Annotated in this window: 176 protein-coding genes, 1 tRNA gene and 2 pseudogenes (2 of these 179 only partly in view); 69 read left to right on the forward strand and 110 right to left on the reverse strand. The window is 43.9% G+C overall.

Annotated features, from left to right (window positions below; translation table 11 throughout):
- A protein-coding gene (locus F7D47_RS07600; protein WP_153086100.1) for a SusC/RagA family TonB-linked outer membrane protein crosses the window boundary here: on the reverse strand, nt 1-2,758 show its 5' portion. 503 nt of this gene lie to the left of the window's left edge; 2,758 of the gene's 3,261 nt are visible here — the first part of the coding sequence; its start codon is at nt 2,756-2,758; its stop codon lies beyond the left edge, outside the window.
- A gap of 550 nt (nt 2,759-3,308) precedes the next feature.
- Here F7D47_RS07600 and F7D47_RS07605 point away from each other — a divergent pair.
- Nucleotides 3,309-5,573 (forward strand): glycoside hydrolase family 3 C-terminal domain-containing protein, encoded by a 2,265-nt coding sequence (locus tag F7D47_RS07605; protein WP_153086101.1) that lies wholly within the window; start codon nt 3,309-3,311, stop codon nt 5,571-5,573.
- 449 nt (nt 5,574-6,022) lie between these two features.
- On the opposite strand, the gene F7D47_RS07610 is transcribed toward F7D47_RS07605, so the two are convergent.
- The gene (locus F7D47_RS07610) at nt 6,023-7,732 is read right to left on the reverse strand and encodes a DUF6377 domain-containing protein (protein ID WP_153086102.1); all 1,710 of its coding nucleotides are present in this window, start codon (nt 7,730-7,732) and stop codon (nt 6,023-6,025) included.
- A 255-nt stretch (nt 7,733-7,987) separates the two neighbouring features.
- Here F7D47_RS07610 and bglX point away from each other — a divergent pair, with 255 nt between their 5' ends.
- Nucleotides 7,988-10,357 carry a beta-glucosidase BglX gene (gene bglX, locus F7D47_RS07615; RefSeq protein WP_153086103.1) on the forward strand — a complete coding sequence of 790 codons (2,370 nt, stop codon included), beginning with the start codon at nt 7,988-7,990 and terminating at the stop codon, nt 10,355-10,357.
- A 125-nt stretch (nt 10,358-10,482) separates the two neighbouring features.
- On the opposite strand, the gene F7D47_RS07620 is transcribed toward bglX, so the two are convergent.
- The 5 genes from F7D47_RS07620 to F7D47_RS07640 all read right to left on the reverse strand — a co-directional run bounded on the left by F7D47_RS07620 (nt 10,483) and on the right by F7D47_RS07640 (nt 18,845).
- Nucleotides 10,483-11,361, reverse strand: coding sequence for a DUF4923 family protein (locus F7D47_RS07620; protein WP_153086104.1), 879 nt, complete (start codon nt 11,359-11,361; stop codon nt 10,483-10,485).
- Between the two features lie 718 nt (nt 11,362-12,079).
- Nucleotides 12,080-14,902 (reverse strand): M16 family metallopeptidase, encoded by a 2,823-nt coding sequence (locus tag F7D47_RS07625; RefSeq protein WP_153086105.1) that lies wholly within the window; start codon nt 14,900-14,902, stop codon nt 12,080-12,082.
- A 238-nt stretch (nt 14,903-15,140) separates the two neighbouring features.
- The gene (locus F7D47_RS07630) at nt 15,141-16,523 is read right to left on the reverse strand and encodes an MATE family efflux transporter (RefSeq protein WP_153086106.1); all 1,383 of its coding nucleotides are present in this window, start codon (nt 16,521-16,523) and stop codon (nt 15,141-15,143) included.
- A 93-nt stretch (nt 16,524-16,616) separates the two neighbouring features.
- Nucleotides 16,617-17,264 carry an FKBP-type peptidyl-prolyl cis-trans isomerase gene (locus tag F7D47_RS07635; RefSeq protein WP_153082942.1) on the reverse strand — a complete coding sequence of 216 codons (648 nt, stop codon included), beginning with the start codon at nt 17,262-17,264 and terminating at the stop codon, nt 16,617-16,619.
- A gap of 18 nt (nt 17,265-17,282) precedes the next feature.
- Entirely contained in the window at nt 17,283-18,845 is a 1,563-nt protein-coding gene (locus tag F7D47_RS07640) for a glycine--tRNA ligase (RefSeq protein ID WP_006848488.1), read from the reverse strand.
- Nucleotides 18,846-19,017: 172 nt separating this feature from the next.
- On the opposite strand from F7D47_RS07640, the gene F7D47_RS07645 reads away from it, so the two are divergent.
- Nucleotides 19,018-20,820 (forward strand): tyrosine-type recombinase/integrase, encoded by a 1,803-nt coding sequence (locus tag F7D47_RS07645; RefSeq protein WP_153086107.1) that lies wholly within the window; start codon nt 19,018-19,020, stop codon nt 20,818-20,820.
- A gap of 290 nt (nt 20,821-21,110) precedes the next feature.
- Here the strand turns inward: F7D47_RS07645 and F7D47_RS07650 are convergent, their stop codons facing one another.
- From F7D47_RS07650 to F7D47_RS07750, 26 genes and pseudogenes are all read right to left on the reverse strand, one after another.
- Nucleotides 21,111-21,902, reverse strand: coding sequence for a hypothetical protein (locus tag F7D47_RS07650; RefSeq protein WP_153086108.1), 792 nt, complete (start codon nt 21,900-21,902; stop codon nt 21,111-21,113).
- 183 nt (nt 21,903-22,085) lie between these two features.
- Entirely contained in the window at nt 22,086-22,943 is an 858-nt protein-coding gene (locus tag F7D47_RS07655) for a hypothetical protein (RefSeq protein WP_153086109.1), read from the reverse strand.
- A gap of 81 nt (nt 22,944-23,024) precedes the next feature.
- Nucleotides 23,025-23,372, reverse strand: coding sequence for a hypothetical protein (locus F7D47_RS07660; RefSeq protein WP_153086110.1), 348 nt, complete (start codon nt 23,370-23,372; stop codon nt 23,025-23,027).
- 2,188 nt (nt 23,373-25,560) lie between these two features.
- Nucleotides 25,561-25,917: a hypothetical protein gene (locus tag F7D47_RS14760; RefSeq protein WP_153086111.1), complete on the reverse strand. Its 357-nt coding sequence runs from the start codon at nt 25,915-25,917 to the stop codon at nt 25,561-25,563.
- A gap of 132 nt (nt 25,918-26,049) precedes the next feature.
- Nucleotides 26,050-26,334 carry a hypothetical protein gene (locus F7D47_RS07665; protein WP_153086112.1) on the reverse strand — a complete coding sequence of 95 codons (285 nt, stop codon included), beginning with the start codon at nt 26,332-26,334 and terminating at the stop codon, nt 26,050-26,052.
- 33 nt (nt 26,335-26,367) lie between these two features.
- Entirely contained in the window at nt 26,368-26,496 is a 129-nt protein-coding gene (locus F7D47_RS15040; protein WP_262884372.1) for a hypothetical protein, read from the reverse strand.
- Between the two features lie 146 nt (nt 26,497-26,642).
- The gene (locus tag F7D47_RS14765; RefSeq protein WP_153095693.1) at nt 26,643-26,912 is read right to left on the reverse strand and encodes a hypothetical protein; all 270 of its coding nucleotides are present in this window, start codon (nt 26,910-26,912) and stop codon (nt 26,643-26,645) included.
- A gap of 411 nt (nt 26,913-27,323) precedes the next feature.
- Complete coding sequence (locus F7D47_RS07670) at nt 27,324-27,536, reverse strand: hypothetical protein (RefSeq protein WP_153086113.1); 213 nt, start codon at nt 27,534-27,536, stop codon at nt 27,324-27,326.
- 1,074 nt (nt 27,537-28,610) lie between these two features.
- Nucleotides 28,611-28,793: a hypothetical protein gene (locus F7D47_RS07675; RefSeq protein ID WP_153086114.1), complete on the reverse strand. Its 183-nt coding sequence runs from the start codon at nt 28,791-28,793 to the stop codon at nt 28,611-28,613.
- 156 nt (nt 28,794-28,949) lie between these two features.
- Entirely contained in the window at nt 28,950-29,183 is a 234-nt protein-coding gene (locus F7D47_RS07680; protein ID WP_153086115.1) for a hypothetical protein, read from the reverse strand.
- A gap of 290 nt (nt 29,184-29,473) precedes the next feature.
- Nucleotides 29,474-29,665, reverse strand: coding sequence for a hypothetical protein (locus F7D47_RS07685; RefSeq protein WP_153086116.1), 192 nt, complete (start codon nt 29,663-29,665; stop codon nt 29,474-29,476).
- A 171-nt stretch (nt 29,666-29,836) separates the two neighbouring features.
- Nucleotides 29,837-30,010 carry a hypothetical protein gene (locus F7D47_RS07690; protein ID WP_153086117.1) on the reverse strand — a complete coding sequence of 58 codons (174 nt, stop codon included), beginning with the start codon at nt 30,008-30,010 and terminating at the stop codon, nt 29,837-29,839.
- Between the two features lie 324 nt (nt 30,011-30,334).
- Nucleotides 30,335-30,577 (reverse strand): hypothetical protein, encoded by a 243-nt coding sequence (locus tag F7D47_RS07695; protein ID WP_153086118.1) that lies wholly within the window; start codon nt 30,575-30,577, stop codon nt 30,335-30,337.
- 330 nt (nt 30,578-30,907) lie between these two features.
- Complete coding sequence (locus F7D47_RS07700) at nt 30,908-31,123, reverse strand: hypothetical protein (RefSeq protein ID WP_153086119.1); 216 nt, start codon at nt 31,121-31,123, stop codon at nt 30,908-30,910.
- A 541-nt stretch (nt 31,124-31,664) separates the two neighbouring features.
- On the reverse strand, nt 31,665-31,886 hold the full coding sequence (locus tag F7D47_RS07705) for a hypothetical protein (RefSeq protein ID WP_153086120.1): 222 nt from the start codon (nt 31,884-31,886) through the stop codon (nt 31,665-31,667).
- A 71-nt stretch (nt 31,887-31,957) separates the two neighbouring features.
- Entirely contained in the window at nt 31,958-32,401 is a 444-nt protein-coding gene (locus F7D47_RS07710) for a phage tail tube protein (RefSeq protein WP_153086121.1), read from the reverse strand.
- A 26-nt stretch (nt 32,402-32,427) separates the two neighbouring features.
- Entirely contained in the window at nt 32,428-32,772 is a 345-nt protein-coding gene (gp17, locus tag F7D47_RS07715; protein WP_153086122.1) for a tail completion protein gp17, read from the reverse strand.
- 803 nt (nt 32,773-33,575) lie between these two features.
- Complete coding sequence (locus F7D47_RS07720) at nt 33,576-33,869, reverse strand: head-tail connector protein (protein ID WP_153086123.1); 294 nt, start codon at nt 33,867-33,869, stop codon at nt 33,576-33,578.
- Nucleotides 33,870-33,889: 20 nt separating this feature from the next.
- Nucleotides 33,890-34,588 carry a phage major capsid protein gene (locus F7D47_RS14920; RefSeq protein ID WP_228113400.1) on the reverse strand — a complete coding sequence of 233 codons (699 nt, stop codon included), beginning with the start codon at nt 34,586-34,588 and terminating at the stop codon, nt 33,890-33,892.
- A 649-nt stretch (nt 34,589-35,237) separates the two neighbouring features.
- Complete coding sequence (locus F7D47_RS07730; protein ID WP_316209963.1) at nt 35,238-35,609, reverse strand: HK97 family phage prohead protease; 372 nt, start codon at nt 35,607-35,609, stop codon at nt 35,238-35,240.
- A gap of 568 nt (nt 35,610-36,177) precedes the next feature.
- Nucleotides 36,178-36,621 (reverse strand): phage portal protein, encoded by a 444-nt coding sequence (locus F7D47_RS14925; protein WP_228113401.1) that lies wholly within the window; start codon nt 36,619-36,621, stop codon nt 36,178-36,180.
- 42 nt (nt 36,622-36,663) lie between these two features.
- Nucleotides 36,664-36,822 carry a hypothetical protein gene (locus F7D47_RS14930; protein ID WP_228113402.1) on the reverse strand — a complete coding sequence of 53 codons (159 nt, stop codon included), beginning with the start codon at nt 36,820-36,822 and terminating at the stop codon, nt 36,664-36,666.
- 299 nt (nt 36,823-37,121) lie between these two features.
- Nucleotides 37,122-37,400: a terminase TerL endonuclease subunit gene (locus F7D47_RS15095; protein ID WP_367379483.1), complete on the reverse strand. Its 279-nt coding sequence runs from the start codon at nt 37,398-37,400 to the stop codon at nt 37,122-37,124.
- 327 nt (nt 37,401-37,727) lie between these two features.
- Nucleotides 37,728-38,204, reverse strand: a pseudogene (locus tag F7D47_RS15100) (terminase large subunit domain-containing protein).
- Between the two features lie 296 nt (nt 38,205-38,500).
- Nucleotides 38,501-38,776 carry a hypothetical protein gene (locus tag F7D47_RS07745; protein WP_153086124.1) on the reverse strand — a complete coding sequence of 92 codons (276 nt, stop codon included), beginning with the start codon at nt 38,774-38,776 and terminating at the stop codon, nt 38,501-38,503.
- A 413-nt stretch (nt 38,777-39,189) separates the two neighbouring features.
- Nucleotides 39,190-39,441 carry a P27 family phage terminase small subunit gene (locus tag F7D47_RS07750; RefSeq protein ID WP_228113403.1) on the reverse strand — a complete coding sequence of 84 codons (252 nt, stop codon included), beginning with the start codon at nt 39,439-39,441 and terminating at the stop codon, nt 39,190-39,192.
- A 152-nt stretch (nt 39,442-39,593) separates the two neighbouring features.
- Between F7D47_RS07750 and F7D47_RS15105 the strand changes: the two genes are divergently transcribed.
- The 4 genes from F7D47_RS15105 to F7D47_RS07770 all read left to right on the forward strand — a co-directional run bounded on the left by F7D47_RS15105 (nt 39,594) and on the right by F7D47_RS07770 (nt 42,035).
- The gene (locus tag F7D47_RS15105) at nt 39,594-39,764 is read left to right on the forward strand and encodes a ribbon-helix-helix domain-containing protein (RefSeq protein WP_194252619.1); all 171 of its coding nucleotides are present in this window, start codon (nt 39,594-39,596) and stop codon (nt 39,762-39,764) included.
- A gap of 467 nt (nt 39,765-40,231) precedes the next feature.
- Nucleotides 40,232-40,426, forward strand: coding sequence for an HNH endonuclease signature motif containing protein (locus F7D47_RS15110; protein ID WP_367379484.1), 195 nt, complete (start codon nt 40,232-40,234; stop codon nt 40,424-40,426).
- Between the two features lie 587 nt (nt 40,427-41,013).
- Nucleotides 41,014-41,826, forward strand: a complete 813-nt coding sequence (locus F7D47_RS07765) for a hypothetical protein (protein WP_153086127.1) — start codon at nt 41,014-41,016, stop codon at nt 41,824-41,826.
- Complete coding sequence (locus tag F7D47_RS07770) at nt 41,823-42,035, forward strand: hypothetical protein (protein ID WP_153086128.1); 213 nt, start codon at nt 41,823-41,825, stop codon at nt 42,033-42,035. The genes F7D47_RS07765 and F7D47_RS07770 overlap by 4 nt, the downstream gene beginning before the upstream one ends.
- Nucleotides 42,036-42,956: 921 nt before the next feature.
- Here F7D47_RS07770 and F7D47_RS07775 read toward each other — a convergent pair.
- From F7D47_RS07775 to F7D47_RS07785, 3 genes are read right to left on the reverse strand one after another with little or no spacing between them, the layout of a single operon-like run.
- Entirely contained in the window at nt 42,957-43,400 is a 444-nt protein-coding gene (locus tag F7D47_RS07775) for a hypothetical protein (RefSeq protein ID WP_153086129.1), read from the reverse strand.
- Nucleotides 43,393-43,713 (reverse strand): hypothetical protein, encoded by a 321-nt coding sequence (locus F7D47_RS07780; protein ID WP_153086130.1) that lies wholly within the window; start codon nt 43,711-43,713, stop codon nt 43,393-43,395. The genes F7D47_RS07775 and F7D47_RS07780 overlap by 8 nt, the downstream gene beginning before the upstream one ends.
- A 14-nt stretch (nt 43,714-43,727) precedes the next feature.
- A complete protein-coding gene (locus F7D47_RS07785) occupies nt 43,728-44,645 on the reverse strand; it encodes an exonuclease domain-containing protein (RefSeq protein ID WP_153086131.1) in 918 nt (305 codons plus the stop codon).
- A gap of 319 nt (nt 44,646-44,964) precedes the next feature.
- Here F7D47_RS07785 and F7D47_RS07790 point away from each other — a divergent pair, with 319 nt between their 5' ends.
- Entirely contained in the window at nt 44,965-47,826 is a 2,862-nt protein-coding gene (locus F7D47_RS07790; protein WP_228113404.1) for a DNA gyrase/topoisomerase IV subunit A, read from the forward strand.
- A 240-nt stretch (nt 47,827-48,066) separates the two neighbouring features.
- Here the strand turns inward: F7D47_RS07790 and F7D47_RS07795 are convergent, their stop codons facing one another.
- On the reverse strand, nt 48,067-49,344 hold the full coding sequence (locus F7D47_RS07795) for a histidine-type phosphatase (RefSeq protein WP_153086132.1): 1,278 nt from the start codon (nt 49,342-49,344) through the stop codon (nt 48,067-48,069).
- Between the two features lie 40 nt (nt 49,345-49,384).
- Nucleotides 49,385-50,500 carry an SGNH/GDSL hydrolase family protein gene (locus F7D47_RS07800; RefSeq protein WP_153086133.1) on the reverse strand — a complete coding sequence of 372 codons (1,116 nt, stop codon included), beginning with the start codon at nt 50,498-50,500 and terminating at the stop codon, nt 49,385-49,387.
- 183 nt (nt 50,501-50,683) lie between these two features.
- On the opposite strand from F7D47_RS07800, the gene F7D47_RS07805 reads away from it, so the two are divergent.
- From F7D47_RS07805 to F7D47_RS07815, 3 genes are all read left to right on the forward strand, one after another.
- Nucleotides 50,684-50,765: transfer RNA gene (locus F7D47_RS07805), tRNA-Leu, on the forward strand.
- Nucleotides 50,766-51,079: 314 nt separating this feature from the next.
- Nucleotides 51,080-51,727 carry a hypothetical protein gene (locus F7D47_RS07810; protein WP_153086134.1) on the forward strand — a complete coding sequence of 216 codons (648 nt, stop codon included), beginning with the start codon at nt 51,080-51,082 and terminating at the stop codon, nt 51,725-51,727.
- A 115-nt stretch (nt 51,728-51,842) separates the two neighbouring features.
- Nucleotides 51,843-52,535, forward strand: coding sequence for a hypothetical protein (locus tag F7D47_RS07815; RefSeq protein WP_153086135.1), 693 nt, complete (start codon nt 51,843-51,845; stop codon nt 52,533-52,535).
- A 63-nt stretch (nt 52,536-52,598) separates the two neighbouring features.
- Here F7D47_RS07815 and F7D47_RS07820 read toward each other — a convergent pair whose 3' ends face one another.
- From F7D47_RS07820 to F7D47_RS07860, 9 genes are all read right to left on the reverse strand, one after another.
- Entirely contained in the window at nt 52,599-53,147 is a 549-nt protein-coding gene (locus F7D47_RS07820; protein ID WP_153086136.1) for a hypothetical protein, read from the reverse strand.
- The gene (locus F7D47_RS07825; RefSeq protein ID WP_153095691.1) at nt 53,144-53,830 is read right to left on the reverse strand and encodes a PP2C family protein-serine/threonine phosphatase; all 687 of its coding nucleotides are present in this window, start codon (nt 53,828-53,830) and stop codon (nt 53,144-53,146) included. Before F7D47_RS07825 ends, F7D47_RS07820 begins: the two co-directional genes overlap by 4 nt.
- A 3-nt stretch (nt 53,831-53,833) precedes the next feature.
- Nucleotides 53,834-59,362, reverse strand: a complete 5,529-nt coding sequence (gene mads8 / locus F7D47_RS07830; protein ID WP_153086138.1) for a methylation-associated defense system ATP-binding protein MAD8 — start codon at nt 59,360-59,362, stop codon at nt 53,834-53,836.
- Nucleotides 59,362-60,924, reverse strand: coding sequence for a methylation-associated defense system protein MAD7 (mads7, locus tag F7D47_RS07835; protein WP_153086139.1), 1,563 nt, complete (start codon nt 60,922-60,924; stop codon nt 59,362-59,364). Before mads7 ends, mads8 begins: the two co-directional genes overlap by 1 nt.
- Before the next feature lie 11 nt (nt 60,925-60,935).
- Nucleotides 60,936-65,054 (reverse strand): methylation-associated defense system protein kinase MAD6, encoded by a 4,119-nt coding sequence (mads6, locus tag F7D47_RS07840; protein WP_153086140.1) that lies wholly within the window; start codon nt 65,052-65,054, stop codon nt 60,936-60,938.
- A 106-nt stretch (nt 65,055-65,160) separates the two neighbouring features.
- Nucleotides 65,161-66,804 carry an ATP-binding protein gene (locus tag F7D47_RS07845; protein WP_153086141.1) on the reverse strand — a complete coding sequence of 548 codons (1,644 nt, stop codon included), beginning with the start codon at nt 66,802-66,804 and terminating at the stop codon, nt 65,161-65,163.
- Nucleotides 66,805-66,817: 13 nt separating this feature from the next.
- Nucleotides 66,818-68,197: a methylation-associated defense system restriction endonuclease subunit S MAD5 gene (gene mads5 / locus F7D47_RS07850; protein ID WP_153086142.1), complete on the reverse strand. Its 1,380-nt coding sequence runs from the start codon at nt 68,195-68,197 to the stop codon at nt 66,818-66,820.
- On the reverse strand, nt 68,194-70,221 hold the full coding sequence (gene mads2 / locus F7D47_RS07855) for a methylation-associated defense system DNA methyltransferase MAD2 (RefSeq protein WP_153086143.1): 2,028 nt from the start codon (nt 70,219-70,221) through the stop codon (nt 68,194-68,196). The genes mads5 and mads2 overlap by 4 nt, the downstream gene beginning before the upstream one ends.
- Nucleotides 70,222-70,344: 123 nt before the next feature.
- Nucleotides 70,345-70,572, reverse strand: a complete 228-nt coding sequence (locus tag F7D47_RS07860; protein ID WP_153086144.1) for a helix-turn-helix transcriptional regulator — start codon at nt 70,570-70,572, stop codon at nt 70,345-70,347.
- 148 nt (nt 70,573-70,720) lie between these two features.
- Between F7D47_RS07860 and F7D47_RS07865 the strand changes: the two genes are divergently transcribed.
- On the forward strand, nt 70,721-72,040 hold the full coding sequence (locus tag F7D47_RS07865; RefSeq protein WP_153086145.1) for a hypothetical protein: 1,320 nt from the start codon (nt 70,721-70,723) through the stop codon (nt 72,038-72,040).
- Nucleotides 72,041-72,088: 48 nt separating this feature from the next.
- Here the strand turns inward: F7D47_RS07865 and F7D47_RS07870 are convergent, their stop codons facing one another.
- Genes F7D47_RS07870 through F7D47_RS07880 form a run of 3 tightly spaced genes read right to left on the reverse strand, consistent with a single transcriptional unit; the run spans nt 72,089 to nt 74,355 of the window.
- Nucleotides 72,089-72,643: a hypothetical protein gene (locus tag F7D47_RS07870; protein WP_153086146.1), complete on the reverse strand. Its 555-nt coding sequence runs from the start codon at nt 72,641-72,643 to the stop codon at nt 72,089-72,091.
- A 19-nt stretch (nt 72,644-72,662) separates the two neighbouring features.
- Nucleotides 72,663-73,940 (reverse strand): relaxase, encoded by a 1,278-nt coding sequence (locus tag F7D47_RS07875; protein ID WP_153086147.1) that lies wholly within the window; start codon nt 73,938-73,940, stop codon nt 72,663-72,665.
- 13 nt (nt 73,941-73,953) lie between these two features.
- Nucleotides 73,954-74,355, reverse strand: coding sequence for a plasmid mobilization protein (locus F7D47_RS07880; protein ID WP_153086148.1), 402 nt, complete (start codon nt 74,353-74,355; stop codon nt 73,954-73,956).
- A gap of 36 nt (nt 74,356-74,391) precedes the next feature.
- Between F7D47_RS07880 and F7D47_RS14770 the strand changes: the two genes are divergently transcribed.
- The gene (locus tag F7D47_RS14770; RefSeq protein WP_153133968.1) at nt 74,392-74,550 is read left to right on the forward strand and encodes a hypothetical protein; all 159 of its coding nucleotides are present in this window, start codon (nt 74,392-74,394) and stop codon (nt 74,548-74,550) included.
- Here the strand turns inward: F7D47_RS14770 and F7D47_RS07885 are convergent.
- The 8 genes from F7D47_RS07885 to F7D47_RS07920 all read right to left on the reverse strand — a co-directional run bounded on the left by F7D47_RS07885 (nt 74,541) and on the right by F7D47_RS07920 (nt 82,966).
- Entirely contained in the window at nt 74,541-75,062 is a 522-nt protein-coding gene (locus F7D47_RS07885; protein WP_228113405.1) for a DUF6291 domain-containing protein, read from the reverse strand. The two genes, F7D47_RS14770 and F7D47_RS07885, sit on opposite strands and share 10 nt — an antisense overlap.
- Entirely contained in the window at nt 75,059-76,015 is a 957-nt protein-coding gene (locus F7D47_RS07890; RefSeq protein ID WP_153086150.1) for a BT4734/BF3469 family protein, read from the reverse strand. Before F7D47_RS07890 ends, F7D47_RS07885 begins: the two co-directional genes overlap by 4 nt.
- Nucleotides 76,002-77,306, reverse strand: coding sequence for a DUF3987 domain-containing protein (locus tag F7D47_RS07895; protein ID WP_153086151.1), 1,305 nt, complete (start codon nt 77,304-77,306; stop codon nt 76,002-76,004). Before F7D47_RS07895 ends, F7D47_RS07890 begins: the two co-directional genes overlap by 14 nt.
- Nucleotides 77,307-77,311: 5 nt before the next feature.
- Nucleotides 77,312-77,596 (reverse strand): helix-turn-helix domain-containing protein, encoded by a 285-nt coding sequence (locus F7D47_RS07900; protein ID WP_153086152.1) that lies wholly within the window; start codon nt 77,594-77,596, stop codon nt 77,312-77,314.
- Between the two features lie 172 nt (nt 77,597-77,768).
- On the reverse strand, nt 77,769-78,368 hold the full coding sequence (locus F7D47_RS07905; protein WP_153086153.1) for a hypothetical protein: 600 nt from the start codon (nt 78,366-78,368) through the stop codon (nt 77,769-77,771).
- A 330-nt stretch (nt 78,369-78,698) separates the two neighbouring features.
- Nucleotides 78,699-80,237: a hypothetical protein gene (locus F7D47_RS07910; RefSeq protein ID WP_153086154.1), complete on the reverse strand. Its 1,539-nt coding sequence runs from the start codon at nt 80,235-80,237 to the stop codon at nt 78,699-78,701.
- Between the two features lie 297 nt (nt 80,238-80,534).
- Complete coding sequence (locus tag F7D47_RS07915) at nt 80,535-80,819, reverse strand: hypothetical protein (RefSeq protein WP_006848511.1); 285 nt, start codon at nt 80,817-80,819, stop codon at nt 80,535-80,537.
- Between the two features lie 14 nt (nt 80,820-80,833).
- On the reverse strand, nt 80,834-82,966 hold the full coding sequence (locus tag F7D47_RS07920; RefSeq protein WP_117693382.1) for a Tex family protein: 2,133 nt from the start codon (nt 82,964-82,966) through the stop codon (nt 80,834-80,836).
- Between the two features lie 366 nt (nt 82,967-83,332).
- Between F7D47_RS07920 and F7D47_RS07925 the strand changes: the two genes are divergently transcribed.
- Nucleotides 83,333-83,866: an outer membrane beta-barrel protein gene (locus tag F7D47_RS07925; RefSeq protein ID WP_153086155.1), complete on the forward strand. Its 534-nt coding sequence runs from the start codon at nt 83,333-83,335 to the stop codon at nt 83,864-83,866.
- 1,070 nt (nt 83,867-84,936) lie between these two features.
- On the opposite strand, the gene F7D47_RS07930 is transcribed toward F7D47_RS07925, so the two are convergent.
- From F7D47_RS07930 to F7D47_RS07965, 8 genes and pseudogenes are all read right to left on the reverse strand, one after another.
- Entirely contained in the window at nt 84,937-86,247 is a 1,311-nt protein-coding gene (locus F7D47_RS07930; protein ID WP_153086156.1) for a DUF4302 domain-containing protein, read from the reverse strand.
- A 7-nt stretch (nt 86,248-86,254) separates the two neighbouring features.
- The gene (locus tag F7D47_RS07935; RefSeq protein WP_153086157.1) at nt 86,255-87,238 is read right to left on the reverse strand and encodes a zinc-binding metallopeptidase; all 984 of its coding nucleotides are present in this window, start codon (nt 87,236-87,238) and stop codon (nt 86,255-86,257) included.
- 14 nt (nt 87,239-87,252) lie between these two features.
- Nucleotides 87,253-88,842: a RagB/SusD family nutrient uptake outer membrane protein gene (locus tag F7D47_RS07940; protein ID WP_153086158.1), complete on the reverse strand. Its 1,590-nt coding sequence runs from the start codon at nt 88,840-88,842 to the stop codon at nt 87,253-87,255.
- Nucleotides 88,843-88,858: 16 nt separating this feature from the next.
- Nucleotides 88,859-92,180 (reverse strand): annotated as a pseudogene (locus F7D47_RS07945) (SusC/RagA family TonB-linked outer membrane protein).
- Nucleotides 92,181-92,594: 414 nt separating this feature from the next.
- On the reverse strand, nt 92,595-94,055 hold the full coding sequence (locus F7D47_RS07950) for a sensor histidine kinase (RefSeq protein ID WP_153086160.1): 1,461 nt from the start codon (nt 94,053-94,055) through the stop codon (nt 92,595-92,597).
- Between the two features lie 4 nt (nt 94,056-94,059).
- A complete protein-coding gene (locus tag F7D47_RS07955; RefSeq protein WP_022121453.1) occupies nt 94,060-94,755 on the reverse strand; it encodes a response regulator in 696 nt (231 codons plus the stop codon).
- A gap of 462 nt (nt 94,756-95,217) precedes the next feature.
- Nucleotides 95,218-96,429 carry an NADP-dependent isocitrate dehydrogenase gene (locus F7D47_RS07960; protein ID WP_117693399.1) on the reverse strand — a complete coding sequence of 404 codons (1,212 nt, stop codon included), beginning with the start codon at nt 96,427-96,429 and terminating at the stop codon, nt 95,218-95,220.
- Nucleotides 96,430-96,734: 305 nt separating this feature from the next.
- Entirely contained in the window at nt 96,735-97,589 is an 855-nt protein-coding gene (locus F7D47_RS07965; RefSeq protein WP_144151194.1) for an OmpA/MotB family protein, read from the reverse strand.
- Nucleotides 97,590-98,028: 439 nt separating this feature from the next.
- Here F7D47_RS07965 and purL point away from each other — a divergent pair, with 439 nt between their 5' ends.
- The 4 genes from purL (at nt 98,029) to F7D47_RS07985 (ending at nt 105,604) form a co-directional block, all read left to right on the forward strand.
- On the forward strand, nt 98,029-101,760 hold the full coding sequence (gene purL, locus F7D47_RS07970; RefSeq protein WP_153086161.1) for a phosphoribosylformylglycinamidine synthase: 3,732 nt from the start codon (nt 98,029-98,031) through the stop codon (nt 101,758-101,760).
- 19 nt (nt 101,761-101,779) lie between these two features.
- Complete coding sequence (locus tag F7D47_RS07975; RefSeq protein ID WP_153086162.1) at nt 101,780-102,331, forward strand: chromate transporter; 552 nt, start codon at nt 101,780-101,782, stop codon at nt 102,329-102,331.
- A 56-nt stretch (nt 102,332-102,387) separates the two neighbouring features.
- Entirely contained in the window at nt 102,388-102,960 is a 573-nt protein-coding gene (locus F7D47_RS07980; RefSeq protein ID WP_118190301.1) for a chromate transporter, read from the forward strand.
- A 202-nt stretch (nt 102,961-103,162) separates the two neighbouring features.
- Complete coding sequence (locus F7D47_RS07985; RefSeq protein WP_153098346.1) at nt 103,163-105,604, forward strand: alpha-L-arabinofuranosidase C-terminal domain-containing protein; 2,442 nt, start codon at nt 103,163-103,165, stop codon at nt 105,602-105,604.
- Nucleotides 105,605-105,748: 144 nt separating this feature from the next.
- On the opposite strand, the gene F7D47_RS07990 is transcribed toward F7D47_RS07985, so the two are convergent.
- The gene (locus tag F7D47_RS07990) at nt 105,749-107,053 is read right to left on the reverse strand and encodes an NCS2 family permease (protein ID WP_118255890.1); all 1,305 of its coding nucleotides are present in this window, start codon (nt 107,051-107,053) and stop codon (nt 105,749-105,751) included.
- A gap of 266 nt (nt 107,054-107,319) precedes the next feature.
- On the opposite strand from F7D47_RS07990, the gene F7D47_RS07995 reads away from it, so the two are divergent.
- The gene (locus F7D47_RS07995) at nt 107,320-108,885 is read left to right on the forward strand and encodes an ATP-binding protein (RefSeq protein WP_153086164.1); all 1,566 of its coding nucleotides are present in this window, start codon (nt 107,320-107,322) and stop codon (nt 108,883-108,885) included.
- Nucleotides 108,886-109,480: 595 nt separating this feature from the next.
- Here the strand turns inward: F7D47_RS07995 and F7D47_RS08000 are convergent.
- The 13 genes from F7D47_RS08000 to F7D47_RS08060 form a co-directional block, all read right to left on the reverse strand.
- The gene (locus F7D47_RS08000; protein ID WP_153086165.1) at nt 109,481-110,527 is read right to left on the reverse strand and encodes a family 43 glycosylhydrolase; all 1,047 of its coding nucleotides are present in this window, start codon (nt 110,525-110,527) and stop codon (nt 109,481-109,483) included.
- Nucleotides 110,528-110,638: 111 nt separating this feature from the next.
- Complete coding sequence (locus F7D47_RS08005; RefSeq protein ID WP_153086166.1) at nt 110,639-112,324, reverse strand: arabinan endo-1,5-alpha-L-arabinosidase; 1,686 nt, start codon at nt 112,322-112,324, stop codon at nt 110,639-110,641.
- A 122-nt stretch (nt 112,325-112,446) separates the two neighbouring features.
- A complete protein-coding gene (locus F7D47_RS08010) occupies nt 112,447-114,264 on the reverse strand; it encodes a bacterial Ig-like domain-containing protein (protein WP_153086167.1) in 1,818 nt (605 codons plus the stop codon).
- An 85-nt stretch (nt 114,265-114,349) separates the two neighbouring features.
- On the reverse strand, nt 114,350-116,107 hold the full coding sequence (locus F7D47_RS08015) for a RagB/SusD family nutrient uptake outer membrane protein (protein ID WP_153086168.1): 1,758 nt from the start codon (nt 116,105-116,107) through the stop codon (nt 114,350-114,352).
- A 52-nt stretch (nt 116,108-116,159) separates the two neighbouring features.
- Complete coding sequence (locus tag F7D47_RS08020; protein ID WP_153086169.1) at nt 116,160-119,363, reverse strand: SusC/RagA family TonB-linked outer membrane protein; 3,204 nt, start codon at nt 119,361-119,363, stop codon at nt 116,160-116,162.
- Nucleotides 119,364-119,729: 366 nt separating this feature from the next.
- Nucleotides 119,730-122,720: a two-component regulator propeller domain-containing protein gene (locus tag F7D47_RS08025; protein ID WP_153086170.1), complete on the reverse strand. Its 2,991-nt coding sequence runs from the start codon at nt 122,718-122,720 to the stop codon at nt 119,730-119,732.
- A 211-nt stretch (nt 122,721-122,931) separates the two neighbouring features.
- Nucleotides 122,932-123,132, reverse strand: coding sequence for a DUF6722 family protein (locus tag F7D47_RS08030; protein ID WP_022120641.1), 201 nt, complete (start codon nt 123,130-123,132; stop codon nt 122,932-122,934).
- Nucleotides 123,133-123,270: 138 nt separating this feature from the next.
- Nucleotides 123,271-125,196, reverse strand: coding sequence for a glycoside hydrolase family 13 protein (locus tag F7D47_RS08035; protein WP_153086171.1), 1,926 nt, complete (start codon nt 125,194-125,196; stop codon nt 123,271-123,273).
- A 26-nt stretch (nt 125,197-125,222) separates the two neighbouring features.
- On the reverse strand, nt 125,223-127,175 hold the full coding sequence (pulA, locus tag F7D47_RS08040; protein WP_153086172.1) for a type I pullulanase: 1,953 nt from the start codon (nt 127,173-127,175) through the stop codon (nt 125,223-125,225).
- A gap of 131 nt (nt 127,176-127,306) precedes the next feature.
- On the reverse strand, nt 127,307-129,442 hold the full coding sequence (locus F7D47_RS08045) for a glycoside hydrolase family 97 protein (protein ID WP_153086173.1): 2,136 nt from the start codon (nt 129,440-129,442) through the stop codon (nt 127,307-127,309).
- 179 nt (nt 129,443-129,621) lie between these two features.
- A complete protein-coding gene (locus tag F7D47_RS08050; protein ID WP_153086174.1) occupies nt 129,622-132,297 on the reverse strand; it encodes a 4-alpha-glucanotransferase in 2,676 nt (891 codons plus the stop codon).
- A gap of 177 nt (nt 132,298-132,474) precedes the next feature.
- Nucleotides 132,475-133,809 carry an MFS transporter gene (locus F7D47_RS08055; protein WP_153086175.1) on the reverse strand — a complete coding sequence of 445 codons (1,335 nt, stop codon included), beginning with the start codon at nt 133,807-133,809 and terminating at the stop codon, nt 132,475-132,477.
- Between the two features lie 122 nt (nt 133,810-133,931).
- Complete coding sequence (locus F7D47_RS08060) at nt 133,932-134,957, reverse strand: LacI family DNA-binding transcriptional regulator (RefSeq protein WP_153086176.1); 1,026 nt, start codon at nt 134,955-134,957, stop codon at nt 133,932-133,934.
- Between the two features lie 340 nt (nt 134,958-135,297).
- Here F7D47_RS08060 and F7D47_RS08065 point away from each other — a divergent pair, with 340 nt between their 5' ends.
- The 12 genes from F7D47_RS08065 to F7D47_RS08120 all read left to right on the forward strand — a co-directional run bounded on the left by F7D47_RS08065 (nt 135,298) and on the right by F7D47_RS08120 (nt 147,767).
- Nucleotides 135,298-138,345: a SusC/RagA family TonB-linked outer membrane protein gene (locus F7D47_RS08065; RefSeq protein ID WP_153086260.1), complete on the forward strand. Its 3,048-nt coding sequence runs from the start codon at nt 135,298-135,300 to the stop codon at nt 138,343-138,345.
- 20 nt (nt 138,346-138,365) lie between these two features.
- Nucleotides 138,366-140,045, forward strand: coding sequence for a starch-binding outer membrane lipoprotein SusD (gene susD / locus F7D47_RS08070; RefSeq protein ID WP_153086177.1), 1,680 nt, complete (start codon nt 138,366-138,368; stop codon nt 140,043-140,045).
- A gap of 38 nt (nt 140,046-140,083) precedes the next feature.
- Complete coding sequence (locus F7D47_RS08075; RefSeq protein WP_153086178.1) at nt 140,084-141,271, forward strand: SusF/SusE family outer membrane protein; 1,188 nt, start codon at nt 140,084-140,086, stop codon at nt 141,269-141,271.
- Nucleotides 141,272-141,287: 16 nt separating this feature from the next.
- Nucleotides 141,288-142,691, forward strand: a complete 1,404-nt coding sequence (locus tag F7D47_RS14935; RefSeq protein WP_153086179.1) for an Outer membrane protein SusF domain-containing protein — start codon at nt 141,288-141,290, stop codon at nt 142,689-142,691.
- Between the two features lie 242 nt (nt 142,692-142,933).
- On the forward strand, nt 142,934-143,128 hold the full coding sequence (locus F7D47_RS08085) for a transcriptional regulator (RefSeq protein ID WP_117662311.1): 195 nt from the start codon (nt 142,934-142,936) through the stop codon (nt 143,126-143,128).
- Entirely contained in the window at nt 143,116-143,397 is a 282-nt protein-coding gene (locus F7D47_RS08090; RefSeq protein ID WP_022120086.1) for a virulence associated protein D, read from the forward strand. Before F7D47_RS08085 ends, F7D47_RS08090 begins: the two co-directional genes overlap by 13 nt.
- A gap of 135 nt (nt 143,398-143,532) precedes the next feature.
- Nucleotides 143,533-144,093 carry an ORF6N domain-containing protein gene (locus F7D47_RS08095; RefSeq protein WP_153081754.1) on the forward strand — a complete coding sequence of 187 codons (561 nt, stop codon included), beginning with the start codon at nt 143,533-143,535 and terminating at the stop codon, nt 144,091-144,093.
- 25 nt (nt 144,094-144,118) lie between these two features.
- Complete coding sequence (locus tag F7D47_RS08100) at nt 144,119-144,529, forward strand: PD-(D/E)XK nuclease family transposase (RefSeq protein ID WP_153081753.1); 411 nt, start codon at nt 144,119-144,121, stop codon at nt 144,527-144,529.
- Between the two features lie 461 nt (nt 144,530-144,990).
- Nucleotides 144,991-145,977, forward strand: coding sequence for an ORF6N domain-containing protein (locus F7D47_RS08105; protein WP_153084500.1), 987 nt, complete (start codon nt 144,991-144,993; stop codon nt 145,975-145,977).
- Between the two features lie 81 nt (nt 145,978-146,058).
- Complete coding sequence (locus tag F7D47_RS08110) at nt 146,059-146,370, forward strand: transposase (RefSeq protein ID WP_153084499.1); 312 nt, start codon at nt 146,059-146,061, stop codon at nt 146,368-146,370.
- 511 nt (nt 146,371-146,881) lie between these two features.
- Nucleotides 146,882-147,442 carry an ORF6N domain-containing protein gene (locus F7D47_RS08115; RefSeq protein ID WP_153081750.1) on the forward strand — a complete coding sequence of 187 codons (561 nt, stop codon included), beginning with the start codon at nt 146,882-146,884 and terminating at the stop codon, nt 147,440-147,442.
- A 25-nt stretch (nt 147,443-147,467) separates the two neighbouring features.
- Nucleotides 147,468-147,767, forward strand: a complete 300-nt coding sequence (locus F7D47_RS08120) for a transposase (protein ID WP_153086180.1) — start codon at nt 147,468-147,470, stop codon at nt 147,765-147,767.
- A gap of 463 nt (nt 147,768-148,230) precedes the next feature.
- On the opposite strand, the gene F7D47_RS08125 is transcribed toward F7D47_RS08120, so the two are convergent.
- A complete protein-coding gene (locus tag F7D47_RS08125) occupies nt 148,231-148,440 on the reverse strand; it encodes a hypothetical protein (RefSeq protein WP_153084497.1) in 210 nt (69 codons plus the stop codon).
- Between the two features lie 326 nt (nt 148,441-148,766).
- On the opposite strand from F7D47_RS08125, the gene F7D47_RS08130 reads away from it, so the two are divergent.
- Nucleotides 148,767-150,785: an alpha-amylase family glycosyl hydrolase gene (locus F7D47_RS08130; RefSeq protein WP_153086181.1), complete on the forward strand. Its 2,019-nt coding sequence runs from the start codon at nt 148,767-148,769 to the stop codon at nt 150,783-150,785.
- A gap of 235 nt (nt 150,786-151,020) precedes the next feature.
- Here the strand turns inward: F7D47_RS08130 and F7D47_RS08135 are convergent, their stop codons facing one another.
- A complete protein-coding gene (locus F7D47_RS08135; RefSeq protein WP_022121300.1) occupies nt 151,021-151,911 on the reverse strand; it encodes an NAD kinase in 891 nt (296 codons plus the stop codon).
- Between the two features lie 83 nt (nt 151,912-151,994).
- Between F7D47_RS08135 and F7D47_RS08140 the strand changes: the two genes are divergently transcribed.
- Together F7D47_RS08140 and F7D47_RS08145 are read left to right on the forward strand one after the other, a co-directional pair.
- A complete protein-coding gene (locus F7D47_RS08140; protein ID WP_153086182.1) occupies nt 151,995-152,567 on the forward strand; it encodes a DJ-1 family glyoxalase III in 573 nt (190 codons plus the stop codon).
- 42 nt (nt 152,568-152,609) lie between these two features.
- Nucleotides 152,610-153,278: a 2-C-methyl-D-erythritol 4-phosphate cytidylyltransferase gene (locus F7D47_RS08145; RefSeq protein ID WP_022121302.1), complete on the forward strand. Its 669-nt coding sequence runs from the start codon at nt 152,610-152,612 to the stop codon at nt 153,276-153,278.
- Here F7D47_RS08145 and F7D47_RS08150 read toward each other — a convergent pair.
- The gene (locus F7D47_RS08150) at nt 153,250-155,172 is read right to left on the reverse strand and encodes a glycosyl hydrolase (protein ID WP_194252621.1); all 1,923 of its coding nucleotides are present in this window, start codon (nt 155,170-155,172) and stop codon (nt 153,250-153,252) included. The two genes, F7D47_RS08145 and F7D47_RS08150, sit on opposite strands and share 29 nt — an antisense overlap.
- 132 nt (nt 155,173-155,304) lie before the next feature.
- On the opposite strand from F7D47_RS08150, the gene recG reads away from it, so the two are divergent.
- The 3 genes from recG (at nt 155,305) to F7D47_RS08165 (ending at nt 159,121) form a co-directional block, all read left to right on the forward strand.
- Nucleotides 155,305-157,401 carry an ATP-dependent DNA helicase RecG gene (gene recG / locus F7D47_RS08155; RefSeq protein WP_153086184.1) on the forward strand — a complete coding sequence of 699 codons (2,097 nt, stop codon included), beginning with the start codon at nt 155,305-155,307 and terminating at the stop codon, nt 157,399-157,401.
- Between the two features lie 213 nt (nt 157,402-157,614).
- The gene (locus tag F7D47_RS08160; protein WP_153086185.1) at nt 157,615-157,935 is read left to right on the forward strand and encodes a hypothetical protein; all 321 of its coding nucleotides are present in this window, start codon (nt 157,615-157,617) and stop codon (nt 157,933-157,935) included.
- A gap of 235 nt (nt 157,936-158,170) precedes the next feature.
- Nucleotides 158,171-159,121, forward strand: coding sequence for a M23 family metallopeptidase (locus F7D47_RS08165; protein ID WP_022121306.1), 951 nt, complete (start codon nt 158,171-158,173; stop codon nt 159,119-159,121).
- A 95-nt stretch (nt 159,122-159,216) separates the two neighbouring features.
- Here F7D47_RS08165 and rseP read toward each other — a convergent pair whose 3' ends face one another.
- From rseP to tsaB, 6 genes are all read right to left on the reverse strand, one after another.
- A complete protein-coding gene (gene rseP, locus F7D47_RS08170; protein ID WP_153086186.1) occupies nt 159,217-160,599 on the reverse strand; it encodes an RIP metalloprotease RseP in 1,383 nt (460 codons plus the stop codon).
- Between the two features lie 117 nt (nt 160,600-160,716).
- Nucleotides 160,717-161,877, reverse strand: coding sequence for a 1-deoxy-D-xylulose-5-phosphate reductoisomerase (locus tag F7D47_RS08175; protein WP_153086187.1), 1,161 nt, complete (start codon nt 161,875-161,877; stop codon nt 160,717-160,719).
- 11 nt (nt 161,878-161,888) lie between these two features.
- Nucleotides 161,889-162,410 (reverse strand): ribosome maturation factor RimM, encoded by a 522-nt coding sequence (rimM, locus tag F7D47_RS08180; protein ID WP_153086188.1) that lies wholly within the window; start codon nt 162,408-162,410, stop codon nt 161,889-161,891.
- Between the two features lie 31 nt (nt 162,411-162,441).
- On the reverse strand, nt 162,442-163,752 hold the full coding sequence (gene murA, locus F7D47_RS08185) for a UDP-N-acetylglucosamine 1-carboxyvinyltransferase (protein WP_022121310.1): 1,311 nt from the start codon (nt 163,750-163,752) through the stop codon (nt 162,442-162,444).
- 30 nt (nt 163,753-163,782) lie between these two features.
- Nucleotides 163,783-164,382 (reverse strand): DUF4290 domain-containing protein, encoded by a 600-nt coding sequence (locus F7D47_RS08190; protein WP_006847970.1) that lies wholly within the window; start codon nt 164,380-164,382, stop codon nt 163,783-163,785.
- A gap of 28 nt (nt 164,383-164,410) precedes the next feature.
- A complete protein-coding gene (tsaB, locus tag F7D47_RS08195; RefSeq protein WP_040553267.1) occupies nt 164,411-165,103 on the reverse strand; it encodes a tRNA (adenosine(37)-N6)-threonylcarbamoyltransferase complex dimerization subunit type 1 TsaB in 693 nt (230 codons plus the stop codon).
- Nucleotides 165,104-165,194: 91 nt separating this feature from the next.
- Here tsaB and F7D47_RS08200 point away from each other — a divergent pair, with 91 nt between their 5' ends.
- The 11 genes from F7D47_RS08200 (at nt 165,195) to F7D47_RS08250 (ending at nt 176,124) form a co-directional block, all read left to right on the forward strand.
- The gene (locus tag F7D47_RS08200; protein WP_022120347.1) at nt 165,195-166,073 is read left to right on the forward strand and encodes a YicC/YloC family endoribonuclease; all 879 of its coding nucleotides are present in this window, start codon (nt 165,195-165,197) and stop codon (nt 166,071-166,073) included.
- A 120-nt stretch (nt 166,074-166,193) separates the two neighbouring features.
- Nucleotides 166,194-166,769: a guanylate kinase gene (gmk, locus tag F7D47_RS08205; RefSeq protein ID WP_022120348.1), complete on the forward strand. Its 576-nt coding sequence runs from the start codon at nt 166,194-166,196 to the stop codon at nt 166,767-166,769.
- Between the two features lie 3 nt (nt 166,770-166,772).
- Complete coding sequence (gene nadD, locus F7D47_RS08210) at nt 166,773-167,345, forward strand: nicotinate (nicotinamide) nucleotide adenylyltransferase (RefSeq protein WP_022120349.1); 573 nt, start codon at nt 166,773-166,775, stop codon at nt 167,343-167,345.
- Between the two features lie 55 nt (nt 167,346-167,400).
- Nucleotides 167,401-169,308 carry a phosphoethanolamine transferase gene (locus F7D47_RS08215; RefSeq protein ID WP_153086189.1) on the forward strand — a complete coding sequence of 636 codons (1,908 nt, stop codon included), beginning with the start codon at nt 167,401-167,403 and terminating at the stop codon, nt 169,306-169,308.
- Between the two features lie 2 nt (nt 169,309-169,310).
- Complete coding sequence (locus F7D47_RS08220) at nt 169,311-170,456, forward strand: acyltransferase family protein (protein ID WP_153086190.1); 1,146 nt, start codon at nt 169,311-169,313, stop codon at nt 170,454-170,456.
- Nucleotides 170,457-170,465: 9 nt separating this feature from the next.
- Nucleotides 170,466-171,470: an acyltransferase family protein gene (locus tag F7D47_RS08225; protein WP_119237660.1), complete on the forward strand. Its 1,005-nt coding sequence runs from the start codon at nt 170,466-170,468 to the stop codon at nt 171,468-171,470.
- 35 nt (nt 171,471-171,505) lie between these two features.
- A complete protein-coding gene (locus F7D47_RS08230) occupies nt 171,506-172,411 on the forward strand; it encodes a decaprenyl-phosphate phosphoribosyltransferase (protein ID WP_118065767.1) in 906 nt (301 codons plus the stop codon).
- Nucleotides 172,412-172,415: 4 nt separating this feature from the next.
- A complete protein-coding gene (locus tag F7D47_RS08235) occupies nt 172,416-173,060 on the forward strand; it encodes an HAD family hydrolase (protein WP_153086191.1) in 645 nt (214 codons plus the stop codon).
- A gap of 122 nt (nt 173,061-173,182) precedes the next feature.
- Nucleotides 173,183-174,163, forward strand: a complete 981-nt coding sequence (locus F7D47_RS08240) for an acyltransferase family protein (protein WP_153086192.1) — start codon at nt 173,183-173,185, stop codon at nt 174,161-174,163.
- A 52-nt stretch (nt 174,164-174,215) separates the two neighbouring features.
- Nucleotides 174,216-174,653 (forward strand): GtrA family protein, encoded by a 438-nt coding sequence (locus tag F7D47_RS08245; protein WP_153086193.1) that lies wholly within the window; start codon nt 174,216-174,218, stop codon nt 174,651-174,653.
- A 31-nt stretch (nt 174,654-174,684) separates the two neighbouring features.
- Nucleotides 174,685-176,124: a DUF6080 domain-containing protein gene (locus tag F7D47_RS08250; RefSeq protein WP_153086194.1), complete on the forward strand. Its 1,440-nt coding sequence runs from the start codon at nt 174,685-174,687 to the stop codon at nt 176,122-176,124.
- A gap of 3 nt (nt 176,125-176,127) precedes the next feature.
- Here the strand turns inward: F7D47_RS08250 and F7D47_RS08255 are convergent, their stop codons facing one another.
- Nucleotides 176,128-176,997, reverse strand: coding sequence for a beta-1,6-N-acetylglucosaminyltransferase (locus F7D47_RS08255; protein WP_153086195.1), 870 nt, complete (start codon nt 176,995-176,997; stop codon nt 176,128-176,130).
- A 228-nt stretch (nt 176,998-177,225) separates the two neighbouring features.
- On the opposite strand from F7D47_RS08255, the gene F7D47_RS08260 reads away from it, so the two are divergent.
- Together F7D47_RS08260 and F7D47_RS08265 are read left to right on the forward strand one after the other, a co-directional pair.
- Nucleotides 177,226-178,563 (forward strand): DUF6080 domain-containing protein, encoded by a 1,338-nt coding sequence (locus F7D47_RS08260; protein WP_153086196.1) that lies wholly within the window; start codon nt 177,226-177,228, stop codon nt 178,561-178,563.
- 48 nt (nt 178,564-178,611) lie between these two features.
- On the forward strand, nt 178,612-179,586 hold the full coding sequence (locus tag F7D47_RS08265) for a glycosyltransferase family 2 protein (RefSeq protein ID WP_153086197.1): 975 nt from the start codon (nt 178,612-178,614) through the stop codon (nt 179,584-179,586).
- Here F7D47_RS08265 and F7D47_RS08270 read toward each other — a convergent pair.
- Nucleotides 179,522-180,958 carry a lipopolysaccharide biosynthesis protein gene (locus tag F7D47_RS08270; protein WP_118139785.1) on the reverse strand — a complete coding sequence of 479 codons (1,437 nt, stop codon included), beginning with the start codon at nt 180,956-180,958 and terminating at the stop codon, nt 179,522-179,524. The two genes, F7D47_RS08265 and F7D47_RS08270, sit on opposite strands and share 65 nt — an antisense overlap.
- A gap of 122 nt (nt 180,959-181,080) precedes the next feature.
- Here F7D47_RS08270 and F7D47_RS08275 point away from each other — a divergent pair, with 122 nt between their 5' ends.
- Nucleotides 181,081-181,950: a LicD family protein gene (locus F7D47_RS08275; RefSeq protein ID WP_118192090.1), complete on the forward strand. Its 870-nt coding sequence runs from the start codon at nt 181,081-181,083 to the stop codon at nt 181,948-181,950.
- Here the strand turns inward: F7D47_RS08275 and F7D47_RS08280 are convergent.
- The 3 genes from F7D47_RS08280 to F7D47_RS08290 are packed head-to-tail and all read right to left on the reverse strand — an operon-like array spanning nt 181,947 to nt 184,316.
- Entirely contained in the window at nt 181,947-183,023 is a 1,077-nt protein-coding gene (locus F7D47_RS08280; protein ID WP_153086198.1) for an NAD-dependent epimerase/dehydratase family protein, read from the reverse strand. The genes F7D47_RS08275 and F7D47_RS08280 overlap by 4 nt on opposite strands.
- Before the next feature lie 7 nt (nt 183,024-183,030).
- Entirely contained in the window at nt 183,031-183,747 is a 717-nt protein-coding gene (locus F7D47_RS08285) for an IspD/TarI family cytidylyltransferase (RefSeq protein ID WP_118080252.1), read from the reverse strand.
- A 20-nt stretch (nt 183,748-183,767) separates the two neighbouring features.
- A complete protein-coding gene (locus F7D47_RS08290) occupies nt 183,768-184,316 on the reverse strand; it encodes a serine O-acetyltransferase (protein WP_022120365.1) in 549 nt (182 codons plus the stop codon).
- Nucleotides 184,317-184,555: 239 nt separating this feature from the next.
- On the opposite strand from F7D47_RS08290, the gene F7D47_RS08295 reads away from it, so the two are divergent.
- The 3 genes from F7D47_RS08295 (at nt 184,556) to F7D47_RS08305 (ending at nt 188,850) form a co-directional block, all read left to right on the forward strand.
- Nucleotides 184,556-185,929 (forward strand): sigma-54-dependent transcriptional regulator, encoded by a 1,374-nt coding sequence (locus F7D47_RS08295; RefSeq protein WP_153086199.1) that lies wholly within the window; start codon nt 184,556-184,558, stop codon nt 185,927-185,929.
- Between the two features lie 245 nt (nt 185,930-186,174).
- Complete coding sequence (locus F7D47_RS08300) at nt 186,175-186,360, forward strand: hypothetical protein (protein WP_153086200.1); 186 nt, start codon at nt 186,175-186,177, stop codon at nt 186,358-186,360.
- Nucleotides 186,361-186,522: 162 nt separating this feature from the next.
- Nucleotides 186,523-188,850: an ATP-binding protein gene (locus F7D47_RS08305; protein WP_153086201.1), complete on the forward strand. Its 2,328-nt coding sequence runs from the start codon at nt 186,523-186,525 to the stop codon at nt 188,848-188,850.
- A gap of 991 nt (nt 188,851-189,841) precedes the next feature.
- Here F7D47_RS08305 and F7D47_RS08310 read toward each other — a convergent pair.
- The 16 genes from F7D47_RS08310 to F7D47_RS08385 all read right to left on the reverse strand — a co-directional run bounded on the left by F7D47_RS08310 (nt 189,842) and on the right by F7D47_RS08385 (nt 213,623).
- Nucleotides 189,842-190,618 (reverse strand): glycosyltransferase family 2 protein, encoded by a 777-nt coding sequence (locus tag F7D47_RS08310; RefSeq protein ID WP_153086202.1) that lies wholly within the window; start codon nt 190,616-190,618, stop codon nt 189,842-189,844.
- The gene (locus F7D47_RS08315) at nt 190,615-191,883 is read right to left on the reverse strand and encodes a glycosyltransferase family 4 protein (RefSeq protein ID WP_153086203.1); all 1,269 of its coding nucleotides are present in this window, start codon (nt 191,881-191,883) and stop codon (nt 190,615-190,617) included. The genes F7D47_RS08310 and F7D47_RS08315 overlap by 4 nt, the downstream gene beginning before the upstream one ends.
- A gap of 514 nt (nt 191,884-192,397) precedes the next feature.
- Complete coding sequence (ispF, locus tag F7D47_RS08320) at nt 192,398-192,877, reverse strand: 2-C-methyl-D-erythritol 2,4-cyclodiphosphate synthase (protein ID WP_006848000.1); 480 nt, start codon at nt 192,875-192,877, stop codon at nt 192,398-192,400.
- A gap of 143 nt (nt 192,878-193,020) precedes the next feature.
- Nucleotides 193,021-194,199 carry a type IX secretion system outer membrane channel protein PorV gene (porV, locus tag F7D47_RS08325; RefSeq protein WP_153086204.1) on the reverse strand — a complete coding sequence of 393 codons (1,179 nt, stop codon included), beginning with the start codon at nt 194,197-194,199 and terminating at the stop codon, nt 193,021-193,023.
- 21 nt (nt 194,200-194,220) lie between these two features.
- On the reverse strand, nt 194,221-197,859 hold the full coding sequence (porU, locus tag F7D47_RS08330; RefSeq protein ID WP_153086205.1) for a type IX secretion system sortase PorU: 3,639 nt from the start codon (nt 197,857-197,859) through the stop codon (nt 194,221-194,223).
- 25 nt (nt 197,860-197,884) lie between these two features.
- Entirely contained in the window at nt 197,885-198,502 is a 618-nt protein-coding gene (locus F7D47_RS08335; protein ID WP_022120436.1) for a fumarylacetoacetate hydrolase family protein, read from the reverse strand.
- Nucleotides 198,503-198,622: 120 nt separating this feature from the next.
- Complete coding sequence (tsf, locus tag F7D47_RS08340; protein ID WP_006848004.1) at nt 198,623-199,618, reverse strand: translation elongation factor Ts; 996 nt, start codon at nt 199,616-199,618, stop codon at nt 198,623-198,625.
- Nucleotides 199,619-199,726: 108 nt separating this feature from the next.
- A complete protein-coding gene (gene rpsB / locus F7D47_RS08345) occupies nt 199,727-200,497 on the reverse strand; it encodes a 30S ribosomal protein S2 (protein ID WP_022120437.1) in 771 nt (256 codons plus the stop codon).
- A 158-nt stretch (nt 200,498-200,655) separates the two neighbouring features.
- A complete protein-coding gene (gene rpsI, locus F7D47_RS08350) occupies nt 200,656-201,042 on the reverse strand; it encodes a 30S ribosomal protein S9 (RefSeq protein ID WP_006848006.1) in 387 nt (128 codons plus the stop codon).
- Nucleotides 201,043-201,052: 10 nt separating this feature from the next.
- Nucleotides 201,053-201,514 carry a 50S ribosomal protein L13 gene (gene rplM / locus F7D47_RS08355; RefSeq protein WP_006848007.1) on the reverse strand — a complete coding sequence of 154 codons (462 nt, stop codon included), beginning with the start codon at nt 201,512-201,514 and terminating at the stop codon, nt 201,053-201,055.
- Nucleotides 201,515-201,838: 324 nt separating this feature from the next.
- Nucleotides 201,839-204,028, reverse strand: coding sequence for a glutamine synthetase III family protein (locus F7D47_RS08360; protein ID WP_153086206.1), 2,190 nt, complete (start codon nt 204,026-204,028; stop codon nt 201,839-201,841).
- Nucleotides 204,029-204,330: 302 nt separating this feature from the next.
- A complete protein-coding gene (locus F7D47_RS08365) occupies nt 204,331-206,271 on the reverse strand; it encodes an alpha-L-arabinofuranosidase C-terminal domain-containing protein (protein WP_153086207.1) in 1,941 nt (646 codons plus the stop codon).
- Between the two features lie 220 nt (nt 206,272-206,491).
- Entirely contained in the window at nt 206,492-209,761 is a 3,270-nt protein-coding gene (locus F7D47_RS08370) for a glycoside hydrolase family 2 TIM barrel-domain containing protein (RefSeq protein WP_153086208.1), read from the reverse strand.
- 87 nt (nt 209,762-209,848) lie between these two features.
- Entirely contained in the window at nt 209,849-211,054 is a 1,206-nt protein-coding gene (locus F7D47_RS08375) for a glycoside hydrolase family 88/105 protein (RefSeq protein ID WP_153086209.1), read from the reverse strand.
- Nucleotides 211,055-211,107: 53 nt separating this feature from the next.
- On the reverse strand, nt 211,108-212,379 hold the full coding sequence (locus F7D47_RS08380; protein ID WP_153086210.1) for a DUF2264 domain-containing protein: 1,272 nt from the start codon (nt 212,377-212,379) through the stop codon (nt 211,108-211,110).
- Nucleotides 212,380-212,501: 122 nt separating this feature from the next.
- Nucleotides 212,502-213,623: a glycoside hydrolase family 43 protein gene (locus F7D47_RS08385; protein ID WP_153086211.1), complete on the reverse strand. Its 1,122-nt coding sequence runs from the start codon at nt 213,621-213,623 to the stop codon at nt 212,502-212,504.
- Between the two features lie 536 nt (nt 213,624-214,159).
- Between F7D47_RS08385 and F7D47_RS08390 the strand changes: the two genes are divergently transcribed.
- From F7D47_RS08390 to F7D47_RS08460, 15 genes are all read left to right on the forward strand, one after another.
- A complete protein-coding gene (locus F7D47_RS08390) occupies nt 214,160-214,351 on the forward strand; it encodes a hypothetical protein (protein ID WP_118081417.1) in 192 nt (63 codons plus the stop codon).
- Between the two features lie 326 nt (nt 214,352-214,677).
- Nucleotides 214,678-216,498 (forward strand): arginine--tRNA ligase, encoded by a 1,821-nt coding sequence (argS, locus tag F7D47_RS08395; RefSeq protein ID WP_006848023.1) that lies wholly within the window; start codon nt 214,678-214,680, stop codon nt 216,496-216,498.
- Between the two features lie 154 nt (nt 216,499-216,652).
- Nucleotides 216,653-217,126: an RNase H family protein gene (locus F7D47_RS08400; protein WP_117727337.1), complete on the forward strand. Its 474-nt coding sequence runs from the start codon at nt 216,653-216,655 to the stop codon at nt 217,124-217,126.
- Between the two features lie 110 nt (nt 217,127-217,236).
- Entirely contained in the window at nt 217,237-217,794 is a 558-nt protein-coding gene (locus F7D47_RS08405) for an RNA polymerase sigma-70 factor (RefSeq protein ID WP_118151426.1), read from the forward strand.
- A gap of 41 nt (nt 217,795-217,835) precedes the next feature.
- Nucleotides 217,836-218,846, forward strand: coding sequence for a FecR family protein (locus tag F7D47_RS08410; RefSeq protein ID WP_153086212.1), 1,011 nt, complete (start codon nt 217,836-217,838; stop codon nt 218,844-218,846).
- Between the two features lie 120 nt (nt 218,847-218,966).
- Entirely contained in the window at nt 218,967-219,569 is a 603-nt protein-coding gene (locus F7D47_RS08415; protein WP_153086213.1) for an HAD family hydrolase, read from the forward strand.
- A 73-nt stretch (nt 219,570-219,642) separates the two neighbouring features.
- Nucleotides 219,643-219,981 carry a type II toxin-antitoxin system RelE/ParE family toxin gene (locus F7D47_RS08420; RefSeq protein WP_117727341.1) on the forward strand — a complete coding sequence of 113 codons (339 nt, stop codon included), beginning with the start codon at nt 219,643-219,645 and terminating at the stop codon, nt 219,979-219,981.
- 2 nt (nt 219,982-219,983) lie between these two features.
- Nucleotides 219,984-220,295 (forward strand): helix-turn-helix domain-containing protein, encoded by a 312-nt coding sequence (locus F7D47_RS08425; RefSeq protein ID WP_117727342.1) that lies wholly within the window; start codon nt 219,984-219,986, stop codon nt 220,293-220,295.
- A 317-nt stretch (nt 220,296-220,612) separates the two neighbouring features.
- Complete coding sequence (locus F7D47_RS08430) at nt 220,613-224,011, forward strand: TonB-dependent receptor (RefSeq protein WP_437181629.1); 3,399 nt, start codon at nt 220,613-220,615, stop codon at nt 224,009-224,011.
- Nucleotides 224,012-224,024: 13 nt separating this feature from the next.
- Nucleotides 224,025-225,422 carry a RagB/SusD family nutrient uptake outer membrane protein gene (locus F7D47_RS08435; RefSeq protein ID WP_118081995.1) on the forward strand — a complete coding sequence of 466 codons (1,398 nt, stop codon included), beginning with the start codon at nt 224,025-224,027 and terminating at the stop codon, nt 225,420-225,422.
- A gap of 14 nt (nt 225,423-225,436) precedes the next feature.
- On the forward strand, nt 225,437-226,897 hold the full coding sequence (locus tag F7D47_RS08440) for an outer membrane protein assembly factor BamB family protein (protein ID WP_153086214.1): 1,461 nt from the start codon (nt 225,437-225,439) through the stop codon (nt 226,895-226,897).
- Between the two features lie 13 nt (nt 226,898-226,910).
- Nucleotides 226,911-227,960 (forward strand): hypothetical protein, encoded by a 1,050-nt coding sequence (locus F7D47_RS08445; RefSeq protein WP_153086215.1) that lies wholly within the window; start codon nt 226,911-226,913, stop codon nt 227,958-227,960.
- Between the two features lies 1 nt (nt 227,961).
- Entirely contained in the window at nt 227,962-228,861 is a 900-nt protein-coding gene (locus F7D47_RS08450) for a glycerophosphodiester phosphodiesterase family protein (RefSeq protein WP_153086216.1), read from the forward strand.
- A gap of 21 nt (nt 228,862-228,882) precedes the next feature.
- Nucleotides 228,883-229,782 (forward strand): glycerophosphodiester phosphodiesterase family protein, encoded by a 900-nt coding sequence (locus tag F7D47_RS08455; RefSeq protein WP_437181630.1) that lies wholly within the window; start codon nt 228,883-228,885, stop codon nt 229,780-229,782.
- A 14-nt stretch (nt 229,783-229,796) separates the two neighbouring features.
- On the forward strand, nt 229,797-230,686 hold the 5' portion of the coding sequence (locus F7D47_RS08460; RefSeq protein ID WP_117727346.1) for an MFS transporter. The gene runs 451 nt beyond the window's last position; the window shows 890 of its 1,341 coding nt (coding positions 1-890); the start codon lies at nt 229,797-229,799; its stop codon lies beyond the right edge, outside the window.

Below are 230,686 nucleotides of genomic sequence, written 5' to 3' on the forward strand. Positions count from 1 at the left end.
GGTCATCTGGATCGATTTTACCATCACCATTGACATCAACAAAGCGTACATCACCTGGCTTGGCATCTGGCATGATCAAATTTCCATCTGCATTGGTATAAGCATTAACCTCTGCCATATTCTGGAACACACCAGCTGTCTTATAACCATAGAAGTATGGGAAAGGCTGACCGTTAGATCCACGAGTGCCACCACCAGAGATACCCAGGAAGCCATCGAGGTCGATGTAACCTGTATCATTACCGAGGTTGGTCAACTCATTGTGCAGATAGGTAACATTAGCCTTGGCATTGAAGCGAGCATCAGAGATGTGCCACTTATAGCCGAGCTCAAACTCAAGACCTGAGTTCTTCATGTCACCCACGTTACCGATTGGCTTGGTCTCACCTACGTAGCTTGGGATAGGCATAGTAATCAACATACCGTTGGTCTTCTTTACATAATAGTCAGCTGAGAATGTCAGCGCACTGCCGAAGAAACCGAAGTCGAAACCGATATCAGTCTGCTCACTCTCCTCCCACTTCAAGTCTTCATTGGCTGTGGCATTCGCCTTAGAACCATTAAACTTGACTGCATTCTTTCCGAAGAGCACGTTGTTGCCCATAGCGGTCAATACGGTATAACGGAAGTCACCGATGTTATCATTACCATTCTTACCCCAGCTGGCACGGAACTTCAAGTTGCTCAACCAATCGCGAGTACTTTCCATGAATTTCTCGTTCATAATATTCCATCCGATAGAGGCAGATGGGAAGGTACCATATTTATGAGATGGTCCGAAACGGCTTGAACCATCTCGGCGGATTGTAGCCTGAAGCATGTACTTCTCATCATAGTTATAGCTCAATCGACCGAAGAGAGAAGATATAGCATGCACTACATTATTGCCACCTGATACAGCATGCTCAATGGTTGGAGCACCTACAGAGATGATGTTACCTTCAGCATCCTTCACGATGGTCTGGCTATATTTACCAGTAGCATAGTCGATAGAAGGCTTGTTTACATTCACAAGATTCCAACGGCTGCCGTTCAGATAATCACTCTTATTCTTCATTGCACTCTGACCTAAGACAACAGCAAAACTATGCTTGCCAATAGTCTTATCGTATGTCAAAGTATTCTCCACCTGCCAGTTGATACCCTTGTCAGAACTCTTGTAAGCCTGGGTATGCTCAGCCTTGACGTTACCAGAGAGGTAATACTTGGATGCGGTGTAGCTATCTGAACCCCAGAAGCTGAGGTCTGCACTATAAGTGAAATGATACTTCAAGTTATCCCAGAGCTGGAGGTCGATAGAGAACTTAGGCACAAACTTATGTGACCAGTTCTTAGCTGCTGGGCGCGCCATCATGGCAAGAGGGTTGTTCATCTCCTGATAGGTACCTCCCATACCTGGGATGGTATAATAGTTGCCATTGGCATCACGAAGAAGCTCGTAAGTATCACGAGTACCTGTAATATTACCATCTGCATCGTATGTATTAGGATCCTCGTAGGTATTATAATACTTCTTCGCCACATTGCTATTGGTTACCGTAGGAGCCAATGTTGGAGCAAGATAGAGGGCACTACCCAATACTGAGCCATTACTATTAGCATCGATACCTGTACTCTTTACACGGGTGTAAGCCATGTTGACGGTTACATCGAGCTTGTTGAGGAAGTTGCGATCCTTGCTGGCATCCAATACATTATAAATGTTGTTGCTACGCATAGAGAGACGCTCATAGTTGCTCTGTCCGTAGTTACCACCTACGATACCTTCCTGCTTGTAGTAGCCCATGGAGAGGTAGTAGTTGATCTTATCGGATGCACCACTGATGCTTACCTCATGGTTCTGTACAGGGGCATTGTCGTTGAATACCAAGTCCTGCCAATCAGTACCAAATCCATTGATAGGATTGCCATTAGAGTCAGTCAGTTTGTATGGATCAGCAAAGATAGGAGCCTGACCACCATTCACTGCACGCTCGTTCTGAAGGATGGCGTAGTCAGTGGCGCTTGTTACATCACGCTTCTTCCATGCGCTTTGCCAACCGTAAGAGAAGTTATAGTTGATCTGTGCCTTTCCTATCTTACCCTTCTTGGTGGTTACGAGAATTACACCGTTGGCAGCACGGGCACCATAGATAGCACCCGAAGCAGCATCCTTCAACACCTCGATACTCTCGATATCACTAGGGTTGAGATAGTCGAGACCACCCTCGATAGGCATGCCGTCTACGATGTAGAGAGGATCTGAATTGCTGATAGTACCTGTACCGCGAATACGGACTTTAGGAGATGCACCAGGCTGTCCTGAAGAAGAGGTTACGTTGACACCGGCAGCCAGACCCTTCAATGCGTTATCAACACGCACTGGGCTCTTGCCAGCCAAATCTTCGGTGCTCACTTTAGCGATAGCAGCAGTTACCACGCTCTTCTTCTGAACACCGTAACCTACAACAACCACTTCATCCAAAGCCTTGTCGTCTTGTTTCAGAGTAATCTTCATGTTGGCTGAAGGACGAATCTCTGCATCCTTGTAGCCAATGTAGGTGATAACCAAGGTCTGGTTAGCATCTGCATCAATGACAAAGTTACCATCAAGGTCGGTAATTGCACCGGCACCCTTGACGCCTTTAACCTGTACGGTGGCTCCGATAACGGGTTCACCCAGGTCATCCAACACGACACCCTTAAAGGTGTTTTTCTGTGCGAGCGCTGACGTCGACATCAATAATGCAGTCGCCAGCAATAGACTTTTTGTTTTCATATTCGATTATTAGTTTAGAAAAATATCTGTTTGTTAGTTCACTCTATTATAATAATGTATAAGACTGTGCGGCTGTGCATTTCCTAAAATGCGTTAAGCCGTGTTTTCGATTGCAAATATAATATGTTTTTTTGATAATTCCTAGCACCTTCAACAGATAAGTGGGAAAAACACTTGCTTCAAACAACTTATATCGTTAGTTTTCAGATACTTATCTATTTTTTATAACTATACGAAAGTGGATGGGGTAAAATGGAGAAAATGAGGCTAGAACACCCCTGAAACGTTATATCAGTATATTTCAGTGTTCACACTCTGCCACTTTTCAATAACGCACATCACTCATTATACTTCTCATTATCAACAACTTACAAAAGTTATATTTTTGTACCCATCCACTTTTCACTTATCACACATCATTTTTTCATTATTTATTTAGTAATTTTGCAGATGAATGAGCATATACGCCTAAACGCACAAAAAAAACGTGAGAGGCGGTGTGCAAAACAAACAACTGCAAGAAATAAACAAACCATAATAAATATTACTTATGAAACAGTTCATTTTATCATGTGTCCTGTCGGTTGCAGCCATCGCTCCATCTCAGGCACAGCAGACTACCAGACAATTGCCTGTCTATCTCGACCAGACCAAACCGGTAGAGCAGCGCATCGATGATGCCATCTCCCGCATGACGCTGGCAGAGAAGATACGCATCATCCATGCTCAGAGCAAGTTTTCATCAGCCGGTGTACCACGTTTGGGATTTCCTGACTTCTGGACGGATGACGGACCTCACGGAGTGCGTCCTGACGTATTGTGGGATGAGTGGGAACAGGCTGGTCAGACCAACGACTCCTGTGTAGCCTTCCCTGCCCTCACCTGTCTTGCCGCATCATGGAATCCGCAGATGAGCCGCATCTATGGCGAAGCATTGGGCGAAGAAGCCCTGTATCGCGGCAAGGACATGATTCTGGGCCCTGGCGTCAACATCTACCGCACGCCTCTCAATGGCCGCAACTTCGAGTATATGGGCGAAGATCCGTTCCTGGCAAGCATCATGGTTGTGCCGTATATCCAGGGATTGCAGTCTAAGGGCGTATCAGCCTGCGTAAAGCACTATTGCCTGAACAACGATGAGGAATACCGCCATCAGGTCAACGTAATCGTCAGCGACCGTGCTCTCCATGAAATCTATCTCCCTGCCTTCAAGGCGGCTGTTGAGAAGGGTAAGACATGGGGTATCATGGGAGCCTACAACCTATATAAGAATGAGCACAACTGCCACAACCAGTGGACCCTGAACAAGATTCTGAAGGGCGACTGGAAGTATGACGGTGTCGTGGTAAGCGACTGGGGCGGTGCCCACGACCTGGAGCAGTCTGTAAAGAACGGGCTGGATATGGAGTTCGGCACCTGGACAGACGGTCTTACGATGGGCGCTACCAATGCCTACGACAACTATTATCTCTCCATGCCTTATATGAAGGCCATACAGGAAGGCAAGTTCACCCAGAAGGAGCTGGACGATAAGGTGCGCCGCGTATTGCGCCTCTTCTATCGCACCACGATGAATCCGAACCGTCCTCATGGTTTCCTCTGTTCCGAGAGCCATTATGCAGCAGCCAGACAGATTGCTGAGGAAGGCATCGTATTGCTCCAGAACAGGAACAATGTGCTCCCTATCAACACCCAGAAGGCTAAGCGCATACTGGTAGTAGGCGAGAATGCCATCAAGATGATGACCGTAGGCGGAGGATCTTCTTCGCTCAAGGTACAGCGCGAGATTTCGCCTCTCGATGGTCTGAAGACGCGCCTGGGCAAGGACGGCATCGAGGTAGATTATGCCCGCGGATATGTGGGCGATGTAACGGGCAACTACAATGGCGTTACAACCGGCCAGAACCTGGAAGACAAGCGCAGCGAGGCTAAACTGATAGCCGAAGCCGTAGAGAAAGCCAAGACTGCCGACTATGTCATCATGTTTGGTGGTCTGAACAAGAGCGATTTTCAGGACTGTGAGGGTCACGACCGCAAGCATTATGAGTTGCCATACCATCAGGATAAGCTGATCGAGGCTTTGGCTAAGGCAAACAGAAACTTCGTTTATGTCAACATCTCGGGCAATGCGGTAGCTATGCCTTGGAAGGCTAAGGTTGCCGGCATCGTACAGGGCTGGTTCATCGGTTCGGAGAGCGGCGAAGCCCTTGCAAGCATCCTTACAGGCGATGCAAACCCTAGCGGCAAGTTGCCGTTTACATGGGTCAACTCGCTGAAGGAAACAGGTGCTCATGCACTCAATACCTATCCGGGAACCTGGCGTCAGGAAGGTGGAGCCAGCACGAAGGGCAACATCATTGATGAGGAATATAAGGAAGGCATCTATGTAGGTTACCGCTGGACCGATAAGGAGCGCATCAAGCCTACCTTTGCATTCGGTCACGGCTTGAGCTACACCCAGTTTGCCATCTCTAATCTCCGCAGCGACAAGATGCAGATGAAGCAGGACGGCACAATCACCTTTACCGTAAACGTAAAGAATACAGGTAAGCGTGCCGGAGCCGAGACGGTTCAGCTCTATATCCACGATGTCAAGGCATCGGTAGACCGACCTCAGAAGGAACTGAAGGGATTCCAGAAGGTTTATCTCCAGCCAGGTGAGAGCAAGGATATCAGCATCACCATCAGCAAAGAGGCCCTCAGTTTCTACGATGAGGCATCTTCATCCTGGAAGGCTGAAGCCGGAAAGTTTGAGGCTCTTGTTGGTAATGCAGCCGATAACCTGAAGCTCAAGAAAGCCTTCGAGCTCTTTTAAAAGAATGATTCGATTCTGAGAAATTGAACGGAGGGAAGAAATAAATATAACGCATAAAAGTTTGTTACGGTGAAACGCCGTAACAAACTTTTATTGTATTCCCCTGCTTTTCATCCTATCGACAAACTCGTAGAAACGGGGATACACAAACATCAATATTTTGATTATCAGATGACTACCCATGTGTCGTGTTTCACGACACATGGGTACCTGAAGCATTTACTCATTTCTAAAAGCAACTAACATGCTGATTATCGGACTGTTAACATACATGACGCTGTAAAACACAGCGTATGGGTACCCCGAAGTGTTTACTCTTTCTCCAAAAACAACAAACACTCTGATTATCGGACAGTTAACCCACATAATACGGTAAAACACCGTGCATGGATATCTGCAGCATTTACTCCTGAATTTTCGCAAGTTTGCGCCATCACGCCCAGAAAGGCTTATTTCATGCCAATCTGCTTCACACGCTGCTCGAACTCTTCCCTGTCACAGATGGCACTATTCTTGATTTTGGCGCGATAATTATAGATAGTGTTCACAGAATAGTGAAGGAACTCGGCAATCTTAGAACTGTCCTCGATGCCCAGACGGATAAGGGCAAAGATACGGAGGGTGGTAGAAAGACGGCTGTCATCTTCGAGCACGATACGCTCTTCAGGTCTCAAGAGGGCATTGAACTCCTCAACAAAGTCAGGGAAGAGCTTCAGGAAGGCGGAATCGAAATACTCATACAGCTCGCCCATGTAGGCTTCGCCAGCCTGCATCTGCTCCAGCAGTTTGTTGAGTTCTCTTGCCTTCACCAGTTTCACTACTCGCTTGCGCATGGTCTCTATCTTGTCGACATAGATGGCACAAAGGCGCAGGAATCGACCAATATATACTTCCTTCATCTTGTTACTCTCGTTGAGTGACTGGTTCATCTCATTGAGCGACTGGTTCATCTCGTTAAGACGCTCATTTGCCAACTGCAAGGCATGGTTGGTTTCCTTCAGCTTATGATGGGCCGCAGCAATGCGCTTGCGCTGCTTGTTGACATAGTAGAGCAAGAGCATAACCACAAAGAGAAGCAAGGCTGAACACGCTACCATGAGCCGCAGATGCTGGTTGCTCGCTGAAAGTTCTTTCTGATATCCCTCCTCAATCTGCGTGAGCACAGGCATGATCTGGCGGCTGCGGATAGGCGTATTGAAAACGGTAGCCGACTTCCAGGCAAACTTGATATACTCATGAGAGCGCTTCTGCTCGCCCAGTTCGGCGTTGAGAAGATTGGCAACTTCCCAGAGAGACCCCTGGTCCATCACAGCCAACTGGACATCGCAGATAGCAGAACGCAAGAGGCAGCGGAGGAACTGTTCTTTATCACCAAACTGATTGTAGGTCATGCCGCGATAAAACTGAACGATGGCATACTGATGGGTGCCCGGTTTCGTCATCGCCAGCCGCTTATCGCTCAATCGCAAAGCCTCCTTCATATTGCCTGCATCTCGTGTCCTCACCTCCTGCATCTGCAGATAAAGGTCATCATCATGGCTGAATGTGCTGTCTATTGCAGCCTGATAGGCATTATGCTTGCCGGCATAATATTTCTTCAAGGAAGGAACGTTGGAATAATATGCCATCTCGCCATACAGGTGCTGGCAAGCCCAGAGGTAGTTGCGTTTGCCCTCAGCATCAAGATCAGCGATATTGACAGACTTCAGCAGGTCGTACGATTCGGCATAATCGCCCGTGGTAGATTCCTGGAAAGCAAGCAGCGCCTTGGCATTTCCCACCTTCTTTTTATCGCCCATTCTGAAGGCAAGTTCCATACACTGGTTGATGTATTTCAGCGCCATGTCGTTCTTGTAGGAGCGGTATTCCTCAAAGAGCGCAAAGCAGGCATCATACTTACTGCTTAGGCGCCTGGCGGTCTTCAGTTTCTGCTCCCAATCGCGAATTCGGGCTTCACGTACCTTCACATAATCAGCCGAATGGGCAATGGCGTTGTCCAGACTCTGGAAAAGCTGCTCTATATTATCTGTTGTTTTTGCTGCAAGAGAAAGAGGCATCAAGACAAAGAGCAGGAAGAAGAATGCCTTTCCCCATAATTCATTTACGCGATACATCAACTTGATTCCGTTTAAGATTGATTTATTTTCATGAGGTTTCATGTGCAAAAGTAATAAAAAAATCGGAAACGACAAATCAAATATAGAAGAAATATAGATTTCTTCGCATTTTTCGTCTATACCGCATCCACTTTTTATATATTCTTCATTTTTCTTATCCATCTCATTATCAGATACATTTTTATCTGAAAAAGGAAAATTCATCCACATTTTAACATTTCTATCGCGCATCGTATCATCTTTTTTATTATCTTTGCAGAAGATAAGCATCAAAAATAACAATTAACATAATAAACAATGAGAACAGCACTTTTATCACTCACATTTCTTTTGGCTGGTTCTATGGCAGCACCTGCTTTCGCCCATACAGCAGCCCCTAAGAAAAAAGTAACTGCCACAACCAAGAAAGGCAAGATTCTACCCATGAAGGAGTATATCGACCAACTGATGGCGAAGATGACGCTACAGGAGAAGATAGGTCAGCTGAACCTGATGGTAGCTGGCGACATCACCACCGGCGGCGCACTTGATACTCAGGTAGGCAGCGATATCGCCCAAGGCAACATGGGCGGAGTTTTCAATATCAAAGGGCTCGATAAAATCAAGGCTCTGCAGGAAATCGCCATCAAGAACAGCCGTCTGGGCATCCCGCTGCTCGTAGGTATGGACGTAATTCATGGTTACGAAACGATGTTCCCTATCCCTCTCGCCCTTTCCTGCTCATGGGATACCGAGGCGATGAAGAAGGTAGGCGAAGTATCGGCCAAGGAAGCCAGTGCCGACGGCATCAACTGGACATTCTCTCCTATGGTAGACATTGCGCTCGATGCCCGCTGGGGACGAATAAGCGAAGGAAATGGCGAGGATCCTTATCTGAGCGGCGTGATGGGAGCAGCGATGACTCAGGGCTACCAGGGCGTAGATATGCGCACAGAAGAGATTCTGAGAGCCAACCGCATCATGGCCTGTCTGAAGCATTTTGCCCTGTACGGAGGCGTTGAGAGCGGTAAGGAATATAACACGGTAGATATGAGCCGCATGCGCATGATGAACCAGTATCTTCCACCTTACGAGGCAGTGGTGAAGGCTGGCGTAGGCAGCGTGATGTCTTCATTCAATCTCATCGACTACATACCTGCTACAACCAACAAATGGATGATGACCGATGTCTTGAGAAAGCAGTGGGGATTCAACGGTTTCGTAGTTACCGATTACGCTTCTATCGCCGAGATTCTGCAGCACGGAACGGCAAAAGACCTCAAGGAGGCTTCAGAACAGGCGCTGAAGGCTGGTACCGACATGGATATGTGCTCCAACGCCTTCGTAAAGCATCTGGCTAAGAGCATAGCAGAAGGAAAGGTGAGCGAGGAGGATGTGAACATCGCCTGCCGCCGCATCCTGGAAGCGAAATATAAACTGGGCCTGTTCAGCGACCCTTACCGCTACTGCAACACCAAGCGCAGCAAGAGCGAGATTTATACCGCTGAGAACCGTCAGGCAGCCCGCGATGTAGCAGCAGAGACCTTCGTGCTCCTGAAGAACGAAGGCAATATCCTGCCACTGAAGAAGGAAGGAAAGATAGCCCTGATAGGTCCGCTTGCCGACACCCGAAACAATATAGCCGGTACATGGAGCGTGGCTCAGGTACCATCTAAATATACCACCATCAAGGAGGCAATGGAGCATGCACTTGCCGGAAAAGCCACCTTATTATATGCCCAGGGAAGCAATATCTGGCGCAATCAGGAACTGCAGCAAAACGGCGAATGCGGCAAGCCAATCAACTGGGGCAACGAGGCTGAGATGAAGGCTGAAGCGCTGAAGATTGCGAAAGAGGCCGACGTGATAGTATGTGCTATGGGCGAAAGTGCCGAGATGAGCGGCGAATGCGGTAGCCGTACCAACCTGGAGATGCCGGACGTACAGCGCGAACTGCTTGCCGAACTTCTGAAGACGGGCAAGCCTGTAGTGCTCCTCAACTTTGCGGGCCGTCCTACGGTTCTTACTTGGGAAAAAGCCCATGTACCAGCCATCATGAATGTATGGTTTGGAGGTTCAGAGATGGGCGATGCTCTCTGCGATGTCATCTTTGGCGACAAATCGCCATCGGGTAAGCTCACCACTTCGATGCCTAAGACTACCGGTCAGGAGCCTCTCTACTACAACCATCAGAACACCGGACGCCCTGTAGCAGACGATAATGAGAAGTTTGCCAAGTTTGCCAGCAACTGTCTGGATGTAAGCAATGGTCCGCTCTATCCTTTCGGTTACGGTTTGAGCTACACCTACTTTTCGTACAGCAACTTCCGCCTGAGCAGCCAGGAGGCCGGCATCAGCAATGAGGAGGCTACCGAATGGCAGGATGGCAAGAAGATTACAGCTAGCGTCACCATTAAGAACAACGGTTCCCGCGATGCCGACGAGATTGTGCAGCTCTACATCCGTGACATGGTAGCCAGCATCTCCCGCCCTGTAAAGGAACTGAAAGGCTTCCAGCGCATCCATCTGGCAGTAGGTGAAAGCAAGGAGGTAAGCTTTGATATCACCCCAGATATGCTCAAGTTCTACAACGCAGATCTGAAGCACGTGATAGAACCAGGCGACTTCCAGATTATGATAGGAACCAACAGCAAGGATGTAAAGACATTGAAACTGAACGTGAAATAAACAAGAAAAATCGCCCTGTAAAGAGCAAAGCATAGCTTGAAAGATGCTTTACTTCTTACAGGGCGATTATCATCTACTGAGCCCACTCCAACAGAAGGCTCAGTTATGGATTCTATCCTTCAGGATTACTTAGTCATCTCGAAACCTACACGCATACCATCGTAATTATTGGCGATAGTACCGATAGCGCTGAGGGTAGAACTGCCCTTGAGGGCACCCATGGTCTTGATGAGGTTGAGCAACTTTGTCTGGTCGAAGAGCAGGCTGATGCCGTTGGTAGTCTTCGTAGCATAGCCCGACATACTCAAGAGCAAGCCCTTCATCTGAATGGCATGAGTCTTCTCATCAAAAGTATAATTGCCCTGCCATGACTTGCCATCTATCTTGGCAGCGAAAGTTCCATCAGTTTTGAAGGTGAAATAGGTATTTGAGCCGCAGAAACCAAACTTGCTGTAATACTCACCCAACTTCTCCTCTACCTTGTTGGCAGCAATCTCACCGCCAGCCTTTGCCAGAAGATTCTCAGAAGTAAAGGCGCATCCCGGCTTGCTGTACTTCCAGGTATGGGCACAGAGATCCTGCTTGCTGAAGGTACCTGAACCGATTACATTATTCAGGATGCCATTGATAATGCTGCTACCTGCAGAACTGCTGCTGTTAGAGTTTCCGCCCAGTACAGCACCCAAGATACCTGCAACGGCTGAGCCTGCATTGCTGGTTGTACTGGTAGATGTAGTGGCATTGCTGGTTGTTGCTGCAGTTGTTGTTGCAGTCGCAGCTGTTGTGTTAGATGTAGCAGAAGTTGTTTTCTTTGTAGAAGTCTTCTTGGTCGTAGTCTTCTTTGAAGTCTTCTTAGAAGTCTTCTTTGTTGTCTTCTTAGTCGTTTTCTTAACCGGCATCATCTCAGACATTGAGGCATTAAGCGCTGCCTCGTTCATAGCGCTTGCGTTGCTGCCAGCTGTGCATGCGAGCACGAGGGCAGCCAAAAGAAATACCTTTTTCATTGCTTTCTATATATTTATTTTTATCACTCTTATTTATATATACCCAATACTTCCTATTGTTCTTTCGGGTGCAAAGTTCGCAAAAAAATCGGAAATACGATAAGAAAAATCCCTATTTCGCGGTATGAATCTCCCTAAAAACTCAGCATTTCTGCTCTTTCTACGTTATTATAGACGAATACTATGACAATTCGTTTAAAAGACTATGAAAAAATCGTTCAGGAAATGATAATTATCGGTCTAAAGGAGGGGAAACTGTTCAATCGTTTGCACTTTTTTTTGACATACATCAAAAAATAACGAATAAAACACGTATTTTCATGCATTTTATACCTAGAAATAGGTAGAAACCCCTATCTTTGCAAGCGGTTAACAAATATCAATAGGTTATGAATGATTTAATTAAGGTAAATTCAGAAAATCAGAATCAGGCTATCGATAGATGCCAACAGATTCTTCAGGATCGCCGCGAGGCTCTTGCCTCTAAGGCAAAGAGAAGAGGTTAATACTCTTCAGAAACAAGAAGTAAAGGAGGAAAGATGATGCTCTTATACAATATAAAGACGCATCCTTTCTTTTTAAAGAGAGATTTTTCGAAACGACTCTTAAATGATGAGTTTCAAAAATTTTGGGAAAAGAAAAAAACGTAAAAATCCCGTTGTCAGCCATCTGGCTTGTACAACGGGATTTTTTCGTTTATTATATCAAGTCCGAGATTTTACTTCTCGTTCTTCACTGCCTTCATGATGATCTCGAAGTGATTACCACTCTTCAAGATGACATTCTTCAGGAAGTCTGAAATCTCAGATGCCTTCAGATTCTTCACCATCTCCTTGTAATCGCTATGAGTATCAACACCCATACGCTCGTATGTGCTCAACGCACCAAGCCAATAACCGTTAGACTTCTCGCTAACAGCAGCCTGCTTCAGGAGAATCTCCTTCACCTTCTGAAGGTCTTCTGCATTTGGCTGGGCTATGGTCTCGTCCATACCCTTGAAGAAGTAAGGAATAGCGATATCCGACTTTTCTGGGTTCAACTGAGCCACGGCAGAAATAGAGATGGCAGCCTTGTTATCATAATCGCGAAGCAAACCATAGTTTGCACCTGCATGATAAGCAGCACTGAGTTCCTCACGGATAGTACGCAAATACTTCATCTCCAAAAGACGGGCTGAAACATCAGCAAGAACCATATACTGCAAGGTGAATGGAGCCTTGGTATACCAAATCTCTGTTGCCTGATTCTGTGGATTCTCCATTGCCTTGGTAAAGACATTGCTTACCTTACCCTTAGCATAAGGAATCTGCTTGTTCTTCAGCTTGAAGCCATTGTTTGGCAGACTGGCAATATATTGCTCGATGAGTGGGAGGAGAGTCTTCTCATCATAGTTACCTACGAAATAGAAGGTGAAGTCCTTGGCATTGCCGTAGAACTGCTTACCAATCTCCAGGATACGGTCGTAGTTGATATCCTTTATATCGCTTGCCTCTGGCACACGGGCAAGTTTGCTACCCAAATAGAGGGTGCTCTGAACAGAATCCTGATATACGAGGCCTGGGTTGTTGCTCTTGTTGGCAAGAACAGTAGCCATCATGCTCTTCATACTGTCGAAACTCTTCTGGTCCTTGCTTACTGCGGTCATCTTGAGATAGATGAGCTGCATCAGGGTTTCAATGTCCTTAGGAGTAGAATTGCCCTTCAAGCCATGATTGAAAGGACTCAAGCTGAACGAAACGCCAGCCTGCTTACCAGCCAAAGCCTTTTCAAGTTCATTACTTGAGAAATTGCCAAGACCACTGGCATCGAGAACATCTGCTGCGAATGCAGCATTCATGAAGTCTGCCTTGCCGAAAGTAGAATAACCCACATTGGCTGAAGCTGCGAAGGCAATCTCGTTGTCCTTGAAATCGGTCTTCTTCAATACCACCTTAGCGCCATTAGAAAGAGTCAACTCCTTGAAGCCCAACTTCTTGTTCTCAACAGTCTTCTTAATCTTACCAGCCTTAGGAGCCTGAGCGATGAGAGGTTCCTGCTTAACATTATCTACATAAGCCTCGAGCTTCTCAGCACGTACCTGCTTTACGATGGCAGCAAGTTCCTGCTCAGTAGGATAAACGCCCTCTGGCTGCTCGCGCATCATAACCAAGGATACAAGGTTAGTATCGCTCTGGCAAACCAACTGCTTGGCATAGCTGTTGATAACCTCAAGAGGCAAGTTTGGAACTACCATCTTCCAGATCTGGCTCTCCTCTTCTACTGATGGGATAGGCTCGTTAGAAGTGAAGTTATCCACATACTGGGTGGTAAACTGCTCGTTCTTCATCTTATCCTTGTTGGCAAGCGCCTTGTCAACCTGGCTCATGAACTCATCCTTGGCACGCTGATACTCAGTAGCTGTAAAGCCGAACTCATGCATACGCTGTGCCTCGCGGAGAACAGCAGCATAAGCCTCCTTAATCTTTCCTGGCTTAGCTACACCGGTAAGGGTGAAAGCATCCTTTGTGCTTGAAATCAGGTATGAACCATCACCGGCATTTGCCTGGAGATATGGACAGTCTGGCTCCAATGCCTTCTCAGCATAACGGGCAGCAATCATAGAAGAAATCACATTATCCATATATCCCTTCAGGAGATAGCTCATGTTGCTCTTCAGAGAATCTGGCACTGCATTGTGCTTCATATAAACCTGGAAGAGATCAACCTGCTGCTCCTTATCCTTGTCGACAACATAGATGGCTGTATCATTATCAGCTACTTCAACCTTCTCTATCTTAGCGGCATTCTTAGGCACCTTGATACCAGAGAAGAGTTCCTTGATCTTAGCTTCGATATGATTAACATCTACATCACCCACGATGATAATAGCCTGATTGTCTGGGCGATACCATTTACGGTAGTAAGCACGGAGAGTTTCTGGCTTACAGCCATCGATAACGCTCATCAAACCGATTGGGAAACGGTAGCCATACTTTCCGCCCTGATAGAGCTTAGGAAGTGAACGCTCTATCATGCGCTGCTGGCCTACGATACGCATACGGTACTCATTGTGTACCACATCGCGCTCGCTCTCGATAGCATCCTCGGTAAGAGTGATACCATTACTCCAGTCCTTGAGGATAAGCATACAGGAGTCTACGGCTGTTGTACGGGTAGTAGGAACATCGGTAAAGTAATAAACAGTCTTCTCTACTGCTGTATAGGCGTTGAGATTACGGCCATACTGTACGCCGATGCTCTGCAGATAGTCCTGCAGAGAGTTGCCCTTGAAATGGTCGGTACCATTGAAGGCAAGGTGCTCCAAGAGGTGAGCCAAACCGCGCTGGTCATCATTCTCATTGATAGAACCCACTTTCTGTGCGATGTAGAAACTGGCTACATGCTCAGGATAACTGTTGTGACGAATGTAGTAAGTCAATCCATTATCAAGACGACCTATCTTCACATTCTTGTCTACCGGAATAGCTGGCATCTGCTGTGCCATCGCTGTACCTGCAGAAAGGAACAGCACAACTGCTGCAAAAATCTTTCTTAGTTTCATCTGATTTTAATTATTTATATATTTATTGTTTTCTATATCATTCTTTCTATATACCTTATTATATATATCATGCTACTTAACAAGTTCACCTATATATAACGGCAAAACCAGTGACATGGTTACTGTCTGCGATGCAAAATTAAGAAAAATAAAAAAGATTTGCAAACATTTTAGAGAATATCTTCCCGATGTATGCAAATCTTAACCTAAAACTAACATTGGAGGCAGAAAACCAATCCTAACCTACATGAAAACTCTTCATCCATGAACCTCTGAAGAGGCGGATAAGGAAGAGGATTCCCCTGAATGTGAGTTCGGTAGCCATCGCTATCCATACTCCCTCCAAGCCATAGCTCTTGGAAAGCGCATAAGCCAGAGTGAGGCGTACCAGCCACATGGTACCGAGATTGATCATCGCCGGTTTCCTGGTATCGCCCGCTCCTACACAAACACAGTAGGTCACGATGCTGGCTGCAAAGAATGGTTCAGCAAAAGCCTCGATGCGCAAACAGACGGTACCCATCTCACGGATACTTTCTACCGGAGAAAGAACGCCAATCATCTCAGGAGCAAAGACATACATCACCACTCCCATCACAGCCATCACAGCCATTCCAAGTCCTACTGTCATATAAGCAAAATTCTTGCACAAACCTACTCGCCCTGCTCCATGCGTCTGTCCCACCAGAGTGGTAGCCGCATCACCAATTCCATAGCCCGGCATATAGCAAAGACTCTCAGCAGTAATAGCAAAAGAATGGGAAGCAATGGCTATATTGCCAAGAGGTGCCACAATCATGGTACTCACTATCTGCGCCCCACTCATCAATATGTTCTGTATGGCTATCGGAATGCTGATTTTACAGGCATTATGAACATACGACCTGACCCAACGGAAACGGACATGGTCCTGACGGAGATTCAGTATCTTATTCTTGAAACCTGCAAGATAAAGATTAGGCAGAGAGATGCAGACATAAGCCATCGCCGTTCCTAAGGCTGCCCCCACGACACCCAACTTCAGGATATAGATAAACAGGTAATTGAATATCACATCGCAGATGCAGATCAATACTGCCATCACACTAGGCGTATGCATATTGCCCGCCGATTTCAGCATCATTTCGGATATATGATAAAGGAAAACGAATGGAAGTACCAGACCATATATCAGAAAATAGCGAGAGGAATTGGTGGCAATATCGGCACCTCCACCCAGCCAATAAGGCAGATAACCATGAATGCCGACACAGAGAAGAGAAACAAAAATGCTGAACGCCACACCGCAAATCAGCGCATGACGAAACACCTGACGGGCATTTGCAAAATCATTGGCTCCGATAAAATGAGCCACCTGTACTGAAAAGCCAGTAGCCGCTGCACTGAGCAAACTACCAATAAGCCAGGTAGTTGATTCAATCAATCCGATACTGGCAGAAGCCTCAGCTCCAAGATGACCCACCATAGAAGCATCGATGAAGAACATCATCACCGTAGAAATCTGAGCCAGCATAGAAGGTATACTCAATCCTACAATAAGATTGAGTTTCTCGCGCCGATCCATCTCCCTACCCAGGCGAATCGACTCCATCAAATAATCTGTCTTCTTGCTATAAAGCATAAATTAATTTCTCGTATATCGCTCATACAAAAAAATATGTGCATATATCATTTCAAACATATGCACATACTTTTTTCTAAATCTTTATTCTTATTATTTAGTAATCCACTTCTTGCCAGAAGCTCTCTTATAACTATTGAGCACTATCTCAAAACGGAGCATTGAATAGCCTTGGATTGAAGAATAACCGCTCTCGCCATAAGCCAGCTGGTATGGAATGAACACCTGCCAATGGTCACCCGGATGCATTTTGAGCAATGCGGTGGTAAAGCCATCAACATATCCACCGGACACATTACGGGTAGGATTAGCTGTAGCTGCATCAAAAGTACCCGTAAAGCTCTGGTCGAAGACGTAACCTTCCTTATAATTATCAGTAGGAATATAACGGCCACGATAGCTCACCTGTACCGAATCGGTAAGGATTGGAGAAGTTGTACCCTCTCCCTTCTTCAGAACATGAACGATGATATTATCGCAATCCTTATAAGTAAGGGTCGCTAAATTACCATTCTGATCCTTGTTCGGAGTCTGGTTTTCGAACGTCCAGTTCTTATAAACGTACCAGCCGTTAGCTTCACCCATCTTCCTGGCATAAGCCAATGTATCGGCAAAAGCCTGCTCGTTACGCTCCTGCCAGTTGGCATATTCCGAGACTGTATCATCATCTTCGCTACATGATGACAGTGTGATCACTGCCATCATGAGGAAGAAGAAATATTTCAAACTCTTAAGATTCATCTAAATGTATTTGATTAATTAGAAGTTCTTGATTTCCTTGCCAAGCTTCTTCAATACGCTAGTGATGCTTACGCGCTCCTCGATGATGCTGCGAAGATCTGAGATAGCTACGCGCTCCTGCTCCATGGTATCACGATAACGCAGAGTTACCTTATGATCGTTTGGAGTCTCGTGGTCTACGGTGATACAGAATGGAGTACCGATAGCATCCTGACGGCGATAACGCTTACCGATAGAATCCTTAGGATCGCCATAGTGAGTATTGAAGTGGAACTTCAGCTCGTCTACGATTTCATGAGCCAACTCTGGCAAACCATACTTCTTATCCAATGGGAACACAGCACACTTAACAGGTGCCAAAGCCTCTGGCAAACGCAAAACAACACGTGTCTCGCCATTCTCCAGCTTCTCCTCGCAGTAAGAGTGGCACATTACGCTGAGGAACATACGGTCTACACCGATAGATGTCTCTACATCGTAAGGTACATAGCTCTCGTTCTTCTCTGGATCGAAGTACTTGATAGAACGGCCGCTGTACTTCTCGTGCTGAGAAAGGTCGAAATTGGTACGGCTGTGGATACCCTCTACCTCCTTGAAACCGAATGGCATCTTAAACTCGATGTCGGTAGCAGCATTGGCATAGTGAGCCAGCTTCTCGTGATCGTGGTAACGGTAGTTCTCATTACCCATACCGAGAGCCTCGTGCCAAGCCAGACGAACCTTCTTCCAATACTCAAACCACTTCATCTCAGTACCAGGCTGGCAGAAGAACTGCATCTCCATCTGCTCGAACTCACGCATACGGAATACGAACTGACGGGCTACAACCTCGTTACGGAAAGCCTTACCAATCTGGCAGATACCGAATGGCAACTTCATACGGCCGGTCTTCTGAACGCTCAGGTAATCTACGAAGATACCCTGAGCTGTCTCAGGACGGAGATATACCTTGCTTGTAGCATCGCTGGCAGCACCCATCTGGGTAGAGAACATCAGGTTGAACTGACGGACATCAGTCCAGTTCTTGGTACCGCTGATAGGGCAGACAATACCCTCATCCTCGATAATCTGCTTCAGCATCTCCAGGTTAGGACCCTGCATAGCCTCAGTATAGCGGGCATGGAGATCATCAAACTTCTTCTGGTTCTCCAGAACGCGAGGATTAGTTGCACGGAACTGAGCCTCATCAAAGCTATCGCCGAAACGCTTCTTAGCCTTGGCAATCTCCTTGGCAATCTTCTCCTCATACTTAGCCATGTGATCCTCGATGAGCACATCGGCACGATAACGCTTCTTTGAATCGCGGTTATCAATCAATGGGTCATTGAAAGCATCTACGTGTCCAGATGCCTTCCATACTGTAGGGTGCATGAAGATAGCTGCATCGAGACCAACAATGTTCTCGTGCAACAACACCATACTCTGCCACCAGTACTGCTTAATATTGTTTTTGAGCTCAACACCATTCTGACCATAGTCATAAACGGCCGCCAAGCCATCATAAATTTCACTACTTGGGAACACGAAGCCATATTCCTTGCAATGGCTTACAATTTTCTTAAAAACATCTTCCTGTGCCATGATTAAATCTTATTTTTTTCAAATTTTCGGCAAAGATACTCTTTTTACACAAGACTACAAAAAAAAAGATGAAAAACTTTGTTAATAGGCTATTACAAAGGGGTTCACGCCAATTCATTTGCAGCACATTGAGAGTTAAAATAACGTGTGTGAACAAAAAACGTGAACGAAAATGATGAACGAACAGAAGTTTTATAAGGAAATTGAAGCCCACTTCAATCTCAGAACAAACAAGTCTAAGAAGCCCGAAATGGTTTACTTAGTTGTACGTATTGATGGAAGACAATACAAACTTTCTAGTGGTATAAAAGTGTACCCACAACAATGGCGCAAAGGTGTTGCCGAGGAGAGCAATTTTCTATGTAGCAGAGACAATAAGAATAATAAAATCGCAAATGAAAAAATAACGGTTTTAAAGAAGCGTTATTCTGAATTTATTTCGTATCTTTGCAACTGTGATAGCGACATCACGGATATGGGCGATTTGCTCAAACAATTTATATATAAAGATATGAACATTAAGAATAAAGAAAAGAACTTTGATGTATGTAAGTTGATTCAAGATGCTTTCGATGAGTATTACAAAATCAATAAGCCCGACACTAAGGAATCTAGCATATACCAGAACAGAAGTATATTAAATCTTTATGTTAGCTTCTTAGAAACTTTAAATAAAGAGAATCAGAAGTTTGCATTCTGTAAAGATGGCTTTCTAAAATGGCGTGCGTTCTTATTGAAGAAGATGAAAGATAGTGCTGATAAGAAAATCAAGTTTGGTATCAAACAAGTTAATGCCTATGGACAACTGATACAGAATTTAATTAATGAAGTCTTGTATCAGAAAAGTAATCTAGGTATCAAAGTAGAGGTTGTAAAATGGGCAAAACTAAAAGATACCAGAGAGAAACAAGACATTGGACACTTTGAACTAAACCAAGATGAATTGGATGCCATCTTCAACTTGCAATTTGATGAAAGTAAGAAAAGTGAAAAAAAGAAAATAGATTTTAGAGAATTATTCAGACTGCAAACATTATGCGGTTTAAGAGTATCAGACTTGCATACTTTGATAGATGGAAACTATCTAGTAGAAGAGCACGAAATAGATGGCAAAATTAACAAATTCTATTTAGTAGAGACTGAGAAAAAGAACTTGAAAGCTTATGTATTAGTGACAGAAGAACTATCTAACACGTTAAATTATGTGAGAAATAGTAGTGTAAAGGATTTCAAAGAAGATACATATAACTACAATTTGAAAAGTTTCTGCAAAATGGCGAATCTTGACAGAACAATAACACGTAAAGACAGTTTAGGCAAATCTGTAAGTAAGCCATTGTATGAAGTAGTATCAACACATTGCGCTCGTTATACATTTATACGCTCTATGTGGAAAAAAGGCTATAGTGAAATGGCAGTTGCAAAGATGGTCGGACACACAGATGATACTATGGTTAAAGAAGTCTATAACAAGAAGACAGATGGCGATTATATGGATAAGATTAGTAAGGAAAAAGAGAAAGTTGAACACACCCAAGAAACTGTATCTATCAAGCCAAAAGAGAAAACATATGTAATTAATGGCTTCTTTGCCTATGATGATATTGAAGCTTTGATGGATATGCAGCAGTCAGGTATTAGTATCTATAATGATGCTAGACTTAAAAAGGCTATGACTATCATAAAGAAGTCTGTAAGTAGCTCTACAATGAATAAAGTTATCAAGATGCGACAAGATGCCGATAAAGAAACGATAGAAGCATTTAAGGAGAAAGTATGCTCTATTGAAAGATTCATCTGGGATATGGGCAAATACTTTGCAGATACCAAACTGTATATGATGTATCAATACAAGTTAAATAAGTTAGGGCTTCTTTCTACCAAGCCATTTACAGATGAAGAATTAGATATGATATGGCAACAAGAACTTGCAAATGAAGAACTTGAACACTATAACGCAAATGGTTTACAATAACCTTAGCTACTTCATTTTGTAAAATTTGCACCACAATCTGCATTTTAGCCCTATTGTCTAGTATTAATCATAGTGATTAAAGAAAAGAAAGAGTTTAGAGACATTAGAAGAATCGAAGGCAGTTTTGCAGCTGTTTTCGATTTTTCGTTTCTAATTGTCGCACAAGCATCGGTGGCGTGGGGTTTCAGCGGCTTCATGCTTAAAATTTAACCCCATACCCCTATAAACGAAAAGAAGGCTACCACCGAAGTGATAACCCTCTCTATAACTATTTAAGCTAGTCTTTGTTCCTACAACTTTTCTAGTGTATCTCGCAACAATTCTTTAGCTGCCTTAACCTTCAAATTTCTCAGCTTTGTATCTAGTTCTTCACGTACATCAGCTACTTTCTTCAATTCATCTTCCCAGTGATTAATACCTCCAGCCTTCATTATATAATCTATGATGATAGACTCTTTATTAACCTTATCAGGGAACTGCTTAACTACAGCCCAAATCTTCTTAGCCCTATCTAAATCAGCCTTCTTATTTATAACATCCTCATCAGGTTTAGCCCAGCTGAATTTATCTTCAAAAAGAAGGTACTTATTAATAGTCTTTGCTTTTACTCCAAAGTCTGAAAGCTCCTTAGCAAACTGTACTATCTCATTCTCTGGCTGTCTCAAAGCTAAACCGCTAATGTAGTCTGTACCCTTCCACATCTGCCCTACAGAATTTATCTCTATCAGAGCTTCTTCAATGGTTTTATTTTTATCTAGCTTCAACTCTTCCCAAAGCAGCCCAGAAGTATCAAACCCTTCATCTTCCATCTTTACAGCAGCAGTAAATCGGTGCTGTCCATCTAGCACTACTATGTAGTTAGCTCTATTGCCTTCTTCTACAGTAGTACCATCTATAGCATCTTTAAGCTTTCTGCCATTAAGTCTAGCATCATCAGCCTTTATATAAACCATAGGCATCAGGTTCTTGCCAAACTCCTTCAAACTTACCTCCATCTTCTTCACATTGTTGGAGTTAATGTTTCGATTACCTTCCAAGAATGCTACCCCAAAATCACTACCATTAACTTTAAAAGTCTTCATATTTAAATACGCTGGATTCCTCCCTACATTGATTCATGCAAATCCACGGGCTACAGCATCTGTTAATGGCTTGCACTAGTCAAAGCTTTTATTTGACGGGTGCAAAGATAAGGCAAATTCTAATACCTTCCAAAGATTTTAAGGCATTCAGTTGGGAACTAAAAACTGCTTATTTTTTGTTCCCTAAAGAAAATAACGTGGTTGATGTGCTGGCACTTCTACATTCTTATACCTTTTCAAATAGCCCTTTAGCTTGTCATTCTTAACACCCTCATCATTATATTCTTCAAAGAAGCTTTCATCATCCGATATACCTAGTACAAATATCATTCTGCTTATCAATAAGCCTTTATCTGTTGATATAGCACTACCCTTTGAATCATAGATAGCCTTATCTGCTACCTTATCCTTTAAGAATCCACTAAGAAACTTATTAAACCAAGCTACTTTATATATTACATATTTATGTGCTTCTGTCATGTTCAACAAATCAACATCTAGCATCCTATTATCTGTTTTCAGGATTGCATACAAAGCAGCTTTGATTATACCTAGCGTTAGCTGATTATCTATCTTTACAGACATCTTACCTAGCTTTAGAGATAGAAGGGCATTGCTTTTAGTCCTCAAAGAATTATCATTCTTATCCGATTCTACTTTCTGTAGAAGTGCTACTAGCTGGGTTATTTCCTCTCTAGGACTGATAGCATCATAACCCTCAGCATAGCCTTCTACTATATCCTTTATAAACAGACAAAGATACCAGAACTTTTCAGCATCCAAGTGAAAAGCCTTTAATGTGTCTTGTACTTCTTTTGAATCCAGATACTTCTGTTTTCGGCTCTGGTCAATCATTGTTAATCTGAAAGCAAACATCTTAGCCACATGCCCCTCGAAAGTATTAGCCACTTCTACAGCATATTCCAATTCAGGGCTATTAGCTATGTCTTGCACTTGATTGCTAATTTTAGACAACTTACTGCTAATTTCAGACATCTTACTGCTAATTTCATTAATTAGTGCTAATTCTTTATCTATCATATCTTATCTATCTATTTAGTTAATAATGTAACCATAATAACGAAAAAGGCTAGTACCTTATTGTAAGATACCAGCCTATTGTTATTCCTCAACTTCATTGAGTTCTTTTGCTCTATTTGGATTCTTTAGTTTATGATGATATAGTATCATTTTCTTTAGAAAGCCCTTTATTGAATCATCTACAAACCCAGCTGCAAAAATCATTTTTGTAAAGTTATTGACAAAGGCACTTAGTAAAAGCACTCCAGCAATAGCAGACAAAGCTGTATATACCCACACCATTTCATAGTTGAAGCACTGGAAATGGCATAGCCCTAAAAGATGTAGTATGCTACATACAAATGGAGCTAAACAAATTAGGGCTATTAGTAACGATATTAATAATAGCCAAAAGCAAAAAGAATAAAAATCTTCTTCATCTATAACCATAATTATAACTTTTTAATTTTTTTCGCCAAAGATAATAAAAAAGGCTGATACCTCCAAAGATACCAGCCCTTTATTAACTCTAATTAATTATTCATCTTTCTATCTACTACATCTTCTATCAATTCCTTCACCTTATTCATAGTTTCACCATGCGCTTCTATTAGCTAGTTCTTAAAGTACACTGATACCCCAAAGATTGCACCTCCAGCTGTAAAAGCCTATGCAATATAGATAAGTGTTCCACTAGCTATAGTATGAATGGATAAGAAGCTAAGGAATGCTAGAAGAATACCACTAGCTATCATTACCATAGCTGTAGTATATTGTGCCTTATCCTTAAAGCCTAATTGATTCCAACTTTCTTTCATCAGCTTACACCATTATTTGTTATCGTAAAAGTCTAACTATATTCTCTATCAGAATCAGAAGAAGTATTTTCTGCTTTGTTCAAATAGATTCTAACATATCTCTTTAATCCATTGCCTAATTTCAACGTTACAGTAACTGGTGAATCTAGTGTACTTTCTATGTGGTTCTAACTATAAGTAGGTGTGGTATTAGTAGAACTGTATGCGAGTCCACTTCCATACACATCATAGCCAGCAGTATAGCTATAAGTAACATCAATAGTTTTAGCTGTAGCATCATAGTTAGATGTAGTTATACTGAATGATGTAGGCTAAATAGGTGGTGCTACATAAGTATTAACTAAGCCATGGTTTTCTAATCTGGTTATAATCTCATTAACAGCTTTCTGCAAAGAAAGAATGTCTGTAGCTTTGGTATTACTAAAATGGGCTATGCTTTCATAGTCTGACGTTCTTCTACTAATTATATTTCTAAGACTATTCTTCTAACCAAAAGATAGCATGAAATCAGATGCTACTGAACCAGAAGAATCTTTAGTGTTATAGGCATTGATACCACCCAGCAGATAATTATCAGAATCCTTAATAGCTAATCCCATAGTACCAGCTATTAGCCTACTCTTAGTCTTCAAAAATCTCATGGTTAGCAAATCATCATCAGAAGAACTTATTACACTACCACTTTGATCTAACGTTTCCTTTGTCTAGTTACCCATGATGGTAACTACAGAAGCATCTGACTGTATCTTTTCACTTCCCTTATACTAGTTATTTATAGCTACTCTACTACCAAAGCTATAATTATTAACTGTAGCTGGAATGTAATTAACTATAGGAATGTTAGATGTACTTTCTATAAAATCACCACATCCCCAATTATCTGGATTTCCATCTAATCTATCTGTATTTGTTCTGTCCTTTATCACATCTAGCCTATATGGTGAATAGTTAAAGGTACTCCAATCTATAGCCCCACTAGGCTACTTATCCCTATAACCCACAAATTTCGACTAACCTACAGTTTCAGTATAAACCCTGAGTAATATTAAAGAATGCCGCCATTCCCAGTAAGTTGTACGCTCACCAGTCTTCTTTGTAGCATTTAAAGGGAAAAGGGCTTCAAAGTCTTCCATGGTTATAGGAATTGTCTAGCCATCCACAACTCTAGTCCATCCACCATTTCCATCTCTATCAGATAGTGTTTTACCTGCTGTATCATATCCATTAGGGTTAGCTACTGTTCCTGGGTCTAGAAAGTCCAGATTACTGCATCTAATACTGTTTGTTGCCTTCAAATCTTCCAAAGACTGATTAGATACCAGACTAACATCAGATTCTACAATCTCATATTGCTTACCTACTAGATAGGTTTGAACCAGCCAAGTTCTACAGTTAGAATCAGTTTCATCATACTTACCCTAGGTTATACTGCATTTACCAGCAGCATTTCTAAATGGTGTTGTTCTGATTCTCTACATAGATTTCAGGTAACAGTTTTCTGCTATTACTCCTTTGCTTCTAACTATGTGGATATGTCTAGAAGTATTTGAATAATCAGGTATATCTAATTCACTATCATCAGATGTAAGTATAGTACCCCTAAAGGCAAAAGCATAGCAGTTATATAATCCTATACTGTTGCTATCCGTCACAAAATAGGAGTTTCCTCGATATAATATATCTATATCTATTTCACCATCTTCTTCATCTAAAGATAACGTATTAGTATATCTACTGGCTTCTGCTCCACATCCCTATAAGGTAACAGAATTACAGTTATCCAACTTATAACCTACTCCACATCCATCAGCAGCACAAGCCTACAAAGATGAATAGCTAGTGCCCTTCAAGTTATAGCCAGCATTTAAGCAGCTATTACAGTAGCATGAAGTAAAGTTCACAGAAGTAACACCAAGAATCTTAAAGCCACTTTCTGCTACTCTCCATGCTCCTACATTCTTAAATGAGTTCTGAACTGCTCTATAGGCTTCATAAGCATTACCGCCAATATCTATTAACCATACATCAGATAAAGATACATTCAAAACAGAAGAATCATAGCTAGACAAACTACCAGTTAAGGATGAAGGTGAATAGTTAAAATTGATAGCATCATCTTTACCTCTATCAGATGAATTTGTAGTAATACATATATTACTTATGCTAATATCTCTCACACCAGTAAAAGCTGTTCCGTTTGGATTTACCTTATACGTTTCAGGATAAGTAAGATTAGGCTACTGGGATGATTTTATTAAACCTCTAGAATAGTTCTCACGACCAGTTAAGCCTACCCATCTACCCTAAGACTATATCTTAGTTCTTTCTTTATCCCATTGTTTCCATTCCTCACTATTATCATTAGGATAATATAAAGGATGGTTTTTATTCTTATCTCTATCTCCATCATAATAACCTACAGCACCATCACCTAAATAAAATCTGTTATGTCCATTCTTCAAATCCAAAGTAGGACAATTTTTAGCATCAGTAGCTGTATTATATTTCTTCTTATCTCTAGTTACATATCCCAAAGCCACAGTAGCCTTTTGATATGCCAATGTATCTTTTTCAAAGTAACTAGGCTTCTTCATAAATGGGGTTCTTATTATAGTGTTGTAGATTCCCTATCCTTCTATAACCGTACCATCATGGATATAAACAGCCCTAGTTACTAAAAACTCTCCACTACCAAATACTATTTTCTTGCCAGATGTATATGCTGCATCTAAAGCAGACTGGATTACTTCTGTCATATCCTAATCAGAAGTGGCAAAGATGTTAATAGTATCTTCTGTAATGGAAGTGCTAGTATTATTGATGCTAGACTAAGAGGAACTGCTCTTACTGGAAGAACCAGAAGAACCAGTATTCTTAGCTTTGGCAAATGATTGTATATTTATCATACTTCCTTTAGTTTTATATGTACTGTACTTTCTTTCAAATCTCTATCAATAGACTGAACAAAGAAGTTTCTATTTAATACCTTACTATGTAATATAGAATGGATGCTAATAGAAGGTGAATCATGCAAATCTGTTTCCATGATAAGTTTAGGTCTAGAATAAGAAAGATAGTACTGATTGATATAATGCTCCTCTGGTTTTGCCGTTTCCATTGTAGTAGCATTGTAGATACTTTCTAATGGTGTCTGGGAATCTGTTTCTATCACTGCATTCAGGTTTACAGTGTTCTTTATTCCCTTCTTAGCACATTCAGAACTACTTAACTAAGTAATAAACTTAAATTCTACATCATCTTTCTTATTAATAAATCTATCCGTTTCATTACTCATATATATCAAATCATTATCCTGCTTATTCTCATTTCCTCCCTAGTCTGAATATATTTTGCACTCAAAATTCTTTATAATGATGTTTTCTATATGAGATAAGACAAACTTAGTATTATTGTACCATTTAGTATGTCTCCAGAAAGAAGGATGTCTTCTAGTTATATCATTCCAAGTTAGATTAACTGGTCCTAATATTCTAAACACAACAGCACCAGATAAAGCATCAGACTTCTTAATCGGTATAGCAGTACCCTTAGCATCCAGATTCATAGTATAGCTAATGTTATTCTATATATCAAATTCATCACCTATAATCTTATCCCCTATCTTTGGGTCTATACCTAAAGAAAATGTGGTTTTCTTTTCACCATCTATAGTAGGTTCTTTCCCAATCTTCACCCATTGATAGGTAGAATTTCCATAGGTATCTATATTAGTTTCTACCAGTCTTTTATTACCTATAATAAGTTCACATTCAAGAATAGGTAGTTTCTTAAACATATCTGTAGAATCACCATTAGCAGTATAGTTATACTGTAGTTCATGGTTAGCCTTATCTGTTGTCCATGGATGAAGGCTTAAAGCATTAGATAAATAAGAAGAAGGTGTATCAGATGGCTTTTCCTATGTGTACCACCTTCTAGTATAATATCTACCATCCCCATTATTATCACTAGGTACTGTTCTATGCCAATAATCACCCCTATCATGCTTCTAAAGGATGGAAAAGATTTCTGTTTCCTTCTGTATAGGCATCAGGCACATTTCACCACTAAACACTAAATAGTTAGTAGTAATATCATCTGTTGGGGAAAAAACACCACCTGAGTTATTACCTATATACTCTATCATCCCACTTCTATCTTTTATTGTCTAATCAGAAGGAGAATGATTTGTTTCCGTATCATCCCCATTACCATTAATTGAGATATACAGATAAGTATTCATATCTATTTTTGATGTAGGGGAATTATCAGTAACATCATTCTACTTTTTTACACTACCCATTTTAAAGATACATGGAATAAGCTAGTTATCCTTTAAGTACTTTGGTAGCTTCCACTGATTTACATAAACCCCATTACTCAGTTCACAAAGACTAGTTATATATCCTTTAGGTGTAATAAAGTTCCAGTTTGTATTATACATAGCCTATAGATACCAGTCCACAATTTTACAAGCATCATAAGAAGTAGCCCTATCATGGATCATATCAAAGAAGGCATTATTAGCCCTCACTCCTTCACCCTCTGATATATATTCAGTCATAAATTTCTGCTTACCATTATAAAGGGAACTTAGATTTTCTGAATCCATAGGGCTTTCTATAACACTGTCCTAATCTTCCAAACTACATTTAATAGATACCTGATTATATACGTCTGCTACAGATAAATTTGTATCATCACTAGAATGCAAATCTGCTGTCATTTCTAATAATGTAGGGGTAATAGTTACAGCTTTATCTTCTGTAAGATTATACCAGCCAGTTCTTTTGTCCTTTATAGTATTCCAGTCATATATATAATAATCAAATCCATCCTAGATAATATGAAGGTTAAGATATTGCATCATCTAACTAATTACATCTTCATTAGTCCAGACATCATCAGCTTCATCACCCAGCATATATAACTCACTCATGCTACAATCTGAAAAGATTGTTTTCTCCTTTCCCTTAGATACACCTTTAGATAAATCATAGAAAATCTTTCCCTTAGTACCATTAACTATGTCTATATCCTGAATATCCAGCATTATCTAATCCAGCATATCTTTGAATGATTTTACACTAGCTTTAGCCCTAGAAGCCTTATAGTTATTCAGATTAACATCACCATAGTTATAGTACTGTAATGTAGCTAAAGCATCAGTAGTATTTACAGTAAACTCATCTAGCCCATTAACAAAAGGCTAGCTAAATGTATTAGGTTCAACAAAGCCAGCATAAATACACTTATCTCCCTTATAAATGTTTACTTTGATATTACGTGAATTGTCTGCAAATAGCTTATCACCTATATAATCTTTAGTAACTAAATTAATACTAGCAGACCTCTTAATAATAGTCTGAAAAGTATCTTCATTATCTGTTTCTATAGAGATAGGGCTACCACTAAAGTATAGCCCATTCTCTCCTATAATCATTTCTTCCGTTTTATCATTATTACTTAATATATGTACTGAATAAAGCACATTATTAATGTCTCTAAACTATCCATGAATATACATAATTACTTGATTCCAGTTATTTTTCCAGATTTAGCCTTTATATTGCTATAGTTCCTTAGTGAACCATACAAATCTGAACCTTTTAATTTGAAATTAATCTAACCACCTATTCCACCAGTAGCCCCAGCATTATCAAGCATATTAAATAAGTTTCTTTGCTATGTGCCATTCAGAATCATTTCACCAGCATTCACTCTAGCTAGTAACTAATCCCCATGAGTTGTAGCTCCGTTAATGATACCACCTTCTGCATAAGAACCAGACAAATAACCACTAACAGTAGCAGCGATACCTACCACTGTTGCTATTACTGTTGCTACTGCTGCTAAGTTAGCAGGGAATGGCATCTTCATAGCATTAGCAGTACCAGCAGCTGTAGCCAAAGCAACATAAGACATAGCAGCAGAAGCTATCTAAGCAGTTACCTAAGCCAGCATAGCTACAGTATCACCAGCTCCTAACTAAGACATGGCAGAACCTAAGCCCTGAAATGCACTAGTTAAAGCCAGAACTGACTACTGGTTATTCTCCAGCCATCCCGACATTTCCACCAAACCGCTAATTTCTGGCTAAGGTACTTTGATGTTATTTATAGCATCCATATCAATAGAAAAAGGATTAACCGATTCTGTATCTATTTCTAATATTATATCCTTTAAGTTAGTACCTTTTAGCCTTATCTCCAAAAAGCGTTTTTCTTCTATCAGATTATCCAGTTCCTTATTTATCTTCTGATAGTCCATAGGATTAACTGTTACAGATAATTGTTTCTGCTTTAAGTTAATCTAGTCATTATACCATGCTATAGAACCTTCTGGATTTTCCTATTTAGTCTGCTTGAAATTGTTCTTTACTCTAGTTCTATGTGGTACTTTTACAGTACCTACCTTCTTAGTAGTCTTAGCTATAACATCAGATACAACTTTAACAACTCCCTCAGAAAGCTGCTTTGTTACAGTATGAATCTTACCATCCTTTGCTTTATAATTATATGAATATGATTCACCATTCTTTAGGTATCTGTTACCTACCTTATATGTACCAGCCCTTTTGTTTCCATTAAGAAACTATCCTCTTTTAGCCATAAATTCCTCAGCAGAATCACCAAAGGTTAGCTGTCTCAATTTAGTAGAAGCATCATCTATAGCATCATTCAGCCAGTTTACGCTTTCTGTTATACCATCAAAGACGGAAATCAATCCATTCAGGCTACTTTTAACAGCTGGCTCTATCAACTTACCTATAGCTGCATAAGTTTCATCTATAGCATCATTTAAAGTAGATATTTTACCCTCTACAGTCTCACTCATATTTACAGCCATATCGTGAAACTATCCACCCTAAGCTGTAGCATCAGCAAAAGCCTAGGCTATCTGTTCTACAGATATTTCACCTTTGCTTACTTTATCTAATAACTCTCCTATGCTTTCACCAGTCTGCTTAGAAATAACAGATAGAGGATTAAAACCAGCATCTATCATCTAGTTCAAATCTTCTTTCATCACCTTACCAGATGCAGACATCTAAGAAAAGGCTAAAGCTAATCTTTGCATCTTATCAGTATTACCCATAGCTACATCACCTAACTATTTCAATGTTGGCAAAACCCTTTCATAGCTTATACCAAAACTAAGCATAGTCTATGCAGCTTTAGCTAATCCCTCAGTATCATAAGGAGTTTTAGCTCCATATTCCTTCAACTGGTTTACTAAAGAAGAAGCCTTTTCACTACTATTTAATAAGGTAGTGAATGATACTTCTAATGATTCTATCTTACTTCTGGCTTCTATAGCTTTAGTTCCAATCTCCTTAACTGCTGTAGCTATAGCTAGTGGTGCTAGATACTTTGCACCCATGCTAACTAAGGAACTTCTAATATTGTTGATAGATAAAGATGCACTATTAGAAGAACTTCGTAAATTTCTAATCTGTTGCTAACAGTCCTATAACTGATTTCTGAACTGTTGATTTTCAAGTAATATTCTTGTTACAAAATCCGCTTGTGCCATTATTTATGTAGTTTTAAATAGTTTTCTGCTTTTATTCGTAACCTTTCTATATCCTCTTTACTTATGCTAGTATCTCCCTAGACTTCCTCCCATGGAAACCTTACTATATCCTACAGCTATAAACGCTTCTTACTATTTACCTAAGCAACCATATAGGCTATTAGTCTATTGGCTTCCCATAAGTCTTTATTAGCATAGTAAGAATATCTCATAGCAGCCCTAACTTCATACATTTCCATTTCATCTAAAACATACTTTGGATTATAATGAAGCTAGATAACTAAGATTGCATAAATTTCTGAGATACTCAACTTTTTTTTTCATCACTATCTTCTGGCTAAGTGAAAAGGTTATCTTTGCCCAAAGTCTCAGATGTGATAGTATTTAACTAAGCAATTATAGAAGGGTCATTATCTATAGCATCCAGAAAATCATCCCATGATAATGGTTTGTCTTTATTATTAGCTAATATCATGCTATATAAAAACAGATAGTTATCAAGTGTTGTTCTTATCTGGAATGCTTCACCTTTTATCTGTTCAAAGATAAATAAAGCTCTTATTGTATATCTAATTTCATATTCTGTATTATTGATTGTAATAGTCTTCATAGTCTGTATAAAATAAAAATAGCCCTCATGCCCTCATAGCTAAAGGCACAAAGGCTATATGGTTATAAAATTTAAACTTCTACTTTCTTTAAAGCACCAACACCAGTAAACTGTACTGTATATGTCGCATATTCTCCATTTGGTGCGTTAAGTTCTAAAGAGGTAATAATTACCTTACCTTCATAGTCTGGTTTACTAGCTGTCCATCCAGTTTCAGGCACATCAGTATCTGTTTCTTTCTTTTTGCTAAAGGTTGCTGATACTGGTGTTTTTGCTACCATTATATCAAACAAATCATCAAAGTTACTTCCTTTACCATCTATTGAATACATGTTTTCACTTTGTGCTGTCCAGCTTAATTTGCTAATCTCATTGCTAGCCCAATCACCACCACCTTCATCTTTATTAGAAGTGTCCTGAGTATCACCACTAATAGTTAATGTGTGTGAAGTTGCATAGGCTATTGATTTGCTGTTTAAAAACAGCATCATATCACCACCTTTTATTTTGCTCATTGTAGTTCTATTTTAAAAGTCAATGTCTATATAAACGTATCTTCTATATAATCTTCTGTTGCATCATCTATAACAATATCCTCTATAGCTATATCTGAATAAGTACCCTTTTTATGCTCCAAAGCTTTTCTAACCTTAATAGCTAAATCTATACTCTCTGAATAGTTAGAAGAAGCTATATTTATTTCTACAGAAACATTTTCATTAGTATTATCCTTAGTGCTTTCAGGAGTTAATCCAGTTCTCTTATAAATGATGAATGGGAATGTAGTACCTTCATCAGCTATTAGGGGATAAATCTTCTTATCTATATCTATACTAGTCTGTAGTATAGTATATATTGCTTTTCCTATATTTAAACTATCCATCATCTGTTATTAGCCGCTCTTAATATTGATTCCTTTAACATCTAATTCATGCTTTCAAATATAGAAGTTTCAGAAGTCCTTTTAGCTTTATCAAAGAAATATGCACTTCTTATTCTTCCTCTGTTTCCACCCCTACCAGTTCTTCTAAGATGCCGGACGTCAATATAGCCGGTTATTCTATGTCCTTTGGTACGTCTTAAAGCAGTTCCTTTCTCAAAAAACTTCAAACGGAAATCACCCATGATATGCACCTTAGCGACATTAGCCCCATTCTCTTTAACTAGTTTGCACTTAACACCAGACTATAGGGATTTTCCATATCTAACAGACCTCTTATTAGAGTTCCTAACCACTCTTTTCAGCTAGTTTCTAGTAGCCTTAACTAACATGTTTCCAGCCTTTCTTAGTGTCTATTTAAAAGCCTTATCCTATTCCCTGCTAGTTAGTCTGCTAAACAAAGCCTAAACCTAGCTATCATCAATATCAATCATTAATTAATTCTGTTCTAATGATGATGCTTTGCTTATCTCTATCTGGTTCTACTGATAGGATTCTATAAAGTTTTCCCTTCCACTATATCCTATCTTTTTCATCTATGTTATGATAATACCTAATAGTGAATATCTTAGTATAGTTAAAAACTATCTCACCATTCTCAGTGTCTCTATTACCTGATTCAAACTACACATCTGAGCGTGTTGTTATATAGTCTGTCCACTGAGTACCATTAGCCCCATATTCATTCTATGATATTGTTGGCTTCTATATGGTTATTACCTCTTTTAATCTACCAGCATTCATCTTACCTAAAAATTACGGTTAAGGTTTACTAGGTATTTGAAAGAATAGGGTACATCTGATATACTTGAATAAGTAGTAGCTTCCCTATTTGCATATAGATTTCCAACTAATAGAAGAATGGAATGAATAACAGAAGGTGGCAATTTACCACCTTCCATTTGTTCATTCAAAGCTATGTCGGTATTCTTTTCTATAGCATCTTCCGCCACTAATATCAGACTGTTTATATAGCTATCATCATCCTTAAATGAATCATCTATATTCAGATGCTTCTTTGCTTCTTCAAGTGTTACATACATAGCTTTTATACAGACTAAAATTACTTCAATACCTTCTTTACAAAAGATGCTGCTCTTTGTGGCTTAGCATCAAAATAAGCATTTACTACCAGTCTGATTTTACCGTTAGCTGCTTGTGTATAAGGATCTACGGTTAAATCAATTCCTCCCCATTGTCCGATTACCAAATCATTAAAGTTACCTAAAATAAGTCCTTTCTTAGCCATGCCGTTAGTAACTAACACTGGATAACCATCAACTTCACCGCTATCCATCAACATTCTAACATCTGATTTAGTACCACCAATAGCAGTAGTTTTCAAAGTAGCCTTAGCATAAGGGGATGCAATAAATGTAATATTACCACTAACATTAGCTTCCTCTAACTTCTGTTCCATGGCTACAATATCCTTATAAGTAATATCTGCTTCATCAGCTACAACTGCATTAAACAAACCAGCTGGCTTTGTAGTACTACCAGCCTCAGCACCTAAGATAGTAGCTTCAAGTTTGTTACTAATTGCATCTACAATATCTTTTCTAAGCAAAGCTTCTGCTGAAACAGAATCCTGAATAAGGAACTGCTTAGAAATATCTACATAAGCTGTTAATCTCTTTGGGCTAAGTTCTACTTCTCCAAAAGTACCAGCACCATCAGCAGCAGCATCAACTTCACCAGCCCAACCTACTGTAGAACCATCATAAGTAGGAATTGAAACGTTACCTACTAAACCAGTCATAAAGTTAGCACCAGCAGTACTAATTTATCTCTAAGTGGTGCTAAGATATTCAACTTATCTTCTGCTACAATCTCCTAGCCATGGTCTGCTACGGTTGCCTGCACATCTGCTCTTTCTTCTACTGGAAGGATAATCTAGCCACTATAACTTTGTCCTGATTTACGCATTTCAGCGATACCAGCATTTACTACCTATTGGCTTCTTTCGTCTAACTGTTGGTTATTAGCAATAGCTCTAACAGCCTTTAAAAGTGAAAAAGTTTCTTTCTTCATTGTTTCTTTTTTATTCAATTTCTGATTTAACTATCTAATTTCATTCTCTGTATCTGCTATCTGTTTACACAAATCATTGTATTCTCTTTCTTCATCTGTAGTTAGCTTTCTGGATTCATGCTTTCCCTGATTGATAATATTTTGTGCTTTTAACTACAGCTGTTCCTTCTTATCTATTAATTCTATTGAGTTCATTTTAGTTTTGCTTCAAGTTCCTGATAATATTCATCTATTTCCTTCTGTTCTTTCTGTTTCAATTCATCCAGCCCTCTTGTGTTTACTGTAGTAGAAGAATAAGCAGCCTTATATACTGGTGATACATCAAATAGCTCATTAATGCTATTTATGGTTCTAAGATAGCTTCCATCCTCCCTTTTCTACCATGAATCACTTTTTACAGTAAAAGCAAAAGAACTAGTAGAAATATCTCCTCTTCTAAGTCCTTCCAGCAGTTCGTCACCCAAAGCTGTATTAGGTGCTTCAAAGCTGTATTTCAAACCTCTATCATCAATAGATAAAGTTAAGCTACCTACACCTTTGTTACTCCTAGCTAATACACCCTTATCTTCATTGTGATTAAGTAAGCAAAGCACATCAGATTTTTCTATGATGCCATCTAAAGCACTTCTACTTATTATCTCATGGAATCCACCTAAATCATTAGATAAGCTATCAAATACAATAGCATATCCTTCTACTGTTCTTCCCTCTAAACTGGAAACATCACCCAAGTTTCTAATTTCCTTCATTTAGCTTTTCTTTGATTGTATTAGTATTGTCTGGATTATCAGAAGTAGCTTTCTTCAATGTCTGTATATTAACCTATACAAATGAATTGTCTCCATCTGGTAAAGCAGGTAAATCTAGCTCTTTTCTTATCTCGTTAGTTGTTATAGCACCAATCTAGAATAATGTGTTATAGTAGTTAGCCAAAGATTGCTTATCTACTCTTAACAAAGGTGCTGTAGAAAATCTAACATCTATGCTATCTCTTTCACTAGGCTTATATAGCTTTCTGACAAATTCACCTTCAAACTTTTCTAGTAAAGGCTGCAAAGTATCTGTTAAGAAGGCTATCTACATCTATTCTATAGTATTGTAGCTACTCTTTGATAAATCAAAAGCCTTTACTGGCGATACTCCAAAGAATCTACAAATATCAATCACATTAAACTATCTAGTTTCCAATAGCTATGCGTCAGATGGATTTACCGTTACAGCTTGAAAATCCAAATCTGCATCCAGCACAGCCACACCGTTAGGCGTACCAGTATTACCACTAAAAGCACTGTTCCAGCTTGATTTAAGTGTTTCCTTCTATTTAGAAGTTAGAGGTGAAGAACTTTTAAGAATACCAGCACAGTTAGCACCACCTTTAAAGAATCCCTCAGCGTTTTCTTCTGCATCCATGGCTAAACCTAATGTTTTTCTAGCATAGGCTAAAGTAGATATACCTTCATAGCCATCATTGGTAAAATTCAGGATATGAATCATATTGCAATCTTCTACAACATTCTTCATTCCAGTAATATTATAGCTAATAGTATCCCTAATAGTTTGTGGCTTTAGTATTGTAACCAGTTCTGTAGGTATATAATAAAGAGCTTTAGCGTTTCCTCTTTCATCCCTATCTATATAAGCATAAGCATTACCAGTAAGAAGCATACTTATCACCATAGTTTTCATAAAGGTGAACTTACTCATGTTCTGATTCGGTTCACGGTTTAAAAGATTGTAAGTAGGGTGCTCAGTGTATTTCATCTTATATCCTAGCTAATCTACCCTATAAGGTTCTAGTGGTAACTAAGCTATTGAATCAGATATAACTTCAACACATCTATAAACAGCAGATAACAGCATAGCCTTATTATTAGCATAACTACTAGCACTGTTATAAGATAAGAAATCACCAAATAAAGCCCTTTGCTCTGGTTTTTCCTTTTGCCAAAATTTCCATTTCATATTATAAATATTTCTTTTCCGTTATTTGGGTTTTGCAAGTAACATCCTAAAGCTGTTATCATTGCTATCACACCATCTATTTTCATCTGCTTCTATGTCTTAATTGGTTTGACATTCTCATTATGATCTTCTTTAATATGCACATTAGAGAAACACCATCTAGTTATTTCATTGTTATCTATAACTACCTTACCTGATAAAATCAATCTTTCAAGTTCCTTTGTAGGCTAGTTAAAGTTACCTATGCTCTAGCTATATTCTTCCAGTGGTAAACCTTCTTCTGTAGCCTAGATAGCCCACTAAGTAGCATTCCACTTATCATAGCCTACCTTCTGGATGCTAACAGTTTCAATCCATTTAAGCATATCCCTAGTTATATAATCATAGTCTGTAACATTACCACTAGTTATATTTAATTGATGCTGATTTCTCCATAGTCTATATTTCTCCCTATTGCTATTGTTTACTAAGCATGATTCAGGTAAATAATAGTAGTTCTTAAAGTAATAGATACCATCCTTAACCACTAAATAGCTTACAGCAGTTAAATCACTGGTAGCTGATAAATCCACACCTATATAACAAAGTTCATCCTAGAAACTAGCTAGATTTACATTCTTAGTGCTGTTCACAATATTACTATCAGATAACCAGACTTCAGAAGAATCACACCATAGATTAAGGGTTTTAGTCTTTACTCCAACTTCTTCAGATGGATTATTAAGTGCTGATTTTACCTATTCCTTAATATACTTCTTAGTTACAGTTACATCCATATTAGGGGTACATTTCACCCAGTTATCTTCATCTGTCCAATCATCATTATCATCCATAGAATAGATAGCTATAAACATACTATCATCTTCTTTCAGTTTATGAAGAATCTCTATAGCAGTACTTCTTAGCTAATAGCAGGGCAAAGTTTTATCAAATCCAGCAGTAGTTATAGTGCAAAGATGTGGATTCTGTCGCATACCCATAGAAGACTTAATTACATCCCTAACCTTACTATTCTTAGCTGCGTGATATTCGTCAATTAAGCCAAATGAAGCATTAAAGCCATCAAGCTTAGAAGCATCAGCAGCAAACACTTTTAACTAAGAAGCATTCACATTAAACTTAATTCCCTTTAAATGTGAAGTAAGATATTTGCCACTAGGGTCTAACTGTTTGGCAAACTCATAACAAAATTCAAAGGCTATCTTAGCCTATTCTCTAGAGTTTGCAGCTAAATCTACCTCAGCACCATCTTCACCATCAGCTATCAGGAAATATAGGCACAAAGCAGCAGCTAGGGCTGTCTTTCCATTCTTTCTTGAAACTTCAATATAACTACTGGAAAACCTTCTATCATTAGTACCCTTCCAGTAAAAGCCAACTATATTAGCTACTACAAACTGCTACCATGGTTCTAGTAAGAAGTTCTAACCAGATGCTTTTCCCTTAAAGTGTTTCATTGTACTTATAAAGCTAATAGCCCTATCTACTACTGATTCCCTAAACTCTAAATCATCCCTATTTAAATCTTCCTAGAATCTCTAGCAGGCTAACTAGATATTAGCTCCAGTAACAACATTGCCACTAAGTACATCATCCACATATTTATAGTATGGCTTCATAAATCATATACATATTTAATCTAATAACCATCAGCTTTCTTTATATTGGGATAATGCTCCTATAAGAATGCCCATTTTCTTGTTCCATGCCTATGCCACATAGTTATGGGATGCACTCTTTCACCAGTTTCCAATATGTAGAAATCAGACTTAATCTTATCTATTTGCCTATAGTTAGCAGCTTTATAAATAGTACCTTCATTTCCTACATCGCTACTATTATCTGAATAACTAATTAAATGCTTAATCTCTGGATGCACCTTCTTTAAATAATGATGCAGCAGGGATATAGTTATAGTTTCACTGAATTTAGGCATTTCATCACTTAGCCACATTCTATCAAACTCCCTAACTTCATCAGGATTATAGTTTCCCTTCTTTCTAGGATTAGTACCATAGCCAATTTGTAAAGCACCTGATACTTTGCCTTCATAATAAACTAAGAAAGATAAAAAGCTATTTCTAGTTACTTTGTGGCTGTAGTGATTAGCAATAATAATAGGGTCTGCATCTTTCTTTTTGCAAACTCTTATCTAGATGTTTTTGGCTTTGGCTTCATAGCCTATAATCTTACCATCATCATCTAATATAGCAGTCTTCTTTAGCTTTGTCATTATCTAACCTCCTTACTGTTCTTAACAAACTACTCCAGGGGTGATAGTTCCTTATCCCCACTATTTAATTTGGCTATCTTAGTTCTATCCTTAGCAGTTAAACCAAACTTTTCCATCACCTTCATAGCCTGAATCTAAGCATCTTTAGCTATCTTAATAGCTGGGTGTGGTGCTATGTTTCCTCTATCAGAAACTACTGTTAAACCATCTTTTTCTAATTGTTTGCTAGCTTTGATAAACATGCTGTAATTTCTTGCCAACATAGTTAAAGCAGCGTTATCTACATCCTTCATCAGTGAATTATCTTCAAGCATAAGAATCACATCTTTCATATAATCCTTAGCTTCTTTCTCAATGTCTGTAGGTATTTTAAAATTATTGTTCATTCTACTTAAATTTTAGTCTGTATAATTATCTGATTTTTTCTTTTTCTACTAATATCCAGTACTTTGTCACACAAATAAAAAATGTCTCACAATATTTTTGGATTCAAAATTTTATGTATATAATTAGGTATAACTTAATAATTAATCAAACCATGAAAATAACAAAGAAAGAAACTAGAGTATCTGTAAGAATCACACCTTATCAGGAAACACAACTGGATTTAATCAGTGAAAAGTTAGGCATAAAAAGAAGCACATTAGTTAGATACGCAATAGATAATTTAATCAGTAGTTATAATGATTTACAACTGGAGCAAATATAGAAGGAAACAGAATAATCTGGATAAATCTGAGTATAACTATATGGTTAATGAAGCTATCACCAAACATTATAGATACTTGCATAGTAGGCTAGTTAAAGTAGATGATGATGAAGCTACTTTTAATGATGCCTATTTAATGCTTACCAGAAAGTATAATCCAGAATAGGATTTCATAGATTAGTTTATCAAAGCCTTCAACTAGTTAAAAGGTGAATATCAAAGGGATGATAAATGTTATAACTATGCAGAAACAAAGGTGGAATATTATACAGATTATATAATGCCAATAGTAGAAAAGAAAGAAGCACCTATACAATAGATAAAACCTAATAACCTAATAGAATCCATTAAGAAATATGCCATATCTGAGAAAAAGCGCAAAGAACAAAATAAAGCAAGTAAAAAGAAAAGAAAGATAGGAAATCTATCAAAGTAAGAAATGGAAAATGCTAAGATTATCCTATTTAATGCAGCATCCACTTTGTGAAGTATGTCTTTCAAAGGGTATAGTAAAAGCTGCTATCGACGTACATCATAAAGATTCATTTCTTAACTATTTCGGGGATAAAAGAATAGAGGTAGCCTATAACTATGATAATCTGCTGGCTGTCTGTAAACAGTGCCATGCCGACATTCACAAAAACGGTACTTCACATGGCTAACCTACATTCCCTGCATCATGCAGGATAAAGAGATCCCCCAAAAGGGCTAATCCCGACTGAATTTTAAAAAAGTTTATTTTTTATTTTGAGTAGCCAAAAATTATATATATAATTGTCCAGAAAGCAAGAGGAAAAACACTGTCATGGATTTTTGTCGTAAATGATTAATTTTTAGAGGATTTGTTACTAGCAGGGAAATAGGGCTTGAAATATAGCCCTTTTCTTTAAGTCTCAATGTCTAAAAAAATAGGAATCTGAAATAATGAAGTTAGATGTATTTTTATATCAATTTCCCATTTCTTTCCGCTAGTTTATCCCATATCTTTCCTACACTTATCCCATTTCCTTCCGCTCTAATAATATAGTAATATAGATAATATAATAAGACTTTCAATTTTTCTAGCGAAAAATCAAAGTCAATATTTTAACAAAACATACATATATGATAATTTACAAGCCTTTAAACAAAATTTTTCGCAATCGCCTAGAACTGAAAGTAGCTATAGGACATGGCAATTTAAACAGATTAATTAAAAATTCATCAGATGATTTAATATACACAAATAATGAAGACTTATTAGCTAACTATGAGTACTTTTATTCAAATCCCATCAAACCTAATAAACCTAACATCAAGAAGTAAGTTTATAGAAATCTATTCCTACTTACTAATCAGAAGCCAAATTAAAGATAACAGTTACAAAGCATCCATTTCAGAAAAGGAACTGGCTCAACTAACAAATACATCAGATAGAACAATCAGAAACTATTTAGATAACCTTAAACCATTCTTTGAATATGTCACATTATACAAAGGAAATGGCAAATATCCATATAATGTGTATCAGTTTACTAAGTTAGAAAAAGATTTCTCTATAGTGTTGCCTGAATTAATTACTGATTCAGAACTTACAGCAGAAGAAAAAGGAATCCTGATAAAAATCAAACTCCAGTGCTGCAAAGGTACTAACTATATAAGATACAATTCTAAAGCAGACTTAACTTCAATCATTGGTATCAGCAAAAACTTAATAGCTAAAAAGTTAAAGCAATTAGAGGAAAAAGGGCATATCTGTTATATAGGTAATAGCCTACAGTTATCCACTAAATATTTTCCTTTAAGTCTAGTTAAAGGTGATTCTGTTGATGCTGTAAAAAACTTCTTATATGAAACAATCTATAAATACTGTATAGTTAATAAGACTATACCACCACTAAGAGATAACAAAGCACTTAACTATTTAATAGCTAAGTTCCCAAATACAGATGATTCATTTGCTGAAATATTAGCTAAGAAATGCCAAACTTTACCAGCAGACATTTCATTAGATTACTTTGTAAAGGCATTAACAAATAACAATATAGATAGAACAAAACAATCATGCACATTTATACTATGATTCAAGAATTAAATAGACTGTTCCCAACTGGCACAAGAATAAGCAACAAAGAACTAAAGATAAGACTACAGCAGCTATATAATAAGTATAGCATTGATGCAGTAGCTAAAGCTGTAGATATAACTAGATATGGGTATAAAGCTAAAGCTATTAAGATTCCTACAAATGAAGGTAGATTAAACGGATTAGAACTAACTATAATTAAATAACATGGAAAACAAAGAACTATACACTAAACTGGATAACTTAGAAGCTATGATATATGAGATTAAAAAGAATCAGCTACAGCTTCTATAGTTAATGATTCAGATAAATAGACATAAGTAATAGTCATAGCACTCAGATGATACCATTAATCAGATACAACAGTAACAAACTTTAAAAAGTAAAAATTATGATTTACAATCCAAACGCACAAGAATCAGAAAGAAAAGGTAGAAACATATTTCAAACATTAGCAGATTAGATAGGCTGGTAGATAGACTATACAGATACAGAATTTTGTGATATTGATTTACACATTAAATGCACTAGTAAAGATGGAAGGAATATCTAGGCTGCTGGTGAAATAAAGAATAGGGATGCTAGTGCTATCAAATACCCTACACACATCATAGAAATACATAAGATTAAGGCTTTACTAGCAGACAATAAAGATATAGCCATGTTCATTAACATCTTTGGGGATGATATATTTATATATAATGTGGTGAAACTAGCTAGGATGATTAAGCATGGTGATATAAAACCATATAATAAGTATCTACCAAATAACAACAGTTCAAATAGATAGTTTATACCTAGATTGATTATAGAGGTATCTAAAGATTTAGCAGCACATTTTTAGAAAGTTAACGGAATCTGGAAAAGAATAAAATGATATACATCTTATTTATATTTTATATAATGATAATCCTTCATCTATTAGTTAGAATGATGGTTAATGTCATAGATAATAAGCCTATTTTAGATGGCACAGAAATAGATATAGAGATAGCAGGTAAGGTCGCAATATTAGCTACAATCATCATACTTTTAGTTAGTCTGATTTAAGCGTAGCGGGTAGTGTAATTTAAACTGTGTCAAATAACTTTTATTGTAACTTGACACAGTTTAGTTTACACTCTCAACTATTCTTCTTCATCAGATTCTTCTTCATCCTCGTATTGGGATTTTCCTTCTGAATATCCTTCATCATAGCCACATTCATAACCTTCTTGGTACTTTGTTTCATAGTAATCATAGTAACTACTAGAATCATCATAGTTTGCACCGTGCCTATAGCCATTTCTACCATCATCCATACCTTGTTCATACCCATCATCATACCCTTCATCATAGGCATCATCTGGTTTTTTAGTACTACTATGTCTTACTGGTTCAATTTGTTGTACTGGGTCAAAAAATGTAGGTGTATAGTTAGATGGTGGGGTATAGGGTACGCTAGTCTGAGTAGCAGGAGTTGTGTTACTACTGCCACCAGAACTGTTTTGGGAATTATTCATAGCTATCCAAGCTACTGCACCAATAGCCATTAACAAAAAGTAGCAGCCACATCCATTATTATCATTCATTTTCTTTTTCTTCTTTACCTATTTTATTAGAATCCTCACTTGTAAAAATATATCTAAGACTGTTTTTAATTAGATATACACCACTTATAGCCATTAAACCTAAATAAATAGGAGCAGCAGACATTCCACCTCCACCATTTCCAGAATAGTCATTAGTCCAATTTGCAGACAAATCTGATAATCTTGCAAAATGGCTATTAGAATCAAATAGGCACAAAACAAATGCTATTACGCCTAATATAGGTGGAATCAGAAAGAATATTCCTAAAATACATTCCACTCTTTTCTCTTTTAAAATTGCTTCATTTTCCATACTTTTTAAACTATTTAAATTCTACTTAAAAACTCTATTTCACTAAGAATCTCTATATCTTGCCCTTTATCTAATAAGGCTTTGGCTTTCTCTTGTTTTTTACTCATTCCATCCTCTCCAACAACACGATAATCTTGCTGTCCAACTACTAACACTTCTGTCTTCTTAGTTACAGAATCAGAAGGAATACCACCAACATCTTTAATCTTCTGTAGCAGTTCCTTTCTAGTGCCATAGCTACAAGTTCCAGTAAAGCAAACATTCTTACCATAGAAGTAGTTACCTTCATCTGCTAATTCTGGATGCTCCTCCAAACTTTCTAACATTTCTGTTTTACTCTTCTTATTTATAGCTAAATGTGCTATGAAGGTATCAGGTGCAAATTTACCTCTATGAAAATGGTACTTTTCTTCCAGTTCCTCCAGAGTGCTACCATCCATATCTAAGCACTTCAATAACAATTTAGCGCAACCTGCTGAATCATTATCAGCTTTATGATGTCCATCAAACTCTATACCTAGATATTTCAGTACCACATCTAAAGAATAGCTATAGCAGCCTTTAACTATGTATCTAGCGATTCTCAAAGTACAAAAGTAATCAAATGTAGGATATTCTATCTGATAGTTATCTAAGGCATCACGCAAAGCATACATATCAAATGAAGTATTGTGTGCTACTACAATCTTATCCTTTAAATATGGATATACCTCTTTCCATACATCAGGAAATTCAGGGCTATTCTCGGTGTCTTCTGGTTTGATACCGTGAATATGTATATTGAAGGCATCATAGTCGTTTCCTTCTGGTTGTACGAGCCAACTTTTAGAAGGTTGTAAGATGCCATCTACTACTTCTGTTATACCAATTTGGCAGATGCTACTTCTATCTGCATTGGCGGTTTCAAAATCTATAGCAACAAAATTATTCATATTGCTTTGAATTGTTAGTTTGTAAATATGTCGCAAAAGTAACGAAAATATTGCTACTATAGAAATGCTAGCCAATTATTTAAACTTCTTTAAACCTTCCGCTCTGTTAATTTATACAAAAGCTCTATTGGTCTATCAAAATTAAGTAGTATCTTTGCAACGTGTTTGTGAACAAAAAGCGTGAACCAAGTTTAAAAGAGGTTGCAAAAATGCTTATAAATAAAGGAAATAACAAGTTTTTCGGCAAAGATACTCTTTTTTCTCGAAAAATTGTTGTATTTTTGCCATAAATTAATAAAATAAGTATTAAAAGCTATATATGAGCGACGAAATTAAAGATAAAAACGGTCTTGAAGAGGAAAAATCGCCAAATTTGGAAAATTCTTCTACAGAATCTGAACAGGATGCTGCAGAAGATGCCAACGAGGAGATTTCGACCGAAGAACATTCCGATTATAAGCCGGTGAACCGATTCGATGCTTCTGCTGTACATCACCTCAGCGGAATGTATCAGAACTGGTTCCTCGACTATGCATCGTATGTGATCCTCGAACGTGCCGTTCCTCATATTGAGGATGGTTTGAAACCGGTACAGCGACGCATCCTCCACTCTATGAAGCGCATGGACGACGGAAGATACAACAAGGTTGCCAATATCGTGGGACATACCATGCAGTTTCACCCTCATGGCGATGCGTCTATCGGAGATGCTTTGGTACAGATGGGACAGAAAGACCTGCTCATCGATACGCAGGGTAACTGGGGAAACATTCTTACGGGCGACCGTGCAGCTGCTCCCCGATATATCGAGGCACGCCTCTCTAAGTTTGCTCTCGACGTGGTTTTCAATCCAAAAACCACCGACTGGCAACTCTCTTATGATGGCAGAAACAAGGAGCCTATCACGCTCCCTGCCAAATTCCCGCTGCTCCTGGCACAAGGTGCCGAGGGTATTGCCGTGGGATTGAGCAGTAAGGTTTTGCCACATAATTTCAATGAGATTTGCGATGCTGCCGTCCACTATCTCAAGGGCGAGCCATTCCAACTCTATCCCGACTTCCCTACAGGCGGTGCCATCGATGTAAGTAAATACAATGATGGACAGCGAGGTGGTGCATTGAAGGTAAGAGCCAAGATAGACAAGCTCGACAACAAGACACTCGTTATCAGCGAGATACCATTCAGTAAGACTACAGGCAGCCTCATCGATTCTATCACCAAAGCGGTAGAAAAGGGTAAGATTAAGGCACGCAAGGTAGATGATGTTACTTCGGCAAATGTTGAGATTCTTGTGCATCTGGCACCAGGTACCTCATCAGATAAAACGATGGACGCACTCTACGCATTCAGCGATTGCGAAATCAACATCTCGCCCAACTGCTGTGTCATCGAAGACAACAAGCCTGTTTTCCTCACCATCAGCGATGTGTTGCGCCACAGCGTAGACCGCACAATGGGATTGCTGCGCAAGGAACTGATGATCAGAAAGGGAGAATTGGAGGAGCAGCTCTTCTTCTCTTCTCTCGAACGGATTTTCATCGAGGAGCGCATCTACAAGGAGCGAAAGTTTGAGCAGAGTAAGAGTCAGGATGAGGTTGTTGCCTTCATCGATTCTAAACTCGAACCATTCAAGGACAAACTCTTTACTGCCGAAGTAGACGGTAAGGGTATGGTAGAATATGCCTTCCATCGGGAAATTACCCGCGAGGACATCCTCAAACTCCTGGAAATCAAGATGCAGCGAATCCTTAAATATAATAAGGATAAGGCAGACGAACTGCTGATGAAGATTAAGGCTGAACTTGCTGAGATTGAGAACGACCTGGCTCACATGACCGATGTAACCATCAACTGGTTTGAATATCTCAAGGGCAAGTATGGAAAGAACCATCCTCGCAAAACAGAAATCAGAAACTTCGATACCATTGAGGTGACTAAGGTGGTAGAGGCTAACCAGAAACTCTATATCAACCGTCAGGAAGGTTTCGTTGGTACAGGGTTGAAGAAGGATGAATTCGTATGCAACTGCTCCGACCTCGATGACATCATCATCTTTTATAAAGATGGTAAGTTTAAAGTCACCAAGGTAGCAGACAAGATATTCGTCGGCAAGAATATCCTCCATGTTCAGGTATTCAAGAAGAACGACAAGCGCACCATCTACAACTGTGTTTACCGCGACGGCAAGCAAGGCGATTACTTCATCAAGCGATTCAACGTAACCGCCATGACCCGCGACAAGTTGTATGACATCACCCAGGGCACACCTGGCAGCCGCGTCATCTACTTCACCGCCAATCCGAATGGAGAGGCAGAAATCATCAAGTGTACGATGGAGCCCGACCTGACGAAGAAGCGCCAGAGCATCTTCCTGGAGAAGGATTTCTCAGACATTCTGATCAAGGGACGTGCAGCCAAAGGTAATCTCCTTACCAAGCGCACCATTCGCCGCATCGGTCTGAAGAGTCACGGCCACAGTACGTTAGGAGGCAGAAAGGTTTGGTTCGACCCAGACGTAAACCGCATCAACTACGATGAAAACGGCCGCTTCCTGGGCGAATTCAATGATGATGAATCTATCTTGGTAGTACTCGACAACGGTGAATTCTACATCACCAATTTCGATGTCAACAACCACTACGAGGACAACATCATCCGCTTAGAGAAATGGGATGAGCACAAGATCTGGACGGCTATCCTTTACGATGCCGACAATCAGGGATATCCATACATCAAGCGATTCACGATGGATGCCACCAAGCGCCATCAGAATTTCATGGGAGAGAACCCTAACTGCAAGCTCATCTTGCTTACCGATACGGTTTATCCACGCATCAAGGTTACTTATGGCGGTGTGGATGCCATCCGTCCTGCCGAAGAAATCGATGCCGAGCAGTTCATTGCGCAGAAGAGTTTCAAGGCAAAGGGTAAGCGCCTCACGACATGGAAGATTGAAAGTATCGAGGAACTGGAACCAACCCGATTCCCAGAACCTCCTTCTGAGGATAATGATGAGGAACCGGATGGTTCTGACTCAGAGAATGAAGGTGAAAACCTTGATCCAGATGCTGGCAAAAGCGAGCAACAGGTGATTGACGAACTGACTGGTCAGACCAACCTCTTCTCAAAAAAAGATTTCGAAGAAGACCAGAAGGATAAAGACTGGTTATCGAAGCAATAAAAAGCGCTAAGAAAGCGCAAGGAAAGCACAAAAGAAAGCGCAAGGAAAGCAGCAAGAAAAGCAGCAAGAAAAGCGCCCATCATAAAAAAAGGAGCTTAAGCCCAAAAAGCTTAAGCCCCCTTTTTTATTATCTAGCCATTTGCATTTCGCGTTTCAGCAAAAAAAGAAGCCAGTCCCCCTCCTGCCCCCGTTCCAGGCGATTCCATCGCCTGTCCCTCCAGCAGTCAGTAGCCTTCATTTTTACCTTTTATACCCCGCCAGCTTTTTCAGGCAGTATTCCTTAAAGTCATTCCAGTGGTAATAAGGTGCCACATCGCTCTTGATAGGCAAAGTAGCCTCATCTTCATTCAAAAGCACCTTCACCAGCACATCATTCGCCTTGTTTCTATAAAAAACAAACTGCAAATTCGTAGCCATCGGAGTAATCTTATAATCCCACCATTGAGAAGCAATCTTCTCCGGATCCTTAATCTCCTCGCCATACCCATTCAAATCCAGCAAACAGGTAAGCGGAGTAACCATTGTATCGTGTCCATATCTCAGGGTAGCACCCGGATGCGGAAGAGCGATGCAGCTATCTGCCTTCTGGATGATGTTTCTCAAGAGATTGCGCTGGGAGAACGGCTGCACATTGCCCGTATAAGGCGAGTTGCCGTAAGCCATCTGCCACGAGATGTTGGCATTCAGCCAGTTCTGATACAGTTCCTCCTCCGTAAAGAGGTCATAGAGCGAAACCTTGCCCCTCAGTTCCGTGCCTTGGATTGAGCTTGCCATCTTATAAAGTTTGCTGTTCAGGTCACTCTGGTTGATATTCTGCTTCACCCAGGCAGGGTCGTTGAACAGTTCCTGCATCACACGGCTATAGCTAACGTGCTTCTGTGCAAATTCCTGCAGTGCCACCTTGATACCCACGCTGTTCTTCAAGCTATCCAGGTATCTGTCGTCCTGGTTCATATAATACATATCATGCTCGCTGGCATCATGGAAGATATGAAGTTTCGGATTGATACGCAGCATCTGCTGCAAACCGTTCTCCATAGAGAGGATGCATCGGATTACCAAAGTACTTCGGGCCTCAATATTCGTATTACCGGCAAAAATCTCAGGGAATCGCTCCATCATTCTTCTGGTAATACCCTGATGCTGGAGAGCTCCGAGCGGAGTCAGTTCGCCATCGCGCCCCTTCGCCTCCTCACGAATCATCTTCACCTTAGCCAGCGTTTCCTCGCCCTTAGCTGTCAGTTTGCCCTCCTGCTTCGCTTTGAGCAGAGAGAAATAAGGTACATCATAAGCCTTCTTGCCTATCATATAGCGGGAACCATGCCGCCCATAATGGCTCAGATAAAAAGGTTTATAACCCTTAGGAGCCGCTGCCAGCGGTTTCTGCGGACCACGATAAGCTACATAGTTACTACCCGAAAGCGTGATATCCCGCTTGAAATCCTCTTGCGGAGTCTGTGCTGTCAGAGGCATCGCCAATGTAAGAGATGCCAACAATAATAGATTCTTTGTATTCATTGTTATCATATAATTTTGTTTTGAAAACATACAGTCTCATTTAATTCCAATTCATCAGTTTTCTCAGGAACGGAAGCAATTCTGCCGCCATCTTCCGATGCTGCAACATACTAGGATGCCAGCTGGCGCCATAACCTAAATCTCCTTTCTGGAAACTGAAATCGAAACGGTAAATGTTCTTATCAGTTTTATTGGCATCAGCACAGATTCTATCAAGCACTGTTCGCTGCTTGCTACTCTCCTTCTCGCCGAGCATCGGACCTGTCAACATCACAATCTTTGCATGAGGATACTTGCTACGTACCGTTTTAAGAAACATGCGATAATTCTTCTCGTAGAGTTGAATATCATAATTCTTGGTAGAAAGATCGTTCGTACCCAGATTGATGCAGACTAACTGAGGCTGATACTTGGCAAAATCCCATTTTTCATCATGCTGGTCAAATAAGGTATATTCATATTGCCAAGGCATGTTATCGGCATCACCCGTCTTCGGACCATTATAATTACGATATACCCCGATACCACTGCGGGAGATAGAAGTATGCTGGGCCTTCAGACTGTCACTTACGATATTGGCATAAGTAAACCAATGGTTCTCCGTTTCATCCTCAAAAGGATCAGACATGTTGATACTTTCTACACCATAACCGCAGGTGATTGAATTTCCGATAAATTCAATTTTCCGTACCGGAAGAGCCTGAGCCTCAACGAGCTGACATCCCTTATCAAGAACGAATCCCCTGAATTCCGGTTTACGGAACAAACCTTCTATCACATACATCACCTTAGCATGATGCACCCCCTTTGACAAAGCCGCAGCCAGGGTTACAACCGAATCGCGTTCGGCATTAAAGCCCACTTTGAAAGGTTCGCAACCATCAATCTGCGCCATGAAATATCCCGACTTCGGGCGACACAGCATTTTCAGAGAAGATCCTTGAAAACTAGCCTCAATCGTAGTTCCCGGATAATTGAAACTGGCTACATCAGGATTCTTAGCAAAGCTCACACGCCCAATATACTGAATCATCGGATGAGAAGCCTTTACGATCTCTCCCTCAATAGGAAGAGTAGTTGATTTCTTCACATTTCCAGCCATCATCGTGGAAGAAACCATCAATGTAGCCAGCATCATAACCCATACTTTTTTCATATTACTGTTATTTAGTTTTTATCTGTCCTTACTGTCCAGCCTTCGTTTTTTTGCAAAATAAAAATAGAACAGTATCTGTTTGCAAAATTACCATTATTTCTCGTAAAAAGCAAGTAAAACCATCATTTTTTTCATTTTTCTTCTTTTTATTCAAATTATTATTGTATCTTTGCACCCAAGAATGCGCTTGTGGCGAAATTGGTAGACGCGCTAGACTTAGGATCTAGTGGTTCAGGCCGTGTAGGTTCGAGTCCTATCAGGCGCACAGAAGGAAATCCTAACTGCTTGGTAATAAGCGGTTAGGATTTTTCTTTTACTATTTTTGGCAACATTTTGGCAACGTATTTCATTCCTAATTCATAGTGGTTGCCAAAAGGTATGCTGCATTTTACATTCTTTCACACGATTTCATGCAATTAAATCCGTGCATAGCTCCTTCGTAGACTTTATTGGCATCTATGGATTCTATCAATCTCTCATCCATCTTTGTCCATGTTTTCATCTTTATACACAACATTCAGTTTTTTATTGTACTTTTGCAAATAAGAAATTTGAATAACAATTTAATTTTTAAAAGATATGAAGAAAATTAGTATGATTTTATGCTCTGTAATAAGTGTTATTACACTATCTTCTTGTGGAGCCTTCAAGAACTATGTTGCAGACTACTCTATTGGATTGAAAACCGTAGAGAGTCCTGCTAATGCTAAACAGCAATTTGGAGAAACAAAAGTTGTAAACTTCCAAGATGGAACGACAAACAAGTACCGTTATGAAGATGACTACATCTATATTGTATGGTATGTTGGAGCCAAACAATTCAACTTTGACCTAACCAACAAGTCTGGACATACATTGAAAATCAACTGGGACGACATTAGTTATGTTGATTACAAAGGGCAGACTGGCAGAGTGATGCATTCTGGTGTAAAATACACGGAACGCAACAACAGCCAACCTGCTTCTACAGTTCCAAAGGGAGCAAATCTTTCAGATCTTCTCCTTCCAACAGAAAATGTTTATTACGTTTCTGGTCAATATGGTGGATGGAGAGAGAAATACTTGATTCCATGCGTATACAGCGATGCTGCGACAAGAGATGCACAAGCATCAGCATACATAGGAAAGACATTGACCATCATGATGCCTATCATGATTGAGAATGTCCAAAATGACTATACATTCACATTCAGTATTGATAAATTATTAAATGACACTAAGAAATAAGATGAAACATTTACATATACTATCTTCTATAGGAGTTCTTTTCCTATAGACATTTTTTCTACATTCATGCTCATCGTCATCCGATGAGCATGGGAACAATCAGAGTTCTAAGCCTTTGGCTTCCATTGACGATGTCTCTCTGAACTACAAGCCATCTTCAGAATCCGTTTCTCTATCAAGAGATGTCGAAGTGGAAGGTGCTGTCGTGAAACTAAAGAAAGGAGTTTCTTGGATAAATAATGTTCGTTTATCTGGTAACAAGATTCTTTTTGATGTTGAAGAAAACACAACCACACAAAAAGGGCATCGTTTTGACACAATATGTGTCGTCGCCAAAGGACAAATCATAGGAAAGGTATGTGTGAGCCAAGCCAGAAATCCTTTTAGTGGCAGTCGTTTAGCATGGGCTAATTCCAAAGCATTATATCAAGAAAAGGCTTTGAGCGATAAAGATTTGAGTGGCTTAGAAATGACCAAACTCGTTTATAATCTTGAAAAGACAACAGGTGGGAAGGATTCATACAAAAACTATCCTGCCATTGCTTTCTGCATAGAAATGAATCATGACCCTGAGCATCATATGGAATGGTATCTGCCATCTGAAAATGAAATACGTTCCTATGCACGTTCTCAATCATATAGTGGAACTCCAATAGCTCGCCATAATTATTGGTGGTCTTCATCAGAAAACCAATATAATGGAACTGCATTCAACGTTTATTCTGGAAGCATTGCATCACGTGGTTCCGTTTCAAAAGCCAGAGAATGGTGGGTTGTTGCATTTCGCAATGGTAAAATTGAAGAATAATTCACCGTGGAATAAAGTTAAAGCCGGCTGCATATACAGGCGGCTTTAACTTCTATAAAAATTTTAGGTTATAATCTCAACGATTTTTATCTCTCCGTTGGTTCTATAATTTCCGATATTAGACCCACGAATAACTTTTTCTGCTTCAAGAATGTTTCCTTTTTGGATTTTATAAACATAAAGGATATCCTTTTCTCGCAAACTACTATTTACTGAAGAAATGACATTAAGTACATTTCTTTCCTCTATTTCACAAACCTCAAAGGTCACAATTCGATCCAAATATTGAAGCTTAATTCTTGTACCAATTTCTAAAGCACTAATATATATAGTTTCATCCTTATACCCCCATTCGCTATTTAGCTTCTTTGCAATAGAATAGTCTTCCCAAGATTGATAACCAACATACAATGCTATCGTGTTTAGCGTAAATTCACTTGTCTTTCTTTCGTCATTGATGTAATTAAAAAGACGTTTAAGTGTCGTTACACCTATAGTACGTCCTGTTTCCTTAAATATATAAGTTGATAACAATCCAAAATCACCTGCCTTATCAAACAACAGTCCAGAATTTCTTTTGATGTCGTCAATTATCGCATTGTTCAATATCATATTTCTATTTTTATAAAAGAAAAATTGTCCGATACGTTAGAAGCCATAGAATCAAATTCCGCTTTCTTACTATCATCATAATTCAAAACTTGTATCATATCCAATTCTTTATGAAGTCCATCTGTACAAAGAACGAAGACATCCCCTTGCTCGATTTTTATCCTACGTATTGGAGCAACATCAACAGGTTCACTACCCATTATCGACTTTGTTACTATTGATGAATACTTTTCATAACTCGATGCCGCAAGAGTCTTAATCTTGGCTAATTCATTTATGATAGAATGGTCTTCTGTCCTATAGACTTCTACTCCATCTCTATACATATATATACGGCTATCACCCAACCAAGTCAAATATGCATATCCATTAGATATCAGAAGAACTGTTATGACACATCCCATTTTAGAAGTTCCAAGAGCAATACGCTTTAGCATAAGCGCATCGTTAGCAAACGGAATAGCTTTTCTCAACAGAATTGCAGGTTCAAACTTTGTATAGTTCATTTCAACATAGTCCAGCAATGCGTCACCAACAACTTTGGCAGCAACTGCACCTTCCGCATAACCACCCATGCCATCAGCCACAATGTAAACTCCTGAGTTGTTGGGAAGAGAACCATGAACAACATAGTCCTGATTCTCTTCTCTACAACCTTGATTTGTATATTCAAATACTTTCATTAATTATTTAACCGCTTGGATAGTATCGCCACCATGTTTTGTTACACGAGGACGTATACTTATCTTGATTGGACGTTGTGTAATGGCTTTGTCTGATGCCTTATTTGCCCACAGGTATGCTTCTCCTGAACCTAATGAAGCCATCTCCGTCGCCGTAAGAGTTTGGAGAGGCGTAATAGCTTTTTGGACATGTTTTACCCATGCTGGAGAGCTAAATCTATGCATGACAACAATAGAACTGAGTTCGATAATCTCAGTTGGCAGGCTCATAGGATCCTGACTGGCAATCATTATAGAGACACCTTTATGACGCATCTCACGAATTGCAGTTGTTATAGAGCCAACAAGTTCCTTGTTATTCATGTATTTATGAGCTTCATCAAATACTATGAATTTGTTAAACGCTCGGCCATCAACATTCATGACAGATGAGAAAATGTTTAGCATCACCACAAACAAACCTAAAGCTTCATCCTTTTCTATGAACTCATCACGTAAATCAACGATGATAAGTCTTCCTGGCTTCAAGTATTGCTGCAGTTTTTTTCCATCTGTGATATACTCCTCCGCAAATTCAAGTTTTTGCTCGGCAAGAGAACGTTGAGAAGCACTCATATGGACACTGTTAGCCACTCCATTACGAATGTTGGCAAGGCTTATGTCATAACGGCAAGCCTTCATTATCTGCTTCAACTCTTTTATATAAGTAGAGTCGTTACCCATAGCACCAAGCAAGAACATCCAATCCTTAACAGACAATTCTGCTGAATCAAATCCGATAGAAAGAACCTCGATGTCTGGATATTCAGCCTTTCTCGTTTCGACTTGGCTTTCAGGAGCGAGAAGAACCACATCTTTAATATTTCCAGGTTCTGCTCCATACTCTGCTTTCAGTTTTGCCAACTGACCTGCTTCATCGTTAGGATATACCATTGAGGTAAATTCTGGAGCATAATCCATACTGTCACTATAATGGAAAATGACACTTGCCATTGGCGCAGGCAATTTATTCACCTTGGAGAATTGACGAAGAACCATCTCAGTGATAGACCCAATTGTATAACTCTTTCCAGCACCTTGAACGCCAAACAAGCTGACCGTATTACATTCATTTAGATCAAGTCCAATAACACGTCCATTACTTATCATTTTTCCAAGTACACCATATTGTGGACTATCACCATTTTTACCAATGATAACATCGCAATGAGGTTCTTGATAATTAGAATCCTCTGGAACTTGCTCAGTTTCTGTCTTTAATTCTGTTGGCTCTATATCATCCTCAACTTTATTCGAGTCTATATCTTTGTGCGCAATTATATCTGGTGTCTCTGCATCATCACAGCCATCTACATCACCAGAGACTTTATCTTCCGATGGTGTAAATGAAACAGAAGGCTGCTCTTCTGGCTCATCTCCTGTTTTATCCATCATGTTATTTTCTGGTGACACTTTTACTACAGGCTTTTCTGCATGTTTAGAAGGAATGATAACTTCATATTCTGAATCCTGCTCTGGTTCCTTTGATACTTGAACAAATTGAACTGAAACATTGTTATCTACATGAGCTTTTACTGGAGCAAATGTTGGCTCAAAGTAATTCACAAACTCCTTGTCCATGGCTTCAAGCACCTGTGTATTAAGAGTTCCTTCTGTATTTAGTATTTCTCCTATAACAGGTTCACCCATCGTATATATAACAGCATCACCATAGAAATCTTTCTTTTGGCGTTCCATCTGAGTAAAGTCAAAAACAACTCCCAATTGTTTGAAACGAATAGTATATCCATCAGCTAATTTGCTTAAGAACACCATATATTCGTGAGCGAATTGAGGATCCAACTGTCCATAACGGATTGCACGACGAATATAGAATTCCAAGAACGACTTCAATTCAAGCACTTTTAATTCTCTGTCAAGTCGGTCATACCCATCAACAGCCATTTCAAAATGAGAGCGGAGCGCAAAGATAGTATTTTCCATCTGATTAACCATCTTCTCATGCAACTCATCTGCGTTATAGTGTGCATTACGGCATTTTATCTCAACTACAGTAAACAGAAGTTCTTTCTTGGCTGGATCCATTTTGACAACAAGATTATCTGCTCTTTCCTTGTTCTCATTATCCAAATCCACAAAGAGTTCCTTATGAAGATCAATAGGAATCAGGAAAGATTCTTTTGTTATTCCCTTCTTTTCCAAGAAACGTTTACACAGAGTTGTTCCAATAACCTCAAAACCCTTGCGTGAAGTGGCATTTACCTGCATGATAAGTGAACTACTTACTGAGCGAACATCTTCCAGTATTTGCTTAAAGTTGTCATACTTTTCCAGATTGATACCATATTCCTTAAAAAGTGGTATCATCAATGCGCCAATCTCACTTGTTGGTTTTGTAGTGAGATATGAAGACACACCTGTAGCTTCTTCGCCTGGTACATAGTCGAGGAGATAAGGGACATCATTTTCGCCGGCACAAGGAAGGTCGTAAAATTCAGGTCCCATATTCTTATCAAAAGTAATAACCCAGTCGCTGCTATCATGCACAAAGGAGAGAAGCATCATGTCATTTTCCTTCAAGCGAAGAGTTGTTGCTGGTACAGACTCTTCGAGTGTAGAAGAGAGCAACTTTCCTGTTGATTCTTGCAAACGAGCAAAGAGGCTTACCTCTAAGTTGGCTGACTCAGAAACAGGATTTGGCAATATCTTATTAGAGAAATAACGATTCCACACAAAAGACTTACCTTCCTTGGTTGCATTAACCACATTTCTGCATATAGTTCCATTCAGATAGAAAGAACGACTCAATTCATCTGGACGCACTAATTCCGTATTGACAGCAAATGGATTAACCAAGAACGAGAGGTGTGCTTGATACTTATCATGATTATCTATGAAATCACTTACTCTGTTCAACGAGAAACGGAGTTTTGGGAACAGACGGTTTGTGGAAGCCTGAGAGAACACCTCTGCTTCTGGTGCTCCTGCTGCATCAGGATCCAACAAATCCTTAAAAGCTTCTCCAGATTGAAGCATATTATTATCTGAGAACAAACGGATTTCATAAGTCAAATCAAGACCTAATCCTATCTTTTCCAATTCTATGAGCGCCTGGGCAAACACAGAAGCATCACCTGCATTGAACAAATTGATAACCAATTTGTCTGTATATGGATGCGAAAGACCATAGTTGAAGAGGTGGCGTACAACAAGTTCCTTGCTGACATCACTGTCAATACGCTTTTCTCTTGCCACATTCAACAACATAGCTGTATATGATTTCAATTGGCGATAGCCCGAAGCAAATGCCTCTTCTTTTCCAAAAGAAGGTTGTGCGTATGCTCCCCAACCAAAGGTAATTTCACCTATATACTGATATGCTTCCTTCAAAGAGTTCTCGCTAAGAACCAAAGGAGCAATCTCCATTGGCAAAAGTCCGAGGAACAATTTATCCAACTTTCTGTACCATGCCTTACGGTATTTTGGATTCTCCAAAGTCTTCTCTTCCCAGTCTTGATATAATTCATAGAGGTTTACCATCCATGCAAGACGCAATGGGTGAAGAGGTGCTATAAGTTTGACATTCTCATTGGAGCCATCAGGCATTTCGACAGTAAGGAGAACTGTATCAAGATTTTGAAGAGTAATAATCTGTGCTTCGTTCAACTCCTGCTCACTAAGATTTCTCAACCACAAGTCATATTCGGAAAGATAAGCCTTAACAAGGCCTATATTGCTCGCAAAATCAGTGGTACAAGTAAGACCTGTTTCATTATCAGCAGACTCACGCATAACACAGAATAACTCTTCACGTAATGAAGCCAGTTCTTCCGGAATTGTTATTCCCTTTGCTGCAATAAAAAGAGGGTATTGCTTTGCTGTATCAGTTGGATCCAACAATTTTGTATCTGTTGGGTTTCCACTTAACAAAGCCTCTACATGACCAAAGTTTGAACTGTTCACCAAGAAAGTTGTTTCAAGTTGAATCAGTTTCTTTGGCAATTGTATCTGATAAGCATATGCTGCACCAAAATCAAATTGATAGGTACTATTGAGCGTTCCTTCTATCCATGCACCTCTTTCTGCAGCATCATTAGGAAGGTCAAGTTCCTCTTCTTTTGCCAGATGAGTACTACGATAATGTATGGCAGCCTGAGTAAAGCTATTCACCTTGCCACGCTTATCCACAGTAGTACCGATATCCGTATTATCCTCAGTGATAGTAAAGCTCTCTGATTCGTTACAATATGCAACATGCTGTTCCAAACGATATTGTTCCATCAGAAGATTTTGGTTCTGTTCCTTAGCGTCAAGCCAAGCTGCCTGTATGCGTTCCTCTTTGAACACCTTTAGCGTATCGAGAACGATACCATTCTCATCAAGAGCACGGACACGAAGCATGTATTCACCCTCTTCAACAAAGCCATATGGTATGTTTAAAGAGAGTTTACGAGAAGCACGCTTGTTCGTACCAACTTTAGCTTTCTTTACAACTCCAATCTCTGTAAAATCCTCAATATTCACTAAAGCTATCTCAAAAGAGAATATATCAGGATAATCCTTTGGAGATGGATCTGTAGTGATTATGAATGAAATTTTGCCTTTCTTGTCTTTTGGAATGCCAAGAATCAAAGCTCCTGTTTCAAAATCACGCACCAATTCCTTTTTGGCATCTTTTCCTGATACAATCTCTACTGTAAGTTTCACAGGTCTATCTTCACCTTTATCAATCCAAGGTAGCCCTGCATAGTTAAACTCAGGATGGTTCTCATGAATGTTTTCAAATAGCGAAAGAGCATCCTCTATGTTCTCAGTTGTTGTAAAATATTTCATCAATTCCTTTTGCACGGTATTTCGCACAAGAGGAAGACTTGCTATTCTATCAGCAGCCGTCATGGAGAAATCAGCCATTACGGATGACACCTTTTCTTTATTGAGCATAAATCTTCTTCTGACAGAGCCTTCGTTTTTGACAAGGTCTCTATCAGGTAACATCCCGAACAAATACAACCCATTACCCCAAGCTTCATCTGAGAATTGCTGCATTTCAAGGTAAAGCAGATAATTTACGACAGAAGTTCTTGATGGCTTTATCTCCTCAAAAAGATCTGTCATTTGCTTCCAAAGAAACTCTTTTTCATTAGGCATCTCATCAATGAGTTTCCATATGAAAGAATCTTGCAATTCAGCTACAGAAAGGTTTTGGAAGGTTGCATCACCATAAGAATCTTCTGCCGATGTACGACTATTGGAAGGAACAAGTATCAATACTGCCTTATCAGGATTGTTTCTCAATTCAATAAGTTTTGTGGCATGAATGAATTCCTCACCTTTTTCCGTCTCAGAAAGAATATAAACTTCCATCTCGCTATTCAATGGTCGAAGCAAGGGAAGTAACACACGCAATTCTTTCAAAGCCAAGCCTGTAATCTTCATACAATGACCAGGCTTAGCAGCTTTCAACTTTGCCGAATAAGAATCAACAACATGTTGAATAAAACGTTCGTAATATAATGTTTTAATTTTTTCCATTAGTCTTCCAATTTATAACGTGGACGAATTTTTTGAAGGATGCAAGCGTCACTCATATCAGTATAGAATCCAATCTGGCGCAATTTATTTTTAAATGCATCCATATTGGTACGGAAAGCGGCATTTATTTCCACATCTGCATCAGTGAATCGCTCTTCCTCAATACCATTGATAATGAGACCATATCGTTCACGAATAGCATTTGCCAATTCGTCTATAGAAAGCGAACATGTCTCATATCCTCCACCCTTACTCTGGCGAAGAACCAACAACTGAACCAGTGTTTCCAGCAACTTTGAGCCAATAACACCTCTACGTGGGTGCATTTTAGACCTGCTATCTGCCAGTAACATTGAAGAAGAGTTCTTCATGGCAGCTGAATCAAGAAACGTAATGAGATATTTACGCTGACCACTACCAAGATTTGACTTTTCCAATACATGCAATAATCTCCCAAAGTAGTCTTGTTCATCGAAATACTGCAACATTTCCGCCATGTCTTCTTGATCAAATTCCTTCTCGTCTTTGACTGGAAGATTATTCTGGATGTTATTAAGAGTCATCTCGTAGTATTCACCATTAGCATTGTTCTCCTCCTTTAGATAGCGCAAAGCCTCATCGATGTCACAATGCTTTCTTTCTTGAACAAGATCTACCATATAGGTGCTTCTTATATATTGCCCATAACTATTTTCCATGCGCTCTATGTCCCTACATGCATATGGAGCTACCTGACTATCCAGACTGTCGGTCAAGTCCACAACCATCGACCAATCATCTACTATGTTACGAGTCCCCTTCACTATCATCTTTGGAAGTAAATAAATGACCTTCATCGTATAAAGTGCAAGGTGAAAACCACACAAAATGCGCAGATAGTCAATGAAAACTGTACGAGGAATTTTCTCCTTATACACTAACAAGCGTCGTATATCATCATTGAACAGAGCAGCTTGACTGGATAGAAATGGAGACGGAGTTGAGTCGACAGATGTATTAATACCCAATCTTTCCTTTAGTTGACTGGTCATATACAAGATTCCCATTGTATCCACGTCAAGATTTTCTGACGTTACGATACTTTTCGACTTTTTGTCCCATCCCTTATTGAGATATTTCTCTAAGCCTTTCATCACCTCGGGATTGCTATGCAGCATCAAGTACAATTGTTCCGAAGCATAATAGTCTCTACAATACTTGGCATTTTGCACACGAAAGCTCAGCATATGCAACGGTTTTAAAGTAGCAATATGCTCTTTCACTACGTTGCCACGATTCACGAGTTCTAGTAATGAACTACGTAACCATTCATCGATACCTTCCTCATTATCTGTGGCACCATTGATTAAGCCTTGCTGCTCTAATATGGATATATTCTTTGTCAATATGTCCATTGTATATTCTTTTCTGAACAGCAACGTCACGGGAACACCGTTGGCATATATCTTTTCAAATAGATTTGTAAGCACACGGTCAAGACTGATTTGCTTGAAGTTGACATACAGAATGTCCTTATTCATAAATGCTTTGACGCCTGTTCCTCTTTTTAATTTCAATATCATAGTCGTATTCTTTATGCGTTAAGAGGTTCAATCTTAATATGTTTATTGCAGTCCAATCGAATTACAGTGAACTTTCTGTTGTTCTTTGTTACAAGAATCTCGGAATATGTCTTAGCTTCCAAGAGGTTCTTGAAAATCTGCAACTCGATAAAACGACCTCGCAAGTCATTGACTGAAGGACTGAAACCTGCACGAATGTATTGCAACATCTCGTAGAGGTCAAGGCTGACTGTCAATTGGATAAACTTATCCTTCTTATGTCGGAAAGTAAGACTATCGCTCTCATACTCAATATACTTTGTCAAGTGGTCTGTCTTATTCACAAATAGTTCAAACTCTTCCAATGGGAAACGACGATAGCTTTTGGAGATAGGATCTACCACATTCGAACTTGCCAACAAAAGATAGCCTTCCGTCAACTGAGCATTGTCACATCCCTCACTTGCAGAAATAGCACGAGCCAAATCTTGCATAGTTTCGTTTAGAGCATTTTCATCTTCCATTCGAAGCTGCTCCTCAAACTTACTTACATAGCGATATGGCAAACGTCTGCGGAAATCTATTGTTCCCTCAAAGTATTGATGACGCACAAACGTCTTGTGACGACCTGTAGCCTGCATTCTGATGACATCAGACTTTACTTCATAGGCAGGAATAAAGTCATTATGCTCATTGAAATCATTCAGAAGGCTACGCTTTCTATCACTAAATATCAGATATTCTTCAGGTCTCTTGCTACGATAATACAAGTCACGATCAAAAGCAGGAAGCGCAACACCAGCAACATCTGTTTCACGAAGAAGTTTAACCAAACGGTCATTCGAGTCAAGAGATGGCAGCATACAATTATTCATTGGTCTTGCAGCTGGTGCCGTAACATTAAAGTAATAATATAGCCAATAGAACTCAGGAAGTTGCTCTGTCTGAACATACTCTATAAGTTGCTTCACTTCATCGCATGAATAGTCACGAGTAAGCATCCATGCTATCATAGAACGGAGGTCACGCATGGTAATGTGGAGTTCACGTCTATACACGATGGTTCGAACCAACCATTCAAGACGATTGATTACCTCATCCCCAGCACTACTATCTTGGAATGTATCTACATTATATTTGATATAGCAGCGATCTGCAATTGGGCATCCTTCGCATCTTGTCCACAACTCTGGACGTGTAAGTTTTTTAATCTGCTGAGCCAGCAAACTTGGAGTCTTACCATCTTTAGCTGTTACTGAACGTAAGTTCAAGTTGATGACCATCAAACCAGGAAGAAGCTCCGCATGACCTTCTTGATAAAAGTACTCCTCAATATTGTCCTGAAGCTTTCTAAACTCTGGTTTTGTAGAAAGGAAATCAACCAATCGACCTTCGTTGATAGCTATAACACGTCCTTCTCCAGCCTGCGTATAGTCTGTCAAATTACCAAAAGGAGCAAAAAAATCAGCCAACACTTCATCATTGGCCTTGTCATCTTCATCCTGCGAGCCATCATAATTTGATTCAAATCGTACTCCACCCAAGTTAAAACAAGAACCATTGTTTGATTCATATGCAACCTTGTCAGTTCCTTGATTTTCGATTCTATGAATAAAAGCGGTCTTACCATCACCAGCATTACCAGTAATGATGATCAACTTATACTTCAAGTCCTTGATGTCCTTGATAAGTTCCTTGTCAAGTTTAGTCTCAGAATAGGTAAGGTCATCAAAAGCATGGGTTTTCGAGCCTGCACGAGTACCGCTATTTCCATGACGACTTTGACTGTAGAGAGAATTGATGTAATCAACAGGATTGGCATTTACAGAAGGCGTGTCAAGAATAGAAGATGTATCTTTCAATATTCCATCGACACCAATATTCTGTAAAGCCTCTAACATTTCCTTGGCAGAGGTGAATCGCTTTGTTCTATCAGTCATAATAGACTTCATCACAAACTCTGCGATTCCATCTGTCAACTTATCGTTATATTTACGAATATCAGTAGGCTGCACATGGATATTTGGACGCATATTGCCTCCAGGCCATGGATAAGCATGAGCCAAGAGTTCATAGATGGTAACACCCAAGGCGAACGTATCTGCCGACTTGTCCCAATCAATTCTATTACCACTCACCACAAGGTCAGGAGCCATATATGGGAACGTACCGCCAAACGACTTGTCATCTGTGGTTGTTGAAATATTAAAGTCTATCAGCTTATAAAGCTGACGCTTATGCCACATGATGTTACTTGGCTTGATGTCTCTGTGATACACTGGAGGATTTTGCTCTTCCTGCATATATTTGAGAGCACCAAGTATCTGAGTACCCATTTTGTAGACTTCATCAACAGGCAAACGCAAGTCGCCTCTGGTGTAGTTCTGAAGGTTTTCACCATCAAGCAACTCCATCAGAGTATAGAACAATCCTTGTTGGGTTCTGTCATTATACTTGAACTCAACAATATTAGGATGGTGCAGAGTCTCCAATGCCTCAAATTCGTTGATGGCATTATCCACAGATGCATCACGCTCAAATATTTTGATGGCAAGATACTGTTTCTGCATGTCATGCCACACCTTGAAAACACGTCCAAATCCACCTCTACCAAGTATCTCATGCAGTGTCATGGAAGGAGTAACCTTAACACCAGGTTTCATATCTTTCAGATACCAAGTTTTCTCCTCTGGCTTTGCCCCTGTTGAAGTATGAACAGATTGAATTGACTTCTTTTGTTCTTCTTCCAACGAATCGTTGATGAACTCAATTAGTTCGTCAGCCTCTTGCCAACGTTCCTCAGGATCGCCAACAATGGTATGTTTCACCACCTCGTCCATCCATGCAGGCAAATCCTTTGATACCTTGCTTGGCATCAAGTCCTCTGTCAGTTTACCTCCTAAAGCAGTCATGAATGTAAAGCTACTATCAAATGGCAACTTGCCTACCATCAATTCATAGAAGATTACACCCAAGGAGAAGATGTCACTACCAGAGCATACATCATTTTCCATAAACTCAGGTGCAGAGTATGGAGACTTCATGTTTACATCATTTTTTACAGTAAAGCTAAAGTCAGAATGCTCAACAAACCATGCCATGCCAAAGTTGGCAAGCGCAGCTTTACCACCTTCATATACATAGATGTTTTCAGGACAAACATCACGATGATAGACTTGTTGTGCATGTGCAGCTTTTAACGCATGCGCCACATCAAGAATAATGCTGATTTTATCGGTCTGTTTGAATGTCTTCAGACGGAGCTTACTACGAAGCGAGCTCTCATCTTGATATCGGCTGATTTCGTAGTAATATGTTTGCTCCTCATTCATACGGCATTCTGTCTTGACGATATATGGAGATACACCTATTTTTTCTTGTGCAATACCTGCGTTCTGAACTTTCAGAGCAAGTTTATCCAATTCCTTTGGACTTTTACCAGCTACGTCAAGAGGATATTCACGTACCTTATAATGTGCTGTCGCAATGAGTTTAGGAACGCACAGATATTCGGTAAAATTCTCGGCTTCCTGAAGCACTTCTTCTATCTGATAGTTGAAAATTTCCTTGCGCTCCGTTTTACGACGCTCCACAGACTGTCCTGTCAGCAAATCGGTCAATTTGCTTTGCAAATCTAAAATTGCCCCAGGATTACGTCCAACAAGTTCAGGGTTAGTCAAGAACTCAACAAGGTCATTGCCCAACGTAAAAGTCTGCTTGTAGCAATCGCACGTTGGATCAAGTCCAAACTTAGACTGACGTGGGTTGCTCAGAGTCACAGCTGTCAGAATCTGCCCAAAGTGCCAATCTGGATGTTGATTCTTTATCTTACTTGCAAGAATACGACTCTTCAAGCCAGCGGTCTTATGAGGATTGGCAACCTCCTGACCACTACGGAACCATGCCCAGTCGTCGCCTTCGAGATTTCCGCCCCAATCCTTGTTCTCAATATGATAAACTGCATGTGGAGCTATCACAATACAGTCATATTCCCAATATTTCATTACTCGGTTTTGCCCAGTTATGGATATATTGAGATTAGGTATGACTATGTAATTGTTTGGTAACCTCACAATAAGAAAGTCTAGTAAACGCTGTTCGCCAGCATTTACAGGACCATCATCATGTATGGGGTTTCTTAGTTGTGCCATATCTTATGTCATTTATTTGTTTAACAGATTTGCCTATTCTATTTTCCATTCTATTTTCCAAAATGCAGTTATTCCGCATTTTTATGGAAAATAGAACGGAAGGCTTCTATTCCACAAGTACATATTTTCTCCATCTGTTTTGCCCAATAGACTTCACCTTTCCCTCTGATATGAGTACATTTAGCTGTTCCCATATTTTCTTGGGTGGTATTTCTTCACCAATACGAGATTGAATTTCTGACTTTGTCGCTTCCTTGTATATTTTCAAATCTTCAACTATCAATTCTTTTATTCGATACGTTTCAATTCGTTTCAGTGTAGTGCGTCCTTTATACTGGCTTTCTTTAAGCAGCATGGTATTCACTCGATATTCTTTTGCCTTTGTTTTGGCCTCAGTAGGCAACACTAATCCTTTATCTATAAGCGGATGAAGCCAAGGCCGTAAAGCGTCAGAATCTTTGAGATGGAGCAGCTGTACTAATTGCGAACCTGTCACACTCTCATGCAAGGTGATAAGTCCCAAACAAATCAATTGTTTTTGCTTGAGAGCATATTTCTGATCGGCAAACTGTATCACCTTTATCATTTCCTGATTGATCACCTTGCGCTGCACTTTAACTTTCACCCAATCATCACCTTCCGTAACCTGGGGTGTTGTCTTTCCATTGGCGAGGAGCGTTTCATACATCATATCATAGCCAGACCCTTCACGTTCCATAAGATGTAGCACATAGAAGAGGTTTGCCATGTGGTCATTACGCTTCTTTGTCGTATGCAAGATGTTCTCTACAGTTACACCTAATGGTAATCTGCCAGGATTAATCACTTCAAGATAATCGGGATGAATGTTTATAAACACGTCACCCTTTATTGTATATGGTCTGTGCACGAGCGCATTCGCAATCAACTCTCTAATGACCTTTTCTGGATATGCAGGAATGTTTCTTCTGAACATACCATCACTGATTTCTGTACTCTCTTTCCATTCTGGCACAATGTCCCATAAATCAGATATCATTTCAGAAGGATCCTTCGTATAGTCATCCCATAACCATTTGTTGACTTTCTCTCCATATTGGTCATATTTGATGCACTGTATTACTGGAGCATTCTGAATACGTCCCCTTTGTGGCTGCGTACCTATAAACAAGACACCGAGATTGGTGAGCTTATCGCTCTCAGGATCAGTCATATAAAAATAATCCAGCATTTCTTTTGTGTCCTTTTGCTTGACAAATGCAGATACTCTATCCGAAGCCTTAATCCGTTGTATCAAGTTGTGCAGCTTTTCAGAATCAGCATCTTGCCAATTATAAGTAGTCACTGTATCTTCCCAACTGATACAACCTTTGTCTTCTGCCAATCGTGCTATATCCTCAGGACCTACAGGTGCACTATTGTCGCCAATCCTTATGTATATTTTTCCCGACGAAGTTACACTTACAGCATTCGAACTACGCAGCACATTCAACCTTATATATTCTGCATTATTATCTGCTATACATACATCTGCGGCTACAGTAACTGCATTCGTCAGTCCACTTATCTTGTTCACTATAGTTGTGGTAAGTCCGTCTGGAACAGTTTGACCTTCAGGAGGCAGTGTATCCTTATCTTCAATGCCAATATCAATCACACCACCTTGAGCATTACTGAAAGCAACGCAGTCTTTTGCCAATTCATTAAAATCGGCAGTCTTACCCAACACTGTGCGAAGGGATTTACGATCGTATAAACTATTTTCTTTCATCGTAATACTTTCTTTAATGTTTGTTCCACTTCTCTATTTCTTGCTCAACCATAGAGATGGCTTTCTCTTCAGCATTAAACGCTCGGTATGTGCAATCCATATAACGTTGAATGATTGACGTTATTTCTTCAGACAAGTCTTTTGTTGGGGTAACTACAGGAATTGATTCTATATGAAATGGTTCTATACGCTCAATAACAGATCCATATTTCATTGATTGAATATAGTCATACACAAAGGGCATCTGTAAATATGTAAAAAGATACTCTTTTGTATACAATTCATCATCTGACGAAAGACGTATGATGTCCTGTGAACCTATAGCTTTCTTGTCTTCATATTCTTTGGTAATCATCTTAATATTTCCAACAGAACCTGCGCATGTAATGAGAATTTGTCCTTCTTTGAGAATCATCTCATCTATAAAAGGTGTCTTTGTACGTGATAAGTGGGCACATCTTCTAAAAGGATTATTAAGAAAAATCTCCGACCCTTTAATGTATGGAATGCCATTGGTTACATAGCTCCGCTTGAAAATACCAGGGCGACGAACCGTTGCCTTTATATTTGCGATATTCTCACTTTTCATGCGTGAAGTGACTTCTTTCATTGTGGTCACTCCATCATTCATCAGTGCAGGCGGATCAAGTCTATGTTGAAGAGAATTGCATATATCTTTAGATGAAACCCAACCTGTCTTATAGAATTTCTTGATGAAACTATAATTGACAAATCTACGCATTTTACCCTTTGCTTCCTCCATCGCATCCGCAGCCTCTTCTCTTAATCTTGCAGCTTCTTGTATCAAATCATCTACTTCATGCTGGAAAGATTCAGGAAACTTTGGAATTGCAATAGACCCAACAAACGCAGGCTCAATATGCTGAATAACAGCTCCAAATGTTCCTTGTGTCAACAATGAATGTCCATACTTGGAGGCAAGGTATGCATATACCAAGCCTCCTCTGAGGATGTTATTCGGCACAAGCCGAATAACATCCTCAGAAGCAAGCTTCTGAGCATGTTTCGCGTTAGCGAACGCACAATTTCCAATAGTACCAGAACGTGAAATAAGAGTCCATCCTTTCTTAAGACTCATTCTTTCAATTTCTGGCGTATATTTTTTTGATGCCAACTTCACATTGTCCAAGTCAGCTTTCAATATGTCAGAGCTGCTAAGAAAAGGTATACCATGCTTAATGTCTTTTACATATACACGTTTGGCACGATTACCTATAAAAATATCGCTTGCTACTTCTTTTACCTTTATTAAAGGATAAGGGGATGCAGCAATACTTCTCTGCACATTTTGTCCCTCACTCAGATGATAACTCGCATCTGTGCGATAATTTATGCTTCTTACGGCATTAATTTTTACTATTGCAGTTTTCATTTGTGCACCTTCTTAAATTCCTTATACGCCTTAGCCACCTTTGGTAAATCATCTGCCAAATGCTTGATGCGTTCTTTACGTTGTCTTACTATCTCACGACCATTATCTGCATATGCAAGCCATTTCTTGTAATGCTCAAACAGAATCTCGGCACCATCATCGTCCTTTTCGTAAACAGGCACACCACGACGATCTTTGCCTACTTGCTCTACGATAGCCATAAATACATCATAGTCCTCATCTTCAATAGGCACAAGCATTTCAGCATCGGTCTTTTTCTGCAAGAACAAGAGCGATGCCTGCACACCTACTTGTGGCAAGAAGGTCTCTACTGGCAAATCCACGCTGGCAAGTAGCTTGAAATGATGTAGAATCCACAAACGCACACTCTCCGTATTTGGATTGCCCAAAATGCCATCAGGCAACACGATTGCCATCTTGCCACCAGGTTTCAAGAAGTTATAGCAAGCCTCTATGAATAGTACCTCTGGAGCCTTACTGTTCAGCTCGTAGCGTGCAGCAATCTCTTGGTCAACCTCCACCTTTGTTCCAAACGGGGGATTGGTGAATACCATGTCAAACTTGCCCTGTGCATTGTTTTTTGGAGTCTCGAAATGGAAGTTTTTGTCTACACTATACTTAATACTCTCATTTACAGCCTCGGCAATGTGAGGCACATCTGGTTTACTGCCAAATGGATAGTCGAGTGAGTTGATGTTATAGATGTTTGAGTGACCATCACCAGCCATCACCATATTCATACGTGCTGCTTTTTTTAAGTCAGGGTCGAAATCAAAACCAAATATCATCTTCTCGGCATACTCACGCACTGCATCATCCACCTCAGCAGAGTTTAACTTAGCTTCAAGGTGCAAGTCGTCAAGTTCCGGGTAGAAATTGCGGACTATCTTATGGCGCACATGGTCGAGCACCATCACAAGGAATCCTCCCGATCCACACGCTGGATCCAGTACACGACAGTTCTGGTCGGGATCAAGCATCTCAACCATACATTTAATTATATTACGAGGTGTAAAGAACTGACCAGCCTCCTGTTTCAAGGTGTTGCTCACGATGGTTTCGTAGGCTGTGCCCTTTACGTCAACTGTAGCATCAAGGAACGAATATTTTGCCAACTCGCTTGCCACAAAGGCAAGACCACGGTCGGAAAGCATAATCTGCTCATTACCATCAAACACATCTTTGAAGATATTACTTTCCTTCAAATCTTCAAAAATGCCTTTGATACGCTCCGCTACAGCATGCTGACCTTCAGGTGTGTTCTGCTCTTTCACACCCACCCAGAAACGACGACGGTAGCTGATACCTTCCCTTGCATCAGAGAAGCGACGCTTCTCATCATAGAGCTTACAGAAAATCAAGTTAAGAAGTTCCCAAAAGGCAGTCTTCTTCATTCCCTCATTTCCATAAATGTAATCATGGCAACGCTTGAAAGTCTTTACAAGTGACTCATTAGCTGGTTTGCGAGGCACAGCACGCTCTCCCTGTGCCTCAAGGTCTTCAAGAGTTTGACCTTCAGCAGGGAAGTCGGATATAGCCTCACAGGTCACTTGTCCAAAGTCATCCTCAAAAGCATGCACATACTGCAAATCCTCACCATTAGTCCAGCAGGCAAACTCGCAATCCGTGGTACATAAGATGTTTTCTGTAGTAGCCTCTACGCCATTCTTCTTGTCGTTGGGTTTCACCTTCGCATCCTTGGCAACAACAATGAAACGAATGAGTTCATCAGCATCATGAGCATGACCAGCATTAAAGATTGCCAAGTCCACCTTTTGAGTCTTGGTCTTTCCGCTTTCCATATCCTCATACTTCACCTTATAGTCACGCTCCATGTCCTCAGGAGCGAAACCATACTCTTCCGTCATCATTGCAATCATCGACTGCAATGTCATTTCCTTATCTGTGGCTTTCACTACACGATTGGTGAGTGAACACACCATTTCATTCTCTCCCAAAACTATCTCGTTCTGAGAAGCAGTATTATTGTCCGAATTTGCCATAATGCAAAAGTATTCATTTTTGCCCACATAGCCATATCCATGTTAGTCCATCTTACATTATAACCTTGCATGGTTAAGATTTTGGAGCTAACTTTGTAATTTTGGCCAAATGGGAAATTATTTTCAATAAATTATATTCTCTTCCATGTTTGATACAAGCAGGTCTTTTACGTCCACTTCTAAGCATAATGCTATTTGGTATAACGTTTCCAAACCTGGTTGTGCTCGATTGGTACACCATTTCGACACTGTAGCAGGATCTTTGCTTAACCGCTCCGCCAGCCATTTATTCGTCCGTTGTTTTTCAGCCAACACGACTTTTAACCGATTCAAATTCTTCGTTTTCTCCATAACGTTATATCTTTAATATGCCACAAAGATAAGAAAAATCAATTAATTATTGCACAAAAATGCACTTTTTTGATACTTTAAGGTTAAATTTATTGTGTTTTGTGCATTTTTATGGGAAAATTCCGTATATTTGCAAGAAAAAGTAATTATGGAAGAACAGAAAAAGAATTGGATTAACGAAAATGGCAATCTTTGTTTCCTATGGGAAGGAGACGACTCAAAAAGCATAATGACATGTGCATTTGTCATTTTAGCATTACTCATAGCTTCTTTTACCATATCCTCTTTTTGGCACGAAAGCTTCATGTTTATTGGTTTAATTGGTTCAGCCATCGTTTTCTGTATTGACTACTATCAAATAACTAATAACGAGAAAAAGGAAGACAAGGTTCTTTTGGAGCAAGTCAAAACAAAACTCGACGCCCAAATCAACGCTTATATTTCCAAGCAAGATGACAATATTCAAGAGAAGAAGAGATGCGTATTTTATCATGCCCAAGGAACTTATGGAAGAATCAAAGGAACATATATTCTTGTTCTTTTTTCGGATGGAAGTGTAATAGAATATGAGTTAATGCCTCATACCCTTAATGAACATAGATATTATGAATTACAAAGTGTCCCAAACGCTTGTAAAGAAGAAGAGGCTTTAAAAGCTATTATACCATACTATTCCATAAAGAAGTTTGCAAATAAATTGACTTTATCTGTAAATACACAACTTAATCTTTTCATCATTGGGTCCATCCTAATTAGTTCTATTCTCGCAGTTTTAGTCTTTTGGACATTCATTCATTTTAATATAAAATATATATTTCTATGTGTAATAGGTTACAGTTGCTTTCATTTCACTTATTATAAGTTATTCGGAAATTGTATAAAAGTCAAAACTCTAACTTGGATTGTAGATATGCCTATTATCTTTTTGGGAGTTATAACAAAATTAGCCCAACCAGCAATGGTCATCTGGGGTGGTTTAATTCTTCCAATTTTCATGACAGCTGGAGTTTCTCTTATCATTATTCATATTATAAAATTCCTGACAAATAGCACTATCAGTTATCACACTCTATTGTTTTTTTTATTAACCATATCTGAAATCATATGCGTTCATGCCCCAAAGGTTACAAAACGAATCATAAAAAATTCACCACTCAGGAACTGGGGAAATCATAAATATGAAACTTATAATGAGGAGTTAGCTCTTTATATCAGGTCTCCTAAAAATTACAACTTTATCTTTAGCGCCCTTTACGTCATATTTCTGATTTTGACCGCTTTCAAACAAATAGAATATCATTCATATCTGTTTTCGGTAGACATAGACAACGCTATTTTGAAATCTTTTCTTGTTTTTATTGCATTCTCTACCATGAAGCAAAAATCTAAGGACGTAGAAATCAACAGTAAAGATTTGCTCAAAAAAATAATCGGTCTATATTCACATGGTGAACAAGATGCCCAATAACAGAATCAAGTCTGCACATTTCCGACAAAGGAATATGCAGACTTTTTCTTATCCCCATCCCTTACGATGTAAATACCAAACGAGCAATATGACAAACATCTCTGCTCCAAATCCACCTCCAAGAACAGTCCAGATGATTCCAGAATGCACAAATGCAGCATTAACCCATACAACCATGACCAAAATAATGATGACAAAAAACATTGTCACCAAATACACTAAGGCATAATCTATTGGAATTGAGACTCTTCTTGAAACTTTATCCACATCATCAAGAACAGCTCGCACCTTCTTGCCAAAAACATCAGCTACATCACCGCCTATCTTTGCAGCAACATTTTGAATGCTCGCCTTGATATTTTCATCCACACGAACAGTACTTGCTTGTTGTAATACTGGAAGTATCTTCTCCACTTTTGCAGTAGATGCATCAATTTGTCTTGAAATCTCTCGACAATGACTAACACTTTGCTCAACAATCCTTGCTGACTTTTGGAAATCACCTATGTCTTGATTGAACAATTCACGATCTTCATCTCTTTGTTGTTCGGGCGAAAAAGTCTCCAATTGCGCTCGAAGTTCATCTGTATCAAATTTCTTCATTTTTTATTATATTATAATGTTATCTTCGTCTTCCATATCTTGGTCGTTTACCCAATGTATGGATAGCAGCCTGGGCACAACGACGTGCCCACTCCATTTCATCCTCACGTGAGTCTCGTCCCCATTTGAGGTCGTTGCCATTACTACCTCCACCACCAGAAACGGAAACGTTGGGTGCAGCAAGCATAGCGAAGTATGCAGTAGCAAGATTAGTCAACTCTTTCCAATTGGCAACACTACGATAATCAAACTCATCATCGAAATAGCGAACAATCTCCTTAGGAATAAAGCGGTCATAGTGCTCACCTCCTAAATCAATGCCAACACGTGATGTCTCAGGAGTTCTTTCCTTATAGTCATCATAAATTACATGAGACGTATAGGCAGAGTTCTTTGAACCTATCGTTCTATTCTCTGTAGTATATGAACTCAACACGCTACTACCAACAGAAGCTCTACCAGATGTTTTTGGGTTAGGAGGCATCGAAATCGGAGTTGTCTTCATTTGCGGATGTAGCGATTTCCATGTATTCTCAATGTTCTTTGCTGTTAGTTTTCTACCATACCCTAACTCAGAAGCCTTGTACTTGGCATTGCCTTTCGCCAAGACATAACCACGAACAACCCCCTCTTTATCACGTCGCAATCGGACATCATATCCTCTGCTCTTCAGCAAGGAAGCATATTCGTTCCATGACCATTGTGGCATCAATCTCAAAATATCCATACAGTCATCGCTTACTTTCCTGAGATTATTGTCTCGAATCTCACAAGCCGTAGTCCAACCATATCTTCGAGCAATAACCTCAGCTGCTCGTTGAGCACGAAGATGAATGGCATGATCGTTATTGACACGCCCATTCTGGTCAACCCGACAAACAGCTGCATGAAGATGAGGTGTGGCACTTTTCGATTCCATATGAAGCCAAACAGTAGCCATACTATCAGACAAGTTCGTCTTACCAGAAACCAACTTGCCATTGGCATCATGGATTTCAAGATTGTCAAACTCATGCACAAACTCATTCCAAAGATTACGCCAATCAGACATGGAGAAGTCTTTGGTATGCTCCTTCGATGGACTTATCTCCAAACGAATCACATTGTTCTTCACATTGGGCTTTCTCATGGAAGCAAAATTCATCATCGTCCACATCCCCATTGCATCCATATCATCCGACAAGAATTGGTTGTAAACATGGTATATTTTCTCAGGATGTTTCTTATTCTCAGACTCACCACTCATATATCGTATGGCGTTGATGCCATGCGATATTGACTTTGCTTTTGCTATCATACTTCACTACTTTTTATGTTGTACTTGTAGGAAATTCATTCACTTTCTGCACTGAGCGAAGGTAATCCGCAACAGCTTTTGTTATGTCTGAAACCATCTCGTACCACTGCAGCATCATACGATGATTTCGGAAGAGCGCAAACTTTTCCTCGTTCGTCAAGCCCGATAAAGCATTTGCAAAATTGACCATATCAGTACGGCAATCTGCCAAATTTTTCAATCGTTTCAAGTCCTCTGGTGACAACTTATAAACCGGTTTATAATCCAAGCAACGAGCACGAACCAAGCTGCTAATACTCATTCCGCATCGCTTTGCCATCAAACAAATCTTGTCATATTCATACTTTGAAACCTTGGTAACAACAACACGATTACGCTTTTTCTCTAACGGAATTATATTTTTGTTCTGCTTCATATTTTCTTTTTCTATTCATAATAAAACCATCAAGTTGTGAGCCTGCGAACGACCTACTTCATATCCATCCACAAGATGGTATGCGAGAACGCAGAGGAGACCGAACGCAGTGAAGGTAATACCTCGGCATATCTCGCAACAGAAAAGTCGTTACCTCAGCTTGAACACTACTTTGTCTATCTTACTTATCCATGAATCTCCCAAGGCTTAGCCTTCAAATACTGATTCAGATAGAACTGACCTGAAGAGTTTGGGGTTTGTTCGATGTACACAGGAACGAAATCTATGGCACGCTTCTTTTCATCCTCGGTCAACGAGTCCCATACAATTTGGGATTCTCCACTATACGTACCGACTTTAGGGTAAACATTAACGATTTGCTGCAAAGCCATTGACTGAACAGTTGGAGATTCAACGACAGAAACGATTGGTTGCGATTCGCTCTTTTTCGTTGCAACTCGTTTCTTACCCGACTTACGCTGAGCATTTTGCGCATTTACTACACGTCGCTGCTCATAAGCATTGCGCTGTGCATCGATTTGTTCACGAAAAAGCGTAAAGAACGCCTTCAAGAGGGAATTGGAAAAAGAAGGTTCCTTCTCCTCTTCCACATAGCGAGCAATAGCTTTGGCTATCTGCCCTGCATCTTTGTCTTCCATTTGCACCAAGGCAAAATAAAGACTAGTTGGTAATGTAATTGTTTTCATTTTTCTTTATAATTATGTTTGATTTGAATATTGTTTTGTTTGCAAATCCAAAAGAATGTCCCAATATTGATATTTTGGTAATTTCGCTTCAAGAGATCGGTGAACATTTTATCCGTCTTCGACTCGTTATAATTCAAGTTTTGTTGGCTACATACATGAAAGAACTGTCTTCCATCCTCACCAATTGAGGCAAGCGAGCAGCCCACTTTCAGCCATTGATCATAACCTCGTGTTATATCAATGCCATACCATTGTATCTGTCTACAACATTCTGCAACTTCCGAAATAATGTCATTCTCCGCATTATCCCATACTCGAATAGTATTCTTCCTTCTTGGTGGTTCTACGTAAATTCCTTCATAAGGGATAGCTTGTTCATTAATCAAAGGACACGTATCATAGCTTATGCATCTCATTCTTGTGATGTCACTACAAGCTGCATCTATGATTATACCCATTCGCCAGAAATCAGATTGCAACTGACGAAAATGAAGCAAATGCTTATCCGGATAACACAATGGGATAATTGCAAAGAGTCCATTTGCGCTAACACTCAAAGAACAGTATGCTATTTGGGGTATCACGGCAAGTTTGTTCTTCAAATCATCCCAATCTGATATTTCCGGATTTTCCTTAGCATCAATGTCAATACATATCAGTCCAGAACTAGTTTGCAGATTCGGAATGGCCCTCGTTGGTTGAAACACTCCACCAATCGTAGCTTGTGGCAGTTTTCTCTTCCAACCATCACGTTCCTCTTTGTTTTCAAGATGTCGAAGCATCTGAATTTCATACTGATGCTCATGGGAAAAGAGAAAATCCCTAAGACACATAACCCTTCCTTTATTATCTGTCACACCATCATAAACAGACACATTTGTTGAAAATATGTTCATAACAACTTCATTTTTATTGGTTGCGGTTGCGGATGCATCTATATTACTGATTTTCATTATGATATTCCATATTTACACCGCAACTACGCAACTTAGACTTCTTATTCACTATTCGACTTACATATTGACGACTAACTTGCAGTGCATCAGCAAACCTTGTGATATTAATCCTATCAACCCCTATATGGGCTACAAGCTCACCAACCAATTGCTCCTGACTAAGTTTCTTTGGCAAATTATCACCTCTTATGAGATTCAATGCTTTGGTTCCACAATGCTCAAAGTAACGCATACATTCCACACTGTACTCCATTTCCTCTGCAGAAATTTCCTTGGAGCTCGGTAAAACAAAGTATTGTCCAGCACCTGCACTTTCCATGCAAGCCAAGATGTGAGTAACAGCGCACCACTTCAACACATAGATTCGTAACTTAGACAGCATTGACGACATATAGGAGTCGGAATCATCGGTACGTTTTATCGTCTCATTGTAATAAACTATGTAAACTTCTTTGGCACCTGGACTTAGCGTAAGTTCCACATCAGAAATATTCAATAGCTTGGAAAAGATTTCTTTCCACGCCATTTCATACTCAACTTTTAGCGTAGTCTCTGAGTATAGAGCCTTCTCTATTACATCGGGATAGGCGAACAACCACCTTTGTACAAATCCCACGCTTGCCATCTCTCTCTTGAAAGCGTCACCAAATACATCTGGTTGGATGCCACCCATAATACACAGAAAAGGATTCTCTATATAAATAGGTGGTTGAGTCTTGCGAGTGACGGAGAACGTTGTACCATCCCAAATGAATAGATAGTTACTTATCTCACCACTGTTATGATACCTCCCCATGTCATCAATGAAACCCTTGATTTCATCTCTGTATAAAAGAAGCCCTTCTTTAGATTCATCCTTACCATCAAAGATTTTATATAATCCTTCTGGTGTCACATCAGAAACCATCAGTTGAGCCAAAGTAGGTTCTTCTGCTTCTGGGTTACGCTTGAACTCCTTGTATTTCTCTCGGAACTCTTTATAACGCCTGCTTTCTTCTATATGCAATGGTTGCATCAATGCTTTGATTGGCGAACTTTTGTTGGAACCACTGGGAGCAACATGACAAATCCAAAGACTGGGATGATTGCGATACTTGCCATCAAAGATTGTCACATGCTTTCCACACATCGTACCAACGATACCAAACACCGCAGAAGTGATAAAATCCTGGGGACATTGAAACACTTCTGCATAGTGCTCAATTATCTTCTGCACCTCCCAACGAAGTGCATAGATTGGCAACTCTTTCGGTGGAGAATCCAACGAATGTTGATTGATATTGAGCATACACCTTATTTATTAAGATCAAACACTCGCTCAATATCCGACTGACGATAGAAAGACTTTCGCCCCATCTTGATAGGTTTGAGCAATCCTTCTTTATCCCAACGCCACAGCGTCACTTTTGATACACGATACTTACTTGCCACCTCATCTGGAGTCATCAGAGACTGTTGCTCCTTATTGCGCTTCAACTCACTTTCCTCTTTCCAATCAAGAAGAAGTTCTTTCAACTCCGCCGCATTCAGAACCACCTGGAAAGGATAGTTCTGATTTACCATTTCTGAAATTTTCATGTTCTATTATAATTTTAAATTAAACTTCAACGCTCTTCCACAACCTTCAAAACTGTAATTGAATATAAGGTCTTGAAATCAAATTGCGCTGCAAAATTACAATAGAATAATGAAAGGAAAAAGGGAAAAAGTGTTCCTGAAAATATTTCCTATAAATTAGGAACACTTCTTTTTACAGTAAACCATTATTTTTCAATTGATTTGCAAATATTTGCAAATCTTCATCCTTGATTTTACGTGGATTTCCGTCATCTCTTCTTAAATATCGTTGCACAGCCTTCACAAAGCTTTCTTTAGCTTTCGAATCCCCCACTTCAGTACCATCAGCATGTACTTCTTTCCACATAAGAGACATTATCTCTGTATTATATACAGCAGTACCTTTATCCTCCGCCACACGTGTCTTAATATCACTATTTTCATTCAAAAAATAAATAAATGCAGCAGTCCATTTTGGTCTATATTTATCATCTTTTTTTATAAATTCCAAACCAACATCTATGTATTTTTGTATGTAATCATTCTCTTTTAGAGAGTCACTGTCTAACTTTAGAAAATTTCTCAAATCATCTACTTTCACAAACGCCTGTTCTCGAAATTTAAATTTTGCTAGAGCATATTCTGCAGCAGCCATCTGTCCCAAATCAAAGCAATAACCAACGAAATCTTGTACAGAATTAGTTTCCTCATCTAGCTCAAAATCCAAAGATTGGATTCTATTACTATTGCGATATGCTTTTATCTGATTTTCTATAGCATTGACAGAAGTCATAAAACAAATTATGTCATAGAAAAAGTATTTATAAGCTTCTCTAAATCCATTGCAAAAAAATACGGAACAAAGCAGAGTTCTCCAAAGAGTTTTCTTTTACGTTAAAAGAAAAACGTAATTTAGCTGCATATCGCCATCTATCAGACTTACTAACTTGTTTTTTGTACATCGCAAAAATTTTCTGCAATTTCTGCCAAGTTTTATTCGTCATAACAACTGTGACTTTGTCCTTTTTAAAGGTACATACATGACTATAATATGTATCTACATTTGTATATATAGATACAAGTTTGTCTGGTCTCCGTCTTCTTTTCGATAAATTCAACATAACTATATTCGATTAATAATTTCTTTTAATATATCATCGTCTATCTGACGATAGCGATTGAATGCTCTACTTCCTTCCACATGCCCACTCATTCTACCAATAATGTTAGGATCATGCACTAGCTTATAAGTAGTACCAACAAAAGTACGACGAGCCATGTGAGAACTTGCAATATCACAAATGCGCTTCATCTCCGTTTCTCCAGTTGTTGAATTACGAACTTGAACTATTCTGGTTATACCACAAATCAACAATATAGCCTTGATGGCATCATTGTATTTTTGCGGACTGATGAAAGGGAACAAACGTACATTCTTATCAATACCCTCATACTTCTTTATCAATACTTTTACGCAAGGATGCAATGGAACACGAGGTTTTACTGGAGCATCCTCATCTGCCGTTTTACTTGGAACATACTCCAAGAAATCACCAGTTATATTCAACGAAGTCAATCGCATAAGGTCTCCCACACGGCAACCTACCAAACTTTGGAAAACAAATATATCACGTTGCGTTTCCAATGTTTTTAGAGGGAGCTTAGAACATATTTTCTTGTCCTCATCTTCCAACTTCTCGAACATTTCTGCAAGATTTGCTTCTGCAACGAAATCACGTTCTTCATTTGTCAAGTAAAATGGTGTACCATATTTTTCGGTTCCAATCTTGATACCATCGAAAGGACGATTGGTTGTTCTCTCCGTCTCATACAACCATTGCATGAAAGCCTTGAACTTTTTAGCGAGCTTTATTATAGTGTTATCACCACGGTCTTGTAGCTTAACCACCGTATGCACCACATTGATTTCAGCTGGATACTCTTCTAAAATACTTTCAAACTGCTTTGGATATTTCTCCGACAGAGTCTTCTCGTTACGAAGATATTCCTCAAAATCCTCTATGTCCTTGCGAGTTATCTTGTCTATATTCCAAGCAAATTTCTCCAGCATCACCTTCTTCTTGAAGGCTTCATATCTGGCTAAGTCACGAACCAACACACGAAAAGCTTTGGTATGGTCATAGGAAAAACGTTTCTTCTCCAGATACTCTTCTGCTAAATCATAGATAGATTTCGCTTTTCTTCCTCTCTTTCCTTTCGTTGCAGGTTGTCGGGTCGGATGATGAAAGCGATTAACCACTTTATCCAACCATACAGCATCAACATCATCTTTATGAGCTATCGCAAACGCATCCATGATTGCAGTCAGTAAACCATCAAGCACCTCCTTCTGCTGCTTAGAATTCTTAACCTCAGGTGTCATAATACGGTCAGCGACAACAATCTCTCCATAAGATTTCAACTCATATCCTCTCTTTTGCGCTTCCTCTTTTGTAACAGACAGCACCTTTTCTGGTACCACGATTCCTTTACTAAGAGTTTTATTGCGATTGATAAAATAGCGAAAGTGCTTAGGAGTTATAAACAAACCGCTCTTTATCCTAAGATTAGCCCCACGGAAAGGTACGAAGCGAATGAGTATTTCGCTTCGATGTGTCACCTTATTTTCCTTGCTTGATAAACTTAATTCTATACTAGCCATAACTGTCTTAATTTGGTGGTGCAAAGATACTATATTTTTGGCAACATTTTGGCAACATCTTTGAGATCTGATGTATTTTTAAGATACTTTATGAAAGAACAAAATCACAAATTTTACTGATTGTCAAGCACTTACAAATTTCAATATTTTCAACAACCATTCATTAAAATGTGCCTATCAGGCGCACAAAAAAAATGCTAAGTAGTTAATATATAACTATTTAGCATTTTCTTTTAATATAACTACCTGTCTTTTTACACCTTTTTGTCAGATCCTTCTCCTAAAACAGAGAGAGACCTACATCATCCCTTCCAGTTTTTCCTGTGCCTCGCGCATATCTTTTTCAAAATTCACATGGTCTAGAAGGAATTCCGTTCTGCCTTGCGAAAGAAGAAGATAGAGCTGCGGATTCATGCCCTCTACATACTGGGCGATGGCATACTCTATATCATCACGCTGCGTAGGATTGGTGGAAAATTCAAAAACCCTGAGCTTCTGATGAATAAAGCAATATGCCGACTCTATACAATCTCTGGTGATGCCCCCTGCCAAGAGAGCATCACCATTATTATTCTGATTCATTCTGAATATCCTTTTTATTTCACGCCCTTCATCGACAAGGCGATGCGCTTGCGCTTCAAATCTACTTCTGCCACTCTCACCATCACATGCTCATGAAGCTTTACCACCTCAGAAGGATCCTGAATGTAACGGTTTGACATCTGGGATACATGAACCAGACCATCGTTGTGGACACCTATATCTACAAAGGCACCAAACTTGGTAATGTTGGTAACAATGCCCGGCACAACCATGCCCACCTGCAAATCCTCTATCTCCTTGATGCTGGCATCAAACTCAAACTTCTCTACCTCACCACGAGGGTCCAAGCCCGGCTTGTCAAGCTCAGCCATGATATCGGTCAAAGTAGGCATACCCACCTCGGCACTCACATATTTTCTGATATCAATCTTCTTCTGCAGCGCCTTGTCTTCTACCAGCTGCTTCACCGTTACGCCCTGATCTTTCGCCATCTGCTCTACCAGCGCATAGCGCTCCGGATGAACGGCACTGTTATCCAAAGGATTCTTAGCGCCTGGAATGCGGAGGAAGCCGGCACACTGCTCAAAGGCCGAAGGACCCAGACGTGGCACCTTCTTCAACTGGGCACGGGAAGCAAAGGCTCCATTCTCGCGGCGATATTCCACGATATTCTTGGCAAGCGTAGGTCCCAAACCGCTCACATAGGTCAGCAGATGCTGCGATGCGGTATTCAGATTGACACCCACCGAGTTCACGCAACTCATCACCACTGTATCCAGACTCTTCTTCAACTGAGTCTGGTCCACATCATGCTGATACTGTCCCACACCGATGCTCTTCGGATCAATCTTCACCAATTCTGCAAGCGGATCCATCAGTCTTCGTCCGATGCTCACAGCACCACGCACGGTAACATCCTCATCCGGGAACTCATCTCTTGCAATCTTCGAAGCCGAATAGATAGAAGCGCCATCCTCGCTCACCACATAGATATCTACCGGATGAACGAAATCGATACTATGCAGCCAGTCGCTGGTTTCGCGGCTTGCCGTACCGTTACCTACAGCCATTGCCTCCACCTGATACATCTTAACCATACGCTGGATGGCAGCCGTTGCCTCGCTCTTCCTGTTGCGGGGAGGATGAGGATAAACAATTTCATGATGAATCAGATTGCCCTGCGCATCGAGACAGCAAGTCTTGCAACCATTGGCAAAACCCGGGTCAACCGCCATCACGCGTTTCTGTCCGAGAGGAGCCGCCAACAGAAGCTGGCGCAGGTTTTCGGCGAAGACCACAATAGCCTCCTCATCCGCCTTCTGCTTGCTGAGCGCAGCAAATTCGGTTTCAATGCTAGGCTTCAGCAGTCGCTTGAAGGCATCATCCACCGCTTCACCCACCAGCGTCTGGCACTCACCGAAACCATGTACATAGTGGCGCTTCAGTTTATCCTGACACTGCTCATCATCAGCCGAGATGCTGACACGCAAGAATCCTGCCGCCTCGCCTCTACGCATAGCCAGCAGTCGGTGCGAAGAACATTTCTTCAATGGTTCTGAGAAATCGAAATAGTCGGAGAAGCGCTGCGCCTCTTCCTCATCCTTCTTCTTGGCTACCACCTTAGAAGTGATGATGGCACCGCGTCTGAACTCACCGCGAATCTGATTGCGACTCTGCTCATTCTCGCTTACGGTTTCGGCGATGATGTCCTTGGCTCCCTGAAGTGCAGCCTCCACATCCTTCACCTTATCGCCCACAAACTTTCTGGCAGCCTGTTCCGGATTGCGCTCACGCTGGAAGAGGAGCAACTGTGCCAGAGGCTCCAAACCTGCCTCACGTGCTATCTGTGCACGGGTGCGGCGCTTAGGCTTATAAGGAAGATAGATATCTTCCAGTTCGGTGGCATCCCAGCACTGTTCGATGCGTTTTTTCAGTTCATCCGAGAGTTTTCCCTGTTCCTCGATGGTTTTGAGGATAGTCTCCTTTCTCTTCGCCATCTCAGAGAGTTTCTCGTTAGCCTGTGCGATGGCTTCAATGTTTACCTCGTCCATATTACCGGTTTTCTCCTTGCGGTATCGCGAGATAAACGGAATGGTGCAGCCCTCTTCGAGCAGCGCCAGAGTATTTTCTACAGCCTGCTCCTTCAGATTGAGCTGGGCTGCTATCAGCTTTGTAAATTGATTCATTTATGATATTAATAAAAAAAGATTCAAACTGTTTGTTCATGCAAAGATAGAGAAAAAAGTTGGTTTGCCCAAATATTCCCTCATATTATTTGGCGGTTTCACTAAAAAATCGTAGCTTTGCAGCAGAAATAGCTTTAGATACATTCAGCATGCCCGGTTTTCTTGATTTACATCAACAATACGGCTTGTTTTGCAAGAAAAACTGAGAAATAGTTTTGAGTTTTAAGTTATTTCCTATACCTTTGCCGCTGAATTAGAGAGTGCAGGGCATGTCTGGGATGTGCTTTGCTATCATAAATAAAGGGGCTGAAAAGCTACCTGATTAGAGTGATAAAAGAAAGTAATAATTAAAAGAAAAGATTGATTATGAAGAAGATTATGTTGAGCCTTGCTATGGCTCTCGTTTCAGTTTGCGCTAGCGCACAGGTTTACATCGGTGGTACAGCTGGTATTTCCAGCAACAAGATCGGTGATGGTGACAGCAAGACAGCTTACGCCCTGATGCCTGAAATCGGTTACGAATTCAACAACAAGTGGGAGGCTGGTCTCGAGATTGGTATCAAGAAGGGCGAAGTTTGCAAGCTTTCTCCTGTAGGTGAATCTACAACATTCACTGTAGCTCCTTACGTACGTTACACAGCCGTAGAAACCAAGTTGGTTAACCTCTTCGTAGAGGGTACAATCGGTTACAGCAGTTACAGCAAGGGCGGTGGCGATTATTACGAGGTAGGCATCAAGCCAGGTTTGGCTGTTAAGCTTTCAGACCACGTAAACTTCATCACAAAGGTAGGTTTCCTCGGTTACAAAGGTTATTCTCCTGACCATGGTGACAACTCATCAACATTCGGACTTAACGTAGATGCAAGCAACATTTCATTTGGTGCTATCTACAAGTTCTAATCTTAGGATGCTCATTTACTCATAAGCAATAATATCAGGGGCGCAAGCGATTCCTTTCATGGAAACAGCTTGCGCCCCATTTTTTATCTGCAAGCGAACACGCTTTTACTCTTCACTCTTCACCTTTTCTTCGGAAACCCCTGTGTTTATCGGCATTCCGAGGGGTGAAGAGTTTACAGCAACTCTTCACCCACTCTTCACCACTCTTCACCGATTCCAAAGACCAGCAGGCGTAAATTGCAGCGCAAGACCGCTAGGTGTCCCTGAGGAGGGTGTGTCATAAGTCTGGATGTTGGTGCATAACAGTTGACCATCGCATGCACATCACCTGTTGTGCATGCGCATATCAGCTGCTATGCAAGCGCACAACAGCTGTTGTGCGACCGAAGATACAGACTGTCTCAACAACATATCCTTACTCTTACAACAACATATCCTTACTCTTCCAACAACAAGAAGAGGATGAATCATAAACTTATGACACACTCTCCGCCGAACCAGCCAGGGTGAAGAGTGGTGAAGAGTGGGTGAAGAGTGCCCAAGAACTCTTCACCCCTCGAAACGCCCATAAACACTGGGGATTCCGAAGGAAAGGTGAAGAGTGAAGAGTATTTTCTTATCCCTTACTTACAACAATAATTCAGGCATTTACGCTGACTGTTGCAGTAGAACAGCCAACTGGCGAGTGTATGGCTAGTCAGCTGTCCTACATCCGCCTGTACACTATTTCTGGTTAACAGCCAACTTATTCCTCGGCAGAATACTCTTCCATAACTAGGCAATAAACGCAACATACTGATAAAAAACTCCGGCAGTTACTACGAAATAGGGAGCATAGCAAACTTTTTAGCAAAAATAAATAAGCAAAAAGCTTGGAGTTTTGAAAGGAAAAACATAAATATGCACCTTGGAAGGTGCATATTGCGTATAAGCATCTTAAGAAAGCACTATAATCAAATAAGGGGCGTGCTTAAATGAGCACGCCCCCAGACGAGAGATTTTATGTATTCTTTTCACAAAGAATCCTATTAAACATTATGTATATAATTTTATTTCATGATGAATGAACTCTAAAAAAGAGATTCTGGCATACTAGTTGTCAAGACAAACCAGTTGTTTGGATTACTCTCATCAGTCAACTTTATAGAAGAAGGCTGTTTCGTTGTACCTTCCAGCAACTCGATTTTATAAGTCTTGGCCACGCCGGCTGCATGACTTCCTTCATCGCCAGTCAGTGCATAAATCATATACATCTGGCCCCAACTATAGAAATACTGGCCATTCAAGCCAAACTTGCCAGGACAAGCAAATGAGATATGATCATCGTCAACGATAGTAGGAGTAATGTCTATGAACGAACCATAGCCTGCCACATTGAACAAGATTCCCCAATGTCCTGCATATCCATCAAACGTAGAAGTGGTAAAAGCAGCATAATTGCAAGGAGAATAATGCTTAGAGACCTCCTCATTACCAGCATTCCAATATGTCTGAGTATAGCTACCCATATTAGCTACAGAGAAGAACCAGTCTCCACTGATAACCTGCTCACTGATAGGAGGAACAACGCCCAACATCTTTACAGCGGCATCTGAGGATTCAAACTCATAGTTATCGCCTCCCTTGTAATTAAATCCCTTGATACTAATACCATTAAGAGTTATTGGCTTATAAAACTCAATACCCTTGTCTGTTACGATATAAGGTATCGTGGTTGAGCCATCCTCGGCATTAGAACTAGTGAAAGTAATGGTACGATAGCTTGTTGTTGCCACATACTTGACATCATTCACCTCACAAGTATATTTAGGGAACTGCATCTCCTGCTCCAAATCATCTATCTGATTTATGGTCTCAGTCCAATCGGCATCCTTCGCCATTGGAGTCATCACAATTTTTGTACCACGCTTCTTACCAAGCATGACAACAGAATCAGCAGTGGCGGTAAGCACCCTGAATTCCAAGTCACCTTCCATGCCCTTACCATTGTTGCCAATGCCTGCGGGATTGGCTGGATCAGAGAAGAAATGAATCACCTTATTGTACTCATCAAAAGACAGAACGATACTAGCACTCTGCTCCAATTTATAATGTGAGGTGGCTTTCGTATCTGCACCTAAAGCATCACTCATGGCAGTAACATTTCCATCTGTTCCAAATTTCAACAACAGATTATATCCACCATACTTGGTATTAGCCTTAGGATAATATTTCATCAGCCATCCATTCTCTGCAGAAGTAAGAACCGTCTTATACTCTGCAATTGCATCATTCACTCGCTCTGCAGAAGACTTGTCGAACACTTCATCTATGTCGTTGGAACAAGATGTGAAAGACAAGACCGCAATCAGCGCAAATAATATGTTATATATTTTTTTCATATCCGTCTTACTTTAATGTTTCTAAATCCATTGCCTTTACTTCTGCCGTACGACGCAAGATAACTTCACGAAGCTTGGTAATATCCATGCCCCAAGTGTTGGCAAAATATTCCTTGAGAATGTTAAATTTCTGAATAATAGCTTTATAGCCACTTGCATCCTTCACTATAGGATTGCCGTCTGCATCAAGCACATACTCGCCATTTTCATCTGTTTCGTATACAATACCTGCACGCAGTATTTTTTGCCATGCTGCTTCTGAATGGGTTACATATTGGGCAAAAATCTCAGCAAAGTCCTCATTATACTCACCGCTGGCATAACCGGATACAAATCCCATGGATGGAGCATCTTTATCCTCTACATTCACCCAACCTGAAGTCTGATACTTGCCGGCAGAAACTGTCTGGAACTCAGTAGAATAATTCTTTTTCTGAGTCAGAATATGACAGAACTCATGATTCATTGTATGGAAGAACCAGTAGTTCAGATCGTATGTACCTTTTTTCTTGTCAACGAAAGGATTTTCTGGATCTATGATCGGATTATCAACATCGATAATATTTACATTATACAAAGTTACTTTCAAGCCACCCTCAGCAGTACCCATCACAATAGAAGACTGGGAATCATAAGCTGCAGAACCAACCAACTGCATCACACGAGGAGAATAGGTCTTCATAAACTGATCGCCCATCACTTCCTTATAAGCATCCAGCCAAATATGCTTGACCATAATAGCCAATGCCTTAGACTTATTAAAATCGGCAGGTGCAAGATTATACCTGTTGTCCGTCTCCTTGTCACTATATCGATAGTTAAAGCGGATATTATAGGTATCCACATAGTTGGTCTTGAGCCACTTGTCAAAGTCATTCTGCTCTTCCTTATTCTGCGTATCGAAAATACTCTTAGAATCAAGACTATCGTCTGAGCAGGCAGCAAACAGAGAGACTGACGCTATCAGTATGAATAATTTTATATATTTCATAGTTTACTCATTTTTTATTTGTTAGACTCTTCTCTTGGATTTGCAGGTAATCCTGCCTCAATTACATCATCTGGCAATTGAATCGCACCTCGCAAGTCACCAGCCTTGAATACAATAGGAGACTCTTCGTCAACATCATGGCTGAACTCAATGCCATAGCGCTTGATGTCAAGGAAACGAAGACCTTGATACAGGGTCTCCAGTCGACGCATCTGTAAGATGAATTGCAAAATATCCTCTTGGGTACCAGCCTCAACCGTGAATCCCTGTGGATGGAATGTCTTACGAATGCTATGCTCCAAATTGGATTTTGGTGTTACAGGTGCATACGGCAAGCTTTCGATAAAAGTCTTGATACTTTCAACTGTCATTGTTGGGCGTTTTGCCGTACCATTCGCAGTCATAGTATGCGACACAATCCAAGTATTGATATCTTTCACCGCATTATCATAATCCTTCTTCATGGCATAAGCCTCGGCACGACAAAGAAGGGTTTCATCTGTAGTGAACACAGCATCTACAACATGAGTATATCCAGTTTGAGCCACCTTATCAGCAAATTCAAAATGTTCAAACATCTTTGGGAAGATAAGAATACGGCTATTGCCAAACAGCAAGGTTGACTGATAGAGAGTATTGTTTATGGATCCACTTCCCCATGGCATCTTAGCCCAAATTGTTTCATACAGACCTACATTTTGATTATGACAAAAACGCGCTTCATTACCACTGATATTTCTACCGATTTTACTACCTGCCGTCATCAACAAGAGGTTGGCGTTCTCTGATGAAGAAATATACAGATTCTCCATGTCCTCCGAATTAGACAAAGACACGAAAGGCACATAGTTGCGCAATCCAGAGGCTGGATTTGCTCCAAGCACCTTGTTTGCATATGTTATCACCTTGTCATAGTTCATATAGTACAGGTTGAAACGAGCAGCAAAAGCATACGCAGCCTTCTGATTGAAATGATACTTAGGCTGGGTATAGATATCATCGCTGACATCAGGCAAGGCAGCCTCAATGTCAGCATCAATCTGCTCATAAAGTTGCTTCAGTGTACCACGCTTATAGTCAGGACTTACAGTTGTCTCAGGCTTTGTTGGATATGGAAGTCCCATGTACTTCTCTGCATTATCTGGATTATAAGTCATACAGAAAGTTGTAGCAAGACGATACATGCTATAGGCACGACACAACAAAGCCTCAGCTCTCTGTCCCTTTAACGATGCAGGATTTCCCATCTCATCAATGGAAGCCAAAGCCTGGTTGGCTGCAGCAATCGCTGAATAATAACCATTCCACAAGTTCTTTGGACTATCATTGGTTTGAGCTGTAATTGGCTGAAAACGATATATCTGCTCTATTTCCTGATTGGTACTATACTGCTTTCCGTTGTCTGCATAATTATCTGAGCTCCATTCCAATATCTGATTGCTGCTTGCAGTTGGATAAGCAGATACGAGCAGAGAGGTCACCTTTTCCTCGGTATTCACCTCGGCACGATCATCTGGCAACTTATCCAGGAAGCTGTCGCATGATGTGACCAATGACAATGCCGCAAAAGCCACCGATGCTATATATAATTTGTTCTTTTTCATAATTATCTCTCTTTCTTTAAAGTCCTACTCTTAATGTCAATGTAAACTGACGTGGCATTGGGGTTGCCACACCACCAGTGTTGAAAAACTCAGGATCCTGTCCGTGCAACTTCTTGTCTGAATAAATCAAGAACAAGTTAGTAGCCTGAAGTTTCAAATTTACGCTGTTCAAGCGAAGGGCCTGAATCCACTTGCCAGGGAAATCATAAGCCAAAGAAATCTCCTTCATGCGAATGAAATCGCCCTTAGCTACGCGAGCCGTAGAATAGTTATATGCATTATAAAGATAACCAATATAATTGTCATTCTGCTTCATGCGCTGGTCTGCTATGACTGGCACATCCGTATAAGCTTCATCACCGGCTTGAGTCCAACGATTTATAAATTCCTTTGGCATGGCAGTCATGTCTGAGTATGAAGAACTGAAAGCTGGATCAAGACGTACTTTATTTCCTGCAGCGTATGTAATGAACACATTCAGTTTAAAACCCTTATAAGAGAAGGTGTTTCCGAAACTGCCGTTAATGGTTGGGTCTGTTGGACCTTCATACTTCAAGTAATCTGTTGTAGTTGACTGGAAGTAGAGATCGCCACCATAGCTTGTCTCCTCGCCATTCTGATTCACAACGATAGGCAGACCTTTTTTGTTCAATCCCTTGAAATCAATAGAGAACAAAGAGCGAACAGGATAGCCATTCATTGTGAAACCGGTACCTGTAATCATCTGCATGATGTTAGCACGTGAATCCAAGTCGGTTACAGTATTCTTTGAGTGAGAGAAAATGAAGTCGGTACTCCATTTAAAATCCTTGGTCTCAATGTTACGAGTGGAAATAGTCAACTCCTCACCATGTGAACGCATACTTGCCACATTGGCATATTTATAGATCTCACCACCAATACCCATGGTACGCTTAGGACCAATCAAATCGTAGTTGTTGCGGCGATACCAATCGAAAGTCACATTAATGCGGTTATTCAAAAAGCCCATATCCAAACCGAGGTTCAACTCATGCTTCTTTTCATAGGTCAAATCATCATTACCCAAGCGATAAATCTCAAGTCCAGTCTCCTTGTCACCGGCAAATGGACGCCAAGGGTTGTAACTCTGTATCACTACCAACGAATTGGAAACAGAAGCAGGACCACGATCGGCTGTCAATGAATATGATGCTTTTAATGTCAGATGAGAAAGAACAGGATTTAACTTAGAAAACCAACTCTCCTCATGAGCATTCCATGCTCCAGACACGTTCCAAGTAGGCAACCAACGTGCAGAACGACTCTTACCCAATTTATTGGAACCCTCATAGCGAACGGTACCATTAATTGTGTAGCGACCCTTATAAGAATAGGTGGCAGTACCGAAGAAAGAAGCTTCACGCTGATATGAATTATCCAAACTGTAATACTGACCATTTTCCTCCTCCAACTGCTTGAAGTAGTTATAGTTGAAAGCAGGGAGATAACCCATATCATACTGCATGCCAACGCCATTAAAATAAGAACGGCTTCGGTCAAGTGAATTGATTTCCAGACCACCGAATAAGTTCACGATATGGTCTTTGTTGTATACATCATTATAGCTAGCTGTGGCACGGAAGTCCCAGCTATTCATCTTATATTTGGTCTCACGATAGAAACCACCTTTTTCCAATACAGAGAATGGCAAAGAGTTTGCCTTGTCTGGATCGGTATACAGCCATGGGTTTGCATCACGCATCGTAGCATCATCCATCGCACGATAGGCCCAAGCCTGATTACTCTGGTCAGTAATGGTAGCGGCATTGGTCGTTGTAGAATACTTGTAAGCGCCCAATACTGCGAGTTCTACTTTAGAGATTGGCTTATATTTCAATTCGCCCTGGAATTTCATGTCAACCACATCCAAACTCAAATAGTTGTTTTCCAATTCACGGAAAATATTGAACGGAGCGTAGTTACGCACATAGAGTTCATTAGGATCCATGGTACGAGAAGTGTTCAACGCATAAGAATATGGGTTGATATCAAAATCACGAGACACCTCACCTGTCACATTATTTACAGACTGTGAAGTAGTACCAGGAGCGCGCTGCTTACGATAGGAAGCATTAGCTATGGCATTGAAAGACAATTTCTTCGAAATATTGTAAAGAGCATTTACATTGGCTGTATAACGCTGTACCTTGCTCTGCTTAGACCATCCTGGATCGTTCATCACACTGAAAGACGTATAATACTGAGCCTTATCGGTACCAGTAGACATGCTGACGGAATGATTCTGGGAGATACTATTATTGAAGAGTAAGTCAAACCAGTCGGTATTTTGGTATTCAGCCTTCTGGAGATAGCTATTCATCGCCTCCTCAGTATTAGGCAATCCAAAAGTTCCCGTCTTCGAATCATATGTATTCATCAGGTGATACATCTTGCCAAAGACACCACTGTTAGAAGCACGAAAACTCTTTTCAAAAGAGAAATAACCATCGTTGTACATCTCACGATATACACCCATCTGATCCTGAGAATTCATGATATTGAAATTGCGGTAGCTTGGCTTCAAACGCATGGTGAATTCACCAGTATAGTTGATACGGTTTGTACCAGCTTTACCTTTCTTGGTTGTAACAACGATGACACCAGCCATGGCACGTGCACCATAAATAGAGGTAGCAGAACCATCCTTCAAGATCTGGAAACTTTCAATATCATCAGCATTCAGACCTGCTATGGCTGAAGATATAAGGGTCTCAGCGTTACCTGAAGACAAATCATCAGCATCGACCTCAGTTACATCCTCCATGATAACACCATCTACCACCCAAAGAGGTTTTGAGCTACCATAAATAGAAGTAGCGCCACGCACACGAATCTTTGGAGCTGTACCGAAAGTACCTGAGACGTTCTGCACAGACACACCGGCCGCTTTACCTTCCAAGGCACGACTGATGTCTGCGACACCATCCAACTTTGTCTTGTCGCCAGAAATTTTTGTAGTAGCACCAGTAAACAAACGCTTATCCATCTTCTGCATACCCGTTACAACCACCTCGCCCAAGCTCTTGCTATCTGCCTTCAGGCGGATAGTCATCTTGGCGGCTGGAGTCAAGGTCTGGCTCTGCATACCGATGTAGCTAACTACAAGTTTTTTACCAGCAGGTACCTCCAAAGAGAAGTGACCGTCAATATCGGTGACGGTACCTGTACGTGCCGCTCCAGCGACTACGACAGATGCACCAATGACAGGTTCACCATCTTCCTGAGAAACTACGGTACCTGTTACTTTCGTTTGAGCCAATACCCCCCCCCACAAAAAGGAAGAGATTGACTAACAAGAAAAGCAATCTTTTTTCCATAAAATCTTCTCTAAATAATTAAACAACTCTTATATAACTTTAAATTATTATTTTCTCTCTTCTTACATTTTTTAAGCCTCTCTCGTTGCTTTACGGGTGCAAAGGTAAGAAAAAGTATTGAAATAATGCAAACTTCATCGATATTTTTATAGAAAAAAGTTAGTTTTTCTTGATTTTCATCAACATTTAGAAATATTATCTACACTTTTAATAGAAAAAAGTCAGAAATAATAGATTTAAGCAAAGTTTACGAAAAGGAAATAAAAATGTTCTAAAATACAAAAAAGGCAAGGTTTCTGTAAAACCCCATTCAGAAGTTTCCCAGAAGTCTTGCCTTTCTTTATACTTAAGTACCTATATCAGCCACTTGATTATTGATATTTGCCGCTTAGATATTTTATTCAAAAAACATTTTTATTTCTTAAGCGTAAATTCAAACTTCAAGCCGCCTTCCAGTTGATTACTTACACGGATGGTTCCGCCATGCAGGAGAACGGCATTCTTGACGATAGCAAGACCCAAACCAGTGCCACCCATCTTGCGGCTGCGTCCCTTATCTACCCGATAGAAACGCTCAAAAAGACGGGAGAGATGCTCGGCAGGAACACCCTGACCGTTATCACAGAAGATGAAATGCCACTTGTTGCCCTGCTCCTTGGCACTCAACGTTATCTTACGGCCTTCGCCGGCATAAGCTATGGCATTGTCGGTAAGATTGCGGAACACACTGTAGAGCAGACTGCGGTTACCCTTCACGATAATATGCTGGTCGGGAAGAATATTCTCGAAAGTCATCTTGTGCGACTCTCTTTCCAGCGCCGTCTCATGGGCTATTTCACTCACCATCTGCGTAATGTCTACCGCCTCGAAATCTATCATATCCGAACCGTCATCCAACCGGTTCAGGGTAGAGATGTCGCGGAGCAGAGAGGTGAGGCGTTCGCTCTGGGCATAACAGCGCTGCAAGAACTGCGACTTCATCTCTTCGTTGATATGCGGATTATCGAGTATCGTTTCCAGATAACCCTGGATACTTGCCACAGGAGTCTTCAGCTCGTGAGCGATATTCTGGGTAAGCTGCCGCTTCAGTACATCCTGTTCACGTCGGGTGGTCTGTATGCGCTTATACATCTTGATGATACGCTCGGCTATCTCGCCCAATTCATCATTCGGGAACTTGGCGAGATCTTCCACCTCCAGACTCTCGTTGTGGTCTGCCTTATAAGCAAAGATGCTCAGTTTGGAAACATTCTTACCCAGACGGTCCGTAAAACGGTAGAGCACGATGGTAAGCAGAATGACGGCTACGATGGCAAACCAGATAAAATGCTGGTCGGCCTGCAGCGATTTTGCCAAATCATTATTGTAAGGTAGTGCCGTACGGATGATGAGCTTGCTTTCCGGAAAATAAGAAGCCACATAGAAATAATCGTGCTTCAGGGTTTTAGACTGTCGCTCCACGCTTGAGCCTACCCTGTTTTTCAAGGCCTCTGCTATTTCCTCCCGCTTGGCATGGTTGGCAAAATGATCATAGTCGGAACTCATGTTGTCATAAATCACCTTACCGTTCGGGCGCACCAGCGTAACACGAAGATCCTTGCTTTCATGTTCGCGTACAAAAGCCTTCAACTTCTCCTGAGCCACAGTTAAATTCTTATCGTGAAGGCTATCCTGCAGAATAATTCCTTCACCAGGAGAGAGCGCCAGATCTTCTGCCAGCAGTTCATTATAATTTTCCAGTTTGATAGTAAGCGTACCTATTTTATACTGTTTCTCTCGTGCCTGCTGGAACACGATAAAACTGACAGCGAACACAAGGAACACCGCCAGCACACTGAAGTACAACTTTCTACCTACACTATTTAACTTAAACATTTAATTACGCATCAAAATAATAACCGAACCCCAGACGGGTAACGATGCACTTGGCAAACTTACCAATCTTCTTTCTCATACGGGTGATGTTGACATCCACCGTGCGGTCGAGTACCATCACATCCTTAGGCCACACCCTGTCGATAAGTTCCTGACGGGAGAACACCTTGCCACGTTCTTCGAGGAAAAGACGCAGGAGTTCGAACTCGGTCTTGGTGAAAGGGATAGCCTCACCATCGATGCTCACCGTCTTCTTGTCCAGATTCAGCTGCAGTCCCTGATAGTTGATGATCTTCGATTCATCAGCATCACCAGCCTGTTCAGCGGTACGGCGCAAGACGGCACGCACTCTGACCATCACCTCTCGGATAGAGAAAGGTTTCGAGATATAATCATCGGCACCGATATTGAATCCAGTAACCGTATCGTTTTCCGTATCTCGGGCTGTAAGGAAGATAATCGGAACATTGGCTGTCATCGGATTGTCCTTCAACTGCTTAGCCAGCTGGAAACCGCTCATTCCTCCCATCATGACGTCCAACAGCAGCAGGTCGAACGAAGCGATGTCCATCTCCAAAGCCTCTTCTGCAGAATTGGCAGTCTCTACCTCATATCCTTCTGTTTCGAGATTGAATTTCAGAATCTCACACAAGTCTTGCTCATCATCAACAACAAGTATTCTTTTCATATTCTCTTCCATATTTCATGTTATTTAAAATACCGCTGCAAAATTACGACTTTTCTTTCGTAATAAGCGTTACATTCGGTTACAATTTCGTGACATTTAGTTCTTTAGAGAAAAAAAATATAAAAAAGCGGGTATTTTGTTACACATTTTAACTTAGTGTTTCCAAATTCGCTACATGTTTCTTTGCTAGTTAGAAACAGAAATACTACTTTTGCACCCGATATAACTATAAGTGAGCATATAACACAACTGAAAGAGTATGAAAGATAAAGTAAATGCAATTCCCTTAATCGGTGAAATCATCAAAGAGGAATTAAACAAGCAAGGCAAGACCACAGTATGGCTTGCTGAACATTGATTTGTTTAAGGTTCATTCAGACGCTTTGCGTAAACGCAAGAAAAAGAATCAAGATTTAAACTAAAAATAACTAAAACAATAAGACCTGAGGTTAATCACCCCAGGTCTTATTGTTTTTATGCCAATCGCTTTTCCAGACGCTCGCGGATGGCAGCGATAAAGCCGGCAGAGTTTACAGCCTTAGCCTCAACACCTTCCATCAGGTTTACGAGATCCTTGGTAGCGATACCATCATTCAAAGTATCGAAACATGCAGCCTCCAGCTGGTCGCCAAAGTTCTGAAGTTCCTTGATGCCATCCAGTTCGCCACGCTTTCTCAACGCACCGCTCCATGCAAAGATGGTAGCCATTGGGTTGGTAGATGTATCTTCACCCTTCAGGTAGCGATAGTAGTGACGGGTCACGGTACCGTGGGCTGCCTCATACTCATACTTGCCGTCAGGAGAAACCAATACAGAAGTCATCATCGCCAGAGAACCGAAGGCTGTACTGAGCATATCGCTCATCACATCACCGTCATAGTTCTTGCAAGCCCAGATAAAGCCGCCCTTGCTGCGAATAACACGAGCCACAGCATCATCAATCAATGTATAGAAATACTCGATACCGAGTTCTGCAAACTTCTCTTTATAGTCGCTCTCATATACTTCCTCAAAGATTTTACGGAACTGGGCATCATAAGTCTTAGAGATGGTATCCTTGGTAGCAAACCAGAGATCCTGCTTGGTATCAATGGCAAACTTGAAGCAGCTGTGAGCAAAGCTGCGGATACTCTTATCAGTATTGTGCATGCCCTGGATAACGCCAGCACCATCGAAAGAATGAATCTCAATCTCCTGCTTCTTGCCGCTCTTACCCTCGAACACGAGTTTGGCTGTACCTGGCTCATCAGCACGAAGTTCCACGCTCTTGTACACATCGCCGTAAGCATGACGGGCGATGGTAATAGGCTTCTCCCAGTTCTTTACACAAGGGTGGATACTTGGGATGGTGATAGGAGCACGGAATACGGTACCGTCCATGATGCTACGGATAGTTCCATTAGGGCTCTTCCACATTTTGTGGAGTTTATACTCGTCCATACGCTGTGCATTAGGAGTGATAGTAGCACACTTCACAGCCACGCCATATTTCTTAGCCGCCTCGGCAGAGTCGATGGTTACCTGGTCGTTGGTCTGGTCGCGATAAGGCAGACCGAGATCATAATACTCAGACTTCAAATCAACGAAAGGAAGAATGAGTTCGTCCTTAATCATCTTCCAGAGAATTCTTGTCATCTCATCACCGTCCATCTCTACCAATGGAGTTGTCATCTTAATCTTTTCCATAACACAATATAATGTATAATTAATAATTTACAATGTACAATGTACAATGTACAATGATCAGGGCAGCCAAGTGGCCCCTTGATATTTTGCCTGCAAAATTAATAAAAATAATCAAGAAAAGAAAGGAAATTAAGAATAATTCTAGCAAAATGATAACAAAAAGCAATTTTTTACGTACTTAAAACATAAAACCTGTATATTTATACCTAAAAAGGCATCAATGAGCCCGAAAACTCATTGATGCCTCTACTTATTTACCTTTTTACTTTTTTACCCTTTTACCTTTTTACCTTTAAATAGCCTTTTTACTTCTCCTCTGGAGCCTTATCAATCAAGTCCATAAACTGGTCGAGCTTAGGAGTGATGATAATCTGAGTGCGGCGGTTGCGCTGCTTGCCTACCTCTGTATCGTTAGTTGTTACAGGGTTGTACTCACCACGGCCACCAGCAGTAAGGCGCTTAGGATTTACACCGAAGTGATCCTGCAAGTACTGAACAACAGAAGCTGCACGGAGAGCAGAGAGGTCCCAGTTGTTGCGGATATTCTTCATCTTGGCACTTGTAGTGCTTACTGGTACGTTATCGGTATTACCCTCTACGAGCACATCGTAATCCTTGTAGTCTGTGATGATCTTAGCAATCTTGCTCAATGTTTCCTGAGCACGGCTGTTCACCTCATAGCTACCACTCTGATAGAGCATATTGTCAGCCAGAGAGATGTAAACTACACCCTTCAGAACCTGAACATCAACCTCCTTCATCTCTTCCTTGCTCAAAGAGCGGGTCAGGTTGTTGGTAAGAACCATGTTGAGCGAATCGCTCTTGCTCTTTACCTCAACCAGGTGGCGGATATACTGGTTACTCTCGTTGATCTGGTCAACGAGTTTCTCAATGCTCACGTTGTTCTGGCTTGCATTGTTCAAACTCTTGTCAAGTGAGCTTTGCAACTTAGCGTAATCGCTCTTTGCAGTAGCGAGCTGCTCCTGGGCTGCTGCCAGACTAGCCTCTGTAGCTGCCAGTTTTTCCTTGGTAGCCTGATAGTTACTTGACAATTCCTTATTCTCATTCTGGCAATTCTGAAGATCTTTCTTACTTGCACAGCTTGTAGCCATCAGAGCTACAGCCATCATTGCCATTACCATTAACTTTGTCTGTTTCATATTCTTTCTAATTTAAATTTTCTTGTTATTATTAATTGATTATAGTATATTCTGCGTCGTTTACTACCTTTTTTATATTAGAGTTCTCCCGGCTTTTATCCGTTATCCGGAAGCTTCTACATCTTAGGGCATTCAGAAGCTGATTCACTTCTTTCTGCTGCAAAGTTACAGATAAGACTCGAATAAACACCATTTGTCAATTGCATTTAGATATTTTTAACCTCTAAATCTTTATTTATCACCTTTTTAACCAAAAAAGGCAACTGAAAGCACTTTTCTTACAGCAAAACTGTCAAATGTAGCCTCTAAAGGTAAGAATAGCCCAAATCTCAACAAAAAAAACATAAAAAACAGTGTTTTATTTTGTAGTGTCTTGAAATTGCACTATCTTTGCACTCGAAAAGAAATAAATACATTAATAATATAAAAGAAAGCAAGTATGATTCTTTTTTTTAGAACTCCATCTAAGAGTGTGATTGCGACCGAGATTGACCACAAACCATCTCAGGACGAAATCAATGAACTTTGTTGGCTTTATGGTGACGCGACTTTAGAGGACGCCCAGCAGTTGCAGGGCTTCTATGTCGGCCCACGCCGTGAAATGATTACTCCTTGGAGTACGAATGCCGTTGAGATTACTCAGAACATGAGTCTTAACGGCATTTCGCGTATCGAGGAGTACTTCCCTGTAGATAGCGAAGACGCTGAGCACGACCCTATGCTCCAGCGTATGTACAACGGTATCGGACAGGATGTGTTCACCGTGAATCACCAGCCAGAACCTATCAAGTACGTCGATGACCTCGAGAAGTATAACGAGGAAGAGGGTCTTGCCCTCAGCGAGGACGAAATGGCTTATCTCCACAAGCTGGAGAAAGAGAACGGACGCCCTCTCACCGACAGCGAAATCTTCGGTTTCGCACAGATCAACTCAGAGCACTGCCGCCACAAGATTTTCGGCGGCCAGTTTATCATCGACGGTAAGGAGATGGAGTCTTCTCTCTTCAACATGATCAAGAAGACCACCAACGAGAATCCTAACAAGATCCTCTCTGCTTACAAGGACAACGTGGCTTTCTCTCAGGGTCCTGTTATCGAGCAGTTTGCTCCAGCCGATCAGACTACCAGCGATTTCTTCCAGGTGAAGGATATCGAGAGTGTTATCTCTCTGAAGGCTGAGACCCACAACTTCCCTACTACCGTAGAGCCTTTCAATGGTGCTGCTACAGGTACGGGTGGTGAAATCCGCGACCGTATGGGTGGTGGTGTAGGTTCATGGCCTATCGCAGGTACTGCCTGCTACATGACTGCTTATCCTCGCCTGAAGGATGACAACGGCAAGAGCGATGTTGAGCGCGACTGGGAAGACATCATGCCAGTACGTAAGTGGCTCTATCAGACTCCTGAGCAGATTCTGATCAAGGCTTCTAACGGTGCATCAGACTTCGGTAACAAGTTCGGTCAGCCTCTCATCACTGGTTCTGTGCTTACATTCGAGCACGAGGAGAATGGTGAGAAGTATGCATACGATAAGGTAATCATGCTTGCTGGTGGTGTAGGCTACGGCAAGAAGCGTGACTACAAGAAGGGTGAGCCACAGAAGGGCAACAAGGTTGTCGTAGTAGGTGGTGATAACTATCGCATCGGTCTCGGTGGTGGTTCTGTTTCTTCTGTAGATACAGGCCGTTACAGCAATGGTATCGAGTTGAACGCTGTTCAGCGTGCCAACCCTGAGATGCAGAAACGTGCCTACAACCTGGTTCGTGCACTCGTTGAGAACGATGAGAACCCAGTAGTCAGCATCCACGACCACGGTTCAGCCGGTCACTTGAACTGTCTCTCTGAGTTGGTAGAAGAGTGCGGTGGCGAAATCGATATGTCTAAGTTGCCTATCGGCGACAAGACTTTGAGCGCCAAGGAAATCATCGCCAACGAGAGCCAGGAGCGCATGGGCTTGCTCATCGACGAGAAGTATATCAGCGAGGTTCAGAAGATTGCCGACCGTGAGCGTGCTCCAATGTACGTGGTTGGTGAGACTACTGGCGATGCTCACTTCAGCTTCAAGCAGGCTGATGGTGTGAAGCCATTCGACCTCGGTGTAGCTCAGATGTTCGGTCATACTCCTAAGACTGTAATGGTAGATGAGACCGTAGAGCGTAAATATGAAGATGTAACTTATTCTGCAGATAACCTCGACAAGTACTTGCAGCGTGTTCTCCAGATGGAGGCTGTGGCTTGTAAGGACTGGTTGACCAACAAGGTAGACCGTTCCGTAACAGGTAAGATTGCCCGTCAGCAGGGTCAGGGTCAGATTCAGTTGCCACTCTCAGACTGTGGTGTCGTAGCACTCGACTACCGTGGCGAGAAGGGTATCGTAACAGCAATGGGTCATGCCCCTCAGGCTGGTCTTGCCGATCCTAAGGCAGGTTCAGTACTCTCTGTAGCAGAGTCATTGACTAATATCGTATGGGCTCCATTGGCAGATGGCATGGACAGCATCAGCCTCTCAGCCAACTGGATGTGGCCTTGCCGCAGTCAGAAGGGTGAGGATGCCCGTCTGTACGAGGGTGTGAAGGCATTGTCAGACTTCTGCTGCGCCATCCACGTAAACGTACCAACAGGTAAGGACTCTCTCTCTTTGACCCAGCAGTATCCTAACGGCGAGAAGATCATCGCTCCGGGTACCGTTATCGTAAGTGCCGGTGGTGAGGTTTCAGATGTCAAGAAGGTGGTTAGCCCAGTTCTCGTTAACGACAAGAACTCTAGCCTCTACCATATCGACTTCAGTTTCGACGAGCAGCGTCTCGGTGGTTCTGCTTTCGCTCAGAGTCTGGGCAAGGTGGGCAGCGATGTTCCTACCGTCAAGAACCCAGAGTACTTCGTTGACTGCTTCAACGCCGTACAGGAACTCATCAACCGTGGTTGGGTAATGGCTGGTCACGATATCAGCGCCGGTGGTTTGATTACAACTCTCCTCGAAATGACATTCGCCAACGTAGAGGGTGGTATGAAGATCAACCTCCACGACATCGCAGATGCCGACATCATCAAGACTCTCTTCGCAGAGAACCCAGGTGTTGTCATCCAGGTAAGCGATGCTCACAAGGACGAATTGAAAGCATTCTTCGATGAGAACGGTATCGGTTATGCCAAGATTGGTTATCCAGCTCCAGAGCTCCGCAAGATTATCATCAAGAAGGAAGGCTTCGAGCACGAGTTCGATATCGATGCTTTGCGCGACGACTGGTATAAGACCTCTTACCTCCTCGACCGCAAGCAGAGCATGAATGGTATGGCCAAGAAGCGTTACACCAACTATAAGAAGCAGCCTATCGAGATGAACTTCGGTTACGGCTTCAAGGGAACTCTTGCTAGCTACAGCCTCGACGCAAACCGTCGCAAGCCATCTGGCATCAAGGCAGCTATCATCCGTGAGAAGGGTACCAATGGTGAGCGTGAGATGGCATACTCTATGTATCTCGCCGGCTTCGATGTAAAGGATGTGATGATGACCGACTTGATTTCTGGTCGTGAGACTCTGGAAGATGTGAACTTCATCGTATTCTGCGGTGGTTTCTCTAACTCCGATGTTCTCGGTTCTGCCAAGGGTTGGGCTGGTGCATTCCTCTACAATCCTAAGGCTAAGGAGGCACTTGATAAGTTCTATGCCCGTGAGGACACCCTTTCACTCGGTATCTGCAACGGTTGCCAGCTGATGGTTGAGTTGAACCTCATCAATCCTGAGCACAAGCATCGTTCACACCTCTGCCACAACACATCCAAGAAGTTCGAGAGCACATTCCTCGGTCTGACTATTCCTCAGAACGACAGTGTGATGTTCGGTAGCTTGAGCGGTGATAAGCTCGGTATCTGGGTAGCTCACGGCGAGGGTCGTTTCTACTTGCCAGAGCCAGAGGATCACTACAACATCATTGCGAAGTACAACTACGCTGAGTATCCAGGTAATCCTAACGGCAGTGACTACAATGTAGCAGGTATCTGCTCTGCAGATGGTCGCCACTTGGCTATGATGCCACACTTGGAGCGTGCCATCTTCCCATGGCAGAACGCCTGGTATCCAGCCGATCGCCGCAACGACGAGGTAACTCCTTGGATTGAGGCATTTGTCAATGCACGTCAGTGGATTGAAGAAAGAGCTTTGAAAAAGTAAAAAAATAAAAAGGTAAAAAATGAATAATAGCGTAAGTTATCTTACATTATTCAAAACATTTTTGAAGATTGGCATAGTCACCTTTGGTGGTGGCTATGCCATGATTCCTATTATAGAATCCGAAGTCGTCGACAAGCATCATTGGATGACGAAGGAGGAATTCTTGGATGCCATTGCTACTACCCAGGTTTGTCCGGGAGCCTTGGCCATCAACATGAGTTCCCTGCTCGGATATAAGTTGGCAAAGACACCGGGAGCCATCGTCTGCACCCTCGGCGCTTCGTTGCCATCGTTCCTTATTATCTTAGCGATAGCCATGTTTTTCCATCAGTTTGAAGACAACAAGGTTGTTGCTGCCATGTTTGCAGGCATCCGTCCTGCCGTCGTGGCATTGATAGCCGTACCTACATTCTCGCTTGCCAAGAGTGCCGGTATTTCGCTTGTAAGCTGCTGGATTCCTATTCTATCCGCCCTTCTGATCTGGCTTTTGGGCGTCAACCCAATCTGGGTGATTATCGCAGCTGCCGTAGGTGGCTACATCTATGGACAGTTTATCCAGCCAACGGAATAAAGGTAAAAGGGTAAAAAAGTAAATAGGTAAAAAAGTAAATAGCTTAAAACATAATGATGATATTTTTTCAGCTTTTCATCGTATTCATTCAGATAGGCATCTTCGGATTCGGAGGTGGCTATTCCATGATATCCCTGATTCAGGGACAGGTTGTTACGCAGTATCATTGGATGACGATGCAAGAGTTTACCGATGTGGTTGCCATTTCTCAGATGACACCGGGACCTATCGGTATCAACACCGCTACCTATTGTGGCTATACAGCTGTCCATAATGCCGGCATGAGTGGCATGATGGCTGTACTCGGAAGTGCCATGGCGACCTTTGCGCTGGTTCTCCCATCCTTGGTTTTGATGATTCTTATCAGCAAGATGCTGTACAAGTATATGAACACCTCAGCCGTCCAGAGCATCTTCATCGGTCTTCGTCCAGCCATCGTCGGCTTGGTGGGAGCCGCAGCCCTGCTCCTGATGAATGGCGAGAACTTCTCTACGCCAGCCAATCCCTGGCATTTCTACATCTCCATCGCCCTCTTCTTTGCCACCTTTATCGGCGTGAAGGTGATGAAGATCAATCCTATCCGCATGATACTCTACTCGGCTTTTGCCGGACTGGTATTACTATATTAAAACCGATTTTATTGACCAACAATAAACAAAAGGTGGATTTTCATCAGAAAATCCACCTTTTACACTATAATTCGCTTTTTGTCCACCTCTTCTTTGTGTTTTTTGTGTACTTTTGCAACTGTGTATTAATAGCGGCATGAATTCAGGCTTAGCTTGGTTTCATGCCAACCAACAAGTAAACAAACAAACCTAAGAATAAGAAATGAATAAGAAAAGACAGATTTTACTTTCAGCAGTGTTGGCCTCTGCTTTGACAGCCAACGCACAGGTTACCATCAATGTAGATGCCTCTAACCCAGGTATCAAGGTATCTCCTAACCTCTATGGTATCTTCTTCGAGGATATCAACCATGCTGCAGATGGCGGTCTCTATGCCGAACTCATCAGCAACCGTTCTTTCGAAGACGATGACAAGAATATTCCTACCTGGAAAACTGCCGCTCAGGAAGGTGCAAAAATCAATGCACAACTCATCAACAAGGGTTTGCTCAACAATGCACAGGGCAAGGCTCTCCAGCTTACCATCGCTGCCAAGCCTGCAGCTACAGCCTCTCTCATCAATGAGGGTTTCTGGGGAATCAACGCCGTGCAGGGCAGAACCTATAAACTCTCTTTCTGGGCGAAAGGTAGCTACAAGGGCGGATTGAAGGCTCGCCTCACCAACGCCAAGGGCGATAAGGTGTATGCAGAAACCGCACTCAATGCCAAGGTTGGCAAGAAGTGGACTAAATATACGGCTGAGTTGACTGCCAACGGAAACGATGCCAAGGCTCAGTTTGAACTCGTAGCCGACGGAAAGGGTACCATCGTTCTCGATGTAGTAAGCCTCTTCCCTCCTACTTTCAAGAATCGCGAGAATGGCTTGCGCCCTGACCTGGCTCAGCTTCTCTATAACATCCATCCTAAGTTCGTCCGCTTCCCTGGCGGTTGCTACGTAGAGGGTCAGGAATCTCCTGAGAATGCATTCCACTGGGAGAAGACTATCGGTCCTATCGAGGAACGTCCGGGCCATAAGAACGTAAACTGGCGCTACCGTACCAGCGATGGTATGGGATTCGATGAGTATCTGCAGCTTGCCGAGGATCTGAACGCCAAGCCTCTCTATGTTGTAAACGTAGGTTTGTGGCACGGCGGTATGACTCCTGTAGACAGCATCCAGCCTTGGATTGATGAGTGCATGAATGCCCTGGAGTATGCCAACGGTCCTGTTACCTCTAAATATGGTGCGCTCCGTGCTAAGAACGGTCATCCGGAACCATACAATATCGAGTATCTGGAGATTGGTAATGAGAACAACCAGCCGGATCCTGCGGCTCAGAGCGATCATTACTACGAGCGCTTCAAGAAGTTCAAGGATGCTGTATTGGCGAAATATCCTAAGATGCACCTCATCGGTAACGTGGTGGCTTGGGGCGATGACAATCCTAAGTGGGAAAGCAACGAAAGCGTAGAACTCCTCGACGAGCACTACTACAGAAATCCTGCCTGGTTTGCAGAAAACTTCAACAAGTATGATAACTACGACCGCAAGGGCAGCGAGATTTATGTAGGCGAATATGCCGTAACCCAGGGCTTCGGCAATATGGGTTCGCTCGATGCAGCACTCGGTGAGGCTGTCTATATGATGGGCATCGAGAACAACTCGGATATCGTGACCATGGCATCCTATGCTCCTATCTTCGCCAACCTCAACAACCGTATGTGGGCACCGGATATGATTCAGTATACCTCAGACAAGGTATTCGGAACTCCATCTTACTACGTTCAGAACGTGATGGCCAACAACATCGGTACCCGTGTACTGAAGGTGAACCAGGAGAATCCATACAAATATGAGCAGACTCAGGTGAAGCCAGCTATCTGCCGTGTAGGTATGGGAACATGGGGCACTCAGGTTTCTTTCGAGGACAAGGGATACAGCGATGAGAACGGAAAGGCGCTGCCGATGACCTTGCAGGAGTTGCCTACCGATATCCATGGACAGTGGAAGACAGAGGGCAGCCTCATCAAGCAGACCAGCAACGAGGAGAGCTGTATCCGTCTGAACCCAGGCGAAATTACCAGCAACGGGTATATATACAAGGTACGCGCGAAGAAGGATGCCGGAAACGAAGGTTTCCTCATCATCTTTAACTACGTGGATAAGAACAACTACTGCTGGTTGAACCTCGGTGGCTGGAACAATACCCAGCACGGTGTGGAGTCTATCGTGAATGGTGCCAAGAGTCAGATAGCTACTACCCCAGGCAGCATCGAAACCGGCAAGTGGTATGACATCGAGCTGAAAGTAGTAGGCGACAGCATCTTCGCCAAGTTGGATGGCAAGGAAATATTCTCTACCAAGTTGAAGGCAAACACCCTTCCTGGCATCTTCTCTACAGCCACACTTGATGAACAGACGGGCGAGGTAATCCTTAAGATTGCCAACACCAGCACCGAGCACACCACAGCGAAGATTAATCTTCAGGGCAAGGAAATCAAGAATGGCAAGCTCATCCGCCTTTCTGCCAAGAATGGTCTGGAGGAGAACACCATCGACAATCCTACCAACATCTATCCTGTAGAAAACTACGTAACTACAGAGAAGAATGGTGCTACGGTAGAGATTCCAGCCAGCTCGCTGAATATCATCCGTTTGAAGTAAACAAACTACATCCAGGGCAGGATGCCCTGGAATCCATATATAGGTAATAACATTTTGAATAGTTGATAAGAAAGTTAGTTAGAAAAGAGAAGGCGGCAACCTGCGTGATGCAGATTGCCGCCTCGTTTTTTATCTGTCATTTAATTAACCGAAAACATAATTGAAGAGCAGGAAGATGCTCAGGATATACAGCGTAGGATTCAGATCCTTGAACTTGCCCACCATCATCTTGATCAATACATAGCTCAGAATACCAAGGCAGATGCCATCGGCAATACTGTAGCAGAGTACCATCGTAATCATCGTGATAAAGGCAGGGAATGACTCGGAGATATCCTCCAACTCAATCTTCTTGAACGAATCAATCATCAATACACCCACCATTACCAGGGCACCACTGGTGGCTGCGCTCGGAATCAGCAGGAAGATAGGAGCCAGGAAAATGCTCAGGATAAACATCAAACCCACAAAGAAAGATGTCAGACCCGACTTACCACCCTCGGCAACGCCCGAAGCACTCTCCACATAAGTGGTGATGGTAGAGCTACCCAGCAATGCACCGGCTGTAGTACCGATGGCATCACTCATCATCGCCTCCTTCACACCCGGAATCTCGCCCTTCTCATTCTCCTTGATACCCAACTTGGAAACCAATCCCAGAACTGTTCCGATGGTATCGAAGATGTTGACAAGCAACAGGGAGAATACCACCATGAACATCTTAGGAGTAAAGAAGCCGGTGAAATCGAACTGGCAGAAGATAGGAGCGATGCTGTGAGGGGTAGATACCGGCATCCAGTTGTCTGAGAACTGGGTTACACCCATCGGAATACCAATCAAGGTAGAGATGATGATGGCGATAAACAGGGAGCCCTTCACTCTTCTCGCCATCAGACAGCCACAGAGCAGGATGCTGATGAGACCCAGGATGCTGACTGGTGTAAACTTGCCGAGCTGCACGAAAGTATCCGCATTGGCAGTAATGATGCCCGCATTCTTCAAACCGATAAAAGCGATAAACATACCGATACCTGCCGAAATGGCGAATCGGAGGTTCTTCGGAATACACTCCAATATCTTGTCACGGATATTGAGGAAGGTGATGGCAAGGAAGATGATACCCTCTACGAGCAATACCGCCAAAGCCTGCTGCCAGGTCAAGCCCATAGCCTGACAAAGGGTGAAGGCGAAGAAGGCATTCAGTCCCATACTAGGAGCCTGGGCAAAAGGCAACTTTGCCATGAAAGCCAGCAGGAAGGTGGCGATGGCTGAAGCGATGGCTGTGGCAGTAAAGAGAGCTCCCTTGTCCATACCCGTAGTGGCGAGAATGGTAGGGTTCACTGCCAGAATGTAACACATGGTCAGGAAGGTAGTCATACCAGCAACCAACTCAGTCTTGACCGTAGTAGTCTTTGGGTCGAAACCCAATAAAGCTTTTAATTTGTTCATTTCTTATATTTATATTTATCTCTATTTTCTCTTCCCCCTTTCCACAACCCAATCCCGTTGTTTTTTCGGGGCGAACAAAGATAAGAAAAAATAATGAGGAATGCCTTATTTTACATGTTTTTAACTCATCAGAGTGCCTTATTTTACAAGTTTCGGGGTATTCCGGATGCCTTATTTTACAAAGCATTTTATTTTTAACCATTATGCTTGGTTAATTCGGATTTTCTTCGTAACTTAGCAGCGCAAAACGTAAAGCATGTAGGAATATGGCAAAAATAGTAAATAAATATCCTGTAGGAATTCAGACTTTTGAAGAAATTCGCGAGAAAGGTTATCTCTATGTAGATAAGACCAAATACATCGTGGATTTCAGAGAAAAAGGTATGAAGTATATCTTTCTGAGCCGTCCAAGACGATTCGGAAAGTCGCTCTTTGCCTCTACCCTCCAAGCCTATTTCGAGGGAAGAAAGGAACTTTTCGAGGGATTGGCCATTGCTGAATACGAGAAGGAATGGGTGAAACACCCTGTATTCCATTTCGATTTAAGCGGTGCCAAGCATTTTGATGCAGATGCCTTGAACAGTTATCTGAATCTGCAGCTTTTGCCTTACGAGAAACTTTATGGTAAAGGAGAAGGGGAAATTTACCCTAACGAAAGGTTGGATGGTATCGTAAAGCGTGCTTATGAGCAGACGGGCGAAAAGGCTGTTGTCATCATCGACGAATACGATGCCCCATTGCTGGATGTGGTACATGAAAAGGAAAACCTGCAACCGCTCCGCCGCATTATGCAGAACTTCTACAGTCCTCTGAAAAAACTCGATCCTTACCTGGAGTTCACCTTCATCACGGGCATCACCAAGTTCTCGCAGCTCAGCATCTTCAGCGAACTCAACAACCTCGACAATATCAGTCTGTTCGACCAGTACTCAGCCATCTGCGGCATCAGCAAAACCGAGCTTACCACGCAGATGAAACCAGATATTGAGGCTATGGGCGAGGCACTGAACATGACGTATGAGGAGTGCCTGAAAGAGCTGACGCAATTCTACGACGGTTATCATTTCAGCGAGAAATCAGAAGATATTTTCAATCCGTTCAGTCTTGTAAAGGCAATGAATGCAGGCAAGATTGCTCCTTACTGGTTTGGTTCCGGCACTCCATCCTTCCTCTTGAAACTCTTGGATAAGTATCATGTCAATCTTTCTACTTTAGAGAGTCAAGAGACAGTATTGAGTTCCTTCGACCAATCAACAGAGGAAATGACAGAAGCCTTGCCATTGCTTTACCAGAGCGGCTATCTGACCATCAAGAAATATGAACCGATGTTTCAGGAATATACGCTGGGCATCCCAAACAAGGAGGTACGCGACGGACTGCTCAACTCATTGATTCCTCATTATGTGAACCCTCGCCGTTCTGACAACAATGCCTTCCTCTTGGGATTCTGCAAGGCGGTTTATAGAAATGACATCGAGGCGGCACTGGAGCACATGCGCACCTATATGGCTACGATACCATATGATTTGGAGAATCACAGCGAGAAGCATTATCAGACTATCTTCTATCTGATGTTCAGTTTCCTCAACATCTATATCCGCACAGAGGTGAAGAGTGCCATCGGCAGGGCTGATGCCGTGATGCACATGCCAGATACAATCTACGTCTTCGAACTGAAGGTAGATAAGAGTGCTGATGAGGCTTTGGCACAAATAGACGAAAAAGGCTATATGCTGCCATATCATACAGAGGGCAAGCGACTGATAAAAATCGGTATCAGTTTTGACAGCACCCAGCGCACTATCAGCGATTGGAAGATTAAGGAAGAATAAAGAAAAAATCCGAAACAGAAGCTTACCAAGTTATCTGTTTCGGATTTTTTGATGCTTATTTCGTTTGGATAAGCCAAGGGGTTCAAACCATCTTGAATTGTTAAAAAAAATAAGTCATAGTTTTCTCCCCCACAACTCATGGTTTCTTTCATCATAACTCATAGGTTTCTTCCCAGCATCTCATAGGTTTCGGCATCATATCCCAAGGTTTTCAAGCCAAAAAGGGCTAAAAAAAAACAAACGGACAAATTGAATTTGTCCGGACAAATTGCCCGCAGCTATATAAATCACTCATTTTTAACAACTTACAAGCTACCGGACAAAAGAGCCGGACAAATTCAATTTGTCCGTGTTTTTTTTTAACAGTAAAATAATCTACCAATTTGTTTTTAGAATCTTGTCAAATACCTTATGCATATATAGGAAATAGCGAAAGAAAATAGCGTTTATTTCGCTACGAAACCAATTTTTTGCTGTTCGTAGCGGAATAAACGCTATTTTAACTCAGTTTTAACATTTCAGCAGTATACTTCTTGAAAAGCTTACAAACGTAAGATTGAAGCAACATACCAAAAAGATATTTTACAAATGTTTTTTATTCCAGCGTCAGCCACCCATCTTCCGTCCAGTTGATTCGCTTCTGAACCAGAATGCTGGCGCCATTCTTGGCGATACTGTAACCATGGCAGAAGAAGAAATCACCATCAGGGAAGGAGTAGGCTGAACAATGGCCCATCGCCTCATATTCTTTCTTATCGCCTTCCAGAATCAGCGCACCACCGCCATTGCGCATGTCCCTACCCTCCTTATCCAGATAAGGACCGGCAACCTTCTTGCTTCTGCCCACGGCAACACGATAGTTGCTCTTGATGCCACGGCAGCAGTAATCCCAGCTCACGAAGAGATAGTAATAATCACCATGCTTCATGATGAAAGGAGCCTCGATGGCATTGGTGCCGGCAAACTTAGAAGTAGGATTCGGTTCTGCTGATGCATCGCCTACGGCATGACGACGGGCGATAGTCTGAGGCTTGGCGCCCTTCTTGACATGCATCGTCTTCTTATCCAGCTTGATCATCTGGATACCATCCCAGAAAGAGCCCCAGGTAAGCCAAGGATTCCCCTTCTCATCAACAATGAAATTCGGATCGATGGCATTCCAGTTGTCTCTATCACCCTTGGAGGCGACGAGGCAGCCCTCATCCTTCCATCCATCCTTATCAGATAAGGAAGTATTGCTCAGCAAGCCGATGGCAGAAGTATTCTTGCCAAAGGTGGAACAGGAATAAGCCAGATACCACTTGTTCTTGAATCGGATAACATCCGGAGCCCAGATATGCGTGGTAAACCCCGGCACACTATCATGCGTCCATACCGGAATCTCGCTGTTCTTGAGCACGCCCTGAGGAACGATGGTCCAATGCTTGCGGTCGGTAGAGGTCATCTGCGTGATGCCATGACCTGTGCAGTAGAGATAGTACTTGCCATTCTCATACGCCATTACGGGGTCGTGGACAAAAGGAGTATCTACCACAGGCTCTTGGGCAACGGGTGATTGGGCATGGGCGATGCTACTGCTTGCAGGCAACAATGCCAAAGCCATCAGCTGCAAGCCTAAATATTTTGTTATATTTGGTTTCATATCACATACCTTATTATATATAGTGATTTTACAAAAGGGGGAGTTAAGCTTCACAGCGCAACTCCCCCGAGATTTACGATAGGTTTTATATCCTAAAAACTAACTAAAGTCTTATTTTTTCTTACCCCAGTAGCTCTTGTTGCCACTCACACCTGAGTATACGATAGAAACCTTGCGAGGACTAGCCTCCCAGTCTACCTCTCGCTGTACCTTCAGTTCGATGGTACCAATCTTCAGTGTGTTGGTAGATGCATCAAAGCTCCAAGTTACATTGTTCCAAGCACCCGATGCCTTATGATCGCTGCTCAGTGTTACATTGGTGCTAGCCTTCTGTATGCCATACTGATAAGCCAGGTCGATGTTCTCCCATTCGCCTACCAGTTCGCTCTCGGTGATAGCCACCTGAGGCACTGCTCCATAACGCTCTGGCATCACAGTAGGCCAACCATTAGACATCCACTTGATGCTACGCACACCACCCATCATGATGGCATTGCTTGCATTGATACCAGCCACATTGGCAGGCATACGCTGCTGAGATACATAGTACCAGTTTCCATTGCCATCATCGAAGACAGCGCAGTGGCTGATACCTACCCAACCGCTACCAGCACTAAACTTATAAGGATGAGTCAACACTGTAGGATTCTCATTTGCTCCATTGGCAGCATCTTTTACCGTACCATTCATCGTCTCGTAAGGACCATCCACATTCTTAGAGCGGAGCACACGAGTATTGTAAGGTACATCCAGTGCATCGTAAGCTACGAAGAGATAATAGTAACCATCATGGTAAGCAATCTCTGGAGCCTCAGCACCCTGCCAACGATTGTTGAGTGTGCGAGTGAAGATCAGCTTGCCGTATGGAGCAATCTCCTCAGCTGTACCAAATGGCTTAGGCAATTCTACCTTGGTCTTACCCGTAGAAGCATCCAGCTCTACAGCAGCAAAACCACTGTGCCAAGAACCATAGATGAGCCAGTGCTTGCCCTCTGGAGTGATGATATAAGTAGGATCAATGGCATTGAACTTGAAGTAGCAGTTATTGTAATCTGTCTGACTTACCCTGAAGTTCAAGCCCTTGTCAGAAGCATTGGTGATGACAAAGCCCTTGTCTTCCCACTTATTGGATGCAGGATCAGAAGTCTCCATCAATCCGATGAATGCACGCTCGCTCCATGTACCATTACCATTGATAGTACCTGGGCAGGTGATGCAATAATACATACGATAGAGATTGTCATTCACCTTGCGTACACATGGTGCCCAATATCCGAAGTCCAAATCGTTGGCAAAATAGGTATCATCACGCTCTGGCACGCCCATCTGCTTGCGAATCTCATTGAGCTTAGGTTTGATCCATGAAGGAAGACCTACCATTGAGGCTCCTACAAACTCCCAGTCTACGAGATTCTTACTGCGGCGGCAGAAGAAGTGACCATGCTTATTGCTATTTCTTACATCGCTATTGTGAACATTGCCATAGCTGGCATCTGTCTGATACATATAGTAATATCCATCAGCAGCCTTTACTACCGAAGGGTCATGCACATTGGCAAGATTCCACTTACTGCGCTGAGTCCAAGCAGCTACTGAAGTATAATTGTCATTATATGTAGGACAAACATACTTAGCCAAATCCTCGCTAGTAGGATTGTTTGGAGTTTCTGGCTGGGAAGGAGTCTCTGGTTTGTTTGGTGTATCTGGTACATCAGGATCATCACTTCCACCACTACTACAACTTACTGCCAAAGTACATGCCAGCAAGAATGCCCATTTATTAAGATGTTTCATCATTATTTCCTTAAAAGTTTAGTTAGTTTTTATTCGATATTTTTGAAAAAAGGCAAGGCCTCAGAGGAGGATTCTTCCATCCTCCTCATAGGTCATGCCTTTTATCTAGTATTTCAAAGATTCTCTTATCTGCGACGAGCAGAGTACTTGCGAGCAGATGCTGCTGTATCAAACTTCAAGCAGCTGCTATCTACGGTGAAGTCTACAAAGAGGTCGTTTGCATCAACTCCATCAATACCATAGTAATACTGAGTATTTACCTTGCCATCAGTACCTGTTGTAATAGCTAAGACGTCAGCAGTACCATTATTATTGTTGGTTACGTAAACAACAACCTTAGCGCCATTCATACCTGCCAACCAAGTTGCCCAGTCAGCCGCACCAGTAGAACCAGCAGTACAATTCTTCCATCCATAAGGACCAGAGTTGTCGCCAGTCCAACCGTAGTTATCCGAACGAACTACAACATACTCAGCTAAAGCTGCATTGCGGAGTACTACTACGTAGTTGTTCCAGTTAGCTGCACCACCCAAGTTAGTGAAAGAGAATGCGCGAGTCTCGCCAGCAGGAACCTTCACGTCTGCATCGAGGTGAGCACCCCACCAACCAGTTGTACAATCCTCAGCACCCAAGATAGCTGGGCTAGGATTTACGAATGTTGCAGCATGCTTCTCTACTGTTACATCAAATGTTGTCTTCACACCATTCTTAGCAGTTACAGTAACAGCCTGCTTGCCTGCCTTCATTGGCACTGCAGAGATAACCAACTTATCGAGTGTGATATCACGAGTTACACCATTCAAATAAGTAGCCTGAACTGTCAAGCCCTTAGTATCTACTGGGAATACAGCAGAAGCAGGGTTAGTGATGCCTGCTGCCTCATAATACTTATAAGTGAGACGTGTAGGCGCACTTACTATATGGAGAGCTTTGATAGCTGGCACAACTTCGAATGTCTTCTGTGCAACGATAGGAGTAGAAGCATTCTCGCCCTTGAATGTCTTGTTATAGATGACGATGAGGTTCTTGGTGCCAGAAACATTCATGTCGTTGATGGCAGAGAAATAAAGTTCCTTGGCAGGAATTACCTTGGTTATACCTTCCTCGAAGGTTACGGTAGCAGATACATTCTCCATTGCCTTCTCTAGGGGTGTATTCTCGTCTACTTCGGCAGGAACATTGTTCAACACCATAGAAACCGGAGCCTTATCCTGGGCAGATGTATAACCGCCGATAGGTTCTACGTTGCTCTGCATGAAATCGATGTAAGAGCCCTCAGGTACCAGAAAGCAACGGATGTTGGTATTGCTCTCGTCTGCATTCAGATTAGCAATCTTAGATGGCTGAATGTAGGTCTTGGTAACAGTACCATTGGTAATCTTCACCATGAAAGTATCTACACGGGAACGGTCAACCGTCAATGTTACCTTACCACCCAATTTATCTACACCCTTGTCTTTATCAGTTTCAAAGGTGAGATTACTCTGCACGCAGCTTCTGTCGATATGGTCACCCCACTCAGAGTTACCGCTTGGCTGGTTATCAAAACGGATAGCACCATACTCGGTATAACCTGTTCCGCCACGATCCACATCATTGGTGATGACGAGGGCGAAGTTCTTATAGGTGTTAGTCGCAGAAGGATTGATGTTCAGATTGAACACGGCATTCCACTTCTGGTTGTCTTGAACCACATAATACTTTGAGAATGAAGTCCAAAAGCCTGAAGAGAAATCAGTATTACCTACAGTATAGACATCCTCATTCATACCTACGAGCACTTCCTCTGTAGATTGGTTAGCTTTTTCGATTGAATCAATCTTTTCAGAGAGCCAATCAGGAGAGTTGACGCTAAACATGTCACTTCCCTCACATCCTGTCATCGCTGTCAATGCCATGGCTGCCACGCAGAAGACGGCTGCTAATTTATTTAGACGTTTCATATTATATCCTATTATAAATATATAAATTGTTATTTTGGTTTCCCTATGGGGCTATCGTTAAGAAACCCCATAGGAATAGATATTATTAGTTGCCCAAGTTAACTACAGGATGAACAGTCCAACCTCTTCCGAAGAAATCAGATGAGTTATCCGTATTCGTATTAGCTGAGTTACCTGTCAGGTTAGGGTTATCATTCAACAAGCCCTGATAGATAGGCAGGAACTCATGACCTGGTACGTATGTATCGTAAGAGCTCTTCACCTCTGAATCAACACCTACCATAGAGTAGCTGACTGCTTCCTTAGCCTTGTATGGAGAACGACGGAAGGTTCCGTGCTCCTTCAACTGAGCCAAACGACCCTGATCATAGAAGAATCCCCAACGAATCAAATCGAAACCACGACCGTACTCGCAACCGAACTCCTTTGGACGCTCTACATTGGCAATCTGCTCGAAGAGCTTATCCTTGGTATCGAAGTCTGAGAGACTCAAATCCTTCAGGTTGGCACGCTCACGAACCTGGTTAATCCAGTCGATAGCCTGCTGTGTAGGACCGTTCACCTCGTTCTCGCACTCTGCAGCACGAAGCAAAACGTCTGAATAACGCATCATGCGGAGGTTGATACCGCAATGAAGACCGGTTGTCACCTTATCATAAAGGTTGGTACGGAAATTGGTCCACTTAGCGATAGGAAGACCACCATAGTTGTTGTTGGTTATGATGGTATCAGAAGCTGTCATCGCGCTCTTGTAAGCTACGTTACCATTCTCAAAACCAACCCAGTCTGTCTCGTATGTACCGATAGTCCAGTAGAGACGTGGATCCAACTTACCAGCTGTGGTACGCTCCTGCTTGAAGAGGTTGTACAACCAAGGAGAAGCAGAGAGGTCTGCCCATCCACCGAATCTACCTGGAGCGAAGTTAGACTCTACGGCATGACCCTGTGTAGCATTAGGACTGGTATTAACAGGAGTCCACTCATCATCTACACCCTGTGAACCGTAGTCGAGATACTGGATTTCGAAGAGGCTCTCGGCATTGTTCTCATAAGCAGAACCCTCACGGAAGTTGTCGCCATAGTTGGCCATCAGCTTGTAAGAGCCATACTTCTTGTTCATGATGTCCTTGAGTACGGTGAGCGCATCGCTATACTTATGGCGCTGCATCAGAGTACGGGCATAGTAACCGGCAGCGGCGCCGCAGGTAGCACGACCCTTTGCCCACTCGCCACCAGCATCACGGGAAGGAAGAAGTGTCATCGCCTCTGCGAAATCCTTCTCTACCTGATCAAGCACATCGTCGTAGGTACTGTTCTTGCCATAGAGACCATCCAGAGAAGAATAGTTGGCATAATCAGTAATCAGCGCAGGATTCTGGTAATATCCAGCCAATGTATAGTATGAATAACCGCGGAGGAAGAGAGCCTGTCCCTTGATTCGCTTCATGCTTTCGCTGAGCGAAGCATCATCACCTGTGGTACGTGAAAGAATGAAGTTACATACATTAATAGTATAGTAAGCCTCACGCCAAGGCCACATGGAGACTTCATATGTCACAGGGGCGTCCATGTCATCGAATGGCATGTACCATACCTGTGATGAGTTCCATACCTCATCGCCACGTGTCACATCGAGGGTATAACCCACACGTGCCGAAGAACCTTCCATACGAATATGGTTGTATGCTGCAATAACGCACTCCTCCAGATCATCAGCATTGAAACCGAAGGTACCGGTGGTCTGCTGGTTAGGATTGGTAACATCCAACTTGTCCTCGCAAGATGTGGTAGCCATAGCACCGAGGCCAAGGAAGAGAGCTAATGATAATTTATATAGTTTCATATCAAATGTCCTTTTAAATAATAATGAATCTTATTCTTGTCTATTCTCATTATTAGAATGTGAAATGGAGACCGCACATAAACGTTCTGGCACTTGGGAAAGAGCAGAAGTTGTAACCTGGGGTAAAGGTACCGCCAGCATAGTCTACATTATATCCATGATAGCCTGTGAAGGTGTAGAGGTTCTGTGCTGATACATAGAGACGTACACCACTTACATATCCACCAAACCACTTGTCTGGGAAGTTGTAGCCCAACTCTACGTTGGCTATCTTCCAGTAAGCAGCATTCTGAATCTTGCGAGAGCTGAAGAGGTCGTTCCATGCCAATGTTGCATTGTTGGCTGCGTAGGTACGTGGAACACTTGAAAGGTAGGTACCATCCTCTGACCAACGGTTGGCATCCAGCATTCCTACTTCCTTGTTGCCATAGCCGTAGCAAGAGTTCAAGCTATTATAGATATCATCTGATACGTGATAATTCAATACTCCGTATGTAGAAATGTTGAGGTCGAAACCCTTATACTCCAAGTGAGTGCTCAAACCGAAGTTTACCTTTGGAAGACCACTGCCCAATACGGTCTGGTCGTAAGCATCGATTACGCCATCAGGAGTTCCGTCAGGGCCTGAGATATCCTCATAGAGGCAGTCACCGACATTGGCACCCTGCTGAACAGCATTGTTGTCCAATTCTTCCTGAGTACGGGCGATTCCCTTGTAAACCCAACCGTAGAACTGACCAATCTCCTGACCTACGTAAGTAGCGTATGCACCAGAAATGTATGAATCCTTACCGATACCCAGAGAGGTTACCTTGTTCTTCAGGGTACTTACGTTGGCGCTGATATCATACTTGAGGGCATGATCGCGGTTGCGGTAGGTAGCGCTGAACTCGAAACCACTGTTCTCCATAGAGGCAGCGTTCATGGTTACAGAGGTGTTGGATACACCGGTCTGTGCTGGCACAGGAACTGAGTAAAGCAGGTCTTCTGACTTGTTCTTATACCACTCGGCAGTGAACTCCAAACGGTTGTTGAACATTGCCAGGTCGATACCCACGTTGGTGGTCTTCTTCTTCTCCCAAGCGATATCGTTGTTCACGAAGGTAGAAACAGCAGAACCGGTTACAGGACTGTTGCCGAAGCTGTAAGTCATGTTGTTACGGTTCATGCTAGCCATATACTGGTACTCACCGATGTTCTCGTTACCGAGCTCACCATAGCTGGCACGAATCTTGAACATGTTAACGATGTCGCGGCTGATAGGGAAGAACTTCTCCTTATCGAAACGCCAACCTAAAGATACAGATGGGAAGGTTGCCCAACGGATGTTCTTGCTCAAACGGGAGCTACCATCACGACGTACTACTGCAGAAAGCAGGTACTTCTCATCATAGTTGTAGTTCAAACGACCTACGTAAGAAGCCAGGCTATGCTTGAACTCGTATGACTCAGAGTAAGTGTTCTTGGCATTCTGAAGCTGGAGGAAGTATGGCTCAGTGAAATTGATACCCCAACCAGTAAGGAGGTTGGTATTTTCCTCCTCGTATGTCATACCGGCGAGCAGGTTGATGTTGTGCTTGCCAATCTTGCCATCGTATGTGATGGTATTCTCAACCAAGGCGTCGCTGTAGTTGCGTGAGCCCTTGGTAAGGCGCTCATTCTCCTTGGCAAGATATACACGGTTGCTCTGAATCCAGGAAGGAATCCAGGTCTTATCCTTTGCCTCTGTCTTGCTGTAAGAGAGGTTTACATTATAGTGAAGACCATGGTTCTTGCTCTTGATGCCTACCATACCCAACAGGTCAACATCAGCAGAAGCTGTACCTACGAAGCGGTCAACCAAGGTGTTGCGCTGCAAGAGGTTATTCACCAACAATGGGTTGGATGCAGAGATATCTCCATGTACGCCATCATAATATACACCATAACCGTAAGCATCGTAGCGATAACCGTTTGCAGCACCAACCTTGTCATCGAGAACCCATGTTGACTTATCGTAAGCCTTGATGGTAGGCTGCATCAGAAGTGTACCACGGAGCACGTTGGTTACATCACCGTAAAGACCCTGAACATACTCTGAGGCATTGGAAAGGCCCATGTTGTCCTGGTCAGAGTGAGAGTAAACCATGCTTGTACGGAACTTCACGAACTTGGTGTCCATGGTATTGTTCACACGGGCTGTGTAACGCTCGTAGTTAGGACCTGCACCTTCCAAGGTACCCTTCTGGTTATAGTAGTCGAGAGATACATTATAAGTACTGTGTGAACTACCACCGCTGAGGGCTACGTTGTGGTTCTGGCGGATACCGGTCTTGAACACTTCGTCAAACCAGTCTGTGTTGGTTGCATCCTGGAAGTGATACTTGCCATCCTCACCCATCTTATATCCACCAGGGATAGGAGTGTTGGAGTTTGTGCAAGCAGTACCAAGGTACTGGCTATACTGGTCAGCATCCATTACATCATATACATCGCTAGGGATGTAGTCTACTCCGAAGTAACCAGAGTAGTTCACCTTCAGAGGCTGGTCTTTCTTACCATTCTTGGTAGTGATAATAACGACACCATTCGCAGCACGGGAACCATAGATGGCACCCGCAGAAGCATCCTTCAGAATCTGGATGGTCTCAATATCATTAGGAGAGAAGTCACGGATAGTGGTACCCATTGGCACACCATCGATGACATAAAGAGGAGCTGTGCTACCGAAAGAACCGATACCACGAATTCTCACACTAGGATCTGCACCAGGCTGACCGTCTGATGTAATCTGCACACCGGCAACCTTACCTTCAAGCATAGTAGAGATGTTAGAGTTTGACACCTTCTTCATCTCCTCAGCATTTACGATAGATACAGAACCGGTAAGGTCTGCCTTTTTCTGTGTACCATAACCCACTACTACAACCTGGTCGAGCACCTGATTGTCGGCAGAGAGTTGGATAGATTCGATAATGGCACGACCGCGCACTGCAATCTCACGCTCCTTGTAGCCAAGATAGCTCACGAAAAGAGTCGCATTAGCCTTTACTCGAATTTCGAAATTACCATCTAAGTCGGTAACTGCACCAGTCTTGGCATCTTTAGTCTTAACTGTTGCACCAATCAGAGGTTCACCCTGATCATCTACAACATGTCCCTTGACCGTGATCACCTGATCTTGTGCAACTGCAGCCATTGCAGGCATTGGGGTAACAAAAGAAGCACCACCAACAGCACCTAGGCATAGCATCATAGAGAATAATTGTTTCCTCATTGCTTATCAATTTTTAGGTTTATACTTTGTTTATTCTATTTTTAATATTTTTGTTTCGTCCGTTCTCTTTTTAGGTTGCGGATGAAATGATAAATGTCAGCTAAACTAGACATCAACCATCAAATTTCAGTGGCAAAAGTACAATTAACCGGATTATATTGGGTGGACAATTGGGTTTTATAGGTGGACAAAACGCATAAACAGTGGATTTTTAAGGATATTACGTGCTTATCCACCAGTTGTGTACCCACACATACAAAACAAGGGGTTACTTGACTTATATCAAGTAGCCCCTCAGTTTTATTTTATTTACTTAACAAATTATCACATCCTGGAACATTATTTCTCCGAAGAATCCAAGGAGAACTATGCCATATCTGAACCCTGAGAATCCAACTGATCCTTATATGCAGTCGGCGAGATGCCAAACTGCCTGGTGAAGCAACGGGTGAAATACTTCGGATCGTTGAAGCCTACACGGTAGGCTATCTCCGCAATATTTCGGTTGGAAGTTTTATCTGCCATCATCTTGCGAGAGATGTCGAGACGGTAGTTGCGGATAAACTGGGCTGTTGGCAAGCCTGTCTCCTTGGAGAGATTCTTGCTCAGTACACTGCGGGATATACCCAAGGCATCTGCCAGTTCCTGTACACCAAACTCCGAATTATCGTAATTCTTCTCCATCACATCCATCACTTCTTCCATGAATGGACGCATAGTCTCCTCTACCATCTTCCTGTCAGCCTCAATGCTCTTTTTCTGACTGTCCTGATAACGCTTCTGGTTCTGCAGAATCATCTGGATGCGACTCTGCAGCTTTTCAGGTTCATCACTTTCCTTCATCGCAGCCTCGATAGGACGGTACAGAGCCTCTACTTCCTCTTCGCGCATCTTGTTGAGACGGCGCACATAAGCATATTGGAGCAAGGCGATGATACCTATTATAATAAGGGTAACAAACCACCAGCTCTTCCAGAAATAAGGAGTAATCTGAACTTCTACAGAGATCACCTGCTCCTTGTCGGAATTGATAGATGGGATATATTTCACCTCAAACTTATAGTCTCCAGCTGGCAGAGTGGAATAACGCACACTATGCTGACCAGCCTTGAGTTGAACCCACTCATTCTCGTATCCCTTCATGCGATAAAGGTACACGCCCTGTGTCTCGCAGCCATAATTGAGCGCTGAGAAAAAGAGGGTGAACGACTTATCACTCTCATGGATACGCAACTTTCTGGCAATAGAAATGTCTTCTTCCAGATAATCGCTGCCGGCAAAGACAGGCTGGTTATCTACCAGAAGTTCGGTAAAGCACAACTTACCCGTCTGATGCACAAAACGGTTTATGCCCTTTACAGCCATCATACCCGCATCGGTGCCCAGGAATATTTCGCCCTTGGCATTGCGGATGGCTCCATTGAAATAGAACTGCGAACTGATCAGACCATCTTCACGGGAGAAACTGCAGAAAGCCTCGGTCTTCGGATTGAAGATAGAGAGTCCGTTATCGGTAGCTATCCACAACATACCCTGGTTATCCTCTACAATACCCTTCACGATATTGTTGGCAAGTCCGTTATTGGTGGTATACGACTTCACCTGCGTCTTACCGTTTTTATCGCTGGTATAGCAGTACAGACCATAGCCATTACTGCCTATCCATATCTTTCCATCCTTAGCCTGACAGAAAGACAATATCTTATCGAAGACTCCACTCTTCGGATTGTCGAGTTTATACTGATGATACGTCACAGCGAAATCTCCCTTGCCATGAGGACGCGACTTGAGGTCAACCTCTACCATTCCCTGCACACACCCCATCAGAAGTTTGCCCTTCCGGGTTATCAGAGAACCGATGCAGCCACGCACATTCAGACATCCCCTGAAAGGTTCGATGAGTTGGCGGCGCTTCATATCATAGAAGAAGAGACCATCATTGGTTCCGAGCCACATACCATCGTTGATAGGATCGTAAGCCAAGGCACCGGCAAAGTTGAGTAAATGCTGATGCTTTGCATCGACCACAAGCGGAATGATTTTGCCCGGCTGACTGAGATTCATCACAGCGAAGCCCGTTCCCCAGGTACCAATCCAGAGTTGATTGCGGTTATCGGCAGCAAGAACCGAGACGGTATTATGCGGCAAACCGGAATTTGCCACCGTATAATGAACAAAGTTCATGCTGCCTGGAGTCAAGGCATTGAGACCTCCCTCTACTGTTCCTACCCACAGGGTTCCGTCGGCTGCCGCATACATGGCATTGACAGCATTAGGAGAGATACTGCCCGGGTTGGCGGGGTCGTGACGGTAGAATTCCAAATTCAACTGACGTGGAGCCAGCTTGGTAACACCACCTGTCTCGGAACCTACCCATATCTGTCCGTTCTTAGAGAAAAGACTGTTGATAAAGTTGCTGCTCAGCGGATTCACAGCCGTAGCCGTGTTCCAATGTTCTATCTCTCCGGTCTTATCATTGAAGATATCTACGCCACAGAGCGTTCCTACCAGAAGTTTGTCATCTGGAGAAACGGCAAGGCTCGTCACTACTTCGTGCTGGAGCGAATGGTCGGTAGCAGAGCAATGGAATTCCTGCTTTGCACTATTAAACAATCCGCGATTCGTACCCATCCATATCTTACCATGATAATAAATAAGCGCCCCCCCATACCGACCTTCGAGCGGAGAAAACAGGGATGAGATATTCTTTGCTACGAGCTGATTGTTCTTCACTGAGAACTCGCTCACCACTCCATTGTTACATAATACAACCGTTCCTCTGCGATAGACATCACAGATTCCGAGGTCGGGAGCATTATAAGGATAGGATGTGGACAAGACGCTGTTCACCTCGCCCTTTTCGTTAAAGCCGAAACGGGTAAGCTGGTTGAAAGAAAGCATCCATATATTGCCCTTTGCATCACAATATGTTCGGGTGCAAAGGTTCTTGAATACTTTGTTGAGTTGTGCCTCTACCTGGCTGTTCTCACAAGGTGGAACAACAGGCTGCATCGTTTTGAGGTCGAGCACCTGCGGACCTTCTTCGAAAGCCACCCAAAGGCGCTTGAAATGATCTTCGCAAGTATTGCGGCAGCTGTTGCTTCGCAGACTGATACCAGGAGCCCCCAAACCGAAGTTCATAAAATTGAAACCATCGTAGCGCACCAGTCCACCACCATGCGTACTGATCCATACGAAGCCGTAAGAGTCCTGAAAGATATCATCAGCAAAATTATTCGGCATACCTGCAGCCATATTGAGATAGCTTATATTATAGCGACTAGGCAGCCCACCTTGCGCCCAACTGCTCAAGGTTATGAAGAATGCTGCTATGATGGAAAAAATGTATCTAATCATTAACTATTCTTTTGCTCTTTTCTGTCTTCTATCTTAACGTAAATGAAAGAACCAACAGCAATCAAAGCCAGAAATATATACATTCCTAATAATCCGTAATCCATATTATTGCCTTTTCTGTTCTTTGCGATCATCAATTTTGGCATAAATAAATATTCCTGCTGCCAAAAGCAACAAAAAGCCATACATAATAAACAATCCAGTATCCATATTATTTTCCTTTCTTTTTGTTATTTTTATCTTTGTCCTTTCGTAAACAGTACAATCCTAAGGCAAACAGCAATGCCGCAACTAGAACTGCACCTATTACAACCCATGTTGAGTCTTCTTGACCAAACATTTTGGCTAAAACATAGCCCGTTATTAAATATTTAGATATATCTAATAGCCATTTTCCGATTTCTCCAAACATTTTTATTAAGTTTTTAAACTTCTGATTGCAAAAGTACGAAGAAAAAATGAAACGAAAGAATTTTTATCAAGAAAAAAACGTTCCTAGAAGTGTAAATTTACAACTCTAGGAACGTTCATATAGGAATATACTTGCGTTTTAGAACTCAAGAATCATGCTCTGGCGAGGACGGAGCTTCACGTTCTTGTTAATAAGAACGGTGCGACCGTTTGTAACATCCGTAGCCTTGTCATGAGAACCGATAATCTCTGCATAACGGGAAACATTCAGCTCGTTTGCTTCGTTCTTGCCGTTGATAACCGTCATCACATTCTTACCCTTATACTGGCGGGCAATTACGTAAACACCCTTCTGAGGACAGAACTGGGTCTGCTTGCCCTTGGTAATCACTTCATTGCCCTGACGCCAGTGCAACAGGTTGCTGAGCCAGTTGAACATCTGGTTTTCTGCCTGTGTTCTTCCTTCGGCAGTAAAGGCATTGTGCTTGTCACCAGCCCAACCGCCAGGGAAGTCCTTGCGTACATTGCCATCGGTTACACTCTTGGTACCGTTCATCAGCACCTCTGTACCATAATAGAGCTGAGGAGTGCGATTGATGGTAAGAAGCAATGACAGCGCCTGCTTCAGAGCCAGAGTATCCTTGCCTTCACCCAGAAAGCGGTCGGTATCATGATTCTCGATGAATGCCATTACGCTCTTTGGATTAGGATAGAGATAGTCGTAGCAGAACACGTTGTAGAGACGGTTCATGCCGTTCCACCAGTCATCGGTCTCTTCTTTCTTTGCACTATTGATGCGGTCGAAGAAAGCGAAATCCATAACGGTTGGCAGATAGCTGTTCTTCTCTGAAAGTTTGCTGTCCTTCTGCCAGGCTGCAGTATAGGCAGGTTCGGTTACCCAAGTCTCACCCACGGTATTGAAGTGAGGATACTCCTCGCCCAGCACCTTCATCCAGTGTGCCATCGCATCGCGGTCGGCATAAGGATAGGTATCCATACGGATGCCGTCGATACCAGCGCTCTCTATCCACCACTCACTGTTCTGAATCAGATACTTGATAACGTGTGGGTTGCGCTGGTTGAGGTCAGGCATGGTTGGAACAAACCAGCCATCTACGGTTTCTGTGAGATCAACCTTGCTGGCGTATGGATCGAGTACCGGAGTCAGCTTATAACTGGTCTGCAGATACTTATCGTTCACCTTAGCAGCGCCATCCACCGTACCGATGCTCTTCTGATGCTCGGCAGTCTGATTTTCAGGAGCCAGCCATTCTGGTTTATTAAACCAGTCCTTTGAAGGCATATCGGCAACCCAAGGATGCTCGAAGCCGCAATGGTTGAAAATCATATCCATCACAATCTTCAAACCTTTCTTGTGAGCCTCATCTATCAGCTGCTTATAATCGGCATTGGTTCCGAAACGTGGGTCTACACGATAATAATTGGTGGTAGCATAACCATGATAACTGCTGTTCTTGCCGTTACTTGGACTGTCGTTCTCCAAAACCGGGGTAAACCACAGAGCGGTTACACCCAACTGGTTAAAATAATCCAAGTGCTGGCGGATTCCCTCCAGGTCGCCACCATGTCGCAGACTAGGCTCTGCACGGTTGCAGGTCTTATCACGCATCGTCTTAAAGGCATCATTCTTCAGATTGCCGTTGGCGAAACGGTCTGGCATCAGCATATAGAGCACATCTTCATTAGAGAAACCGATGCGCTTATCGCCCGCCATCTCACGGTTTTTCAACACATACTTTACCTTCTTCGACTGTTTGCCCTGCTTGAAGTTGAGGGTCATCTCACCAGCCTTTGCCCCATCGAGGTTAAGATAAACCAGGAGATAATTAGGAGAATCAAGGCGGGCGATGCTGTCTACCTTCACACCCGGATAGTCTACCGTTACATCGGCATTCTTGATATCCTTGCCATACACCATCAGCTGGAGTGAAGCATCTTTCATGCCCACATACCAGTCGGTAGGTTCAATGCGGTTCACGTTGACCGCCGCATTCATACTTATTGCACTACTCATAAGCAATAATGAAGCTATTATCTTTTTCATATTACACCTTATTATATATATATAAACTATTTCTGATAAAGTATCAGGGCTGACTGAGGTGCAACCTCAACATCCTTTCCCGAAACAAAGCCTAAGCCTTCCTCATTGATTATACCATTGCAGCAAGCCACGGTATAATTACCCTCAGGAATCTGCATCTTCTTTGCCTCCTTATTGAAGTTATAGATCACGATGATGTTCTTCCAGGCATCAATGCCCTCCAGATTCTTGAGTTGGAAACCTACGAGGCAAGTCTCCTGAACAGGCAGAAACTTCAGATGCTGACGTACCTTATCGCCTGTTGAAAGACGGAAGGCTGGATGATTCTTGCGGAGCTGAATCAGACTCTTGTAATAAGCAAATGCCTGCGGATACTTCTGCAGATTGGTCCAGGTAAACTGGTTGATGCTGTCAGGAGAATTATAGCTGTTGTGTACTCCCTTCTTGTCGCGGAGCATCTCTTCGCCGGCAAGGATGAAAGGAACACCCTGGGAAGTGAAGACGCAGGTCTGCGCAAGCTTATCGATGCGGAGCAACTCGGCAGTACGTATTGCTTCAGGGATATTCTTGTCGGTAAGAGATGCGATGCTTGCCTTCAGACGATCTACCAGACACATATCGTCGTGGCAGCTTACATAACTGATCTGCTCGGTAGGATTGTTGGTCCAAGGCTTCTTGTCATAGTTCACCTTTGTCATATCCACCTGCGGATGAGCAATGCCACCCACGATACCAAACTTCAGACTCTCCTCCTGACCTGTAAGACCAGCCAGGAGCGCACCCTGATGGTCATCAGAGAAAGGACCTCGGAGCGCATCGCGCATATCATCGCTGAAAGCACCGATACCCTTGAGCTGCTGGGTATTCGCCTTCACCGCCAGTTTCTCGGTAGGATAAGCACAACTGCCTGCACTCCATCCCTCACCATAAATATAGATGCTAGGATCGATGCGGTTCACCATCTCACGGATAGCCTGCATGGTTTCGATGTCATGAACGCCCATCAGGTCGAAACGGAAACCGTCGATATGATATTCGTCTATCCAATATTTCACGCTCTCCAGCATAAACTGACGCATGAGAGGCTTCTCAGAAGCAGTCTCGTTGCCACAGCCTGAACCGTCAGAATACTTACCATCCTTGGTCTTGCGATAATAATAATCAGGATAGGTACGCTGGAAATTGCTGCCGTTGATATCGAAAGTATGGTTATATACGGCATCGAAAATCACTCGGATGCCAGCCTTATGCAGCGCCATCACCATCTCCTTGAATTCCTTGATGCGGGTTGCTGGAGAATAAGGATCGGTAGCGTAACTGCCTTCCGGCACATTATAGTTCTTCGGGTCATAACCCCAGTTGAACTGTGGTTTGTCGAGTCGGGTCTCATCTATAGAAGCGAAATCGAATACAGGTTGGAAGTGGATGGCGTTGATGCCCAGATTCTTGAGGTATTCGATAGCCTTTGGCTCGGTGAGGGCGAGATACTTGCCCTTATATTTCAAGCCGGATGTAGGAGAAATGGAGAAATCACGCACATGGAGCTCGTAAACAACGAGATCGGCTGGCGATTTCAGGGCAGGACGCACGTCCTGATCCCATCCAGATGGATCGGTATCATACAAATCTACAATGGCGCCACGGTTTCCGTTCACACCTACTGCTTTGGCAAATGTACCTGGTGTTTCACCCTTGCCTATATCAAAGGTATAGAACTTTCCCTTGAGATCGCCCTTTACTGTAGCCTCCCAGCGTTCATCACCCAACTTCTTCATTTTCAGCGTTTTACAAACCTTTCCTCCCTGACCTTGCTTATAAAGTCGGAGGGTTACAGAAGACTTTTGGGCTGTTGGAGCATTCAGGATAAACATGGTTTTCTCCTTGGAATACATCATCTCATTGAATGTCTGCTGGGCATTCAATGAAGCTGGTAAAACGGTTGCTGTCAATGCTGCAATTATTAGTTTTTGGACATTCATATTGTTAAGTTGTTGTTATACAGGACATTAAAGCGAACTGAGCGAAGAAAACTGTGACAGATTATCTACGCTCATTTTTAGCGTATTTCCGACCAACCGGACAGTTGGACGGAAATACGGAAATTATAGGCTTATTTAGCGAGCAATGAGATGGCGAAACCACCACCACGTGCTTCATTAATCTTCAAAACATCACCCTTCTTCACAGTCTTGTGGATGATCTGATAAGATTTAGGGTTCTTCTCGTAATCGGCATTCTTGCCGTCCTGATAGATAGCGCAAACATACTTCTTGCCCTTATCCAGGAAGTCGAGCTTTACTACCGCTGTGCGGGCTGCATCAGTCTTACCGCCTACAAACCAGTTATCGGTACCCTTAGCCTTGCGGGCTACGGTGATATACTTGGCTGGCTCAGCCTCCAGATACTTGGAGTCATCCCAGTCGCAAGCTACGTCGCGGATGAACTGGAAGGCATCATCATACTTCTCATAATGCTCTGGAAGATCGGCAGCCATCTGCAGCGGACTGTACATTACGAGATAGAGCGAAAGCTGACCACAAAGGGTGGTATGAACATAACTCTTATTGTTGCTCCACTCAGAAAGCTTGGTCTCAAAGATACCAGGAGTATAATCCATCGGACCACCCTGCAGACGGGTGAATGGCAACATGACGGTATGATAAGACTTGCTACCGCCAAATGCCTCATACTCTGTACCACGTGCACTCTCGTTACCCACCAGGTTAGGCCAGGTGCGGCAGATACCTGTAGGACGGGTTGCCTCGTGGGCATTTACCATGATATGATGCTTGGCAGCGGTCTCGATGACACGCTGGTAGTGATTGTTCATCAACTGGCTGTAGTGATACTCACCTCTTGGGATGATATCACCTACATAACCGGTCTTCACGGCATCATAACCATATTTGTTCATTAGGCTGAAGGCATCTTCCAGGTGGCGCTCGTAGTTGAGAGCTGCAGAAGATGTCTCGTGGTGCATCATCAGCTTCACGCCCTTAGAGTGAGCATATTCGTTGAGCATCTTGATATCGAAGTCAGGATATGGAGTCACGAAGTCGAAAACATCGAGCTTCTGATGACCGAACCAGTCTTCCCAACCTTCGTTCCAGCCTTCTACCAATACTTCCTGCAAACCGTTCTTGGCTGCAAAGTCGATGTAGCGCTTCACTTCCTCGTTGGTTGCACCATGAGTACCGTTAGGCTTGCACTTGCTGTAATCAGTAACGCCGAGACGCACAGATGGCAGGTCGTTAGTGTAGCTCCAGGTCTTGGTACCAACAATCATGTTCCACCATACACCGCAGTACTTGGTAGGATGAATCCATGAAGTATCCTTAATCTTGCAAGGCTCGTTGAGGTTCAATGTCAACTTGCATGAAAGCATATCACGGGCATCATCACTTACCATCACGGTACGCCAAGGGGTATTGAATGGTGTCTGGATGAATCCTTTTCTGCCTACAGCATCAGGAGTGAGCCAAGACTCGAAGGTCAATGTTTTCTCATCCAGATTGAGGTGCATGGTTGGATAATCCAGGCAGGCTGCCTCATGGATGTTGATGTAGAGTCCGTCCTTGGTCTTCATCTGGAGAGAGGTCTGAACACCAGTATCAGAGAAGACGGTGGTAGATGAATTACTCTTGTAAGCTTCACGGTTTTTCGCAATAATTGGGCGAATGCCTGTCAATGGAGTAATGTTGTAATCATACTCCTGTGTATCATAATCACCAGGAATCCAGTAAGCGGTATGATCGCCTGCCATGGCAAACTGGGTATGCTCCTCCTGGATGACGAAATAATTCAGACTTTCCTGTTGTGGGAACTCATAGCGCAAGCCCATACCATAATCATATACACGGAAACGGATGGTGATGTTACGCTTAGAAGCAGCCTGGTTCAGGTTTATCTCCATCTCGTTGTAATGGTTGCGGATGGTAGCGGTCTCGCCCCATACTGGTTTCCAGGTTTCATCGAAGGTCGATGTTTTGCTACCAGTCTCAGTAAAACCATCCATCAGATTTGTTTCCTCCATACCCTTAGAGGCATGTTTATCCTTAGCCAGCTCCAATCCTAAGTGGGATGGCTTACATACAGTCTTTCCCTTATAGCTCATCTCGTAGGTAGGCTGTCCCTTTTCGGTCAAAGAGAAAGTTACCGAGACGTTGCCGTTAGGCGACTTTATAGTCTGGGCTGCTGCCAACAAAGGGAGCAGAAGTCCCATCACTAATACATTCAGTTTTTTCATACTGTTCAGTTGTTGTTTATTCTTGTTTTTGAATCTTCGTTAGTTTATCTCAATCATTATCTGTTTATTCTTAAGATAGTGCAAAGATACAAAAAACAAAAATACCCTCCACGTTTTGGGAGGGTATTTTTCTGCAAATGAGTGTGCAAACGTTTGCACTGTATATATAATCATGTTAGTTAGACTCTTCCAGACTGCGAAATCATTTCGGTGATACTCTGCACGAAACGCTTGTCAGCAGCCAGATCCTCTATGTTGAGGTGCATACGGTAACGCCAGTAATGCTTAGGGTTAGCCGGGATATTGATACGCTCAGCATCAGCATCAGGCAGACGGAGAGCCTCATCGGTAGCCAACCAGTCCTGGATGCTCAATATGCAGAGCATGGATGGAGAGGTAAGATGGCGGCTGATGATGTCACTAGCCAACCAGCCTGGGAGTGGATGAGGTGCTGGTCCCTGACGGTAGAGCATCGTATTGTAATACTCCTGGGTACGCTGGACATTCTCATCCCACCACATGCGCAGAGTAGGCATATCGTGGCTCGAAATGGTACATACCGAACGGTATGGGTTACGGCTCAGATGTCCGAACTTAACCGATGGATCCTTTGGCATGCTCTGGAGTTCCAGACTCAATATCTTCAACTCGTCCATTACCCAAGGCACACAGTCTGGCACCATACCGAGGTCTTCGGCACAAACCAGCATGCGGGTAGCCTGAACCAGTTTAGGCAACTTTTTCATCGCCTCCTGATACCAGAACTGGTTGTTGCGGCGATAGAAATAGTCGTTGTAAAGGCGGTTGAACGCAGCCTTGTCATTATCATAGAGCGACTCGTAGATAAAGTCGAGCTGGGCTGAGATACGTGGATGGAAGACGCTAGGGTTGGTATGATCACGTACAAAGAGTACATCGCTGATCAGGGCATACAAGCCATCACGCAGCCAGAGTTCCTTCTCATCTGTTGCATCAGCAAATAGAGCCTCTACCTTGCGCTGGGTATCTACCTCAGGTTTCATCTGATAACGCTCGTCATCCAGACGGTCGAGATACTTCTCCTTTACCTCGCCGGCACGCTCATGGAACATACGGTCCAATACCCAATCGGTAATGAACGGACGGGTAAAACGGTCTTCCTGGAAGTGCAAGCCATAGCTTTCTATCTCTTCACGGCTCATGGCAAGCGCCGGTGCAAACTGTCCGAGCAATCCATGTACGCTATGTACCGGAATCTCCCAGATACGGAAGAAGCCCAATACGTGGTCGATGCGGTAAGCATCAAAGTATCTTGCCATGTTCTTGAAACGGCGGTTCCACCACTGGCAGCCATCCTTCAGCATCTCAAACCAGTTATAGGTAGGGAATCCCCAGTTCTGACCATTGGCAGAGAAGTCATCAGGTGGAGCACCCGCCTGACCATTGAGGTTGAAGTATTTAGGTTCCGTCCATACATCGCAACCATTGCGGTTTACGCCGATTGGAATATCACCCTTCAAAATAACGCCCTTAGCCTTGGCATGCTCGTGAGCCTCCTGCATCTGTCGGTCCAGTACGAACTGTACGAAATAGAAGAACGCCACGTTCTTGTAAGCAGCAGTCTTAGGGTCGGCAAGCGCCTTGCGCTCAGCCTCATCCCATACCTGATGATCTGGCCACTGGTTGAAATCAGCCGTACCATTCTTATCACGCAGGTATGAATACTGCGCGTAAGGAACCAGCCACAGTTCAGTATCCTGGAAGAAAGCCTTGTATTCGGCTGTCTTCATCATCTTTTCACCTTCCTGATTGAAGATTTGGCGCAAGTAATTTATCTTGAAATCATTTACTTTCTCGTAATCTATCTTATCCAGTGCATTCAACTCAGCACGTGTCTTCTCAGCCTCAGCACGAGCCTTGGCATCCTTCAGCTCTGGGAGAGCATGGAGGTCGGCATACTGCGGATGAATAGCGAAGACGCTGATGCAGCTGTATGGATAACTGTCGGTCCATGTATGAGTGATGGTGGTATCATTGATAGGAAGGAGCTGGAGCACCTTCTGACCGGTAGAAGCCACAAAATCAATCATGGTCTTCAGATCACCGAAATCACCGATACCGGCACTCTTACGGGTACGCAATGAGAATACTGGCACCTGCGTTCCGGCAAGTTTGCGGTTATACAGAGCAAAGAAAGCCTGGTCGAGTTCATAAGATACCAACTCACCTGCCTTCATCTCCGGCAAATCCACGGTTCTGTTCATGCTGGTTTCCCAGAGAAGCTCGTTCTTCGCATTTCTGAAAGCCACGAACTTAAACTCCAGATGACTGCCCTCAAGATGAGTCGCATCAATATCAGCCACCCATTCATTATAGGTATGCTGAGTCATCGGAAGAATCTTCTGCACATCCCAGGCACCCAAAGCTTTATCTGCACCCAATACACCCAGACGCTCACCATCGCGAAGCTGAGGAGCACGGACTATCAGACGCACAATCTTGCTGCCCGTTTCCGGCTTCATCTCCTGTGGAGCCTGATGATTGATGCAATCGGTAAAGGCACTGCTGTAGAGGTAAGCATCCTCCGGCATAGCCTTCCAATGATCGTAAAGGGTATAAACCTTTGCCTTTCTGGCATTTACATCGAGCTGATGCTTGATTATAAGCCGTTCGGTCTTGACTGCTCTTCCTTCACGTTCTACACTATAATAATAGGTATACGATTTTTCTGGTGATTCAACACACCAGTCGCATGCCCATCTTTGACCATCTGTTGTCTCGAGAGGAAGTTTCAGTTCACCTTCCTCCGTCTGAATGTTTACGACGATCTGTTCGCCGAACATTGCTTTATACTCAATATTAAACTGTACTGTCATAAGACTCTTAAAGGCTCTTGAAAATGTTATAATTTATATTTGCTGCTACAAAGGTAAGAAAAACGTATGAAAAACGTATCAGAAATTTGCATTTTTTCTCACACAAACCTTGCAAACGTTTGCACATTTTCCACTCCGTAGAAACAATCAATTAATCGTTCACTCTGTTACTTACACCTATTTCTTATCCTTGATGATGCTCACAGACAGCGCACCCGCAATCAGCAGGATACCTGCCACAATCATCATATCGCTCTGATGAGAACCCACCAGACTCAGGACAGTTCCACCGCAGATGGCAGCCACAATCTGAGGGATACAGATGGTTCCGTTAAACAGACCGAGATAAGCACCCATGTGACCATATCCCTGCAAAGCATTGGTAACAAAGGTGAAAGGCATCGCTAGCATGGCTGCCCAACCGGCACCAATCATCAGGAATGGAACAAACTGCAGATACTGGTCATGCAGGAAAGGTATCAGGGCAAAACCCACACCACCGACAACCAGACTGACAGCGTATGCCACCTTCGTATTCTTAAACTGAGGGAGAATCACAGCCCAGACTACACTACCTACCGCCTGAACTGCAAAGAGAATGCCCACCCAGTTGCCTGCCTCCTGGAATGCTTCAGAAGCAGGATCGGTCGTATTCCATACGGTTTCAGCGATGGCTCCCGTAGAATAATTCCAGAGATAAAGGAAACCAGCCCAGCAGAAGAACTGAACCAGTCCCACCTTCCAGAAGGTAGATGGCGCCTTGCGCAGCAAAGTAATCCAACCGGCCTTGTCTTCAGAAGCCTCAGCATTAGGATTCTTCACTCTTTCCTCTTCCCTCTTCGCTTCATTATACTCCGCATACTGCTGTGGATTCCACTCCTTCACCTTCATCGAGGTGTAGATAACACAGAGAATCAGGATAGCCGCACCGATATAGAACGACCAGATGACAGAATCAGGAACCACACCCTTCTCAGCATAATTCTTGATACCGAGGAAAGTAAAGAGGAACGGGAAGATATATCCGGCTACAGAACCGGCATTGCAGAGGAAACTCTGGATAGAGTAAGCCTTTGCCTTCTGTTTTTCATTTACCATATCGCCTACCAGCATCTTGAAAGGCTGCATCGCCATGTTGATACTCGTATCGAGGAACATCAGCGCTATCAGTCCGAAGAGCATCGCACCGCTTACGGTCAGTCCGAGCGAACCGGCATTAGGCAACAGGCACATCACCAGGACGGCAATCGTAGCACCCACAAAGAGATAAGGGATGCGGCGGCCGAAGCGGCACCACGTCTTATCGCTCAACGTGCCCACGATAGGCTGAACCAGGATTCCCATCAATGGAGGGAGAATCCAGAAATAACTCAAGTTGTGTGGGTCAGCACCCAACGTTGCAAAGATTCGGGAGATGTTGGCGCTCTGTAGGGCGTAGGCAATCTGCACTCCGAAAAATCCGAAGCTCAAGTTCCAGAGCTTCCAGAAACTTAAATCAGGTTTTTGTTTCATATTGTTATGTTCTTATTTATATTCATTCAGAAATTAAGGCATCCCCTCTAAAAGGCGCCAGCAAGAATGTCAATTCAACATTCAACATTCAACATTTAACATTCAACATTCAACATCCAGCATTATCTAGTAGTTCCTCTCACCACGAGTCGTGTTCTCACCACTCGCTTCTCCACCTCATCTCTTGGGATGGAGCCTTCCACCTGACCAATCAGGATATTGGCAGCTTCCTCGCCTACGGCTACACCTCGCTGCTCTACCGTAGTAAGCATCGGGTCGCACGCCTTGGCACGGTCACCATTGGTGAATCCGCAGATGCTGATTTCTTCAGGCACCTTGAATCCCATGCGTTTGGCAGTATAGAGGATGCCGATTGCCGTATCATCATTGATGGCAAAGAAAGCATCCGGACGATCTTCCTCTATCAGAATATCCGGCGTTATTGCTTCGGCATTGGCACGGTCATCGCAAATCTTCACCCAGTCAGGGTTCTCCGTCAAACCATGCTTTACCAGCGCATCATGATAACCGTTATATCGGTTCTTTGAGATTTCCAGATTCATCGGCGAGCCGTAGAAGGCAATCTTCTTGCAGCCCGTATCAATCATGTGGGTAACGGCAGTAAAGGCACCCATATAGTCATCTACTACCACTCGCGAGCAGTTCACGCCCGTACATATTCTATCATAGAAGATGAGCGGCACCCCATTCTGCAGCAGTTTTTCGAAATGGTCATACTGCTTGGTATCCTTCGCCTGCGAAACGATGATGCCACAAACCTTGTTCTGATAGAAGTCTTCACAGATGGCCACCTCCTTATCGTAACGCTCGTTACTCTGCGCCACCATCACACGGTAACCTCTGGCTCTAGCCTCTTCCTCTATACCCGAAAGCACCGACATGAAGTAATAGTGTACCACCTGAGGCACAATAACTCCAATCACCTTCATCGGCTTCACCTTATTATGTCTTAAAGCTTCACCTAGGAAATTAGGAAAGAAGTTATGTTCACGCGCGTATTTCTGAATACGCTCCTTTTGGGCAGTACTGATACGAGAACTGTCCTTCAATGCCCGGCTCACTGTGGCAACACTTACGCCCAGATCGCGAGCAATATCTTTCATTGTTATTGTTTCTTTATCACCCATTGCTATTAGTTGTGCTGCAAAATTACGAAATATCCTCAATATTGGTCAGAATTCATTGACATAAATCAAGTAAATTTTGTGCAAACGTTTGCACAAAATAAATAACGGAATTAACACAAAAATAGTACAACATTAGAGAAAAGAACTTAATTTTGCACACAGAAACGACAAGTTTATGGGCAAGCGCCCCATTCCTACCTTATATAATATAAGTAATAAGATGCCAGAAAGACCCCGAAAAGAGCCAGAACGGCATTTTGAGTAGGAACGACAACAACTTAAGCCAAGAAGAAAAAGTAAATAATTAATATAATACATTAACTTAAAAATCGAGCAAATGATGAAGCAGGTAAAAATTAAATTGCCTCTCAGAGCGTTGACCCTAGCAAGCGGTCTGCTTCTGACGGTGAGTTCCTTTGCGCAGAGTAATGCAATTAAGGGACATGTGAAGGATGCTTCTGGTGAACCTATCATGGGTGCTACCATTACAGTTAACGGTAAGGCAGTGGGCATTACCGACATGGATGGTAACTTCTCAGTTGATGCAGCGCCAGGTGCCAATCTTACTTTCACCTATCTTGGAATGACACCAAAAACAATCAAAGCAACATCTAACATGATGATTACCTTGGTTGACGACCAGAAGTCTTTGAACGAGGTCGTTGTCATCGGTTATGGTCGTGCTAAGAAGAACGACTTGACTGGTTCTGTTACAGCTATCAAGCCAGATGAGATGTCAAAGGGTATCACAAGCAGTGCCTCTGATATGTTGGTAGGTAAGATTGCCGGTGTAGATGTACAGACTGGTGGCGGTCAACCTGGTACCGGTGCACAGATTCGTATCCGTGGTGGTGCCTCTCTGAATGCTTCTAATGACCCTCTCTACGTAATCGATGGTTTGGCTATTGACAACAATACCAACAAGGGTATGAGTAACGTCTTGGCTATGATTAACCCTAACGATATCGAGAGCTTCACCGTATTGAAAGATGCTTCTGCTACAGCTATTTACGGTTCCCGTGCTTCTAATGGTGTCATCATCATTACAACCAAGAAGGGACGTTCTGGCCAGAAACCATCTGTTACCTATAATGGCGATGTAACATTGTCTACCATCCAGAAGAAATATGAGGTAATGAATGCCAGCGAATACAAGCAGGCTCTTACCAATCTGGGTATTGACACTAACGGTTTGGGAACTGCCGATACCGACTGGCAGGATGAGATTTTCCGCACAGCTATCTCTACCAATCACAACGTCAGCATTCAGGGCGGTCTGAAGAACATGCCTTATCGTGTCAGCTTAGGTTTCGAAGATAACAACGGTATCGTTAAGACCACTTGGATGAAGCGTTTCAACACATCTATCAACGTAGCTCCTACCTTCCTCGACAAGCACTTGAACGTTAACTTCACAGCGAAGTATATGTTCGAGAAGGACCGTTATGCAAAGGTTGGTGATGCCATCGGTGGCGCACTTACGATGGATCCTACACAGCCTGTTCGCGTAGATGATGCTGCATATGAATGCGTCGGTGGATATTTCCAGTACTTGCAGGCTAAGGACGACAAAGTTACCGATCCTAGCTGGACAAGTATTGCAAAGGCTCAAATGCCACAGAACCCTGTGGCAGTTCTTGACAACTACAAGTGTATCGCCAAGTCTAATGATATTTCAGGAAACCTTGAGGTAGACTACAAGATTCATGGTTTCGAAGACTTGCATTTGCATGCTGCCATCGGTGCCCAGTATACAGATGGTAAGCAGGATGAAACTAGTTCCAAGTATTCTTACTCCAACAACTATTTTGGTTATTATGGCTATGACCACGCCTATAAATATAGCATCGAAGGTAAAGCTTTTGCAGAATATGCACACAAGTTTGGTGTTCATGACATCGACATCATGGCAGGTGCAGAGCAGAGCCACTATCACAGAACTGGCTATAACTACGGAGCAGGTATCGATGAGTACTTGAGAGACAACAATCCTCTGTATGAAACAACAGAAGGCAAGTGGAATTACGAGCATGACCCAGTAAGCAAAGATGACGAAATGTGGAGAACCCACAACTCTCTGGTATCTTACTTCGGACGTCTTAACTACAACTTGCTCGATCGCTATTTGTTTACAGCTACATTCCGTGCCGATGGTTCTTCTCGTTTCAGAAAGGGTAAGAAGTGGGGTTACTTCCCAGCAGCAGCCTTTGCATGGAAGATCAACAACGAGCCTTTCCTGAAGGATGCAAAATGGCTCGATGAATTGAAACTCCGTTTGGGCTGGGGTAAGACCGGTCAGCAGAATGGTATTGATGACTTCTACTATTCTACTCTGTACAGGGTCAGCAATGGTTATGCACAGTATCCATTCGGTGATAATTATTACCAGACTTTACGCCCAACAGCAAGCAACCAAGACTTGACATGGGAAAAGACAACAACTTATAATGCAGGTCTCGACTTTACTGCTCTCAATGGTCGTTTCGGTGTGAATGTAGATGGTTACTATCGTAAGACAACCGACCTTTTGGCAAGCGTTGCCATTGCCGGTGGTACAAACTTTGGTGACCAACTTCTGAAGAACATCGGTTCTTTGGAGAACTACGGTATTGAGTTGGCATTCAACGTTAAGCCTATCGTTACAAAGGACTTCATTTGGGACGTTACTTATAACGTAGGATGGAACCACAACGAAATCACAGAATTGGAAGCAGGTTTGCAAGACTGGGTATGGACAGGCGACAAAGTATCTCGTGGTAACAACACCAAGATTCAGGTAAACAAGGTTGGTCAGCCAATCAATTCATACTATGTTTACCAGCAGGTTTACGATGAGAACGGCAAGCCTATCGAGGGTGCTTATGTTGACCGTAACGGAAATGGTACAATTGATGATGACGACCGTTATTGCTACAAGAGCCCAGCTCCTGATGTCATCATGGGTCTCACTACCAAGTTCATCTACAAGAACTGGGACTTCAGTGCAGCCTTCCATGCATCAATCGGCAACTATGTATACTACGACTTCTTGAATAGCAAAGCAGTTCTGAACGAAATCAACGCAAGTGGTGCCTTCAGAAATACGACAACAGAAGCTGTTAATCTTGGTTTCACGGGTACAGCAACAAACCCAACCAATACCAGCGACTATTTCGTACGCAATGCTTCATACTTGAAGTGTAGCAACATGACATTGGGCTACAGCTTCCCAGCCTTGATCAAGGTAGGTGCAGAGAAGATTTGCAGTGGACGCATCTTCTTCACAGTCCAGAATCCATTCATCATTACCAAGTATAAGGGAATCGACCCAGAGGTAAGCAACGGTATCGACAGCAATCCTTACCCACGTCCAATAAGCTTCCAGCTTGGTTTGAATCTTAACTTCTAAAATATTTAAAGGAGACTATTATGAAAAAAATATTGATTAAGACTGCAATGGCAGGTATGTTGTGCATGGGCTTTGTCTCTTGCGCAGACGAACTGAACATCAAGTCTATTGACCCACATAATTACCCAACATACACAGTAGAGGGACTCTTGGCTAAGCAGTATGCTACTCTTGGTCTTACAGGTCAGAAAGGTCCTGCAGGTATAGCAGACTTAAGTGGCGATGAAGGTGAAAGCGGATTTATCCGTACAGTTTTCAACTTACAAGAGTTGATGACAGACGAAACTCTGTGGGCATACCAGGACAATGAAGCCATAGCTCCTATTACCCACATGAACTGGACCAAGGATAATGCTCGTGTAAACTGGACATACCAGCGTCTGATTTTCAACATCACCTTGTACAACCAGTTTATCACAGAGCAGACTGGCAAACTGGAAGAAGACAAAGTTGCAGAGGTTCGCTTCCTCCGTGCCTTGAACTACTATTATTTCCTTGACCTTTATCGCAAGGCTCCATTCAAGGATACTTTCGACGACAAGCTCCCTACCGAGAAGAGCGGCAAGGATCTCTACGAGTGGTTGGATAATGAGTTGACCACCATTGAGCCTCTGATGGCTGAGGTGGGCGCTTATGATAATAGTGAGAATTTCGGACGTGCTGACCGTGGTGCAGCATACGCACTTCATGCCCGTTTGGCTCTTAACTCTGCCGTTTATACCAATGGTCAGGTGAAGGATTACCAGAAGGCTATCGATTATTGCGACAAGATTATCGATAGCAAGAAATATGATCTTTGCCGTGAAGCAAAGAATGGCTACAGCGGTTACCAGCAGTTGTTCATGGGCGATAATGACAAAAACCCAGAAGCAATGAAGGAAATCATCTTCCCTATCCGTCAGGATGGTGTTAAGACTCGTGCTTATGCAGGTACTTCTTACCTTGTAAATGCTACCAGCATAGCAGGCATGCCTTACGTAAGTACAAGTGATGCTTGGAAATGTCTGTTTGCACGTGTAGACTTGGTAAAGAAGTTCTTCCCTAACGAGGAGGATATTCCAAAGGCTGAGAAAGAAGATCTCATAAATAATCCTACCAAAGAGCAGGTTATTGCTAAGGATAACGAGAAGCATATCAGCACTGCAGATGTTATCGCAAAGGCTAAAGACGATCGCGCCCTGTTCTATATGGGTATAGGTGGCTGCGATGGCAAAGTACGTTCTCTGACACCAGGCGATGCTATTACAGGTCCTCTGAATGGTGCATCAATCGTTAAGTGGAGCAACTTCCACGCAGATGGTGAAGCACAGCACCACCAGAACTATTCAGATACCGACTTCCCAATGTTCCGCTTGGCAGAAATCTATCTGACCCGTGCTGAAGCTAAGTACCGCCTCAATGGTAGCCAGGACGGTTTGGAAGACATCAAGAAGGTTCAGGATCGTGCCCATCGTACTGCATTGGCAACAACTGTAGATGATCAGACTCTTATCGACGAATGGTGCCGTGAGTTCTACTTGGAAGGTCGTCGCCGTTCAGACTTGGTTCGCTTTGGATTGTTCACAGGTTCTAAGTATCTCTGGAATTTCAAGGGCGGCGTATCTAACGGATCTGGTATTGAGTCATACTACGACATCTATCCTATCCCAGGCAATGAGACAAAGAATAACCCTAACATGACGCAGAATCCAAAATACTAATTGTTAGGAAACCAGATTTAAAATAAAAGAAATCAATTATGAAAAAGATATATAAATTCATGTTGCTGCCAGCAATGGTTCTTCCTTTGCTCTTTACATCATGCGATGATGATAGAGACAGCAACCCAACATTGGACTTGAGTCATGTTGATGAGGAATTTGTGTTGAACACTCCTGCTATTGCAGAAAACAATACTTACGACCTCGTCAGTGCAAAAACTCTGAACTTGACATGTTCTCAGCCAAACTATGGTGGAGCACCCTACGGAGTAGAATACTATGTACAGGTCTCTATCGATCCAAAATTCAAGAACGACTCAACTGTTACTCACACCCAGTTGAAGACATTCTACAAAAGAGCAAATATGGATGTCGACGCATCTGAAGTAAACAGTGCTGTGGTTGCACTTTTCCAGGATGCCCATCCTGACACAAGCGTTCCTGAGGAAATGCCTGTTTACATCCGTCTTCGTGCGGTTATTGGTGGTACTACAGACCCTAATTATGGTCAGACATTCTCAAATGTAATTACTTTGCCTTCTGTAAAGGCGACCTACAAGGCTCCTGACGCTGAGTTCACAGATAACCTCTACTTGATAGGAAGTTCTATCCAGGAAGGCTGGAAGAGCTGGAAACCTATTCCTGAGGTACAAGGTGTAGCTGGACAATACTATGGAGTTGTCTACCTGCCAGCAGGTGGTGAATTCAAATGGGGTACAAAGAACAATGACTACCGTGGTTTCAACCGTATTACAATCAACGATGAAGCCGAAGCAGGTGTCACTGAAGGTGATAATCAAAACATCAAGGTTGCTAACGCAGGCTGGTACACCCTCTATTTCAAGGGTAAGATTACAGAAGATAAGAAGAACATTGACTGGACAATGACTGTTTACAAGACTCAGGTTTGCCTGATTGGTGCTTGTATGGGTCAAAGTAATTGGGGTTTTGCAGACGACGTAGCTCTAACTCCTCCAGCCGACCAGAATGGCGAATGGGTTTCTCCTGCATTCACTGCCAGCGCAGAGCTTCGTGTATCTGTCAAGGTGGGTGATATTGACTGGTATCGTACAGAGTTCACCATTTATAAAGGTAACATCTTCTGGCGAAATAAAGATATGCCAAACAACTGGGCAGAGACCTTTGGCGCTGATTACAGTGTATCAACCGCCGCAGGTAAGAAGTTGTATGTCAACTTCGATACTAATAAAGCAGAAGTTAAATAATTAAGACCAAAGCACAATGAAAAAAACATTATTATATAGCTTAGCAGTCTTGGCAAGTGTTACACTTGCCAGCTGCAACGGCGACTACGATGATTGGGCAAACCCACAGGCCAATGAGCAGGAAGCCTCAGCTGCAAAATACGGAATCACCTTTGCAGCGGGTCCTGAAGCAGAGAGTAGTATGCCAGACGCAGATGGAGTCATCAATCTCGTCACTGTCAATACAACAGATGCAAATGTAACCGGCTACACGCTTAAAAGTCTGAAAGTGAATGGTGAAGCCATCAATGGTGAAATCAATGGCAACAACATTCAGGTAAACGCAGCAGAATTAGAGAAGATTCTTTGCAATCAGAATAATTCACGCGCCAGCGTTGCACGTGATATGAAAGTTGAGTCAAAGGTATCTGTCAACTTGGCATCAGGCGATGCCGTTGCCATTAATTCTGTAGGTGAAACTACAGGTAAACTCACTCCAACAGCAACACCTCAACTTGATGAGAAGGGCTACTATATGCTAGGACATTTAAATGGCAAAGCAGAGTGGGACAATACAGATCCTATATGGATGAACAAAATTGCAGAAGGCGTATATCAGGTAAAAGTAACTACAGAGAAAGACGAGAACTGGTTTAAGTTCTTTGCAGGTAGCAACTTCATAAGCGGCAGCTGGGATGACATCAATAAAGGTGCCTTAGGATGTAAAGAGAATGGTTGCAAAGATGGTTCTGGTTACATCTATTATAACGGCGACAGCTGGGGTGAATTGCAGACCATGGTTATTCCAGGTGCTGGTACATGGATTGTAACACTCGACATGAACAACCTGAGATACAGTTTTGCAAAGCCTGTACTTTATATGGCAGGCGATGCTAATGGATGGAGTCATATTGACTACCTCTCAAGTGAGGATGGTGTAAACTACACTGGTTTCATGTATCTGAACCAGAATGGTTTCAAGTTCTGTTCTCAGCCAAACTGGGATGGTACTAACTATGGCGGCGCATTCTTTGGTCAGGAAAGTGACAACATCATCATGGACGAAACAGAAGGTTACTATAAGGTAGATGTTGATTTGTCTACAAAGAAGTACACTCTGACTCCTATCACCACAATTGGTATCATTGGTAGCGCAGCCCCTAATGGTTGGGATTCTGACGAAGACTTGACTTATGTTCCATACAACAAGGATACCAAGAAAGGCGGCTACTGGGAAGCGAAGGACATTAAGCTGAAAGCTGGTGAATGCAAGTTCCGTGCTAACGATGCTTGGGATATGCAGTGGGGATTTGATGGCGAGAAATTTGTATTCTCTAACAATGCTCCACAGAAACAGTTCGTGCCAGAAGAAGGTACATACGACATCAAACTTTATGCATGGGCTAACGGCTATGCTAAGTGTGAGTTCACAAAGAAGTAAGCATTTGCTTCATCAAATAAACTAAATATCAATAGGCGGCTCTCAATTCCGGGAGCCGCCTATTTTTTTTCGTTCTCCTCCCCCTTTTCAAGTATTTTTTCCCTAAAACCTTGGAAGTTACGAGGAAAAGTCGTATCTTTGCAGAAGAAAAGCTGCACTCGGCAAATTGAAAGCAAGCTTTCTTTGCGCTCGTTTGCATTTTCTTTGCACCGAATAAGTACAACATTTATATTTTTATGATTATGAGAACAGGCGACAAAGTATTAATATCTCCAGACTTGACACATGCCAAAGACTGGACACAGGGCGAAGTGATTGAAGTTGAGAACAATCCTTTCGTAGGAATTGTCATCTCCGCAAAAACCGCAGATGGGAACATATTCTTTGGATATAAGGACTTATTTGAGCCAGCAAAGGAGGCAGTATGTACGCACTAGCATTTGATATGGTAATTTCTGATTTACAGAAATACTATGGCGAACCTTACAACAAGGCTTACTACGAAATAAAAGAGCTTCTAAAGAAGAATGGTTTCGAGTGGGTGCAAGGCAGTACATACATGACGATGAATGATGATTTGACTGCACTTGTAAAAACAGTTATGGAGCTTTCTAAAATAGAGTGGTTTAAGAAATCAGTCAGAGATCTAAGAGGATTCAAAGTTGAAAGTTGGTCGAACTTTACTGATTTGGTTAAAAACTCATAGAATAGGCGACTCTCCTCCAATCCGGGAGTCGCCTATTTTTTCTTTATCCCCCTCTCTACATTTTTTCCCTAAAACCTTGGAAGTTACGAGGAAAAGTCGTAACTTTGCCAACGAATAGCTTAAAAAAAAGAAATTATGGGACATCAAGAAGATATTGCAAAAACAGAAAGTAAAATCATTGTCATCAGGGATACGCAAGTTATCCTTGACAGAGATGTTGCTGAATTGTATGGAGTAGAAACCAGAGAAATCAACCAAGCACTAAGAAACAACCCTAAAAAGTTTCCTCCAGGTTATGTTATTGAGTTGAATAACAGCGAGAAAGATGAACTGATCAAAAATTTTGATCGGTTCAATAAACTCAAGCATTCCACTGTTGCACCTCATGCTTTTACCGAGCAAGGACTTTACATGCTTGCCACTATCCTGAAGGGTGATTTAGCCATCAGCACTACCATTGCCATCATTGATACTTTCACTCAACTTCGCAAATTGGCAAGAACTATAGATAAGGTGAATGAAGATGCAAAGGAGCATGGTATTTTACCAGACAAAGCAACAGAAGGTAAGATACAAGCTGCCATGAACGAAGTCTTCGCAGATAAACTGCCATTAAAAATGCGCAAATTGACTTTTGGAGTTAATTTAGGGGTTCTGAAATTTTCTATAGAAACCACAAGAGAATCTAAAGAATAAAACAACATAAAAAGGAGGGAAGAATATGAAGACTATAACAGATTACTTGGGGGCACAACTAAAAGGAGAACTTGACAGACTTTGGGCGGACGGAACACTCAATGAAGAAAAAGTAGAGAGTTTCCGAACACTCCATGAAAGGACTCCATATCATAAGAAAGTATTTACTAAACTCTTTGAGGAGGCGGAGATTGCGAAGTTCACCCCAACAGAATTGAAAGAATATGAGGATAGTTTGAAGGCGTATCGTGATGTCAAGAACTCCATAGATACGGCTTTGGAAAAGGGCCGTGAGGAAGGTATGGCGAAAGGTATGGAAAAAGAAAAGCTAGCCACAGCTCGCCGCCTTTTGTCAATGGGTCTTTCTGATGAGCAAGTAGCAACAGCCACCGAACTTCCGCTGGAGGAAATCCAGAAATTGAAGGAACAAGCCTGAACCGGGCTGAAGGTCCAGAAGCCCCTAGCCCTGGGTAATTACGAATACAAAACTGTCGCCCTGTAAGTACAAAAGCTTCAAAGTATCAGGTTGGGGTAAGCCTGAATTAATAGATAAATACGAGTTACAAGAGGTAGAGCTACGATTACCTATTCCTAGTGAAACCGGTGGTCAAACTGGTGGTCAAACTGGTGGTCAAACTGGTGGTCAAACTGGATCACCAAAAACAATTGAAAAAGTTTTTGAATTGATAAAAGACAATCCGTATATAATCCATCGTCTCATCATCGAAACAACAATATCCAATAGGCGGCTCTCAATTCCGGGAGCCGCCTATTTTTTCCTTTCTCCTCCCCCTTTTCAAGTATTTTTTCCCTAAAACCTTGGAAGTTACGAGGAAAAGTCGTATCTTTGTCCCCGAATAGCAATATTGCGTCCACGACCTTATAAAGCGTAAGCAAATGGCAAATAACATAGAACATCAAGACAAAGACGAACTGGTCACAAATTGTGACCAGTTCAAAATGGATGTCACAAAATATGATGACCATAAACTTGCAACTAACATAGAACCTCTAATAAAAGTAATTAGAGGACAACAGGTTATGCTTGATAAAGATTTAGCCACCTTATATGGTGTAGAGACAAAAGTCCTTAATCAAACCATTAAGCGTAACATAGAGCGATTTCCCAACGATTTTCGTTTTGAATTGAGTAAAGAAGAATGTTTGAGGTCACAAATTGTGACCTCAAACGGCAGAGGCGGTAACCGATACTCAACTTATGCCTTTACAGAACAAGGCGTGGCAATGCTTAGTAGTGTCCTTCGTTCGAAAACAGCCATAGAGGTAAACATTCAGATTATGCGAGCATTTGTTTCCATGCGTCACTTCATGGTAAATAATGCTTCTGTTTTTAGTCGTTTAGAAACAATGGAGTATCACCAGTTGGAAATTCTGCAACATCAACAAGATACCGATAAGCACATTGAGGCAACCAATAAGCGTATTGACGAAGTGTTCCGCAGATTGGACGAGGGCAATGCGAAACCGAAGCAGGGAGTATTCTATAATGGACAAATTTATGATGCCTATACTTTCGTTTCCGATTTGATTAAGAGTGCAAAGAAGCAGATTATTCTTATCGACAACTATGTAGATGAAACAGTACTTACATTACTCGACAAAAGAGAAAATGGTGTGTCTGCAGTTATCTACACGCAGCAGATAAGCCGTCAGTTCCAGCTTGACATTGATCGTCATAACGCTCAATATGCTCCGATAGCTGTTGAAACATTCCGTTTATCACATGACCGCTTTCTTTGCATAGATGATGATGTATATCATATAGGTGCTTCTATCAAGGATTTGGGCAAGAAATGGTTTGGCTTCTCTAAGATGGAAATACTTACACCTAATGAGTTGGTGGAAAGAATAAATAGAGGTTAATAGGCTGCTTCCGAGAATGTTATCTATAATTTACTTGGTTACATCATTTTTATTGATTGTTGGATTTATATAGTGAAGAATATGAACATGTTTGAACAGATGCCATTCAGCGAGAAGTATCCAGTCTTCCGCAAGTTGGCAGAAATAGGCGACCTCCGCAAGCTCTCCCGAGAGGAACTAGAGCTGTATGACGAGGACATCAAGAATATGCGTGATATATATGCCACCAGAAAGTTTGATGAAAAGAAAGGGATGGAAATAGGTATGGGAAAAGGTATGGAAAAAGAAAAGCTAGCCACAGCTCGCCGCCTCCTATCAATGGGCCTTTCTGATGAGCAAGTATCAACAGCCACCGAACTCCCACTGGAGGAAATTCTGAAATTAAAGGAATAAGCCTGAAACTGGCTGAACTTTCAGGAACTCAAATGTAGGATATGAGACGTTTTTATTAGGCATATGATATGCTTAACTATAATTCGGCGGTTGCAACCGCCGAATTACAAAACAATAAAAATCATATACAGAACTTTCGCATGTGGTTTAAGTTCGGGCTGAAGGCCCAAAAGCTCCTAGCCCGGGCTAGGAGCTTCTGCCCCTTCGGGGCGTGTGGAGCCAACTTGCGAAATTTCTGTTTAATAATTCACAAAGGAACTTTTAGTTGAAATCAGCTTCTTATATGAGTATATAAACTACAACAAGCAACCGATAAATAAGGACGAACTGATCAAAGATTTTGATCGGTTCAATAACTCAAACATTCTATAATTGCGCAACCGCTGGTTGCGCAATTACATCAGTAAACTTATCTTCTCCTCCCCCTTTTCAAGTATTTTTTCCCTAAAACCTTGGAAGTTACGAGGAAAAGTCGTATCTTTGCCAACGAATAGCTTAAAAAAAAGAAATTATGGGACATCAAGAAGATATTGTAAAAACAGAAAGTAAAATCATTGTCATCAGGGATACGCAAGTCATCCTTGACAGAGATGTTGCTGAATTGTATGGCGTAACAACCAAGGTGGTTAACCAAGCCATAAGAAACAATCCAGATAAGTTTCCTTCTGGATATGTTATCGAACTGACTAACAGCGAGAAAGAGCATGTGGTCAAAAATTTTGACCACCTCGAAACATTGAAGTTTTCTCATGCAACTGTAAAGGGATTTACAGAGCAAGGACTTTATATGCTTGCCACAATATTAAAATCACCAATGGCAACAGCCACCGCCATTGCCATCATTGATACTTTCACTCAACTTCGCAAGTTGGCAAGAACTATAGATAAGGTGAATGAAGATGCAAAGGAGCATGGTATTTTACCAGACAAAGCAACAGAAGGTAAGATACAAGCTGCCATGAACGAAGTCTTCGCAGATAAGCTGCCATTAAAAATGCGCAGATTGACTTTTGGGGTAAATTTAGGAGTGCTGAAATTTTCTATAGAAACCACAAGAGAATCTAAAGAATAAAACAACATAAAAAGGAGGGAAGAATATGAACATGTTTGAACAGATGCCATTCAGCGAGAAGTATCCAGTCTTCCGCAAGTTGGCAGAAATAGGCGACCTCCGCAAGCTCTCCCGAGAGGAACTAGAGCTGTATGACGAGGACATCAAGAATATGCGTGATATATATGCCACCAGAAAGTTTGATGAAAAGAAAGGAATGGAAAAAGGTATGGAAAAAGAAAAGCTAGCCACAGCTCGCCGCCTTCTGTCAATGGGCCTTTCTGATGAGCAAGTATCAACAGCCACAGAGCTTCCACTGGAGGAAATTCTGAAAATGAAGGAATAAGAAGAGATTACCAGGCGGCTCTCGAACATATCGGGAGCCGCCTTTTTTGTATGCCTTTACGTTATGCAAATCTATGAAAATCGTATTAAGCCTTCTGCACGTTTTCAAGATTTTTATGATCATATTCTTTAACAGACAATGGGATGGATTTTTGCACTTGCTTGTTGAATTCGCATTCTTTGTCTTCTATGAAAGATGATGCATATATATATAATAATGTGATAACTTGTATCTTTTGGTGTAAAATATTAGGTTTATTTATACTTTGATATATGTCATGTGATTATACGACATTTGTCATCCGACCGTACGACAAGTGTCGTATAAACGCATGACAAATGTCACGCAATCGCAAGAAAGGCTTCCTTGCATCGTTATAACTGATTCCTTACATCGTATAAGTTGCGGCATTGTTATCATCCATCTCACCATAGCCAAGCATCGGGACGTAATTTTCATTTCCTCAGTTGGCTATGATTCCTCCTCTCACCAGCCATTTCGCAAAGAAGCGGTCACTAACCAGATAGCCAGTCGGAGTCTTGCTTACCAGCTGCTTATCTACCAATGCCTTTAATGCCGTTCTCACGCTGCTCGTAGCTGGAAGATGGTGGGTACAGATAAACTGCTGGCTCAACGGCGAAGATACCAAACACTCACGAGCTATCGCCCACAAAAGGATTGTTCAATCTTGCCATATCTTGTTATCATTCATTACACAAACGTTCATTGCGCTTTTTACGCAACGCAAATTACGCAATAAAAAACGAGACCGCCAAATGTTTTCTAGTTTTTTAATCATAATTATCTCCTAAAGCTACATATACCTTAATTATATAACAGAAGAAAAGCACACCGGAATGCAAACGTTTGCACAATTTATTCGCTTGATTTGCATCAATTTTTGAACAAGCTAATGAAATAAATCGTAACTTTGCCATCGTATAACAATACAACTTGCAATTAAACATAAAATAATAATCACAAAATACAATGATAATTATGAAGAAGATATACTTTACACTTATCGCTTTACTGACAAGCATCAATATGTTTGCACAAGGCTGGCCTGCTAACTATAGTGGCGTCATGCTGCAAGGATTCTCATGGGATTCTTACGACTACTCCCAATGGAGCGTCCTAGAGAAGCAAGCCGATGATATGAAAGGTTTCATCGACCTAGTATGGCTCCCACAAAGCGGTAAATGCATCGAAACCACAAAGGTGATGGGCTATATGCCATATTATTATTTCAACCAGAACTCCTCATTCGGAACTGAGGCTGAACTCAGAAGTCTGATTGCCAAGTTCAAAGCCAACGGCATAGGCGCAATAGCTGATGTTGTGGTCAACCATCGCAATACAGACGGCTGGTATACCTTCCCTGCAGAAACCTACAAGGGAGTGACCTATAAGATGCTGTCTACCGATATCTGCAAGAATGATGATGGCGGAAGTACGGCAACACAGGCAAAAAAAGACGGGGTTAGCCTCAGCAATAACTATGATGAGGGAACCGACTTTGGAGGATGCCGTGATATTGACCATAAGAGCGCAAACGTGCAGAAGATTATCAAGGCATATCTGAAATTTCTGAAGGAGGATATTGGATATACCGGTTTCCGCTACGACATGGTAAAGGGTTTCAGCGGTACCCACGTGGCTGACTACAATGATGCTACCGGTGTAGAATTCTCTGTAGGTGAATATTGGGATGGAAACCCATCTATCATCAACTGGATTAACAAGACCAACAAGAAGAGTGCTGCCTTCGACTTCCAGTTCCGTTATAATGTTCGTGACGCAGTAGGCGTAAAAGACAATAAGATTGTTTCATCGCCAAACTGGTCGAAGCTGAAGAGCGATAATAATCTGATGCATGACCCAACATACCGTCAGTATGCCATCACATTCGTAGAGAATCACGACATGCAATACCGCTCTAAAGATGAGCAGCAGGATCCTCTTAAGCGGGATACGCTTGCAGCCAATGCCTATATGCTCGCCATGCCGGGAACTCCTTGCGTGTTCCAGCCACACTGGAGAGCCTACAAACAGGAAATCAAGAGCATGATTGAAGCCCGCAAACTTGCAGGCATCACCAACATGAGCAATTATACCACCAAGATGGCGCAGACCACATGCTTTGCCAATGAAACTACCGGCAACAAGGCTAAGCTCATCGTAGTTGTTGGAAATAACACCAAGGCATATACTCCAAGTGCTGATTATGCACAGATTCTCGAAGGATACCACTACCGTTATTATCTTTCTAAATCAGCAGAAACCGCATGGTGCAATATACCATCGGGCGAATACGAGGCAGGATTCAAGGCTAAGCTTACGGCTGTGAGCCAGAACAGCAATGCCAAACTGGTATACACAACTGACGGCACAGACCCTACAGCCAAGAGCAAGCAGGTGGCTACAGGTAACACCATCAACATAGATGAGACCTGCACCTTGAAGGTTGGCTTGCTCAGCAACGGAACCGTAACAGGTATCCGTACCTACAATTATACCGTCAAGGCATTCGAGCCATATACCATCACCATATATGCCAATGCCGACCAGGTAACCAACTGGGGTTCTACCATGTGTTTCTACGCATGGAATTCCAGCGAAAAGCTCACTGGAGAATGGCCAGGTACTGCTGTCACAGCAACCAAGGCTCTGAATGGAAAGAAGTGGTACTATATGGACTTCAAGATCAAGAGCAAGGATGCTATCGTAAATATCATCTTCAATCAGGGAAAAGGAACAGGCAAGAAGCAGACTGTAGACTTGAATGCCGGCAACAGCACCAAGTATTATGAGATTACCACTACAATGAGTAAAGGTCAATACACCTGCAAGGATGTTACCGCCATCTGGGCACCAACAGGCATCACAGGAACTCCAACCATAAGCAATACCATAACAGACAATGCATGGTATACACTTAGCGGTATGAAATTGGGTAAGAAACCTGCAGAGAGCGGTGTTTACATCCACCAGGGAAAGAAAGTGATTATCAGATAAGAATACAACAAATAAGTTCAAAGAATAGTTTCAGTTTTTTTTTGTTTAAGTTTTTCAGTTTTAAGTTTTTAGGTTTATTAAGGTTTATGTTTTTAGGTTTAGGTTTGTTTTAAAGGTAGTTTTAGTACATACAAGGTTACTAGTTAGTTGTTTTAGGTAAGAAAAAAGAGGTATACCCAAGATTCGTCTTCGGGATATACCTCTTTTCTTATTTTAATTATCTTTCTTATTCTAATTATCTTTCGCGCTGGTCAGCCCCCCACATCAGTTTCTCTCTCAGGGTAGAGAAATAACGCTGGTTGCGCTGCTTCACAATCTTAATGCTATGAGGAGCCTTTCGGATGATGAGGCGGGTTTCCTCCGTCATACGCTCACTACGTCCATCGATGGCTACCAGATAGTTGTGGCTGCGACTCTCGATATCGAGCGTGATGACTGCCGTATCATTGATGACGATAGGACGGATGTTCAGACTGTGAGGAGCCACCGGAGTAAGACAGATGCTGCCACTCTGCGGAATGATGATAGGTCCGCCATTCGAAAGATTGTATGCCGTAGAACCGGTTGGCGTGGTAACAATCAGACCATCTGCCTGATAGGTAACGAGGAATTCGCCATCTACCTGCGTACGGATGGAAATCATCGAAGCATCATCACGCTTCAGTACGGCGATATCGTTGAGGGCGAACGGATTGCCGGCAAGTATACCACCTTCTGCCTCCACCTGAATCACCGCATGCTCCTCTATCAGACATTCACCGGCATAAAGACTGTCCAGCGCTGACTCTATCTCGCTTGGCAGCACATCGGCAAGGAAGCCCAATCTGCCCATATTCACACCGATGATAGGCGTACCCTTGGCTCCCACACGGCTCGCTGCCTTCAGGAAGGTACCGTCACCCCCCATAGAGATGACGTAATCCACATCGAAGTTGTAATCCTCGAACACCCCAGCCGCCTTCACATCGAGATGCTGGTCGCGGGTAAGAAACTCGTAATAAGCATTCTCCACATAAACTTCAGCCTCCTTCTTTTCGAGATAAAGAAGGATTTTCTCTATCGAAGCCGACTTCTTAGCCTGGTATTCATTACCAAATATTGCGAATTTTAAATGTTGCTGTGCCATTTATTTTGTTATTTCAATAATTATTCTTACTTTTGCAAAGGTAATCATATTATTTGAATAACAAGACAAAAAACAAATAAATTATGGCTAAGGTATATGAATTTCTTGCCAATGGCTTCGAGGAAATCGAAGGATTGGCTCCGGTAGACATCCTCCGCAGAGGTGGTGTAGACATCAAGACTGTAAGTGTAACGGGTACTGAATGGGTAGAAACATCGCATGGTGTTACCATCAAGGCTGACCTGAAGTTTGAGGATATTACCAGCTTTGAAGATGCTGACATGCTGATGATTCCGGGCGGAATGCCAGGCAGTACAAACCTGAACGAGCACGAAGGTGTGCGCCAGGCGCTCATCGCACAGCACAAGGCTGGCAAGCGAATCGGTGCCATCTGCGCAGCCCCAATGGTTCTGGCAAGCACAGGCATCCTCGAAGGAAAGAAGGCTACCTGTTATCCTGGTTTCGAGCAGTATTTCGGCGAGAACACCGAATATACCGCCACCCTCTTCCAGGAAGACGGCAACGTGATTACAGGCGAAGGGCCTGCAGCAACCCTCCCATACGCCTATAAGATATTGAGCTATTTCGTAAGCAAGGAAACCGTAGCTGCCCTGCAGGATGGCATGATGTATGATCATCTCATGCAAAGCAAGTAAGCCCTATAAACTATAAATTATAAACTATTAATTAGTAACAAAGTGGATTACGTAATCATAGTAGCCGGAGGCAAGGGCCTCCGCATGGGAAGTGAGATTCCAAAACAGTTCTTGCCGGTAGCGGGCAAGCCTATCCTGATGCGCACCATAGAGCGTTTTCATGAATATGACCCTGCATTGAACATCATCCTGGTTCTGCCGGAGAGTCAGCAGGCATACTGGCACCAGCTCTGCGAGGAGCATCATTTCAGCATCAAGCACCAGATAGCTAATGGTGGCGACACCCGTTTCCAGTCATCCAAAAACGGACTGGCACTCATTCCTGATGATGAAGATGGCGTAGTGGGTATTCACGACGGCGTGCGCCCATTCGTATCTAAAGAAGTCATCGAGGAATGTTTCGAGACGGCTCGCGAAGAATATGCAGCCATCCCTGTATATGCCGTAACCGACACCCTGCGCTATATCGACCAGCACGGAGGCGGAAAGAACGTGCTGCGCAGCGATTACCGCGTGGTGCAGACTCCCCAGACCTTCGACATCGGTCTGGCAAAGCAGGCTTTCAACCAGGAATACAAGGAACAGTTTACCGATGATGCTTCGGTGGTAGAAAGTCTTGGCTGTCAGGTTGCAATGGTAGAGGGTAACCGTGAGAACATCAAGATTACCACTCCATTCGACATCAAGGTAGCGGAAGCTTTGCTGGGCTGATAATCTGCATGTCATCCCTGTTAGACAGGATGACGAAGACTGAGCCATAAGCTGGCAAGTTCAAGTTCACTATCTGGCGGATTCTGGAAGTACCGGTACGGAAGGTTGCCGTAATCTGGCGTTCCTTATTCTCCTGATTAATCAGGAAATAGATATCCTTCCTGCCCGTTGCCTCCAGAACCAGACGGTGGGCATAATCCATATTCTCAGGCAGTATGACATCCGGATCGATGCCATACTTCGAGAAGTTCTTCGCCTGATAAGGCTTGTCGATGATAACGATGCCTTCCTCACGCAATTCCTCCAGTTTCGCTTTTATCTCAGCAGAGAGAGAGCTATCCGGCTGCGAAACCACGAGAATGCGATAATCCTGATTTCCAGGCAGTTTACCTTTCGGACTGTATTCGAAATTCCATTTCAGCAAGGCATCCTTGTTGATCAAATCGTATTTGTAACCACGAGGGGCACGATAGCTGTTCTTCTGTTCGGGGTTTTCCGAAGGATGAAACACAGCGATATCAACCACCGGTCTGCCCTGCTGCAGATAATGCTGACACATGGTGATGTAATCCATGAAACCTCGAGCCTCTGGATGCCGGACAATATCATGCTGGAAAATGAACCTGTTGATGCCAAGCGCCAGATGGCGGTCTATCAAAGGTTTGAGCAAGGCGGGCGTTCCGTTCTGTACGCCACAGTTTCCTGTACAAGCCACAGCCTGAACCGGATTTTCATTATAGATATGGGCTCTGCTTACGGCACGGAACATATCGTCAGGATGATCGGTACGCGGGATAGGCTCACAAGAAACCTCAACATACTGTTCTTCTGCCAGACGGGTGAAGGTCTGGAAGAACTTTTCCTTTACCAGTTCCTCGATGGTGAGACGGATATCATTCTGTACCTGTTCGTATCGGGAAGCCGACTCCAGCGGAACACCTGCCATGACAGGAAGATAGGGGATGAGATCATAGCCGCGGCGCACTTTGAATTCTTCGGCAAACTGACAGCCCCAGTTCTGGCTGCCCCACTCTCTCGGGTCGATATACAGATACGACACCACATCGCCATGCGGACGGTTCAGTAACGGCGCATACCAGGAATCGAAAAGCTTCTTTACAGCTGCCGGTGAGAACCTGTCCACCTCAAGTCCCATACCTTTCCCATCCGTTGCATGAGTCTGTCCCGTTGAGGTATGTCCCATCCGCAACAGGCACCAGGAGCCCTTAGGCAACTTATTCTGCAAGATACCATTCACCATGACACCCATCACCATTCCCCCTTCCATCTTCAAGGGGAGCACATCAGTCATCGGCACCGCCTCGCTCCGGGCAGCCGAATCGGTTGCGTTGCGCCAGGCAGGCCCCGTTTTCCCTTTAAAGCGGATGGCAAAAGCAGCAATATCCTGATAATATCCACCTTCGTTTCCGGCAGACTGCATCTTTCCGTCCTTATAACTCTCGGGCTGCCACATCTGCAAGCCTTCAATCTTCTTTCCGCCCTTCACGATGGTATCGGTCCAGACAACCTTCTGCATCGATTCAGCAGGGAGAACAAGCGGATTGCCAGGCAAGACATGGATGCCCATATCAAAATCGAGAGAGTCGGCTAGCTGGAAGGAATAATCCATCATCTTCCAGAACTCAGGCGACAGCTGTGCCACCCCGTCCTGAAATTCCAGACGCTCGCCGGCTTCACGTACCGGCATCAGCCAGATACCACCCATACCTACATTCTTCATACCCGTCAGATCGGCATGAATACCCGGTCTGGAAACGGAGCCATACTTCCAGTTCCAGAAGGTCCAAGGCTTAGCCTCGTCATTATATGCCATTGCCGACACAACCAGAAGCGCCAGCAAAGCTATCACCATATATCTTTTTTTACTATTCATGAAAGTTTTAATCTTATTCGGTGCGAAGGTACGAAGAAAAATCAATATAAACAAATAAAAAAGCCACAATTGCGGAAAAAAAGAGTTAAACATTTTGGCTGTTTTGCCATAATGTTGTACTTTTGCATCATTATGAATAGTATTTTAGACCAAGACATCATGTTCCTGCCAGGGGTAGGACCCAAGAAGAAAGAGATACTGAGCAAGGAGCTCGGCATCAACTCTTATAGTGACCTGCTGGAATACTATCCATATAAATATGTAGACCGCTCCAAGGTTTTCCACATCAGCGAACTCAATGCCGACATGCCCTTTGTACAACTCAAAGGCAAGATTCTCAGCTACGATGAGATTGATACCGGTAAGCGCAACAAGCTGCTGGTAGCCCATTTCTCAGACGGCTACGGTGTGGCTGACCTCATCTGGTATCGCGGTGCCCAATACATCATGAAGACCTATAAGGTGGGAACCGAATATCTCGTTTTCGGAAAGCCAACCGTCTTCAACGGCAGATTCCAGTTTACCCATCCCGATATGGACGATGCCACCAATCTCCAGATTTCAGAGATGGGCATGCAGCCCTACTACTCGCTTACCGAGAACCTGAGAAAGCGTGGCTACACCTCACGTTCCATAGAGAAGATGACCAAGCAGTTGGTCACCATCCTTCCTCCTCTTCCCGAAACGCTGCCAAGCCATATCGTAGACCGTCTGCATCTGGTTTCGCGCGATGCAGCCATCCGCATGATTCATTATCCGCATTCCCATCAGGAGATGCAGAAAGCACAGGTACGCCTTAAATTTGAGGAACTCTTCTATGTGCAGCTTAATATAATAAGGTATGCCACCGACCAGCGCCGCAAGTTCAGGGGCTATGTCTTCAACCGCATCGCTGACATCTTCAACGGGTTCTATGCCCATCATCTGCCTTTCGAACTGACAGGAGCACAGAAACTGGTGATGCATGAAATCAGAGCCGATATGTGCAGCGGCAGACAGATGAACCGTCTTCTGCAGGGTGATGTAGGTTCGGGCAAGACGCTCGTGGCTCTCATGACCATGCTCATTGCGCTGGATAACGGTTATCAGGCATGTATGATGGCACCTACCGAAATTCTTGCCGAGCAGCATCTGCAAACTATCTGCGACTTCCTGCAGGGAATGGACATCCGGGTAGAACTGCTCACAGGCATCGTAAAGGGAAAGAAGAGAGAAAAGATTCTTGCCGACCTGGCTACGGGCGACATCCAGATTCTGGTAGGCACCCATGCCATCCTCGAAGACCCGGTGGTTTTCAGAAGATTAGGCGTAGCCGTTATCGATGAGCAGCATCGCTTCGGTGTGGCGCAGAGAGCCAAGTTGTGGAACAAGAGCGAGAATCCGCCTCATATCCTCGTGATGACCGCCACTCCTATCCCCCGCACCCTCGCCATGACCATTTATGGTGACCTGGACGTGAGCGTGATTGATGAACTGCCACCGGGCAGAAAACCGATACAGACGCTACATAAGTTTGATACCCAACTCACCAGCCTCTATCAGAGCATCCGCCGCCAGATTAATCTCGGCAGACAGGTATATATCGTCTTTCCGCTGATCAAGGAAAGCGAGAAGAGCGACCTGAAGAATCTGGAAGAAGGTTACGAAACGCTGAAACAGGCATTCCCGGAGTTCAGACTGAGCAAGATACACGGAAAGATGAAATCTGCCGAAAAGGAGGTAGAGATGGAGCAGTTTGTGAAGGGCGAAACACAGATTCTCGTTGCCACCACCGTGATAGAAGTTGGTGTAAATGTGCCCAATGCTTCTGTGATGGTCATCCTGGACGCACAGCGCTTCGGTCTCTCCCAGTTGCACCAGCTGAGAGGCCGTGTAGGAAGAGGCTGCGACCAGAGCTACTGTATTCTGGTAACCAACTATAAGCTTTCAGAAGAAACCCGCAAACGCATTGATATCATGTGCGATACGAACGACGGTTTCCGTATCGCCGAGGCCGACTTGAAACTCCGTGGTCCCGGCGACCTGGAGGGAACGCAGCAGAGCGGCATGGCTTTCGACCTGAAGATAGCGAATATTGCCAGAGACGGGCAGCTGGTACAACTGGCACGCACAGAAGCACAGGAAATCATCGACAACGATCCCGAATGCAATGCTCCTCACAACGCCCTGCTCTGGAACCGCCTCAGGGAATTGAAGAAAACCCATATCAACTGGGCAGCCATCAGCTAAAGCAGCAAGCAAAAGCAGTTCCTGCTATCAGAAAGCAAGCAAGAGCAGTTCCTGCTATCAGAAAGCAAGCAAAAGCAGTTCCTCTATCAGAAAGCAAGCAAAAGCAGTTCCTGTTATCAGAAAGCAAGGCTAAAAGGTGGCTTCAGCTATCAAGCAGCCTCACCCCCGTTCCAGGCGATTCCATCGCCTGTCCCAAAAGTAAAAAGTATAATTATGGATAAAAGAAGAAAGCCGGCTATCAGGGAGCCGCGACCAGAAATAACCCTGGAAGAAATGAGATCCATTCTCGAAAACATTACAGAAATAGAAAGCGCAACAGGCATCAGATACGTCAAACTGCATGTCACGGCAAAGATGATTATCGGTATCAGAGAGTCATCGGGTAAGGAATTTACCATCAATCTCAACGACCTCTACCGCGCTTATCAGGAATGCCTCCGATTCACCAGTCCGGAGGTAAAAAAGTATATTTTCATGGGGCATTCTCCTGCCGTGGCTCTGTTGAGAATGCTACAAAAGCATGAAACGTACTAAAAGTCAACTCCTTGCATCTCATTTTCCTAATGTAAGTTAAAAAAAAGGCTAGGGCGTTAAATATCGCCCTTTTGGCTTTAACAACTTTGGTTTTTTGAAGTTTTTTTGTTATATTTGCAACGTCTATATAACAAAACCGCTACATGAAGGCATTTGCCTTAGTGGTTTTTGCAGAATTTCTTGTATGATTCTGCGCTGTTGACACGAACCTAAAAAAGAAAATAGAAAAAGTAGTATGAGTTTTAAAAAGAGTATAAAGAAAATTTCGGTCGTTGCATTGTTGGCGCTAACAGCTTCTCCCGTTTGCGGACAAGACCTGTTGGCAAGACAGGCACCTGTAGACCACAGAATGAAATCGCTCGACACACTCGCTGTGTCGCATTATCGAATGATTGAAGATAGAGAGAACCCTGCAGCCGAGCTGTATGAGGATTTCTCTAACAAGTACGCTCACAGGGCTACAACCTTGCCTGAGCACTTCCGTATCGATCTCCGTCATTTCTGCATGCCAACTCCTAGTCGCGTTGTCACAAGTAACTTCGGTTACCGTGCTAGCTTTGGCCGCCAACATAAAGGTATGGACATCAAGGTTTATATTGGCGACTCAATCCGCTCAGCCTTTTCAGGCAGAGTTCGCATCGTAAGATATGAAGGTGGTGGTTACGGTAAGTACATCGTGATTCGTCACAACAACGGTTTGGAGACTATCTATGGTCACCTCTCTAAGCAGCTCGTTACTGAGGGCGAAGAGGTAAGAGCCGGCGATGTGATTGGCTTGGGTGGTAATACGGGTAGAAGTACCGGTTCGCATCTCCACTTTGAGACCCGTCTCTGTGGTGTGGCTCTGAACCCGGCACTCTTCTTCGATTTCCGCAACCAGGACGTTACAGGCGACTTCTACAGCTTTAACCGTAATACCTACGAAAGCGAATCAGCTGATGCCAATGCTGCCCGCGGCAAGGTTGGCAACGGTGGTTACACCAGAGAGCAGGTTAACGGCGGCGAAGTGGGAAGATACTACGAACTGCCTGCTGGCCACGAGAAGCTCTACCACAAGGTGAAGCCAGGCGAAACGCTTAGTTCTATCGCTGAAAAGCGCGGCGTATCTGTAGAGCAGATCTGCAGACTCAACGGCTACCGCAAAGACAAGAAGGTTAGTGTAGGACAGATTATCAGATACGTATAATACGTATAAAAGAATAAACTCAAAAAAAGAGGGTGTGTCATAAATTAATGACACACCCTCTTTTTTTAGACCTTTATTTTCGCGATTCCCCGGCATTATAAGATGCCGAAGAGTCGCAATACATCGTTCAGGTTGGCAACGACAAGCAGAAGAATCAGTATGCCGAAACCAATATACTCAGCACGCTCCATGAACTTATCGCCCGGTTTGCGACCTGTGATAATCTCATAGAGAAGGAAGAACACATGTCCACCATCAAGAGCAGGGATAGGAAGAATATTCATGAAGGCAAGAATGATGCTCAGGAACGCTGTCATAAGCCAGAATGCATGCCAATCCCATACAGATGGGAAGAGACTGCCCAGCGCACCGAAACCACCCAGACTCTTGGCACCTTCCTTAGAGAAGACATACTTCATATCGCCCACATAACCGGCCAAGACATTCCAGCCGTATTTGATGCCGGCAGGGAAACTCTCGAAGAAGCCATAGTTGACATGAGTAATCTTATAATCGAGCATGACAGGATGATTGTAGAAACCAAACTTCACACCCTCTTCGGTAGACTGCAGGAGAACATTTGACTTGACGGTATCGCCAGAAGCCTTGAGATAAGTAACCTGAGCTGTAAGTGCTCTGGCACTGTCCTGCGGCGTCTCAGCCGAAGCAAGCACATCCTCTACTCTGCCCAATTCAATCTGAAATTCGTTGAAAGAGACTACCTTTTTATTATTAATAGCAAGAATCTTATCACCCTTTGTCAAACCGAGTTTGCTGGCAGGTGAATCCTTCATCACACTATCAATCTGCAGCGGTACATACACATCTACGAAGCGAGGACTGCTCTTAATCATACTGAGCATGTCGAGATCGCCAGGCAGATTAAGCGTCATCGGTTTGCCCTGACGGATGATATTGACCTGCTTAGCCTCAGAGAGATTACGATACAGATCGCCATCAAAGGTCTTGAACGCACCCAGATCGGTGCTTACCAGAATATCCTTGTCCTGGAAACCCAATGCCTTTGCCTCGGTATTGAACTTCATACCATAACTCATATCGCGGGTAGCCACATAATTGTCGCCCCAATGGAACAGAATCATGGAATAGATGAAGAGAGCCAGCACGAAGTTGACCAGCACGCCACCTATCATGATGAGCAGGCGCTGCCATGCCGGTTTGCTGCGAAACTCGTATGGCTGTTCCGGCTGTTTCATCTGTTCGGTATCGAAACTTTCATCTATCATACCCGAAATCTTACAATATCCTCCGAGCGGCAACCATCCCAAACCATAGGTAGTATCCGAATTCTTTGGCTTGAACTCGAAGAGATGGAACCAAGGGTCGAAGAACAGATAGAACTTCTCCACTCTTACACCAAAGAGTTTGGAGAAGAAGAAGTGTCCGCCCTCATGGAGCAACACTAAGATGGAAAGCGACAGCATCAGCTGCAACGCTTTGATCAAAAATACTTCCATTTATTTACTTTGAACTTTGAACTTATTTACTTGGAACTTTGAACTTGGAACTTTGAACTTTATGATGAGCCCTATATCCTACGTTCATTTTAATTATTAACTATAAACTATTAACTATTACTTGAGCATCAGCTCTGTAGCTATGCGGCGAGCCTCAGCATCGGTCTGCAGATAGACATCGAGGTCGGGATTACTGTCGAAAGTAGCCTTCGCCATCGTCTCTTCGATGATATCAGCCATCTGAAGGAAGCCACATTCACCTTTGCGGAAGCCGGCATTCACTATCTCGTTGGCTGCATTCACGATACATGACATATTACCACCCTTTCTGATGGCATCGAAAGCCAGTTGCAGGCACTTGAACTTCTGATAGTCAGGCTTGAAGAACTGCAAATCCTGCGTCTTGAAGAGGTCGAGACGATCACCATTCAGATGCAGACGCTGAGGGAAAGAGAAGGCATACTGGATAGGCAGACGCATGTCTGGCACACCCAACTGAGCCTTGACAGCACCATCAACAAACTGAACGGCACTATGCACAACACTCTGCGGATGGATAAGCACCTCTATCTTATCAGCCGGAACACCGAAGAGCCATTTAGCTTCTGTCACCTCGAAGCCCTTGTTCATGAGCGAAGCCGAATCGATGGTTATCTTGGTGCCCATATCCCAGGTAGGATGCTTCAGCGCATCGGCAGCAGTCACCTTCTCCAACTGCTCGTGGGTATAATTGCGGAAAGGACCACCCGAACAGGTCAGAAGAATCTTCTCTACCTCATTGTCGCCCTCACCCACCAGACTCTGGAAGATGGCACTATGCTCGCTGTCAACAGGGAGGATAGGCACATGATATTCCTGTGCAAGATTGCAGATCAGCTCACCCGCTACCACCAGCGTTTCCTTGTTGGCAAGACATATCTTCTTACGCGCCTTGATGGCATGGATGGTTGGTTCCAGACCCGAGAAGCCTACCATGGAAGCCAGCACCATATCGATAGGCTCAGCCTGTACGATATCGCAAAGCGCCTGAGCACCGGCATAAACCTTGATATCAGGCTCATCACCGAGCATATCCTTCAGCTCCTCGTAGCGAGCCTCATTGGCTATGACCACAGCAGCCGGATGGAACTTGCGAGCCTGCTCGGCAAGTTCCTGCACTCGGTTGTTGGCGGTGAGGCAATACACCTCGTAAAGGTCACTATGCTGCTCGATGACATCAAGCGCCTGTGTACCGATACTTCCCGTAGAACCGAGAATACATATCTGTTGTTTCTTCATATTTCTTCACTTTATAAGTTGAGCAATCCTTCCGGAATCGCCATTCTGATTTCTTTCTTTTCAGCGCTCACCTCTTCGATGAGGTCGTTGCTGGCAGGGATGAGGATTTCATCACCTGCATCGGTTGTTACCTCGAAAAGAAGGTTGAGGGTAGAATCGTCTACATGTTCTATGGTACCTACCACCTTGCCGCTTACGGCATCTACCAGATGGAAACCGATGATTTCTGCCCAACTCATGTTCTCTTCATCACTGTCAGAGAGATGACGTGGGAAGAAAACCTCGCAACCGGTATAGTTGCGTGCCTGCTCCTGGGTATCGATATCCTCAAACTTCACGAGCACATTCTCATCGTTTTTAAAACGATATTCCTCTAAATAGAAAGGCACGAGGATGCCATCGATGTCGAGTACCAGGTACTCGGCATCTACACGGTCGAAAACATCATCTGTAATGGCGAAAGTAATCTCGCCCTTCACGCCATGAGGTTTTCCCAACTTGCCTATCTTATATACTTCATCGCGTCTAATCATTCAACATTCAACATTTAACATTTAACATTGATTAATCACTGACACGGGTAATCTTGGCACCCAGCGCATTAAGGCGATGCTCGATATCCTCATAACCACGGTCTATCTGGGCGATATTGGCAATGCGGCTGGTACCGTTGGCACTCATGGCAGCAATCAGCAGGGCAATACCGGCACGGATATCAGGACTGGTCATTCTGCCAGCACGCAGTTTGATCTTATGGTCATGACCAACCACCACAGCACGGTGAGGATCACAGAGAATGATCTGCGCACCCATATCAATCAGTTTATCCACGAAGAAGAGGCGGCTCTCGAACATCTTCTGATGGAAGAGGACGCTGCCACGAGCCTGGGTAGCCACTACGAGGAGCACGGAAAGAAGGTCAGGAGTGAGTCCTGGCCAAGGGGCATCGGCAAGCGTCATGATGGTGCCGTCAATAAACGAATCGATGACATAATGTTTCTGCTCTGGAATCACAAGGTCATCGTCCTCTATCTTTATCTTCACTCCCAGGCGGCGGAATGCATCAGGAATAATACCTAAATCCTTGACAGACACATTCTTGATGCGCACACCTTCGCCACACATTGCCGCCATGCCGATGAACGAACCTACCTCAATCATATCAGGCAAGATGCGATGCTCGGCACCATGCAGTTTATCAACACCCACGATGGTGAGCAGGTTGCTGGCGATGCCGCTGATCTGAGCACCCATCGCATTGAGCAGATGGCAGAGCTGCTGGATATATGGCTCGCAAGCTGCATTATAAATGGTGGTAGTGCCCTTTGCCAATACAGATGCCATGATGATATTGGCGGTACCGGTAACCGAAGCCTCATCGAGCAACATATAGCAGCCCTTCAGCTTCTTAGCCTGTATCTGGTAAACATTACGCTCATCATCGTGAACGAAGTTGGCGCCCAGATACTTGAAGCCCAGGAAGTGGGTATCCAGACGGCGACGACCTATCTTATCGCCACCCGGCTGAGCTATGGTAGCCTTGCCACATCTACCGAGCAGCGGACCTATCATGAGCACACTACCACGAAGAGAAGAACATTTCTTCACAAACTCCAGACTGTCGAGATAATCGAGTTTCAACTCATCACTTTGGAATGTATAGTCGTGACGACTGTGCTTGGTTACCTTGACACCTATCTCCTGGAGCAACTTAATCAGGTTGTTCACATCCAGGATGTCCGGCACGTTAGTGATGCGCACAGGCTCGTCGGTAAGGATTGTGGTACAGATAACCTGCAGGGCCTCGTTCTTGGCGCCCTGAGGTGTGATAGTACCTTTGAGCGGATGACCGCCCTCTATAATGAAAGACTCCATAAGCTTGTCTACTATATATAATAATGTGGATTACTTTTTCTTCTTATTATTATTTACATTCTTAGGCTGCGCCTCAATCTTCTCGAAAACGAAGGTATCGAGATCGAGCTGGATATTGCCATCGGTAAAACGTGCCAGATCGGAAGCTACCTTGGCTACATCACTGGAGCCATGGCTCCAGGTTACCAGGTCGCGATGCATCTGGTTGGCAGTAAGCTCCACGAGTTTATCGCGCTCCTCACTTGGTTCCATCGTCTTCAGCTTTTCGAAAATCTCGAAGAGCATAGCTCCATAATGGCGCACCGGGATGTGCTGCATAGGATATGGCAAAGGCTCCGGCTTGGTTGCTATCTTCACAGCATCCGATACATCATAAGGGAAATCGATGTCGAGCTGGAAATTGCTCATGATGGCAAGCTGGTCCCAGAGTTTCTGCTCATGGTCCTCTACCCCTCTGTTCTCAGGGAACATACGGTCCATGACTGCAATAATGGTCTCTGCACAGCGCTGGCGCTCTTCACGGTCGGTAAGCGTCAGACAATGGTCTACCATCTGCTGAATCTCACGGCCATACTCAGGCAGAATGAGCTTAGCTCTCTGGGTATTATAGTCTAATCCTTCAATATTCATTCTTACATATTTTATATAATCAATAATTCTAGAGCAGTTTCTTTGGCATCTTAGCCACGAAATCCTTGAGATAGAAAGGCACGAAATATGCCACATCTTCGAACTTGCCCTCTACAAAACGCTTCTCTGCCAGCGGAGCCATATTCTTAGCCAAAGGCTCAATGCCCTCTACGAGGTGAGCATTCGGATGGTTGATGGTCTCCATACACTTGGCAGCGCCATTTCCGAAGAAGTACACATGATGCTGGTCCAGATATTCCTTGTAGGTATCAGCATCCACAATATCAGCCTGAATAGGGCGAACCACCTTCAGGGCGCGGTCGAGCACTTCGGCATATACCTCCATGCGGCGGGCGTCGAGCATAGGTACGATGAGAGCGTCTTCCTCCTCAGGATGTTCGCCAAGCAATACAGGCACTGCCATCAGTTCGAGTGTTGGAACAGCGATGAGTTTCACACCGCGACCATAACAGATGCCCTTCGCCATACTCACACCGATACGCAATCCGGTATAGGAACCCGGACCACAACTTACCGCCACAGCCTCCAGCGGAAGACCATGAGAATCGAGGAAATCAAGAGCCTCATCCACAAACACACCCAACTTAACAGCATGGTTCGGACCTGTGTGATCTTCCTGGTTGAAAATCACCTGTCCACTATCACTAATTGCCACTGAGCACACGTCCGTACTCGTCTCAATATTCAAAATACACGACATAATTAAAAAATATATTCTTAAATAAGGTGCAAATATACTCATTTTCTCGCTTTTTTTTGTACTTTTGCAGAAATTTAACGCGAAAGATTATATGATACAGTCAATGACAGGCTTCGGAAAAGCTACCGCGGCCTTTAAAACAAAGAAGATTAATGTAGAGATAAAGTCATTAAATAGCAAGACGCTTGACCTCTCTACTCGTATTGCTCCGCTCTATAGAGAGAAGGAGATGGAAATCCGTCAGTATATCTCTAAAAATCTAGAAAGAGGCAAGGTTGACTTCGCCATCTGGATTGATAAGGATGCTACTACAGATGCCACTCCTATCAACGCGGCGCTTGTACAGAATTATTACCAGCAAATCAAGAAGATTTCGGCTGAAACAGGCATTCCTGAGCCAACCGACTGGTACAGCACTCTGTTGCGTCTTCCTGATGTAACAACGAAGACGGATGTGGAAGAATTGAGCGATGAGGAGTGGGAAGTGGCAAAAAATGCAATTTGCGAGGCTGTGAACCATCTCGTAGCCTTCCGCAAGCAGGAAGGAGCCGCTCTCCAGAAGAAATTTACTGAGAAGGTGGATAACATCCAGACTCTCCTTGCCAGCATCGAGCCATACGAGAAGGCTCGCGTGGAGAAGATCAGACAGAACATCGTTAACGGTCTGCAGCAGATTCCGAATGTGGATTACGACAAGAACCGCCTGGAGCAGGAACTCATCTACTACATCGAGAAGCTCGACATCAGCGAGGAGAAGCAGCGCCTTGCCAACCACCTGAAGTATTTCCGCGAGACCATGAATGAGGAAGGTCATGGTGTAGGAAAGAAACTCGGTTTCATCGCACAGGAAATGGGACGCGAAATCAACACCACCGGCTCTAAGAGCAACCAGGCTGAGATGCAGAACATCGTGGTGAAGATGAAGGACGAACTGGAGCAGATCAAGGAGCAGGTGCTGAATGCTCTCTAAACAAGAGACAGTCCCCCCTCTCCCCCTCTCGCCCCCGTTCCAGGCGATTCCATCGCCTGTCCCCCCTAACCAGTCCCAAGCCCCCTATCAAACAGCAAATAAAGAAAAGAAGAATAAAAAATGAAGAACGGATTGTTAATTTTCAGCGCCCCATCGGGCAGCGGTAAGAGCACAATAGTAAACTGGCTGATGAAAGAGCACCCGGAATTGAAGCTGGCTTTCTCTATCAGCTGCACCTCTCGTGCTCCGCGCGGTACAGAACAGAATGGTGTAGAGTATTTCTTCCTCTCTCCAGAGGAATTCAAGGCTAAGATTGAGGCTGACGAATTCCTGGAGTACGAGGAGGTTTACCAGGACAGATTCTACGGCACCCTGAAGTCACAGGTAGAAAACCAGCTTGCCAAGGGCGAGTCGGTGATTTTCGATGTTGACGTGAAGGGTGGTGTAAACATCAAGAAGTTTTATGGCGAGCGTGCCTTGAGCATCTTTGTCCAGCCACCTTCGGTAGAGGAATTGCGCCGCCGTCTGGTTGGCCGCAATACTGATGCGCCTGAGGTGATTGAGCAGCGCCTTGCCAAGGCAAGCTATGAGTTGACCTTCGCCCCTCAGTTTGACCACGTGGTCGTAAACGATGACTTGGAGAAGGCTCAGCAGGAGGTTTATCAGCTCGTCAAGGCCTTTCTAGATGCAGAGTAAGAAATGAAGAAGGTAGGAATCTTTGGCGGTAGCTTCAACCCCATCCATACGGGCCATATCGCATTGGCGAAAAGCCTTTGCGAGAAGGCCTGCCTGGATGAGGTGTGGTTCATGGTTTCGCCCATGAACCCATTCAAGAAGACCGCTACCGACTTGCTCGACGACCAGCTGCGCCTGGAAATGGTAGAAAAAGCGCTGGAGCACGAGCCACAACTGAAGGCATGCGACTACGAGTTCCGCCTGCCTAAGCCATCTTATACCTGGCACACGCTGCAAGCCATCAGCAAGGATTACCCCGAAAACGAGTTCACCCTGCTGATTGGTGGCGACAACTGGGCTGCTTTTGACAAGTGGTACCACCACGATGACATCCTAGCCCACTATCCCATCGTGGTTTATCCGCGTCAGGGAGCCAGCATAGGCAATGTGCCTGACGGCGTTACCATCGTAGAAACTCCACTGCTCAACATCAGCAGCACGGAAATCAGAAAGCGTATCAAAGAGGAGGAAAGCATCAGGGGAATGGTGCCGGAATGCATCGAGCAACTGGCTGTCAGAAACTACAAGCAGATCTAAGCATCCCTCTCTCCGAAAACGCTTAAAATCATATTTAAACAACAAACAGCAAAAAATGAGTTGGAAAGAAATCATTAAGAAGTGTCTGAACGTGGCTTCTGCGCCGATTCGCAGAAATGCCAACTTCTTTGTGTTCATGTACCTGCTGGGCATGATCAGTTCTATCGTGACTACACCAGCCAAGGGGACTTTATACGACAACCTGTTCCTGGAACTCTTTGTCGACCTCTATGTTGTGTGTGCCGTTGTCGCCATCTTCCCCAAGAAGGTGCGCTGGGGTCTGCGTGCCGTACTATACCTTATATTATATAGTACAGCTGCCGCCGACACCTATTGCTACGTGAATTTCGGCTCTACGCTCAACCCTTCTATGCTGATGCTGGTGGGCGAGACCAACAGTTCGGAGGCTAGCAGTTTCCTCTCAGCCCTCATCTCTGCCGAAGTTCTATTCAGTAGTGTGGGCTGGATCCTGCTTCTGGCTCTCATCCAGATTCTCATCGCCATCTTCCGCAAGCAACTCATCAAGCTATACGTTTTCATCATTACCGTTCTGGAATTGGCTTCTGTCAAGAAACGGCTGATGGCTATCCCCCGCATGACTGCAGCCATGCCTGCCAGCTTCGGAATCCTATGCCTCATCATCTTCATCATAGGATGCTGCACCTCCTGGCACAACAAGATGGCTTACCATAAACTCATGAATGGTAAAACGATAGGCGAAGTAGAGCATATCCTGACAGAAAAGGATCATGCTGTTCTCTATCTGCCTGTCTACCGACTCCAATTCAGTATCTATGCCAACCAGCTGGCTGCGCATCAGATTACCCAACTCATTCATGCTGCCCACGAGGTAAAGGTTGACAGTTGCAGCTACCGCTCGCCAAACATCGTGCTGATTATCGGCGAAAGCTTCGGCCGCCATCATTCCCAGCAGTACGGCTATTTTATGGATACCACTCCACAGCAGGTAGCCTTGGAGAAATCGCGCAAACTCACCAAGTTTACCGATGTGGTAACCTGCTGGAACCTGACCAGTTTCGTTTTCAAGAACATGCTCTCTACCCATGTGGTAGGCGAGAAAGGCGAATGGTGCGACTATCCGCTCTTCCCTGAAGTGTTCCGAAAGGCAGGCTACAACGTAACCTTCATCACCAACGAATTCCTGCCACAGGCAAAGGAGGCGGTTTACGACTTCAGCGGCGGTTTCTTCCTGAACAACCCGGAACTGAGCAAACTCCAGTTCGACCATCGCAACACCCAGCTCCACGATCTGGACGACGGACTGCTGAAAGATTATGATGACAGTCTGAAGAACTTCCAGAAGGAGCACAACCTCACCATCTTCCACCTGATGGGCCAGCATGTAAACTATAAGCAGCGCTACCGCACCAAGCAAGCCCGGTTCTGGGCAAGCAGTTATGAAGACAAGCGCCCTGAACTGACCAATGCCCAGCGCAAGATGCTGAGTCATTACGATAACGCTACCCTCTACAACGACTCTATCGTAGCCCAGATTGTGAAGCGTTTCCAGAAGCAGGATGCCATCGTCATCTACGTGCCCGACCATGGCGAGGAATGCTACGAAGAGAACCGAGGCTTCATCTGCCGTAACCATTCTGCAGAAATCGACTGGCCGCTGGCGCACTATGAGTTTGAAATTCCGTTCTGGATATACTGTTCGCCAAAATATATCAGGAACCACCGCGACATTTACCGTCAGATACGCAAGGCTAAGGACAAGCGTTTCATGACCGATGCCCTGCCTCATCTTCTGTTGTATCTGGCTGGCATTGAGACACCTACCTATAAGGAGGAATATAACATCTTGAGTCCGAAATATGACGAGATGCGACCACGTATCCTCAAAAACTCTGCCGATTACGACAAACTTCGTGATGCGCATCTGGAAAAGATAAAAAAGGAAGAAAGTAAAAAGGTAAAAAAGAAAGAAAGGAGAAACTGATTATGAATAGTGCTATTCTATCACGCCCGGCATGCAATGCCCTGAGAGGACTCGCCATCATCGGCATCTTCTTGCATAACTACTGCCATTGGCTGGGACCTATTGTCAAGGAGAACGAGTATCAATACTTCCAGCACAATGTTGACTGGCTGAACCAGGTAATGGTCAGCATGGACCTCAACCTGCCTGTGCACCTGCTCTCGTTCTTCGGCCATTACGGTGTGCCCGTATTCCTCTTTCTGAGTGCTTACGGACTAGTGATGAAATACGAGGCTAAACCTCATCTCTCTACCGAACAGCAGACCAGAATGTACAACATCTCGGGCAAGAAACTTACAGGAAGCATCAACTGGCGCGAACCGCTCCACTTTATCCGCTATCACTATCTGAAACTCTTCAAGATGATGATAGTAGGTTTCGTGGCATTCACGATGCTCGACCTTATCACGCCTGGCTCTCACCACTATGCAGCGCTCGACATCGTTGCGATGCTGGGCATGTTCAATAATGTATTGCCAAATCCGGATAACATCATCTGGCCGGGTCCGTACTGGTTCTTCGGTCTGATGCTGCAACTTTACATCGTCTATCGACTGCTGCTCTATCGCCGCCATTGGGGATGGACCGTAGGATTGATGGCCATCTGCATCGTCATCCAGCTCATCCTGGGCTTTGACAATCCGGAGAGTGAAGTGATGAACCGCTACCGCTACAACTTTATGGGCGGCATGCTGCCATTCGGTTTGGGCATACTCTATGCCAGATATGGCGAAAAGATACTCATGACGTTCCATTCGCCTATCACCAACTTCTTTGGCTGCATCTTCTGTCTGTCGCTTATCTACAGTCTGAGCGGCAGCATGGTAGGCTGGATCTTCGTGCCTTTCTTCTTCTGTCTGCTGAGCGTATTGGTAGCCGACCTGCTCCAGGACATCAGCTGGTTATCAGGTATTTATAAAGTATTAGAGTGGATGGGCAGCATATCAGCCGCCCTCTTCGTATGCCACCCTATCACCCGCAAGATATTCATCCCTATCAGCCGTCAGGGCGACATTTATGCCGGTCTGCTCCTCTACATCATATCGAGCATCTGCCTGGCATGGCTCTTCACCCAACTGATGAAGAAGATTCCAAACCCGAAATATTAAAAGAAAATCATGAAGATAAAAGATATAGAACTGGCGAATATCAGCCGGTTTCGCGGCGAGTTGATGGGAGCAGCCATGCTGTTCATCATCCTCTTTCATGTGGCATTGCCTAGAGAAGATGCCTTTTTCGGGCTTCGCAGAATGGGCAATGTCGGTGTAGACATGTTCCTCTTTCTCAGCGGAATAGGTCTCTGGTTCTCGTGGATGAAGAATCCTTCTGCCAAGCATTTCTTCATCCGTCGTTATCTGCGCATCTACCCTACCTGGCTCATCATAGCCTGCCTCTTCTATATCCCTTCTTTCCAGGGCGGAAGCACCTGGAACTGGATCTATCTCTTTGGCGAGATAACCATCAACTGGGGGTTCTGGCTGCATGATGAGCTCAACTTCTGGTACATCCCAGCTACGATGATGCTCTATCTCTTTGCCCCAGCCTACATGGAACTCATCAAGCGCCATCCTATCTACCGCTGGCTGCCGGTGGTGATGATCATGTGGTGCATCCTGGTACAATATGTTACCCCGATACATCAGGCTGTAGGACACCTGGAGATTTTCTGGAGCCGCGTGCCTATCTTCTTCATCGGCATCAACATGGGTGAGATGGTAAGACAGAAACAGACGCTCGACGGCGCTTCGATATGGATGATATGGCTCATGTTCCTGATGACGCTGCTGGCGAGCATCTTCCTGGAACAGGAGAAGCACGGCATGTTTCCGCTCTTCCTGGAACGCATGCTCTATATCCCGCTCACCATCACGAGTATCCTGCTGCTGAACCGCATCTTCCGCCGCACCCCGAGCTGGTTTAACAAGGGGTTCATGTTTGTGGGAGCGCTGAGCCTGGAGTGTTATCTGCTCCATATCCACTTCGTGCTGAAATACCTAGAACCGCATCACTTGGGCTATTGGCCTACCTTCTTCATCTGCATAGGCATCACCCTGCCTGCAGCATGGATTCTGAGCAAGATAGCCGGATGGATTTCTAAAGAGTTAGCTAAGTTTATCAAGTAAAAAGGAGTTTATTTATTAAGAAAAATAGGAGTTTTATGAACGAGAATAAATTGGAAGACAGTAAAGGTTTTGCTGCGCTGCTGCGACTGGTTCGCCCGAAGCAATGGATCAAGAATGGCTTTATCTTCTTACCGCTGTTCTTTGGCGGCGCCCTGTTGCATACAGATGCCCTGCTGGCGGGTCTGATTACTTTCTTCGCCTACAGTTTTGCCGCATCGAGCATCTATTGTTTCAACGATATCTATGATGTGGAGGCCGACCGCCGCCACCCGGTCAAGTGCCATCGTCCGATAGCATCGGGAGCGGTCAGCATCAAGCAGGCATACGGACTGATGTTCCTGATGTTTGCCCTCTCTATGGGTGTATGCAGCCTGCTCGGCTCATGGGAGACGATGGGAATCATCATCTTCTATTGGCTTCTGAATCTCGGCTACTGCGCCAAATTCAAGCAATATGCCATCATCGATGTGTGTATCGTGGCCTTCGGTTTCGTACTCCGTCTGCTGGCAGGTGGTGTAGCTACGGGCATCGTACTCAGTAAGTGGATTGTGCTGATGACCTTCCTCATCACCCTCTTCATGAGTTTTGCCAAGCGCCGCGATGATGTGCTGCGCATGGAGAAGACGGGCGAGGCTCCACGCAAGAATACCATCCGCTACAACCTCACCTTCATCAATCAGGCTATCACGATTACGGCTTCCGTAACCCTGGTATGTTACATCATGTATACGGTGAGTCCGGAGGTCATCGAGAATTTCCATACCGAGAATCTCTATCTTACGAGTGTCTTTGTGCTGGTTGGTTTGCTGAGATACATCCAGATTGCTGTGGTAGACCAGAAGAGTGGTGACCCTACGAAGATTATCCTGCGCGACCGCATCACCCAGTTTATCGTGCTCGCCTGGTTGCTCTCCTTCCTGATCCTTATTTATATCGTATAAGAAAATGAAGAAAAAATTATATTGTTTCGATTTCGACGGAACGCTGACAACAAGCGATACCCTGCTGGAATTCATCAGATATGCCAAGGGTACCGGTCGTTTTCTGATGGTTTTCCTGATGTACAGTCCGCTCCTGGTACTGATGAAGTTGCATCTCTTTCCCAACTGGAAGGCGAAGCAACTCATCTTTGCCCATCTTTTTGCAGGCATGCGTATAGAGAAGTTTGATGCGCTCTGCCGCGATTTTGCCGAAGAATACCAGCATCTGTTGCGCCCCAAGGGTGTTACGCTGGTACACGAAGCTCTGGTTGCAGGTGCTCAGGTTTTCATCGTGAGTGCCAGCATCGATAATTGGGTCCGCCCGTTCTTTAAAGTTCGCGGCCTGGATGGAGTCAGGGTTTTAGGCACCCAGATAGAAGTGATTGACGGCAGACTTACCGGCAAGTTCAAGAGCAACAACTGTTATGGCAAGGAAAAGGTGCATCGCATCTGCGAGGCACTGATCACCACTGCCGCCAATGCCTATGGTACCCCCTCATTATCTTTCGACCGCACGCAATACGAGATAGAAGCATTTGGCGACAGCCGAGGCGACAAGGAGATGCTCGCCTATGCCGATAAAGGTCATTACAAGCCCTTCAGAATTTAGAAACGCATAACGGAAGACAGGAAAGCCTAACGGAGTCGCGAACCATCTTGCCAAGTACCCATGTACGGCGAAACGCCGTATCAAGTATACCAACTTACTGACTTACAATACATTAACTTGTTATGAAACAAAGGAATACAGACATCGACTGGATAAGAGCCATACTCATTATTCTCATGATATTGATTCATATCGTGAGCTTCGGCAACGCATACCCCCAGCTCAAGGCAGGCATCCTGTCATTCATGATGCCTACCTTCCTCATCATCACGGGCTATCTCGTGAATATCGAGAAAAGCCCAAAGGAGATGGGAAGATACCTGATGAGTCTCGCTTTGCCTTACGTCATCATGGTGACCGGTTTCTCTGTCCTCTCCTATTTCATGCCGGTGAGAGATGGCATCACGGAACTGGCACTCTCTCAGATTTGTGAGAAGATATTCGTTACTTCCATCGGTCCCTATTGGTTCATCCAGACCATGATTATCTGCGGCATTCTCTATTACGTCAGTTTCAAAGGAGCAACCTGGGGAACCCTCAGACAGGGAAAAACGACGATGAGCACCACCACAAGCCTCTTTATCTTCGCCACCCTACTCCTGCTCCTGTCCAAGACACCCGCTCTTTCGCCCAGTGCCGCCACCTATTATTTCATCGGAGCGGTACTCAGACAATGCCACATCGGCTTTGACAGAATTTTCCGTCCTTCACCGGTTGCCCTGCTGCTCTGGATTAACTTGCTAGGCTTGGAAGAATGGTACGACTGGGGCACGCTCGCCATCGTCTTCTCCTGCTGGTGCTGCATTTCATCCCTGATGTGGATACACAGCCTCATCAAACGCCTACAGGATAATGCCAGCGTCCGAAAGACAGAAGACACCTTATTATATATAGGCCGCAACACGCTGCCCATCTACCTCTTCCACCCTATCTTTACGATGGCAGCCAAGTTTTATCATCCCCTCTTTAGCTGGGACAGGAGCGAGATTATCTTCGCCCTCGTTACCATCTTCATCGCTATAGCCGGAAGCATCGGCATCGCCAAGATGATGGAGAAGACCCATCTGGCTTATCTCTTCGGAAAAGGAAAGATGCTGAGATAAATAATACCACGATATATTTGGTAATTTGGAGATTTTGAAGTACTTTTGCAACATGAATATCAGGAACAAGATAAATAATATGGATGATGCCAGACGGGAGAAGCTGGGCGAAGTCATCAGATTCGGAATCGTAGGCGGACTGGCTACGGTGCTGCAATACGTCATCTACCTGGCTATGATGCCGGCACTGACCCATTTCATCCCCAACATGGGCGACCACAGTCTGGCTACCACAGCCAACACCATCGCCTACATCGTGAGTTTCATCTTCAATTTCATCGCCAGTACCCGCTATACATTTAAGGTAAAGGCGAATGCCAAGCGCGGAGCAGGATTCACCCTCTCCCACGTCGTCAATTACTCGATGCAGACCCTCTGCCTCAACCTCTTCGTAGGCTTGGGTCTAGCCAAACAGCTGGCTATGATACCCACCCTCTGCATCTGCATCCCGGTAAACTTCCTCCTGGTAAGGTTCTTCCTGAAAAAATAAGGGGATTCCCAAAACACGATAAAAGAAAGATATGAAAAAGATATTCGATATTTTTAAAATCAAGAAAGAGGAAAGAGTTTCAGCACTCGTCGCACTCATCATAGCATGTGCCCTCAATGCCCTGACTGTCATCAAATACCACAGCCAGTTCTCGCAGATTACAGATAATTATCACAAACTCTTTGTCAAGACCTTCCATGTGGCAGGTTTCGACCCGCTTACCTATAGCATCGTATCTCACTGGGACACAGAATATAATGTATACCGCCACCCGCTGCTGGCGTTCTTCATGTATATCCCGAATCAGATCAATCAAGGATTGATGATGCTTACCGGCATCAATGGTGTTCAGTTTGTCGTGGGAGCCATTCTGGTGTTCTGCGCCTTCTATTCCTTCATCTTCCTTTACCGGATATTCAGAGAAGTGATTGGTACAGAGCGCTTTGATGCAAATCTGCTCTCTGCCTTCTATTTCTCTTTCGCCTATGTGATGGTTTCAGCGATGGTACCCGACCATTTCATCATGTCGATGATCATACTCCTCTGCACCCTGTATATCACAGGCGTATGCATGAAGAAAGGCAGACAGCTTACCATCTGGCAGACTATCCTGCTCTTTGTATTTACAGCGGGCGTATCGCTCAACAATGGTCTGAAGACCTATCTTGCCGCCCTTTTCACCAATGGCAGAAAGTTCTTCAGTATCAAATACTTCCTGATAGGAGTCATCCTTCCTGCCGCACTCATGTGGGCTTTCGCCAGATGGGAATACCGCACCTTCGTATGGCCTAAGGAGATGGCAAGACACGAGGCTAAGATGAAGAAAAACAAGGAAGCCACAGCCAAGATTTACCAGCAATACCGCGACAGCACTGGCGTGAAAGACTCGGCAAAGGTAGAAGCTGCCGTCAGGAAAATCATCAAGGATAAAGCGCATACCAAATATGTTCGTGACCATAAACAGATATGGAACAAGAACACGGGCAAGCCTATCGCCAAGGGCGAATTCATGAACTGGACCGACAAGACGACCTCCCGCTCGCAAACTCTGGTCGAGAATTTCTTTGGTGAAAGCATCATGCTGCACCAGCAGAACCTTCTGGGCGATGTATTGCGCAACCGTCCGGTTATCGTGAAATACCAGTCTGCGGTCAATTATGTGGTAGAGGCATTCATCGTTGTGCTTTTCTTACTTGGCATCCTTGCCGGAAGAAAATCAAAGTTCCTCTGGCTCACCCTGACATTCTTCCTGATGGATGCTGCCCTCCATATCGGTTTGGGCTTCGGTATCAACGAGGTATATATCATGACTGCCCACTATATGTATGCCCTTCCTATCGCCATCGCCTTCCTGGCACTCAAGGCTAAAGGAAAGAGCCTGAAATGGGCCTTCAGAGGATTGATGCTCGCTATCACCCTCTATCTGTGGATAAGCAACGGATATCTGCTGGTAGGCTACATGCTAGGATAAATATTAGCAAGAAGACTTGATCCAACGGATGATATCCTCATGCTTCATATCAAACTTACGGGCAAAGAGGCGGTTGCTTTGTTCCAGCTCCTCTTTGTCTGCCAAAGTCCAAACGTATGGATTGCCCCGTTTCCAGTCGATGAGTCGCATACAGCCCTCATATTCATCTTTTTCAGAATACAGGGCGGCCCGGAAGTCGGGGTGATTCCATACCAGGGTCTGCAGGAAGAACTCATCAGGGCAGAAGGTATAATTGAATCTTTTCAATACAAACGGCTTCTGGCTCACCACATACTCCACGCATGCCTGCGTGATGCTCACCCAGTTGGCACCCTTGGCAAAATCCATCTTCTGGCGATGCAGGAACGGCATGAGCAGCATCGAAAGATATTTGTTCAGTCGCCTGGTAATGGCATTCAAAGCCCCATACTTCGAGCGGGTAAGACTGGTAAAGAGCCAATAACGCATCATCTTCCGGCGGCAATCCCATTCAAATTCCTCACCATGATTGATGCCCACAAACTCTTTACCCTGATGCTCCTCAAAGAACTGATGGATGTAATCCTGCGATTTGATAGGTAAATCCTGACCACTCAGCAGATGGTAGTAGGCATAAGGTCCATGCTTCAAAGCCTCCTCGAAAAGCACATACTCCGCCTTAATCTGGCTCAGATTTCCCCAACGCACATCCACCCTCTGTTCCAATAAAAAGAGGCGTGCCTTAGAAAGAACCAGCGGTTCAGCACCATCCAGCATATCCGATTTCCGGTCGATATGCAGAAATATATCATTGCGCTCATCATCGAGCATCGACAGCAATACCCTCAGAAGCGGTAAACTGCCATGAGCCATTATCAAAAAAGCATGTTTCATTGTCATTATTTATCTTTATTATCCAACTGTCCGTCCTGATGACTTTTTCACCATCATTGCGACAAAGATACACCAAATAAAAGAGAATACAAAATAAAACTCCGTTTTTATCAGAAAAAAGACACAAAATAGAGCCTTTCTTTTTGAATATTCAGAAAAAACAATTACTTTTGCAGCGCTAAGAAGGAGATGCGGCATGCATCAGCCCAGCAAAAAAATAATCAGAGAATGAACAATATATTTAGAATTAAAAAAGAAGAAAGGCTCTTTGCCTTGATTACACTCATCGTTATCATCGCCTTTAATGTGCTGATGATAACCTATCATTTTGATGATTTCGGCAAACCGAAAGCAGGATTCTGGACGCTCTTCACCAAAAACTTTCAGATTTCAGGTTTCGACCCCTACACCTACCTTACCCTCTCGAAGTGGAAGGTGTATTACACGGAGTATCGCCATCCCATGCTCCCTTTCTTCCTCTATCCTTTCTCGCTACTGAACGGTTGGCTGATAGAACTCACCTCAAGAAACTGGGCAACTACCATCGTGGCGGTGATGATGACATTTTTCTCCACCTACTCCACCCTCTTCTTCAGAAGAATCTTCAGAGAGGTGATGCAGCTGAAGGCTATAGACAGCAATGTGCTCACAGCGATGCTTTTTTCCTTTGCCTACGTGCTGCTCGTCACCTTTGTAGATGACCATTTCGGCATGTCGCTTTTCTTCCTGTCGATGACACTTTATCTGGCAGGCAAACAGCAGCAGGAACACCGCAGCATGCCTTGGTGGCAAACAGCCCTGCTCTTTTTCTTCACGGCAGGCATCACGCTGAGCAATGGCGCCAAGATCTTCCTTGCCGCCCTCTTTACCAATGGCAAAAAACTCTTCCGTCTGAAATATCTGGCATTGGGCATCATCTTGCCTACCCTCCTGATAGGTGCTGCAGGCATTTATCAGAACAAGGCATTCATTATTCCGAACCGTCTGGAAGGAGAACGGCTCGTGGCTCAGAAAGCTGCTAAAGACAGTACTTTTAGGGCAAAGATGGAACAGAAGCAGAAGCACGATAAGGCTATCGCTGGCAAGAATATCCAGAAACGGGGCATGCTCTCATGGGCAGATATGTCTATCTCCCGTTCAGAATCACTGGTAGAAAACGTTTTTGGAGAATCGCTTATCCTGCACAGGGAGCATCTGCTGGAAGATATTCACAGTCACCGTCCGATATTCGTGAAATACCAGACACCCGTTCCTTATATCATAGAGGGTATCATCGTGATTCTGCTGTGTATGGGCTTTTGGATGGGAAGAAGATCGGCCTTTCTCTGGCTCACTGCCTCATGGGTGGCATGCGATGCCTTCATTCATCTGGTCATGGGATTCGGACTGAACGAGGTTTATATCATGGCTGCCCATTGGGCGTTCATCATTCCGATCTGTATCGGATATATCATCAGAAACTGTAAGGAGAAATATCTGCCTTATCTTCGTGGAACACTCGCAGTTATCACCATCTTCCTGTTCTTCTATAACAGCACGCTGATATTCCAGTATCTCACAAGATAAAAAAAGAGAACCCGACAAGATAAAAAAGTATCTTAGATTAAAACCATCATGCTGAAAATAAGTATCTTAACCCCTATCTATGGAGTAGAAAAATATATCGAACAGTGCGCCCGTTCACTGTTCGAGCAGTCGTATGCGTCTATCGAATACATCTTTGTAGATGACTGTACCCCCGATAAAAGCATCGGCGTTCTGCAATCGCTTCTGAAAGAATATCCGGAAAGAGCACAACAGGTACGCATCATCCACCACGATAGAAACCGGGGCGTGGGAGCTGCAAGACAGACGGCACTGATGACGGCTACAGGCGATTATCTTTTATTTGCCGATAGCGATGACATGCTACCGAAAGATGCAGTTGAGAAGCTGGCAGGAAAAGCAGATAGTAGCCATGCCGACCTGATTGATGGCGGCTACCGGGAATGGTGCGATGAAAAGGCAGGCAGACTCCAGAAACCTTTTGATGTTTCTGATGAGAAGCTGCTCAAACTGCTTGTCTGTCAGAACATCATCACCAACCGGCTGTGGGGCAGAATCTATAAGCGTTCGCTCATCATGGAGCACAGGATATTCTTTGAAGAGGGCATCAACTATGCGGAAGATCTTTTCTGGAATGCCCAGTTCATGTTCTACGGCAAAAAGGTGAACATCGATGATACGGTATATTACTATCGTACCGACAATGAGAATTCCTACAATCACAATATCTCTGAAAAGAATCTCCTGTCATACTTCAAATCAACCCGCCGACTCATCGATTTTTTCGAGCAGAACGATAAGAAGCATCAGTACCTCAGGGCCACAGAGATAGGCATCGTCAATGCCTACCGCTGGGCGGCAAACGCTCATGTAGCCTTCGAAAAGGTGGATCAGGCACTCGACTACAAGCCTAAGAGCTGCCTCATCCGACTCATCATCAAGTTCATCAAAAAGGGGGTACCTGTCAAGAGGGTGAATCTTATCTACCTCGCTTACAGAAGGCTATACACTCTTCTAATATCTGCACCTTCAGCAGTTTCATGATACAGAAGTAGATGGTGGCTGAAACCAGCAGACGAACCAGCAGCAGGAGATAGATGTTCTGCAGGCTGCGGGTCATGAAATAGGTAACTACCATCGTGGCTGCCGCACAGAGCATGAATGGCAGTATATCCTTTGCCACATCCAGGAACCGCAATCCGGCAACACGCTTCATCATCCACTGCCAGACCAGAAGCCAGGCGATGATAAACACGGTATAGGCTATCACCATGGTCTGGATACCATATTGATGACAGAACAATACCAAGGCGAGCAAACCCACTACCTGACCGATGTTGCACCACATATACACATCAGAACGCCCCTTGCTGATAGCCAGATTCTGATAAAGCGTATAAATCGGCATAAAGGCACCGCTCACACAGAGAATCTGCAACAGCGGCACACTGGCTATCCATTTCTCATGAATCGTAATCAGAATGAATTCACGTGATACAAGGGTCAAGCCAAACATCAATGGAAAAGAAAGGAATGCCGTGAAACGGAGCATCTTTCTGAACACCAGCAACTCGCGGTTCTTATCGTCCTGGATAGAAGCCAAGACGGGCTGAGCTATCTGTCCCACCGTATTGGCAACAAACGAATTAGCCTTGGTGTCCCAGTTGTATGCCTGACTATAGTTACCCACATCATTAATCGGATAGAACCTGCCGAAGACAAAGGTCAATACATTGTTGCTCACCGTATTGATGATGTTGGTAACCAGGAGTTTCACGCTGAATCCAAACATCTTCCTCACGGGTCCGAAATCGATATGAAAATTCGGGCGCCATCCCGTATAATAATATCTTCCTATATTCAGCACGAGGATAAAGATAACCTGCTGCCAGGCAAGACTCCAGTAAGCCATGCCGTTGAATGCCAGTACCAGTCCCACGACATTCGAACTGATCAGAGCCATGAAATTAACGATGGTAATCTCCTTGTTCATCATGTTCTTCATCATATATCCGTTCTGGGCGATGCCAAACGAAGAGATGAAGAAACTCAGGAACACGAAGCGCGACAGGGAGGTGAGACAAGGCTGATGGAAGAAATCTGCTATCAGCGGCGCACAGAAAAAGAGCACTACATACATGGTAAGACTCACCAGGACATTAAACCAGAACACCGAGTTATAATCATTGTCGGTGGGTTTCCTGATATTCACCAGTGCCTGGGTAAAACCGCTACTCTGCAGATTGCCCGCTATCAGGGTGAATATGGTGAGGATGCCGATGATACCATAATCGGCTGGCGACAACAAACGCGCCAAGAAGATGCCAAAGAGGATATTGAGTACCTGGGTAGAGCCACTGTTCATCGCTCCCCAGAACAATCCCTTGGCGGTTTTTTCCTTTAATGATTCTGCCATCGTTTCTATCTGATAAATATGGAATATTACTTGTTTTTACTTTTTAGAATGCAAAAGTAGCATAAATAGTTTGAAGTTCAAAACTTTTTGCTTACTTTTGCAGCCGTAAAACAGAAAAAAGTATGGATATTAAGAACATCAAGAAGGAATGGAACGCCACAATACTCGATATATTGAAGGCTTTCATCGAAATCTGCAACAAGTATCACCTCAGATATTACTGTTGTGCCGGCACCGCCATCGGAGCCGCCCGTCACCACGGAATGATTCCCTGGGACGATGACATCGACGTACTGATGCCACGCCCCGACTACGACCGTCTGCTCGAAATCGCCAAGCATGAAGACTTTGGCAAATACGAGGTAGTAACTCCCTACAACAACGAGTCATACCCTCTGTATTTCTCCAAACTCGTGAATCGCGAAACTACCCTTATCGAGGAGAAGGAGCGTCCCTGCATCATCGGTCTTTACGTAGATATCTTCCCTCTTGATGCCACCGACGATGACCTGGAAACGGCAAAGGCGCTGTATCGCAAATACTCTAAGACCATCAACCGTCTGAATGCCGTAACCACCCACAATACTTTCTTTGAGTACATTTCCCTGCTCCTGCACAAGGAAACCTGGGGCCGCTTTGCCATCAAGACGATCGCCTTCTTCTGCCGCAGCAAGATGCGCCACCGCCTCATCCAGCAGATGGACGAGATGAGTCACCGGTATGACTTCGATAAGGCGAAGAACGTACTGGTGAATACAGGTTCCTACCACTATAAGGAGATTTTCCCGAAGGAATGGCTCGGCAAGGGCAAGGAATTCCCGTTCGAGGATACCACCGTCTTGCTGCCGGAGCAGGCTGATACCTATCTGCGCCACTTCTTTGGCGACTATATGAAGTTTCCACCCGTAGAACAGAGAGTAGAGAAACACCTTCGCTACTATCTGAACATGGAAAAGCGGGAAACATGGGATGAGATTAAAAGAAAGCTTTAGTCTTCCCTCACTTCCTGCAAGGTATGCCCGAAACCTTCTTCTACATCAAAGAGCGGGTTCCAGCCTAGAGCCTTGAGCTTATCCGTACTGAAGGTTGCCTTGGTGATAGGCGTGGTATTGCCCTGCTGCGCATCCGCCTCAGGAATATCAAACACCACCTTCCTGTCCGCTTTCCGCGCTATCAGTTCTGCCAATTCCCGAATGGAGATATTCGATTCTGAATGAGCCACATTATAGGCATTCCCCTTCTCTCCATCCAGCAGAAGGCGCAAGATGGCGTGGGCGGCATCTACCACATAGAGCCAGGAGCGGAAAGCCTCACCCTTGCTCTTCAGGACGATATCCTCACCCCTGAGAACATTGCGGATAAACTGGGCATACACCCTATTGTCACTCTCCGTAAAGCCCGGCCCATAGGTATGACTCAGTCTGGCTATCACCACATCGGCATCATACTCTGCTCCGTATGCCATGCAGAGCGTTTCGGCAGCACGTTTGGAAGATGGATAGCAGGCACGCACCGATGCACAATCCACATAGCCGCTGCTCTTCTCGGTAAATTCAGAGCCATCGCCCTCGCCATAGATTTCACCCGAAGAGATATAAACCATGCGCTGCATGCGGTGACTCAATCCATATTCCAGCAGGTTGGATACGCCGTTGATGTTTGCCTTCATCACCTCTACAGGGTTCTGCTTAAAGAAGTTAGGACTCGCATTGCTGGCTGCATCGATGATGTAATCAGCGCCCTCAGCCAACTCATTATAGACTGGTACCTCTATCATCCTGTCCATGCTCTTGATGACAGGCTGGGTAACGTCTATCTCTGCAAAGAAGAAAGATTCATCCTCCCAATAGGCAGCAAACTTCTGTCGGGCACGTTCCTTGTTTCTTCCGGCTGCTATCACCTTGTAGCACCGGGCAGGATTCTGCATCAGCACATCAACCACACAGCCTCCTACCAATCCTGTAGCACCAGCCACAAAAATGGTTTTGCCATGCAGACGCTCCAATTCCAAACCTTCCCGGAAAAGGCGCGCAATATCTTCCTTATATGGTGAATTTCCTATCATAACATATTTATTTTAACCAAGCCTCAGGCTGAACCTTCATCAGTGCCTTCAGTATCTCCAGATCCTCAACGGTGGTTATCTTGATGTTCTTCTCTGAACCAGGCACGATATGCATCTGTCTGCCTCCCAGTTCTGCCATCAGCGTACAGGATGCCACCGAATTGGTGATGCCCTTCTCCTTAGCCTCTTCGTGGGCTGCTATCAGATTGCCCAAACGGAAGGTCTGGGGAGTCTGCGTACGGATCAGTTTGTCGCGCGGAATACTGGTGTTGGTCGTAAAACCATCTTCGCTCTCCAGGATAGCCTCTCTACATTTGATACCCGTAATGGCATAGCCATACTTCTGGCAGATGGCGATATTGGATGAGATGATGTCTTGCGACAAGAGTGGGCGCACGGCATCATGTACCAGCACCAGGTCGTCATCACCGCATCCCGCCTCTTTCAAGCCATAGATACCATTGTGGATAGACTCCTGACCATTGCTTCCGCCAGGGAATATCCACTTCAACTTGGTAATGCAGAACTGGTTGGCATACGACTGCAGTACCGTTTCCCAACCTGCCAGACATACCACAGCAATACCCTGAATATCAGGATGCTTCTGAAAAGCCATCATCGTATGGATGATGATAGGACAGTTGTCTACATGCATAAACTGCTTTGGGATGTCCTGTCCCATTCTGTTGCCAGAACCTCCGGCTATGATCAATGCATAGTTCATATTCTCTATCTTTAAATTGATTATTTCTGAATGATTCTCCCCGGATTCCCTACCACGGTAGCCCCGTCGGGAATATCCTGGAATACCACGGCACCGGCGCCTATCGTCACGTGGTTGCCGATATGGATGCCGCCGAAGACCGTGGCACCGGTATAAATCTTCACGTCATTTCCTATGGTAGGCCTGCCGCCCTTGCCGTTGCCCAGCGTCACCATCTGCAGACAGTAGAAGTCATCACCTATACTTTCTGCGTTGAGATAGGTGGCATAGCTGTGCTCCAGATGCGCTCCCTTCCCGATATGCGGGCACCAGATGGTCATCGTACGCTCGGGTGGCAACAGCCAGCTGATGAAAACCGAACGGTATTCGCCCATGCGGTAATAAAACAGATTGCGGAAACTCCTTTCGCGGGTGCATGCCTTAATCAGGTTGAGCACCGTAGGCTTCCTGTCCTGCACCTTCAGCAGGTCGGCATCTATCTCCTTCTTATGGAGCAGATACAGAGCGATATGCGGCAACATGCGCACCGCCGAAGCTGACAATATGATGGTTTGTACTATCGGATTCATGACTCTAAATCTTGTTATAACATGGATGCAAAGATACAAAAAATAAAGCAACTAGCATGCTTTTATCCGAAAACAATTGTTCTTTTCACTAAAAATAAGATAATAGAACAGGGTTTGTAGAATTTTAGTCGGTTTTATTGCTAAATAATGTGAATTAAATAGCTTTCCATATAACTTTTCCGTACCTTTGCACAAAGTTATATATAACGATATTTCAGAAGAGGATAAAACAGAACATCATGAAGAGGATATTGATTGTTGAAGACGATTTGGCATTCGGAACCATGATACAGACTTGGCTCAAAAAGAAAGGATTCGATGTGGAAAGGGTAACATCCGTAGGCGCTGCCATCAAGGCGATGGCGGCAGAAGATGCATTCCATCTGGTTCTTTCCGACCTGCGCCTGCCCGACCACGACGGACTGGTATTGCTCCAGCATATCAGAAAGTCCGATGCCCACCTGCCTTTTATCGTAATGACTAGCTATGCAGAGGTTCAGAATGCCGTATGTGCCATGAAATCGGGTGCTACCGATTACGTGGCCAAACCTTTCCATCCCGAAATCCTCTTAGAGAAAATCCGTGAGGCTATCCAGTCGGCTGCTTCAGCGGTTTCTGCCCCTCAGCCTGCGGAATCTTCCGCCATGCAGGATGCGCCCCAAGAAGAGCAGCAGGGTGCTACGAAGGTGCCTAGATATATAAAAGGTGAAAGCGAGGCTTCAAAACAGCTCTATGAGTTCGTTTCGCTCGTTGCCCCTACCCCGATGTCAGTGCTCATTCTCGGAGCCAGCGGCACCGGAAAGGAATATGTGGCGCGCAGCATCCACGAACAGAGTCTGCGCAAGGACAAGCCTTTCTATGCCATCGACTGCGGTGCCATCCCTAAGGAGGTGGCTGCATCAGAATTCTTCGGATATAAGAAGGGTGCCTTTACCGGAGCCGAACAGGATAAGAAGGGCGCCTTCGAGATTGCTAACGGCGGAACGGTTTTCCTCGATGAGATGGGAAACCTCAACTACGAAGTACAGGTGCAGCTCCTCAGAGCCTTGCAGGAGAGGAAAATCCGTCCGCTGGGCAGCACGCAGGAGATTGATGTGGATATCCGACTCATCTGTGCCACCAACGAGAATCTGGCGCAGGCGGTAGCCGAAGGCAAGTTCAGAGAGGACCTCTATCACCGCATCAACGAGTTTACCATCTACATGCCTGCCCTCAAGGACAGAGGTGCCGACATCTTCCTCTTTGCCAACCTCTTTATCAAGCACGCCAACCAGGAACTGGGCAAGAATGTGCTCGGAATGGATGCCAAAGCCTCAGAAATCATTGCCTCATACGACTGGCCGGGCAACCTGCGCGAACTGAACAATGTGATGAAGCGCGCCACCCTGCTCACCCGTGGCAAGTATATCGGTGCCCAGGAACTGGAGAAGACGATGGCACAGACCTCCACAGCCCGACCAATCAATATGCAGCTGCACAGCGAACAGTCGGAACAGGAAAGCATCGCCGCTGCCCTGAGAGCCACCCACGGCAACAAGAGCAAGGCTGCCCAACTGCTTGCCATCGACCGCAAGACTCTCTACAACAAAATGAAGAAATACGGCATGGAGTAAAACATGCCACACCCCGATTCCCCAATATATTCCACACTATATTGGGGAATTTTTCTACACCTTTTCCCCACTTTCCCCACCTCCCATTTCTGGCACAAAGCATCATCTATATTGATTATCAGATACTTAACCAAATCCATCATTTTCTGGCACGCCTATTGTGATATTATTTAGCGAACTCGCAAATGAGTTTCAGCAAGAGAATTAATAAACAATAATATTCACAATTAAAAAACAAAAGAATTATGAAAAAGTTAGTATTTGCAGTTATCGCAGCAGTAGCAATGGTATCAGTTAGCAATGTATTTGCAGGTAACAGAATGGTAAGCGTTGCAGGTTCAGAACCAGTAGACACAGTAGCTCCAGCCGACACAACAGCAACACCTGTTGAGGCACCAGCAGCAACAGTGGATTCAACCGTAGCAGAGTAAATTCACCTTCAGAAAATAGTAATTACGCGTCGCTTTCAATGAAACAGGAGATAGATGACCAGATTTTGGCATTTATCTCCTGTTTTCGTTGGTTTATATCGCATTTTTGATTAACTTTGCACGCAAATAGCAAAAAGACTCAAAACATTAAAAGATAAGAAGATGCAGCAAACAAACGTTCCTTTCAAGGTAGCCCTGGGTTACATCATCGTCGCCATCGTACTGATTCTGGCGATAGGGCTGGTATATCGCAACACCACAACCGTGCTCGCTATCAACCAGGCAACCCGCGACTATATCGAAAAACGACAGGCAGCCGACAGTACCATGTCCAACCTGCTCAAGGAGGAACAGACCAATCTGCAGCAGCTTACCCGCGCCATGCAGGGCAAGTCATCCCACAACTATCTGCACGAGAAGATGAACAGCCTCAACAGTGGCGAAGATTCCGTTGTCGTGCATTCCAAGGCACCCAAGACCCATGTGGCAAAGAACACCACCGTAGAGGTGATGAAAACCCGCAAGGGCTTCTTCCGCCGCCTTGCCGATGCCTTCAAGAAGGAACATGCCGAAACGCTCAGCATCAGACGCGACAGCAACCAGGCTGTCACCGATACCCTCTCTACCCCGGTCAACTTAGCCGGAAACGTAGCCGATATCCTGGAACAGATTGACCGCAAGGAGAAGCAGTCTACACACGATAACCATGATGCCATCAACCGCGAGGTGAGAGACCTGCAGATAACCAATGCCCGCCTCGCCCTGCGCTCCTCCCAGCAGCTCAACGATATCCACCAGCGCGAACGTCAGGCGATGCAGCAGGCTATCAACCAGGCGATGCAGGCTCGCCAGAATCTGCTCTGGCAGATAGGTCTGCTTGCCATCGTAGCCATCACAGCCGCCGTCATCCTCGTCTATTACATCTACCGCGATACGCAGAAGGAACGCATCTACCGCGAGAATCTCGAAGAGGCTAACGAGGAAATCAGGCGCATCATGAACCAGCGCGAGCGCCTGCTCCTCACCATCACCCACGACATCAAGGCTCCGGCTGCCAGCATCTCGGGCTTCATCGACCTGATGAAGGATTATGTCGACAACCCGCAGGGCATCTCCTGTCTCAACAGCATCAAGGGTTCTGCCACCCATCTCTCCCGTCTCGTTGCCGCCCTGCTCGATTATCACCAGTTGGAAAACGGACTGATGAAGCTGAACCCTGTAGATTTCTCGCCTGCCGACATGTTCCGCCAGTGTGCCGGAGAGATGCAGATTCTGAGCCGTGAGAAGGGATTGGAACTGCATCTGGAGCTCGATGGCATCAGCAGTCCGCAGACCTACTACCGTGCCGATGCCTTCCGCATCCGTCAGATACTCAACAACCTGGTGAGCAATGCCATCAAGTATACTGATAAGGGCAGCGTCACCATCCAGGCAGCCATCAGTCCCCAGCACCTCCTCACCTTCTCGGTAAGGGATACCGGCAAGGGCATGACCACCGAAGAGCGCCAGAAGGTATTCCAGGCGTTCACCCGTCTGAAGAGTGCCCAGGGCATCGAGGGCACCGGTCTCGGACTGAACATCACCCAGGAACTGGTCAATCTGCTCCAGGGCACCCTGCGTCTGGAATCCGTCAAGGACAAGGGCAGCACCTTCACCGTCACCATTCCGCTTGCCTTAGGCACCGCTCCTGCAGTAGAAGAGGCAGAAGAGCAGAAGCCGCTCGCCCCAGTCAAGCCCCATTTCGAAAACCATAAGATACTGCTGCTCGATGACGACCCGTTGCAGCTCCGTCTGCTTCAGGAGATGCTGAAGAAGCTGGTAGGCGACAGTTGGCAAGTCTTTGCCTGTCTGCATGTAGCCGAGGCGCTCACCATGCTCCACAACGAGCATCCTGCGCTGATGATGATGGATATCGAAATGCCCGAGATGAACGGCATCAGGATGATTCAGCACATCAACCACAGCCACATGAAGGTAGTAGCGATGACTGCCCACGATGCCAGCATCATCAGAGAGTTGAAAGAAGCCGGTTTCGACGATTGCCTCTTCAAGCCGTTCAGCACAGAGAAGCTGAAAGAAATCCTCGGATTGGAGGATGCAGCATCAGAAGCAGAGGATATGGCAGAGAAAACAAGGGATACAGCATCAGCAGCAGAGGATATAGCAGAGAAAACCAATAAGAAATCCCGCTTTGCACCCCTCCTGGCCTTTGCAGAAGGCGATCCGGAGGCAGAAGCCGAGATACTCAGCACCGTCAAGCAAGAGTTGTCATCCCATCTCCAGAACCTCCAGCAGGCAACAGATGGCGAGTTATCAATAGAAGCCATCGGCAAGGCAGCCCACAAGCTCCTCCCTATCGCCACGATGATAGAGATGGAGACCCGCCAGCACATCGCCGCCCTCGCTCCCGAGCATATCAGCAATCTGTCTGCATCTCAGATAAGAGCCTACACCCAGGCCGTCATCACCGACCTGCAGGCTCTTCTCTAGCCTATCAGCTGTTGTATCTCATCCATCGGCAGTCCTGTTATTTCCAAGACTGTCGATGCATCCATCCCGTTTGCCGTCTGCCGTATCGCTGGTATTGATAACCATCTGTTTTAAAATTCTATAGCGCAAAGTTACGACATTATTTCCATTCGCACAAGAGTTTTAGACATTTTTTCTGGCAAAATGAGCTGAAATGTTGATAAAAAAAATCTTTTTCCTCCCGTATTACGTATAGTGTAATTGATGTAAATGTATATATATAATATACTTGGTATAGTATAGAAAAGAAAATTCTCGTCTAACTATCTGATATTCAAATATGTATTTTCGTGATTTGCTCTGGTAGTCATTCGGGCATATCAGAAAACACATAATTGGCCCTGATGGTACCTATTATTGGCCCTCATGGTACCCTCTGAAAGACTAAATTGCCCTGATAGTCATTGCCCACCCAAATGAGGTAAACAAACGATATACTTCCGTTTACCAACTGAAGCGGCTGCGTCGGGTTAAGGATATGGCTGAACTGGGTTACGCAGACGGCTGTACTCGCTTACGCAGACGGCTGGACTCGCTGATTGAGCCACTTGAGTAATCTGATTGAGCCACTTGATTAAGCTGATTGAGCCACTTGATTAAGCTGATAGAGCCACTTGAGTAAGCTAACTGAACTATTTGAATATCCTGCTGCATGCGCTTGCGTGCAAAAGAACAGTTAATAAAGAGGACTTTTCTACAATGTAAAGCTCTGAGTTTGTTTAACAAATTAGAGGGTGTGTCATAAATCAACAATACAAGCTAGCGAGTCCGCTAGGCGTATCTCCCCCTAACGCCTAACGGACTTGCAAACCTGTATTACGGACTTATGACACAGCACCTTTATTTTTGTCTTTATTTTTCACGTTTAGAAAGCAAGCAAGACGTAAGAAAAATATCACATTCTCTATAGCCGTTAGAAAAAGCCAGAACGCCAAACGGAATTTTCGTCAATCTATCTCTTTACAGCCCCTCTTATCACGAACCAGGCATGAACTGCAAGGGTGGGAAGAAGGCCGTAATGGGTGCGCATCACCTGAAAACGCTCCTTTAGGGAGGCTTGATGGTTCTGCGTGGTCATGCCGCCATCCAGAAAATGGGTGAGGACGGCATGGACGTTGCGCAACGGCAACTTGCGGCGAGATGACTCCCGCATGATGCGGATGCACCAGTCTACATCTGCCGAATAACGATAGTGCAGATCGTAATGAATCTCACGGGCTATGTCTGTGCGGGCATAGAATGACTGGTGGCATACCAGCATGCCCCAGATGAACGAACGCCACGTGAGCTTCTTGGGTGGGGCTAGACGGCGATGACGCAGGAAATGGCCCATCTCGTCCACGATATCGGTATCGCCGTAAAGTACGCCGGGCAGTAATTCGCCTTCGCCTACACAGCCTTCTACGTACTCCAGCGTATCGGCTGTAGGAAAGGTGTCGCCGGCATTCATGAACACCAGGTAATCGCCCGTAGCTCGGTCGATGCTCTTGTTCATGGCATCATAAAGTCCCTTGTCGGGCTCTGATATGACCACGATTTCGTGCGAGCTCTCGCCTACTGCATTGCGATGCTGATATGCCTTCACCAGCTGGAGGGTGCGGTCACGGGAACCGCCATCCATGATGATGTGCTCAATGTTGCAGTAGGTCTGGCGCTGCACGCTGTCGAGGGTACGCTGCAACTCCTTCTCGGCATTGTACGTACAGGTTACGACGGTGAACTTAATCATAACTTATAGTTTTTGTAGGCCATCGCCTCGTTATAAACTTCAATATATTTCAATGCTACGGCATGCTGCGAATAGTTCTGTGCTACCTTCTGCAGACATGCCTGCTTCAGCGCCGCCCTGTCGGCCTCTTCGAGTACCCAGTGGATGCCACTCGCCAGGTCTTCGGTATCGCGGTAGTTGGCCACGTAGCCGTTCTGCTGATGGTCTATCATCTCCGGTATACCTCCTACCCTGAACCCGATGCTCGGCACGCCGCACGCCATCGACTCCATGATGGTGTTAGGGAGGTTATCTTCGAGCGATGGCAGCACGAAGGCATCGGCTGAATTGTAGATTGCCACAATCTGCTTCTCATCGCTGACATAGCCGAGCGAATAGGACGGCAGGGTGAGGTTTACTTCCTCTGAATGGCCGCCCAGGATAGCGATGGCGGTATTCTCCTTCATCTCAGGATAGCGCGCTACCAGCCGGTCGATGGCTTCGATGAAATAACGCATGCCCTTGCGCTCGTCGGTTACGCGCTGGGATACGAAGAGGATGATATGCTTGTCGGCTGGCAGACCGGCACGCAGACGCGCCTCTGCCTGATCCTGCGGACAGAACACATGGGTATCTATCGGATTCGGGATGTTGGTGATGCGCTGGCCTACGAAGAGACCGCTACCCTTTGCCTGCCGTTCGAGCCAACGGCTACAGGTGACGAAGGAGATGGCGCCGCGATGGTAGAGTTCCTTCTTGCGGCGGAATATCTTTGCTGAGAGGTCGTTCTTGCTGCCTTTATTGGGGAGAAGCGGACAGTTGCCGCAGGCGGAGGCATAGCGGTTGCAGCCGCGGGCATAATGGCAGATGCCGGTAGCTGGCCAGAGATCGTGCATGGTCCATACCACCGGTTTGCCGCTGCGGATAATCTTGCGGATGTTCTTGAGTGAGAGCATGCCCTGGTTGATCCAGGAGAGATGGATGACATCTGCCTCCTGAAACTCGCGGAGCCTGGTGATATCGGTGCCCGATGTTGCCATGTCTACCTCCCAGAGGCGCTGGCGGGAGAAATGGAGATGCCAGAATATGCACCAGCGCTCCCACAGGAAGTTCCACTGCAACCTGAGCGAACGGGGCAGACTGACTACGGTGATGTCTTCTGTCTCCTTGTCGCGTACCAACATCTTTGCCTTAACGCCATTGTTGTTAAGGGCATCCATCAGGCGGTTGGCTGCTACTGCCGCTCCGCCTGTCTTTTCACTTGTATTTACTATGAGTACTCTCATCTGCGTATATTTTTGATACCGCAAAAAGCTGCGTATATTGATTGATACTGCAAAGATAGCACAAATCGGAGACAAAACAAAATAAAAAGGCATGTTTTTTTCGAGGAAATCGGAAAAGAGGAAACGGAAGGGGGAGAAAGGGGCATAAAAAAAACATACCACAACTCTCAACGAGCTGTGGCATGCAATATGTTTAACTTAAAAAGTCTAATCAAAATAGTCTCACGACTGTCTCAATTATCGGTTAAACAATCTACCTTAAAACCTAATAACTAAAAACCTAAATCTATTACTACTAACCTAAACAATCTATTAACCTTTTGACGCTGCAAAATTACTACTATTTCGGCTATTCACCAAATATTCAGCCAAGAAAGTGTGACGTTTTTGCATTTTTTTGATATATATCAAGCAAAAATGAACAAAAGAAACGGAAATTAACAACTTTCTGACACTTATTCTACATTTTGCTGAATATAAAGCTTTTGCCCTTTAAGGGCGTGCTGCTTGCGTTCTATCCTTTCTGGATAAGAACGGTGGCATAGGCGGAGATGCCCTCCATTCTGCCCGTGAATCCGAGTTTCTCGGTGGTTGTTGCCTTGATGGATATCTGGTCTTCGTCTACCCCCATCACCTCTGCCAGACAGGCTTTCATGGCTGGCACATGCGGGTTGAGTTTAGGGCGTTCGGCACAGACTGTGGCATCGATATTGCCCAGTGTATAGCCCTTGGTAGCTATCAGTTCCATCGTTTTGCGGAGCAGAATTTTAGAATCCACATTCAGTGTCTCTGCTGCCGTATCCGGGAAATGATATCCGATATCACGCATATTGGCGGCACCCAGCAGGGCATCGCAAATGGCATGTATCAGCACATCGGCATCGCTGTGGCCCAGCAATCCCAGTTCATAATCTATCTTGATTCCTCCCAGCCACAAGTCGCGGTTCTCCACCAGCTTGTGGACATCATATCCAAATCCTACACGTATATTCATAACTTTAAATTAATTGAATGTTGAATGTTGAATGTTGAATGTTGAATTTTTGCCTAACGGACTCAAGGGCGCTAGCCTAATTCAACATTCAACATTCAACATTCAACACTATTCATTCAACATTCAACATTCAACATTCAACACTATCTTTTAAAGAGGTCCTTCAGTCCATCCATATCAAACGACAGGGTGAAGCGGAGGGTCTGGTCGAGCGGGTTGCTCTTGGCGGTAGCCACCACATAAGCAGCATCGAGCGAAAAGACATTCATCTTGAAACCGGCACCTACGGTGAAGTACTTGCGGTTACCCTTGCTCTGACTCTCGTGATGATAACCGGCACGGAGCGCAAACTTATCATTGTATACATACTCGGCACCCAGACCGTAGTTGATTTCCTCCAACTCTTCCTTGAAACCGCCAGGGGCATCGCTGAAACTCTTGAAGATACCGCTGATGCCCGAAATATCATCATACTCACGATGCACACGGTCTTCGTATTCAGAATTGTCCTCACCCTCTTCCTGCTTCGGAACGGTAGGCACCAGATACTTGCTGGCATCGGCTGCCAGGGTTACGCGGTTGTACTCGTCGATAGGAATCATCAGCGAAGCACCCAGACGCATGTTGGCTGGCAGGAACTCGCCATACTCCTTGCCACTGAAGGTAATCTTACTACCGATGTTGGAAATATTCAAACCCAAACCCAACTGGCATTCACGCTGACCGATGACCACATAGTTCTGATAATAGGCGGCAATATCGGCGGCAAAAGCGGAGGCAGGCGAATTATCTTCGGTATAATCGAAGCGCATATCGGAATAGATCCAGCGGATGGCGGCAGCAAGAGAGAACTTCTCGCTGAGCATCAGAGAATAAGCCACATCGACCGACATCTCGTAAGGATTGATGGTCATACCCGTGCCTGTCTCGGCACCCTCTTGACTGGTGTACACTTCTCCCATATTGAAATAGCGGAGCGATGCCGATACGGCACTATAATCGCCAATGCGGTAATAACCAGAGAGATAGGCAAGATTCATATCATTGACCAGCGAGCGCAGCCAAGGAGTGAAACTGAGCGAAACACCGGCACGCGAAATGGTGAAAGGATATTTTGCCGGATTCCAGTACTGGGAGTTGACATCAGGGTCGGTAGCCGCACCGATGTCTCCCAAACCGCCACCACGGGCATCAGGAGCTATGGTTTGCGAAATGACTGCATAGTTCACAGGATTGAAGAGATCCTTCTTATCCTGCGCCTTCACTTCTGATGCCATCAGAGCGAGACATCCCAAGACGAATATCTTATAGATTCTTTTCATTGCCATTGTAAATATATATTGTTATTTAATTATGATGAGTTTCTTGACTTTTGAGGTGTAGCTGCTGCCATCGCTCGCCACCTTGACGCGATAGAGATATACGCCGGTGCCCAGAGGGGTGCCGCTATCGGAGGTGAGGTCCCAGCTGACGGTATAGCTGCCCGAGGTAGGTACACCGCTTTCGGAATGGCGCCAGTGCTGTCTGCCCGATGAATCGAACACTTCTACCACCACGTCCATATCGCTCTCTGTGCGGTCGTGACTGATGATGAAGGTAGTGGAGGTCTTGGCCGGATTGGCGGTTACGCCCACATCGAAGAGCGCAGGACTCAGTGCCTTCACCACATTGAAGCGGAGCTTCACCGTAGAACTGTTGTTCTGGATATCCCAGGCTCGGAAGGTGAGTTCGTGCTTGCCCGGTTCCAGTTGCGGTATGCTGTAATAGGTAGAACCGCTGGTATAGGTTCCGAAATCGTAGGTGAAATTGCTGTTCAGCACGTAGGTCTTCGACATATCGCCATCTATCACCAGCTGCAGGTCGTGGCCGATACCGCTTCCGGCAGCATTGATTCCGTCCTTATCGGTTATCTTTGCCACAAAGAACGGAGTGGTGTTGACATTGCCGCCATCTACAAAGGAAGGCGAATTGAGATAACAGTAGATGGAAGGACCGATGGAATCGTTCTTCTGCTCCTCGCTCTCGCCTACCGTAAACTGCTCGCTGGAGCCGTGGGCGGAGAGAGTCTTGGAGGTATTCACCGCATAGAGGTTGACCAGACCGCTCTGGTTGGAATAATTGATATCCAGCGGAACGGCAAAGGAGAAGGCAAACTTGCCGCCTCTTACGCTATCGGTGCCCTGATACAGGGTCTTGGTTCTGTCTTTGTATTCGAAAGCCTTCTCGGCGCCATCCTTGCCGGTATCGTTCAGGCGACAGGTAATCGTCTCCTTGGAATCTCTTACGGTAGCGGTGATGACGCCCCGGAAGTCGTCTGCTCCCTCGATATGACCTGCCATGCGGGCGATAGAGCCTGCCTTGAGCATCGGCAGGGTTGCGGCTCCGGCAACAGGGATGCCGTTGATGGAATCTACTACTATCTGACGCTTAGGCAGATTGAGCGCAAGCGCCGGGTCGCCCAAGAGGGAATAGTTGAGATGGTTCACCGTGACATCGGAGCCGGAAGTTGGTCCGTTGCCGCTCACCAGGTCGTTCTGCGCCAACCGGTGCGCCTCGCCTATCGTGACTGGCTTGCCATCTACCAGACTGAGCACTCTGTGGATGAAGGCACGGTTGATATGTCTGTTATACTGGGCGTAAACGGTACGGGTGGTGCCATAGAAGGCTACTGCGCCACCTTTATCATTGAGCAGCGCTGATTCGCCGATATTGGCTTCGAGTCCGTCGAACGGCATGATATCGCAGGAGGCAGTTACCCAGAGCGACAGGTTGGTATTGCGGAAATTGGTAAAATCGGTGAGTTTCAGAACCGATTCGCTCGACATCTGGGTAGGATCGCCATGTCCGGCATAATCCATGATGAGGGCTCCCGCCGCCTGCTGCTGTTTGATGATTTTAGCAGCCTCAGGATAGGTATTGCCCGAAGAGGAGGTTTCGCGGGTATAGGCATCCCACATCACCTTCTTGACGAGATAGGCGGGATAGGTGGTGAGCACATCATTTGCCACCTCATCGGCATCCTTCATGTGGATGTTTTCGTTTCCGTCATCGCCCATAAACATCAGGGTGTTCTGCCAGGCGCCTACATTGGCATTCTGAGCATAACTGATGGTCTTGTCTACCAGCACCTGGGCTTCTTCTGCATAAGTTACCGGGAAGCGGCCTACGGCTACATCCTGCAGCTCACGGTTAGGATACAGTCCGGCTCCCTCGCCGAGCATACCGAACCAGCTGTCGCTGACGAAGCAGGATACGGCGCTGAAGGAGTTTTCACTCTCAAAGCACAGCAGATAATCGTCAGGATTCAGGATTCTGCAACCGGAGGTAAGCATGCGGTTATCCCATACGCAGTCGCCGAAGAGCAGGAGATATTTCGGCATATCTGCCTCGCTCTGCGCTTTATCGGAAAGCATGCGCAGGTAGCGGCGGTAGGCGTTGGCATCGGGGGTACCGCTAGAAAATTCGTTATAGAGTTCATCGGCAGGCACAATGGTAATGCGCAGTCCGTCGTGCTGTTCATGAAATTCTTTCAGTCGCTGAGCCTGTTTCAGCAGTTTCTGTGAGGTCGGGATGATGATGACCATATCGGCTGCTCCATCGGCATGATGATCCTGGTTGGTGATGCCGTAGACATACTGGGCAGCCGGAATCTTTCCACCGGCGGCAAGGTTGGCTGCGGTAAAGGCACAGCTTCGAGGCTTTTCCCACGTTACGGAGATATAATCGAGGCGGATGGAAGCGCCCGACAAGACCTTGATGGAGATGGTATCCTTATCCTGGAAATCGGAATCGGGATAGGTGACAACCCGCTCTGTAGCCTTGAGGTAAGCAGTTTCCTCCGTAGGATTGTCATTCATGAGAGAAAGGGTGATTTCGCCCAAAGCCTTGCCATTCTTCAGTATCTGAGCCTTGCTGTTTGTGGCGGTAGTCAGGGCTACGGAGAGTTTGCCTATCGCAGAACCGGTGGTATTCGTGATTACCACTTTCTTCTCATCGCCCACCTTCAGTTCTTCTGCATCGAAAAGGTTTCTGCCGCCATGATAGTAGCTGTAACCATCTGACTCATAGAGGGAATGGTAATCGTATGACTGCGGATAATGGGAAGAGACAAAGGTGGCAGAATCCTGCACCAGTGGCTCTCCATCGGTCTGGGTAATAAAATAGTAGCCGTAATCGGAATAAGGATTACGGATGCGCTGGAGGGCGGTTTCTGACTTCCAGGATACCGGACCCTGGGCATAGAAATAATGCTTGCCGCCAACGATGCACTGAGGAACTTCCTGCAAATCGTCGGTAGCCTGCAGTTCGCTCGCCAGAAGGGCTTCGTTCTGCAGATTGCCGCCATAGCCGTAAATCTTCACCTTGCTGATATCGGAGAAGCCTGCCTGGCGCACTACCTGTTCGGTAAGCTGATGGAAACCGGTTTCGCTGACTCTGATCTTCGCCCATCTGCCTGAGGCTAGGACGGAATGGGAGGCATAGAGGGAAGAGGCTGAGCGCAAAGCATCAGAAGAAGTGAAGGCTGATACTTTGCCCTTAGCCAACAGAGAACCTCGACTGGAACGCTCGGAGCGATTCAGAGGACGGGCATCTACCTGGAGCATGAAGCTGACCAGCAGCTGATGGCGGTTATTGCGGAATACGACAGGACAGAAATCTATCTGGAGTACGCCCTGCTTGCGGCATTCGGTAACCCGCTGCTGTGGAAATACCTGCTCAGGAGGAACTGCACCCGACAGGCGGTTGTAATTGGCGATGTCGGAGGCAGTCATATCGATATACTCGCCATATTTCAGGCTGACGGTATATACAGAATCACGATATGCACCGGTCAAAGGAATGGAATACACGAAACGGGGCAACACGGAATCTACTCTGACTTCAGAAGAGGTCAGATTGAAGAATCGCTGTGCCTGAGCAGGAACCACCAGCATGAGCAGGCATGCCAGCAGCATGTATTTCCAAACCTTCGTTGTGTTCATATCGATATATTACTTGCAATATTGTTTATTTACAGTGAAAATCGAGCACCTTCCTGTCTTCGAGATAGCCTACGAGATGGTCGTCGATGTTGACAGGACCGCAGCCTGTAGGACATCCGGTATAGAGCAGGTCGCCCGTCTTGAGCGTGAAGTACTGGCTGATATAGGAGATGATTTCATCTACCTTGTAGAGCATATCGCTCGTGCAGCCTTCCTGTACGGTCTTGTCATTGAGGTCGAGGCGGAAGTGCAGTGCCTGGATATCACGGAACTTCTGGATGTCGACCCATTCGCCAATAACCGCAGAACCGTCGAATCCTTTGGCGAGTTCCCAAGGCTGGCCAGCCTCACGCAGCTTCTTCTGCATCTCGCGTGCCGTAAAATCGATACCTACGGTTACTGCATCGTAATAGCGGTGAGCGAAACGCTGCGGAATGGTCTTTCCCAACTTGGATATTCTGACCACTACTTCGGTTTCATACTCTATTCTTCCCAGATGATCAGGGATGAAGAAAGGCTTGCCGTTATTGAGCAAAGCAGAATCTGCCTTGGTAAAGATGACAGGACGCTCTGGTTTAGATAACGTGCCATGCAGCGATTTATTGTGTTCGGTATAGTTCATACCGATGGCAAATATCTTCATAACATCAAATTTTTATATAAAAAAGAAATGGGAGTTAGAAGCAAAGCGAGGCTTAACTTCATAACTCCCGGTATTCTAATTTAACTATAAGTCAAATTAACGCTTGCTTTTGAGTAATGATTACTCAGCAGCAAGAGTAAAGCGCTGGTAAGCAACGATCTTAAGATCCTTGCTCTGAGAAGCGAGGTACTGAGCAACAGTCTGCTTGTCACCGTCACCGAACTGGAACTCCTGGTCAACGAGGCAGTTCTCCTTGAAGAACTTAGCCAGACGACCATTAGCAATGTTCTGGATCATAGTAGGGTTCAAAGTAGCAGCCTTCTCCTCACCAACAGTCTTCTTGATGTTGCGAGCCTCTTCAGCCTGCTCAGGTGTCAACCAACCCTTCTTGGTGTTGCTCTCGATGTGCTCCTCAGAGTCAACGTGAGCTGGGTTGATGCCAGCCTTCTTCAAAGCTGCGTTAACAGCCTTCTCTACGAGCTCTTCCTTAGTCTTGGCAACAGCAACCTCGAGCTCAGTCTTCTTAGTCTCCTCAGAAACAGAAGACTCGTCGAGCGCTACAGGGCGCATAGCAGCAACCTGCATAGCTACCTTGTGACCAGCCTCCTCGTTGTTCTCGTTGAGCTGAACCATAGTACACAAAGTGTGCTTGTTCATGTGGTCGTAAACCTCGATGTTGTCACCCTCGAGAACACAGTAGCCGTCGAGCTCCATCTTCTCGCCAGTGATACCAGAGCGCTGTGTAACAGCAGCCTGAGCATCAGCATCGCCAACCTTCAAAGTCTTCACCTCGTCGAGAGTGTGAGCCTTGGCAGCGATAGCAGCGTCGAGGATGTCTGATGTCAACTTGATGAAGTCAGCACCATTAGCTACGAAGTCAGTCTCGCACTTGAGAGCGATGATAGCAGCGAAATCGTTAACCTTCTTAACGAGAACGCAACCATTAGAAGTCTCACGGTCAGAACGCTTAGCAGCGATAGCGAGACCACGCTCACGGAGCAACTCCTTTGCCTTATCGAAATCACCTTCAGCCTCTGTGAGTGCCTTCTTAACGTCAGCAAGACCAGCACCAGTCATAGCGCGAAGTTTCTTGATATCTTCAATTGAAACAGCCATAATAATATTTTTATATTAAAAAGTTAATAATAATCTTTGCTTAAAAGCTACTAAAGCCATCGAATCATAAACAGAATCAATGGCTTCAGTATATATTTCTTTGCCTAATTACTCAGCCTCGTCCTTGCGGGCAGCCTTCTTCTTAGGCTGGTCCTTCTGCTCAGCAGCAGCCTTGTCGTCAGCCTTCTCAGCCTTGCGCTCCTCGAGAGCCTCAGCGATAGCACCGCAAACTGCAGTAAGGATAGCATCTACAGAATCCTTAGCATCGTCGTTAGCTGGAATAACGTAATCAACATTCTTAGGATCAGAGTTGGTATCTACGATACCGAACACTGGAATACCAAGACGGTTAGCCTCCTTAACAGCGATGTGCTCCTTCATTACGTCAACAACGAAGAGGGCTACTGGGAGACGGGCCATATCTGCGATAGAACCGAGGTTCTTCTCCAACTTAGCACGCTGGCGGCTTACCTGAAGCAACTCGCGCTTAGAGAGGTTAGAGAATGTACCATCGTTCAACAGACGATCGATGTTTGTCATTTTCTTAACTGCCTTACGGATTGTAGGGAAGTTGGTGAGCATACCACCAGCCCAACGCTCGTTTACGTATGGCATATTGATAGAAGCTGCCTTCTCAGCAACTACGTCCTTAGCTTGTTTTTTAGTAGCGACAAACAGGATCTTTCTACCTGTCTTGGCAATTGTCTTGAGAGCCTCAGCAGCCTCGTCGATCTTAGCGACAGTCTTGTTGAGGTCGATAATATGAATACCGTTACGCTCCATGAAGATGTAAGGAGCCATTGCTGGATTCCACTTGCGACGGAGGTGTCCGAAGTGGCAACCTGCCTGAAGTAACTGGTCAAAATTTGTTCTTGACATTGTTTTTTCTTTTTTAATTGTGTTTACTTTCTTTTTGAATCTAATGTTAGATCAGTCGATGAGTAGTCCCCGATTAATGGAATCTCACCGATTTAGATACTAAACTTTTTAGCTCAGCTATATATAATCTGTATATATATAATAAAATATGTATAAGATTAACGCTTGCTGAACTGGAAGCGACGACGAGCCTTTGGCTGACCTGGCTTCTTACGCTCAACAGCACGTGAGTCACGTGTCATGAAGCCTGCATCCTTCAAAGCCTTCTTATCGTTAGCGTCGATCTTAACGAGCGCACGAGCGATAGCGAGGCGGAGAGCCTGGCTCTGACCGGTGAAACCACCACCGTCGAGGTTTGCCTTAATATCATACTTACCCTCAGCTTCGAGCAACTGCAATGGCTGCTTTACTACATAGCGAAGGATTGCTGATGGGAAATATGTCTCAATATCTTTCTTGTTGATTGTGATCTTACCGGTACCCTCTGTGAGGTATACACGAGCTACAGCGCTCTTACGGCGACCAATTGCATTAATTACTTCCATTCTACCTTAATTATTTATACTGGTTAATATCAATAGCCTTTGGCTGCTGTGCCTCGTGCTTGTGCTCTGTGCCATCGTAAATGAAGAGGTTGTCCATCAAAGAACGACCGAGAGGGCCCTTTGGCAACATACCCTTGATAGCGTGACGGAGGATCTTGTCCATTCCATCAGGACGCTTGCGCAACTCTGCTGGAGTGTTGAAGCGCTGACCACCTGGATAACCAGTGTAACGAGTGTAAACCTTATCAGTTTCCTTCTTACCAGTGAAAACTACCTTAGCGGCATTGATAATGATTACGTTGTCACCACAATCTACGTGTGGAGTGAAAGTTGGCTTGTACTTTCCGCGGAGCAATTTAGCAACCTTAGAGCAGAGGCGACCTACAACCTGGTCGGTAGCGTCGATTACGACCCACTCTTTCTTAGCTGTTTCCTTGTTTACGGAAATAGTCTTGTAACTTAATGTGTCCATTTTAAAATTTAAATTTACTACTAAAAAACGTTTTTAATCTTTTTTACTCACTATTCAGACAGGTGATTCACTAACCACATACCCCGGCCACAGGGCATGCTATTAACACACCATATCTTGGGGACTCTAAGCGTATCCCCGAAATAATCGGACTGCAAAATTACACATTTTTATTTGATTATGTGTAGGTTACGAGTTTTAACCCCAAACTTTTATGAATATTTAACTTAGTTTGCACTTTTCTGCTCAGGATAAGCAAAAAAGAGTGCATTGTTAACGGCAATGCACTCTTTTTTATTATATCAATTCCTTATCCAGGAAATATTATCTGATGAACAGCAGTTCACGATACTTTGGCAATGTCCAAAGTTCATCGGCTACGAGAAGCTCGAGCTTGTCTATCTGATAACGGATTTCCTCCATCTTTGGAGCTACCGTGTCGTGATATGCTACTGCCTTCTCGCGCTCACTCTCTATCTTGTTGGCTACCTTGCGGGCATCTACCAATGCCTCTACACCACGCTCTATTGCCTCGGTGCGCTCGGCTATCTCACGGATAATCTTCACGTTGCGGGCGGTCAGTTTCTTGCCTTCCTCGCCACCGAAGATGTGAATCATACCCTCTACGTTCTTTGCCAGACGGCTCTGATAGTGGGTTGCCACAGGGATGATGTGGTTCATGGTCAGGTCGCCCATCACACGAGCCTCTATCTGAATCTTCTTGGTATAAGTCTCCCACTTCACCTCATTACGCGCCTTCAACTCGCTCTCGCTCATCACGTTGGTCTTGGCAAACATCTCGATGCTCTCCTTGTCCAGATAACGGTCGAAGACTACCGGGCAGGATGCCTCGCAGTCCAAGCCACGCTTCTGGGCCTCTTCCTTCCACTCATCAGAATAGCCGTTGCCATCGAAGCGGATAGGCTTGCAGGTCTTAATGTCCTCGCGTACAATATCTATAATAGCCGATGTCTGGTCCTCGCCCTTTGCTATCAAGGCATCTACACGAGTCTTGAAATTTTCGAGAGCCTCAGCTACGGCAGCATTCAGTACGATGAGAGATGACGCACAGTTGGCCTCTGAACCTACGGCACGGAACTCGAAACGGTTTCCGGTGAAGGCGAATGGAGAGGTACGGTTGCGGTCGGTATTATCAATCATCAGCTCCGGAATCTCAGGTATATCCAGCTCCATACCCTTCTTGCCAGCCAGGGCGAAGAGTTCTTCCTTATCTGCCTTCTCGATATGGTCGAGCAGGTCGGTGAGCTGCTTGCCGAGGAATGAAGAGATGATGGCTGGTGGTGCCTCGTTGGCTCCCAGACGGTGCGCATTGGTAGCACTCATGATAGAAGCCTTCAGCAGTCCATTGTGCTTGTAAACGCCCATCAGGGTCTCTACGATGAAGACTACGAAGCGGAGATTGTCCTCCGGTGTCTTGCCTGCTGCATGGAGCAGTACGCCGGTATCGGTGCAGAGACTCCAGTTGTTGTGCTTGCCCGAACCATTCACACCAGCGAATGGCTTCTCGTGAAGGAGCACACGGAAACCGTGCTTGTGAGCCACACGCTTCATCAGACTCATCAGGAGCATATTATGGTCTACGGCAAGATTGCACTCCTCATAGATAGGTGCCAGCTCAAACTGGTTTGGTGCCACCTCGTTATGACGGGTCTTGCAAGGGATGCCGAGTTCGAGCGCCTGGATTTCAAGATCCTTCATGAAAGCCTGCACACGCTCAGGGATTGTTCCGAAATAGTGGTCGTCCATCTGCTGGTTCTTCGCAGAGTCGTGTCCCATCAGGGTGCGGCCTGTGAGCATCAGGTCAGGGCGAGCCGAATAGAGACTCTCATCTACCAGGAAGTACTCCTGCTCCCATCCGAGATTGGTCTGCACCTTCTTCACCTGAGGGTAAAAATAGTGGCACACCTCGGTAGCCGCCTCACTCAGAGTATGGAGCGAGCGGAGCAATGGAGCCTTGTAGTCCAAAGCCTCACCGGTATAAGATATAAAGATGGTAGGGATACAGAGGGTATCGTCGATGATGAACACAGGCGATGTAGGATCCCATGCAGAATAGCCACGAGCCTCGAAGGTGTTGCGGATACCGCCGTTAGGGAATGAGCTGGCATCAGGTTCCTGCTGGACAAGCAATTTGCCAGAGAATTCCTCAATCATACCACCCTTTCCGTCATGCTCCACGAAGGCATCATGCTTCTCGGCAGTACCTTCTGTCAATGGCTGGAACCAGTGAGTATAATGTGTTACCCCGTTTTCCTCAGCCCAGAGCTTCATGCCGGCAGCCACGGCATCAGCGATGGAACGGTCCAGACGAGTACCGTTATCTATCACATCGATGAGTTTCTCATACACATCAGATGGCAGATACTTGTACATCTTCTGGCGGTTGAATACATACTTGGCGAAGTACTCCGAAGGGCGCACCTTAGGAGCCTCTACCTCTACAGGTCTTTTCTTAAAGGCCTCGGCTACAACCTCAAATCTCAAATTAGCCATTCTTTCTTTTATTATTAATTATAAGTTTGCGGGTGCAAAGTTACGAAAAAATGAGCAAATTGCTAGCGTTTGAGCGTATTTTTTATGCAAAATTCAAACTTTTCTTATACATAAAGTGCCTTTTTCCTACATGGCGACGTAATCTTTCCTACGTCCTGACACTGAAACTCCTGCGTCGCCATGTAATTTCAAGGGCATTAGAAGAGAAAAAATCCCTTGCAACCACTAGAGTCGCAAGGGATTCACATTATCCACTTATCTATTTGTACCTTAAGGATTTATTGAAGATTGGAGGTCGGCAATTAGAAACGGTATACAACAAAGCTGTTTGGCTTCATCTTCACGTTCAACACATTGCCCTGAACCTGTGCATCTGATACTACAGGAACAACCACATTTTTATTGTCTATCTTGTTTTCTGCCTGAATATCGTCGGCATGGAGAACGGTTACCCTACCTGGGTTCAACTTCTTGATACCATTAAAGGTTACGTTGATTTCCTTTGCCTCGTTAGAGGTGTTGGCAATCTTTACGATGTAGCTCTTGGAAGCCTTGTCGAAACAAGCGGTGGCATAGAGACCGTTCTCGCCTGCTACAGACTTGCCGTTCTCGGTAAGTTTCAACACATTGGTACCCTTGTTCTCGCCGTAGAGCTGCTGAACATAGTAGTTGGCAGAACGGACAGAGCTGAGGTTATCGAACCAGATGAGGTCCGGACGCCACTGCCATCCCTCTACATGAGCGAAGAGAGGTGCATAGGTAGCCTGATAAACCACATCAGCATTACGCTCCAAACCGGTCATGAAAGCTGCCTCAGAAAGGGCTGCCTCCCAAGAGTTTGGATTATTCTCGGCATGAGCAGCATACTCACCGGCAAAGACCTTAGGACCCTTGCGGTCGTACTTGTCGTAACGGCTGGCATTGCTGCGGAACCATTCCGGACTCTTGTAGTAGTGCTCATCCACCATGTCTACGCCCAACTTGCGCATCTGCTTCCAACCATAGTCGAAATCCTTTCCATCAGCAGATGGACCAGATGAACCGCAGATCTTGATCTTTGGATACTTGGTATGAATCTGCTCCATGAACTTCTGCAGACGCTCAGGATACATAGGACCCCACTGCTCGTTACCGATACCAATCTGCTTCAGATTGAATGGAGCTGGATGACCCATATCGGCACGGAGCTTACCCCACTTAGAAGTGACAGGACCATTGGCAAACTCGATGAGGTCGAGTGCATCATCGATATAGCTCTGGAGATCCTTGACTGCTACATGTGCATTAGGATCCTTATCATCGTTCTGATACTGGCAAGCCAGACCTACAGAGAGAATAGGCAATGGCTCAGCACCAATCTTCTCTGAAAGGAGGAAATACTCATAGAAGCCCAAGCCCAATGACTGATAATAGTTAGGGAAAAGACGATGTGGGAAGGTATCTCTCCAGCGGTTCTCGTTCAGAGGACGGTTCTCAGGAGCACCCACGGAGTTCTTCCACTCATAACGGGTATCGAGGTCGGTTCCCTCTACGATACATCCGCCAGGGAAACGGAAGATGCCTGGCTTCAAATCAGCCAAATCCTGTACGAGGTCGGCACGGAGACCATTCCAGTTGTCCTCAGGGAAGAGAGAGATATGGTCGAGATCTACGCTCTCAGAACCCTTCTCCAGATAAACACGCATCAAACCCTTGGCATCGGTCTGAGGAGAAGTAAGGGTAGCAGTAAGCTTCTGCCATTTATTATTGGTGATGTTGATGACCTGCTTGGCAATCACATCATTCTTTGAATTGACGAGTTCTACGCGAATCTTGCCCTGCTTGCCATCGATGAGATGAAGACGGCCATATACGGTGAAATCGTACTTCATATCCTTCTTCAAGCCCATGCCGAAGAAGCCACGGTTCTCAAGACCAGTCTGTTTCTCACGTGCACCTGCGCTCTCAAGTGTTACATAATGAGGATTGCGGTCGAAGGCAGGTTTTACGTCGCTGAGGGTTACATTTCCAAATGTATTCCATCCCATCAGGCGCTGTGGGAATTCGAAGGAACGGTTCTCTACCATCTCTGCATAGAGTCCACCATCGGCACCGAAGTTGATATCCTCGAAAAAGATACCATACATGGTAGGCTGGATTTCTGCTCCAGGCTTGTTAGCCTGAACAGTAAACTGATGCTGTGCGAAAGCTCCGAGTGAAGACATCGCCAGCAATGCTGCTGCGAAAAATTTTGCTTTTCTCATATTGTTCGTTATTTTTATTTTTTAGGTCTGTACTTACACCTTGTTAAATATAGGTGGTGCAGTAATTTGCTGCAAAGATTACACAAACGAGCGCAATGAAAGCTTGCTTTCAAATTGCCGAGTGCAGTAAATCTTCTGCAAAGATAAAAAAATCCACCCCGAATGAGGTGGATTTTCTGTTTAAATATATTGGATTTTCGTATAAATCCCTGCTTTTCTACTATTTATCTAATGGAATGAGCACGAAAGTAAAGTTCTTATCGCCATAATGGAGGCGATATTTCTCCAAAGGCCATGCACCCCAAGAGTTCTCACCAGCCACCCCAGAATGCTCTGCATCGAGGAAGAGATTGGTGAATTTTGACTTCTTCAGGTTGAAACTGTGGCGCTGATCCTTGTCATCACCATCATCCAGTTCTTCTGTGTCGAAGTGGATGGCGGAAGCATAGAATGGCTTGCAGCTCTTCACCTTGAATCCGAAGCCGGAAACATCGGTCTGGTTCCACCAGCGCATATCGCCCTTGGTTCCACTCTCCTGTGGACGGATGTATGGGAAGTACTGGTTGTCGGCATCATCGCTGTAGATTCCGATGCGCATGCAGTCCTCACGGTCAGAATAGTTCTCGATAGGACCACGGCCGTAATACTGGCTCTTGTCCATATCGTATGGCAACTGCATCAACATACCGAAACGGAACAGATCGCTGACCTTGGCATCATCAGAAGCATCAAACTCCTGGGTTACCTTCATAGCACCGGTGTTAGGCATGATGAGATAATCGATTTCTAGCTCACCCTTCACCTCTGGCATCTCATAGGTTGCACAGATGCTGATGGTGTTTGCCTTCTTATCCTTTTCAACAGCTACACCCTTCAGGTTCATGACAGGGTTCTTCCAAACCTGGAACTTCTTCTGCAGGCCGGCACCGAAATCATTATCGGTAGGAGCACGCCAGAAGTTTGGCTTCAGGGTACCGCCCTCGCCGAGGAGCGACTTGCCACGATAGGTATATTCAGAGATGAGACCGGTTGTGCGGTTCACTCTCACAGTCAGATCAGGAGTAGTGACGGTGATATCCTGCTCGCCCTTCTTGTCGATGAGCTTAGCCTTCACCTTCTTGCCATTCTGAGCCTTAGCCATGTTGTCTGCACAATGACCGCAGCACTTCTTCTCCTTCACTGCCAGCTGGGCATAAGCCACAATCTGACCAGCCTCCATCAGAGGTTCAGCCTTCTTCAGACGGAAGTCGATGCTGAGGAATACCTCCTTGCCCTTTACCTTAGAAAGGTCGTAAGGGATGGTGAAGTTCCTAGTCTGCTGGGCAGCCACTTCGATATCAGCAATAGTACCGTTCTGAGTCTCCACACCATCCTCTATGAGGCTCCATGCCAAGGCATAGTTGCTCAAATCGCGGAAGAAGTTCTCATTGTATACACTTACTTCGCCCTTCTCTGCATTCACCATCTTAGCCCAGATGTTCTGATACTGGTAGGCTACCTCGTAGGCATGAGGATTGAGCTGACGGTCAGGACCGATGATACCATTGCAGTTGAAGTTGTTGTCGCTAGGGTCGTAATTGTTATAATCACCACCGTAGCAATATTCTATCTTGCGGAGCTCTTCATTGCTCATCTTCTCAGGATTCTTGATGGTCATCGGCTTCAATACCTTGCGGTGCAAGCCCTGGTCAACGAAATCCCAGTCAAAACCACCCTGGAGGATAGGATACTTGCGAATCAGATTCCAGTAATCGCTCAGGTTACCGCCAGAGTTACCCATGGTGTGGTTGTACTCACACTGGATGAGTGGCATCGGACTGTTAGGATCCTTGGCATACTTCTCGGAAGCAGCTACAGGATAGTACATAGGGCAGAAGATATCTGTGCCCTCGCCACGATGAGCCTGCTCATACTGAACAGGGCGGGTCTTGTCCTGCTCCTTGATCCACTTGTAAGCCTTGAGGAAGTTGTCGCCCATCACGGTCTCGTTACCCATGCTCCATGTTACGACACTAGGATGATTGAAGTACATGGAAACATTGTGCTGGTTGCGCTCCATAATCTGCTTGGCAAACATCGGTTTCTTGGCAGCAGCATCATCGCCATACAGGAAACCGTGACTCTCCTGGTTAGCCTCGGCAACCACATAGATACCATACTCATCGCAGAGTTCGTACCAGCGTGGATCATCAGGATAGTGGCAGGTGCGGACTGCGTTGATATTCAGGCGCTTCATAATCTTGATGTCCTGAATCATGCGCTCCATGCTCAATACGTAACCTCCGTCTGGGTCAATCTCATGACGGTTGGCACCCTTGATAAGCACAGGCTGACCATTGACAAGGAACTGCTTGTTCTTGATTTCCACCTTGCGGAAACCTACCTTGACAGGAGTCATGCTATCCGCATTCATAGCGTCCTTCTTCTGAGCACCCATCAGGGAAACCTGCAGGGTATATAAATAAGGTGTCTCAGCACTCCACTTGTGTGGATTCTCTACGTTCATCGTAATGTTGGCTGTTCCATTCTTTGCCAATCCTGTAGCTGTAGCCACCTGCTTGCCCTCTTTGTCGAAGAGGATGAAGTTCAGCTTGCCTGTTCCCTTTACCTTAGCAGAGATATTAAGCACACCATTCTTGTAGTTGTTTACAAGGTCAGGAGTAACACGGATATCCTCCAAATGCAACTTGGCATCGCGGGCAAAGAGATAGCTTTCACGAGCCACACCACTCAAGCGCCAGAAGTCCTGATCCTCATCCCAGGAACCATCGCACCAGCGGAAGGTCTGGAAGGCAATCAGATTCTTGCCCTTCTTCAGATAAGGAGTGATGTCAAACTCGGCAGCTACCTTGCTATCCTCTGCATATCCGGCAAACTTGCCGTTTACATAAAGATAGATGTTGGAAGTAACGCTACCGAAATGGGCTACAACCTGCTTGCCATCCCAGTTGGCAGGGATGTCGATGATGCGACGGTAAGAACCAACATGGTTATCCTTGGTAGGAACTGCTGGTGGCTGCTGGTCGAAATGGCCGCGCCAGCCGAAGCCTACGTTCACATACTCCGGATCACCGAATCCGTTCATCTCCCAGTTGCCTGGAACATTCATGGTCTTCCATTTGGAGTCATCCAGATCTTCCTTGTAGAAATCGGTAGGACGCTGGTCGGCATTAGCCACCCAGTTGAACTTCCAGGTTCCGTCGAGCGAAAGGAAATACTTGCTCTCCGTCTTGTTCATGTGCAGGATATCCTTGCTCACGATTTTACCATCCTTCTCCGAAACCCAGTCATCTGCCGGATAGGTGAAGAAATTGGTGTGCAACGGAAAACGATTGATGGCATTCACCTGAAGGTCGTGCCATTCTGTGTAAGTTGGCTGCTGGATGGTCGTCTTATTCAACGACTTAATGGCAGCCTTCGGTTTGGTTGCACCAAAGGTTGCCATTGCTAATCCTGCCAAACTTAATGTAACGAACAGTCTTTGTTTCATGTTTGTCAGTTGTTATTAATACTATTTTAAATTGATATATACCTTAAATATATAGGGTTCACCTACACCTTATTATATATAGGCATCTTACTTGATGGCAAGATACTTATCATATTCGCAGGCTGTAAGAAGCACAGCGCCTACACCGAAGTTAGCCTGAGAGTTGGCATCTACGGTCTGACCAGGGATGGCTCTTTCACCGATAGGCTGAACATAACCCACCTTGCCATCTGCCTGAACGGCAGTCTCTGTAAGATAAGTCCAGGCACGGTCGATGACCTTCTTGTACTCCTTCTTGTTGAGATAACCATTGTTGACACCCCAAAGCATACCGTAGGTGAAGAAGGCAGTACCGCTGGTCTCAGGACCTGGAGCATGTTCTGGGTCCATCATCGAACGGGTCCAGTAACCTTCAGGCTGCTGGATTTCAGCCACAGCCTTAGCCAACTTCTGGAACTTATCTACGAAGAACTGATAGTGCTTGTAGTCCTTTGGCATATCCTGGAGCACCTTAGCCAAACCTGCGAGAACCCAGCCATCACCACGAGCCCAGAAGTCTTTCTTTCCGTTGGCACTCTTGTGCTTTGGATAAACGTACTTGCCGTCACGGAAATAGAGATTGGTCTCCTTGTCGAGCATAATCTCATCGGTTGTGAGGAGATTATCGTAGAGTTTGTCGAGATACTTGATATCACCGGTCAACTTATACATTTTGGTCATCACAGGCATCACCATATAGAGGGCATCGCTCCACCACCAGTAGTCTGTTGGCTGGGAGTAAGCCTCATAATGCATTACTTCCTTGGCACGCTTCACCATATATTCAGATGCAGCGGCATTGCCCTTGGCTGCCTCGATGTTGTAGAGGTCGATGTAAGTCTGGAAGCAGATCTGCCAGTCACCGAAGAGAACATGATCTTTTCCCTCGCCGTATGGTTTGTACTTCCACTTGGCTGGATTAGCCTCTGTAGCACCGGTCCAGTCGTTGTGTTCTGCCCAACGGATAGAATAGTCGAGCATCTTCTGGTCCTTGAGCATCTTATATACCTCCATATTGCCGGTATGATAAGCGGCATTATCCCAGAAGGCACGAACCTCAGGTTTGTTGTTAGCCTGCCAGTAGTTATTCACCTTGGTGATGAGTACCACCACCTGCTCGTGGTCCCATTTTTTGGAAGCCTTCACTTCCTTCTTATTCTGTTTCTTGACCTTAGCGGTCTTCTTGGCTGGCTGTGCTGCATTCAAAGGCAAAGCCAAGGCTGCAGCCGCCAACATCATCAATATCCTATTCATTGTGTTGAGTGTTGAATGTTGAGTGTTGAATTTTTAGTGTTCAAAACATACGATTACCACTTGTCCTTGGTAACAATATCGTCCTTCCAGTGATGATCCTTAGGGAACTGCTGGTTGTTCCATGCCTTCACCTGAGTCCAAGGCTGTGCTGCGTCGGTCCAGAAAGGATGGTCGGCAGGCAAACCGAGAGGCATGAAGGCGAGGGTTGTCATATAGAGCGAACCGTTGTTGGTATACCAGTCGGCAACGTCCTTCTGACTGTTTCCGCAGAAACCGATAGAGAGATAACCCTTCTCATTGAAATTGTTCTGCTGGTCGAACATACGATGGAGCACCTTGGTAAGCGCTGCGCGAACCTGACCGTTGCTCAAATCCTTAGGCAGCGTCTGGTACCATGCCATCAGGGCAAGCGGCTGCATGGTAGCCATGCGGTAAGGAATACTTCTTCCGAAAGCTGGGAAGGTTCCCTCAGGAGAGATGAATCTTTCGAGAATGATGCTGTACTTCTGGCAGCGCTTCAACTCTCTGTTATAGTACTTCTGATAGTCGAGACGGGAATTGACCTTGGCATCTACCATCGCCTGGAGAGTTTCCAGATACATAGGATGGAACACGTAGCTGCTGTAGTAATCGAATGCGAACGAAGGACCGTCAGCATACCAGCCATCACCTACATACCACTCCTCTACCTTGCGGCAGGCAGAATTGACGCGATATTCATCAAAATCGCCACCAGCCTTTGCCATGAAACTCTCGATGGTTGAAGAGAAGAGCAACCAGTTGGTATAAGGAGGGTCGATGTGGCGAAGCTTGGCAAACTCCTTCAGGTATCGCTGCTTGATCACCTCGTCGAGAGGCTTCCAGAGCGTATCGTAAGCACGGAGGAAACTCTCAGCTATATAAGCTGCATCTACCAGATTCTGACCACCGATGCCCCAGCAGAGATAGTCAGGACTCTGAGGATCTACGGCATTCTTGTAGGAAGCCAACGCCCATTCACGCAACTGCTTGCGCTGCTTGCCCTCAGCAGTAGCATCATCAGGAAGGGTGAGCCAGGGAGCCACACCTGCCATCAATCTACCGAAACACTCCATATAGAGCACCTTCTTGTTGCGGTTGTCAAAGCTAGGACTGAACTCAGTCTGCATATTCTTCTGTAACTCACCTTTAGCCATGTTTTCCAAAACAGGCTGTGCCATCTTGTAGGCAAGCGAGCACCAATATTGGCGGTCGCTCTGCTGAACAGTCTTCTTGGCAGAAATTCCCATAAAAGGAACCAACGCCAAGACGAGAGTCATCATGATACTTTTAAATATATAATTCATAGATAGTCGTAAATTTGTTTGCTGTTATTGATAATTGTAAGTTGAGAGTTGCCGGTAGCCTCAGCTAAGCAACTGCAAATATATGAAAATTAAGTTAGAAACAAGCAGAACGACCGTATATTTTATAATTTTTTCAACACTGGAGCACCATTTTCCCAAGAAATAGGTACCCACAAGTATCTGCTGTCACTCAAATGTTTTGGATTCCACATGTCTGCCATGAACACATAGTCGGCACCATGGAACATCTTCTTCTGTGCTGCAGTTTCCACCTTATATATATAGGTACCCTGTGCACCGAAGGTCTTGTCAGCACCCTCGCCACGGCAAAGATTAGGCAACTGCTCCCAAGGACCATAAATATTCTTTGCCTTGAACATGCGGGCTGCATTAGGTGCCCAACCAGTACATCCGCTGGTAATCATCCAGTAGATGCCATCTTGCTTGAAGATGGTAGGAGCCTCGTTCTGTCCACCTGCTGCCACACGAACATAGCTGCCGTTGTGCTGCATGTAGTCATCCGTCAACTGTGCGATTTGGAGCGTTAAGTTATCCTCGGAAGAATAGATATGATAAGCCTTGCCATCATCATCGATGAAGATGGTCATATCTCTTGACATCTGTCCTCCTGCAAAGTCTCTCATCCAGAACATACCGCGCTCTATCTGCTTGCGCCATTCTGGAGTCCACCAGCTCTTCAGTTCAGGGAAGAGAAGCTGATGCTTGAGATCAGTGGTATCTGGCTTGGCGAATCCTACAGGGTAGATGCCCGGATTCACTCTTCCTGAGCGAACGAACTTGAAAGGTCCGAAAGGAGTATCGCTGGTAGCCACGCCATAGCGGGCAGCACCATATCCTCTGCCTTTCAATTCGAGATGGAACCACATGACGAACTTCTTGGTCTTCTGGTTATAGAGAACCTTTGGGCGTTCGATGATGCAACCACCCTCAATATCGCTACCAGGTTCATCAGATACTGGGAGCACCAATCCATGGTTGGTCCATTTCTTGAGATCCTTCGAAGTAAAGCAGCTTACGCCGAGAGAGCTGTAAGGCTTGCCATCCTCCGAGCGGCTTTCGCCATACCAATAATAGGTACCTTTGTAGTTGAAGATGTTGCCACCATGAGCATTGATATGCTTGCCGGTATTGTCCTTCCATACACCTCCGTCCATCGGAGCCTGTGCCAGGGTCGGAAGACAAGACATCATCCACAACACAATAAATGTGAATAGTTTATTCATTTTGCTGACGTTATTATTAAGTTAGTGAATACGCTAATTGTTTATTTCGGTTGCAAAATTAAAGAAAAAGTCTCTCTTAGGGGGCTAATATTCGGTATAAAAGGGATACAAATCAGGAAATTCCATTATTAGTCGTGGAAATCCATTGTTTTTTCACACATTTCCACGACTAACAACTCATTTCCCATCACTATTCTGCGCGAAATGACTTTTTTACCCCATTTCGCGCAAAATAGCGATTCATTATTTTGCGCGAAACGATATTTTTAGTATCTTTGCAGCCGAGATAATCTTGTTTTCGTGTAAATTTCACAAAACAATAATCTTGTTTTCGTGTAAAAAAGTCGGCAAAAATAGTGTTTCAGGTACTCTGTACACCTTATTATATATATAGCCACTCATACAAACAAAGAATAGAATATCATATAAAACTTTTTCAATGTGCAGGAAAAGAAAATGACAAAAAAGTTTGGTATTTTCAAAAAAATGCATTACCTTTGCCATCATAAAATAAACAACGAAACGACATAAAAATTATGATGACAATCGAAGAATACAGAGCAGCCATCTTGCAGGCTTTGCTCGATGCTAAGAACGAGGACGGCACTCCAGCCATTACTCCAAGGGAAGCACAGGAAGCACTCAACGGATTTACCGACGACGAGTTGCAAGACGGAATCCTATGGAATTCGCCCGAAGACGTGGCATCAATTATCCTTGAGGGATAAATCACGGAAGTTATATTCAGCTACCAACAATAAGAATAGGAGCAAAGACCCTTTTTGCGGGGTCTTTGCTCCTATTCCCATTTATACTTCCTGTTCTTTCTTCCCTTTAAAGACTGTTTTCAACAGCTCCGCAAGACTTCATTTCTGTTGCAAAAGCAATAAAAAACTAAAGAATGCGACAAAAAACAAAAGAATGTGCAATTTTTCTTTCGCAATTCAATTATTATTTGTAAATTTGCAGCCGCATAAACGGAAAGGGAACTTGCAAATCCCTCTTCAATCAGTTTAAAAAGATAATTTTACCGGTAAAAAAGATATATTAAATAATGAAGATAGAAAACGAAATCATCAGCTCGGTCATCGCTGCGGTGAAGGAGCTTTATGGTCAGGACGTACCTGAGAAGATGGTAGCCCTGCAGAAGACCAAGAGTAATTTCGAAGGTAACCTTACCCTCGTCGTATTCCCATTCCTCAAAATGTCGAAGAAAAAGCCTGAGGATACCGCACAGGAAATCGGCGAATACCTGAAGAAAAACTGCGCTAATGTCATCGCAGACTTCAACGTGGTAAAGGGTTTCCTCAACCTTTCTATCGCTCCTGCCGCTTGGGTAGGACTCTTGAACACCATCAACGCTGATCCTAAGTTTGGTGAGAAGCCTGTTACTGAGAATAGCCCACTCGTCATGATTGAGTACTCTTCTCCTAACACCAACAAGCCTCTCCACCTCGGTCACGTACGCAACAACCTGCTCGGTTGGTCTCTAGCTCAGATTATGGAGGCTAACGGCAACAAGGTAATCAAGACAAACATCGTGAACGACCGTGGTATCCACATCTGTAAGTCAATGCTCGCCTGGCTCAAGTGGGGCAATGGCGAAACTCCTGAGACTTCCGGCAAGAAGGGCGACCACCTCATCGGCGACTACTATGTAGCCTTCGACAAGCACTATCGTGAGGAAATCGCAGAACTCAAGGCTCAGTATATGAAGGATGGCATGGACGAGGAAGCTGCCACAGAGAAAGCTAAGGTAGAGGCTCCGCTGATCAAGGAGGCTCACGAGATGCTCGTAAAGTGGGAGAACAACGACCCTGAGGTTCGTGCACTCTGGCAGAAGATGAACAACTGGGTTTACGCTGGCTTCGATGAGACTTACAAGATGATGGGTGTAAGTTTCGACAAGATATATTATGAGTCAAATACTTACCTCGAAGGTAAGAAGAAGGTAGAAGAAGGATTAGAGAAGGGTCTCTTCTTCCGCAAGGATGATAACTCAGTTTGGGCTGACCTCACCAACGAGGGTCTCGACCAGAAACTCCTGCTCCGTTCAGACGGCACTTCTGTCTATATGACTCAGGACATCGGTACTGCCGACCTCCGTTTCAAGGACTTCCCTATCGACAAGATGATCTATGTAGTAGGTAATGAGCAGAACTACCACTTCCAGGTACTCTCTATCCTGCTCGACCGTCTCGGTTTCAAGTGGGGTAAGGACTTGGTTCACTTCTCTTACGGTATGGTAGAGTTGCCTAACGGTAAGATGAAGAGCCGCGAGGGAACCGTAGTAGATGCTGATGACCTGATGGCAGAGATGATCAAGGACGCTCGCCAGACAAGCGATGAGCTCGGCAAGTTCAAGGACATGAGCGAGGAAGAGCGCCAGGAGATTTCACGCATCGTGGGTCTCGGAGCGTTGAAGTACTTCATCCTCAAGGTAGATGCCCGCAAGAACATGCTCTTCAACCCAGAAGAGAGTATCGACTTCAATGGTAATACAGGTCCTTTCATCCAGTATACCTATGCTCGTATCCGCAGCATCATGCGCAAGGCTGCAGCCGAGGGCATCGAGATTCCTGCTGAGTTGGGCGCAGATGCTCCTATCAACGAGAAGGAGATTGACCTCATCCAGAAGATGAACGACTTTGCAGCAGCCGTAGCCGATGCAGGCAACAACTACAACCCTGGTGGTATCGCTAACTACTGCTACGAGTTGACCAAGGAGTTCAACCAGTTCTATCACGACTACAGCATCCTGAATGCTGAGAGCGAGGCAGAGAAGATTACTCGTCTGGTTCTTGCAGCCAACGTGGCAAAGATCCTGAAGAACGGTATGTCTCTGCTCGGCATCGAGGTTCCAGAAAGAATGTAATATATACATAAGATATAATAACCTACAATTTAAAAATAAAAAAAATATTGACTATTTGACATAATGAGCATGGCCCTGGAGCTCGACTCCAAGGTGCATGCTCATTTCAGTTTTAGCCAATCCTTTTTGTTTTCCAACCCCAAAAAGAAAAAAGATGAATAAAATGCCCGTAAATCCTCCTTCATGGAGAAACGATACCGTTTTGCCTCTGCCCAACGAGGTAAGAGCCAACGCCTGGGCTGTGGATGCCGCCTGTTCCGGCAATCCCGGTCCGATGGAATACCAATGCATCGACCTTCAGACCGGTGCCCAGGTTTTCCATTATGGTCCTATCCACGGCACCAACAACATCGGCGAGTTTCTCGCCATCGTCCACGCCCTCGCCCTGATGCAGCAGAAGGGCATTACCGACAAGATAATTTATAGCGACAGCGTGAATGCCCAGCTCTGGGTAAGCAAGAAACAATGCAAGACCAAACTGGAGCGCACTCCCCAGACCGAACAGCTCTATCAGGTCATCGCCCGAGCCGAGAACTGGCTCCGTACCCACCCCATCAACATACCTATTATAAAATGGGAAACGAAGAAATGGGGCGAGATTCCAGCCGATTTCGGAAGAAAGGGATAAAAAGGACATTTTTATGTGCCTTTCCCGAAATAATGCCCGCAAAAGCTTGCAATTTCAGATATTTTGTTTAATTTTGCAGCTATTCGTATTAAACATACATAATCGTAAGAATGGAAATAGAAAAAGAAACAATATTATTAATGTCGAAAGGAGACAAGAAAGCATACGAAACGATGTTCCGCAGGTTCTATCCTAAGGTACATCGTTTTGTAGCCATGCTCTTGAAAAACGAAGATGATGCTGATGACGTCAGCCAGCTCATCTTCTTAAAGGTATGGAACAAACGCGAGAAGTTTGCCGATATCCAGAACTTCGATTCCTACCTTTTTATTTTGGCAAAATATACTGTCATCAACTATATTTCCTCCAAGCACATCATCCCAATAGATATTGACAGTCTGCCAGACAGATATGCCAACGAATCTTCGCCACATGACGATGTGGTGGCAAAGGATACCCAGCTGCTCATCGACATGGTGGTAGAAAGCATGCCGCAACAACGCCAGATGATTTATCGCATGAGCCGCGAACAGCATCTCAAGAACGAAGAGATAGCCCAGCGCCTGGGTATTCAGAAGAAAACGGTAGAAAATCATCTTAACCTAGCTCTTAAAGAAATTAAAAAAGCCTTATATTTGATGATTTTGTTACCTTGGCATTGGGTGTAACACCATTGAAACATGTCTTAAAAATAAATGAAGTTTTTATTATGGCAACAAAGATAAGGGATATCATAGATTATTATAGCGGGCACAATGTGCCGGATGAAATAAAAGAAAGGGTATTAGATAGGATTTCCAATACACAAGACGATAAAGAGGCGAACGAAGCATTTAGAGAATTATGGGACAAGGCTGATTCAGCCTATATGGAAGAAGAAGAAATTTCTGCTGCATACAACCGCCTCTTCGAAACAGAAGAAACAAGAGAAATAGAAAAGAAAAAATCGCTTCGAATCTTCAACTTTGCCAAACTGGCTGCCGTCTTCGTACCGCTGCTGATGCTGATTGTATTCGGCAAGCTCTACGTCCAGATGAACAACCAACTCAAGGATATAAAACTGGCAACCATGCTCCAGGAACATACCATCAACGAAGAGAGCAAAGTCATCGCCTTGGCAGACGGAACGAAAGTAAGACTCAGCCAGAGTTCCGTACTTCTCTATCCTTCCTCTTTCAAGGGAGCAGAAGAACGCAAGGTTTTCCTGTCGGGAGAGGCATTCTTCGACATCAGACATGATGATGCCCAGCCGTTCCACGTCAGCACTCCTCATTTCGAGATTACCGACTTGGGCACCTCTTTCACGGTTTCATCTTATTCAAATACAGACGAAGTATCTGCCACGCTCAAAACCGGAAAGATAGAACTCCGCATCATTGGCCAGGAAGACAAGGTTTACAGCATGAAGCCTAACGACCAGTTAGTATATAATGTAAAGACCAAGGCAGTAAATCTCCGCAAGGTTTCGGCCGAAGAAGATGGTACAAGCTGGTGCAACAAGGAGATTGACCTGAACGATGTAACGTTGGCAGAAGCTGGTAAGATTCTGGGTAATGCATACGGAGTGAAATTCACCTTCCGTTCAAAGATTCACCAAAAGACGAAGGTTACAGTTCATTTCAACCGTGGCGAAACCCTCTCGGGAGCCATGTTTGTCTTGAAGAACCTGGTTCCTGGTCTGGAATATGAAGTGAAGAAAGATGAAGTAATCATCAGGTAGGCATATATTATAATAGGTAAACTAAAGGCGCATTATGTAAAAATGATGCGCCTTTTTTCATAAAAGAGTATCTCTGCACGGGATATGAAAACAGAAATAATAACATAAACTGGAAATATCATGATAAAGAATTTGATTTTTGATTTTGGAAAAGTACTCGTAGATTACGAATACTTTGAAACGCTTGACCAGATATTCAAGACCCACGAACAGGCTGAAGAATTCTATCATCTCCTGATAGACGGCAAATGGAATGAGAATATGGATCGCGGAGATTCTTTCGAAGAAACCTTCTGCAAGATGCAGCAGATCATGCCGCAATATAAGGAAGAAATAGCAACCGTAGCCCAGCGCTTTAACGATTTTGTAAGGGGCGAAAAAGAAGGTATGCGCACCTTGCTGACCCAGTTGAAGGCAGAAGACTACCACCTTTACGGACTTTCCAACTGGTGCACCAAGGTTCACGAAACGATGGCCCAATATCCCATTTTCCAACTTCTGGAAGGACAGGTGATTTCTTCAGAAGAGAAAATCATCAAACCCGATAGGGCTATTTATGAAAGAATCTGCCAGAAATACAATCTGAAACCGGAAGAATGCCTTTTTGCTGACGACAGAATAGAGAATGTAGAAGCCGCCCAGCGTTTCGGAATGCAGGCCATCTGCTTTGAGGATGCTGCGCAGTACGAGCGGGAATTGAGAAAAATCGTTATAAATAGTTAATAACCTTCCCAAAAGTTTCCATATATAGATTCTTTTGCTTATATTTGCACATGTTTTAAATATAAGACAGATAATGAAAGAAAGATTTAAAGTTCTGTTTTCAAAAGACGCTGACGACTTTTTGGAAAGTCTTTCACAAAAAGCAAAGGATAAGATATTGTCAAATATCCGAAAGGCTAAATATGTCTTAAATCCTAAACTCTTTAAAAAACTGGAAGGAACTGATATATGGGAATTCCGTACAAAATATGATGGAATCCAATATCGTTTGCTTGCTTTTTGGGACACTTCAACTAATTCATTAGTCGTAGCTACCCATGGGTTTATCAAGAAGGTGCAAAAAACGCCAAAGCAACAGATAAAGCGAGCAGAAGAAATCAGAGCATTATATTTTAAAATGAAAAGAAAGTGACTATGGAAGAAATGAAATTTTATAGTGAAGAAGAAATGCTAGATAAGCATGTTGGAAAGATTGGAACTCCTCATCGTGATCAATTTGAGGATGAAATCAACACATTCTTAATTGGTGAAGCTATTAAGGAGGCTCGTAAAAACAAAAAACTTACGCAAGAACAGTTAGGCAATCTTATCGGAGTAAAGAAGGGACAGATATCTAAGATTGAGAATGGCAAGAACCTTACACTCAATACTATTTCCCGAGTACTTCATGCTATGGGATTACAGGCTCATCTAAATATTCCGACAGTAGGACAATATGCAATTTAAATCCTACATTTAAGATACTAATTCGAAAGAAGACAAGGGCAGAAACTCCCAGTTCAGGAAATCATACAGAACTGGGAGTTTCTGCCCTTGTCTTCTTTCGGCAACCATTAGTTCTGGATATGTGATGCTTTGCAAGAAAAAAGTCAATCATATATTATAGGTGAGAAAATAAAAAAGAAAAACACAGTTGTTTGCGAACACAAGATATTTTTTTCAGAAAAACTTCATTTTAACAGTTTTGTAATTGGGTGTAACTCTCTTTCCCGTTGTCTTCAAGACGTAACAAGCAAATTATTATTAACTTAAAAAGATAAAGTATGAATCTTAAAAGAATCTCTGCGTCATGCTTCTGTTTGCTCCTGGCAGGCCAGATGACCCTTTCGGCTCAGAACGTCAGCTTCAGCTCAAACAAGGTAACGCTTAAGTCAGCTTTTGAGAAGATTGAAAAGGAATCTAAGTACAAGATTGCCTACAACTCCTCACAGCTGGATGCTAACCGTTCGGTTACATTAACCAAGAAAAGTGATGATGTCTTTGGTATGTTGAACCAATTGCTCAAAGGTACCAATTTTACCTATGAGATGGAAGGCAACTACATCGTCATCAAGCCTCAGCAAAAAGCTAAATCTCAGGCTCATGGCAAGAAAATCAAGGTACGTGGTGTAGTGAAAGACGAAACTGGCGAGCCAGTTATCGGCGCTACCGTCATGGAAAAGGGTACCACCAACAATGGTGTTGTAACCGATCTTGACGGCAACTATACCATCGAGATTCCTGCCGACGGTATGTTGGCAGTATCATACATTGGCTGCAAGGACCAGGACATCAAGGTAAATGGTCGCGAAGTAATCAATGTTAACCTGGCAGATGATAATAAGGTATTGGAAGAAGTTGTGGTTGTAGGTTATGGCGTGCAGAAGAAGCGCGATGTATCTACTGCTGTGTCTTCTGTCAAGGCAGAGGCTCTTGCCAACAATCCTTCTACCGACTTCCGTCAGGCACTGGCTGGTAAGATGCCTGGTGTACAGGTAACAGTACCTAGCGGAGACCCAGAGGGTAGCGTAAGCATTCGCGTTCGTGGTGTAAGTACCGTCAACGCCGGTAGCGACCCTCTCTATGTAGTAGATGGTGTTCCTATGGAGCGTGGTTTTGCCAACCTGAACACTAACGATATTGAGTCTGTTGAAGTTTTGAAGGATGCTTCTGCAGCAGCTATCTATGGTAGCCGCGGTTCTAATGGTGTAGTTCTCGTTACAACCAAGAAGGGAACCTCTGACAAGCTCTCTGTTTCTTACGATGGTTACGTAGGTGTACAGAACGTATCAAAGAAACTCGATATGATGAACGCTTACGAATTTGCAGAATTCGTAAAGGATGCACGTAACAACGCATATCTTTCTAAAGTTCCTGGTGCATCTGCAAGTGACCCTAACAGCGTACGCCCTAAAGGTTACATGCAGATTGCAACCGATTTGTTCCCATATCTGGAGGGTGTTAAGGGCTTGACAGATACAGACTGGCAGGATGCTATCTTCCGCACAGCGATGACTACCGGACACAACATTTCACTTTCTGGTAAGTCTAACAGCGTCAACTATTTCGTATCAGGCAACTATATGAAGAAGGAAGGTACCATTATCGGTTCAGACTTCGAGAAGTTTGGTGCCCGCATGAATCTCTCAGGTCAGCACAAGCGCTTGAAGTTTGGTGTTAACTTCGCTCCTTCTTATTCTGTTTCTAATTCTGTAGATGCATCTGGTGCAGGTGGTATCGTTCAATCTGCTTTGATGATGCCTCCAACCTTCCCTGTATACAACGCAGACGGTTCATATAACTTCCAGGGTAATGGATATTGGCGAATTGGTACAGACTATGAGCACAACGAGGTGATGAACCCTGTTGCGATGGCTCGCTTGCAGTCTAATGTTACCGACCGCATGTCTATTACGGGTAAGGCTTATGCAGAATTGGAACTGATGAAGGGACTTTCCTATAAGTTGTCTTTGGGTGGTGACTATTATGGTGCTCATAATGATAAATATCGCCAGTCTGGTCTGCCTTTGAAGGGAAAAGATTACTATAATTCTCCTTCAAACCCAACAGGTTACAGCTCTTCCAGTTTCTTCTTCAATTGGTTGGTAGAAAACCAGTTGACTTACACAACAACTATCAACAAGAAGCACAATATTACAGCCATTCTTGTACAGTCTGCTCAGAAAGAAACCAAGAAGACCGACAACGTAACAGCAACCGATTACCCTAATGATTACATCCAGACCGTAAATGGCGGTACGGTAACCAAGGGTGGTTCTGACAAGACACAATGGTCTATCGCTTCTTACCTGGCTCGTGTTCAGTACAACTACGAAGGACGCTACATGCTTTCTGCAGCCATCCGTACTGACGGATCTTCACGTTTCGGTAAGAACAACCGTTGGGGTTACTTCCCATCAGCCTCAGCAGCTTGGCGTATCAGCGACGAAAAGTTCTTCAAGAACATAAAGGAGTTGTCTTTCGTTAATGATATGAAGATTCGTGCCAGCTATGGTGTAACCGGTAACTTTGAGATTGGTAACTACGACCATTTGGCAACCATGTCAACAGACAATTACATCTTAGGTACCAATGGAGGTTTGTTGCATTATGGTTATAAACCAGACAACATCAAGCGCGACGACCTGAGCTGGGAGAAGAACCAGATGATCAACGCCGGTATCGACCTTCAGATGTTTGACGGCTACATTGGATTCTCTGTAGACTATTACAATACCAACACTTCAAACATGTTGCTTTATGTACCAGTACCTCTGTTGACAGGTTACAGCACCTCACTTCAGAATCTGGGTAAGGTAAACAACCGCGGTTGGGAATTAGCTTTGACATCACAGCATACATTTACTAATGGCTTCGGCTATTCATTTAATGCCAACTATGCCAAGAACACCAATGAGGTGAAAGAGTTAGGTCCTGGAAATGCGCCTATCATTTCTTCGGGTAGTGTAGGACACGCATATTATATTACAGAGGTAGGAAAGCCTATCGGTAACTATTACCTCTTGGTACAGGACGGCATCTTTGCTACAGAAGAAGACTTAAAAAAGTATCCTCACTTCGACAATACAGAAGTAGGTGACTTCAGATTCGTTGATGTTGACGGAGACGGCAAGTTGGATTTGGATAAAGACCGTACAATCTGCGGCAACTACATGCCTAAGTTCACATACGGCTTCGGCGGTAAGCTCTGGTATGCAGGTTTCGACATGGACTTCAACTTCCAGGGTGTATATGGCAACAAGATTCTGAACTTGAACAAGCGCTACCTCGACAATATGGAGGGTAACACCAATGGTACCAAGATAGCTCTCGACCGTTGGAAGAGTCCTGAGAATCCAGGCAGCGGTTCGGTAAATAAGGCAAACCGTAAGCAGACAGGTTACAACAGCCGTACTTCTACCTGGCACTTGGAGAGCGGTTCATACCTCCGTCTCCAGAACCTGTCATTAGGTTATACTTTGCCTCGTGCACTTACTCAGAAGTTTAAGGTTGAGAAGATGAGAGTTTATGTTTCAGGACAGAACCTCTTCACTATTACCAACTACAGCGGCTACAACCCAGAGGTAAATGCCCGTCCTTCCAAGAACCTGACTCCAGGTGAGGACTATGGTACTTATCCTTTGGCAAGAACATATATGTTTGGTTTGAATCTCACATTATAAAGAATATAGTAACATGAAAAAGATATTAGTATTAGCATCATTGGCAACCCTGCTCATGACCTCTTGCGGAGACAGCTTCTTCGATTTGGAGCCAGCAAGCAGCGTAACCATTGACAAAGTATATAAGACTGCGAGCGATTATAATGTAGCAGTTATCGGCTGCTACGCAAAATTGCAGTCACAGGTGAATTTCTATACAGAATGCTGCGAGTATCGTAGTGACAATCTTTCTTTGGGCGCCCCAACAGCAGGTACCCAGGACCGTTACGATATCGACCATTTCACAGAGAAACCATCTAATGGAATCCTCAGTTCTTACTGGGCGAACTTCAACAACAACGTTTATCGTTGTAATCTCTTGCTCGACCAGATTGATGGTGCAAACTTTGCAGAAAACCTGAAGAAGCAGTACAAGGGCGAAGCGATGTTTATCAGAGCTTTGAACTATTTTAACATGTACCGCATTTGGGGTGGCGTTCCTGCTACCAAGCATGTAGTAAGTGCTGCGGAGGCTCTGAAAGTTGCGAGATATTCTGATGAGCAGATGTTCGATTTGATTGCCGGAGATTTGAAGGAGATTGTTGACAACAACTATCTTCCAGAAACTTACTCTTCTGCAGATATGGGTAGAGCTACCTCTGGTGCTGCCAAGGCTTTGCTCGGTAAGGTATATCTTACTTTCCACAAATGGACTGAGGCTAAAGACATTCTTTCTCAGTTAATCGGAAAATATCAGTTGGTAAGCCCTATCGCCCAAGTCTTCGATGTGGATAACAAGAATAATAATGAGATTATCTTCGCCGTACATTTCAACAAGGAAATAGAGGGAGAGGGACATAGTTACTGGTACAATCTCACCAACGCATCTGATGATACCAACCAGACAAGTTCTCTGCTCAACACATTCCCTACAGGTGATGCTCGCAAAGACCTCATAACATACGTACAGGTTGAGAAAAACGTTCGTTTGATGAATAAATTCTATGATACAAAGAGCCCTACCTTCAAGACTGTAGGTAATGATCAGATCCTTCTTCGCTACGCAGATGTTCTTCTGATGTATGCAGAAGCGCTCAACGAGATTCAGTATGACGCATCTGAGGGTTCACTTGCCCTGAAGTATCTCAACGCCGTAAGACAGAGAGCTGGCATTTCTAATCTGACTGTAAAACAGTTGCCTACACAGGAGAAATTCCGCAAGGGCATCTTGGTTGAACGCCAGAGAGAATTCCCTTATGAGGGGCAGCGCTGGTTCGACTTGGTAAGAATGGGATTTGCAAAGAGCGTGATGGCAGAGAATGGTGTTGAAATCAAGGATTATCAATTACTCTTCCCTATTCCTCAGCAGGAGATTGAAAAGGTAGGCGACAAGTCTATCCTCTGGCAGAACCCTGGATATGACAACAATTAATAAACGGTTAAGACATGAAAAAGATTATATATTTGCTGTCTTTAGTGACAGTTTTTATTCTCGGTTCTTGTAGCGATGATCTTCCAAAAGCAAGTTGGGACATTTGCCAGGTAGGTACTTTGAACGCTACGGCACAAAATGAGAAGGTATTGTTGGAATGGGCTCCTATGCAGGGAGCCAACCCAACAGGTTATTTGGTCAATTGGACACCGGAAGTTGCTACATACGAAGGTGGTTCTGCAGAGTTGGACGCAAAGACTACCTCATATACTATAACAGGTTTGGTTAACAAGGTTACTTATACCATCACCATCCAGGCCATCTATGGCAACCAGCGTTCTATGATTTCTACAACAAAGGCAAGACCTGTTTCTGATACAGAGCCTTTCAAGGTTTGGTCTACAGATATGCCTAACGGTGGTATGGTGAAGACTGCAAATGCAGTATTCTCTTTAGACGGAAATACATTCTACTTGCCTTCTGCAAGTGCTACGGGTGATGTTACTGCTTTTGATGCGATGACTGGTACTGTGAAATGGACCGCTTCCATCCCTAAGACTACTTATGGTGGTGGTGTAGCAGTAGGCAAAGACGGTACTTTGTATCAGGGTGCTCGCAACGCGACCTTGTATGCTATCAATAGCGATGGAACACAGAAGTGGACATACGCCACAGGAGCTGCCAACAAGAATCTGGACTGTTTCCCTGCTGTAACTGCTGACGGACAGACAGTTTATATCCTTGATGGCGACAACGTTCTCCATTCTATCAATACAGCTACTGGTGTTAAGAACTGGTCTGTTAAACTGGCTGGTACAAAGAACAAGGCTGGAGCTGTAGCTATAGACAAGACAGGCAATATTTATGTAGGTACACGTACTACTATTTATGGTTTCAAGGCCGATGGCACTCAACTTTGGAAGGTAGCCGGTAAGGTAACTGAAATCGGTTCTTTCGCTTTGGATGGCGAAACTCTTTATGCTGCCCAGATTGGTGGTGCAGGTTTGCTGGCTTTGAACACAGCAGATGGTTCTACCAAGTGGAACGTTGAAGCTGCGGGTGATATCTATGCTCCTATTGTTGACAAGAGCGGCAATATCTACTTTACAGACAAGGGTGACAAGGCTCTCTACTCTGTAGATAAGGCTGGACAGTTGAAGTGGAAGTTTACTATTGATGCAGCTCCTACTTATTGCTTCCCTGTTCTCGACGATAAGGGAACTGTTTATTTCGGTAGCGGCGCCGGTCGCATCTACGCAGTAAACAGCGCAAATGGCGAGGAACTTTGGCACATGGACTCAGAAGGTACAGATAATAACGCCAAGATTATGTCTGGTATGACTATCGGCGAGAACCAGATGCTCTATGTTTCTTATATCGGCGGTAATGTTGCTGCTATTAAGATCTTTGCCGGCCCAGAGAAATCTACATGGAGCTGCAGAGGTGGTAATATTCATGGTACAAACCAATATTAATATTTGAATCAGTATGAAAAAGATATATTTATTCATCGCATTATTCGCTTGCGCCCTCTGCTCTTGTGGAAGTGACGAAGACGGAATGACTTATGCGCAGCCTGTCGAAATAGGTGAAACTACCGACATGAAGACTGCAAAAGAGGTGGCTGAAGCTTTGTGGGCTACTACTCCATTACAGCAGCAACCTCTCAATGCGGAAAGATCTGAAGTTCTAAAGAAGATACAGAAGATGGCAGACGACTGCACTTCTGATTTCTTTGAAAGCTATCTTGCTTCTTTGGACCAGTCTGCTGAAATGAGAGAAAAGTACGACCCTATGCTGGCGTTCTATCGTTTGTCTCTGGATCATGTAATTAATGCCATCAAGACGACTACCGTTGAGAATGGTACTACATGCATCTGGCAGCTCTACAATATGGGTTACATCGTAAAGACTCCTACCACTTGCTTTGGTATTGACATCAACCATCGCTGGGCAGAGAAACTGGAGCCTTACCTGGATTTTCTCTGTGTTACTCACAAACACCAAGATCACTACAACACAGCTCTCATCAACGCGATGCTGAATGCAGGAAAGCCTGTTTATTCTAACTGGATAAAGGGTGGCTATACTTCTAAGAAAAATACCGATTACCAGTTTAATAACATCAAGATTCATGTGTCTATTACAGACCATAACAACTCTGGCTTATCAAACTTCGTTTCTGTATTTACTTTTGAATGTGGCGATGATAGTGGCAACTTCACAATGCTCCATACTGGCGACTCAAACTTCAAGGCTGCTCAGTATACCAACATTCTGCCACACGTTAATGTTTTGATTCCTCGCTACGCACCTAATGCGCTTACCGAGAACAACATTATCGGTACTAGTGCCGGTCAGACAAAACCTGACTATGTATTGCTCTCACACATTCTGGAACTTTCTCACGAAAGCGAGGAAGAATCTAGATGGAGTTTGAATTCTGCCTTAGAAAGAGCCAGCAAGCTTAACTGCGAGAACTCAGTTGTTCCTTTCTGGGGAGAAAAATTAGTTTGGAAAGACGGTAAATTGAATTAAAATGAAGAAGATTTATATTTTATCTTTGTTGTGCATGCTCACTTCGGTGAGCTTTGCACAAAGCAATCTGAAAGAGATTCTTAAGAATTTCAATAAGCCTGCAAAAGAAAATGTTATGGTAGTTTCTCATCGTGGAGACTGGCGTAATGCTCCTGAAAACTCTATTCAGGCATTCCAGAACTGTATCGACATGGGTGTTGATATGGTTGAGTTGGACTTGAAGAAGACAAAGGATGGCGTTCTGGTTCTGATGCACGATAAGAAGATTGACCGAACCATGAATGGTAAGGGATTCCCAGAGAATTATACTCTTGATTCTTTGAAGATGCTCCGTCTGAAGAATGGTGTAGGCTGCAAGACCCGCCATCAGATTCCAACATTCCGTGAGGTAATGGAACTCTGCAAGGGCAAAATCATGGTGAATGTTGACAAGGGCTACGACTACTTCGACGATGCCATGAAGGTTTTGAAGGAGACTGGTACTGTTGACCAATGCATCATCAAGGCTGAACTTCCTTACGAAGTGGTAAAGGCTGAGCATGGTGATGTTCTCGACAAGATGATTTTCATGCCTGTAGTTAACCTCGGCAAGCCTGGTGCAGAAGAGGTAATCGACGGTTACATCAAGAACATGAAACCAAAGGCTTACGAATTGGTATTCAAGACTGATGATGCCAACACTCGCCGCCTGATTAAGAAAGTACGTGATAGTGGAGCAAGAGTTTTCATCAACACGCTTTGGCCAGAGCTTTGCGGTGGACATGATGATGATCGCGCCGTAGAACTCAAACAGCCAGAAGAGAGTTGGGGATGGATTGTCGGCCAAGGCGCTAAACTGATTCAGACTGACCGTCCTGCTTTGCTTCTTGATTACTTGAGAGCTAAGAAACTTCATAAGTAAAATTCAATAGGTTTCGCATATATGTTCAAAAGGTTAACAAGTTTAGGTTTGTTGTGCATGCTTGCTATTGCAAGTTATGCACAGCACCTAAATGAAATCCTCTCAGAATTATCTGCTCCTGCCAAGCAATCAGTCTTGGTGGTTTCGCATCGTGGCGATTGGCGTAATGCTCCAGAAAACTCACTTCAGGCATTTCAGAACTGCATAGACATGGGAGTAGACATGGTTGAACTGGACTTGAAGAAATCCAAGGATGGAGAACTTATCCTGATGCACGACAATACGCTGAACCGCACAACCAATGGTACAGGAAAACCAGAAGACTATACGCTGGCAGAACTGAAAGAACTCAGGTTAAAGAACGGCGCAGGCTGCCTTACCCGTCATAAGATTCCTACACTTAGAGAAACCATGCTGCTCTGTAAGGGAAAAATTCTGGTGAATGTTGACAAGGGCTACGAATACTTTGAAGATGTTCAAAAGATTCTTGAAGAAACCGGTACGGCAAACCAATGTGTTGTCAAGGAAAAGATACCTTATCAAACGATTAAGGAACAGCATGGCGATATTCTAGACAAAGTAATTTTCATGCCTAAGGCAGACTTATGCAAGCCTGAGGCAGAAAGCATTATCGACAGTTACTTGCAGAATGAGAAACCTCTAGCGTTTGAGGTTAGATTTTCTCAAGTAAACGATAAGGTATTTGAACTGATTAAAAAGCTAAACGACAACGGCATCAAAGTATTTGTCAACGCCTTATGGCCTGCACAAAATGCTGAGCACGACGATGATAGGGCTGTTGAACTGAAACAACCTGATGAAAGTTGGGGATGGCTTATCCAACAGGGATTCAAACTGATTCAGACCGATCGCCCTGCCCTGCTTCTCGATTATTTGAGAGCAAAGAAACTTCATAAATAACAACTAAGGATTATATGTTTAAGAAAATAATAGACTTCTATAAGGTTTCGGAACCGATTCCGGCTAAAGCCTCAACACCTGAGGAAAACGAAAGAAAACTGAAACGTCTGCAATGGGCTACTTTCCTTTCTGCTACCATAGGATATGGTACATATTATGTGTGCCGACTCAGCCTGAACGTAATCAAAAAACCGATTGTAGATAATGGCGTATTCTCAGAAACTGAGCTCGGTATCATAGGCTCTGTCTTGTTCTTCACTTACGCAATCGGTAAGTTTACCAACGGTTTCCTTGCTGACCGAAGCAACATCAAGCGACTGATGTCTACCGGTCTGCTCGTTACAGCCTTGGTGAATCTGGCTTTGGGCTTTACCAATTCCTTCATCCTCTTTGCAGTTTTGTGGGGATTGAGCGGATGGTTCCAGTCGATGGGAGCTGCCTCTTGCGTGGTAGGTCTCTCCCGCTGGTTTAACGATAAGAACCGAGGAACGTTCTACGGATTCTGGAGTGCGAGCCATAATATAGGTGAGGCGATGACCTTCATCTTTGTGGCTTCCATCGTGAGTGCCTTCGGATGGCAATATGGTTTTATCGGAGCTGCGATAGTAGGTTTGGCGGGAGTTGTCCTGCTCCTTACTTTCTTCCACGATACACCTGCCAGCAAGGGTGTTACTCTGCCGGGTATCAAGGTAGAGGAAAAGAAACAGGATACGGAATCTTACAACAAGGCACAGAGTGCGGTTTTGAAGAATCCGCTCATCTGGATTCTGGCCTTGAGTAGTGCTTTCATGTATATCAGCCGCTATGCTGTTAACAGCTGGGGTATCTTCTATCTTGAGAACGAGAAGGGATATACTACGATTGATGCCAGCTTCATCATCTCTATCAACTCTATCCTGGGTAT

It is taken from the genome of Segatella copri, from assembly GCF_009494835.1.
GTDB lineage: Bacteria > Bacteroidota > Bacteroidia > Bacteroidales > Bacteroidaceae > Prevotella > Prevotella copri_F.

What these genes read in the sequence shown, in the direction of transcription:
- F7D47_RS07605 (WP_153086101.1), top strand. Translation starts at nt 3,309, where the DNA reads ATGAAACAGTTCATTTTATCATGTGTCCTGTCGGTTGCAGCCATCGCT.
- F7D47_RS07610 (WP_153086102.1), bottom strand. Translation starts at nt 7,732, where the DNA reads ATGAAACCTCATGAAAATAAATCAATCTTAAACGGAATCAAGTTGATG.
- bglX (WP_153086103.1), top strand. Translation starts at nt 7,988, where the DNA reads ATGAGAACAGCACTTTTATCACTCACATTTCTTTTGGCTGGTTCTATG.
- F7D47_RS07620 (WP_153086104.1), bottom strand. Translation starts at nt 11,361, where the DNA reads ATGAAAAAGGTATTTCTTTTGGCTGCCCTCGTGCTCGCATGCACAGCT.
- F7D47_RS07625 (WP_153086105.1), bottom strand. Translation starts at nt 14,902, where the DNA reads ATGAAACTAAGAAAGATTTTTGCAGCAGTTGTGCTGTTCCTTTCTGCA.
- F7D47_RS07630 (WP_153086106.1), bottom strand. Translation starts at nt 16,523, where the DNA reads ATGCTTTATAGCAAGAAGACAGATTATTTGATGGAGTCGATTCGCCTG.
- F7D47_RS07635 (WP_153082942.1), bottom strand. Translation starts at nt 17,264, where the DNA reads ATGAATCTTAAGAGTTTGAAATATTTCTTCTTCCTCATGATGGCAGTG.
- F7D47_RS07640 (WP_006848488.1), bottom strand. Translation starts at nt 18,845, where the DNA reads ATGGCACAGGAAGATGTTTTTAAGAAAATTGTAAGCCATTGCAAGGAA.
- F7D47_RS07645 (WP_153086107.1), top strand. Translation starts at nt 19,018, where the DNA reads ATGATGAACGAACAGAAGTTTTATAAGGAAATTGAAGCCCACTTCAAT.
- F7D47_RS07650 (WP_153086108.1), bottom strand. Translation starts at nt 21,902, where the DNA reads ATGAAGACTTTTAAAGTTAATGGTAGTGATTTTGGGGTAGCATTCTTG.
- F7D47_RS07655 (WP_153086109.1), bottom strand. Translation starts at nt 22,943, where the DNA reads ATGATAGATAAAGAATTAGCACTAATTAATGAAATTAGCAGTAAGATG.
- F7D47_RS07660 (WP_153086110.1), bottom strand. Translation starts at nt 23,372, where the DNA reads ATGGTTATAGATGAAGAAGATTTTTATTCTTTTTGCTTTTGGCTATTA.
- F7D47_RS07665 (WP_153086112.1), bottom strand. Translation starts at nt 26,334, where the DNA reads ATGAAGAAGCCTAGTTACTTTGAAAAAGATACATTGGCATATCAAAAG.
- F7D47_RS15040 (WP_262884372.1), bottom strand. Translation starts at nt 26,496, where the DNA reads ATGACAGAAGTAATCCAGTCTGCTTTAGATGCAGCATATACATCTGGC.
- F7D47_RS07670 (WP_153086113.1), bottom strand. Translation starts at nt 27,536, where the DNA reads ATGTTTAAGAAACTACCTATTCTTGAATGTGAACTTATTATAGGTAAT.
- F7D47_RS07675 (WP_153086114.1), bottom strand. Translation starts at nt 28,793, where the DNA reads ATGCTGGATATTCAGGATATAGACATAGTTAATGGTACTAAGGGAAAG.
- F7D47_RS07680 (WP_153086115.1), bottom strand. Translation starts at nt 29,183, where the DNA reads ATGATTATAGGAGAGAATGGGCTATACTTTAGTGGTAGCCCTATCTCT.
- F7D47_RS07685 (WP_153086116.1), bottom strand. Translation starts at nt 29,665, where the DNA reads ATGTCTTATGTTGCTTTGGCTACAGCTGCTGGTACTGCTAATGCTATG.
- F7D47_RS07690 (WP_153086117.1), bottom strand. Translation starts at nt 30,010, where the DNA reads ATGGACTATCAGAAGATAAATAAGGAACTGGATAATCTGATAGAAGAA.
- F7D47_RS07695 (WP_153086118.1), bottom strand. Translation starts at nt 30,577, where the DNA reads ATGAGTGAGACTGTAGAGGGTAAAATATCTACTTTAAATGATGCTATA.
- F7D47_RS07700 (WP_153086119.1), bottom strand. Translation starts at nt 31,123, where the DNA reads ATGGGTGCAAAGTATCTAGCACCACTAGCTATAGCTACAGCAGTTAAG.
- F7D47_RS07705 (WP_153086120.1), bottom strand. Translation starts at nt 31,886, where the DNA reads ATGAAGACTATTACAATCAATAATACAGAATATGAAATTAGATATACA.
- F7D47_RS07710 (WP_153086121.1), bottom strand. Translation starts at nt 32,401, where the DNA reads ATGAGCAAAATAAAAGGTGGTGATATGATGCTGTTTTTAAACAGCAAA.
- gp17 (WP_153086122.1), bottom strand. Translation starts at nt 32,772, where the DNA reads ATGATGGATAGTTTAAATATAGGAAAAGCAATATATACTATACTACAG.
- F7D47_RS07720 (WP_153086123.1), bottom strand. Translation starts at nt 33,869, where the DNA reads ATGTATGTAACACTTGAAGAAGCAAAGAAGCATCTGAATATAGATGAT.
- F7D47_RS14920 (WP_228113400.1), bottom strand. Translation starts at nt 34,588, where the DNA reads ATGACTGGTTTAGTAGGTAACGTTTCAATTCCTACTTATGATGGTTCT.
- F7D47_RS07730 (WP_316209963.1), bottom strand. Translation starts at nt 35,609, where the DNA reads ATGAAGGAAATTAGAAACTTGGGTGATGTTTCCAGTTTAGAGGGAAGA.
- F7D47_RS14925 (WP_228113401.1), bottom strand. Translation starts at nt 36,621, where the DNA reads ATGAAATACACTGAGCACCCTACTTACAATCTTTTAAACCGTGAACCG.
- F7D47_RS14930 (WP_228113402.1), bottom strand. Translation starts at nt 36,822, where the DNA reads ATGAAATGGAAATTTTGGCAAAAGGAAAAACCAGAGCAAAGGGCTTTA.
- F7D47_RS07745 (WP_153086124.1), bottom strand. Translation starts at nt 38,776, where the DNA reads ATGTGGCTAAGTGATGAAATGCCTAAATTCAGTGAAACTATAACTATA.
- F7D47_RS07750 (WP_228113403.1), bottom strand. Translation starts at nt 39,441, where the DNA reads ATGAACAATAATTTTAAAATACCTACAGACATTGAGAAAGAAGCTAAG.
- F7D47_RS15105 (WP_194252619.1), top strand. Translation starts at nt 39,594, where the DNA reads ATGAAAATAACAAAGAAAGAAACTAGAGTATCTGTAAGAATCACACCT.
- F7D47_RS15110 (WP_367379484.1), top strand. Translation starts at nt 40,232, where the DNA reads ATGCAGCATCCACTTTGTGAAGTATGTCTTTCAAAGGGTATAGTAAAA.
- F7D47_RS07765 (WP_153086127.1), top strand. Translation starts at nt 41,014, where the DNA reads ATGAGTACTTTTATTCAAATCCCATCAAACCTAATAAACCTAACATCA.
- F7D47_RS07770 (WP_153086128.1), top strand. Translation starts at nt 41,823, where the DNA reads ATGATTCAAGAATTAAATAGACTGTTCCCAACTGGCACAAGAATAAGC.
- F7D47_RS07775 (WP_153086129.1), bottom strand. Translation starts at nt 43,400, where the DNA reads ATGAATGATAATAATGGATGTGGCTGCTACTTTTTGTTAATGGCTATT.
- F7D47_RS07780 (WP_153086130.1), bottom strand. Translation starts at nt 43,713, where the DNA reads ATGGAAAATGAAGCAATTTTAAAAGAGAAAAGAGTGGAATGTATTTTA.
- F7D47_RS07785 (WP_153086131.1), bottom strand. Translation starts at nt 44,645, where the DNA reads ATGAATAATTTTGTTGCTATAGATTTTGAAACCGCCAATGCAGATAGA.
- F7D47_RS07790 (WP_228113404.1), top strand. Translation starts at nt 44,965, where the DNA reads ATGAGCGACGAAATTAAAGATAAAAACGGTCTTGAAGAGGAAAAATCG.
- F7D47_RS07795 (WP_153086132.1), bottom strand. Translation starts at nt 49,344, where the DNA reads ATGAATACAAAGAATCTATTATTGTTGGCATCTCTTACATTGGCGATG.
- F7D47_RS07800 (WP_153086133.1), bottom strand. Translation starts at nt 50,500, where the DNA reads ATGAAAAAAGTATGGGTTATGATGCTGGCTACATTGATGGTTTCTTCC.
- F7D47_RS07810 (WP_153086134.1), top strand. Translation starts at nt 51,080, where the DNA reads ATGAAGAAAATTAGTATGATTTTATGCTCTGTAATAAGTGTTATTACA.
- F7D47_RS07820 (WP_153086136.1), bottom strand. Translation starts at nt 53,147, where the DNA reads ATGATATTGAACAATGCGATAATTGACGACATCAAAAGAAATTCTGGA.
- F7D47_RS07825 (WP_153095691.1), bottom strand. Translation starts at nt 53,830, where the DNA reads ATGAAAGTATTTGAATATACAAATCAAGGTTGTAGAGAAGAGAATCAG.
- mads8 (WP_153086138.1), bottom strand. Translation starts at nt 59,362, where the DNA reads ATGGAAAAAATTAAAACATTATATTACGAACGTTTTATTCAACATGTT.
- mads7 (WP_153086139.1), bottom strand. Translation starts at nt 60,924, where the DNA reads ATGATATTGAAATTAAAAAGAGGAACAGGCGTCAAAGCATTTATGAAT.
- mads6 (WP_153086140.1), bottom strand. Translation starts at nt 65,054, where the DNA reads ATGGCACAACTAAGAAACCCCATACATGATGATGGTCCTGTAAATGCT.
- F7D47_RS07845 (WP_153086141.1), bottom strand. Translation starts at nt 66,804, where the DNA reads ATGAAAGAAAATAGTTTATACGATCGTAAATCCCTTCGCACAGTGTTG.
- mads5 (WP_153086142.1), bottom strand. Translation starts at nt 68,197, where the DNA reads ATGAAAACTGCAATAGTAAAAATTAATGCCGTAAGAAGCATAAATTAT.
- mads2 (WP_153086143.1), bottom strand. Translation starts at nt 70,221, where the DNA reads ATGGCAAATTCGGACAATAATACTGCTTCTCAGAACGAGATAGTTTTG.
- F7D47_RS07860 (WP_153086144.1), bottom strand. Translation starts at nt 70,572, where the DNA reads ATGGAGAAAACGAAGAATTTGAATCGGTTAAAAGTCGTGTTGGCTGAA.
- F7D47_RS07865 (WP_153086145.1), top strand. Translation starts at nt 70,721, where the DNA reads ATGGAAGAACAGAAAAAGAATTGGATTAACGAAAATGGCAATCTTTGT.
- F7D47_RS07870 (WP_153086146.1), bottom strand. Translation starts at nt 72,643, where the DNA reads ATGAAGAAATTTGATACAGATGAACTTCGAGCGCAATTGGAGACTTTT.
- F7D47_RS07875 (WP_153086147.1), bottom strand. Translation starts at nt 73,940, where the DNA reads ATGATAGCAAAAGCAAAGTCAATATCGCATGGCATCAACGCCATACGA.
- F7D47_RS07880 (WP_153086148.1), bottom strand. Translation starts at nt 74,355, where the DNA reads ATGAAGCAGAACAAAAATATAATTCCGTTAGAGAAAAAGCGTAATCGT.
- F7D47_RS07885 (WP_228113405.1), bottom strand. Translation starts at nt 75,062, where the DNA reads ATGAAAACAATTACATTACCAACTAGTCTTTATTTTGCCTTGGTGCAA.
- F7D47_RS07890 (WP_153086150.1), bottom strand. Translation starts at nt 76,015, where the DNA reads ATGAAAATCAGTAATATAGATGCATCCGCAACCGCAACCAATAAAAAT.
- F7D47_RS07895 (WP_153086151.1), bottom strand. Translation starts at nt 77,306, where the DNA reads ATGCTCAATATCAATCAACATTCGTTGGATTCTCCACCGAAAGAGTTG.
- F7D47_RS07900 (WP_153086152.1), bottom strand. Translation starts at nt 77,596, where the DNA reads ATGAAAATTTCAGAAATGGTAAATCAGAACTATCCTTTCCAGGTGGTT.
- F7D47_RS07905 (WP_153086153.1), bottom strand. Translation starts at nt 78,368, where the DNA reads ATGACTTCTGTCAATGCTATAGAAAATCAGATAAAAGCATATCGCAAT.
- F7D47_RS07910 (WP_153086154.1), bottom strand. Translation starts at nt 80,237, where the DNA reads ATGGCTAGTATAGAATTAAGTTTATCAAGCAAGGAAAATAAGGTGACA.
- F7D47_RS07915 (WP_006848511.1), bottom strand. Translation starts at nt 80,819, where the DNA reads ATGAATCAGAATAATAATGGTGATGCTCTCTTGGCAGGGGGCATCACC.
- F7D47_RS07920 (WP_117693382.1), bottom strand. Translation starts at nt 82,966, where the DNA reads ATGAATCAATTTACAAAGCTGATAGCAGCCCAGCTCAATCTGAAGGAG.
- F7D47_RS07925 (WP_153086155.1), top strand. Translation starts at nt 83,333, where the DNA reads ATGAAGAAGATTATGTTGAGCCTTGCTATGGCTCTCGTTTCAGTTTGC.
- F7D47_RS07930 (WP_153086156.1), bottom strand. Translation starts at nt 86,247, where the DNA reads ATGAAAAAAATATATAACATATTATTTGCGCTGATTGCGGTCTTGTCT.
- F7D47_RS07935 (WP_153086157.1), bottom strand. Translation starts at nt 87,238, where the DNA reads ATGAAATATATAAAATTATTCATACTGATAGCGTCAGTCTCTCTGTTT.
- F7D47_RS07940 (WP_153086158.1), bottom strand. Translation starts at nt 88,842, where the DNA reads ATGAAAAAGAACAAATTATATATAGCATCGGTGGCTTTTGCGGCATTG.
- F7D47_RS07950 (WP_153086160.1), bottom strand. Translation starts at nt 94,055, where the DNA reads ATGTTTAAGTTAAATAGTGTAGGTAGAAAGTTGTACTTCAGTGTGCTG.
- F7D47_RS07955 (WP_022121453.1), bottom strand. Translation starts at nt 94,755, where the DNA reads ATGGAAGAGAATATGAAAAGAATACTTGTTGTTGATGATGAGCAAGAC.
- F7D47_RS07960 (WP_117693399.1), bottom strand. Translation starts at nt 96,429, where the DNA reads ATGGAAAAGATTAAGATGACAACTCCATTGGTAGAGATGGACGGTGAT.
- F7D47_RS07965 (WP_144151194.1), bottom strand. Translation starts at nt 97,589, where the DNA reads ATGAAACAGACAAAGTTAATGGTAATGGCAATGATGGCTGTAGCTCTG.
- purL (WP_153086161.1), top strand. Translation starts at nt 98,029, where the DNA reads ATGATTCTTTTTTTTAGAACTCCATCTAAGAGTGTGATTGCGACCGAG.
- F7D47_RS07975 (WP_153086162.1), top strand. Translation starts at nt 101,780, where the DNA reads ATGAATAATAGCGTAAGTTATCTTACATTATTCAAAACATTTTTGAAG.
- F7D47_RS07980 (WP_118190301.1), top strand. Translation starts at nt 102,388, where the DNA reads ATGATATTTTTTCAGCTTTTCATCGTATTCATTCAGATAGGCATCTTC.
- F7D47_RS07985 (WP_153098346.1), top strand. Translation starts at nt 103,163, where the DNA reads ATGAATAAGAAAAGACAGATTTTACTTTCAGCAGTGTTGGCCTCTGCT.
- F7D47_RS07990 (WP_118255890.1), bottom strand. Translation starts at nt 107,053, where the DNA reads ATGAACAAATTAAAAGCTTTATTGGGTTTCGACCCAAAGACTACTACG.
- F7D47_RS07995 (WP_153086164.1), top strand. Translation starts at nt 107,320, where the DNA reads ATGGCAAAAATAGTAAATAAATATCCTGTAGGAATTCAGACTTTTGAA.
- F7D47_RS08000 (WP_153086165.1), bottom strand. Translation starts at nt 110,527, where the DNA reads ATGAAACCAAATATAACAAAATATTTAGGCTTGCAGCTGATGGCTTTG.
- F7D47_RS08005 (WP_153086166.1), bottom strand. Translation starts at nt 112,324, where the DNA reads ATGATGAAACATCTTAATAAATGGGCATTCTTGCTGGCATGTACTTTG.
- F7D47_RS08010 (WP_153086167.1), bottom strand. Translation starts at nt 114,264, where the DNA reads ATGAAACGTCTAAATAAATTAGCAGCCGTCTTCTGCGTGGCAGCCATG.
- F7D47_RS08015 (WP_153086168.1), bottom strand. Translation starts at nt 116,107, where the DNA reads ATGAAACTATATAAATTATCATTAGCTCTCTTCCTTGGCCTCGGTGCT.
- F7D47_RS08020 (WP_153086169.1), bottom strand. Translation starts at nt 119,363, where the DNA reads ATGAGGAAACAATTATTCTCTATGATGCTATGCCTAGGTGCTGTTGGT.
- F7D47_RS08025 (WP_153086170.1), bottom strand. Translation starts at nt 122,720, where the DNA reads ATGATTAGATACATTTTTTCCATCATAGCAGCATTCTTCATAACCTTG.
- F7D47_RS08030 (WP_022120641.1), bottom strand. Translation starts at nt 123,132, where the DNA reads ATGTTTGGAGAAATCGGAAAATGGCTATTAGATATATCTAAATATTTA.
- F7D47_RS08035 (WP_153086171.1), bottom strand. Translation starts at nt 125,196, where the DNA reads ATGAAAAAGATAATAGCTTCATTATTGCTTATGAGTAGTGCAATAAGT.
- pulA (WP_153086172.1), bottom strand. Translation starts at nt 127,175, where the DNA reads ATGAATGTCCAAAAACTAATAATTGCAGCATTGACAGCAACCGTTTTA.
- F7D47_RS08045 (WP_153086173.1), bottom strand. Translation starts at nt 129,442, where the DNA reads ATGAAAAAACTGAATGTATTAGTGATGGGACTTCTGCTCCCTTTGTTG.
- F7D47_RS08050 (WP_153086174.1), bottom strand. Translation starts at nt 132,297, where the DNA reads ATGACAGTACAGTTTAATATTGAGTATAAAGCAATGTTCGGCGAACAG.
- F7D47_RS08055 (WP_153086175.1), bottom strand. Translation starts at nt 133,809, where the DNA reads ATGAAACAAAAACCTGATTTAAGTTTCTGGAAGCTCTGGAACTTGAGC.
- F7D47_RS08060 (WP_153086176.1), bottom strand. Translation starts at nt 134,957, where the DNA reads ATGGGTGATAAAGAAACAATAACAATGAAAGATATTGCTCGCGATCTG.
- F7D47_RS08065 (WP_153086260.1), top strand. Translation starts at nt 135,298, where the DNA reads ATGAAGCAGGTAAAAATTAAATTGCCTCTCAGAGCGTTGACCCTAGCA.
- susD (WP_153086177.1), top strand. Translation starts at nt 138,366, where the DNA reads ATGAAAAAAATATTGATTAAGACTGCAATGGCAGGTATGTTGTGCATG.
- F7D47_RS08075 (WP_153086178.1), top strand. Translation starts at nt 140,084, where the DNA reads ATGAAAAAGATATATAAATTCATGTTGCTGCCAGCAATGGTTCTTCCT.
- F7D47_RS14935 (WP_153086179.1), top strand. Translation starts at nt 141,288, where the DNA reads ATGAAAAAAACATTATTATATAGCTTAGCAGTCTTGGCAAGTGTTACA.
- F7D47_RS08085 (WP_117662311.1), top strand. Translation starts at nt 142,934, where the DNA reads ATGAGAACAGGCGACAAAGTATTAATATCTCCAGACTTGACACATGCC.
- F7D47_RS08090 (WP_022120086.1), top strand. Translation starts at nt 143,116, where the DNA reads ATGTACGCACTAGCATTTGATATGGTAATTTCTGATTTACAGAAATAC.
- F7D47_RS08095 (WP_153081754.1), top strand. Translation starts at nt 143,533, where the DNA reads ATGGGACATCAAGAAGATATTGCAAAAACAGAAAGTAAAATCATTGTC.
- F7D47_RS08100 (WP_153081753.1), top strand. Translation starts at nt 144,119, where the DNA reads ATGAAGACTATAACAGATTACTTGGGGGCACAACTAAAAGGAGAACTT.
- F7D47_RS08105 (WP_153084500.1), top strand. Translation starts at nt 144,991, where the DNA reads ATGGCAAATAACATAGAACATCAAGACAAAGACGAACTGGTCACAAAT.
- F7D47_RS08110 (WP_153084499.1), top strand. Translation starts at nt 146,059, where the DNA reads ATGAACATGTTTGAACAGATGCCATTCAGCGAGAAGTATCCAGTCTTC.
- F7D47_RS08115 (WP_153081750.1), top strand. Translation starts at nt 146,882, where the DNA reads ATGGGACATCAAGAAGATATTGTAAAAACAGAAAGTAAAATCATTGTC.
- F7D47_RS08120 (WP_153086180.1), top strand. Translation starts at nt 147,468, where the DNA reads ATGAACATGTTTGAACAGATGCCATTCAGCGAGAAGTATCCAGTCTTC.
- F7D47_RS08130 (WP_153086181.1), top strand. Translation starts at nt 148,767, where the DNA reads ATGAAGAAGATATACTTTACACTTATCGCTTTACTGACAAGCATCAAT.
- F7D47_RS08135 (WP_022121300.1), bottom strand. Translation starts at nt 151,911, where the DNA reads ATGGCACAGCAACATTTAAAATTCGCAATATTTGGTAATGAATACCAG.
- F7D47_RS08140 (WP_153086182.1), top strand. Translation starts at nt 151,995, where the DNA reads ATGGCTAAGGTATATGAATTTCTTGCCAATGGCTTCGAGGAAATCGAA.
- F7D47_RS08150 (WP_194252621.1), bottom strand. Translation starts at nt 155,172, where the DNA reads ATGAATAGTAAAAAAAGATATATGGTGATAGCTTTGCTGGCGCTTCTG.
- recG (WP_153086184.1), top strand. Translation starts at nt 155,305, where the DNA reads ATGAATAGTATTTTAGACCAAGACATCATGTTCCTGCCAGGGGTAGGA.
- F7D47_RS08160 (WP_153086185.1), top strand. Translation starts at nt 157,615, where the DNA reads ATGGATAAAAGAAGAAAGCCGGCTATCAGGGAGCCGCGACCAGAAATA.
- F7D47_RS08165 (WP_022121306.1), top strand. Translation starts at nt 158,171, where the DNA reads ATGAGTTTTAAAAAGAGTATAAAGAAAATTTCGGTCGTTGCATTGTTG.
- rseP (WP_153086186.1), bottom strand. Translation starts at nt 160,599, where the DNA reads ATGGAAGTATTTTTGATCAAAGCGTTGCAGCTGATGCTGTCGCTTTCC.
- F7D47_RS08175 (WP_153086187.1), bottom strand. Translation starts at nt 161,877, where the DNA reads ATGAAGAAACAACAGATATGTATTCTCGGTTCTACGGGAAGTATCGGT.
- rimM (WP_153086188.1), bottom strand. Translation starts at nt 162,410, where the DNA reads ATGATTAGACGCGATGAAGTATATAAGATAGGCAAGTTGGGAAAACCT.
- murA (WP_022121310.1), bottom strand. Translation starts at nt 163,752, where the DNA reads ATGGAGTCTTTCATTATAGAGGGCGGTCATCCGCTCAAAGGTACTATC.
- F7D47_RS08190 (WP_006847970.1), bottom strand. Translation starts at nt 164,382, where the DNA reads ATGAATATTGAAGGATTAGACTATAATACCCAGAGAGCTAAGCTCATT.
- tsaB (WP_040553267.1), bottom strand. Translation starts at nt 165,103, where the DNA reads ATGTCGTGTATTTTGAATATTGAGACGAGTACGGACGTGTGCTCAGTG.
- F7D47_RS08200 (WP_022120347.1), top strand. Translation starts at nt 165,195, where the DNA reads ATGATACAGTCAATGACAGGCTTCGGAAAAGCTACCGCGGCCTTTAAA.
- gmk (WP_022120348.1), top strand. Translation starts at nt 166,194, where the DNA reads ATGAAGAACGGATTGTTAATTTTCAGCGCCCCATCGGGCAGCGGTAAG.
- nadD (WP_022120349.1), top strand. Translation starts at nt 166,773, where the DNA reads ATGAAGAAGGTAGGAATCTTTGGCGGTAGCTTCAACCCCATCCATACG.
- F7D47_RS08215 (WP_153086189.1), top strand. Translation starts at nt 167,401, where the DNA reads ATGAGTTGGAAAGAAATCATTAAGAAGTGTCTGAACGTGGCTTCTGCG.
- F7D47_RS08220 (WP_153086190.1), top strand. Translation starts at nt 169,311, where the DNA reads ATGAATAGTGCTATTCTATCACGCCCGGCATGCAATGCCCTGAGAGGA.
- F7D47_RS08225 (WP_119237660.1), top strand. Translation starts at nt 170,466, where the DNA reads ATGAAGATAAAAGATATAGAACTGGCGAATATCAGCCGGTTTCGCGGC.
- F7D47_RS08230 (WP_118065767.1), top strand. Translation starts at nt 171,506, where the DNA reads ATGAACGAGAATAAATTGGAAGACAGTAAAGGTTTTGCTGCGCTGCTG.
- F7D47_RS08235 (WP_153086191.1), top strand. Translation starts at nt 172,416, where the DNA reads ATGAAGAAAAAATTATATTGTTTCGATTTCGACGGAACGCTGACAACA.
- F7D47_RS08240 (WP_153086192.1), top strand. Translation starts at nt 173,183, where the DNA reads ATGAAACAAAGGAATACAGACATCGACTGGATAAGAGCCATACTCATT.
- F7D47_RS08245 (WP_153086193.1), top strand. Translation starts at nt 174,216, where the DNA reads ATGAATATCAGGAACAAGATAAATAATATGGATGATGCCAGACGGGAG.
- F7D47_RS08250 (WP_153086194.1), top strand. Translation starts at nt 174,685, where the DNA reads ATGAAAAAGATATTCGATATTTTTAAAATCAAGAAAGAGGAAAGAGTT.
- F7D47_RS08255 (WP_153086195.1), bottom strand. Translation starts at nt 176,997, where the DNA reads ATGAAACATGCTTTTTTGATAATGGCTCATGGCAGTTTACCGCTTCTG.
- F7D47_RS08260 (WP_153086196.1), top strand. Translation starts at nt 177,226, where the DNA reads ATGAACAATATATTTAGAATTAAAAAAGAAGAAAGGCTCTTTGCCTTG.
- F7D47_RS08265 (WP_153086197.1), top strand. Translation starts at nt 178,612, where the DNA reads ATGCTGAAAATAAGTATCTTAACCCCTATCTATGGAGTAGAAAAATAT.
- F7D47_RS08270 (WP_118139785.1), bottom strand. Translation starts at nt 180,958, where the DNA reads ATGGCAGAATCATTAAAGGAAAAAACCGCCAAGGGATTGTTCTGGGGA.
- F7D47_RS08275 (WP_118192090.1), top strand. Translation starts at nt 181,081, where the DNA reads ATGGATATTAAGAACATCAAGAAGGAATGGAACGCCACAATACTCGAT.
- F7D47_RS08280 (WP_153086198.1), bottom strand. Translation starts at nt 183,023, where the DNA reads ATGATAGGAAATTCACCATATAAGGAAGATATTGCGCGCCTTTTCCGG.
- F7D47_RS08285 (WP_118080252.1), bottom strand. Translation starts at nt 183,747, where the DNA reads ATGAACTATGCATTGATCATAGCCGGAGGTTCTGGCAACAGAATGGGA.
- F7D47_RS08290 (WP_022120365.1), bottom strand. Translation starts at nt 184,316, where the DNA reads ATGAATCCGATAGTACAAACCATCATATTGTCAGCTTCGGCGGTGCGC.
- F7D47_RS08295 (WP_153086199.1), top strand. Translation starts at nt 184,556, where the DNA reads ATGAAGAGGATATTGATTGTTGAAGACGATTTGGCATTCGGAACCATG.
- F7D47_RS08300 (WP_153086200.1), top strand. Translation starts at nt 186,175, where the DNA reads ATGAAAAAGTTAGTATTTGCAGTTATCGCAGCAGTAGCAATGGTATCA.
- F7D47_RS08305 (WP_153086201.1), top strand. Translation starts at nt 186,523, where the DNA reads ATGCAGCAAACAAACGTTCCTTTCAAGGTAGCCCTGGGTTACATCATC.
- F7D47_RS08310 (WP_153086202.1), bottom strand. Translation starts at nt 190,618, where the DNA reads ATGATTAAGTTCACCGTCGTAACCTGTACGTACAATGCCGAGAAGGAG.
- F7D47_RS08315 (WP_153086203.1), bottom strand. Translation starts at nt 191,883, where the DNA reads ATGAGAGTACTCATAGTAAATACAAGTGAAAAGACAGGCGGAGCGGCA.
- ispF (WP_006848000.1), bottom strand. Translation starts at nt 192,877, where the DNA reads ATGAATATACGTGTAGGATTTGGATATGATGTCCACAAGCTGGTGGAG.
- porV (WP_153086204.1), bottom strand. Translation starts at nt 194,199, where the DNA reads ATGAAAAGAATCTATAAGATATTCGTCTTGGGATGTCTCGCTCTGATG.
- porU (WP_153086205.1), bottom strand. Translation starts at nt 197,859, where the DNA reads ATGAACACAACGAAGGTTTGGAAATACATGCTGCTGGCATGCCTGCTC.
- F7D47_RS08335 (WP_022120436.1), bottom strand. Translation starts at nt 198,502, where the DNA reads ATGAAGATATTTGCCATCGGTATGAACTATACCGAACACAATAAATCG.
- tsf (WP_006848004.1), bottom strand. Translation starts at nt 199,618, where the DNA reads ATGGCTGTTTCAATTGAAGATATCAAGAAACTTCGCGCTATGACTGGT.
- rpsB (WP_022120437.1), bottom strand. Translation starts at nt 200,497, where the DNA reads ATGTCAAGAACAAATTTTGACCAGTTACTTCAGGCAGGTTGCCACTTC.
- rpsI (WP_006848006.1), bottom strand. Translation starts at nt 201,042, where the DNA reads ATGGAAGTAATTAATGCAATTGGTCGCCGTAAGAGCGCTGTAGCTCGT.
- rplM (WP_006848007.1), bottom strand. Translation starts at nt 201,514, where the DNA reads ATGGACACATTAAGTTACAAGACTATTTCCGTAAACAAGGAAACAGCT.
- F7D47_RS08360 (WP_153086206.1), bottom strand. Translation starts at nt 204,028, where the DNA reads ATGGCTAATTTGAGATTTGAGGTTGTAGCCGAGGCCTTTAAGAAAAGA.
- F7D47_RS08365 (WP_153086207.1), bottom strand. Translation starts at nt 206,271, where the DNA reads ATGAGAAAAGCAAAATTTTTCGCAGCAGCATTGCTGGCGATGTCTTCA.
- F7D47_RS08370 (WP_153086208.1), bottom strand. Translation starts at nt 209,761, where the DNA reads ATGAAACAAAGACTGTTCGTTACATTAAGTTTGGCAGGATTAGCAATG.
- F7D47_RS08375 (WP_153086209.1), bottom strand. Translation starts at nt 211,054, where the DNA reads ATGAATAGGATATTGATGATGTTGGCGGCTGCAGCCTTGGCTTTGCCT.
- F7D47_RS08380 (WP_153086210.1), bottom strand. Translation starts at nt 212,379, where the DNA reads ATGAATTATATATTTAAAAGTATCATGATGACTCTCGTCTTGGCGTTG.
- F7D47_RS08385 (WP_153086211.1), bottom strand. Translation starts at nt 213,623, where the DNA reads ATGAATAAACTATTCACATTTATTGTGTTGTGGATGATGTCTTGTCTT.
- F7D47_RS08390 (WP_118081417.1), top strand. Translation starts at nt 214,160, where the DNA reads ATGATGACAATCGAAGAATACAGAGCAGCCATCTTGCAGGCTTTGCTC.
- argS (WP_006848023.1), top strand. Translation starts at nt 214,678, where the DNA reads ATGAAGATAGAAAACGAAATCATCAGCTCGGTCATCGCTGCGGTGAAG.
- F7D47_RS08400 (WP_117727337.1), top strand. Translation starts at nt 216,653, where the DNA reads ATGAATAAAATGCCCGTAAATCCTCCTTCATGGAGAAACGATACCGTT.
- F7D47_RS08405 (WP_118151426.1), top strand. Translation starts at nt 217,237, where the DNA reads ATGGAAATAGAAAAAGAAACAATATTATTAATGTCGAAAGGAGACAAG.
- F7D47_RS08410 (WP_153086212.1), top strand. Translation starts at nt 217,836, where the DNA reads ATGGCAACAAAGATAAGGGATATCATAGATTATTATAGCGGGCACAAT.
- F7D47_RS08415 (WP_153086213.1), top strand. Translation starts at nt 218,967, where the DNA reads ATGATAAAGAATTTGATTTTTGATTTTGGAAAAGTACTCGTAGATTAC.
- F7D47_RS08420 (WP_117727341.1), top strand. Translation starts at nt 219,643, where the DNA reads ATGAAAGAAAGATTTAAAGTTCTGTTTTCAAAAGACGCTGACGACTTT.
- F7D47_RS08425 (WP_117727342.1), top strand. Translation starts at nt 219,984, where the DNA reads ATGGAAGAAATGAAATTTTATAGTGAAGAAGAAATGCTAGATAAGCAT.
- F7D47_RS08430 (WP_437181629.1), top strand. Translation starts at nt 220,613, where the DNA reads ATGAATCTTAAAAGAATCTCTGCGTCATGCTTCTGTTTGCTCCTGGCA.
- F7D47_RS08435 (WP_118081995.1), top strand. Translation starts at nt 224,025, where the DNA reads ATGAAAAAGATATTAGTATTAGCATCATTGGCAACCCTGCTCATGACC.
- F7D47_RS08440 (WP_153086214.1), top strand. Translation starts at nt 225,437, where the DNA reads ATGAAAAAGATTATATATTTGCTGTCTTTAGTGACAGTTTTTATTCTC.
- F7D47_RS08445 (WP_153086215.1), top strand. Translation starts at nt 226,911, where the DNA reads ATGAAAAAGATATATTTATTCATCGCATTATTCGCTTGCGCCCTCTGC.
- F7D47_RS08450 (WP_153086216.1), top strand. Translation starts at nt 227,962, where the DNA reads ATGAAGAAGATTTATATTTTATCTTTGTTGTGCATGCTCACTTCGGTG.
- F7D47_RS08455 (WP_437181630.1), top strand. Translation starts at nt 228,883, where the DNA reads ATGTTCAAAAGGTTAACAAGTTTAGGTTTGTTGTGCATGCTTGCTATT.